Here is a 162078-nt window from a genome sequence, read left to right on the forward strand (position 1 = left end):
ACCCGGGGGAAGACGAATTGCAAGCCCTTGCGGAAGGGGCAATCCGTGTTCTTACCGGTGAAGAAAAAGCAAAGGTGTACCCATCACGACAGGAAAACAGGGAAATGGAGGCTGATCACATTGGCTCAAGAGTATGATGTAGTAATTCTTGGCGGCGGAACTGGCGGTTATGTAGCTGCTATCCGTTCTGCACAGCTTGGTCTGAAAACAGCGCTTGTTGAAAAAGGGAAACTAGGTGGTACGTGCTTACATAAAGGATGTATTCCGAGTAAAGCGTTATTGAAAAGCGCTGAAGTTTACCAGCTGACGAAGGAAAAAGCTCAAAGTTTCGGCGTCGAAACTGAGGGCGTCACTTTGAATTTCTCTGCTGTCCAAGATAGAAAAAATTCTATAGTTGACCAGCTCTATAAAGGTGTACAGGGTCTCATGAAAAAGGGGAAGATCGATGTATATGAAGGAACTGGCAGAATGTTGGGACCTTCGATTTTTTCGCCCATGCCTGGAACCATTTCGGTTGAGATGAATAACGGGGAAGAAAACGAAATGCTTATCTTGAAGAACTTAGTGCTCGCAACAGGATCACGCCCAAGGACACTGCCAGGTCTCGAGTTGGATGAGGAACAGATCCTATCTTCCGACGGAGCGCTTGCTCTTGAGTCTTTGCCATCATCGATGCTGATCATCGGAGGCGGAGTGATTGGAATCGAGTGGGCTTCGATGCTCAACGATTTTGGAGTTGATATAACAGTTGTAGAATATGCTGACCGGATTCTACCTACTGAAGACGAGGATATTTCTAAAGAGATGAAAAAACTTCTTGAGAAAAAAGGCATTCAATTTGTTACGGGTGCAAAAGTGCTTCCGGAAACAGTCGAAAAGACCACTGAACAAGTAACCATTTCTGCTGAGATTGGCGATGCTACTCAAAGTTTCACTGCAGAGAAAGTTCTCGTTTCAGTTGGTCGTCAAGCGAATACTGAAGGAATCGGTATTGAAAACACAGAAATTGAAATTGAAAAGGGGTACATTAAAACTCGCCCTACGTTCCAGACAAAGGAAAGCCACATCTATGCAATCGGTGATTGTATCGGAGGACTGCAACTTGCTCATGTCGCCTCTCACGAAGGGATTGCTGCAATCGAGCATATTGCGAATCAGACACCAGCGCCCATGGATTATGAAAAAATCTCACGTTGTATCTATTCAAGTCCCGAAGCAGCTAGTGTAGGAATTACCGAAAAAGAGGCAAAAGATCGCGGATTTACTGTCAAAATCGGTAAGTTCCCTTTCCAAGCAGTCGGTAAAGCATTGGTGAATGGAAAAGCGGATGGCTTTGTGAAGATTGTTGCCGATGAAAAGACAGATGATATTCTAGGAGTACACATGATTGGCACCGGCGTTACAGATATGATCTCTGAAGCCGGTCTAGCCATGGTATTGGACGCAACACCTTGGGAAATCGCAGACACCATCCATCCACATCCATCACTATCTGAAGTGATCGGTGAGGCGGCACTTGCGGTAGATGGTAAAGCAATTCACATGTAAAAAGGGGGAAAAACTCATGGCAACAAATCGCCACGAAGAGCTGGGACTCACAAATGATGATGTATTACAAATCTATGAAACAATGTTAATGGCACGGAAAATAGATGAGCGCATGTGGCTCCTCAACCGTGCAGGTAAAGTTCCATTCGTTATTTCCTGTCAAGGGCAAGAAGCCGCTCAGGTTGGAGCAGCGTATGCGCTAGATAAAGAAAAAGACTGGACAGCACCTTATTATCGTGACATGGGAGTAGTTCTGCACTTCGGAATGACACCAAAAGACTTGATGCTTTCTGCCTTTGCGAAAGCGGAGGATCCGAACTCCGGCGGCCGCCAGATGCCAGGTCACTTCGGTCAACGTAAAAATCGTATTTTGACAGGTTCCTCTCCTGTGACAACACAACTTCCGCACGCAGTAGGGGTTGCGCTTGCAGCGAAGATTAAAGGAGAAGACTTCATCACATTCACAACACTGGGTGAAGGATCTTCCAACCAAGGGGACTTCCATGAGGGGATGAACTTTGCCGGCGTTCATAAATTGCCGACTGTCGTCATGGTTGAAAACAACAAGTATGCCATTTCAGTGCCTGTTGAAAAGCAACTCGCTTGCGAGAATGTTGCAGACCGTGCAATAGGATACGGAATGCCAGGTACCACAGTGGATGGAACAGATCCACTAGAAGTTTATAAAGTTGTTAAAGAAGCGGCGGATCGAGCACGTCGAGGAGATGGACCGAGCCTGATCGAAGCCGTTTGTTACCGCCTTACAGCTCACTCTTCTGACGATGATCACCGTTTGTATCGTGATGCTGAAGAGTTGGAAGCCGAGCGTAAACTGGACCCGATTCCGAAGTTTGCCAGCTATCTAAAAGAAACTGGCGTACTCACAGATGAGTTGAACAGCGAAATCGAAGAGCGCATTATGAAGCAAGTGAACGAAGCGACAGACTATGCGGAAGCAGCACCTTATGCAGAAGCAGAGTATGCCCTTCGTCATGTCTATGCTGAACAAGGAGGGAACGACTGATGGCGGTCATTTCATATATCGATGCAATTACAAGTGCTATGGCAGAAGAAATGGAACGTGACGAAAATGTTTTCGTAATGGGAGAAGATGTTGGTCGTAAAGGCGGCGTTTTCAAAGCGACAACAGGTCTTTACGATAAGTACGGGGAATACCGTGCGCTCGATACACCACTCGCCGAGTCCGCAATCGCCGGAGTCGCAATCGGTGCAGCCATGTATGGCATGCGTCCGATCGCTGAAATGCAGTTTGCAGATTTCATCATGCCGGCTGTCAATCAGATCGTGTCGGAAGCGGCTAAAATCCGCTACCGTTCGAATAATGACTGGTCATGCCCGCTCGTTGTACGTGCACCATTCGGCGGCGGCGTTCATGGAGCCCTTTATCACTCGCAATCCGTGGAATCGATGTTTGCAGGAACTCCTGGCCTTAAAATTGTCATTCCATCCACTCCTTATGATGCGAAGGGTCTGTTAAAAGCAGCTATCCGTGATGATGACCCAGTGCTTTTCTTTGAACATAAGCGTGCGTATCGTCTTATCAAAGGTGAAGTGCCTGAAGAGGAATATGTAATTGAAATCGGGAAAGCGGATGTCAAACGCGAAGGGGAAGACATTACGATCATCACGTATGGCCTATGTGTCCACTTTGCGTTGCAAGCAGCAGAGCGTCTTGCTGAAGACGGGATTTCCGCGCACATTCTCGATCTGAGAACGATTTACCCGTTAGACAAAGAAGCAATCATTGATGCGGCTAAAAAGACAGGGAAAGTTCTTCTTGTAACAGAAGATAACAAAGAAGGCAGTATCATGAGTGAAGTGGCTGCCATTATTTCCGAACACTGCTTATTCGATCTGGATGCTCCGATCCAACGTCTGGCTGGACCGGATATTCCGGCAATGCCTTATGCTCCGACAATGGAGAAGTTCTTTATGGTGAATCCAGACAAAGTGGAAAAAGCTGCACGTGATTTAGCTGAATTTTAATAACGAACGGAGGGGAATCCTGTGGCAATAGAATCGATAAAAATGCCTCAACTCGGTGAGAGTGTAACCGAAGGTACGATTGAAAAATGGCTTGTGAAGCCAGGTGACCACGTAGAAAAGTACGACTCACTTGCAGAAGTCAATACGGATAAAGTGACAGCTGAGGTACCTTCATCCTTTACAGGGACGATTAAAGAAATCCTTGTTCAAGAAGGCCAGACAGTCGCTGTCGGAGAAATCGTTTGTACGATAGAAACTGAAGGCGAAAGCAGTGAGTCTGCTCAGCCTGAAGCGGCACCCGCTCAAGCAGAACCGGCGAACGAAATGCCAGCAGAAGGTTCGAAAAAACCCGAAAGCCCTGTGAAGAGAGAAAAGGGAGCTGCTGCCGGTCGCTACTCACCTGCTGTTCTTCGTCTCTCACAAGATCACGATATCAATCTTTCAGATGTTGAAGGGTCAGGTCGCGACGGTCGTATTACTCGTAAAGATATTCAAGCGATCATTGACAGTGGTGAAAAGCCGCAATCTAAACCAGCTGCAACTGAAAGCTCAGCACAACCTGAAGTGAAACAGGCTGCTCCTGCAACAGCACCCGCTCCAAGCACGTCTGCCCAGAGCGCTGTCAATGTACCTGTTGCGCCTGGTGACATTGAAATTCCGATTACTGGCGTCAGACGCGCAATCGCTAACAACATGCTGAAGTCTAAACACGAAGCTCCACATGCTTGGACGATGATTGAAGTCGACGTTACGGAAATGGTGAAATACCGCGATTCGTTGAAAGCTGAATTCAAGCAAAAAGAAGGATTCAACTTGACGTACTTCGCATTTTTCGTCAAAGCCGTTTCACAAGCACTGAAAGAATTCCCAATGATGAATTCAATGTGGGCTGGCGACAAAATCGTCCAGAAAAAAGACATTAATATTTCGATCGCTGTTGCAACTGACGAAGCACTGTATGTACCAGTTATTCAGCAAGCAGATGAAAAAACAATTAAAGGCATTGGACGTGAGATTACTGAACTTGCCGGAAAAGTACGTTCTGGCAAACTGAAATCTCAGGAAATGCAGGGTGGTACGTTCACTGTCAACAATACTGGATCATTCGGCTCTGTCCAATCAATGGGTATCATCAATCACCCACAAGCTGCAATTCTTCAAGTGGAATCCATTGTAAAACGTCCGGTCGTCATGGACAACGGTATGATTGGCGTTCGGGATATGGTGAACCTATGTCTATCATTGGACCATCGTGTATTAGACGGTCTCGTAGCAGGTCATTTCTTGGCTCGCGTAAAAGAAATACTGGAAAACGTCTCATCAGAAACAACATCCGTCTACTAAGTTAGGACCAGCAACCCCCTCGGCCATAGAAAGAATGGACGTGGGGGTGTTCTTTTCAAGTAGAATCCATTTCAGGTACACTATGAGGTAGACAGTTACTCAAGGAGGGATTTCAAATGAGCAATTCTGACATACATAACATGATGCAACAACGCTTCGAGCTTCCAGGTAGAAAAGAATGGGAAAAAATTGCGGAGCATTCATTAAAAGGGAGATCCGTGGAATCGCTGATGACGGAAACGCTGGAAGGTATCACACTCGCACCGCTCTATTCTGATTTGGAAGAAGAGACATACCCTATACGGCCAAGTCATAGCAATTGGATATGCGCCCAGCCGACAATCGGACAGACTGGCTCGGAATGGCTTGCTTCGATGACGGACAGTCTTGAAAAAGGGAACGAAGCGATCTATATAGATGGCAGAATTCCGATTGCTTGGGATGACGTATCGCTGCATCGCCTTGCAGAATTAATGAAGAAGCATCCGATCGCTTTCCTTCATATCGATCCCCAAGATCGATTGACGCAAGTATTTGATGGGATTCCTTCAGATGAACGTGACGCTGTCACAGGTTTAGTGCTTTCCCCTGCGATCCAATTGCCATCTGGATATCGATATGTCCGAACCCTAGGTATCGATATGGAACCCATTCATATGGATGGCGCGGATAGTGTTACTGAACTTGCTTTTGCGTTATCGGAAGCTTCGGTACTTGCGGCCGAATCGGAATCGTTCGCTCGATTTAGTAGCCAAATCTTTTTCAGATTCCCGGCAGACACCCATTTCTTTATGGAAATCTCAAAATTTAGAGCGTTCCGTACTTTATGGCAACTGTTCTGCATCGCCTATGATGAGAAAGAGCTACCTCCAGTGCCTTTGATGGGAGTAACTTCACTGCGGTCGTTTTCTAAAATCGATCCCTATGTAAATTTGTTGCGCGCCGGAAACAGCGCGTTTTCAGCGGTATTAGGGGGAGTCGACTGGCTGACAGTGTATCCTTATAACGAATTGACTGCAGAAACGGCACAATCGCTGCGTTATGCCAGGAATTCACAACTGATTATCCGTGAGGAAACCCATGCTGACAAAGTAATCGACCCTGGAGGCGGCTCGTACTTTATCGAACAACTGACGGAAGAATTGGTCCGTAAATCATGGAAGCTATTTCTTGAAATTGAGGACAGTGGCGGAAGAGACGCTTTTCTGAATTCCGGCAAACTGCAAGAGCTTGTGAGTAAACGGCAAGAGAATGCTTCAATTGGATTGACTTCACTGATAGGAACAAACGTCTATGCTAGTGCTGGGAATCCTGAGCTAAACGAGAACCCACCCAGGATCGAGACGTCTCGCCCAGCCTACCCATTCGAGGAGTTGCGGAAAAAAAGTGCTGAACAGCAGATTGATATTCGGCTACTCGTATTCGGTAGTTTGAAATCCTACAAACCTCGCGCAGATTTTGCAACTGGGTTTTTGGCAACAGGCGGACTGTCGGCTAAACAAAGTCCGTCGTTCGAAGACGCTGCGTCGGCTCTTGAATGGCTGGATAGTGAAAAACCAGACTACGTGATTGTATGTGCTTCCCCCGATATGACTATGGAGGTGGTTCCGGATCTCATTTCAAATAAGCCGGCAGGAGTTCTAATGGATGCCGCAGGTCTTGTGGAGGAAGAAGTGATGAGCCATTGGCTGGCAGGTGGACTTGATGGTTTTGTATTCAATGGGCAAAACCGGGTAGAAAAACTCACTCAAATTCTCAATCGTTGGAAAGGAGGCGAAAGCGCATGAAGAAGCCTGATTTCAGCAAAGTAGAAATTGATCGGGTACTGAAGGAACACGGGTCTTATCAAAACGGATCCAATGAATCGTTTCTGACGAATGAAGGAATACCGGTTAAATCGCTTTATACCCATGAGGATAGCAAAGGACTCGCTCACTTAGGGGATTACCCTGGACTCGCCCCTAATACTCGAGGCCCGTATCCAACGATGTATGTAGCTCGACCATGGACCGTTCGACAATATGCGGGTTTTTCAACAGCCGAAGAGAGTAACGCGTTTTACCGAAGGAACCTTGCGATGGGGCAAAAAGGGCTATCCGTCGCGTTTGATTTAGCGACTCACCGCGGCTACGATTCAGATCACCCGCGGGTGACAGGTGACGTTGGTAAAGCTGGTGTCGCAATTGACTCTGTTGAAGATATGAAAATCTTATTCGACGGAATTCCGCTAGATCAGATGTCGGTATCGATGACGATGAACGGCGCGGTCCTTCCGATTATGGCGTTTTATATTGTGGCAGCAGAAGAACAGGGCGTTACACCTGACCAACTTGCAGGGACGATTCAAAATGATATCTTAAAGGAATACATGGTCCGCAATACGTACATTTTCCCTCCTGAGATGTCGATGCGGATCATCGCAGATATCTTTGACTATACATCGAAAAACATGCCGAAATTCAACTCCATCTCGATTTCTGGTTATCATATGCAAGAAGCGGGAGCAACTGCAGATATTGAATTGGCTTATACGCTTGCTGACGGTTTGGAGTATGTACGTACAGGACTGAAAGCTGGAATTGACATTGACTCTTTTGCTCCCCGTTTGTCTTTCTTCTGGGCAATCGGAATGAACTATTTCATGGAAATCGCCAAAATGCGAGCAGCACGAATCATTTGGGCAAAAATGATGAAAACATTTGACCCGAAGAACTCGAAGTCTTTGGCGCTTAGAACCCACTCCCAAACATCAGGGTGGAGCTTGACGGAGCAAGATCCCTTCAATAACGTCACGCGCACATTAATAGAAGCGAATGCTGCTGCGATGGGGCATACACAGTCTTTACACACGAACGCCTTAGACGAGGCAATTGCATTGCCAACTGATTTCTCGGCGCGAATCGCTAGGAATACTCAGCTCTTCTTGCAGGAAGAGACGATGATGACGAAGACGATCGATCCTTGGGGAGGGTCGTACTATGTCGAGTCGCTTACCAACGAGCTTGTTGAAAAAGCTTGGGAACTCATTGAAGAAATCGAAGAACTTGGAGGGATGGCAAAAGCGATAGAAACAGGTCTTCCGAAGATGAAGATCGAAGAGGCAGCCGCCAAACGCCAAGCGAAAATCGACTCGAAAAGTGAAACGATTGTCGGAGTGAACAAGTATCGATTAGACGAGGAAGAACCGATCGATATTCTAGATATTGATAATACGGTAGTACGTCAAAAGCAGATTGACCGCATCGTCCGCATGAAAGCGGAACGGGATGAACAGCTGGTCGCCCAAGCTCTTAAACAACTCACTAAAAGTGCAAAAGAGGGAACTGGTAACTTGCTTGAACTTGCAGTGAATGCGGCGAGAGTACGTGCGACAATCGGAGAGATTTCAGATGCGATAGAAGAAGTGTCAGGCAGACACAAAGCAGTCATCCGTTCAGTGAGCGGCGTGTACAGTCAAAACTTCTCCAACTCGGAAGAAATCGATGAAGTGAAAGCGATGACTGATGAGTTTCTGGAAAACGAAGGTCGCCGTCCGAGGATCCTGGTCGCAAAAATGGGACAAGATGGACATGACCGCGGTGCAAAAGTGATCGCATCTTCCTTCGCGGATCTAGGATTCGATGTGGACATCGGACCGCTATTTCAAACTCCTGAAGAAACAGCATTGCAAGCAGCTGAGAACGATGTCCATGTCATTGGCGTAAGTTCACTTGCAGCGGGTCACAAAACGCTCGTTCCCGCCCTACGTGCGGAATTAGCGAAAATAGGGAGACCTGATATTTTGGTTATTGTAGGTGGTGTCATCCCGGCACAGGATTATGCATTCCTTAGGGAAAATGGGGCAGCCGCTATTTTCGGACCAGGAACCGTAATTCCGGTAGCCGCCCAAAAAGTGATTGAGGAAATCTATCGCCAACTAGGATATGAGGAAGTGATGGAGTGAGCGGGCGTGATGAGGACGTGCGGGAAGAAACCGCGCTCAACGTGATGGAAGGTCTGCACTCGTCCCATGATGGCATGAAGCCTATACAAAGGAAAAAGTTTAAACGCAACAAAGCACCGATTGATATTGATGAGCTGGAGCGGGGAATAACTGAAGGATCTCGGTTGAGCCTCGCAAAAGGGATAACTCTTCTTGAAAGTGTCGCCATTCATGACAAACCTGCTGGTCAGGAACTGCTGCGCAGAGTGTTATCCAAAACGGGAAACAGCATCCGTATCGGTATTACAGGCGTGCCAGGAGCGGGGAAAAGTACATTTATCGAAGCGTTCGGTCTCATGCTGACAAAAGCCGGTCATAAAGTGGCTGTTCTAGCAGTCGATCCGAGTTCCTCCATTACGGGTGGAAGTATTCTTGGAGATAAGACACGGATGGAACTTCTGGCACGGGATCCGCAAGCGTTCATCCGACCATCGCCCACTGCTGGGACTCTTGGCGGGGTTCATCGGAAAACGCGTGAAACGATGCTATTATGCGAAGCAGCGGGATATGATGTCATTCTTGTCGAAACTGTCGGCGTAGGACAGTCCGAAACAGCAGTGCGCGAAATGACCGACTTTTTTCTTCTGCTCGCCTTAACAGGAGCTGGTGACGAACTTCAAGGGATGAAAAAAGGGATCATGGAGCTTGCGGATGGAATCATCGTCCATAAAGCGGATGGAGAAAACGAAAGACTTGCAAAGAAAACGGTTCGGGATTATCGTCAGCTTGCACATTTCCTTCAGCCTGCTTCTCCTGGCTGGACAACGCACGCGTTACCTGTATCCTCCACAAAGGAAACAGGATTGTCGGAAACATGGGAAATGATCCAAGAGTTTAAAACTGTGATGAAACAGTCGGATTATTGGACAGAAAGACGGCAATCCCAAACACGGAGTTGGTTTTACTCGATGATCAATGATCACTTGGTTGATTCATTCTACAGTGCACCAGGCCGTAAGCAGCAAGTCGCCGAGTTGGAAGTAAAACTTTTGAATGATGAAATCACTGTTGCTGGGGCCGTAAAGCAATTATTTGATGAGCAAAACCAATGAGTGACCCAATGAGTGACGAGGCTGTCGTATGTACTAAAACATGTGGAATTGCTGAACAGTTTTCAACCCACTCGTAAACTGGTATGATAGGTATATCATGCACCAAAGGGGGATAACACGATGTCGATGGATTTTAATTTTTATATGGACGATATAACTAGCCAAGCTCGCGGAGAATTGGAAGCGGGCGGCTATGAGCAATTGAAAACAGCGGATGATGTTGAAAGTGCATTCAAACGTGAAGGAACGACTCTTGTGATGGTGAATTCGGTATGTGGTTGCGCAGGCGGTATTGCACGCCCTGCAGCACTTCATGCAATCCATTACGATAAGCGTCCGGATTACTTGGTAACGGTATTTGCGGGACAAGACAAAGAAGCGACTGCACAAGCACGTATGCACTTTGGGGATTACCACTTACCTTCGTCTCCATCATTTGTTTTGATGAAAGACGGACAAATGGTTGCTGAAGTCGGACGTCACGAAATTGAAGGCCATGATCCAATGTCTGTTGTGACAAACTTGCAAGAGCAGTTTGAACAGTATTGCGAAGAACTATAAAAAACAGGCCGGCATCAGTATGACTGATGCCGGCCTGCATTTTCATGTCTTCTATTAAAATAGTGTACTGAGACCGAACAATACAGTGGAAGCAACCATAGCGACGATCATGATGATGACAATCGTTTTTTGAACTTTTTTATTGCTCATGTGCAAAAACCCCTTAATTGGTTTGATACAATTAGTTTAACAGAATCCGCAGAATTCTCAACAGGTGGCACAATATTTTAGGAGCAGGTACAATAGAAAAGGGGTGGAATCGTGGAAAAAGTTGACCATATCGGAATTGCGGTTAAAAGTCTGGACGATTCAATGGATTATTATATACATACACTTGGCTTGAAACTATTAGGCGTTGAACAAGTACCTCAGCAGCACGTGACGGTAGCATTTCTAGATGCCGGAAACATCAAGCTTGAGTTGCTGGAGCCGATCGGTAACGAAGGCGCCATTGCAAGCTTCCTGGAAAAACGCGGCGAAGGTGTCCATCATATTGCTTTTGGTGTGAGTGATATCCGTCAGCGAATGGAAGAATTGAAGAGGAACGGCGTCCGGTTACTTCAAGACGAACCGAAAATAGGTGCAGGGGGAGCGGAAGTTGCATTCCTGCATCCAAAATCTTCGTTTGGTGTTCTTTATGAACTATGTGCCAAACGCTCATTGGGGGATGAGTAAGGTGGATATTTACGAAAAAATCAATGAACTTTATGATAAAAAACGTAAGATTGAGCTGGGGGGCGGCGATGAACGAATTGCCCGTCAACATGAAAAGGGTAAGTTAACTGCACGGGAACGCATCGATTTGCTTGTCGACAAAGGAACTTTCGTGGAATTGAGCCCATTTGTAGCTCATCGGACACGGGATTTTGGAATGGACAAGTTGGAAGGGCCAGGAGATGGAGTCGTAACGGGATATGGAAAAGTGAATGGACGTCCGATTTACTTATTCTCACAGGACTTTACTGTTTTCGGCGGAGCGCTCGGTGAAATGCATGCCATGAAAATTGCGAACGTCATGGATCTCGCAGCTAAGAATGGTGCTCCCTTTATAGGATTGAACGATTCTGGTGGTGCCCGTATTCAAGAGGGGGTCGTCTCGCTGGATGGCTATGGCGAGATTTTCTATCGTAATTCCATTTACTCAGGAGTGATTCCGCAAATCTCCGTTATTTTAGGTCCATGTGCTGGCGGTGCCGTCTACTCACCAGCAATCACAGATTTTGTATTTATGACGGATGAGACAAGTCAAATGTTCATAACAGGACCGAAAGTCATAGAGACCGTCACGGGAGAAAAAATTTCATCCGAGGACTTGGGTGGCTCAAAAGTGCATAACGCTATCAGCGGAAATGCCCACTTCCGAGGAGCGGACGAGCAGACAGTCCTTCAAGATGTCCGTCGATTACTGACGTACTTACCTCAGAATAATGAAGAAAAAACTCCCGTTCAACCGATTAGTGATCATGATGACTATCGTCCTGACTTAGCGGATGTCGTACCTTACGAAACAATCCGACCTTACGATGTCCGGAAAGTCGTCGAACAAATTGCCGATCCGGACTCCTTCATGGAAGTTCAGAAAGAATTTGCGCGTAATGCAGTCGTAGGATTTGCAAGAATCAAAGGAGAAACCGTCGGATTTGTTTGCAATCAGCCCAAAGTGATGGCGGGCGGCTTGGATATCGATTCTTCCGATAAAATTTCAAGGTTCATACGCACGTGTGATTCTTTTAACATACCCCTGATTACATTTGAAGATGTGACTGGATTCTTCCCAGGAGTGAAACAGGAGCATGGCGGTATAATCCGTCATGGAGCAAAGATCTTGTATTCCTATTCGGAAGCGACAGTTCCAAAGATTACGGTAATATTGCGTAAAGCTTTCGGAGGAGCGTATGTTGCCCTGAATTCCAAAGCGATTGGTGCAGACCTTGTATTCGCGTGGCCGAATGCAGAAATTGCTGTCATGGGGGCGGAAGGTGCTGCGAATATCATTTTCGCTCGCGACATCGCTGGCAGTGAAGATCCAGAAGCGACCCGAGCTGCAAAAATTGCAGAATATCGGGATAAGTTCTCCAATCCATATGCCGCTGCTGCAAACGGAATGGTCGATGATGTCATTGACCCGCGAGAAACACGCATTAAACTCATACAAGCACTTGACATGATGAGAAATAAAAGAGAACAACGTCCTAAAAAGAAGCATGGCAATATGCCGTTATAAGAGGAGAGATTCTATGAATTACGAACGCATGCTAGACGAATTTTTTGAATTAGTGAAGATCGACTCTGAAACGAAACACGAAGAACAGATTGTTGGTGTTTTGAAAGAGAAAATGGAGCAGATGGGCTTCGATGTCTTCGAAGACGACTCGAAAGAACGTACGGGCCACGGTGCAGGGAATTTAATCGCAACGATGAAAGGGTCTGTAACAGAAGCTGATCCCATCTACTTCACGTGTCATATGGATACAGTTACGCCTGGTGTAGGGATTGAACCTGTCTTAAAAGAAGATGGTTATATCTACTCAGCGGGAGAAACGATTCTTGGTTCAGACGACAAAGCAGGACTTGCTGCCTTGTTCGAGATGATGCGGACACTTAAAGAGAGTGGAGAAGCGCATGGGGATCTTCAATTCATCATTACGGCAGGGGAAGAAAGCGGACTAGTTGGGGCGCGTGAAATTGATAGGACCCTTATGAAGGCGAAATACGGATATGCAGTTGACAGTGATGGAAAAGTTGGCGGAATCGTTACAGCAGCTCCATATAATGCGAAGTTGAAGACGGTTATTCATGGTCGCACTGCACACGCAGGAGTAGAACCTGAAAAAGGCGTTTCAGCAATTACAATTGCTGCAAAATCGGTCGCAGCCATGAAACTTGGAAGAATTGACTCTGAGACCACCGCTAACATTGGAATGTTTACCGGAGGACAAGCGACAAATATTGTTTGTGATGAGGTCAACATCGTTTCAGAAGCACGTTCTATCAACTATGAAAAATTACAAATACAGACTGAGCACATGGTGAAAGCCTTTGCCGAAACGGCAGAAAAAATGGGTGGCTCTGCTGAAACGGATGTTCAGCTCATGTCACCTGGATTCCATTTTGATGAAAATGATGAAGTGGTCCAAGTAGCTGCCGAAGCCATCCGTGCAATTGGACGTACACCGGAACTGAAGACAAGTGGCGGCGGCAGTGATGGAAATATCTTTAATGGACACGGATATCCGACAGTCACTTTGTCTGTAGGCTATGAAGAAATTCATACGAAAAACGAACGGATGCCTGTTGAAGAGCTTAACAAATTAGCGGATTTACTGCTTGAAATTGTGCGTACTGTGACGAACCGCAGAAAGCAGGTTCAATAATATGGAGAGCACGAAAGCGATTGTCGTTCGATGTGGCAATGAAGAATATGCCATCCCAGTCGAACAAACTGTTTCCATTGAGGAACTCCAACAAGTGAATCCGATTCCGCATTTACCGGAATACCTTTTAGGATTAATGAAAATTCGGGGCGAGCTCGTTCCTATCTTGGATTTCCAACAAATTCTTTACGGCAACTCCGCGAAAGATGACCCGAATGCTAAAGTGGTTGTTGTCCAAACGGAAGGTGTATACTTCGGCTTGCTTGTATTGGAAGCCAAAGAAATTCTTGATATTGCAGCGGACACACTCACTTCTAAAGCATTAATGGCGTATTCCAAGACACCATATTTCTCGTCTGTAGCTAATTTGGAAAACCGGGTCATTACGATGATTGATCCGACCATTCTTTCAAATACGCTTGCAGGAATGGATGACATTACGGAGTATGTGGACCAGAAAGTTTCAGAAAACGTGTAATTGATGAAACCGGGGAGTACGCTGCCCGGTTTTTCTTGAAGTTAGAGAGGTGAGTACATGGATCGCAAAGAACACAACAGGCGTAGAGTCATTCTGCATTTAGATATGAATTGTTTCTTTGCATCTGTTGAACAAGCTCATAATCCGGATTTGAAAGGTCTTGCACTCGCCGTAGCAGGAAACCCCAAGGCACGACGGGGGATTCTTGTGACATGCTCATACGAAGCCCGCGCATTTGGTGTCTATACGACAATGACTGTCGGAGAAGCGAAGCGGGTGTGCCCGGAGCTTGTTCTCATACCGCCGGACTTTGAAAAGTACAGACAAGCGTCGCAAGCTGTGTTCGATATATTAAGGACATATACAGATTTAGTGGAGCCGGTCTCGATTGATGAAGCATACATCGATATTACTGATATTGGCGGGCTGGAGGATGCGTTGGGGATTGCCAAGGGGATGCAAGAGAGAATACTGCGTGAATTGGATCTGCCCTGTTCAATCGGAATTGCGCCAAACAAGTTTTTAGCTAAAACCGCATCTGACATGAAAAAACCGATGGGAATCACTATTCTTAGGAAACGTGAAGTGTCGAATCTATTATGGCCGCTTTCCGTACTTGAAATGCATGGAATCGGTAAAAGCAGTGCCGAAAAGCTTGCTCAGGCAGATATTCATACAATCGGGGACCTCGCGACTGCAGATGATCTCACAGTGAAACTGACTCTTGGTAAAAGAGGATTGAAATTGAAGGAGCGGGCAAACGGAGCAGATGATCGAATTGTAGATCCAGAAGCTTCCGAAGAACGCAAAAGTGTCGGGAGCTCAACAACGTTAGCGATAGATGAAACCGAAATGGATTCCTGTCTCGTGGTCTTTCAAGAACTCGCAGACAAAGTGGCGGATCGTTTGGAAGCCAAACAGCTGGCGGGTACTGTCATCTCTATCCAAACCCGCACGGCAGCATGGCGCAACCAGTCCAGAAGCAAAACCGTTTTAAATCCGTTGTATCAAGCGCATGAGATTTATTCAGAAGCCGAACAATTGTTTCGGCTTCACTGGGATGGAGAACCAATCCGCTTACTCGGGATTACACTTTCCAATGTCATTCCGTTTGAAGAATTGCATGAGCAGCTATCTTTCGATAATTTTGAACGTCATGAAAAAGAAGTATCCATGCAAAAACTGGTGGCACGTATGAACGAACAGTTTGGACCAGGTACAATTCAAAAAGGGAAACAATAGAAAGGAGGTATTTGTGATGGATTTACAATTTTTAGGTACGGGGGCGGGGATGCCTTCAAAATTACGGAATACGACTTCAATTGTATTGAATTTGTCTTCCGAAGAACGAGGCTATTGGATGTTCGACTGTGGAGAAGCAACCCAGCATCAAATGCTCCACACAACGCTGAAGCCGCGTAAAGTGACTAAGATCTTCATCACCCATTTACACGGAGATCATCTATTTGGAATCCCTGGATTTATCGGTTCCCGATCGTTTTTAGGAGGAGACAGTCCTCTGGATATCTATGGACCTCCAGGAATTGAAGAGTGGATCCACACGACATTGCGTCTCACTAAGACACATCTTACATACCCGTTAAGGATTCACGAAATTGAAGAAGGTGTCGTCTTCGAGGATGATGAATATATCATCACGGCACGGGAGCTGTCCCATGTCATCCCTTGTTTTGGTTTTAGGATTGTTCAAAAACCATTGCCTGGAAAGCTATTGATCGACAAAGCGACTGAATCTGGAGTGCCGAAAGGTCCGCTGCTTCAACAATTGAAAAATGGATGCGATGTTACACTGGAAGATGGAACTACTGTGACAAGCGCTTCTGTCATTGGTGAGCCGAAAGCAGGATTTGTGGTGACGATTCTAGGGGACACCAGCGTCTGCGAAGCGTCAGTGGAGCTCTCCCTGAATGCAGATGTAGTCGTACATGAAGCGACTTTTAATGAAGAAACCGGTCAACTGGCAAAAGACTTCGGCCATTCCACTATTCAGCAAGCAGCAGCAATCGTGAAAACGGCGAAGGCCAAAGCGCTCGTAGCGACACATATTAGCTCTCGTTTTCTTCCAGGAGATATCGACGCATTTAGAAAAGAAGGGCAAGAGATCTTTCCAAACGTCTTTGTAGCAAGCGACTTTGCGCAGTATTCACTACTTAATGGAGAGGTTATTGAAAGTAATTTCAAGAAATAACCAACCCTTTCGAGAGAATCTAGAACTTTGTTTATAGTAATGAATGTCCATTGAAAAAATATGTATATAGTTAAAAGACAGCGACCAAGAATTGAAAAGGTCACTTCAGGTAAACACTTTCGGGATGATAGACAAACACTACTGACCTCCATTTACAATAAGATAGTATAGGAGGCGATGACTTTGCAATGGCATTATAAAATAGGATCTTTGATTAACCAGCCTGTTGGAATTTCATTAACTAATGGTCAAGGGACATCGGGGATATTGTGCGGGGTCATCGATGGGCAACTTCATGTAATTGAATACTTATATCAAGCACAATTCGCTTTAAAAAAGTATGATCTTTATATGATTCAGGATATCAATGGATTTCCCCTTTGTCAGAGGCAAAGTCGGATCTATTAGAAACAGTCTGAAGTTTTTCGAGAAAATACAAATCTGAGGGTTTAATGAAATTCACGTTGTAATTAAAAAAAATATTCCTTTAAGAACGCCCATTCACTCGAGTGGTTGAAGAGTGGGAGTAACCAGCGAATTTACACCAAATCATAGAATGGATGAGCATCGCATAGAGCGGTGCTTTTTTGTTTTATGGAAGCATGTTGGATTTATTTTACATAGTGAAATTGATGTGATAATAATATTCTCCGAACTGGAAATTGGAAAGAGGTTCATTTTTATAGAAAAGGTATTAGGAGATACTATACTTCAAGTAGCTTCATACAAACTTACGGTGCAAAATGGTTAAAGGAGGATATTTACCTGGTTTAAGAGAATTAGGATTCCTACCGAACCTTATTTGAAATCAGGTAACGAAAAATAATCGGAACATTGGAGGTAGGAGTAATGAAGATCAATAGAATAGATCATGTGAGCATTAATGTGAATGATCTTTTACAAGCAAAAGCGTTTTTTCTTGAGTTAGGACTGGAAGTACAGGCGGAATGGGAAATGGAAGGAGAACAGCTGGACAGAATTGTTGGGCTTAAAAATGTTAAAACGTCTTGTGTAGGGCTGGGGATGCCGGATGGTGACGCCTGGATTGAGCTAGTCAAGTTTTATACGCCTTCAGATCAAAAAGGGATTCAGCAAACTTTTGCAAATACATTGGGCATCCGGCATATTTGCTTAAATGTTGAAGATATTGAAACTATTGTTGCGAAACTGAAAAATGATGGAGTGGAAATTTTCGGTGGGATAGAGCGATATGGCGGAAGTTATAAGTTATGCTACGTTCGCGGTCCAGAGGGAATCCTATTAGAGTTGGCGGAGAAAATCACTTGAAATATTTAGATAGTACACGTTGAAGAGTTTTTCTGACTCTCATCAGTTTAAAACGTTTTCTATCGAACACTCGCTAGATAGGTCACTTATTATTTTATAGTGAATCAGGAAGTGTCAAGAACAAAGAATAGGTTAGCATTGCCATGCATCTGTTTTCAAGGATCGGAAAGACCGCTAATTCAGATGGATTAGCGGTCTTTTCCTTAGTTTACTCTATGCCTAACTCTAATTTTAATAACTTGGACATCCTGCTGAAAATTCAACTTGACAATTATTACAAGATGGAAGTCCTATCAAAACGTCCAGGCTCTGCCATATTGCACAGGGGACTCTATTTCTGTATGCAGTTCACGGGCAGCTTGGTATGGCCAATACGCGTCTCGCAGCAGTTCTCTGCCGATTAGAATGAGATCAGCACGGTCATTTCCGAGGATTTCCTCAGCTTGCAAACCTGAAGTGATCAACCCTACAGCCCCAGTTGCAATCTCTGCACCTGTCCGGATCGTTTCTGAATAGGGGACTTGGTAACCAGGGAACGGATTGATTTTTGCAGGTACAACTGCTCCGGAACTCACATCGATCAAGTCGACTCCTTGATCCTTCATCCACTTCGCCATTTCAACGTATTGCTCTGAAGTCATGCCGCCTTCAGTATAGTCCTCTGCAGATATCCGGACAAATAATGGACCTTCCCATGTATCCCTGACTGCATCGATGATTTCACGTAGGAAACGATAGCGGTTTTCTGCGCTTCCGCCGTATTCGTCTATGCGATGATTGGAGAGGGGGGACAGAAATTCATTTATGAGATACCCATGGGCACCATGAAGCTCGAGTAGATCGAAACCTGCATCAGCAGCTCGATTGGCAGCTACCGCAAATGCGTTTACGGTTTCAGTAATCTCTTCCTTGCTCATTGCCACAGGTGTTTTATATTCATCACTAAATGCAATAGCACTTGGTGCTTGGATATCACCATCCACAGTCGCTTTTCTGCCAGCATGAGCAAGCTGGATACCCGCTGCTGTGCCATGCTGCTTAATTAGACGTGTCAGTTCAGTCAAACCTTCAATATGGGCGTCATCCCAAATTCCAAGGTCTTGTGCGCTAATGCGTCCTTGTGGCTGAACGGCTGTAGCTTCCAGAATGATCAACCCTGATTGGCCGACAGCTCTTGAGCCATAATGGACGCGATGCCAATCTTCAACTTTTCCGTCTTCCTTATCAGAAGAATACATACACATCGGAGCCATTGCTATTCTATTTTTCAATGTAAGATTTCGAATCGTATACGGTTCAAATAATTTGGCCATTTCCGAGTCACTCCTTTTCGTGAATGACTCTACTATAGCAAAAAAGTGAAAGAAATCCTTCAGGAAGAACTCGTACTGTTTTTGACTTTATGAGAACCTAGTTCCCGCGAGCGCTTTTCAGCCTGTTCGATGCAGCTGAAAACCGCTTCGTGGAACCCGGCTGAAGTAAGGGCCTGCAGACCTGCTTCCGTCGTGCCGCCAGGACTGGTCACATTCTCTCGCAAGAGTGCTGGCTCATCTTGAGTTTGACGTAGCATGCAAGCGGCACCCTCGATCGTTTGAATAATGAGGTCACGCGCAATCGGTTGTTCTATACCTGCGCGTATCGCAGCCGTCTCCAACGCTTCTGCTAAATAGTAAATATAGGCAGGTCCGCTTCCTGAAAGAGCAGTAACCGCATGTAAATCTTCCTCATCAACTTCCGCCACGATACCAATAGAGCCTAACAGAGTGAGGACGTCCAGTTTTTCATCGGACTTAATTGAAGAATTCCAGCTTACACCAGTGGCTGATTTACCAATAGCTGCAGATGTGTTTGGCATAGAACGGGCAATTGAGTGCATACCTAGTCCTGATTCGATGGTGGCGATTGACACGCCGGCGAGTACGGAAAGAATCACTGCATGTTTGTTAAGCGAAGGGGAAATCTGTTCCATTGCTGTATGAACATCTTTCGGCTTAGTGGCCAATACTACTAAATCCGCTGTTTGGAGCTCTTTTTTGTCCGGACTCACAATTGATATGCCATACGTCTTCTGTAACAGTTGAAGTCGCGCTTCGTCAGCACGATTCATTACGAAAACATTAGCAGGCTTAACGGTTCCTTGTTTGCAAATTCCAGCAATTACTGCTTCAGCCATCGAACCGGCACCAACAAATACGATTTTTTCCATGGAATCCCCTCTTTTCTCAGATATGTGTATTCAATCAGTTTATGCGATTATCCGAATAAGTCAACTGATGATTCAGTCATCAAGACATGACGAATCTATACAAAGCATGTACAATGGACTGAATAGCGATTCAATATTGGAGGCAAAACCATGATTCAACAACTGACGATTCCAACGCCGTATGCGGTGGGAGATGTGAATGCATTTTTAGTGAAGGGCGATACACTGAGTCTATTCGATGCAGGACCTAGAACACCAGAAGCGCTCGAAGCGATCAAAACCGGGCTTAAAGGTTTCGGATATTCGTTGGAGGATATCGAGCAAGTGATTCTCACACACCATCATCCGGATCATTCAGGCTGGGCGGATGGATTCCCGAATGCGATCCTTTATGGACATGAATACAATAATCTCTGGCTCACGAGAGATCCGGAATTTTTAAAATTCCACGATCATTTTTATATGGAGCGGTTTAAAGAGCAAGGGGTGCCTGAAAAAGCGTTAGGCATTGTAGGAAAGATGAAACGGGCAGCTGATTTCATGGCAGAACGACCCCTCGATCATCTTTTAAAAGAAGGAGACGAACTGCCGGGACATACAGGATGGACGGTTCTTGAAACACTAGGGCATGCGCAAAGTCATTTGTCCTTTTGGAATCCGGATCGGAACGAACTCATCGGTGGTGACTTGCTGCTGGAAAAGGTTTCTTCCAATCCACTTGTAGAACCTCCGAAGAGTCCTGAATATGCGCGACCTAAAACCATGCTGCAATACAATGCATCTTTAAAACGCCTGTTGGAACTCCCTGTCGATAAGGTGCTCAGTGGACATGGCATGCCGGTCACCGATGTCCACGAACTGATCGGGAAGCGGCTTCAGAAACAGCATGAGCGGGCAATGAAAGTGTACGAGATGCTGAATGATGGGCCCCGGTCCGTCTTTGAACTGACAGTGCAGTTATTCCCCGCAGCATACAAGAGGGAGCTCGGACTGACGCTCTCGGAGACCTTGGGTCAAATGGATTACTTAATGGATCTTGGCCTCATTTTTAGAAAAACTGATGTACAAGGAATTCATATGTATGAGCAAGCATAAAACGATATTAATAACTGGCGGGACAAGTGGAGTGGGATATGAAACTTCAGTAAGACTCCTTTCAGAAGGTCACCGTGTCCAAGTGAATGGGCGTTCAGAGATGATGCTGGCTAAGCTCAAGGAGTTGGGAGCTGAAACGATTCAACTGGATCTATCCAGTGAAGGTGCGGCGGATCGTCTTATCAGTGAAATGACTTTACCGGACGTGATCATTTTTTCTGCAGGAGTGGCAAAGTTTGCACTCGCTCACGAGACTGAAGACAGCCATGTGGAGCAAATGTTTACAGTGAATGTAACAGCACCCATCCAGCTGACACAGCGAATTCTGCCGATATGGATGAAACGGAAAAAGGGTCATTTTATCTACATAGGATCACAAGCAGGAAAAGTGGCAACACCAAAAGCTGCTGTCTATGCAGCGACGAAACATGCACTGATTGGATATACCGATGCGTTGCGTATGGAGGTTGCCCCATTCGGAATCGATGTATCTGTTATTCATCCAGGTCCAATCGATACTCCCTTTTTGGACAACGCGGATGATAGTGGCACCTACAGAGGCGCAGTCGGTAAACACTTGCTTTCTGTAGAGGAAGTAGCGGAGATGGTTGTTAGGACGGTACATCAGCCTAGACGGCAAGTAGATGTGCCCCGCGTGATGGGGGTTACGAGCAAAATCCACGCATTAGCTCCAAGTCTAGTGGAACGAGTAGGTAGAAAGTTTTTTATGAAAAAATTAGAGTGAAGCAAGATTCCAGCTTTTAAAAAGTGAAGAAGAGGCGTCCAAAAAACGGACGCCTCTTCATTCGCGGAAAATTTAATTTTACTAGTTGCATGTAGCTGACGGGTAAATCGAAAGCAAACTGCACACTCTTCTTGCACACATTCCTCTTCATGAAGTTCGGTGACTCAAAGAGAAACGGTTGTTCATTTAGCACTTGCACAAAAAACCTACTTCTTTACTGGTGTTACAAACACGCGTAACTCTAATTACGGGGTTGCTTCGTCAGTACAGCAAATTTTCCGCCAAGGCTGTGCATTTCTCCATGTAAGCGTCGAGCGCGATTATGGATTTCGCCTTGTAATCATCTTTACCCGAAGCAAAGGCTCTTAAACCTATTGTTGAAAATTCTTTTTATAGGTTTATAAAGAGTCATGAACTTGTATTTTGGATAGTATGACATCGCACTGCATTTGCAAATTATTTATGATAAACTGTAACTAAATAACCCGTTCAGGAAAGGTGTTCCTTCATGAAACAGCTAACCGTACAAGACATTGTACACCAATTTTCATTTGAAATTCTATCCGGAAACGCCCATTTGGAGAGGCCGTTGAAAAAAACAAAAGTACGTCGTCCTGGATTGGAGTTCATGGATACGTTTGACTTCATTGCGAAAGGGCATATCCAAATACTAGGTAAAAACGAAGTCAACTATTTACATACACTTACCGATGATGAATGCAAATGCAGGATTTCAAATCTTGTCGAATACGATCCGCCTTGTATTCTCATTACGTCCAATCAGGAACAGCCTTATGGTTTGCACACCTATTGTACGGAAAATGGGATTCCTGTCTTAAGGACTCCAGACACGATGGGTGTGGCGAGTGCAAAGCTGGATGCGTTCGTCATTAGCTCGATGGCAGAAGAAATAGCAATCCATGGAGTGATCGTCAATGTTTCAGGAATCGGGGTATTACTTCGAGGTAAATCCGGGGTAGGAAAAAGTGAAACCGCTCATACGCTGATCGGTAGAGGACACCGGCTCGTAGCGGATGACATCGTTGTATTGAGAAAATTGAGTCCCCAAACTTTACTCGGCACACACAACCAAACGAACAGAGAGTTTTTGGCGCTTAGGAGTATCGGTTTAATGAACGTTGTCCGGTTATACGGACGTGCGGCGTTTCAAGAAGAGACGAGAATCGCGCTGGACATTGAATTGACGGAGTGGAAAGACAACTCACTGAACAATGAACTCGAATTGGACGAGAAGTTTACAGAATACATGGGCGTTCCCATACCATACATCCAAATTCAATTGCAGCCGGGCCGTGATGTAGCAGGACTTATTGAAGCAGCAGCAAATAACTGGTATTTGAAACAGCAAGGCTACAGTGCTCTTGAGGAGTTCATGGAACGTCTGGAACCGGAGTTCAAGCGGCAATAATCCGATATGCAGGGAAAGTGACATCTTGGGGAAACTACCTGTACATTGGTTTTTGAAGGAGGATTTCAAATGTCGAAAAAGAAAGAGCCGTATCAAATGATGTCTGAGGAAAACAACAACCTTTCTTCTGCTCAAGAAGTCGAGTATGCGAACGAGTTCAAGAAAGCGGATAATGCTACAAAAAACAAAGACAATCGAAAAAAGAAATAGTGCCAGAAAGTCCGGACACCCTTATGGTTTCCGGACTTTTTATTTGACTTCCTTCAATAATTCCAACACTTCGTTCGACCGTATGAACATCCCGACTTTTCCGTAGGTGTCCAATTCTGTGATTGCGAATACGACGCCGATCACTTCTTCATCCTGAAAGACAGGGCTGCCACTATTGCCTCTGTAGATTGGTGCATCCAACAAAATAATCGGCGCCTCTCGCCCTGCCCATGCACTTTCCCCAATCAGTTTACCTTCGTTTGCAATCCCGAAAAAGTTCAGTGGATTTCCAATGAACCGTACTTTGCTTTCTGGAGTGAAAATGGGCGATTCCGCTAGTTTAAGAGACGGAATGTCTGGAGGATTTTTTATTTGTAAAATAGCTAAATCATTCACGGAATCCTGTGCAACGAGTGTCGCTGAAAAGCGACCGTGTTTTTCAAAAGATACTGTAATTTGCTTTGTATTTTCAACGACATGATTGTTAGTAACGACTAAACCATCCGGAGAAACAGAAAAGCCGGTTCCCTTACCATCTTCCGTTAAAACGACAGCAACGGATTGTTTCCATTTTGTGATGTCCTCACGTTTAGACAACTTTGCAGAAGTTTTCAAGAAATCGATTGCGGGTAACGAGTAGATGTCGAAAATGAAAGCAACCGGCTGGAATAGTAATACTGCTGCCATAAGCCACACGATCCATTTGGGTACCCGGCGTTTTCTTGCATGCGGATTGTTCCGAAGGAAAGCTTCTTTTTCAAGAGCTTCCCGTTGAGCTTCCAAAACAAGTTGGTGAAATTCCTCTTGTTCGATTTCTTCCAGTGTAAGCTCATGTTTGTCCACAACATCATCGCTGTCAATATTTTCGGCTTCCGAAGCCTCTTCCTCTGTGGTTGGAGATTTATCTGTTTGGTTAATTTCCTCTTTCTCATCATAGTTCATATGTCCACACCTCTCTAAGCAGTCAGGAATTAGCAGTGAAAGCGTTTATTCACCCCTCCATCTCCCATTGTAACGTAGAAAATAGAAAGCCATGACGAAATACTATATCTACTCAACAGTATACTTGATATACTTCTAACAGGTGTATCGATGTCTATCTGATGGGAGATGTGTTAAGGTGGAAGGAAATTCATTGCAGAAGTTGGAAACGGAACGTTATCCGAATGCCGTATCTGACGAGGTGCATACTCTTACAACTAAAGTAAGAGCGCTTGAAGATGAAATCAACGAACTGAAGAAAGACATTCAGGCAATTGACTTCTTACAAAAGAAGCCCCTGATTTCAGGGGATACGATTTCCGTCTGTGGCTTCTGGATTGTAGCGGCACTTGCAGTGATCGGCATATTTTTTTAAAGGGAGGAGGAAATACACTATGATGAAAAGCCCAGGATTAGCAGCAATACTCAGTTTTTTTTGGACTGGTGTCGGACAGATTTATAATGGACAAATTTTAAAAGGTCTTATTCTAATCGGAGTGCAAATCATCAATTCACTTCTTATGTTTATATTGATCGGGTTTGTCACCTATCCGATTGTTTGGATATGGGGAATGTATGATGCCTACAAAACCGCAGAGAGACACAACGCGCGTCAAATTCATTAATTGTACCTAATAACATGAATGCATGAAAAAGGACGCCCGCTCAGTTCAGAGCGGGCGTCCTTTTTCATATATGTATTTTCTTTTCATCCAAACTTACTCAGGATTTAGTGCTTTTATAATAGATAAGGTTGGTAACAAGGTGACAAATGTGATGGATACTTCTCAAGGTCCAATCATCATAATCCCATGGAATTATTATTTGATCCGTATAAGTTACTTGTAGGGAATGAACAGACACAACCATTGGGTCAAAGAAGCTGAAATGTAAAAAAAGAAAAAAGGGGAATGCCGCAACATCCCCTTTTAATGATTGCGGAAAAATCAGTACTGACAGGCAGTTTTTAATTAAGTTAGGTTAAGCTAAACGATCCTGTTCATGGATATTGTCAGGTTCATGAAGCAAGTAATACTTTCCTTTAGTGACTTTGGCGAGCACAACAGTAAGGATTGCAGCTAAAACAGCTGCGAAAAATGCTGCAGTCGACTCTAGGAAAACGCCCATAAAACCGAGCGCAGCGAGCGTTCCAAGCAAGCTAGCAACCAAAAGTGAAATGACACCAACTGGATTCCAGCGATATAAATATTCTTGACGTGCTACGTAATAGTTGGGTCCGATCTTCAGCCATTTTTTGACGACCAATGCGTCAGTTACGAGAATTGCGGCCCAAGAAAGTAAAAAGACCCCTTGGAACGTCATCATTGTACTCAAATGATCGACAATATTTCCAAGCATGAGTAATATGGCGCTGATCCCGGAAATGACTACCCAGAAACGTCGTCCTGGAGTGAACCGGAACATATTTTCAAAAAAGTTGGAAAGCGATAATGAGCTGCTGTAAATATTCGTTACATTAATGCGTAATTGAGTGAGCATTGTGAACAATGCACCTCCAATCCCGAGCAACAGAACAATATAAACACCGGGATCAGGTTCCATAAAACGAACACCGAACCAGATGCCTAAACCACCCATTACACCAAAACAAAAAATCTGAGGGATGAATCCAACCATTAATGAGCCGAGCTTTATGTCTTTAGGCTTCATAAAGCGCGCATAGTCTGAAGCGAGGAGTGCTGTCAAACCCATGATTCCATTATGCATACCGATACACATAAGCAACGCGGTTCCGCCTAGTGTGACACCGTCAGGCATGTAGGAAAAGATGGCTCCGGTGTACACTGCAGGTTTGTAAAACGAGATGATGACTGCAGTGAGTAAAAACACAACAAATATAGGCATGGACCACTTCTGCAATTTATCAAGCTGTTCAATTCCGAACCAATTCAAGGGGATGACAATTGATCCGAATACGATGATGAGAATCCACTTAGGGAGGGTAGGGAAAAAGTGGTGAACTGCAGATACTAAAATCAAACCTTCAAACGCGCAATACATGATAAAGTTGGATGCGTAAATCAGTGAGGTAAGCGAGGAACCGATATATCCAAAGCCGCCACCTCGTGACAAGAGATTCACATTCATCCCGGATTTAGCAGACAAATAGGCGATAACTGTACCTAATATCCCTGCAACGATGATTGCGTATGCTGAAGAAATCATAGCATTTGCTGCCCCATAAGAGAGAGCCATGACACTTCCCATCTGGAAGTAAAAAATGGCGGTGGCGATTCCGAATGTAATGTTGGTGATGCTTAACCAACTCTTCGTACGTTCTTCACGAGGGACTCTGTCAAGTGAATAGTCGCTTTCAAGTTCTTCTGTTTCTTCGTTATAACCATCAGTTTGTTCATATACTGATTTCATACAATTCCTCCTATTCGATACATGCATCTCCTTCCTGCTCAGTTCATTATTATTCCGCAAATCATACTGTACAAGCATAACAAAAAAGACCTTGTTTTATCAAGAAGCTAAGCAGATTCACCTTTAAATTATTCAGCGGTAAGTGATTACAACCAAGAGTTCTAGTTCTTTTCAGGAAATCAGGACTCTAGAGAACGAAGTGAAACAGGAATGTTTCTTTACTACTCTTTAAGTGTTAAACTAGTAGTGATGAAAAGGAGTGATACTTATGGGTAAATTAGATGGAAAAGTAGCAGTAATTACAGGCGGTGCCGGTGGTATCGGAAGTGGTATGGCAAAAGCATACGTTAAAGAAGGCGCAACGGTTGCTATCGTCGACTTGAATGCTGAAACTGGGGAAGCAATGGTGAAAGAACTTCAGGAATTTCAACCTGAAAGCATGTTCATCCAAGCCGATCTAACAGAACGCGAAAAGCTGAAGGATATTATCGAAACTGTCGTTAAAAAATATGGCAAACTGGATATCCTTGTTAATAATGCTCACGCATCACGTCAAGTATTGTTGGCAGACGCAACACAAGCGGATATGGACTTCTCATTTAACACAGGATTCTATCCGACATTCTACTTGATGCAAGCTGCCTATCCGCATTTGAAGAAGAGTGAAGGGTCAATTATCAATTTCTCATCAGGTGCCGGTATTAACGGAGATGTCATGCAAGCAACATACGCGGCAGCAAAAGAAGCGATCCGTGCTATTACTCGTGTAGCTGCAAACGAATGGGGTCAGTTCGGCATCAACGTAAACCTGATTTCACCAATTGCAAATTCACCTGGTATTCAGCAGTGGAAAAAAGACCAGCCTGAAGCATTCGACAAAATGATCAATAACATCCCGATGCGTCGTCTTGGCGAACTGGAAGGCGATATCGGTAGAGTTGCTGTCTTCCTTGCGAGCGAAGATGCATCGTATATTACTGGACAAACCATCATGGTTGACGGTGGCGCAACTAAATTACGCTAACGCTTACTAAAAAACACGATCCTCAAAACGGGGATCGTGTTTTTCTCATTTCCGTAACAATAAATAGATGAAGTAGGGAGCACCGATTACCGAGACGACTAATCCCGCTGGTATAATCCCTGCGTTCGAAATGTTTCTGCCGATCGTATCCGAGAGTAACAACAACCAGCCGCCAAGTAACAGCGCGATTGGAAGAAAGAGCTGACTGCGTGGACCGATCAAGGACTTTGCGATATGTGGTGCCATCAGTCCGATGAAAGCGATGCCTCCAGTTACGGAAACTGCCGAAGCTGCGAGCGCGACTGCAGTAACGAGAAGAATAATACGCTCCCGCTCAACAGAAACCCCAATACCAATGGCTACGGATTCACTTAAACCTAATGCATTCAGCTTGTTCGCTTTAAATAACGCGAACGGTACAAGAATGAGTAACCAAGGCAATAGTGCGATGACAAACGGCCAATCCGACCCCCAAATATTTCCTGCTAACCATTTCGCAATGAAATCCACTTTGTTGCGATCCGCTGAAGAAGTGAGAACAATCATGACTCCCGATAGTGCTAGAGAGAAGCCTACCCCTGTTAATACCAATCGTACCGGCTGCATTCCAGTTTTTTTATCGTAAGCAAAAAGGTAAATGAGGAATGCGGTTACAAGTGCCCCAACCAATCCGACAATCGGCATTACATACACAAAGGAACCCGCCTCAACAGGTACAAACAAAAAGAAGATCGCAATAGAAGTGCCTGCTCCTGCGTTAATGCCGATAATTCCGGGATCCGCTAAGTCATTCCGTGTGATCCCTTGTAGGATCGACCCTGAAAGCGCAAGGGCTGCTCCTGCTAAAAATGTAATAATGATACGGGGAAGACGAATTGAAAATAATACAAATTCCTCTTTGAAGGTACCGTTCCCAAAAAGCGCTGGGAAGATGCGACTAGGGTCTATAGACGCGGGGCCAAGTGTAATGGCCGCAATTGCGGTCACAAGTGTCAAGATGCTGAAAATAATTAGTAAGAGACGCTGCTTTTTCACTATGTGAGATTGAATCATGAGAACGATCGTCCTCCTTTACGGACGATAATGAGAAAAAATGGCAAACCCATCACTGCAACAAGTGCGGCTACGGGTGTTTCATAGGGCGCATTCATCGTCCGTCCTAACGTGTCCGCAAGCAGCATGAAAGCACCGCCACCAACAGCAGACATAGGCAATATGTAGCGATAGTCAGTGCCGACAATTGCACGGACGATATGAGGGATCATAAGGCCGACGAATGCCAGATTTCCGACTAGAGCAACAGCAGAACCAGCTAAAATAATGATGAGTACCAAGAGGATCACTTTAATCTTCATGGTATGCTGTCCTAATCCTATCGCGACATCCTCGTTTAAACTTAACAAGGTCAATTGTTTCGACAATACGAGGGAGATTCCGATCCCCATAATAATCACCGGCGCAATGATTTGAAGTTGGGACCAAGTTGTCCCAATCACACCGCCAGCTGTCCACATTGAAATGTCCTTAGACACTTTGAAGTAGATTCCGACACCCTCGGCAACCGCAAAAAAGAACGTCGACACTGCAGCTCCTGCCAACACAAGCCGGAATGGGGAGAAGCCGCCGCGTTTTGCAGAGGCGATGCCAAAGACCACTAATGCTCCAACAGCTGCCCCTACAAAACAAGCAATCATGATTCCATAATAATTGAGGGAAGGTGCGAGCGCGATTGCAATCGCAAGACCAGCATTGGCTCCGGCAGTTAAGCCAAGCAAACCGGGATCAGCTAGAGGATTTCTAGTCATCCCTTGCATGATGGCACCTGAAACAGCTAATGCGGAACCGACTAATAGTGCAGCAAGTTCACGTGGAAAACGGATTTCGCGCAATATCAGGCTATTTTTACTTGTATCGCCGATTATCGAAAGCCAAACATCAGAAAAGGGAATAGTGGCTGCGCCGAGTTTCATTGCCAGCAGTAGGGACACAACCAATCCAATACAAGCAATCCCGAATTGAATGGAAAATGGAATGTTTCGCAGATTCATTGTCAAGTCCTCCTTTCGCAAAAGAAAAGGATTCTTTCAAGGTGAAAGAATCCTTCTTGAATAACGATTACTTTAAAAAGTTTTCTTTGAAAAACTCAAGCTGGTACTCCAGTGTCAAAGGGTCATTAAAGTAGAATTCACTTGCTTCAGCTTCAAATACATGACCATCTTTCACCGCTTGGGTATTCTTATAGGTTTCTGTTTCCATAAACGAATTGTCCCCATCACTGTTCCTGCTTAAAATGACATAGTCTCCCATATAGTCAGGAAGCACTTCGGTTGAAAGAGCGAAATAACCTTCTTTCAATGCATCTGCTTTCACTTTTTCAGGCATGGGCAGATTCATTTCCTGATAAAGGATTTCAGTACCACGTGCCCAGTTATCGCCATATACATAGAGCTGCTTGTCAAAGTTTTCAATAACGGAAACAGTCTTATCCTTCCCGATTTTCGCCTGGATATCTTCCCCTGCATCTTTCGCGCGGGCTTTGAAATCAGTGACCCAGGCCTGAGCTTCATCTTCTTTGTTCAGTAACTTACCGATTTCAACTTGTTGTGTCAAATAATCCACTTTACCGTAAGTATACGTAACCACTGGAGCAATCTCTTTCAACCGATCAATATTATTCATAGTCGATAACCCGATGATCAAATCCGGTTCCAATTCAATGATCTTTTCTAAATCTTCGTCCGTCACTTCTACAGAGTCTTTCAAATACTTGTCAAAGCGCGGATTCGTCTTTGACCAAGAGTCCACACCTACAATTGGAACATCTAGAGCTGCGACATGACCTGCATATGTAGACAAGACAACAACACGCTCAGGATTTGCGGGAACTTCAATGGGACCATTTTCAGATTCATATGTTATCGTCCCTGCTTCTTTTGCTGGTTCATCTTTTGCCGCTCCTTTTGAATCCGCATCATTTTTTGAAGAGCATGCTCCAAGTATGAGAACCAGTGCAAGTGAACAGAATAGAAGTGTTTTTTTCATGTCAGTAATCTCCTTTTAATAGATCGTATGTAATACACATCGGTTTACCGCTTCTCGGATCCGTTCCAATTTCTGCGTCAATCCTAAAAACTTCACGCAAAATTGACGTTTCGATCACTTCCTCCGAAAAACCCGCTTTTATCACCTTTCCATCCTTCATGGCAATTATATAATCGGCAAAGCGGGCTGCCTGATTCAAATCATGCAACACCATGATGATGGTCCGTTCCTCCTCAACATTCAATTTCTGCAACAGTTCAAGAACTTCCAATTGATGTGCCATATCGAGATACGTTGTCGGCTCGTCAAGAAAAATGATTTCCGTTTCTTGAGCAAGCGCCATTGCAATCCACACGCGCTGACGCTGTCCCCCAGAAAGAGCATCCACTTGACGATCACGAAATGAATGGGTACTTGTAACGGAAAGCGCCCAATTAATGACATGATAATCATTTGCGGATAACCGTCCTAGTCCTGTTTGATACGGGAATCTGCCATAAGAAACGAGTTCGCCTACAGTTAGACCATTCGCTGCTTCTTGTGTTTGTGGAAGAATGGCCATTTCACGAGCAAGCGCTTTCGTCCTATGATTGGCAATATCCTCCCCGTCCAGCAATACCTTCCCAGAATGGCGGGGAATGAGGCGAGTCATCCCTTTCAAGAAAGTCGACTTCCCACATCCATTTGCGCCGATGATTGCGGTTATTTTCTGGTGCGGAATTGTGATGGATAAGTCATCCACAATGAGCTGATCACCGTAAGCAATCTGTAAATTCTCAGTCGCCAAGCGTACCATTTTAAGCACTCCAATCTTTAATACACGATAATCATTGATAATGATTCTCATTATCGGTATAATGCTACTATAAAGAGTGATTACAAGGAAGTCAAATATAAATTTAGGGGGATGAAGGATGTCTGAACCAACACTCGTAGATGTTACAATTATCGGTGGGGGGCCAGCAGGGTTATATGCTGCTTTTTATAGTGGATTACGTGGAATGTCTGCTAAAATCATCGAATTTCAACCGGAACTTGGCGGAAAACTGCATGTATATCAGGAAAAAATGATTTGGGATATTGGTGGCGTCACACCAGCACCTGCCGCCGAGATGATTGGCAAGTTAGTGGAGCAAGGCATGACCTTCAATCCCGAGGTTGTTCTAAACGAAAAAGTGACAAGCATTGTAAAGCTTGAAGACGGGACCTTTGTCCTGACGGGTTCTTCAGGTACTAAGCATTTTAGTAGAACAGTCATTCTTGCAGTAGGCAGTGGCATCCTGAAGCCACAAAAGGTGGAAATTGAAGGTGCAGAGCGGTTCGAAGTCTCCAATCTACACTACACCGTGAAATCACTTCAACATTTCAAAGGCAAACGGGTCCTGATTTCGGGTGGAGGAAATGCTGCAATCGACTGGGCAAACGAACTCGAGCCTATTGCTGAAAAAGTGATACTAACCTATAGGAAATGTGATTTGAACGGTCATGAAGCACAAGTTCAACAATTACTTCAAAGCAGAGTAGTGTGCCATTTCAATACCCGGATCGACAAACTGATCGCATCGGATGATCATCATACTATTGAAAAAGTGGAGCTAAAACATTGCTTGGAGGAATCCGGGTTACTGTTGGAAGTTGACGAAGTGGTGATCAATCATGGATATGAAGTGGATACATCTTTAATAGGAGGAAGTGAAGCGAAACTCGAGCTAACAAAGGACCATAGGATTGCAGGGACTCCGTTAAGCGGGACTTCGGTTCATGGGATATTTGCGGCGGGTGATGTCCTTTTCCATGAGAGCAAAGTCAATCTGATTGCGGGCGCATTCCAAGACGCAGCAAACGCTGTCAATAGTGCTAAAGTGTATTTAGATCCAAAAGCATCCCAAGCAGGCATGGTTAGCTCGCACAACGAAGTCTTTAAAGAACGCAACAAAAAGCTCGTAAAGCAATTGATTGAATAAGTTGAATTCCAGTTGAATTCCAAAACAAAAAGAAGCAGAGGAACTTGAATCTGCTTCTTTTTTTGTTACTGCCAAATATGTGCAATGACGGCAAGGATGAAAATATGAAAAACTTGGTCAGCTATAATAAGTAACCATGCAGGCTCTCCGTCTTTTAGCCCCATGACCGTCTTTGCCCACCAAGCGACAAAACATCTGCGGTCCAAAATAACATGGCTCACAAAAAAAGAAATGACTACAATTATAGGAATCATGCCAGAATCCATTAAAAATGCACCGCTAACAACCGATGTATAAACGAAGCAATGCGCGAAGAGAGGTGCCCATTTTGTTGCTTTTCCAGCAGCCATCCAACTCGTTTGCAGTAAATAATCGCCAATCAGATGGCCTACGATCAAATATGAGAACAATGTCACTCCGCTACCTCCGTTTTACTGATTTTAAGATATAAATAATGACTTTAGTTGTGTTTTTGTAGATGATTCATGCTACTATTATGACAAACAGAAAGAAGTGTTACAACAGTTTTTTAGGAAGGATTTATTAAAATGGATAATTTATTTACATCATCAACTCCTCAATCCTCTGGATTTCCGAAGTCGGATATACTGTTATCCACGATTTTTGAATATATGGGTAAAATGTCTACAGAAACAGATATCACTAAAATGCTTTTATTGCTAGCGGATTTAGGCACAAAGCTAGTTCAAGCAGATCGCTGTACAGTTTGGCTGCATGAATCTTCAAAGAATAGCGTTTGGACAGTAGCAGGACATGGAGTAGAACGGATTACCATATCCGATACAAGCGGTTTTGTAGGTGAAAGCATACAAACAGGAACGATTATTAATGTGGAAAATGCATATTCAGATGAGCGTTTCAATACAGCTGTCGATAGGGAAACGGGTTATCGCACCCAATCTATACTTTGCATCCCATTCAAAAACCAAGAGGGTAAGATAATCGGAGCCTTTCAGGCTATCAATAAACTTGGGGAGTCCTTCTTTACAAAAAAAGATGAAGAGTTGTTAACTTTCGCCTCTACGTACGCCGGAAAATCACTGGATTCCTTTATCTTACATAACGAATTATTGGAAACTCAAAAAGAAATGATAGAAACCATGGGGGAAATAGGGGAGAGTCGATCACAAGAGACAGGCAATCATGTCAGACGTGTCGCGGCCTACTCCTATAAGTTGGCCAAGCTTGCAGGTATTTCAGAACCACAGGCATTGCAGCTTCGCTACGCATCTCCTATGCACGACATCGGTAAAGTGGCAACACCTGATTCAATACTCCTGAAACCTGGTAAGTTAACGTCCGAAGAATTTGAAAAAATGAAGTTGCATACGGTGATTGGATATAATGTTTTCCGGAAGTCGGATCGTGAATTGTTAAAGACAGCTGCAATCATTGCTTATGAACATCATGAAAGATGGGATGGCGGGGGATATCCCAGAGGATTGAAACAAGAACAGATTCATATATACGGAAGAATTACAGCAATCGCAGATGTATTTGACGCACTCGGAAGTGATCGGGTGTATAAGAAGGCTTGGCCACTCGAGGATATTGTAGCGTATATTTCTGGACAGCGAGGCAAACAATTTGATCCTACACTCGTTGATTTATTTCTTGGACATTTAGATGACTTTGTCGCAATTCGTGATCGTTATACCGACAGGATGTGAGGGAAAGATGGCAAAAATCATCTCTATAGAAGAAACTCGTCTAGTGAACCGGCCGCTTGAAGAGGTGTGGGAAATTGTTTCCGATACCAACCGCTTGAACCGATACATTGGATTGTTTCCAGTCAACTTTGCACCGTTTACGACTAGGTCTCAGCGTCTCGTCCGTAAAGCAAAAGGGAAAGCTTTCGGTTTGTTGGAGATCGAGTGGGATGAAAACGTCTTCGAGTGGGTGCGGAACTCCTTCTATTCCGTTGAACGTAATTATACAAAAGGACCTGTCGAACGTGTCATTTGGAAAGTGTCACTTGAGAAAGTGAGCGAACTCGAAACGAATATTATGTTGACTGGAGTGTTCGAATACCGTTCACTTATTGGCAAAGTGGCGTTAATGAAAGGAATCATCCCCCAGCTCTATCAAACCTTCACTTATGTCAATGAAGCTGCAGTAACAAAGGAAGAGCTGCTGTCAGTAAAAGAACAAAAATCCATCCAAGTCAATGAACGACTTTTACTAGATGCAGAGAACCACTTGAAGGAGTTGTCTCTTGAGCCGGGCCTTGTGAATGCTCTCATCAGGACCATTCGTATGGCATCGGATGAAGCAGTGACAGCTATTCAGCCCTATCGTTGGGCAAAAGAACATGGATTTTCTAAGAAACAAACAGTTCGTCTCTTTTTGTTTGCGAGTGAAGCCGGAGTTCTGGATTATGAGTGGAGTTTAATGTGTCCGAACTGCAGAGTCGCTAAAGATCACGCCTCTTTCTTGAAAGATGTGAAGAACACGGTTCACTGTGATCTGTGTGGAATAGACTATGAGCTCGATTTTGAAAACTATGTAGAAATGACCTTTCAAGTGAATGGGGCGATACGTAAAACGAACAAAGAAATATTTTGCATAAACGGGCCCACCAATTCGCCTCACACTTTAGGGCAGTTTAGGGTTCCGCCTCATACAACAATTTCTATCCCATGGACCCGAATTTCTAAAGAACTGCAAGTGAGAGTAGTGAAAAATAACTTTAAAGTCCCCTTCACTTATGAACCGGATAGTAAGTATTCCCAACTCCATATTCAGCCGGATGGACTAGTCGAACCGTTTCTTATTCAAAGCAGCAACATTTCATTAGTCAATGAAAGTGATAAAGAGCAGATCGTGGCATTTGAGGAAACGCAATGGGATGCAAATGCACTTACAGCCCGCGAAGTAACCTCACTTCAATTGTTCCGTGATTTACTACCAGCTGAAGTCCTTGCCCCAGGCATGCAAATCGGGGTAGGTAAGTTAACCATTCTGTTTACAGATTTGAAAGATTCGACTCAATTGTATGAACGTGTCGGTGATGCCAGCGCATATAGCGATGTCCAAAAACATTTCACGTCGCTGGGAAGCATAATACGTAACTATGAAGGAACCATTGTAAAAACAATTGGTGATTCGATCATGGCGTCATTCGCTTCCAGCTTTCATGCACTGTCTGCGGCGGTCGAGATCCAATCATCTGTTTCGGCACTGAACAAAATATTAAGTAACCCGGTCACAATAAAGGTCGGTTTACATGAAGGCCCTGTAATAGCGGTCAATGCAAATGGCGTGCTGGATTACTTTGGAAGAACTGTTAACATGGCAGCTCGAGTCCAACAGCAGAGCGTCGGGGGAGATATCGTATTGGAGCGGAAACTGTTCGAAGAGATGCAGATTGAAGAAGGATTAGGAGCCGTCTCAGAGTTCACGACGACACTTCATGGATTGGAATCGCCAATTCAATTAATCAGATTGAAACCGCCGCTAGATGGCTTAGAATAAGAGAATCTATTTTGAATTTTCTGTATTCCGTAAAGGATAGCAAAACCACTAAACTTCCCAATTCCTTAATGAAGCCGAAAACAGATGAACAACCGTACTAAAAGCCATGCGATGGATTGCATGGCTTTTAGTACGGTTTAATTTTTCAATCGATTAATGATTTCCGATACATAATGCATGGTCCGGGAAGCGGCTTCTTCTGGTGTCGCTTCAATCCGATTATTAAGGAAATTCATGAGCATCCCTTGCCAGATTAGGATGGTGACTTCGTTGAGGGATTCAATTTTATCCGGGTCTAGTTTGCCTTGCTCTGCAGCCCTCTTTAATATGGGATTGCCTCTATTTACAACATTTTGTTCAAGTAAGCTCGATCTGATTTCTGCAGGGACGTCTACTAAATCCGATGGATAGAATTCGTAATACTTCTCCAATAAATGATCGGGGTTATCACCTAAATCGCGTATGAAAACGGAGAAGAAAATATCCGGCTGCTTGAACGAATATTCACAAAAACATTCCCAAGCCGTTTCATATTGATCTAATGGACAAGATTTGCCGTTCATGCGCTTTGTTACCTCAACCGTATACTCCTTCAACAATCTCATCGATGCAAAAAATAACAAGTGTGAAAACTCTTCGAAGTAGTTATAAATGGTTGCACTATTGTAACCTGCACGATCAGCTACTTTCCGGATTGTAACCGCCTTCGCACCTTCTTCTTCAATGATATCAGTTGCCGCCTCGACAAAGTACTTCCACATTCTGCTCTTTTGAAGCTTTTTCTTATCCATTTAAAGCGCCTCGCTTTTCTGTTATAAGCCGATATGTACAATACTACCAGTTTATTCACTATACATGTAACTTGAACAACTGAATGTATTCTGATATTATAAACACGTTCACAAGATAATCATGATTATAAATTAATAATGAAGATTTCGCAAACTTTTATGACTTCATAGACTTTATCAATTACATAGTGAAAAGATTATATGAAAGCGTTATCAAAGTTGCGTTTGTGAAACAATAAAAGGGGGTTGAAGGATGCGGAAAACGAAACTAGATCCATTCGTGTTTTGGACATCGATTGTGTTCATATTATTGGTAACTGTGCTGCTTGTAATTTATAGGAAAAGTGCCGAACCGGTCTTGGACAACGTGATGACGTTCATAACGTTTAGAATGGATTGGGCATTCCAGTTTTTAACTTTTGGGCTATTCGTATTTCTGATTTGGCTGGCTTTTAGTAAATTCGGCCGCATTAAATTGGGCGAGGGGAAACCGGAATTCTCCAGTTTCAGTTGGGGCGCGATGCTGTTTACAGCCGGAATGGGAACCAGCATCATGTATTGGTCTATGATTGAACCTATTTCCTACTTTTCAGGTCCGCCATTTGGAATTGAACCAGGTTCAAATGAAGCAGCTGAATGGTCGCTGACATATGGTCTGTTCCATTGGGGAATTTCTGCATGGTCACTCTATGCGTTTCCCACCGTGGTGATTGCATACTCCTATTACGTAAAAAAACGACCATCTCTTAAAATCAGTACAGCTCTTAGCGGTGCACTTGGTAAATACGCAGATGGATGGGTTGCAAAACTTATTGACGTACTAGTCATTTGGAGTTTAGTCGGTGGACTTGGGACTTCATTGGGGCTTGGTGTGCCAATGGTCTCTGCAGTAGTAGGATCGATACTATCCATTGAACCAACTATTGGAATGGATGCCGTTATCGTTATACTCATTACGGTAATTTACTCTGCGAGTGCTTTTCTTGGCTTGCAAAAAGGGATTCGAAGACTAAGTGATATTAATATCTATTTAGCAGTTGCCCTTGCACTCTTTGTTTTCATCGCAGGACCTACTTCGTTTATACTCACGTATTTCTCGAATAGTTTTGGACTGATGCTTCAAAACTTCACCTTTATGAGTTTCCACACGGATCCAATATCCAAAGGTGGATTCCCACAAGGCTGGACAGTATTCTATTGGGCCTGGTTTGCGGCAACCGCTATGTTTATGGGATTATTCGTCGCCCGAATTTCCAAAGGGCGTACGTTGCGTGAACTGATCACCCACATGCTGTTGTGGGGTTCAATTGGTGGTTGGATCTACTTCATGGTCTTCGGCGGTTACTCTATGAACTTACAGTTACAAGGAGTTTCCGATGTCGCAAAAACTCTGACCGAACAAAGTGGACCGGCAGCTGTAGTGGAAATTCTCCGTTCTTTACCGCTGGATGTCATCGTGCTGCCATTCTTTGTAATCGTGGGTGTTGTGTTCTTATCGACTTCTATGGACTCTGCAACGTACATTTTAGCCGCTGTTGCGACGAAAGAACTGCAGCCTGGAGAGGATCCTGCCCGTTGGCACCGTATGGTTTGGGGTGCAATACTTGCGGTTCTTTCCATATCATTGCTTCTAGTTGGAGGTCTTCGTGTTATCCAGACTTCGGCAGTGGTTGTAGCAGTACCGATTTTCGTCATCTACTTACTGCTTCTTGTTTCACTTATAAGGTGGCTGCGTGAAGATTTCCCGAATGAAAATTTAAACAAATAATTGGAGGCATCACTCATGGTATTTAACGTAAGAGAAACAAATCGAACTATCCGCACAACATTCCCGGAAAAAACAAAAGAATTGGCGAACGTCATGATTCCGCTTTCTGACGGTACACAATTGGCTGCACACATCTGGCTGCCGGAAGATGCAGAAATCAGACCTGTACCGGCAGTTCTTGAGTACTTGCCTTACCGTAAGAACGAATTCACCGCACTGCGTGATTCTTTGCGCCACCCATACTTTGCGGGTCACGGTTACGCGAGCATTCGTGTGGATATCCGTGGAACGGGTGATTCGGATGGCATTTTGTATGATGAATACTTAAAGCAAGAACAGGATGACGCATTGGAAGTATTGGATTGGATTACCAAACAACCGTGGTCAACAGGCAGCATCGGGATGATTGGCAAATCATGGGGTGGCTTCAATGGGCTCCAGGTTGCCGCGCGTCAGCATCCATCGTTGAAAGCGATTATCACCTTATGTTCGACAGATGATCGTTATGCAGATGATGTCCACTACAAAGGTGGTGCGATGCTTGCATCCGATATGCTTTGGTGGGCAAGTACAATGTTTGCCTATAATGCCCGTCCGCAATTCCCGGAAGTGCGAGGAGATTCGTGGAGAGCAAACTGGCTGGAGCGAATGGAATTGACGCCGCCGTATGTAGAAGAATGGGTAAGACATCAGCGATATGATTCTTATTGGAAACACGGCTCTGTGATCGAGAACTATGAGGATGTGACCATCCCGGTCTTTGCAGTTGGTGGCTGGGCAGACGGATATACCAATGCAATTCCTAGGTTATTAACCGGTTTAAATGGACCCAAAAAAGGATTGATTGGCCCATGGGCGCATGAGTACCCTGAAATGGCTGTACCCGGTCCGCAAATAGGATTTTTGCAAGAAGCTGTCCGTTGGTGGGATGAGTGGTTAAAAGGAGAGAAGACAGGCATCATGGAGGAGCCGATGGTTCGTGTCTATATGCAAGACAGCGTGCCTCCGCAAACAGACTATTCATATCGTCCTGGTCACTGGGTTGCCGAACAACAATGGCCGCCTGCGGATGTAGTGGAGAAGCAACTGTTTTTGAATGGCAAGAACTTAAGTGAAACAGCCGAAGGTAAAGAGGTAATCGTATCGTCCGTTCAACAACACGGATTGTATGCAGGTGTTTTCTGTCCATTCGGCCAGCCAGGAGATTTGCCGGCAGACCAGCGAATTGAAAACGGGATGGCAGTTGTTTTCGATGCAGCACCTGTTATAGAAGACCAGGCAATTCTAGGGGAACCCGAATTCCGCTGCAGAATCACATCGGATAAAAAAGCTGCCCACCTTGTGGTTCGCCTTAATGATGTGGCACCTGATGGTTCTTCTACGAGAGTCACATGGGGCGTGTTGAATCTAACTCACCGCGAAAGCGACGAGACCCCAAGTTATTTGGAACCAGGAAAACCATACGACATAGCCGTAAAAATGAACGTCATCGGGCATACACTGCAAAAAGGCCACCATTGGCAGCTTGCAGTCTCACCAAACTATTGGCCGCACATTTGGCCATTCCCTGAAGCGGTGACCTTTACTGTAGAAACAAGTGAAGAAACTTCACTGATCTTACCAATTAGAAACCCTAAAGATCTGGACAACACATTATTACCTTTTGCTCAAGCGGAAACAGCGCCCGTCTTAGAGAAAGACATTATGCGTGAAGCCGGGCGTACACGTGAAGTAAAGCATGATGTAGCAACCGGTGCTTGGATTTTAGATGACTTCTCAGATGAAGGAAAGCGCAAATTGCACGTTAATGGAATTGAATACGGAAGTACTAATCGCAATGTCTACACCATCCAAGAAAATGATCCTCTCAGCGCCCGTGTAGATTGCGACTGGACATTGAGCGTTGGGAAAGATGGTTGGCAAACCTATTTAGAGACAAAAAGTACGATGACAGCTGATGAAACCAATTATTATATCATGAATGAATTGAAAGCATGGGAAAACGAGGAAGAAGTGTTCCACAAAAAGTGGGAAGAAAAGATTGAACGCGATTTCACTTAAGGTGATGATAGTACAAAAATTCCAATGAAGCGGTTGAGGGGTTCAGTGAATACTGATATCCTCAACCGCTTTTTTTAAGATGAAAACAGCGGGGGATTGTGCTTCGGCCGACAAGGGTTCTGGTGACTGAGGAATTTATCGTCGTAGAGATGCACGCGTGCTCATAGATCAGAAAATGTGATTATGAACCAAATCAAAGCGCTAACAAAATGGGTAACCCAATAAAAAGACATACAATTAGGAACCAAAAACTAAACTGCATTCAGTTATCTATAAAAAATCGCTCCCTTAGACAAGTATCTTGTTTACAACCTCCGGCTAGAAGGGAAGACTTCTAGTAATACATAAAGGAGGTAGCGTTATGAATCAGCCAGAGTCCTTAGAAGAGTTTGTGAAACTAGCTTCTCAATTTCAGGGAGATCGCAAGACGCTGTATGTGAACCAATCCGATTACACACCTGAAGAAGAAATTGTTTCCGATGAAGATACTGCAGGCGGAAACACCATGCAAATGATCCGTTTACTTGCTTCGTCGACAACGGATGCAACCTATTGGGAGGAACCAGTTTACGACAGCGGAGAATTGGAACAACTCAATATTCAGCTTGATTCATTAGACACCTTCAGCCGGGAAGTCCTCACATTGCAAGACATGGAAAAAAACAAATCCCACTTTGATATCTGACGGGACTACATCTGAGATGAAACTGAACCTTCATGACATGTCTTTTCGCACTCGCAGCAAATTGCGTTTTCGTTTATAATGAAGGTAGATGATTAATAAGAACAGGTTCAGCCATTTTAGAATGGCTGACCTTTTTTTACGGACCGAAAGAAGTGAAGGCCATGAACCGAGATATTTTTAAAGAGACGGTAAAATGTGAATTGACTATGACAACGAGCGCTCGTAATGGGATTGAAAAAATCGCCAAAGACGAATACGCTTTTTTTGCTATGCAAAAATCATTCTCTGTACATATCGAAAAAAGACCTGGAAATCAGCAAGGCAACCAAGCTTTTTCATTTTTCTTCGATCCTGAAGGAAACCCGAAACTGAATGAAAGGTTAGACGGACGCGTTCCTGTCTTAGAATGCATTGTGAAGAATGATGGGTTCCTTGCCACAGGATTTCATGTAAGAGGGAAACGGGAACCTGTAGCAACGAATCGACGGTTGCGGGCAACTGTCAAATTCAAGTTAGGAAAGAGTTCCGGAATTCCCATGCCCATCGATTTTGCAACACTCTTACGTGAACTTCCGGTTGCAGAAGAACGTTCGGAGTATGTAAAAAAACGAATTGGCGGCTGGGAAGGTTATTTGCGTATTATGGAAAAGAACGCGGATGTTGAAGATCTTCACGCACGTGTAAAATCGGTTACACTGAGTGAAGATTTCAACCAAGCATCTATCCGGATTGATGGTCTGCCAGGCAAGGCTTGGAGAACCATAATAGGGTTTTCAGCTAAGTTCGCTGGAGGGACTTATGAACTAGGAAATGTCATTAATGCAGATAAGAAAACGAATCGTGTTGATATAGAACTAAAGGGCAAAGCCATCCGTAGTGCACGTAAAACCGGTTTTCAAGGACAAGAATTCGAGTCGATCGTCTTCAGTAACTTTGCAGAACTAAGCCAAGTAAGAAGACTTAGAAGAGGGTTCAAAGATCTGCAAGATGGATTGGCAGCGAATGCCAACTTGGAAAAAATCTTATTTGAAGAACGCCCTGTTGTAAAAATAACGAATCGCAGGGAACCCCTTGAGTTTGAAACCTCATTGAATGATTTCCAACAGGAAGCAGTCACCGGAGCCATGAATGCAAGTGACTTGTACGTCATACAAGGTCCACCCGGGACAGGGAAGACTACGGTAATCTCCGAAATTTGTAATCAGGCAGTAAAGGCGGGCTTACGGACGCTCGTCGCCTCTCAAGCGAATCTCGCGGTAGACAATGCTTTAGGCAGATTGCTCCACAATCAAGACATCCGTATTTTGCGTTACGGCAGGACCGAAAGCATAGAAGAGGAAGGTCGTAAATTCATTGAAGAAAACGTGGCGGAGCACTGGCGCACTCAAACGTTAGAAGCGATGGAAACGCAACTTGCTCAACACAGTCAGCTTGAAGAAACGCTTCGCTTAGAAGAAGAAGCATGCAAACAAAAAAACGGAATTCTTCTCGCTCGGAAATCGGAGTTGCTAGAGCAACTGCAGCTTTGGAACAATGACAAAGAAAGACTCCTTTCAGTTCAAGAGGAAATAAAAGAAGGGAAGCGTCAAAAACACGAACTTCAACTAGCAGTTGAGAAAAACAAAGCAGCGATAAAAACTTCCGAAGGAAAGCGAATCGAAACGAATAGTGAAATAAACCGCTTGGAGAAGTTAATGATCGAATTTTCAACTGCGGACCTGAGTAACCTGGAACGTGAACGCGCTGAAGTGAAAGAAAGAATCGACCTACTTAAAACGAGCCGCTCGTTATCGGAAATGGTTGCTCAAGTAAATGAGTTGCAGGCTGCCATTAGTGATACTTCCGTACAGATGGAAACTTATCAAACAGCTCTCGATAAGTTGAAGAATATTGGGAAATTGAATGATTTAAAAGATCTTTTGGATGAAGTGAACTTTGTCCCTTCACCCGATCTGGATTTCAAGATGACTGAGTTGATCCGCCAAATTGACCGAATTCAAGAAGTGGGCGGTGAAGAAAGCTTTTCAGCATGGTCGGATACGATTGTCAGGGTCGAAAAAGCAATCACTACCGTTACAAACATCTTGGAAGAGCATCAGTTCCACAATCGTATTCGCGTTCCAAAGGGTTTCCGGAATCGCCACACCTTACAGTCAATCCACGAAACGGTAAGCCGTGTGGGTCGTTATTTAGTTCAGCCGAATGTGAAAAAGATATTAAGCACAACGTCTTTTTCAGTGGAATCTTATGATTGTCTGGAAAACTTAACAAAAGCGGTTGGTTTGCTTCATGAACGGAAAAACTTCATTTCCGCGTTTTTGTTAGAAGCGCAATCCACGACTTTGTTGTTCGAAGACATTAAAAAGAGTGTAAATGATGTCTTCAGTAAAAACCTTTCACTTTTAACAACAAAACAGAAAGATATGCAAAGCAGTTCCGATCGGTTGAACGGGCAATTGTCAGAAGTACAACACCTGAGAGATGAGTCTTCTTCACCTGATGCCTTAGCTGCAGCTATTAGCGAGGGTGAAGTGTCACTTGCAGCTCTTTCCAAAACCATAGAGGATACACTTGAAGCGGAGAAATCCTTAAAAGTAACCGAGCTGCAACTTGAAAATGTCCGCGAACAAAAGGGAATGATTCAAGCTGCAATCCAAGCTAACTCAATCTTGGAGAGTGAACAAAGTGAGCAACTGAATGCGCTTGAAGGAATGCTTAGAGAGCGGCAGACATTAGAGGAGACACTCAAACAGTCGTTACTCAACGATCCCGCACCGCTGTTAAAAGAAAACGACCGAGCTCTTTCGGAGGTGGCACGACAGTTAGAGCTTGTAAGTAAGCAACTCTTGAACATTCCGGCCATCCAATCTGTGCAAAGAATGTGGCATCAGATGCTGACTGAAGCAAGCCCATATGACTTGGATGAAATACGGAAACTTTATGTCAAACACGCAAATGTAATTGGTACTACGTGTGTCGCTTCTGCACGCAAAGAATTTGCAGAAGAATATCCAGTCTTCGATTTAGTTATTATAGACGAAGTTTCAAAAGCCACACCGCCTGAATTGTTGCTCCCGATGCTGAAAGGGAAAAAGATCGTGCTCGTAGGTGACCATCATCAGCTGCCACCCCTAGTAGGACAAGAAACAATGGAAGAATTTTTAGAGGAAATGCCCGACGATGAACAGAAAAAAGATATGGAGCGTTTGTTGAAAGAATCGCTCTTTGAACGTCTGTTCAGGACGCTGCCGAAACAAAATAAGACGATGTTAGGTATTCAGTACAGAATGCACGAGCGCATCATGAAGTCCATAACCCCGTTCTATAACGAAAATGGCTATGAGCTCATTTGCGGGCTCCCTGATTCGGATGCAGCACGGGCCCATCATCTTGAAACCGATCTGATTGGACAAAGGGATCATCTGCTTTGGATAGATCAACCGAATACGCCCGATTTCTATGAAGCGAAACCAAAAGGCGGTACTAGCAGATACAACGATAGTGAACTGACCACCATTCGAAAAATTGTACAAGACCTGGACCAAGCTACAGCAAAGGCGATTACTCAAGGGAAACTTCCAGTGGATACGAAGAAACAAGTCGGTGTGATCAGTTTCTATGGAGAGCAAGTTAAACGCATTAATCAGCTGATTCAAGAAGATCTTCAAACGGACCGTTTGGTTTTCCGCACCGGTTCAGTCGATAAATTCCAAGGAATGGAAATGGATATTATCATCGTCAGTTTTGTTCGGAATCATGGAGAAGCAAGCGGTGAAATCGGGTTTGCAAAAGACTACAGAAGACTCAATGTAGCACTTTCTCGTGCAAAAGAGTTGTTGATGATCGTCGGAAGTTCAGACATGTTCCTCAACAGACCCAAATCGAAAACGACGCGTAACATGTACCAACACCTATACGATGAAATCAGCAGACAAGGGGGCATCCGTTCACTTACCCAGCCAGTCACATAATGAAAGGAGGGGAACCTCACCGTGGACGAGCTGAAAAAAAGGTTGCAAAAAGAATTACAGCAGTCATTGGATAACAAAGTTCTGTCGGAATTGTCATGGACCCTTACAGCACAAAAAGTGCTCATTTCCTACGAGACCGTAACGAAAACTAAAATGGATGTCCTGATGAAAATGATGTTGATGACTTTGCAGCAACTAAGCATAGAGCACCCCGAAGAACTTGCCCAAGTACTCGGAGTCGAATTATTATTTGTTGAAGATCTCCTTTCGATGATGGAAGGTGCAGGGCTTGTAGTGAAAAAAGACGTCTGGTCAGTTACGGAATTAGGGGTTACCCAATTAACAACAGGGATGCTTCTGCATGAGATACAAACCGAAGAAGCTGTCCTGTTAGTCAGTCCGCTGCACAATGAATTCCTGGAAGCGGAAAGACCTCAACAATTTATGGAAAGGCAGGAGCCATTCCGTTATGAAGAAGATCCCAGTAGCTGGTCTACAAAGGGTCTGACCACTGAATTTGTCCGCAATCAGCTAACTGAATTAGTGGAACAGGACAATACGTCTGAGTGGCAGAGAGTTGTGGAACAGGTGCTGAAAATTGAAAAGGTCGGACAGGTTCAAATCCCCTGTTTTGAGTTTCACATCCACAATATGGATCAGGACGCCCTATATGCAAGGATATGGAACACGTATACGGATCAATGGGATGAAACTTTGGAACAGCTAGTTATGACAAAAGAACGCTCCAACTGGCGCAGACGTTATCTACCTAATGAGGAGGAATAAGACTTGAGACAGGATGCAGCGTATTGGATACGACACTTACAGCTTGAACCCCATCCGGAAGGTGGCAGCTTTGCCAGTTCGTTTGCTGCAGATAGCACAATCGAGACTTCTCGTGGTAAAAGACCCCTCTATACGAGCATTTACTTCATGTTAGCGGATGGAGAAGTTTCCCACTTTCATCAGCTCCAATCAGATGAACTGTGGTATTATCACGACGGAAATGCGTTAACTGTCCATATGATTTCACCGGATGGCGACTATTCAGCTGTGAAACTAGGATTGGATATTGAGCAAGGGGAAAGACCGCAACTACTCGTTCCAGCAGGATCTATTTTCGGATCATCCATGATTGAAGATGGAGACTATGCACTCGTAGGCTGTATGGTAGCCCCAGGTTTCGATTTTGAGGATTTTAAATTGTTCACTGAAGAAGAGCTAGTGGAACAGTTCCCTCAACATACTGAAATTATTCAAACAATGACACGCTAAAAAGACGTTCAGCCGAATATGGCTGAACGTCTTTTACAATGCACTTGCTTATTCAGTGTCGTTATTGATCTCGATGTTTTTGTCGGTAGGAGTCGAAGTTCTGGAATCTGATGATAGAAAGTCATTGAGAGCTTGTGTGTTTTCTTCGAAATCGATTGACAGCACAGCTCCTACACCTGGAATACGCTGATCTTCATAGGATCCGTCAATAGGCAGACGCATCGACTCGATACCTGAGTCCTTATTATTTATTAGCCCTTTCCCTATTGAAAGCATTGTTTTCTTGTCTATATTCGTTTTTACGTAACTATCGGCCATTCCAAGTAATTTAGGAAAACTCAATAAGCTATGAAGACTGGCAGCTTCGGATTTCAATTTTGAGAGGGCTTCTTGTTGCCGCTCTACACGTCCAAAATCACTCTTACTATCATGCCGGAATCTTACGTAGCCTAGAAGCTCTTTACCGTGCAGTCTTTGGATACCAGGTTCTAGCGTCATATTGATACCATGCGACATCCGGTATGGGATATCTACTTCGATGCCATCGGGCGCCAGGACATCGACCATTTTTGGGAATCCGTCAAAATCAACTTCTGCATAATAATGAATGTCTATTCCGAAGTTGTCTTTTATGGTTTGGCGGACAAGTTCTGGCCCTCCTAAAGAGTAGGCGGCATTCATCTTATGTTTTCCATGTCCAGGAATTTCGACGTAAATATCACGCATGACTGAAACTGTCTTCAATTCTTCCGTTTCTTGGTTATAATGTCCGATCATTAATGAGTCAGAGCGTCCTTCATCGTTGTCGGGACGGGCATCGGACCCTAAAAGCAAGATATTGATTTCTCCGTATTGAGGTTCTGGAGCGTTAAAAATATCTTCCTCGCCATTGCCCGGTTTTTCGCCGGCTAAGGATTGTCCAGCTTTGAACTGATCAAACCAAAAATAAGCTGCTCCGCCGATTAATAGAAATAATATGAGTAAGGTTATCCACATTTTTTTCTTTTTTTTACGAGTTCTGCGATCAGAACGGTTCATAGTGCCACCACCTGTAGTTGGTTCCGCATATATGCGGTTTATTGCTTCGGGAATAGGACGTATTTCTACAAGAAATGTTTTCATAAATGAATTATTAGTCTCTAACTAATGAAGCATACGATGGAATTCAATTTTTTGCAATACTAAAATGCGGTTTTAATTGAATCTGAATGTGATTGCATACAGAGGGTATGCTAGTTATAATAGCAAATGAATGGATGCATGCATAACTCACCTTTCAGTTGAGGGTGTGACGGACTGTCCTTGTCTTCTCCGTCAGACAGGACTTTTTTTGTTCTTTCTAATACGATAATAAGAACACGATGGTGCGAAAGGAGATGTAAGATGTTTTTTATTGAAGCAAAACGAATCGTGACTGTTATTTTAGGCGCTCTATTACTCGCGGTATCACTGAACTTGTTTCTTATTAATGCGAACGTTTACGCGAGTGGTTTTGCCGGGATTGCACAATTGTTATCCAGTGTACTCTTAGACTTTGCAGGAATTACTGTATCTACCGGTGTTCTGCTTTTGGCATTGAACGTTCCAGTATTCATACTAGGATGGTTTAAGGTCGGAAAAGGCTTCACCATCTACAGTATCGTTTCTGTTATCTTCACGACGATTTTTATGGGAATCCTTCCCGTCATGTCTCTTTCGAATGACATTATCCTCAATGCTGTTTTCGGAGGTGTAATCGGTGGGGTTGGCGTCGGGATTTCGTTGAAACTAGGTGCTTCAACGGGTGGTATGGATATCGTTGCGATGGTATTGTCCCGCTTACAGGATAAGCCGATAGGGACCTATTTTTTGCTTCTGAACGGCATCATTATTGTGGCAGCAGGTTTTTTGTACGAACCGGAAAATGCACTGTATACGATGGTTGCGCTATACGTTTCCACAGCTGTAATCGATGCGATCCATACACGTCACGAGAAAGTGACTGCTATGATTGTTACAAGGAAAGCAGACGAGCTGCAAGAGGCGATTCACAAGCAGATGGTGCGCGGTATTACGATCTTGCCTGCTAAGGGCGGCTATACGAAAGAAGAAAAGAATATGATGTATTTAGTCATAACTCGATATGAACTCTATGATCTAGAGAAAATTATTAACGAAGTCGATCCGAATGCATTTGCGAATATCGTGCAGACAGTAGGCATTTTCGGCTTCTTCCGTCGGGAAGGGCAATCCATCACATAATATTGAATCACCCTGCTGTGGAACATGACAGCAGGGTGATTTTCACTTTCTCTTTTCTCTCTCGGATTTTCTGAAAAGATCTTTAAGTGCTTCCCGTTTTTCGCCGTAAGTAGAATAATCAGCTGAGAATTCTTCGCGGCCTGGCATCGAAGGGGGCTTTTTCTTCTTTTCGCCATCCACATTACGTTTCGCCATTTGTCCTCCTCCTTTTTAAAAGTATGGGTATGACTGACTGATTTTAGTCACGGCAGGGGCTCGTGCGCCATACTTATAAAGGGAAAGGGGAGGATGGGTTGGTTACCGTTACTACAGTGCAGATTGAAGGGCACAGTTTTACTGCTGTATCCGTTTCACTTCCTAAAACCACATTACTGACCGTTTCTAACGAAAACGGCTATATTATGTGTGGCGCACTTGATGTGGGGCTTTTGAATCGGCTGTTGTCAGATCGCCGTATTGTGGCAGGCCGCGCCACAGGCGTGAAAACGATTGAAGAATTACTGGCGGCTCCGCTTGAATCAGTGACTTTCGAAGCGGAAGAATGGGGAATAGAGGCTGGGATGACAGGGGAACAGGCTTTGTTAAAGATGATTTAATGAGCGACAGAAAACGAAACAAGAATTCCCTGGCTTCCTCGGAAAACTTGTTTCGTTTTTGACACATAACCTCAATAAGTTTGCATAGGATTATGTATTATTGTTGCGATTCCCTATCTGATGTTTTATGATAGAATTGAGAAACAATCTCAATGACTACATAATCGCCATGCGGTCCACTACGGGAAGTCTGTGAGCATGGGAAAGGTGAGTGCTATGAAAAAAATCATTTTTGCTGCCATTGTCTGCGGCATTGCATCAGCAGCGCTGACAGCAAGTAATTTCTCTGGAGTTTTCATGGACGGTCTGATAGCGGGGACGCTTGTAATTACAATTTTAGCAGGCTCATCGGCCATAATCACAGTCAAAGAACGCAGTAAACAAGCATGGCATTGAACAAATGATGTGAATGGAGCCGGCAGGTGATTTCTGCCGGCTTTGCTTATTAAACTGCAGCTTTTCATTCAGTCAGATAGGGGACAGCATATGAATATTCATGTAACGTACGGAGATTTAACAGAATTGAGATCGATTAAAGAAAGTTTGACATCGGAACAACTTGTTCTGATGGAACTTGGAAATGAAGCTGTACTTATCCAGGAAAACGATGGGTCAGCAGGTTTTGCTGAAGCGGATTCCTATACAGTTCTTGATGCTTCAGGAGACATTGTGAATGGGAACTTTGCGGTTTTCAATAATATCCCTGTCACACCAGAGGGAAGAGAAACCTTCGAACAACGGTTCATGGGACGTGCCCGGCAGATAGAAGATACTGATGGATTCTCTGCAATCCGCGTACTTAGGCCATTAGAAAGCGATACGTACGTCATCTTGACTATGTGGCAGGATGAGGCGTCTTTTAAAGCGTGGCAAACTTCCCAGGCTTATGCCGACGCTCACAAAAAACGCGGAACAGACGAAGGAATTGACAAGAAGCCGAATATCTTTTCACGGCCATCGTTTGTTACAAGTTACTTGAAAGTAGACTGAAAAATTTATGGAAACGAATCCCTTATAATGTAAGAGGGATTCGTTTTTTTTGTTTGTTTCGGGATAAATGTTTAAATAGGTCACCTTAGTGAAAGAGACTACTATAGATTGAACTGAGGGGGGAAAAAATGAAAAAAAACATTATGATTTTACCATCCTTAGCATTTATGCTAGCCATGGCAGCATGCGGAGCTGATGAAAAATCAGAACAGGCCACGCCAGGACAAGAAAAAAACGATGATATTAAAGTGTCAAAAACCGAAAAAAAGATGCAGTCTGAACCATTCACTGTACTTGTGGATTTGAAAGATTCAAAAGGTCAAACAACTGGCACAGCTGAATTGGAAGAAACGGAAGAAGGGGTTAGAGTACATGTAAAGGCAGAAGGACTACCTGAAGGCAGCCATGGTTTCCACTTCCATGAAACTGGTGTTTGTGAAGCGCCGGATTTCAAATCAGCAGGGGATCATTTTAACCCGGATGAGAAGAAGCACGGACTGGAAACGGAGGGCGGCCCGCATGCGGGTGATATGCCCAATTTAGAAGTAGGGAAAGACGGGTCAGTAGATGACGAGTTCACTGCTAAACATGTAACATTGGAAAAAGGGCAGCCAAATTCTTTGTTCCAAGATTCAGGAACAGCACTCGTTATCCATGCTGGAGAAGATGATGGTGAAACTCAACCATCCGGAGATTCCGGAGACCGAATTGTATGTGGAGTCATTAAGTGACAAAAAAATGGACAACCTAGTAATCAGGTTGTCCATTTTTAATGACTTACATAAGGGAAGCGATTATTCCCCGTTCATCATCCAATAGGAATTTTACACCCGTAGCATAAGGATCTTGATGGAGTTGTTCTTCAATCCACATCCGTAATGCTTGAGTCATATCAAATGTATTCATGGTGACCGTCATCCCATTGACAAAAGCTTCCGCATAGAATCCTTCGGCATCATCATAAAACAGTTCAACTTCGACTTGATCTGCTGGAACGAACTTGTGTTTTGCCTGATACAAGCAAATGGAATTAATGATATCCTGTTCCTCAATCATTAGTTCTGCCACCGATGCATGTCATCTTTATCCTGTTTCTTTTTCTTGAAATAGAGATAAATCATTCGGACCGCACCGATTACAGCGATAATCGCAAATACATTAACGAGTAATCCTAAAATGGAACCAAGCACGCCCATATTAGCAAACAGGCTGCCAAAAAGGAGTCCCGCTAGTCCACCTAACATTAACCCTTTCATCATTCCGCCTGATTTAGGCTTTGCTGTTTGCGAACCATTGTTTTTAGTAAAAGAAGTATTGTCCTTCTTTTTATCGACTGCTGGTTTGTTGAAATTATTTTGGTTAGGTGTAAATCCTTTTTTGCCGGATTTGTAGCCCTTCGCTTCAGCCGATGGCGAATGGTCGTTGAATACGATGGTTCCAATCGGTGAAAGAATAAGCGTGATTGCTAAAAACGCTGCCGCAATTTTTTTCATGTACTAGTCAAACCTCCGATGAAGTGATGAACCGCATAACGATTCTCTTCATCATTGTACAATAGAATGATTAAAAGTTAAAACAGTTCACTTTCTACACTTGTGGAATGAACGTTTTACAGTCTGTCTCGCTACTGGATTTCGCATGATTTCCCTTTTTACTCACGACATAAATTTCATCCGCTTCACACTTGTTCCCTTCAGACCAAAATTTACAATTATTCACTTCACATCGAATCCTTTGTGCCATTTCAAGCACCTCCTTTTTAGAATAGGATGTACAAGACATCCAACCCTATTCATATAAAATAAATATTAATTAAATGCCAAACTAAAAACTTGAAGTATGTCAAAAAGAAGCGTATAGTGACTTGATGGTAATCAGTTTAGGAGATTATGACATGCGGATTTGTTAAAGTTTTACGAATTATTCCGCACATAGTCTACCTACTAACAGAACAAAATAAATTAAACTAAAAAAGGGGATTTGCACATGACTACGCCGCTCAATCCTGAAGAAGCAGCAAACATTGCTACAGAAGGCACACAACTACCTTCCAATCAAAAACAAGACATCCTTGACCAGTTGCTGAAACCAGAAGTTCAAGAATCCTTAACGGCTCTTGTAGAAAAACTTCCGCAGTTAACCGAGCTAGTTGACTTAATGACAAAATCGTATGATGTTGCAAAAGCAGTTGCGACAGACGAAGTATTGTTGAATGATACATCGGAATTCATGAAAGAAATCGTAGGCCCTGTAAAAGATTCTGCTAAAAACATGGCAGCGACAGTCATCGAAGCAAAAGATCTTGCAGAGAAAAATACGGAAACAATCGGCTTGTTCGGCCTGATGAAAATGATCAAAGACCCTGAAGCGCAACGCATCTTCCGTTTCTTGAGTGCTTATCTGGAAATTGCGGGACAAAAGAACCATACAAAATAATTTCAACTAACTATTAGTAGAAGGGGACTAGACAATGACCAAACACATCGTTATTTTAGGAGCAGGTTATGGCGGTCTTTTGACAGCGCTAAATGCTCGTAACTTCCTGTCAGAAAGTGATGCAACGATCACACTTGTCAACCAGACACCGACTCACCAAATTATTACAGAACTTCACCGTTTAGCCGGAGGCACTACGAGTGAAGGTGCGGTTGCACTTTCTCTCGAGAAACTTCTTGCTGGTAAAGGGGTGGATTTGAAAGTAGCAACAGTTGAAAACTTTGACGTAAACACGAAAAAAGTGAATTTGGCTGGCGGAGAGACGCTTACTTATGATGCACTTGTAGTGGGGCTTGGTAGTAAGACGGCATACTTCGGAATTCCTGGGCTTGAAGAAAATAGTATGGTCCTTAAATCCGCGAGTGAAGCAAACGCAATCTACAAGCATATTGTCGATCGCATTAAGGCTTATGCAACTTCCCATGACGAAGCAGACGCTACGATTCTGATTGGCGGCGGCGGTTTGACAGGCGTTGAGCTTGTTGGTGAAATCGTAGACAACATGCCGAAGATCGCACGGGAGCATGGTGTAAACCCTGCTGACTTGAAGATCATGTTGGTTGAAGCAGGTCCGAAAATCCTTCCAGTACTTCCTGATCACTTGATCGAGCGTGCAACAGAAAGCCTTGCAAAACGCGGCGTTGAATTCTTGATCGGACTTCCTGTCACAAACGTCGAAGGGAACGAAATTTCATTGAAAGACGGCCGTGTCATCAAAGCGAACACATTCGTTTGGACAGGTGGCGTTACAGGCAATCCGCTCGTTGGAGAATCTGGTATTGAAGTCGACCGTGGGCGTGCAACAGTAAACGAATTCCTGCAATCTAAATCTCATCCTGATGTATTTGTTGTAGGAGATAGCGCGGTTGCGTTCCCGGCAGAAGAGGGAGCACGTCCATACGCACCAACTGCACAAAACGCTTGGCAGATGGGTGAACTTGTTGGCTACAATGTGTATGCATTGCTTACAGGCAAGTCTATGGAAGTGTTCAATCCAGTAAATTCCGGTACACTTGCAAGCCTTGGCCGTAAAGACGCTGTTGCATCAATAGGTGGAAACAATACATCCCTTAAGGGAATGCCGGCTTCATTGATGAAAGAAGCAAGTAACATCCGCTACTTGACTCACATCAAGGGATTGTTCGGTTTAGCATACTAATTAAAACGTTGTAGCTGTCCAGAAATTCAGTGCATACTGAATTCTGCGGCAGCTTTTTCTTATGTATTACGCAGGCTTATGGCATTATGAGAATCTAGTTTTCTCTATTCAGAACGATTTGTCATTTGACAGAGGAAAACTAGATTCGCTATAGTTAACAACGACGGTATTTGAGTCCGTGCAAAAAGGAGAGCAGAAGGCACGTAAAATAATGGAAACCAATCAAAGCGCCAGTGCCAAGAAAATCGCACAGATTCTCGGCAGACGAGGTGGAGGTTCATCGAACATTCGGCGGATGCCTCCTGATCGCAGATACCCGATCACATGCAGTCCCTAAAACACGGAGGTAACTCGGTGACACAAAAGGGATTTAGCAGGTATCATACAAATTTAATGGCCAGTCCGGGCAAGAACTGACTGACCGACCGAATCGGTTCTGCATCCGGACTGCCTGATGCGGAGGAACAATTATGTGCGGAATTGTTGGATATAACGGAAAGAACCAAGCAGAAGAGGTATTACTGAAAGGGCTGGAGAAGCTTGAATACAGAGGATACGACTCTGCAGGCATAGCTTTCCATACATCAGTTGGCGTCCAAATGTTCAAGGAAAAAGGACGTATTGCAGATTTAAGAAACGCACTACCCGAAGAAATCGATGCACACGTCGGGATCGGCCATACGCGCTGGGCGACACATGGTGTACCTGATCAAAAAAACTCACATCCACATAAGAGTGCATCTGGACGTTTTACATTGGTCCATAATGGGGTCATTGAAAACTATGAAAAATTGACACGTGAATATTTGCAAGATGTCCACTTCACTTCTGAAACGGATACGGAGGTCATTGTCCAACTGATTGAGCACTTTGCTAACTCTGGAATGACAACAGATGAAGCGTTCCGTAAAGCTTTATCATTATTGCATGGATCATATGCGATTGCGATGTTAGACGAATTAGATCCGGATACGATATTTGTTGCGAAAAACCGGAGTCCATTACTAGTCGGAGTAAGCGGTGAATGCAATGTTGTCGCATCTGACGCTATGGCGATGCTTCAAGTGACTGATCAATTCATTGAGCTGCATGATGGCGAAGTTGTTTTGCTTGGTAAAGATGGCATTATTATCGAAACACTGGATGGGGACAAAATCGAGCGGGCTCCTTATACAGCTGAACTCGATATGAGTGATATTGAAAAAGGGACGTATCCTCATTACATGTTGAAAGAAATTGATGAGCAGCCAGGTGTAATGCGTAAGATTATCGATGCCTACAGCAATGAAGAAGGTATGTTGGATATTGACCCGTATATTAAGCAAGCATTTCAACATGCTGATCGTCTTTACATTATCGCGGCAGGAACAAGTTATCATGCCGGCTTGATCGGTAAAGAATATTTTGAGAAACTAGCTGGTTTACCTGTAGAAGTCCATATTTCCAGCGAATTCGGATATAATATGCCGCTTCTTTCAAAAAAACCATTGTTCCTGTTCATTACACAGTCGGGTGAAACAGCAGATAGCCGTCAAGTGCTAGTGAAAGTGAAAGCACTCGGATATCCAACAATCACAATGACCAATGTGCCAGGCTCTACGCTGTCGCGTGAAGCGGACCATACGTTATTGTTGCATGCAGGACCAGAAATCGCAGTCGCTTCTACGAAAGCATATACCGCTCAACTTGCAGTACTTGCGATTACGGCTTATGCATTATGTGGGGGAGAGAAAAAGCTGGACTTGAAAAAAGAGTTAGCAATTGCAGCGAATGCGATTCAAACGTTGGTGGATGCTAAAGAAGAGATGGAACAAATCGCTCTAGAATTGTTGACGGATAAGCGTAATGCCTTTTTCATCGGACGTAATCTCGATTATTACGTAAGTTTAGAAGGGGCGTTGAAGCTGAAGGAAATCTCCTATATCCAAGCAGAAGGTTTTGCAGGCGGTGAACTTAAGCATGGTACGATTGCTCTGATTGAAGAAGGCACTCCCGTCATTGCACTCGCGACTCAACCAAGTGTCAGCCCGAATCTACGAGGCAATGTTAAAGAAGTCACAGCACGTGGCGCGCACGCCTGTATCATCTCCATGGAAGGCGATAACGAACCGGATGATCGACTTGTATTGCCTCACGTCCACGAGCTGTTAACGCCGCTAGTAACAGTTATTCCGCTTCAGTTGTTGAGCTATTATGCATCATTGCAGCGAGGTTGTGATGTGGATAAGCCGCGAAATTTAGCCAAGAGTGTGACGGTGGAATAAGGAAGCCTGAAAAATTGTCGGGCTTTGAAATGAAGTTACGATGTATGATAAAAGATGAAATGTATAAAATAAAGTCGCACCGTAAAAAAAAACGGTGCGATTTTTTTCTCTTGGATTCTTGTCTAAGAGTATTATTTTAAAGGAAGTGTTATTTATGAAAGCTGTAATTGTAAAAAAACCAGGTGGTCCGGAACAACTAGAGCTTGTTGAAGTTGATATCCCACAACCAAAAGAAGGGGAGTTACTTATACGTGTTCATGCAGCAGCGATAAATCGTACAGATATAATTACCCGTGAAGGGAAAGTAGGGTATGCTCAAAATCCTATTTTAGGCGTAGAAATTTCTGGAATTGTTGTTGAAGTTAATGGTGTTAGTCCCTTTTCAGTTGGAGAGAGAGTGATGGGACTTGTTAATGGGGGTGGTTATGCAGAGTTTGCTGTCATGCCAGCAGATCGAGCGATGAAAATTCCCGATTCCTTATCGTTTGAAGAGGCTGCAGCGATTCCTGAAGTGTTCCTCACTGCCTATCAAACATTATTTTGGATCGGTAAACTGCAAAAACAGGAAACAGTATTAATTCATGCAGGTGCAAGCGGAGTTGGAACAGCAGCCATTCAATTAGCAAAAAAACTTTGTAATGCTAAAGTGATTGTTACGGCTGGCTCTAAAAGTAAACTCGATTTTTGCCAAAAACTTGGAGCAGACGTCCTTATAAATTACAAGGAGCAGTCATTTGATGAAGAGGTTCTAAGAGCAACAAACGGTAAAGGAGTAGATCTGATTTTAGACTTTATTGGTGCTGATTACTGGGAGAAAAATTTAGCCAGTATTAAGAACGAAGGTCGATGGGTTCTTATCGGAATACTGGGTGGAAGTGAACTGGAAAAGTTGAACTTATTTAGTTTGATGTCAAAGTGCATCCAATTAACAGGGACATTATTAACCCCAAGAAGTGACGAATACAAAGCTCGTCTAACTAAAGAATTTGTAGAGAACGTAATTCCTTACATTGAACGAAAAAATATAGTACCTGTTATTGATACTAAATACCCTTTAGAAATGGTTAGAAAAGCTCATCCTCATATGGAAGAGAACCGCAATATCGGGAAGATTATACTACAGGTAAATGCTTGAGTTTTTAGCTTCCACAAATCTGAAGAATGATTAAAGGTAACTTAACAAAGGATCAGGTCGTTGTAAGTCAATTGAATAAAGTTTACAAAAATGATCTATCCTTTTTAAAATGGTAATTCCATTTAAATACTTTAAAAGCGTGTTTTGATTAGTCTTTTTTCAAAGCATGCTTTTTTCTTTTGACGTATTATCGCGATAGTTCGCATTGATTTGATCAACCTTTCTTTCTAACTACAAATTGCTAAAATTAACCTCTTTGGATAGAATTGTCTAAAGAGGTTTTTCTATTTACCATTTCATAGTGGCGCACAATGGTGGCTAGTAAGCGTATTGAATTCAATTCTTGTACAGAGAACAAGACAAAAGAGAGAGGTATGTAGGTTAGTTAAATTGGGGGTGCAATTATGGGGAAAAGTATATTGAATTATGAAGGTTTATTAGAAATGTTAGATGATGAACTTCGGGAACCTAAACAATTTTGGGAGGACTTTTATGCAGACAGAACTAAAAGTATTCCGTTTTTCAAGGTGAAAGGACCGGACGAGAATTTGGCTGAATATTTCAGTAAAGGATTTTCGCCAAAAAAAGTTTTGGAATTAGGAGCCGGTCCTGGGAGGAACTCTATTTATATGGCTAAGCAGGGGTGCAGTGTGAGTGCTTTAGATCTTTCAAGTAAAGCGATAGAATGGGCAAAAGAAAGAGCGGATGAAGAAGGAGTAAATCTTGAATTTCATTGTGTGTCCTTATTTGATTTCGAATTTGAACCATATTCATTCGATTTTATTTATGATTGTGGGATGTTTCATCATTTAGCGCCACATCGTCGTTTAACTTATTTAGAGATAATAAAAAAAGCATTGAGAAAAGAAGGATATTACGGGATTGTTTGCTTCAATACAGATGGTGCGTCGGATACACCTGATTGGGATGTCTATAAAGAAAAAAGTTTGAAAGGCGGAATCGGTTATTCAGAAGAACGTTTAAAGAACATATTTAAAAAAGATTTCGATATTTTGGAGTTTAGAAAGATGAGAAAACAAAAGCAAGAAAAGGATCTATTCGGTGAAGACTTTTTATGGACAAGCTTCATGCAAATTAAATAGTTAGGAGTCTTGTTCAGGAAGCGGATTGGATTTGTTAAAAGTAACCTATAGTTTATCACTAAGAACCAATACCTTGTAGCAGAGATGAGTTAACGGGACAAGATATAGTGTGTGTAAAGAGATAACATTATCCAAAACAATACTAAGTGAGGGATGATAGATGGAACCGTACAAAATAAAGAAACTGGATTTCGAAGAATACAATAAATGCAGCAACATTTGGGATATGGACAAACAGCCGAAAATGGCGGAAACGTTCTATGAAGAGCTGGTAAGTGGTAACCGAGTTACTTTTATTTGTATTAAAGAAAATACCTTTATAGGTGAAGGTTCGTTGGTTTTCAAGAATACAGATCCACATTATACGATACCAAATAAGCGGATTTATCTTTCTCGTATGATTGTGAAAGAGGAGTATCACAATCGAGGAATCGGTGGAATGTTGCTGCAATATCTAACTGACTATGCTTTGCAGCTTGGTTATGAGGAAGTAACGCTTGGTGTGGATACGGACAATATGCATGCTCGACACTTATATGAAAAGAATGGGTTTACTGAAGTCTTATTTATCGGGGCAGACCAGTATGGTGAATACGTTAAGCTTTTGAAGAAACTGAAATAGGCATGAAAACAAAGGGTGAGATCCTTACAACTTTTGAATGCCATTGATTGTGCAAGAAGAAATAGTTGAGAGGATGGATGATAAATGAACCGTATCAATCTGATCGCATTAGGGGTTAGAGACATTTGTAAGTCATTGAAATTCTATGAAGAGATTGGTTTTGAAGCCTCGGTGATGGGAGATGAAGAAAAACCGGTCATCGTTTTCTTTAAAAATGAAGGATCTAAACTCGAGTTGTTTCCTTTGGAGCAGCTAGCTAAAGATATAAATGAGAAGAATCCACCTGCAATTTCATCCGGAGGATTTCCCGGCTTCACACTTGCATATAATGGGAAAACTATTGATGAAGTGGACGACATATTTAATAAAGTGAAAGAAGTGGGAGCACAAGTTATCAAACCTCCACAAACACTTTCATGGGGTGGGTATGGAGGATATTTCATTGATCCGGACGGTTACTATTGGGAAGTTGCTTATGGCGCTGATTGGGAGTTCGATGAGCATAATATGTTGATTATTCAATAAGTTGGGAGGGGTATGGAGAATATAAATTGAGGAGAGGAAGAGAGTATGGACAATTTGGCTGCCAAACTAATCATAGTAGTCATAGGTGTTTCGTTAGTGTTCTATTTTCTAAATAAGTTATTACGCACATACTTTAAACTTGGAAAACAGAATTATTTTACAAACAACTATGTGAATGATATGCACAAAAAACTGGATTGGATAGTACGGATTATTCTAGTTTCAGGTTTCATTTTGTTTGCAATCCCTATGTATTCAGATGAAACTGGAACCGATACATTGCTAGTACTCGTTCTTTCTTACATGTTTTTTAACTCTATCGTGTTGGAATTGGTGAGAGTTACGATGCAGAAAAAATATGCTGAGAATGAAAATGAATACATCCCGACGCTCATTGAATTAGGGCTTATTATTGTTATGGCTCCGATAATCATTTATACAAAGTTCTTTGGATGGTTCAGCTGACCGGGAGTAAATGCTCTATAAAGACCAGACTACTATTTATCTTATTGAATCCACTCTTCAAAAGAGCTCTCTATTATTTTTTAAGAGCTCTTTTTTTCGTTTAAGTAAGTTTAAAATGGAAGGCTGAGGTTAATGTCTCACTCTCGAAATACCACTCAAAAAATCGTGATTCCCTTTTATATTTTTGCGAAGCCTGATTCACTTACTTCAAATCAGTGAACAAACACTAAACCGGAAAGAAACCCCCAGTAGAAACTGATATTATCTTCGTTCTCTCTTCAGTAAATCAACTAGGGACATTTTTCTTAAAACGCGAAAAATATTTGTGCAATCTAAATACTCTGATAGAATAAAAAATGGGAGAATTTTGGTGGATAGATGTCAGTTAGAAGCAGTTGACGTGAGCTGGCTAAACTTTAAAACATTGTTTCTCTGATTCGCCTCGATTCGATAATGGTACTCATGATTTCGATTTGAACATAAAAACTATTAAATGAGAAATACAAAAACTTTTCAAAGGAGAACAAGGTTTGCAAACTAAACTTATATTTGTACGACATGCTCATTCGACACATACCTCTGATGAATTAGGAAGAACCTTATCCAGTAAAGGCTTTTCTGATGCAGCGATTATTAGCGAAATGTTCAAGGAGGAATCAATTGATGTAGTCATTTCAAGTCCATATAAAAGGGCTATTCAAACGGTCGAAGGAATTGCTGAGTTTTTCGATATGGGTGTTGTGATAGACCTTGGGTTCAAGGAACGGAAATTGTCTGATCAGCCAGTTGAAGATTTCGATGCTGCAATTAGGGACGTGTGGGAGAATCCTACCTTCTCTTGGGATGGGGGAGAGTCGAATGAAGTGGCGCAACAACGGGGAGTCAAGGCGACATTAAACGTACTCGACCTGTATAAAGGAAAAACCATCATAGTCGGAACACACGGCAATATCATGGCACTCATCATGAATTATTTTGATGACCGTTATGACTTCGGATTTTGGAACAACTTGGCGATGCCTGATGCGTATAGGATGACCTTTGAGAATGAGAAGTTGTTAGAAGTGAATCGGCTCTGGAATGAGTTCGGATTCAAATCCTGTAATGGCGGGAGGTGAGTATGTGAAAATTATTGCACAAGCAGTTTCAGCTTCATTCTTAATCCATATAATATATATCTTTGGAACGTTGTTGTTAGGTTTCATCCAAACGCTTATCTATCGGCCGAATATTGAAACGGCCTGGAGGCAGTTGGATAATCTGCAAAGTCAAGTTGTATTTGGTGCGTCTTTTTCTCCTTACATAGTCTTGTTGTCCTTTGTAACTATCGCCTTTTTTTGTTGGTTCATTCTCCTATTCATCCAGAAGAAAAGTAGTAGGATTGCGGGGGAATAAAAGTCGAAAGATATCTAGGTTGTCATCGACAGCACCGTTGACTGAATAGTACCTGCAAAAAAGGTAGGAGTAGGAGAGATGGACATAGATCATTTCTATTTAAAGTTAGTTCTAGTATTATTAGGGTTTTACTTCGTTTTGTACCTGACGGAATTCATCGCTAGAAAAATGCTGGAAACTGAAAAGAAAAAATTTTGGTCAAATCAGTAAGTAAATGAGAAACATCTCAAAATTGAATGGATCCTGAAAGGGGTGTTAATGGTTGGATTAGTAATAATGAGTTACCTAATTCTATCAAGTAACCCTGTCAAGTCGACTTGGTTCACGTACTTCCTTTTATATCAACTACTTACTACAGTGGTGCTCGAACTGTTTACAGCCTATATGGAAAAAAAGTACGCACCGAGAAAAAATCAATACATTGTGACTCTCATCGTAATGGCGGTTCTTTCCGCTTTCATTCTCTCGATCATCGCCGCAAATTCATATGGGCTAATGCAATGAAGTGTGCCGAATAGTTTACAGATAACAAAAGAAATGGGGAATACTATATGAAAACACTTCACGTAGAATTAGAACGCTTTCGAGTAATCTCAGGTAAAGAGGCGAAAGCAAGGGAATGGATGGAATTCCTGCAAGCCCATTTGGAAGAAGTTAAAAAAACACTGCCTGGTGAAAAAATGTATGTAGAGTCCATTTTTGAAGAAACGATACAAGGTGTACTCTATTTGTACTGGGTCTCTTATCAAGGCATCCGCGCCGAAGAGGTCGTTTTCTCTGATGGTTTTATCGACACGAAACATTTAGAGTATTGGAATGAGTGTATCGACCATGACTATCCAGAAAGTATATTGAAGACAAATGTCGTCATGATTCAAGATAATGTAATGGAACAGATGAAGTAATTCATACGCAGCAAAATGAAGAAGTTGAATGGCGGATAACTAGAACTATCTGTCCAGAGGGACGTGTAACTTCCTGTGACACAACATTTGGGGGATGAAGGACAATGTCGCATGGAAATTCGTTGGGGATCATTTCACATGTACTGGCTTATTGACCTCCTGGTGCTCTCAAGGCTTTTAGCGGTTAGTATTCAACGAGTCAAACTCTTTCATGTAGCTTTTATCCTTATACTCACCGGCGCGGCCTATTTCCTTTTTTTCATGGCGTTCACGGTAGGCTGGATGGCCATTCAAGGAATGCTTGGATTTGCAGTCGTGCTACTTTTCGGAGTGATGTTAATCGCGTTGGAATTGGTTAACATAGGGGTTAGGCGTATTAAACAGACCTAAGGATAAATCAGTTTATATCCTGTATATATTTTATTCAAGAACTCGGATCCTGGGGGAGATTTCATGGATATTGAACAAGAACTTAAAGAAATCATATTGAACGATGTTACATTCCTTTTAGGAGAGAATTATGGATATTAATAAAATCGGATTATTTAATATATGCCTATTGTTGTTGTGTTTGGTCGGTTGTTCATCTTCCTATAATGAAATTATAAGTTATGAAAAAGCAGGAATAAATCAAGATTTTCCTGTTCCAGCTAAAGCTGAATCAAGCAAAGTACAATTTGACAATCCTTATATTAAAAAGGGTGAAAAATATAGGTTGAAGAATATCGGAGGAGAACAAGGACTTTATCCACCCAGTGATTATTTTGAAGAAATTAATACTTGGGGTTGGGAAGTGTTGAAAGAAGAACAAATGGGACACGCCAATTTCTTTAGAAAAGGAAATACTATTATCTCTATTGTTATTCATGAAGATTATTTCGAACTATATGAAATGGATGAATATTTTCCATTAAACTGAGTACACAATCATTACTATTCTTTCACTAATGTGTGCGATTGCTTAATTGATGATCACTCTATATTGAAACCTGTTCAAATCACGGATCACATTACCAAGTCCATAGTCTATGTACATATTGTGTCTTAATCGGAAAAACATGCTTATTTTGCTTTTTATTAATATTGAGTTATTGAATCTAGAAATGCTTTTTTTATTTAAGTGAAAACCTCTGCAACGTTGAATAAGTCAGTGGGTCGATGTCATGGAAAATTTTATTGGGTTTAATGGAATAATCAACAGATTCGGGTTAATACCATTATGTTACGCAAATATCGGTTTGAATTTGAGAAGCACTGTTTTGTCTTTAAGCGAATATATAGGTAGCATCGAGATCTCACAAGTGATGACGTACTTGAATTTTCTTACGTGAACATTATATGACGCGAGTGACGCGAGAACAACTTGCAGTTTCAATTGATGAACTATGCGCTATCCACTGACAACGGATATCATACTAAAGAAATTTAAGAAGGCGGCAAAATAATTGAAAAGACTAAAGATAATTTTCAGAGTAGTTTTTTCTGCAGCACAACCTGCATATTTTCAAGTAACTGAAAGAAGAATAATAGTCATACCGTTCCGTTTTTTACACCATCCATCCTTCTTGAGGTATTTGACTTCCGAGTTATTTAAAACAGATTTCCAAATCGATTCCATGTTTCTGTATTCATACCGGCTTCATTTTCAAACTAACTCTTTTCGATTTTCAAAGGGATCTTTAGGTCGCTCATTCATCATTACAAATTGGAAGGAAGACTTAAAAAAACTGATGAGTTTGAAGACACATTGACGTACGTAACGATTTCGGATGTAAGCGTTGAAGAAACCATACACTATGCAAACTCACTACTAAGGTGCAGGAGAGATTTATATATAGGGTTTTACGATGAAAACCATCTCCTGCAAATTGATCAAGAAGAGCTGGTCATCGTTTGCAGGAATGAGGAATTAAGGGGCATTTTGCGATTATCTTTTAAGTCAATTTTCACAAAAGATGAAGAAATGGGGGAAGGGGAATGAAAATCAGACGAGTAAGGCTCGAAGATGCAAAACAGTTGTGTCATTTAATTCAACAAGTTGAAAATGATTCGCAATACATGCTGTTTGGTCCGGGGGAAAGGAGCGTTACCAGTGAACAGCTCCAATCAAGAATCCTTGCGATGAATGGTGAAAATGGATCTACCCTAATTGTAGCGGAATCAGATGGCAAGCTCGTAGGATACCTCATGGCAATCGGAGGAAGTTCCAATAGAACGAAACATACAGTCTATCTCGTAGTGGGGATTTTAACAGGCTATCGAGGACAAGGGATTGGAACCGAACTATTTGAAGCCCTTGAAAAATGGGCTAAACAACAAAACATTCATCGAATGGAATTGACTGTCGCACAGCCTAACGAAGCAGGCATCCGGTTGTATAAGAAAATGAAGTTTACAATTGAGGGGACGAAGCGAAATTCGCTTAATATCGATGGTAATTATGTTGATGAGTATTATATGTCCAAACTCATATGATGCAATGGCGTAAGTGTGTTTCATTAGTAGATTGGCCAGCTTAAACTAATTTTCGAAGGTGATGAAATATGGAAATCCGAAAACTGAAAGCTGATGAAAATCCACCAATGGATTTATTGGTATTGGCGGATCCATCGAAACAAAAAATTGAAGCGTACCTCGCGAAAGGGGATTGCTTTGTAGCAGAAATCGAACATCGGATCATCGGTGCCTATGTATTATTTCAGACAGCTCCTGGAAATGTGGAAATCATGAATATTGCGGTAACAGAAGATTTGCAGGGAAGAGGAATTGGTAAGGAACTCGTATTGGATGCAATCCAACTGGCTAAGCACCAAGGACACACCACAATCCATGTCGCGACAGGGAACTCAAGTATCGGACAGTTGGCGCTTTATCAAAAGTGTGGATTCCGGATGGTAGGTATCGACACAAATCATTTTATCATTCATTATCCTGAAGAGATTTTTGAGAATGGGATTCAGTGCAGAGATCGGATTCGATTGGCTCTGAAGTTGAAGCAAAGGTAACGGTGAAATCCGGTTTTAAATTATAGCGAATGAAAGGAAAAGACATGACGAGAGATGATAAAGATATAAAAGTGTGCACGCAGGGGCATCGGTATGCTAAGAAAAGTGATTGTCCGACTTGTCCTGTTTGTGAAGAGGAAAGAAAACCTGAAAACGGGTTCGTTTCTAATCTTGCAGCACCAGCAAGACGTGCATTAGAGAATAATGGAATTCATTCACTTCAGGTTCTCGCCACGTACACAGAGAAAGAACTCTTACAGTTTCATGGACTAGGTCCTGCTTCTATTCCTAAACTAAAGGCAGCACTGAAAGAACAAGGGATGGGTTTTAAGCATGAATGATCCAGTTTTCCGGTTACTATTGAGGAGGAATTGCTATGATTTTAGGATTAGTTCAAGGGGAAATTCATATTGTGGAGCATCAGGTTGGATGGCAAGAGGAATTCCAGAAGACTCGTCAGGCAGTCCATGAAGCCACGGGCTTGAGGTTCGATCAGATAGAACATATCGGCAGTACATCCATTAAAGGCATCAAAGCAAAACCGATGATCGATATCGCGCTTGGAGTGGACGATATCCACATGGTTTCTGTTGAATTGTTGAGAAGTTTGAAATCCATACAATTTTACCGGCTCCAAGTCGCATTAGAAAACGAAGTCGTACTCGCAAAGTTTTTGGATAATGGAAAACTGGATAAGAAAACGCATATTATTCATTTAGTTAAGTATGAAGGTCAAAAGTGGAATGATCTTCTGTCATTTAGAGATCATCTGAATGCTTCAGAATCTCTAGCTAAGGAATACGAAAGGCTGAAGTTGAGTTATTTGTCGAAAGGCAACGGGGATATGAACGACTATACAAGATTCAAAGAGGACTTTGTAAGGCGGATAGTGGAAAGCAGATAGGTTTAGGGTTCATGAAGCTTGAAGTACTGAAAAAGAATGATGATAATGTCTTATTTAGGTGACTTCTTTCGATAGTCCAGCGAAGCAAAGAAGTCAGATATTCTCCTAATTCCGTTGATCACAAGATCCTGTACGCTGAGACGAATCTTGAATAATGAATAATGGATTCATGGAAAATCAGACCAATATTGGCAGAGGTGCCTCGTGAAAAAACAATTATTCCTTTTGCTCACTTTAATCGTTATCCTGGCGGGGTGTTCCGAAACCAAGGAAAAAACCAATATCCTCTCCGTTTCGGATGTAACGGATCGTGAACGAGCAATCCTTCAAATGAACACAGATCATGGCTATATGTTCGATTTCAAAGTGAATGAAGAATTCAAAGAGGCAACGGTATGGGTAGAAAAGTATGAAAAAGGAAGCTTAGCCGATCACCCAGTTTCATCTCTCAGTTCATCCATTCGTAACAAAGGAACAATTATTTTCTCCATGCAAAGACCGGTTTCAAAATTCGATAAAACTGTACTAGATGTTGGATCGGAGACAAAGAAGGGAGCAGCTCAGGGCAAAACCTTGACGAACAACCTAAAGGCTTTGATGCAATGTCAAGTTCCTCCAGTGCATTTCCGGGAGAAGCAAAGTCCGTAGGAGATGAACTCATACTTGCAGTGATATGCTTTTCTAAGGAAAATGAGATGGACTCATTGACCACTGCGTTCTATGATGATCCCGAGGGTCATATGGAGGAGTTGGACAACTACGATCTCGTGTATGTGTTGAAAACAACGTTCAAGAAATGAGTTTATGAGTAAGGAAGGTGTATTTAGATGATTATTCTGGCGTTAACGATTATTGTATTTTTCGGTTTGGGAACTCTTTTCTTAAAAGGAAAAGGAGCATCGCTTATAGCAGGTTATAATACGATGACCAAGGAAGAAAAAGAACAATACGATAGGATCCGGCTGTGTAAGTTCATGGGCAAGATGATGTACGTTTTCTCGCTCAGTATGGTTCTTTGGGGGCTTAGTGATTTTTTGGATGAAACTTGGCTTTTGTATGCAGGATTGGCGTTGTTCTTAAGCACTGTCTTTTTTATGATTGTCTACATGAATACTGGAAATCGATTTCAAAAAACAACGTCGGAATGAAATTCAGTCCAGTGAAAATAGAAGGATTTTGAAGGAGGAGCACTATGGATTATGAACTCGATCATATCGGCATTGCGGTCAGAAGTATTGAAGAAGCGCTTCCTTTTTACTTGGAAGTTTTGAAGGGATCATTGGAGGATCGGTATACGAGTGAGGTGCCTGGCGTGGAAGTGCACGTAGCGGTTGTGAAAACCAATGGGCAAACCATCGAATTGCTGGAACCGACGAATCGGAATTCTCCGATCGCACGGTTCATCAAGCAAAAAGGAAAGGGCGTTCATCATGTTGCGTATCGAGTCGATGATTTAGATTTGGCGATACGCGAAGCAAGGGACAATGGCATCCGTTTCCTTGAAGACACGCTGCGCACGAATACACGAGGGCGACGTCTTATTTACATCAACCCCGCATCTACGGAAGGAACTTTGTTCGAGCTATGCAGTTATCCTGAGTAGGAATGCCTTACATATCCCATGCAAAAAAACAGAGACTTGTCATCTCTGTTTTTTCATTTCCATTCGACAAGCCAACTTATTGAATCGTAATTCTTCCATTGTCTGATTTTAGACGGATGGAATGTTCACCTGCTCCGAAGACGCTGCGTGAATTGTTTTCTCCGAATACGTCCACTCGCCCATGAGCGGTTTTTGTGTGGATGGTAACATTTGTCGGCTTTTCATCCGTTTGAATCTGTATGCTGCCGTTGTCAGTTTGCATTTCGATGTTGCGATCTAAGCTATTGGTGATGAGTGTTATCCGTCCATTGTCAGTTTCGCCGACAATGTTTCCATTCACGTGGCTCAGCTCGATACGCCCGTTATCGGTTTCTACGGCAATAGAATCGGCTTCGACATATCTCATTTCAATTCGTCCATTATCGGTTTTTGAAAAAATCCGGTCTGCTTGTGTATTCGTAACTTCAATGCGCCCGTTGTCCGTTTTTGTTTCAAGTACACGAGTCGCAACTTCGCTCAAGTCAATCCGTCCGTTGTCTGAAATGACGTGAAGAGATTGACTGAGCAGTTTTTCAGCACAGATTCTTCCGTTGTCCGTTTTCAGGGAGATGGCATCATAGAGTTTTTTTGGAATCGAAACTTTCAACACCACGCTTTTCATAGAGAAGCTGAACATGATGAACCTGGGGCGAAGACTTTTCAGCTTGACAACAAGTGTATTCCCATTTACCTCAGCAGATAATTTTAATTTGTCATTGCTGCCCAACAGTTCCACTGTCGTGACGTGATTGTCAGAAGGGGATAGAAGGAGGACGCCGTGTTGCACTTCAATGGAGACGTCTTTGAACGTGTCCTCTTGGATGTGGATGATTTCGGCACCAGCGTTCGTCTGAACAGCTTTACTCGGCTCGGGATAAGATGTCAGAAGTTCGTCGGCAATGGAGCTCGGAGACCCTAATGAACTTGAGATTTCATCGTCTGTTTTACCGTCTTCCCGGCCGTCGACGAAGTATTCCCGAATATCCTGTACGATGTCCTGGCGCTCTTCAATAGGGAGCCTGCTTAACAGCCCTTCAAGAGTAGTAATGTATTGTTGTTCAGTCATTGTTGAACCCCTCCTTAATAAGTGTATTGACGCCCATTGAAAAATGCTTCCATTCTTCTAATTGTTCGTGAAGATATTCCCGTCCGGTGTCCGTAAGTGTGTAGTATTTGCGTGGAGGACCTTCTGTGGATTCTTTTAGGTATGTCGTGAAATACCCTTCTTTTGTTAATCGGCGTAACAGGGGATAGACGGAACCTTCTGAGATCGCAATTTGATCGGAAATCTTTTGTACCAATTCGTAGCCATAGCGATCCTGTTTGTCAAGAAGTACTAATACACATAGATTCAGTACACCTTTCTTGAACTGGATATTCACAAAAACTCACTCCTTTCACTACTATATAATGTGTAGTACTGATTCAAATGATGTACTGTTGTTTTAGGATAGCATGCAGTAGTGTTCATTGCAAGGTACTACCGGAAAAAATGTTTCAGAACAGATACATAAAGGTCCTAACTTTAGAGAGACTTAAACCTACTAAGTTCAGTAGGTTTGTAATAGGTGTACTCTTTAAGGTTCATCGTTAATAACAAAAGGAGAGAACACAACGATAATGTTCTCCGGGAATCTTAGGGTTATTCACCGGAAAGACTTTTGTAGTGTTCTGAACCTGTGAAGTCATCATCACTTAACAAATAGGGATGTGTTTCTTTTAATATTTTTGAAAGATACTCTGGCATTCTATCCATGTGATACGCGCATATCAAAGGAAATGCTAGTTGGTTCACAGCGTTGTCGATCTGCTGCTCCAATTCTTCGACGAGCTTCAAAGGGTCTTCCATCGTTGCCCATTCCACGTGGGCCCATGATCTAAATGCAATATTGTCGGTTACATAAGGTTTTACCGTCTTATTGAAGTACTCAACAATTGCTGGGGGATGATAACTGCCACTCGAGTTGTAGAAATCGAAATTTTTCACATGATGCATATATTTCAATTCTTCTTCTGTATAAATTTTTTCCAATTCTTTATAAATCCGAGGATACAGACGCTCGTTTTCAATGAATACTATGTAATCTTTAGCTTTTATTCCATCCTGGATGAATTTGACTGCTTGCCGTATATAATTTTCGTCTGTTTTATAGGAATAGAGGATATGCACACATCTTTCAGCTCGAAGCAATTCTTTCAATTGTGGGTTCATAATTTTCCAGCCCTTCATGTTAAAAGATATAGTGCAATGTTATTTACCTGTTCCTTACTTATCTTACCCTATAGAGTTGTTAAAATATAGTGGATTTCATGAATTTTACAATAGCTTATCGAACGTCCGCTTCTTACTCATGAACGCTGTTTTCCGTGGCAAGTGAGCGGAAATCTAAAAGGGGCATTTGAATGGTTAAAACGTTAACAGACTGAAACCCATTGTTATGAAAACCAATAGGGCTCAGTCTGTCAGTTGCTTAGCAGTCGTGTTTATTAGTCTTGCAGTTGTCATTGTTATTTGAAACATAAGAAGCGCCGATGATAATTAGCAGAATGAATAGAACAACTAATAGCGCGAAACCGCGGCCGCCACCGTTTCCACCATTCCCACCTGGACCACAATAGTCAGCGTATCCGCCATAGCCACAAGGGTTATATCCGTATCCCATTTTGTCACCTCCCATCAGCGAGATTGTATGTTGTCAACTTCACCTCATAAGCACTTCCAGTGATCGGCTCCTAAGACTGTTTCATCCCACCTCCACGTTGCCTATGTTGATAGAGTATGCAGCTTGAGTATCCGTGCCTGTGACATTCACACAATTAATGATTTTTTGGGTGTTGTCCTCCGTGCAGGATGCTTGGCATTCATATACTGATGTAGGTTGACTCAGATGGGAGGGTGCAATATGGCGTTGGAAAATATGCAACAACAGTGTAACCGTCATCGCGGAAAAGCGGTGGTGATCCGAACAAAAGATGGTAACGAACATCGTGGAATTATTCAGCACGTGGATAATCGACACGTATATTTACAACCGTTGAATGGCGGTAGAAATTTGGGCGGATTTGGCTATGGATTCGGCGGTTATAGCTATAGAGGAAGAGGGTTTGGATTAGGCATTGCAATAGGAGCCATTGCGACGCTTGCGTTGATTCCGTTCTTCTTTTGGTGATCTACTGATGGCGGATTGAGGAGGCAGCACTTGATAACATGGGGTGCTGTCATCCTGGTTTTATTGGGGGATTGGTTATCCTGATTGAGGAGGGTTTGAAATGACCTCCGCGTTTACGCTCAAAATATCGGATATACATACGCCATTCGTATTCAGGTAGCTGCCAACTAAATAATAGCCAACGCAATAACCAGCCATTCGAGGATGGCCATTCCATCCGAACAGATACTGATTGTGTAATGGATGAGATTTCAATAGTTCCTTTTGGGGTGAAATGATTTTTCTCCAGATCTTTTCGAGCTTTCCCTTGGAGTGTAATTTTGTCCAGGAAGCGGTGTAGGCTTCACCAAGTCTCTCACGAACTGCATGCTCCGCTAGGCCTTCTAATATAATCGAGTCCAATAACGTATAAGATTTCTCGTCTTTTTTTGTATGCCAGAGCCGACAGACGTGATTGTATTCGTGGATGAGAAGCGCTTTCAATTCTTGTTCTGAAATCGTTGCAGGTGCAAAGAGAAATAGCTTATCTGCAAATGCTAAGCCTGCTTTTCCATTCGTTTCCTTCATTAGCTTCTTATCCGTTGTATTCGAGGGCAAAATAATAATGGGAACATCAGGACCTTTCCATTTCTTTTGAAGTGCCCGGTGCTCTTTCTCCACAATTGTCCAAATGTTGTTTTGGATCATCGTTTCTACAAGTGAAAAACCGCTTGTAGTGTGTTCAAGGTACATACCATGTAACCGGAAATAATCAACTATTTCTTTTGCGGAAACACCAGGGAACAATGGTTTCAACTTACTACACAGTTCAATAGGATTTTGGTAATGTTCCGTCAGCCATTCATTCGTTTTCATCACAGCCATTGCAATCCTCCTCCGTACCGTATACTATGCATCGGTTTATTTAAAGACCGAAACCGACCAGTCAAGTATGAAAAGCAGTACTCCTTATAAATACAACTGTCCACCTGTCACCGAGTATTTTGTGTATGTTCTTCAAGTAGGTAGGACCTGTGTGTAGGTCTGAGCTGACGAATAGTGCCAGTCCATAAGTTTTAAGCAACGTAGTATTCAATACGAAGAGTATTCTTGCAAATCAATCAATAACATGTTAGACTGTAAACAATTAATCAGAACGGAGGTGAAAGGAATGAAGAATTCAGTAGCGCAGGCATGTGTTCAAGTGGATACCCCGACTTATATTGCACGTGTCATTACTTATGATTTTTTGGAGAACGGGATACGTATGTCCTTTTTTAGAAAACCCAAAAAATCAAAGCGCAACTGATTAACTTCACTCTTTTCACGAAAAGACTGCTTGTTAACGGGCGGTCTTTTTTGTTTGCCTGGAATCAGTGCGCTCCTGGAGGCACTCACAATGCATATAAAAGCGGAAAATCTCACAAAATCTTTTGGCGGTACAATTATACTCGAGCATCTTACGATGGAAGTGAAATCCGGAGAACATGTGGCACTTGTCGGACGTAACGGGTGCGGGAAAACGACATTATTAAGCTTGCTTGCGCGTTTAGAATCTCCAGACGAAGGTCGCATTATTCAAGCTAAGGATAGTCACATCGGATACTTGCATCAGATTCCTTCATACCCGGGTCATGTTGTTAAAGATGTTTTGTTAGAAGCGTTTCATGAGCTGTTAGAAATTGAACGTCGCATGAAAGAACTGGAATTGCAAATGGAAATAGAAGTTACGGACCGGATTCTCATTCAGTATGGAAACCTGCAAGAGACGTTTATGGAACTTGGCGGTTACGAGATGGACTCCAAGCTTGCGAGCATAGCAAACGGTTTAGGGATCACTCCCTTTTTTCAGCAGGAGTTTGATGCGTTAAGCGGCGGAGAAAAAACAAAAGTGATGTTGGGGCAAATCTTACTGAAAAATCCAGATATCCTCCTATTGGATGAACCGACGAATCATCTGGATCTATCTGCAATCGAATGGCTGGAACAGCACATCCAACAGTTTCCAGGAACCGTTATTCTCGTTTCCCACGACCGTCAATTCATGAACCGTGTAGTGGATAAGGTCATTGAACTAGAAGATGGACAATGCTGGGTGAGTCACGGAAATTATGATGCCTTTCTATTGAATCGAGAGGCTCGATTGGAACAGCAATTTTCCGAGTACAAAGAGCAGCAAAAGAAAATCGGGAAAATCAAGGAAGCGATCCGGCGTCTTCGTCAATGGGCGAACGAAGCCTCGCCGCCCAATCCGGATCTTTTCCGAAAGGCGAAGTCGATGGAGAAGATGCTTGCGAGAATAGAAGTTGTCAAAAAGCCGAAAACGGAGAAAGCGATGCGACTGCGGTTAGAAGCGAGTGAACGCAGCGGGAAAGAAGTCGTGCGTATTGAACAACTACGTCATCGGTATTCAATCGATCAGACACCGATTTTTGATGGGATTTCGATGTCTGTCTACTGGCAAGATCGGTTAGCGATAGTTGGAAATAACGGTACAGGGAAATCCACATTATTAAAAATGATGTTGCACCAAATAGCTCCGTCTGAAGGTCGAATTCACATAGGAAGCAATGTCACAATCGGGTACTTAGCACAGCAATTTGATACGTTGAATGATGAAATGCGTTTGATCGATGCTTTTCGCGAAGAACTTTCGGTGACTGAACCCGATGCCCGTCATATTCTCGCGCAGTTCCTGTTTTACGGTCATGATGTATTTAAAAAAGTGAAAGATTTGAGCGGCGGAGAAAAAATGCGGCTCCGTCTCGCTCAGCTTATGCAGCAAAACATCAACTTGCTTATTTTGGATGAACCGACAAATCATTTGGATATAGAGAGTCGGGAAGTTCTTGAAGATACGCTTGAGCGCTTCGAGGGTACAATCGTTGCGGTGAGTCACGATCGGTATTTCTTGCAGAAACTGTTTACGAAGATTGCGTGGATTGAACAGCGAAAGTTGACCCTCCACAATGGGGATTTTACATTTGCTCAGCGAAAGCAAGTTGAACGTTAAATGAGGAGGTTCTTATGCGTCGGATTTTAGTGATGGGAGTTTCTGCAGGGGCAGGAAAATCCACTTTTGCTCGGGCCTTAGGGAAAAGTCTCAATTATCCGGTCACTTATTTGGATAGTTTGTATTTTGAACCGGGTTGGCAAGAAGTCTCTGCTGATGTATTTGAACAACGTCAAGTGGATGCGATTGCAGGTTCCACCTGGATTATAGAAGGGAACTATTCGAGAACGGTGTCAGTGCGTGAAAAATACGCGGATACGATTATTTATTTGGAGCTCCCTTTGCATCTGTGCTTGTTTCGCGTTTTTAAACGAAGAATCCGATATCATAGGCAAACGAGACCTGATATGGGAAAAGATTGCCGTGAAAAATTGGACTGGGCATTCCTCAAGTACATCGTAACTACGTATAGACGACGAAAAGGGGATATGAGGAGTCGGATGAATCGATATGCTGCAGAAGGAAAAAGAGTGTATCCTCTTCGGTCACGGCAACAAATAAGAGAATTTCTTCAGAAAGTCGAATGTAAAAAAATAGACGAGCTGCGTTAGCAGTTCGTTTTATTTGTAATTCTCTATAATCAACCGTATTATTATCTTTAATTAAGAGTAATGTTCAGGGCGAGAGAGGGAGGTTATTTCATGGAACTTAAAGGGATCCATCACGTTTCAGCAATCACTGCACATGCTGCAGACAATTGTTATTTTTATACAGAAGTCATGGGGATGCGTCTTGTGAAAAAGACAGTCAATCAGGATGCTCCATCCATGTATCATTTGTTCTATGCAGACGAGGCAGGAAATCCAGGGACGGAGTTAACGTTTTTTGAAATCCCGCGTGCGGGTGCTACACACGCAGGAACGAATAGTATCTCATTAACTTCATTACGAGTGCCTTCTGACGGAGCGTTACAATTTTGGAGCGAGCGATTTAAGAAATATGGAGTGAAACATGAAGCGATTAGTGAACGAAGAGGGCGCAAGTCGATTCGTTTCACTGATCCTGAAGGACAACGTCTCATGCTCGTTTCGGATGAAACAAATGTGGGGGTTGAAGGGGGAGTGCCCCAAGTTCATGATGAAATCCCTAAGGAGTTCGGAATTGTTGGACTGGGACCAGTTACGTTGACCGTTGCGAATGGGGTCTGGACTGGGGATTTGATAGAGAAGGTTCTGAGATTCAAACCAGTTGCCACTTATCCTTCTGCTATAGATGGTCAGCGAGATGTGGTCGTTTATTCAACTGGGGAAGGTGGAACGGGTGCAGAACTTATTATTGAAGAACGAACGGACCTGCCTGCTGAACGGCCTGGCCGTGGGAGTGTTCATCATGTTGCGTTACGCGCAGCAGACAAGGAAGAGCTTTCACAGTGGATTGCCCGACTGAATGAGATGAATGTCCCTCACTCCGGTTTCATAGACAGATTCTATTTCGGTTCTGTCTATATCAAGGATCCGAACGGTCTGACGATTGAACTTGCAACGGATGGACCGGGGTTCGACACCGATGAGCCGTTTGAAACGATGGGTGAATCTTTAGCGCTGCCGCCTTTTCTTGAACCTCGACGCAAAGAAATTGAGAGAAAACTTAAGCCGCTTGGTATTGGGCGTTAAGATAAGAAGCCGTTGTTAGTGTTGGGAAGGATTAAAGCTTTGGAAAGGGTCTCAATCGAAGGAAATTTTCATAAATATGGTTATGTGTTGTTGAATGATTAGATGTTCAGATTTTATAATCATGAATCGCGGAGTTATAATCATTTGCTGGGTTTATGAGCGGAATCGTGGAGTTATGATTACATTACTGGTTTTATGAGCGGAATCGTGGAGTTATGATCACATTACCGAGTTTATGAGCGGAAATGTGAAGTTATGATCACAATACTGATTTTATGAGCGGAATCGTGGGGTTATGATCACATTACTGGGTTTATGAGCGGAATTCTGGAGTTATGATCACATTACCGAGTTTATGAGCGGAATTGTGGATATTAGACCAATTCTCCCTAACAAACTTTCCGCAAACAACAAAAGAGCAGCCTCGGCTGCTCTTTTTAGGTGGTTTCTTTTACAATTTCATCGACAGTGGCATTCACTTCGTCGCGTTTCATTTTCTCTTCGCCTTTTTCGAGGGCAGATAAGGTCTTTTTCGCAAGTGCTAAAGGAATCTTGCAGAATAGAACGATGTTTTTTGTCTGGATTTGCTTCATGTATTCATCCGCCATCGCTAAGTTTTCCCTAGCGTAGTCGAACAAATCTTCACGTGTCCAGCCGTCGGGTAAGAATCGGACTCCCCGTTCGGCGTCTTCATCCTGGTTGCGCAACATATTGACAGCTTGCAAACCTCGACCATATCCAATGGCTAACTCTCGATCTGTAATTGTCCCATCGTATTGCTCCCAAATATCTGAAAGCATGACACCGACAAGTCCTGCCACGAAGTACGTATATTCGTCCAAGTCTTCTTTTGTTTCGATTTGAAAATCTTTTTCTACCCATTTCGCCATACCATCCGCCATGATTGCCGTGACGTTACGGACATTTTCATATAGATCAGGCGGGCACACTGCCAGCCAATCCGCTAAACGAATTGTCACTTCAGGCAACTGACCTTTTACAGGGGATAAGAGTTCGGCATAGTCCGCTTCATTGAATCCATTCCGAAGAAGGTCAGCGGTAGCACGGAGTAAGGCTGACTTTTTCGGGGGATCGAGCTGTTCATGGTCTTCGATTTCATCGATAGCACGCAAACATAGATATGCAGAACCGACCGTTTTGCGAAGGGTTGGGTTCAATAATTTAATAGGTATGTAAAACGTGCGGCTTGTCTCTTTTAGAACGCGCATCGCATCTTTTTGTAAGGCGGCTTCATTCATGACTAAATCCTTCTTTCCATAAATCGATGTAGTAGACTCTAGTATTTACATCATACCGCTTACGCACGGTCTTTTCCATTGAAAGCCACTTGAATGCTTGACGGAATTGAAAAGCAATCCTATAATGATTAATACTTCAATTGTTAAAATGTTTAATCGTTGAAGTATTTTTGATTGAAGGAGGTGCCCTATGTCAGAAGGCAGCGCAAAAGATTTTGTGAAGTTTGAAGAATTGTTTTGGAATGTGACTCGGGATATGAGTAAGATGTGGAAACAGATTTTTGAATCACATCTACCAGGATCGCAGTCTCATTTAGTATTTACACTCGCACGCAAAGGTCCTATGAAAATGTCGGAGATTGCTCAAATTCTTGGTTTGACAGCTGGTGCTGTGACAGGTGCTTCAGACAAACTCATTGATAATGGATATGTAACACGAATTCGTGACAAAAAAGATCGGAGAATTGTTTACTTGGGAATAACAGATGAAGGGAGGGCAATGTTACACCAATTGCAAACAGTTGGTCGAACAAAGATGACAGAGGCTTTTAGCCATATAAATGAAGACCAAATGCCGATGATTATTGAAGTGTTTGAACAGGCAGCTGCTAATATATCGACAATGAAAGGAAATGAGAAATGAACCATCTGACAGCGAAACAGAAAGTGACGATTATGATTGCGATCATGACGGCAATGTTTTTCTCAGCCATCAACCAAACGATTATCGGTGTCGCAATGCCGCGTATCATCTCACGTCTTGGCGGTATGGATTATTACACGTGGGTCATTACGATTTACTTGCTGACTATGGCGGTAGCCACAATTCTTGTTGGGAAGCTGTCTGATATTTATGGCAGAAAACCATTCCTTCTTGCGGGTATCGCGATATTCATGGTGGGTGCATTTCTGTCAGGATTCTCATCGACCATTTTCCAGCTCATCGTTTTTAGAGGGATTACAGGAATCGGTGGAGGAATCATCATGTCCACTGCATTTACAGCGGTGGGAGATTTGTATTTGCCAAGAGAACGTGCGAAGTGGACGGGTGCCATGAGTGGGATTTTTGGGATTTCAAGTGTTCTCGGGCCCTTAATGGGCGGATACATCGTGGATCATCTTGATTGGCACTGGGTTTTTTGGATATTCTTACCGCTTGGACTCGTGGCTTTCGTGTTGATCGCTAAATTGTTCCCTAAAGTTGCGCCTAGAGAAGGAGAGTCCATCGATTACTTGGGTTCATTGTTCTTAACAGTGACAATTGTTTCGCTCTTAATGGCCTTTAGTTTAGCTGGAGAAGGTGTTGGGAAATATGCTTGGGGCTCTTGGCAAATCATGGGGCTATTCTGTTTGACTATACTTTCGTTAATTGTGTTCATCATTACGGAAAGTAAAGTGAAAACTCCTGTCTTACCACTGACCTTATTTAAGAATGATATCGTAACAATGTCGAACATTGCTGGTTTTTTATTGGGTGCAGGAATGATGGGAGTCATGATTTATACGCCGTTCTTCATCCAGGGGGTCAAAGGGATTTCTCCCAGCGGATCGGGGTATATAATGATGCCGATGTCTATTGCAATGGTATTCGCGACAACGTTTGCAGGAAGTTATATGACGAAAACCGGGAAATATAAAGGTCTAGCCGTCTTAGGATTGGCTATTGGAGCGATTGGTATCTTCCTGATGAGCTTCATTACCATTCATACCTCAGTTGCATTGCTTATTACCTATTTATGTATTGTTGGGATAGGTCTTGGACTCAGCATGCCAGTGTTTTCACTCACTGTACAAAATGCGGTTGACCTTCGACAATTGGGTGTCGCCTCAGCATCCTCACAACTGTTTCGATCACTTGGAAACACGGTTGGAATCGGTATTTTTGGAGCTGTGATGAATTCTATCATGTCGAAGAAGATGATGTCCCAGTTTTCAGGGGACAGTGAGGGGATGTTATCTTCTCTTCCTACTGAAGAAGCAGGTAAAATCGGTCAGCTTATGAATCCTGAAATACTATTGGATACACCGAGACTGAAAGAGTTAAAAGCGAGTTTACCAGTGGATATTCAACCAATTGCAGAACAGCTGATAGGAACGGTTAAAGGGATCTTTAGCGAAGCGATTACGACGACTTTCTTTGTAGCTGCATGTATCATGGTAGCTGGCGCCATCGTTGCAGTATTTTTGCGAGCGATCCCACTTGTCTCGGCAAATGACGCTTTCCCTGATACGCATAAAAATGAAAAGTAACTGTGTCAAATACGCAGCCGTGTCGTGATCATCCGACACCGGCTGTTTTTTATCCTGAAGACGCAATCGACATGATTTCGTGCAACAGTCACTTGTAATTTGGTATATCAAATGTTTCGGGGAACTGTGAAACAGTAACGGACCAAATGGAATATGCCAACAGACGTTTCCTAGGAAATGTAAACAGCATAGCAAGAAATGTGTTCGGATTCCTCTGAGGTGTAACAAATACTGCGAGCTTCGAATTTTGCGTGATGCAACAGGGATTCAAATTGTTTTTAAAGTTATTGCTATTGAAATGGATTACCACAGTACTTTTAGTCATAAGTATAGGTGACAGATATCTTAGAAGAGAGTCAGCAATCGATTTACAATGAGATGCAACAAATACTCTAGAGACACAACCATCACGATTCATATGGATAATCGCAAGAGGAGAAGGGTGCTGTTAAATGTATCCTCTCCTCTTGTTTTAGTTATATTTCTGAATTATCATTATAATTAGTATTCATAATGGAGGAGGATGTTAATGACCAGTCAATCCAATGTTGAAAATATTATCGATCATGTGAAATCTGTTCGAAGAAATACGTTAGGTGATTTACTGCTGAGAACGAGTGAGCGGTATCCAACAAAGCCAGCGCTCATTTTTAAAAGTCAGCGCATCACCTATGGAGAGTTGAATGAGTTAGTGAATCGCACTGCACACGGCCTTTTGTCGAATGGCATGAAGAAGGGTGACTTTGTCACCGTTATGACTCGAAACAGTCTGGATTTTGTCGTCCTCAACTTTGCTTTAGCCCGTATCGGATCCATCATGGTGCCTATCAATTACATGCTAACTGAAGAAGAAATTCGTTATATCCTCGGACATGCGCGGATACGTGCAGTATTTGCTTCGATGGAATTCACAGCAATCATGGATCGATCATTGAAACATCACAAAGTGGCACAAAAAGTAATTATCGGGCAAACAGATGATTGCGTGCCAGACCAATGGGTTTCCATCCATAACATTCGTACCGATCAACCCTCCACATTGCCGGAAACTGAAATCGATGATGACGATATTGTGCATGTATTATATACGAGTGGTACTGAATCGCGGCCTAAAGGTGTGATGCTCAGTCACAAAAGTCTGATCAGTGAATATGTCAGCTGCATCATCGACGGAAAAATGAGTAATGAAGATATCGTCATCCATGCGCTTCCTTTATACCATAGTGCGCAATTGCACGTTTTCCTTGGACCTAGTGTTTACTTAGGTTCGAGCGGAATCATTCTGGAAGCACCAACCCCTGAGGCGATTTTAAAAACAATTGAAGAAGAGCGGGCAACGTTACTGTTTTGTCCTCCGACCGTGTGGATCGCACTTCTTCGCCATGCGGATTTCGATAAAAGGGACTTATCTTCTTTGAAAAAATGTTATTATGGCGCTGCCATTATGCCAATGGAGATTTTGAAGGAACTAAAAGAACGTTTACCTGATGCTTCACTTTGGAATTTTTACGGTCAAACGGAAGTCGCACCTCTTGCGACAGCATTGCAGCCTGTGGACCAACTCAGAAAACTCGGTTCAGCAGGGGTGCCAAGTCTGAATGTGCAAACTAGAATTGTGAACGATCAGGATGAGGAAGTGCCACGGGGGGAACTAGGGGAGATTGTTCATAGAACCCCGCATGCGATGAAAGGATACTTGCACGATGCAGAAAAAACAACTGAAGCTTTCCGTGGAGGATGGTTTCATAGCGGCGACTTGGGAGTCATGGATGAAGAAGGTTATCTAACCATCGTGGATCGCAAAAAAGATATGATCAATACGGGTGGTGTGAACGTTTCGAGCAGAGAGGTGGAGGAAGTCATCTATGAAATGGAGGGTGTCTCAGAAGTGGCTGTCATCAGCATTCCGGATCCTTATTGGATTGAAGCCGTGACAGCAGTGATCATACCGAAAACAGGAACGGTATTAGAAGAAAAAGAGGTCATTGAGTTTTGTAAAAAGCGGTTGTCATCCTTTAAAACACCAAAGTATGTGGAGTTTTCAAATGAGCTGCCTAAAAATCCTAGCGGGAAAGTTTTGAAACGGTCATTGCGAGCGGATTTTTCAACTAGAGGCAGTTCATGAATGCTTGTCAGTCAGGAGTCATTATCTGTTACGAAATATAAATGCGCATGTAAACTGCATCCGGGATTAAATTCGCTTTGACAATTAGGACAGTTGGACTGACAGGATAAGTACTGTGCCACAGTCAGTTCATGCCCGCAGCTTCCGCAAAGGATGGCTTTTTGGTCAAAGCGATCTTTTGGCCACTGTTTTGGCTGACTGCAGCCGTAGTGTGCATGACATTCAAAACAGGGGAAATACTGATCACAGCAATAGAACTTTATGGCGATTCGGTCGATTTCTTTATGGTAATGGGCACATCTCGTTTCACAATCCACTTGGCTTCCCAAAACATTTTGCCCATGAATGTTCATTTAACTTTCAACTCCTTTTTGTTTATTGTAAGCTAATTAGGTGAAGATAGACAAAAATCGTGAATTTAAGCTGATTCACATCATTATGATGCATACTACAGCAGGTTTTGTGGTATACACAAGTAGGAAGGAGGGATTGCTGAATGACACTTGTCCATATTGGCGTGTTTTTACTCGCTGTATCGTTCGCGATATTTGCAATTTATCTATGTGTAGTCCTTACTCGGATTTCCGGGTTATTGACAACTGTTGGAACTACGGCGAACCGAATGGCAGATAAAGCTGATGTCTCCATTAAAGAATTGGAATTGACAATTGTTGAGGCGAGAACTTCAGCGACTGACGTACAACTGAAATTAAATGCTTTGAACAGCGTAGCAGAAACTGCTAAAAACCTTGGAGATACGGCATACACAGCTTCCGAGAGTGTTCATGGGATGGTCAAAAACTATGCTGAGCAACCGGGCTTGCCTGGAACGAAGCCTTTTGTGGGGACAATACAGCTGGCTGAGTTCGCTTCAAGCCTTTTCTCTACATGGAAGAAAGCAGAAAATGTGACGAAATGATGGAGGGATGAAGATGAGTTTAACCGGAATTGGAGTGCTCCTAATAGGAGTAGCCTTTCTCATTCTTGCGATTTACATAGCGCGGGTGTTGAATGGTGTTGCTGGTACACTCGGCGGAGTGAACAAAACGCTTGAACAACTTCCAGACCAACTAGACGGCATAATGGGAGAAACAGGACAGCTGATCCGTCATTCCAATGATACACTTGCGGATGTGAATGAGAAATTAGGGAACTTGACTCCAGTGTTTGAAGTTGTCGGAGATGTCGGAAATACGACTCGTAATTTAACAGCATCACTTCATAACGTAACAGATGCAGGGAAACGCAAAGTGGATGGTGTGGACGAGAGCACTCGTAACAAATCGATCGGCGGGCTCTATGGAACAGCAGCTCTCGGTTATTTTGCAATACGTAAGAGCGTAGCGATGAAAAAATCGGCAAGCTATCCTCGTCCGGAAACCCTCCTCGGTGAAGGGGAACAGCGTTCAGTTGACATTCAACGGATGAAAGCGGAAGCAGCCGTCGCTGCTAAGTCCGGTAAGTATGTAAAGAAAGATTTATAAAAGTAACAAAAAACGCTGGCAGCCGCCGGCGTTTTTTGTTTGGGGGTAGATCGTTCTTTTCAATAACGATCTGGATCACGAACTGAAACTCAAGTGATAGAGAGCTTCCTTTGGTTCTATATAATACTGAGATACTAAGAATGGAGTAACCAACACATAAAAAAGCCGGTGCTCATTTGCACCGGCCAGCTGCTTATTTCTTAAGAGTTTTTGCCTCAGATTTCAACTCTTCTTTGTTTTGTTGAAGGTAGAAGAGGAATGATAGGAAACCATATACCCCTTGATATCGTTCGCGTCGTGTCAAGTTCGCTGCATTCGCGGTATTCTCTTTCAGGGTGTTCGATTTGCTTAAAGCGCTTTGTGTGAGTGACCGCGCCGCTTCACCTGTATCTCCAACAATCTTGAAGAGAGGCGTGATTTCGTTTACTTGCTGATTCACGTTGCCAATCGTTTCGTTACTCGTATTCAGGACGAGCTGTGCTTGTCCAGTTACGTCATCCATAACATTAGGTAACTTTTCAGTTGTCTGTTTCAAGTTCTCCATAACGTCTCCAAGCTTTTTGAGTGGCTTGATCAGAATCACGACTAAAATTGCAAAGGCGATTCCGATGACCAATACACCAATACCCATCCAATCCATCTACATCACCTCTAAGTTAGTTTTTCTGTTTCGGTTCCGGTAATCTTTTTTGGGGAGAGGGGAGTAAATTCTGTTGCCCTCTCTTTTGGTCGCTCTGTTTTGCAGAGTAAGAAGCATTGGTTTGTTTTGCTTTTTCGCGTTTAGCCCGGAAATAGATACTTGCGATGATTCCCGTAATGGTATTCGCTTTCTGCATCAAGTCCTTATGCTTCGGATCTGGATTACTGATCTGTTCAGACAGTGATTGAAACGACTTGTTCATATGTACCGTTGAATCGTCCAATTTTTCAGCTGTCTTCGAAACACTGTTCAATGATTGCATTTTACGTTCTACATCTTCCGTAATACGGTTCGTATTTGCAAGTAGCTCGTTTGCTTGATCGGTAATCCCGTTTAGCTTGCCTTGCATGTTTGTTAGTGTTTCGGATACTTCATTCATCGTCGCTTTTGCACTTTTTAATGTGATCATAACGAATACTGCGATGAGAAGTAGTGATAGTGCGGCAATCGCTGCACTTACATACAATAGAATCTCCATTCCACAACCACTCCATTCTGACTGTCGTCTGCTACTTACCCACATACCTAGTTGTACCACTATTTCATTGTGCATAAACACGGCATGAGATGCAAGTTCAACTATAGTAGAAAGCCATCGCCAGGAACATCATCAGAAAGATCGGGATTCCAATATGGAAGAATACTTTAGGACTCATGGAAAAAACTTCTGAAGGGGTGCGCATGGTTTCTAAATCTTCTTTAGTATGTTTGAAAGACAATACTTTTCTCATACTGCTATTGAAAAAATCAAATGAACCTGTCCGGAAGATGTAGACAATTCCTCCTACAAAGAGAAATAGGCCACCTACATAGAAAGAAGTATTAATATACGACAACAATGATAATCCTGCATTTGAGAGAAAAGATAGAATGAAAATAATAAGTTGACCAAATAAAAACAACAGCGTGATTTTTTTCAAATTTCTAACCTCTTTTTCTAATTCTTAGTGATATTCACTATGTATAATACATGATTATTACAAGTTTAACAAAGAAAAACCGTTAAGAAACCGCTTACCGGCGCAATTCATTGACAATTCATACTCGTCAATTGGTTATGTCTAGTAAAATTTCTTTTCAAAAACACTTTGACTTAAGAGAAATTAATTGTATAATGAAATAGTGTTAATTCTTCAGACAATTATAAAAAGGGGGGCTAGACCTTGAAGAACACGAAATGGTTGTTACTAATGGCAATGACATTAGTACTAAGTATCTTCCTTGCTGCTTGTGGCGGTACGGATGATAAAAAGGAAGATGCTTCAAAAGGTGATGACAAAGATGGAAATGCAACTGAGACACCTAAAAAAGAAGACGGCGAGCCAGATGCCGAGCAGATCTTGAACTTGGAAGAACTTGCAGCAATCCCATCAGTTGACTCAGCAATTGTTGAAGACGCAGTTGGATTCAACGTATTGAACAATGTTAACGAAGGTCTTTACCGTTTGAACCAAGAAAATATTGCAGAACCTGCAATGGCTGCTGAAGAAGCAGAAATTAGTGAAGATGGCTTGACATTCACTTTTAAATTACGGGATGCTAAATGGTCTGATGGATCACCTGTTACAGCAGCAGATTTCGTATTTGCTTGGCAGCGTGCAATCGACCCCGCTACTGGTTCACCATATGGTCCATTCATGATGTCTGGTACTGTTAAGAACGCAACCGCGATCAGCGAAGGTAAAATGGATAAGAAAGAACTTGGAATCGTTGCAAAAGACGAAAAGACTTTGGAAGTGACACTTGAGCGTCCAGTTCCATATTTCCTTTCATTGATGTCTTTCGGAACATTCTACCCGCAAAAAGAAGAATTTGTAACATCTAAAGGTGACACATACGCTACTAACTCTGATAGCCTTCTATATAACGGACCATTCGTACTTACGGATTGGGACGGAACTAGCGACAGCTGGGTGTACAAGAAGAATGATCAGTATTGGGACGCTGAGAACGTTAAACTTACACAAATCAATGTTAACGTTGTAAAAGAATCAGCTACAGGAGTCAAACTGTATCAAGATGGAAAACTTGACCGTGCAAACGTGTCTGGTGACTTAGCAATGCAATATTCCACTGATCCAGAGGCTGTAACTCAGCCAGAAACATCTGTATTTTACATGAAATTCAATCAGCAAAAAAATGGTAAAGAAACACCGCTTGCTAATGTAAATATTCGTAAAGCACTAGCTAAATCTTTCCAAAAAGAGGATCTTGCTGATGTCGTTCTTGCTAACGGATCGATTCCTGCAAACTTCCTGGTGCCAAAAGACTTTGCATTTGATGAAGATAAAAAAGATTTCCGCGATCTAAGTGGAGATCACTTAACGTATAATGTTGAAGAAGCACAAGAATTCTGGAAAAAAGGATTGGAAGAGCTCGGAGTCCAAGAACTTGAACTGGAAATTCTAGGTGGAGACACTGAGACTTCTAAAAAAATGGACGAATATTTCAAATCTCAACTTGAAACAAATCTTGAAGGTTTGAAGATTTCGTTGAAAGAAGTTCCATTTGCTGTACGTCTTGAACTTGATGAAAAACAAGACTACGACATTCAAATTTCTGGTTGGGGACCGGACTTCCAAGACCCAATCTCATTCCTTGACCTGTTTGTTACAGATGGCACAAATAACTTGATGTCTTTCTCTAACAAAGAATATGATCAGTTAATTGCTGATTCCAAAGCGGATCTTGCGTTGAAACCAAAAGAACGTTATGAAGCATTTGCGAAAGCTGAGAAACTCCTTCTTGAGGACGAAGCAGCAATCGCTCCAATTTACCAGCGTGGATTGATTTTCCTTGAAAAACCATACTTTAAAGGTTTAGTAAGTCACCCATTCGGTGCTGACTACAGCTACAAGTGGGCGTACATTTCAGGTAAAGAGTAAACGTTCGGCAGCTGCATAACGGGGAGTATATGGTGGGTTCACCATATACTCTCTTTTTAATAAATATCACTATTTTGAATATTTGTAAGTGCTTTCATTTTGGAAATAAACCGATAATTCGGTTTAATATATATTTATTACATAGATATGGAGGTGCACCATGGTCAAATATATTGGTAAACGAATTATATATATGTTCATGACGATGTTTCTTATTGCAACGGCAACGTTTTTCCTGATGCAGACTTTGCCGGGTTCACCAATTGCTTCTTACAGTAAATTGAATGATTCGCAAAAAGCAATTGTTGAGAAAAAGTATGGAATTGATAAGCCGATACCCGTTCAATATGGTATTTACATGAAGAACTTAGCGAAAGGTGATCTCGGTACATCATTCGCCTTTAAAGGCAAAAGTGTTAATGACCTTCTCGCTAAGCGTATAAAACCTTCTTTCATTCTTGGAGCGCAAGCGATGGTGTTTGGAACAATTGTAGGAATATTGCTTGGGATGTTAGCGGCTTTAAAGCAAAATACTTTCTGGGATTATGGAAGTACATTTTTTGCTATATTAGGTATTTCTATTCCTTCCTTTGTGTTTGCAACCATTCTACAGTATTATGTTGCTTCGCAATGGCATTTACTTCCGGTCGGTTTATGGAATGATGGATGGAAATCGAGTATTCTTCCTTCCTTAGCACTTGCGATGGGCCCACTTGCTTTGTCAGCTCGTTTTATTCGGACAGAGATGATTGAAGTCATGAGTTCTGACTATATTACGCTTGCTAAAGCCAAAGGTGCGAATGGCTATGAAATTGCATTCAAACATGCTTTTAGAAATGCTTTGATTCCTTTAGTGACAGTTCTTGGACCAGTAGCAGCAGGGCTAGTTACAGGATCCCTTGTGGTAGAAAAAATCTTTGCTATTCCTGGAATTGGCGAACAGTTCGTTTCATCAATCATGGTAAACGATTTCGCAACAATTATGGGGACTACATTGTTCTTCTCTGCATTCTTAATTGTTGTAATTTTCATTGTGGATATTCTTTATGGTGTCATTGACCCTCGTATCCGCTTGTCTGGAGGGAAAGCATGATGAATAAGAATCTAGAACAATTACCTCAGGACCAATTGAATAAGAATCTAGAACAATTATCCCAGGACCAGTTTGAGAGAATTACAATTGATAGCTCCCATTCAGAGCGGATTGAGAAACCTAGTCTTAGTTTTTGGCAAGACGCTTGGCTTCGCTTACGTAAAAACAAAGCCGCAATTGTCAGTATGGTTGTTCTGTTTCTGCTAGTCATCATGGCTTTAGTCGGTCCGCATTTAAATGGACATGATAGTGCTGCACAGAACCTCCGCCACGCAAATCTTCCTCCTAAAATTCCAGGCATAGAAAAACTTGGTATCATGGATGGCGTTGGAAATCTTGGTGATAAAAAAGTGAATCTCTATGAGTTGAAAAAAGTAGATGAGTATTATTGGTTTGGAACGGATGGACTGGGTCGTGATTTGTTCACACGGCTTTGGGAAGGGACACAAATCTCCTTACTAATCGCATTCGTTGCGGCAATGATTGATATGGTAATCGGTGTGATTTACGGAGGGATTTCTGGTTACTTCGGCGGGCGAACAGATGATATCATGCAGCGAATTGTTGAAATCTTAATAGGGATTCCTACATTGATTGTAGTTATTCTCATGCTGATGATTATGAAACCTGGTTTAGCTGCGATCATTATCGCTATATCCATTACCGGTTGGATCGGAATGTCCCGTATTGTGCGTGCCCAAATCCTGAAATATAAAAACCAGGAATTTGTTTTAGCAGCGCGTACCCTTGGAACGAAAGACTCTAAGATTATTTCGAAACACCTTTTGCCAAACGTATTGGGGATAATTGTTATCAATACTATGTTTACAATTCCAAATGCGATTTTCTTTGAAGCATTCCTGAGTTTCATAGGACTGGGGCTTCAACCTCCAAATGCTTCTTTAGGTACACTAATTAATGACGGCTACAAAGTGATGGAGTTCCAACCATATGTATTGTTATTTCCATCTCTAGTCATCAGTATTCTGATGATTGCTTTTAACCTGATTGGTGATGGATTACGTGATGCACTCGATCCGAAAATGAAAGACTGATAGGAGGAAAGCGATATGAGTAAAATATTACAAGTTAAAGATTTAGAGCTTTCCTTCCATACGTTTGCTGGTGAAGTGAAAGCGATTCGCGGTGTGAATTTCGACTTGAACAAAGGAGAAACACTTGCAATTGTTGGAGAGTCGGGGTCTGGTAAGTCAGTTACGACCAAATCCATTATGCGATTGTTACCTGAATCAAGCTCTGAATTCAAAAATGGAGAAATTCTATTTGACGGTAAAGACTTGACGAAACTACCTGAACGGGAAATGCAGAAAATCCGTGGGAAAGACATTTCGATGATCTTCCAGGATCCGATGACATCATTGAATCCAACGATGACAATCGGAAAACAAATTATGGAACCGATTTTGAAGCACCAAAAAGTCAGCAAAGAGAAAGCGCGAAAAGTCGCGATTGAATTGTTGAATATGGTAGGAATCCCGAATGCGGAAAATCGGTACAAAATGTACCCTCACCAGTTTTCAGGGGGGCAGCGGCAACGTATTGTCATTGCGATTGCGCTTGCATGTAATCCGCAAATTCTGATTGCCGATGAGCCGACAACAGCATTGGACGTTACGATTCAAGCCCAGATTTTGGAGCTGATGAAAGATATCCAAAAGAAGATTGATACGTCAATCATCTTTATCACCCACGATCTTGGGGTGGTTGCAAATGTTGCAGACCGCGTCGCTGTCATGTATGGCGGAATGATCGTTGAAATCGGTACGGTCGATGAGATCTTCTATAATCCCCAACACCCTTATACATGGGGGCTTTTAAGTTCCATGCCTTCCATGGATCTGAATGAAGAGAAGCTGTATGCAATACCTGGAACACCGCCTGATTTGTTGAATCCTCCTAAAGGGGATGCATTTGCTCTTCGTAGTGAGTATGCTCTGAAAATCGATATGGAACAGCCACCTCCGTTTTTCCAGGTGAGCGACACCCATTATGCTGCAACTTGGTTATTGCATCCGCAAGCTCCTCAAGTGGAGCCGCCAGCAGGAATCATAGAGCGCATGCGTACTTTTCCAGGCAGCAGATACTATGAAGCAACAGGAGGGCGTGCGTAATGTCTGATGTAATACTCGAAGTCAAAAATTTAAAACAATATTTTAATGAAGGCAAGCCTTCCGAAGTACGTGCGATTGACGATATCAGTTTCGCGATCAACCGTGGTGAAACATTCGGTCTTGTTGGAGAATCCGGATGCGGAAAGTCTACCACAGGCCGCACAATTATCCGGCTGTATGATGCAACTGATGGGGAAGTCCTCTTTAATGGAGTAAACGTCCAAGATAAGAAAACCAAAGCTGCTAATAAGGACTTTAATCGGAAGATGCAAATGATCTTCCAAGATCCCTATGCTTCCCTGAATCCCCGGATGAAGGTTATGGACATTATTGCAGAAGGTATCGATGTCCATGGACTTGCGAAGTCCAAAAAAGAGCGTAAAGACATGGTGATCGATTTACTTGAAACGGTTGGCTTGAACCGCGAACACGCAGAACGCTATCCACACGAGTTCTCCGGTGGTCAACGGCAGCGAATAGGGATTGCTCGTGCACTCGCTGTCGATCCTGAATTCATCATTGCAGATGAGCCGATTTCTGCATTGGATGTATCCATTCAAGCACAAGTCGTCAATTTGTTGAAGGATTTGCAAGAAGAGCGCGGTTTGACGTATTTGTTCATCGCACATGATTTGTCCATGGTGAAGTACATTTCTGACCGTATTGGCGTCATGTACTTCGGGAAACTAGTTGAAATGGCTCCCGCAGATGAGTTGTACCGTAATCCAATGCATGCTTACACGAAGTCATTGCTTTCTGCAATCCCTCTTCCAGATCCGATTTACGAGCGTTCCCGGGTCCGTACTCCATACAATCCGAAGGACCACAACTATAGTGGTGGTGACCATGTGGAGTTCCGTGAGATTGCTCCTGAACACTTTGTTCTTTGTTCCGATAAGGAATTTGAAGAAATTAAAAGAAACTATGTTCCAAAAGAGTCTTAACCAAAAACAGCCGGACACTCTGAGAAAGGTTCAGAGTGTCCGGCTATTTATATATATGAGTGTGTCCCTGATTAATAAATCTTCATATAGCGTTCGATTTCCCAAGGATGAACGGTGATGCGGTAGCTATCCCATTCGCGCTGCTTGGCCTCTTTGTAATTTGCATAAATATGGCTGCCTAACGCTTCTTGGATGATCGTGTCCTCACCAAGCGCCAATAGGGCATGATCGAGATCAGTAGGGAGGGTGACGATTCCTTCCCTTTCCAGTTCTGCAGCATTCATCTCGTAAATATTGCGATCACATGGTTTACCGGGATCGAGGTCACGGCGGATCCCGTCAAGACCTGACTTAAGAATCGCTGCCAGAGCTAAGTAAGGATTGGCTACTGAATCGACAGAGCGTACTTCGATTCGTGTACTCAAACCGCGAGATGCCGGAATCCGGATAAGCGGGCTGCGGTTCTGTGCGGACCAAGCAATGTAGCAAGGCGCCTCATATCCAGGTACAAGGCGTTTATACGAATTGACAGTTGGGTTCGTGATGGCGGTAAAGCCTTCAACGTGTTCAAGGACCCCCGCCATGAACTGATAAGCGGTCTTACTTAACTTGCGCTCGCCATTTTCGTCGAAGAAAGCGTTGTCTCCATCTTTGAACAAAGAAATGTTACAGTGCATTCCAGAACCATTGACGCCGAAAATAGGTTTTGGCATGAACGTAGCATGAAGTCCGTGTTTTCGTGCAATTGTTTTCACTACCAGTTTGAATGTCTGGATATTGTCACAAGCTCTTAAGGCATCTGCATATTTAAAATCGATTTCGTGCTGACCTGGAGCTGCCTCGTGATGAGATGCTTCGACTTCAAACCCGAGTGCTTCCAACTCGAGGACTATATCCCGTCTGCAGTTTTCACCAAGATCGAGTGGAGCGAAATCGAAATAATCTCCATGGTCGTTCAATTCCATTGTCGGTTCGCCGTTACTGTCTAATTTAAATAAGAAGAATTCAGGTTCAGGTCCTAAGTTGAAGTCAGTGAACCCCATCTCTTCCATTTCAGCGAGAATCCGCTTTAAGTTTCCTCTTGGATCACCTGGGAATGGTTCTCCGTTCGCTAGGGATACATCACAAATGAGACGGGCTACTTTTCCTGTCCCAGATGGCCATGGAAAGACCATCCATGTATTTAAATCCGGGATTAAGTACATATCGGATTCTTCAATTCTCACAAAACCCTCAATTGAGGAGCCATCAAACATCATTTTGTTATCGAGTGCTTTTTCAAGCTGGCTGATGGGAATTTCAACGTTCTTTATCATTCCGAGAATATCCGTGAATTGTAGACGAACAAAATTCACATTATCTTCTTTCACATATTTTCGAATGTCTTCTTTTGTTGTATTCTTCATCAGGCCACTTCCTTTTTAAAAGTTTGTCATTATCAAAGTTGCATAATAATTTTTTATAATACGCAACATTGCATCCATTTACAAGAATTTTTTTCAAGTTAATAGAAATTGCATGCAGGATGGTGAAGTAGGGCGTTTGCCTTTTTTACCAGTAGGGAACTTAATGATAGGTGGAAAAATTGAAATAGTTATTGAAGGAGGGGATTGACTTGAATCGTATTTTTTCCATTGTGGTTTTCATAGGAGTTCCCGTCGTCGCTTTGGGTGCTTTTTTAAATTGGTCTGATCTCATCATGTTTGCGTTGAGCTGTATTACAATTATAGGACTCTCCGGTTTTATTGGCCGTGCTACGGAAAGTCTGGCGATCGTAAGCGGCCCCAGGATTGGAGGGCTTTTGAACGCGACATTCGGGAATGCGGTTGAATTGATCATTTCAATCTTTACGTTGAAAGCCGGTCTTATCGGAATTGTTTTAGCTTCGCTTACGGGGTCTGTTCTCGGGAACTTACTTCTCGTACTGGGGCTATCATTTTTTGCAGGTGGTCTGAAATATAAAAAGCAGAACTTCAGTCTTCATGATTCCCGATATAACTCCGGTTTACTGATTTTTGCAGTCGTAGTTGCATTTGTTATTCCGGAAGTCTTTTCGATGACTATGAACCCTTCGACAACGTTTCAACTAAGTATCGGTGTTTCAGTCATTTTGATCGCGATCTATTTATCGGGTCTTTTTTTCAAATTGGTGACTCATCGAGGTGTGTTCGCATCCGGCGATGAAACCGTGGAGGAAGAAGAAATTCCCGAGTGGACCAAACGGAAATCCATCATGGTTTTACTGTTGAGCACAGTAGCTGTTGCCTTTGTTTCAGAACGTCTTGTTCATACGTTTGAGACGCTTGGTGAGCAGTTCGGATGGACGGAGTTATTCATCGGGGTCATCATCGTTGCCATTGTCGGAAATGCTGCGGAACACGTGTCTGCGATTACGATGGCTATGAAAAACCGAATGAATGTGTCTGTTGAAATCGCGGTTGGGTCAACATTGCAAGTCGCAATGTTTGTTGCACCCGCACTTGTTCTCATATCCATTTTCATGCCAGAACAAATGCCACTTGTGTTCACCATTCCGGAATTGGTCTCCATGGTGACTGCTGCGCTCCTTGTCATCAGTCTATCCAATGACGGGGAGTCGAACTGGTTTGAAGGACTCATCCTTTTCGCAGCCTATATCATCATGGGAATTGGATTCTTCTTATTGTAGGCTGGTCCGGGGTTCCTCCTTCGACACATCCTGCAAGATTGTCATTTGTCCTTTTGTATATTCGCGTGATGAGATGGGAGTGGAGGGCAGACTTCTAGCGGTGGGTTTTAGAGTAGAAAAAAGAAGACCCCGTTACTAGCGGTCTTCCCAGTTAGCTTGTATGAATTCATCGCGACCTGATTGTGCTCGGTCCGTTTCGTAGGCTTCTTTCTCTTTTTTGTAGAAATCTTGGTGATACTCTTCAGCGGCATAGAATGCTTCAGCTGGACGAATCACCGTGACGATCGGTTTAGCGAATCTTCCGCTCGCAGCCAGTTCTTGCTTGGAGTGCTCGGCAGCTAGACGCTGCTGTTCGGAGGTGTAAAAGATTGCAGTAGTATAAGAATGTCCTCGATCCTGGAACTGGCCTCCAGCATCGGTAGGGTCAATTTGCGGCCAATAAAGTGCCAATAAGTCTTCATAAGGATATACTGCGGGATCGAATGTAATTTCAACAACTTCCAAGTGCCCTGAATTGCCTTGTTTCACTTGCTCGTATGTCGGATTCTCTATAGAACCACCCATATAACCGGAGATGACACTATGGATTCCGTCCCATTCAGTGAATGGCTTGACCATACACCAAAAGCAGCCTCCCGCAAAAATAGCTTTTTCAAATTGTCCCATCATGTCTACCTTCTTTCTATTTGGTTCCGTTATTATATCTTAGTCGTTCGCAGTTTTAGTGTCCAGTGTTCGAGCATGATATAATAGAGGTTCACCATGCAACCAACGACTCAAGAGAACGTCCTGTTTTGTGACTTCACTATTGGGGGAATACACTAATGTCAGAACACTATGAAGGTCCGGTTCCGAAACGGCGGAGACGACGTAGAGTGCGAAAAGGCAGAGTCCTCGTCACCATTTTTTTAGTCGGGTTTGTCGGAATAGGACTTTTTTCATCGTACCAATATATGGCGGGTAAACGGATCGCTTCTTCGAACACAATCGAGCCAGGTGGCTTTGAAGGGGATTTACTCGATCCTTCGACTTCGAATGTAGAAAACTATTTGCTGCTCGGTGTTGATGATGATGGAAGCGGGAAATCCCGTACAGATACGATGATGGTCCTGTCTTGGGATAAACAAGCAAAAACGATGAAACTTGTGTCATTTATGCGTGATATTTATGCGGACATTCCCGGATATAAATCGTATAAGCTTAACACTGCTTACTATTTAGGCGGGGTACAAAGCGCGAAAGACACCATCACAGGAATGTTTGATATTCCGATCCATCATTATGCTATTGTGGATTTTGATAATTTTGAAACCATCGCGGATACTGCTTTTCCTGATGGAGTAGAAATGAATGTGAAAAAAGAGATGTCTGAAAAAATCGGTGTTACACTGCTGCCTGGCGTCCAACAGCTGAATGGCAAAGAATTACTTGGCTACGCTCGATTCCGTGCAGATGCTGAAGGGGATTTTGGACGGGTTCACCGCCAGCAAGAAGTGCTGACTGCTGTTAAGAAGCAGGCGATGACACCGGGGGTGCTCGTTCGTGCACCTAGAATTGCAGGAGTGATTTCCCAAACCGTGAAAACGGATTTGTCATCGAAAGAAGAACTTTCCCGTTTGACGAACTTGTTAGTGCAAGGCGGAGCGGATATTGAAACGCTTACTATTCCAGTGAAAGGTTCCTATTCATATGCCGATTACTCTCACGCAGGATCAGTGATTGAAGTGGACTTGGATCAGAACCGGAATGCGATTCAATCATTCATTGGCAGCTGATTTAAGATTTATTCGATGAAGGAGTGGGGGATTTGACTGATAAGAGGGAAGGGCAAGAGCACGAGACGCAAGTGGACGCATTTGGAATACCTCCTAAGAACCGAATCATTCGGTTCTTGGGAGGTAAGACTACGCTCTTCATACTAATCGTATTGTTACTTGTCGGATTGAATATCATGATATTCGATAAAGTCTCGTTCATTTTTTATCCGGTTCGAGTCCTGTTTTCAACGGTTGTGTTGCCAATCATCTTAGCAACGATTTTGTATTACTTGCTGAGGCCCCTATTACACCTGTTGGAAAAAATAAAAATTCCTAAAATATGGGGAATCGTCATTATTTTTCTCTCAGCCATAGGTCTCATTACATTACTGGTGTTTCTGGTTTTACCTTTTTTGAAAGCACAATTTTGGAAGCTAGTTGAAGAATTTCCGACATACTTTAACCAACTCATTCTTACACTGGATTCATTTTTCAATAATTCGATATTTGCGCCTTACTATAGTCAGTTGGATATCAATGCTTCAGAGCTGCTGGATTCAGGTCTGGAAAATATCGGACAGATGATTGCAGATGCCCTTGGCGGCATTGCTTCTGGACTGACAACATTCATCTCCGCGTTAACTGGTATCATCCTATCCATCGTTACGGTTCCGTTCATCCTGTTTTATCTTTTGAAGGATGGGGAGAATCTGCCGAAGTATGTGAAAAAGCTGTTGCCTCCGAGAATGCGTGAAGATGCTCAGTCAATTTTGGAAGATGCAGATCATCAAATCAGCGCATATATTCAAGGTCAGATTCTCGTTGCGGTTTGTATCGGTTTGATGGTCACTGTCGGTTTTTTGATCATCGATATGAAATATGCTTTATTACTTGGGGTACTAGCCATGTTTACAAGTGTGGTCCCGTATCTTGGTCCCGTGATTGCGATTACACCAGCAATCATCATTGCGATTGTCACTTCTCCTTTCATGCTTGTTAAACTGGCGATTGTATGGACTGTAGTTCAGCTGGTTGAAGGGAAGTTCATTTCCCCTCAGATTATGGGGAAAACCCTTCATATTCATCCCATCACCATTATTTTCGTCTTGTTGACAGCGGGTTCGTTATTCGGTGTGGCGGGCGTAATTCTAGGGATTCCCGGTTATGCGCTGCTGAAAGTATTCACTACGCATTTGTTCCAGTTACTGAAAGTGCGTTATAACAAATATGAAGTCGATATCCGTATGCATTATGAGCGTCCGAGTTATGAGGATAAAGAATAGGTTTGGAAACAGTCTTGCTGAAAACGCAAGGCTGTTTTTTTTGCGCATGTTCAGACCATAATAATATTATGTAAAGTTGGAATGGGTAAAACACTCTTTTCGAAGAGAGGAGAGTGTTTTAAGGAGTGTCGTATAAAATTTGTCCCATTCGTGAAAAGTCATATCCATTTAGTGTGGCGAGCTCTTTCTTAAAGGACTCCGATTGTAAAATGTCCAGTACTGTCTCGCGTAATGTGATGTTATCTTCATGTTTGAGCATGACTAAGTCATATTGTTCCACTGTCATGGGGATGTAATCGACGTTAACCAAGTCAGTCATCTTTTCAATGCCTACACCGACATCCGCTTCTCCGGCAGCTACTTTGCTTGCGACAGCCAAGTGTGTCATTTCTATATTCCTATAACCAGAAATCGTCTTTGGCAAAACGCCTTCCAACCGCAGACGTTCATCCATTAATACTCGTATCCCGGAACCTAGTTCGCGATTGACGATTTGTAGATCGCTGCGATTCAAATCACGCCAACTCGTAATGTTTTTCGGATTTCCTGACTGGACGTAAAAACCGGCTGAACGGGAGAGTAAGTGAACCACCGTAAATTCACGTCCGATTAAAATCCTTCGGATATAAGGGATGTTATAAGAACCTGTATCTCCATCGAAAAGGTGCGTACTGACTATATCCGATTCTCCTTGAATGAGTGAAAACAAATTGTTCAAACTGCCGGTATGGGCACGTAGCGTTCGATAGTTTCTGGATGTGGCGGTGATTGCGTTTGCTAATAAGTCCAATACAACATCCTGTCCGCTAATGATTACTTGCTGCAATGTACGAGGTTGCGAGAGAGGGGGATTGGACGCCTCCTTCGGTACAAAAGGTTCTGGTTCTTTTTCATCAGGATTGCTCTGTTTCACACTAGAACGATCGGTTCCGCCTTTCATGCGGTCTTTGTAAGCTGCAAAGTCGGAAGCGTCAATCCGCATTTGTCGCCCGACCCGATAAGCAACGATTTCTCCTTTCTTTATAAGGTCATATACGGTTAGCTTAGAGACTTGAAGCAAGTCAGCGAGATCTTCAGTCGTATATGAAATTTTGTCTTGTGAATGCATATAACAATCCTCCATTTCTTTCTTCCATCTTCCTATATTTTTAGAATTTTTGCAATAGACATAAAAAGACATAACGGATAATAATTAGAATTATTTAATTATATATAGATAGATATAGTTATATTATGTTATAAATAGTTATAATAAATGATAAATAGATATAACTAGTTATAAATATGTATAGTTGGATAGGAGAGAGGTAATTCAAAAAATACTTTCTCAAGATGATGTTGGCTGTGTGAGTGGTGATTCCAGTCGGTTTTTCTAAGAGAGACGGAGATCCTTCAACAGAACAAGTTGCAGCTGCAGCATTTAGATAGTTTAGACGATAGGTTAGGGGATGCGGCGCGGACGTTGGGTGCTTCTGAGTGGCGGATTTTCAGAACCATCACTTTTCCGCGTGCCTGGCCTGGGTTATTGGCGGGACTTGTCCTTTTCTTTGCCCGGGGACTTAGGGGATATACCAGTGAAGACAGACATCATTCCTATGGCGATCTACTTTGCTGTGGAAGCGGGGAAGATGGAGACAGCGACATTCTGGGTGGTTATAATTACTGCGCTCGGATTCAGTACAATTCTATGGTTGAACTGGTGGAGAAAACACAATTTGTAACGATTTACATCTGAAACACGATAGGTGGATGATTCGATGTTGCAAGTTTCGATTCAGAAACATCTCGATCACTTAGAGCTGGATGTCAGTTTACAAGCACATAACGAAATCATCGTTCTGGCTGGTTCTTCAGGAGCTGGGAAAACGTCTATTTTACAAGCAATTGCCGGACTTGCTGAACCGGACAGCGGAACGATGACATTGAACGAGAAGAGTTTTTTTGAAGGAAAGAAGCACTCTTTATCCGCTCGCTCCCGCAATAATGGATACGTATTTCAAGATTATGCGCTCTTTCCTCATATGACAGTTGAGCGTAATAATCACTATGGCATTCATAAACAGGTTTCTGCGACGACTGGTGCACCATCGAGCAAAACCTCACAACCAGATTTCCGGTGGTGAGAAACAACGGGTCGCTCTAGCCATGGCGCTTGCCACCAAACCGGATTTGCTATTGTTGGATGAACCCTTATCCGCTTTGGACGAAGAAATACGATTAGAGTGTCAAAATGAGTTATGGAAAATCCCATTCATTGTTGTGACGGATAGCCGTTCAGAAGCTGAAAAGGTAGACGATCGGGTCCTTCATTTGAAATAGGGCTTGATTGTCAATGAGAGTCATGGAACAATGAAAGAAACCCTTGTGAACTAAGCAACAGGGTTTCGGAGGCGATTCCTTTGAATGAAATTGCAATTGTTCCACTGACGACGGAAGAAGAACTGATTGAGGCTTTTCCCATTATGAATCAGCTCCGCACCCATTTGGACCAAGAAGAGTATTTGGAACTCGTGTATGAGTCTGGAGCGAAAGAACGGTACCAGATGCTCGGATTACGGGATAATGGCAAGTTAAAAGCCGTAATCGGCTTTAAACCGATGATCACTCTCTATTACGGGCGCTCGCTTTGGGTATGTGACTTAGTTACAGACAAATCAGCACGATCTAAAGGGTATGGCGATAAGTTGCTGACACATGTTGAGCAATGGGGGAAAACACATAATTACGAATCGATTGCGTTATCTTCAGGACTGCAACGTACCAGTGCTCACCGTTTTTATGAAGAAAAAATGCACTATAGCAAAGTGAGTGTTGTATTCAAAAAGGAATTTTAACTTAATTCAGCAAAAGTGCCGATTTTACGGGTATGCGAACAAAGATGCGAACAGCCGGCAGAGCCTTTAAATCTGCCGGTTTTACTATTGACGAAGGAGTTGTTCGATGTATGTGGATCAATGAAGATGGAATGCTGAGACAAACTACAGACGAAACGCGTGTGAAGTTCAGAACGTCGATTAGCCAAGAAATCCTGGATCAGTTGAAACAGCTGGCAGATCAGCACGGAACGTTTGTAAATTATTTACTTGAAGATGGACTGAAGGTCGTTTTGCAGCAAGAAACAATCCTATTTAACAAAGAAACGCGTCCTAAGGATCGGATTCAATATAAGACGACATATGATAAGCAGTTGCTGGAGAGTATAAGGGCGCTAGCGAGTGACCATAAATTGTATATGAACGACGTGATTGAGTATGGTGTGCAGTTTATAGATGTAGAACGGGCAAAAGCAGGGCAACATAGATATCGGATCGAATAATTGTTGCTTTCCTTTAACGCCCCCGTCATAATATATATTATAGGAAGCTACGTATCACTTATAAGTATACTTAGGATAGTGAGATATAACAGTGAATTTCAGCTGTTACGGAGAAATTCATAAAACGCGACTTCAGCAAAAAAAGTCGCGTTTTTTGTGGGTTTTATATTTTTTCATTCACTTAGACACTTTTTGCTGGAATGATTGTATCTGCAGCAACTGGCTCTTCCAGCTGAATCTTGCGCTGTTTCATTTGCAAGAAAAATACCGCCGTCAAACTGATGCTGATGACGCCAAATACGACAACCATCACATGCAGTCCGACAATGTCCAGGAACGCCCCGGTCGCTAGTAAAACCACCTGGAATACGACTCTCTCCAACATGTTGCGGAATGAGAAAAATCGTCCGTGGTACGCTTTCGGCATCTGTTTCTGGAAAATCACCATAGCTGTTGGGAAAAAGCAGCCTAAACTGAATCCCAGCACTGTAAATGCTGCTAAGGTGAATAGTTGACTTTGTGCGAAGAATAATAAGAATTCAGCAACAGCCACCATACTTGCAAAGAAAAATAGTATGATCGTTGTTCGCCATTTCAAGGCGATTTTCTTCACGGCAAATGAGCCGATCATGAACGCCACACCTTCACATGTATAAATCAATCCTTTTATTGACGCTGAATCCTGAATTTCACTAATGTTGATGACGATTAAATTAAAAGAGCCTAAAAATAATAGCGGAATCAGTGTCATCACTAGCGTCATACCGACTGCGGGATACGCTTTCAGTACTGGAAAGACTTCCATGAAGCCACCTTTAGCGCCTTCCGTTTTCACAACGGCCTCATTCCCCTCCCCTTCATCTATCCGCAGCATGAAAGTGAAGACGAGTAGGACGACATACGCAATGATTGAAATCCAATAAAGTGACGATAAGGACCAGTAGACTAATAGGACTCCTGCTAAAGCGGTCCCTGAAACCCGTGCAATGGTCGCTACATTCATGTGCATCCCATTCATCGTCAGTAGGTCATCGTCCTTCACAACGAGTGGAATTGCTGCTTGTAACGCCGGGAAGTAAAATGTGGCTGCAAGTTGAATGCTGACAACAAATGCAATCATCCACCACACAGAACCCGTTGCAATGGCGATTAGCATGAAGACAACACTGATGAGACGTCCTGCACCCGCTAGAACCAATATGCGCTTCTTCGCTTGTTGATCTATGATTTTACCGGCTAACGGCCCCACTAGAATCCCTGCCAATAACCCGACTGATAGAATCATTGCTTTCACAAAGTCGGAAGGTATTTTTTCTTGCATAAACTCCAAATTTCCAATGATACCGGTCCATAGCCCGATCCCTGCGATCAATTCACCGGATAGAATGATCCAAACATTGCGATTTTTCCACATACACCCTCCCACTTTCTCTGTCGATAATTCGCTTTCCGAACTATTATACGATAGAAACACAAAAAGCACACGGGAATTTTATTAGTCCCATGTGCTTTTTATCATATAGCTAGCATTTTATTTGGTTGTCGGTTTATCAGTTTTGGCAGTAGGTTCGTAATACAAGCGAGTCGCTGCCCCGTTTTTCGTTTCATCCGATATTGCGCTTCCGTTGGAGTGTCGATCTGACAATCTTAGGCTGCCTGGTTCGATTTCAGTTTTTATATCTTTTGCGGTTGTAAGTATGAGTTTTTCAGTAGATCCTGCGATCTTAGCACCGATTACTCGATATGGATTCTTCTTCAGCTCTTTTAGGATCATTATTCCCCGTTGAGCTCTTGAACCGACTTCAATCTCTTTTAATGCTGTTCGTTTCACGGTTCCGCGCTGTGTTGCGACAACGATCGATGCTGAACTGTCTGTGATGACTTCCATGGAAACAACATGGTCTTCAGGTTTCAAGTTAATGCCCTTGACGCCACCTGTTCGAACGCCAGTCGTCCCGACATCACTGAGCGGGAACCTCAAAACATATGCCTGATGGGTCACAAGAATGGCGTCTTCACTGCCCTTGACGAGGCGAGCATCTAGCAACCTATCCCCTTTTTTGACATTCATCCCTTTGTAAGCACGACCAAAGCGCTGAACGTGGAAATCTGCTAACTTCGATAGTTTCACAAACCCGTTAGCTGATATTGTTAGGACTGAGTGGATATCATCAAATTTTTCCAAACCGAGCGCCGCCACAATCGACTCACTTGGCTCAAGCGATACAATACTTGAAATGTGCTGTCCAAGATCCCGCCATTTGATATCAGGCAGTTCATGAACCGGTTGATAAATGTAATTCCCGAGTGATGTGAACAGCAGCAAATGATGTTGTGTGTTCATGGTTTGCTCGAGTATCGGATAGTCGGAATCCTTCATGGCCATCCCAGCGCCATTCGAGGCACTATAGGAACGCAAGCCTGTGCGCTTTACATACCCCTCTTTCGTGACTGAAACGACCACTTCCTCACTTGGAATCAGAATATCAAGATCGACTTTCAATTCCTCGATCTTTTCTTCGATTACAGAGTTACGAGGTTCCGCAAACTGCTTACGTACTGCATGCAATTCTTTTTGAATCACACGCGACAGCTTAGTGGGGCTGGTTAGAATGGCATTGAGTTCTTCGATCAGTTTACGCAATGCTTCTTCCTCTTGTTTCAACTCCGTGATATCCGTATTCGTCAGACGATACAGTTGCAAAGAAACGATCGCTTCCGCTTGGACCTCCGAGAATTCGAAATGGCTGATCAAGTTATTCTTCGCATCCCGCTTATCATTGGAACTGCGGATTGTCTGAATGACTTCATCCAAAATGGAGAGTGCTTTCATCAGACCTTCTACGATATGTAGGCGATCTTGTGCCTTTCTTACGTCGAATTGTGAGCGTCGAGTGACTACGTCTTTCTGATGCCCGATATAGGCATCCAGCAACATAGGAAGTGACATCAGTTTAGGACGTCTATCCGAAATGGCGACCATATTGAAGTTATACGCGACTTGCAAATCTGTGTGTTTCAATAAATAACGTAAAATCGGCTCACCATCGATGTCTTTTTTCAGTTCGATAACAATCCGTAATCCTGTACGGTCTGACTCGTCACGGACTTCCGCGATGCCGTCCAGCTTGCGATCAACACGCAGCTCGTCCATCTTTTTCACGAGGTTGGCCTTATTGACGTCATATGGAATTTCACTAATGACAATTTGAGATTTACCGGCTTTCAACTGCTCGATTTCCGATTTGGAGCGGACAATGACACGTCCTTTACCTGTTTCATATGCCGCTTTAATGCCGTCCGTACCTTGGATGATCCCCCCAGTAGGGAAATCAGGACCTTTCAGCACGGTCATCAGTTCATCCACTGTAGCTTCAGGATTATCCATCCGCATGAGTACCGCATCAATCGCTTCATGGAGTGCATGAGGTGGGATGTCTGTTGCGTACCCAGCAGAAATTCCTGTAGATCCATTGACGAGCAAGTTAGGGAAACGAGCAGGCAGAACGGTTGGTTCCGGTTCTGTATCGTCAAAGTTCGGGATGAAATCCACGGTCTCTTTGTTGAGGTCACGTAACATTTCACCAGCAATCGAAGAAAGACGCGCCTCTGTATAACGCATGGCAGCGGCAGAATCCCCATCGACCGAACCGTTGTTTCCATGCATTTCCACCATCAAATGACGCAGTTTCCATTCTTGACTCATCCGGACCATCGCTTCATACACGGAGGAGTCTCCGTGTGGATGATAGTTACCGATTACGTTACCAACCGTTTTGGCGGATTTACGGAACGCTTTTTCGTGTGTATTGCCTTCGTTATACATCGCGTACAGGATGCGTCGTTGTACCGGCTTTAAGCCGTCCCGTGCATCGGGTAATGCGCGATCTTGAATTATATATTTACTGTATCGGCCAAAACGATCACCGATGACTTCCTCTAATGGGAGATCCTGAAAGCGTTCTGTTGCGGTCATTCCACTTCCTCCTCAACATGCAGGAATTCGTTTTCCAATATGGTGCTTCCTTCTTCTAGACTGAAGTCGACATTGCTCTCGATCCAACGGCGGCGCGGTTCGACTTTGTCGCCCATTAACGTCGTGACCCTCCGCTCGGATTGTGCTCCATCTTCAATCGTGACCCGGATGAGTGTGCGTGTTTCAGGATTCATGGTTGTATCCCATAACTGTCCCGCATTCATCTCCCCTAATCCCTTATAACGCTGAAGCATATACCCTTTGCCGATTTTGTTTGTCGCAGCACCTAGATCCCGCTCAGTCCACGCGTATTCCACTTTTTCTTTTTTACCGATGCCTTTTGACACTTTGTAAAGAGGAGGTAGCGCAATGAAGACTTTCCCAGCTTCTATAAGTGGTTTCATATAGCGGTAAAAGAATGTCAGTAAGAGCACTTGGATGTGTGCTCCATCTGTATCGGCATCTGTCATGATGATGACTTTATCGTATGCTGCATCTTCAATCGTAAAGTCAGCCCCGACACCTGCGCCGATCGCATGGATGATCGTATTGATCTCTTCGTTCTTCATGATATCTTCAAGTTTCGCTTTTTCCGTATTGATGACTTTACCGCGCAGTGGCAAAATCGCTTGGAACGTCCGATCCCGCCCTTGCTTTGCAGAACCGCCAGCCGAATCACCCTCGACAAGGTACAGTTCGTTCTTTTTTGCATTTCTGGACTGTGCGGGCGTCAGCTTACCGGAAAGGAGTGTGTCGCCTTTCTTCCGCTTCTTACCCGACCGCGCGTCTTCACGTGCTTTACGGGCTGCATCGCGCGCCTGGTGTGCACGCACAGCCTTGCGGATCAGGTTCGCGCTCAATTCCGCGTTTTCTTCCAAGAAATACAGCAAATGCTGTGAAATGACAGCATCGGTTATCGTTCGTGCTTCACTTGTGCCGAGCTTCCCTTTTGTTTGGCCTTCAAACTGCAAAATCTCTTCAGGAATCCGCACAGAAACGATAGCTGCGATTCCTTCCCGGATATCAGAGCCATCTAAATTCTTGTCTTTTTCTTTCAGTAAGCCTGTTTTCCTCGCATATTCATTGAATATCCGCGTCATGGCTGTTTTTGCACCGGTTTCATGCGTCCCGCCATCTTTTGTACGAACGTTATTGACAAACGACAGGATGGTCTCTGAATAGCCATCGTTGAATTGGAACGCAAACTCCACTTCTATTCCGTCTGCTTCGCCCTCAAGATAAGCGACTTCATGAAGCGTGTCCTTTTCTTCATTCAAATAAGCGACAAACGCTTTAATGCCTGTTTCATAAAAAAAGGTTTCGGATTTTTCCGTACTCTCTTCTGTCAGGATGATTTTGAGTCCTTTTAACAAGAAAGCGGACTCTCGCAAGCGCTCTGCAAGAATGTCATATTGGTATTTAGTCGTTGAAAAAATCGTGGGATCGGGTTTGAAGTGAATCGTGGTACCTGTTTCTTTCGTTTTCCCGATAACTTCAAGGCCTGTCGCGGGTTTCCCACCCTGTTCAAAACGCTGCTTGAATATCTGTCCATCCCGATGAATGATGACATCCAACCATTCAGAAAGCGCATTCACGACAGAAGCCCCGACTCCGTGAAGTCCGCCACTCGTCTTATAGCCGCCCTGGCCGAACTTCCCACCGGCGTGTAAGACAGTTAATATGATTTCGGTCGTCGGTCTTCCGGTTTTATGGGTTCCTGTTGGCATACCTCGTCCATAATCGCGTACGCTGATGCTGTTATCTGAGTGGATCGTGACATTTATTTCGGATCCGAATCCGCTTAATGCTTCATCCACGGCGTTATCTACAATTTCAAATACCAGGTGATGCAATCCTCTTCCATCTGTCGAACCGATATACATCCCCGGACGTTTGCGTACTGCTTCCAAGCCTTCAAGCACTTGGATTGAATCATCATTATACACATTCAATTCTTTTTGTTTCGTCAAGATGAAACCTCCATCAAACAAATGTTCTTATTTATCCAATGATACGCCGCCGAATTTCCCATGTCAACAAGACACGTTGGCGCTTTGCTTAAATAATTGTATAGAAGAAAACCTTTTAATGCAATGACTGGCCTCACAGGATTTATCCGCAATTGTCGTTCGGTACCTGTTCTGCTAAAATGAAAGAGATACATAATTTTTCACGGAGGGGCTTGTCATGGAAATCATTTTATTACTGGTACTTGCATATTTAATAGGCTCTCTCCCATCTGCACTTTGGATCGGAAAACTGTTTTATAAAACGGATATCCGGGAACACGGAAGCGGAAATATGGGGGCTACCAATACATTCCGCGTTCTCGGCAAAAAAGCGGGAATCGCGGTTACTGTGTTTGATATTCTAAAGGGTACAGCTGCCGTACTTTTAGCATTTTCACCTTATTTTGCAAATACCCATATACATCCTTTAGTCGTTGGTGTCGTTGCGGTGGTCGGCCATATGTTTCCTGTTTTTGCGAAGTTCAAAGGTGGAAAAGCTGTTGCGACTTCAGGTGGTGTGTTGCTCGGTTACAGCTGGCCGATTTTCGTCCTCGTCGTCCTTACTTTCGTAATTGCTTTGAAACTTACGAAGATGGTGTCACTCACCTCGATGATTGTCGCAGTCATGGGTGCTATTTATGGGATTATTTATTATTTCATTACAGGGGATATCTATTTGGAGCTGGTGATTGTCTTGATGGGCGCGTTCATCTTCTATCGCCACCGCGACAATATTGCACGGATCAAAGCTGGAACCGAGCCAAAAGTGAAGTGGTTGTAATATAATCAAAGGCATCATAGGAAGGCGGGTTTTCAATGATGACTATACGCATTTCAGACGAAGCAACTCAGTGGTTTGTTGAAGAGATGGATGTCGAGTCCGGCGATTCCATACGATTTTTCGCAAGATATGGCGGCAGCAGTCCGCTGCATGAAGGATTTTCGTTAGGCGTCATTCGGGAACAGCCGGATGAAGTGGGAGTCGAAACCGTTTCGGATGAGGTCCGTTACTACATCGAAACTCGCGATCTCTGGTACTTTGATGGCCATGATTTACACGTCGGGGTGAATAGCGACTTAGGAGAACTGGAGTACGATTATGTGAAGTCTGAGTCAGTCTGACAGGTCTTCGCTGATCGCCTTGACTAGACAGACAATTCTTCTTTTGGTATAATAGGCTTGAAAAATGGATAGTGTAAAAAGACCAAGAAGATGTGATGATCCTCTTGGCCTTGTAATAGAATAGCGTTCGCTTCAAAGGCGAATCGCATAGTGCGAAGTAAACCGCTCCATTGCTTGGAGGCTCATGGGCGGTTTACTTTTTTCTTGAAAAAGTATATGACAAAGCAAGAATGGTCACGATCAAACTTCCAAATCCGATCATGAGACTCAATGCTTCATATGGTGTCATACGCATCACCTCCTCCCGTCCTGATTAAAGTTGCTTTCAGGAAATTGGGATTGCAGGTCTGCGAACCGCCTATGAGCTCGTGCTATTCTAGTACATGCTTGATTATAACATATTTTCATAGCTCGTACATATGTTCCGGATGGCTTATTAAGGGCATATTTTACTTATGAAACACCTCGATTAGGTTTGCGAGGTGTTTTTTTGTGGTTAAATGTGGTGAGCGGATTGCTGGGGTATGAGCGGAACTACCGAGTTATGATCAGATTTGGTGATTTATGAGCGGATTCGCGGAATTATGATCACATTTCATGATTTATGAGCGGATTCGCGGAGTTATGATCACATTTCATAATTTATGAGCGGTTTCTCCATTTCCCTATGACTCCCCATTATTTAAAAGGCTTCCTGAGTACTCGGGGAAGCCTTTTCTTCGATCAATCGACTCTTTTTGCGATTTCGACATACTTTGCATCCCATACAGGATCGATCTTTCGAAGCGAAACCGGTCGGAATGTGTCTTTTCTTACAACGACGTGCTCCGAAGTCGCGGTTGCCGCCACCTTACCATCTGCATGCAAGATTTCATAGCCATAGGTCGTGCGCAATTTTCCGTGGGATTCGATCCATGTACGGACAATGGCTGTCTCGCCATAACGCATGGAAGCCTTGTATTTGATGGATAGATCTGTGACTGGCGATAAATAGCCTTCCGCTTCAAGTCCGGCATACGTGAACCCGAGATCTTCGATAAGCTGCGTTCGTCCGATTTCCATCCAGACTAAATAGTTCGCGTGATAGACAACCCCCATCTGGTCGGTCTCTGCATACCGAATTTCAATTTCTTTTTCACTGACAAACATAAATCTCACCTCTTCTACATAGCAAGTATACAAAAGTCCATTAAAAAAATCAGCCGCAACGATTAAAAACCCCCTTGCTGAACTGAATCAGCAAGGGGGTTTATCGATTATGATTAAGCTTTCATCTTGTCGCGAAGTACCATTTGAAGAATGCCGCCGTGACGGTAGTAGTCGATTTCGACTTCTGAATCGAAACGCGCGAGCGCATCGAATTCCGTTACAGTGCCATCTGCAGCAGTAGCAGTCACTTTCAAGATGTCGCGTGGCTTAACGCCTTCTGCGATGTTGACGCTGATTGCTTCTTCTCCTGTTAATCCAAGAGATGCTGCACTTTGTCCATTCACGAATTGAAGAGGAAGAACACCCATCATCACAAGGTTTGAACGGTGGATCCGCTCGTAGCTTTCCGCGATAACGGTCTTAATGCCGAGAAGAGATGTCCCTTTCGCAGCCCAGTCACGTGAAGAGCCCATTCCATAGTCTTTACCAGCAATGACAGCAAGACCTGTACCATCTTGTTGGTACTTCATGCAAGCGTCATAGATTGGCATGATTTCTTTGTTTGGCCAGTAAGTTGTATAGCCGCCTTCTGTACCTTTTGCGATTTGGTTACGGATACGGATATTCGCAAACGTACCGCGCATCATGACTTCATGGTTACCACGACGGGAACCATATGAGTTGAAGTAACGTGGCTCTACGCCGTTTTCGCGCAAGTAGAGGCCTGCTGGTGTATCTTTACCGATGGCACCTGCTGGTGAAATGTGGTCCGTCGTAATCGAGTCGCCGAATTTACCGACAACGCGCAAGTCTTTTAAAGCTCCGATATCTTCAGGTTCTTTTGAAAGACCTTCGAAGAATGGCGGGTTTTGAATATATGTTGACTTGTCATCGAAATCATACAATGCTTCATCTGTTGTTTCAATCGCATTCCAAGCTTCGTTTTCAGTGAACACGCGTGCATATTCTTTACGGAAGAGTTCAGGAGTGACCGTTTTCTCGATCATGGCCTTCACTTCTTCTGTCGATGGCCAGATGTCTTTGAAGAATACATCTTTGCCGTCTTTGTCTTTACCGATCGGTTCTTTCTTGAAGTCGATATTCACCGTACCCGCGAGTGCATAAGCAACAACTAGTGGCGGTGAAGCCAAGTAGTTCGCTTTCACATAAGGGTGGATTCGTCCTTCGAAGTTCCGGTTACCCGAGAGAACGGATGATACAAGTAAGTCGTTTTGAGCGATTGTTTTCTCGATTTCCGGAAGCAATGGACCGGAGTTACCGATACATGTTGTACAACCATATCCAACTGTGTTGAAACCGATTTGGTCGAGATACTTGTCGAGCCCTGATTCTTGCAAGTAACCTGTAACGACTTTTGAACCTGGTGCGAGTGAAGTTTTCACATATGCAGGTGGTGTCAATCCGAGCTCAACCGCTTTTTTAGCGACGAGTCCTGCACCGAGCATAACGTACGGATTCGATGTATTGGTACATGAAGTGATGGCTGCAATCGCTAGATCGCCTGTTTTCATTTCCATTTTCGTACCGTTTGCGAACTCGATTGTACCGCTCTTCTTCATTTCTTTCGGCGTAAGTCCGAACCCTTGGTTGCCTTCAGGTGCAACAACCGCGTCGTTGAATTCACGCTTCATGTCTGAAAGTGGAATCATGTCTTGAGGACGTTTCGGTCCAGCAAGGTTCGCTTCTACTTGAGTCAAATCGATTTCGATGCACTCTGTGTAAATTGGATCTTCCTTATCCGTTGAGAAGAACATGTCGTTTTCTTGCAAGTATTTTTTCACGACATCGATATGTTCCGAATCACGGCCAGTTAGTCTCATATAGTTGAGTGATTCTTCGTCGACTGGGAAGAAACCACAAGTTGCACCATACTCCGGAGCCATGTTCGCGATTGTCGCGCGGTCAGCCAGTGGTAATTGTGGAACTCCTGGTCCGAAGAACTCGACGAACTTACCAACTACACCATGTGCACGCAATGTTTGCGTCACTTTTAGTGCAAGGTCTGTTGCAGTGGTACCGTTTGGTAATTCACCCGTCAACTTCACACCGATAACTTGTGGAATCGGGAAGTAAGATGGCTGTCCAAGCATTCCTGCTTCAGCTTCAATTCCGCCAACGCCCCATCCGAGTACGCCGATTCCGTTGATCATCGTTGTATGGGAGTCGGTTCCGACAAGCGTATCCGGATACGTTTCGAATGTTCCATCTTCGTTTTCAATCGCATGGACAACGCTTGCCAAGTACTCAAGGTTCACTTGGTGAACGATACCAGTTGCTGGCGGAACAGCACGGTAATTGTCGTATGCTTTTTGTGCCCAGCTTAAGAACTGGTAACGCTCAGCATTCCGTTCAAATTCGAGTTCCATGTTTTTCTGTAATGCATCGGATGTTCCGTAGCTGTCAACTTGAACCGAGTGGTCAATAACGAGGTCTACAGGAATTTCGGGGTTGATCTTATCCGGATCTCCACCCATTTCCGCCATTGCGGAACGAAGAGATGCCAAATCGACGACAACTGGTACGCCAGTGAAGTCTTGCAGGATTACGCGGGATGGCTTGAATGGTACTTCAGCATCCGCTTCAGCGTCCTTGCCCCATTTTGCCAGGTTGTTTACATGATTGTCTTGGATGACATATCCATCATGTTGGCGCAGGACAGATTCTAACAGTACTTTGATCGAGTAAGGTAGTCTTGAGACCTTTGCAATACCCGCTTCTTCAATTGCTCCAATGCGGTAATAGTTATACGTTTTACCGTTCAGATCAAACGACGAGCGGCTGTTATGAAAATTGCTCTTTGTCATTGCTGAATTCCTCCTTTACGTACTGAAAAGGCTCTATAAATAAGCGTCTTTTCTCTACTCCATCATATAACAGCAAAGTCTATAAGTAAATTACATTAAATTTATAGTAATCCATAAGTAAACACGATTGATAGTTTGGAAGATAAATAGATGCATATTCTTTGGTGGTCTGTGCATAATGGAATCATAATTGGGAGAGGGAGTGCTGAAGTTGAAGAAAGCGTTATTGGTTATTGACTATACGGAAGACTTTGTTGCAGAAGATGGAGCGTTGACGTGTGGAGCACCAGGTATTGCGCTGGAAGGATATATCGAGCGACTGACTAAAGAGTTTGTCGATCAAGGGGACGCTGTTGTATTTGCAGTGGACGTGCACGACCTGAATGATCCCCACCATCCGGAATCACGTCTATTCCCTCCGCATAATCTGCGTGGAACTGCTGGAAGAGAGCCATTTGGAACGCTCAAACAATTTTATGAAGACAACCGCGATTCAATTCATTGGATGGATAAAACCCGATACAGTGCATTCGCTGGGACAGAGCTTGAAATTTGGCTGCGAGCACGTGGCATTCAAGAAATCCACCTGGTAGGCGTCTGTACTGATATCTGCATTTTACATACTTCTGTAGATGCCTATAATAAAGGATTTTCAACTGTAATTCATGAACGGGGTGTGGCAAGCTTCGATGCTGCAGGACATGATTGGGCATTGCGCCATTTCGAAAATACACTGGGGGCAACCATAATTCGATAAGTTTGTGTAAAACTCGATTATTCTATGCAAACAATTTCAGCAAATATGTTTCAAGTAGGTCATTTACGGTTATTATACTTACTAGAACAGACATATTATATTAACAAAAAGGAGATGTTTTCAAATGAGTTTCATTTGGTTCTTAATCATCGGCGGAATTATTGGTTGGCTTGCCGGACTTATTTTAGGGAAAGATATCCCAGGCGGAATTATCGGTAATATTATTGCAGGTATCGTAGGAGCATGGGTTGGCGGAATGCTGCTTGGCTCTTGGGGACCTAAAGTTTCCGACTTCTATCTCGTACCAGCAATCATCGGTGCTGTCGTTCTTGTATTCATTGTCAGCCTGATTATGAAAGCAATGCGTAAAGCAGCCTAACAAAAAGAAAGAGGACTTCGCAAATTAGCGGAGTCCTCTTTCTTTTGCGCTTATTTGGTTTGTTGTGATTCGTATTCTTCAAAAAACCAGAGCACGTCTTCTACGTATTTATCACTATGATTATAGTGGAAAATGGCCTTCTCGATTTGTCCATCTGCCGCCCCGCTTTGCGATAAGTAGTTCGCTGCGCTAAAGATGGCATCTTCCAAGTTGTACGGATCGGCAATTCCATCGCCATTTCCATCGACCCCGTATCCCCCATATTTTGCAATCACGTCAAGGTTGGTTTTATCGTCTTCTGGAATATTCCCTTTTCCTAAATCTTTGCAGCCGGGATAGCTCCATCCAACGAATGTACACGGCATGAATTGCATATGACCTTCTGCTCCTGTTGGAGAAACCATAGTTTTCATAGTGGAAAAACGGGTTTCCACCCGGTGATGTGCCGCAAGTAATGTCCACGGAATGCCATACTCTTCTGCTGCTTCCTTATAAATGGGGATATACTCATCGGGAATGGTCAATCCACCATGTCGATCCGACAAATCCATCAACGTGCTGGCGGATTTTTGAATGACATCTGGATGACGGATGCTTGTCCAGATAATCGCGGTTAAGGTGAACAGGACGACTGACACAGGAATAAGCAGTGCGATTACCAATAGTTTAGCTTTCGCCGTTAGTCTGCGTTTCTTTTTTTTCACTCGTCCCTCTCCTCTCTGTACGATTTAGTCTTGTTTACTTAGGGCTTTCATATCTTTCACGATGGTTTCGAACGGAACGTCTTCATAACCTGGATAGGATTTGACGACTTTTCCTTCTTTATCGACTAATCCAAAGCGGGAACCGTGTATCACTTGGTCTGAATTCGGATCGTCAATAACTGGCATTTTAAAGGATTTCACGCCAAGATCGCTAATGTCTTCCATTGAATATCCCGTAAGCATTTCCCATTTAGATGAATCCGGAACACTGAAACTTTCTAAGTATGCACCTAGTTTTTCCGGGGTATCGACATCAGGATCTACACTGAAGGATACAATTTTGTAGTCTTCAATCCCTTTATCAGCTATTTTCTCTTGGAGTTCCGCCATATTGGACATCATCGGTGGACAGACACTCGTACAGGTGGTGAAGACAAACTGGGCTAGCCAGATTTCACCTTTCAAATCATCTAATGAGACCTTTTCATTGTTTTGGTTCGTGAATTCGAATGGCGCGATGCTGTAATGATGGTCTGCTTTAAACCCGCCGGAGCATGCACTCACCACAAGAGCCATCATGATTACGCCAAAAACTAATGCCTTTTTCTTCAATGCACTTCCCCCAAACCTAATGTGTTAACTTTATCATATCGGACACACGAACGCCAAACAACCGTGGATCCATGCGTTGTTTGGCGTTTGTTTGTCGGTTATGTGAAAACTACTTCACTTTTAGTGTAACGAGCGCTCCGTGGATCGCTTCCAGTTTCGCTTCCAGGCGGTGGAGCAGATAGAAGGAAACAAATACTGGGAAACCCACGTCCTGGATGAATCCCATCGTCTGTTCCAACAATTGTTCCATCACATTCGCCTCCTTTAAAGTTTGTTGCTGTCGTTTGGCTTGAATACATACAGTGAAGTGCTGAAGGATAAAAAGCCGGCCCCTGTCAGCTGACGAGGGACCGGCTCACTTTCGATTACCGTATTATTTGCTGCTGAACAGGTCGTTCACCGATCGATCGATAATGCGAGCGCTTTTCACAGCCGTCAGGACATCCCCATCCTTTTTGAACACACCGGATGCAATGACCCGCTCCATTGCGGCCTGGACTTCAGCCGGTGTGACTCCTGGACGCGGCTCATCGACCGTTAGGACAAAATCCTTTCCATCGGACTTTGTAAATACGAGTTGAAGTGTGAGTGCCATTTGTGAATTCCCCCTCTTTTGTTAGTTAGTCCGTGATTTCAGATGTCACGATTTTTTCATAAGACATGACTGTCATTGCGGACAGTTGGCCAAGTGAAGATAGTGCAATCTGCAGGTTGGCCGGTGTTGCGTTTTGTTCAATGAAGCGGTAAGTTTGCGACTTACGGATGAGACGTCCATCGGGTGTTGAGCCTGCATTGTAGAAAATCTTACCGACTGCTGTTTGAAACTCGAGTGCTGCTGCCATGTGCGTTCCCCTCCTTTCACAGTCTAGATAGACGAAACTTGCAGAAAAGGATACAATGTTCGTGAAAGTTTTTAAGTTTACGGGTACAATTGATAGCGTAGAGAGTCCTAAAGAGGTGAACGTATTATGCCAGGCTGGTTTATCTGGTTTATTGTATTTTGGTGTATCGTATTAATCGGTTTGTTCGCGATTGGTGGATTTTTCATGTTCCGCAAGTTCCTTAAAGTCTTCCCCAAAGAAGATGGCAAGTCGACATTGGACTGGGAAGAGTACTACGTGGATCGCTCGCTTCATCTATGGAATGACGAAGCGAAGGGATTGCTGAATGAACTCGTCCAGCCCGTCCCTGAACTTTTCCGACCAGTAGCAAAACAGAAGATCGCAGGTCGTATCGGTCAAATTGCACTCGATGAGCATGCGAAAACCATTGAATTTGACCACATCATCCGTGGGTACATCGTGGCAACGCCGAAACGCGATCACAAATTCTTACGCAAGAAGCTGACAACTATGGATGTCGACATGACTCCATATGAGCATCTTTTCTGACAAAAAAAAAGAGAGAGACCTGGTCATTTGACCGAGAGTCTCTCTCTTTTTTTTAGTTTGTTGTACTTGATGAGCATACCGATGCGCCATGGGACAATCATCGCAAATGCTAGGATGAAGAACATGCCAGCAAGTTCCCCGACGTCAATGGAGCTGCTTAGAATCAGTTTCGCGACCAGTCGGAAAATTAATAGGCCCGCTAAAATGAAGATGAACGCTTTCGATCGCTTGACGTACAAAAGGCCATTTTTCTGTTCGAAATTTGTCGTCGCAATCAAGATCGTTGAAAACAGCAGTCCAACAGCCGCAGCTTCGATCACCTGACTCCGTGGTACTTGGAATTGTGTGAACAAAAACATAAGCATCCCGGAAGACATGAATAAGGGCGGCAGTACGATACGTACCGGAGAAATTGGGCGTTCCGCCGCTTTGGAACGGACAAAGAACGCTAAGATTCCCATGAAGAAAAATGCGACCGTCGAGCCGACGATTAAATAGACGGACGGGATTTTGTTGAAAACCACATCAACTAGCTCTTGGAGTTGACTCATCCGCACGCCTCCTTCAGCTCGTCCAACCGTTTTTGAAGTTGCTCCAACGGAACAAACCTCGCAAACCGGGCTGTTTCTTTACCTTGTCTGAATAACAAGACAACCGGTGCTGTAAACAACGAAAGCTGCCCTGCCATTTCCGGCACTTTCGCGACATTTACATAAAAGAATGGAAATGGATACTGTTCAGTAAGTCTCTCCACTTGCGGATATAGCCCCTCACAAACTGAACAATGATCTGTTTTCACGAATAGCAGCAGCGCTTCTTGCTGTGTTAAAAGTTCTTGCCATGCTTTAAAAGACTTCACTTCGTTCACTGTTCAATCCTCCTTGATGGTCAAAAGCCTTGGAAATCTCCGAAAATGGGACTGAGCAAGCTGATTAAGAACGTCATCCCATCGAAGAACAGTACGATACCGAAGACGATCATAAAGGCTCCGCCAATGCGCATAATCTTCTGGTTGTTTCTACGAATCCATCCAAGACGTGTTACGAAGAAGGAGAGCACGAAGAATGGAATCGCGAATCCTAGGACGTAGGTCATCATGTACAGCATACTTGAACCGGGATTAGCAGCCGCTAGCCCTATGATGGCCCCAATGATCGGCCCCATACATGGTTGCCAGCCTGCTGAAAACGCAAGTCCGATGAGTGCAGATCCTAAGTAGCCGGATGGGCGGTTTTTAAACTGCAGTTTGTGTTCTTGCATTAAAAACTTCGGTGTGAAGATTCCAACTACCATTAAACCGAATAATACGATGAAAATAGCACCGATTTGGCGAAGGAGATCCATGTACTCGATAAAGAATCGACCTATAAACGAAGAGCCGAACCCGAGGAAAATAAATACCACCGAAAATCCAAGAAGGAAAAATAGCGTATGTAACATTCCATTTCGATTCATCCGTTTCTTATCTGAGCGCAAGTCTTCAATCGACATTCCTGTTATATAGGAAATGAATGCAGGATACAGCGGCAGTACACACGGAGAAATGAAACTTAAAAAGCCCGCACCGAATGCCAGGAATACGTTCACATCTGTTGCCAAGGAACTTCCCCCTCCAGATTTTTTCTTTTTCCTCTCCATCGTATCAGAACCCGTCATCGAATACGTCCATTTTGTCTGTGAACAGTTTATGACACATTTTTAAAACCGCATGTACGCACGGCACATACGGTTTTAGAACCAATCTGATCTTAAGCGGTTTGACCATTCTGCAACTGATACATCTTATAATAGAGGCCTTTCCTACTAAGAAGCTGCTGGTGGGTACCTCGTTCAGCGATCTCTCCCTGGTGCAACACGAGAATCAGCTCTGCGTCTTGAATCGTACTGAGCCGGTGTGCGATAGCAATCGTAGTCCGCCCTTTCCGCATCTTTTGCAGGCTGGCTTGGATTGCGATTTCCGTTTCAGTATCAATATTGGCGGTCGCTTCATCGAGTACAAGGATTTTGGGATCCACTGCCATCGTGCGCGCAAATGCAATGAGCTGCCGCTGCCCGCTTGACAACGTAGCTCCACGCTCCATCACTTTGTGCGCATACTTCCCTTCTAATTGCTCAATAAATCGGTTTGCTTGTACAAAGTCCGATGCTGCCCGGACTTCCTCGGATGTCATCGCTTCATTATGAAGACGGATGTTGCTCTCCACGTCTCCGTAAAACATGAAGGGATCTTGGAGGACTAACCCTACTTTGTTGCGCAATTCTTCCATTGGATAGGACTTCAGTGAACGCCCATCAATGGTGATGGCCCCCTGATCATACTCATAGAACCGCATGAGCAAGTTGATGATTGAACTTTTTCCACTTCCGGTATGGCCGACCAATGCTACGGTTTCCCCTGCATTTGCGGTGAATGAAATATCTTTCAATACATCCGTTTTGCCATCATAACTAAATGTGACACCATCGAAGGTGATGGTTCCTTCCGTAATCTTTGCATCCTTTACCTCTAGCTGCACAGGTTCCATGTCCGGTTCGTCAATCAATATGAAAACGCGTGATGCTGAAACAAGCGCCTGCTGGAAAATGGACATCCGATTCATCACTTGCTGTACGGGTTGGAACAGGCGGCTAAGCAAGGTCGTAAACGCATAGATGACACCGACATCCACTGCGGTTGAAAGTGAGGTGAAGCCGAAGTATGCAAGCGTACAGACTACTGCTGCAGCATAGAGCAAGTCAATGAACGGTCCAAGTAAAATGCTGTCGAACTTGATATTCCGGATTCCTGCCCGATAGTGTCCGTCGTTGATCGATTCGAATTCATCTGCCAGCCGCTTTTCTTGGCGGAATGCTTGGATCATCCCCATCCCAGAGAGGGACTCGGAGATCTTTCCGTTCAATTGACTAAGCCGCTCGCGGATATCTTGATAGAAGTCTGCACTGTAATGTCGATAAACCGATATCAGAATCATGAATAGCGGCAATAACACCATGGAATACAGTGCCAGTTCCGCATCTAGTGAAAACAGTGCAATATAGACACCGACGATTCCGAAAATCGCCTGCAAGAACGTGACGACCACACTCACAAACATTTCTTTTATCGCTTCCGTATCGTTCGTCACACGAGAAACGATTGCACCGGCTGGTGTTTTATCGAAATAGCGCATTCCCAGTCCTTGTACTTTAGTAAATGCATCGATCCGCAATTGCTGGATGATTTTAAGTGCGATCCGTTGAAAGCGGAGTGACTGGAAATAGGAAATGACAACAACTGTCACTTGAATGGCGACATAGATCACGAGTAGCCGGATGATACTCGCACGCTCAAAATTCAATGTGACGAGATGGTTGTCGATGAATGATTGAATCAGAAGCGGACTCACGATGCTGCCCGTAATCGTGAGTGCGAGGAGTAGCAGCGCGAACGTAAGCGACACTTTGTGAGGCTTCAAGTACTTCAAGAGCCGGACTAATACTTGCCATTGCCCACGCGCGGACAGTTTTTTCTGTTTCACTTCGGCCATTCCGCCTCGCCTCCTTGTTCTACAGATGCTTCAAGTTGCTGCAAGTCGTACATCTCTCTATATTTCCCGTTCAATGCCATTAATTCAGCATGGGTACCGGATTCTGCAATTGTCCCTTCATCCATGACAAGGATTAGGTGCGCGTGTTGAATGGCACTTAACCGGTGCGATGTAATGATCGTCGTTTCCCCGCCACGTGTTTCTTTCAAGGAACGGAGTATTGCTTCTTCCGTCTTTGCATCCACTGCTGAAAGGGAGTCGTCTAAAATAAGCATTTCGGGCTGCATGAGCAAGGCACGTGCAATGGATATCCGTTGTTTTTGTCCTCCCGATAAAGACACTCCCCGCTCTCCCACAATCGTATGATATCCTTCAGAAAATCCTTCGATGTCGTCGTGGATATGTGCGAGCTGTGCAGCGCGGTGAATCTCTTCTGACGGAACGGTCGGATTCGTAAAGGCGATGTTCTCCGCCAACGTTGTGGAGAATAGGAAATGATCTTGAGGGACATATCCAATCGATTCACGCAGCCGCTGTTGTTTGTACTGGTGAATGGAATGTCCGCCGTACGAAATGACGCCTTCATAGTCATCGAACTCTCGTAACAGCAATTTCAGAATAGCCGTTTTTCCGGATCCGGTTTTTCCAACGATCCCGAGAGTTTCACCTTGCCGCAGCGTAAAGTGGATGTCGACAAGCGCGGGCTTCGGATCCCCCGGGAACGTAAAGGAGTCAATATCGACAGAAAGATCCCCTTTCGGCCGTTCATCCAGTGCACCTTCCACATCATTCACTTCAGGATCGACCGACAATAATTCATGGATTCGTGTATACGATGCACTGCCGCGCTCTACGATATTGAATAGAAAACCGAACGCAAGCATCGGCCAAGTCAGGAGGCCGAGATACGTGCTGAACGCAACCATATCCCCAACACTCATGTCCCCTGCCAGGATGAAACGGGCACCGAAGACAAATGAAATAATGGAAGAAATCGCAAAGATTCCACCGATTGTAGGGTCGAATAAGGCATCGATACGGGCCACCCGCATGTTTTTCTCCACCACGTCATCCGATAGTTGCCTGAAATCTTCAATATCCTCCTTTTGCTGTCCGAACGTTTTGAGGACTTTCATACCGGAGATGCTCTCTTGTGTCTTATCGTTCATGCTGGAGAATGCTTCTTGAGCAGTCCGGAAATGGCGGCGCAGCAATTTGCCATAAAAACTCGTTAACACAATCATGAGGGGAATCGGGATAAGTGCAATAAGCGTCAGTTTCCAGTTAATTGTCACTGCCATCGTCAATATGACGAAACCACCTGTCAAAATCGAATCGAAGAGGGTTAACACGCCCATGCCTGCGGTTTGCTGAACCGCACTCACATCATTCGTAGCGTGCGCCATTAAATTACCGACTCGGCGTTTCTGATAAAAAGCCGGGGACATCTTTAAAAAATGATCGAATAATTGCTTGCGGATTGTCCGTGCAAGTACAATTGATGAACCGAAAATCATGACGCGCCAAAGATAGCGGAATGCGTACATGGCGACCCCTGCAATCGCAAGAATGACCAGCCATTCTATCAGCTGGTTGGCAGTTAACGTTCCTTTCGTAATGTCATCGACGATATAGCCGATGATTTTTGGAGGCAGCAACTGCAAAATGGAAACGAGTACAAGTGCCGCAATTCCAATTGTATACTGTTTTTTACGTTGTTTAAAAAACCAACCGAGTTGAATGAGTACGTTCAATGGATTCCCCTGCCAATCTATAATAGGACTTTGAATAGTTTAGCAGATTCTTACACGTTTCGGATAGTATTTGTTTCGAATTATCCGATTTCATAAATAGTTTCGATATCGAGGAGAGAAAGAACGCGTGCCCCTCCATCCGTCGTTACAACGCGCAACTGCTTTCTCTCGGGTTCGAGACAATGGACATAAAAATCTTCCGTCACCGGCCTATCCATTTGCCAATGCTTGATGGTGATGGCTTGATGGGTCTCCATGGCAGCAGCAATGATGTAATTCCACTCCTCCAGCTGCTGTTCGTCAGGTTTACTTCTAACCGGCTGCGCATCTTCTGCTTGCCATGCGCGCAACCGCTCGACGTGTTCGGGCAGCATCAGTGCAGTCCATTTGATCTTTCCGCGATCTCGCAGCATCGTGTCCCCTCCTTCCACCCGTAACTTATTGTCATTTCACATGGCCGCCAATCAGTCCCGCCCGATATCGGGCTGTTCCTGCATCGGTGTACGACACAGCACGTAAGACGGCAGTCGATCCATACTTACTGCGGAGCTCATCGACCGTTTCCCCCAGTTTGCGTGTCTTCCACTTGCGCTGGTCAAACAAGCTCAATTGCATCGAATGCTCCTCGACTAGATTGGATAGGCTCAGTGACAGTTGACGGACAGGCCGCCCATCGTGAAACGTATCCAACAGTTCTATACAGATCCTGTAAATCTTCATCGTGTCATTCGTCTCTTCCGGCATGGACTTGGAACGGCTGAAGCCGCCGCCTAACGCGTTTTTAGAGTAGCCGACTGATAAATGGACCGTCCGCCCGGCACGCCTTGCCGCCCGGGCGCGCATTGCGACGTCTTCACACATTTCGAGCACCACTGCAAGCACATCCTCACGGAGATGATAATCCCGGAAAAGAATCTGTCCCTTGCCATAGCTGATTTGCCCTTCAACCAGCGGCGCACCGAGATCAGACAAATCGATTCCATGAGCATGATGATAGAGTTGGTTTCCCATAACACCGAACTTCTCTTCCAGCCGAACAAGTGATGCGTGTGCGAGATCGCCAACGGAGAAAATGCCCATTTCATTTAACGTATGTTCAGTTCTTCTCCCGATCCCCCACATTTCACTAAGCGGCGCGATAGGCCATAATTTAGTCGGCACATCACTGTAGCCCCAGTATGCAAATCCCGTTTTTTTCGCTTCCAGATCCAGCGCAAGTTTGGACAGCAGCATGTTAGGACCCATCCCGCACGCAGAGTGCAACTGGAATTGACGCAACAACCCCTCTTGGATACGGGAGACCGTCTCTTCGGGAGGTCCCCAGAGCTTCTCGGTTCCATCCAAATTGATAAAGCTTTCATCGATGCTGTATACATGAATCGCTTCTTTCGGGACATATTGGTTCAAAAAATGAGTGATTTCCATGGATACTCGTATATAAAATTCCATTGTAGGTTCAATCAGCCGTATGGACGGATCATCCGGGATTTCAAAAAGACGCATCCCGGTCTTAATGCCAAATCGTCTTTTCAAAGGAGGGGATGCTGCTAACACCACCCCTCCTTTACGCTCTTTGTTCCCGATGATCGCGATGGGTGTTTCCATTACATCCAGTCCTTCAAGAGCCGCGGCACAACTTGCATAGAAGCTGCGCATGTCGATGCAAATAATTTTACGCTCAGGCAGTTGGTTCATAATGTCTCCTCCTAAGAACACTTGTTCCCTTATTATAGGATGAACAAACCCGTTATACAACAGCCATTCTCTTCCAATAGTTGTGAGACATTGAGATTGCGCTCTGTAATCCGTGGAAATTTATTTTTGACGACTGGTAAACTGACATGAAATTGCCATTCTTTCATACAAAAAAACAGTTGACTCAACATGGTGATAATGATTATCATTGAGAAAAAGATGGAAAGTAGGAACTGAACTTATGAAATCCCATGCCTTGCTCGCCTCACTACTCGCAACAGGCCTTGTCCTATCAGGTTGCGGTGCCGAGAAAACATCAACTGAGAAAGAACCGGCGGAAGCTGCAGCTCCTGCTGATCTCCAACAAGAAACGGATGCGTACAAACAGTTCGCATTGGAACAGATGGATCAGTTCGTCGTAGAAACTGATAAATTTGTCAGTGCTGTAAAAGCAGGCAAAATCGAAGACGCAAAAGCGATCTATCCTCTGGCTCGTATGTACTTTGAACGTTCCGAACCGATTGCAGAAAGTTTCGGCGATCTCGATCCTCGAATTGACGCCCGTCTTGCTGACTTGGAAGAGGAAGGTCAAGGCGAAGAACAATGGTCCGGATACCATAAGATCGAATACGGTCTATGGGTCGACAACACAACAGAAGGCTATGGAGAAGTTGCCGATCAGTTGCTGAAAGACGCAAAAGAATTGCGTGCTCGTGTCGAAACGGTTGAGGTTAGCCCGGACTTGATGATTACAGGGGCTGTTGACTTGCTGAACGAAGTGTCGACATCAAAAATCACGGGTGAAGAAGAAATCTTTTCTCATACGGATCTATATGACTTCAAAGCGAACGTGGAAGGCGCGGAAGAAATTTTCCATATTTTCGAAGCGGTCATCAAACAGAAGGATGCTCAACTTGCAACGGACTTGACGAATAAGTTTTCGGCATTGAATGGACTTCTTGCAAAACACGAAGATGGAAATGACGGTTATATTTCTTATGAAGAATTGACGAAAGAAGACACGAAGCAATTAGCAGATGCGGTCAATCAACTTGGTGAACCATTGAGCATGATGGGCATCGTAATGGAGTGAGAATGTAATGACAGAAGAAAAGTTATTTGAGAAGAAAATCTCCCGACGTCAAATGTTGAAGTTAACGGGTGCGGGAGCTGCGGGTGCAGCAATAGGAGCGTCTGGACTCGGCGGTCTTCTCAACGTGTTCGGGATGACGACAGAGGAAGATAATCCGACAACTAACAACAAAGTGAACTTTTACGGTGCGCATCAATCCGGTATCATCACACCTGTGCAAACCCATGTTTATTTTGCTTCACTCGACGTCCTCGTCAACTCCCAGACTGAACTGAAAGAGTTGTTCCAGCAATGGACACCGATGGCGGTTCGTTTAATGAATGGCGAACCGATCGGTGAGCTTTCTTCTAACGGCTTTATCCCTGCGAAAGATACAGGTGAAGCAGGTGGACTGGATGCGTCCAATCTCACATTGACGTTTGGCGTAGGCCCTTCCCTGTTCGATAAAAAAGAGCTGGGACTCTCATCGAAACGGCCTGCGGAACTCAAAGAGCTTCCCCACTTCCCTAAAGACCAGCTCGATCCCGCCTACACGGGAGGCGATATATGCATTCAGGCATGTGCAGAAGATCCACAAGTAGCGTTTCATGCAGTACGCAACCTGATTCGCGCCGCTTCAGGGAAAGTACGTTTGAAATGGTCACAAGCGGGATTCAACTCGTTCCCCGAAAAAAATAAGAAACGTGAAACCCCACGCAACTTATTTGCATTCAAAGACGGTACATCAGGGCCAGACGTTACCAGCAAACAAGCTATGAACGACGTTGTTTGGGTTCAGCCTGGTGAATCCCAAGGGTGGCTTGCTGGAGGGAGTTATATGGCGGTACGCCGGATCCAGATGCACTTGGAAACATGGGACCGGACAGCGCTGAATGCGCAGGAGGCGACATTCGGCCGTCACCGTGATACCGGAGCGCCAATCGGATTGAAAGGCGAACACGATGAGGTGCCTCTTGACCGGAAAGACGATTCAGGAGCACCCGTGATTCCTGTGGATTCGCACGTACGCTTAGCTAAGGAAGCCAAAACCCAAATTCATCGACGTTCTTTTTCCTACTCTTCAGGAACAATGGATGCAACCGGTGCATACGATGCAGGTTTGCTGTTCATCTCCTATCAAAAAGATCCGGAGCAATTTGTCGCCATCCAAAAAAGTTTTGGCCGCGTCGATAGGCTGAATGAATACATTACACACCGCGGCAGTGCTTTGTTTGCCTGCTTCCCTGGTGTTCAGAAAGGAAGCTATATCGGTGAATCGTTATTCCGTGTTTTGTAAGCAGGTACTGCTCACCGCAGTCCTGCTTTTGTCTCTTTTACCCGTCTCCCTTGCCCACGCAGAGACGCCTTCTTATAGTGACTTGTATATCGCGATCGGAGATGCGATCATGGCATCCAAACAAGACGATAAGCCTGCTGCGGATACGGCATTGGAGGAGTTCAAAGCTGCATGGAAGCAAGAAAATCACGTCGCGAAGGAAAGTAAGCAAGTGGAGAGTGCTCTAAAAGAAGCGGAGCAGGCAGAGGGGTCTGTACAACGTCTCGAGGCGTTGACAGTACTGTCAAAAGCAGTGCATGCACTGGAGAAAGCAGAAAACCCCGTGGATGAACAAGCGGAACGTCTCGCGTTTAAGAAGGCGGTGACACCCGATCTTGAAAAACTGGGAGATGCCATTCGTTCGGACGATGTCGCAGCAATCCGAGCTTCCGAAAAGAAGTTTCTAGCAGTTTGGACACGCAATGAACGCCCAGTCCGCGAACAAAGTATTGCGGCGTATGGGTCGATTGAAACCCAGATGGCGTTCCTTCGCATCGCGCTAGCAGAGGATTCACCAAATCAGGCAGATCTCGAACAGACGTACACTGCCCTGCAGCAAGCGATCACGTCGTTTGCTGCGGGCGAAACAGCTCCAGCTTCACCTTCAGCACCTGTGACAGATGCTTCGCTGGAGACGCTGACTTCGCTTTTGGCGGACAGTCGTGCAGCCCTTGCTGAAGAGGATTCAGACACAGCGGTTGCTAAACTGCGTGAGTTCATCACAAGCTGGCCGAACGTTGAAGGTCAAATCCGTACAAAAGATGCAGCACTCTACACGGAAATCGAAAGTCAATTGCCATTACTTGCTGGTAAGCTCACAAGTGAAAATGCGGATAGTAGTAAAATCTCGGGACAAATCGCTAGTTTGCAACAAAAAATCGAACTCATCCAAGAAAGTACGTCCTATACATTTTGGGATTCTGCACTCATTTTACTGCGTGAAGGCTTAGAAGCTCTGCTCATCGTAATCGGTTTGGTAGCATTTCTGAAGAAAGCAGGACAGCCACAGCTTTCTAAATGGATCTATACAGGTTCCGCAGTAGGGATTGTCGCAAGTATCGTTACAGCTGTCCTGATGACAACCATTCTTAACTCCGTAACTATCGGAAATAGCCGTGAAATCATGGAAGGTGCTATCGGTCTCGCAGCAGCAGCCATGATGATTGGGATTGGTGCATGGCTTCACCGTAAATCTTCTGTCACCGCATGGAATGACTACATCGCGCGTCAAATGGGCACTGCCATCTCCAGCAGAAGTGCTTGGGCGATAGGACTGCTCAGTTTCTTAACAGTATTTCGTGAAGGCGCAGAAACCGTAGTGTTCTATGTAGGAATCGCACCCAACATGGAATTGAGCGAATTCCTACTCGGTATTGCGGTAGCGCTCGTCATATTGGCAGCAGTTGCTATAGTGCTATTGAAAGCAGGAAGCCGTATTCCGATTCATCGGTTATTTACGGTTGCGACGGTTTTCATCTATGTACTCGCCTTCAAGATTATTGGCGTAAGCATCCATAAGCTCCAATTGACGGATGTCTTCCCTTCTTCAATCGTGAATGGTCTGCCTGTCGCACCCGCAATCGGGTTTTATCCGACATGGGAAACGATTGCAGGCCAGCTGATATTAGTGTTGACAATCGTTGCAATGTTTAGTATTAAAAGACGGTTGCCCGCTCGCAATACCGTTTCCTCTTAAGGAGACGGTATTTTAAATTTTGATCAGTCCAGAGCAAAGAAATTGACCAATACTTCAACCAGAGGTAAACTTCGCTAAATAAGGAATCATTACATAGGAATAGGAGCAAATCGATGTTATCGAAAATATGGAGCGGTTATCGCGACAGTTCATTCGTTTTAAAAATGTCCATCGGATTCATTGCAGGAATTGCGAGTGGTCTCGTATTCGGACAAAAAATGGCTTTATTCCAACCACTTGGGACATTACTCATCAACTTACTAAGCCTTGTCGCCATCCCCGTGATCTTCTTAACGGTTGTACTTGCTGTCAATCAGATGAGCATGAAACAACTCGGACGCATGGGCTGGAAGCTCATTCTCTACTATACGGCGACCACTGCAGCGGCAGTGGGAATCGGTGTGGGACTCGCCCTATTGTTCCAGCCGGGGCAGTATTTGACGCTTCCCGATACAACAGTGGAGACACCCGCAGCCCCGAACTTCTCGGATGTTTTGCTGCAAATGGTGCCTGCCAATATGTTTGAAGCCTTTTCAGGCGGTAATGTCATGGGGATTATTTTCTTGGCAGTCATTATTGGACTTGCCATCTCAGCAATGAAGTTCTCAACCGATCAAGAAATGCAAAAACACGGTCAATTGTTGGACAAAGTGATCATTGCATTGAAAGAAATGTTTTCAAAACTCCTTACGGGCGTCTTGTTGTATGCACCCATCGGTGTCTTTGCAATCAGTGCCACTGCATTTGGCAGCCAAGGATGGGAAACGTTCAAGTCACTACTCACCTTCACGGCCGTATTTTACCTCGGGGTTATTATTCTATGGGTCGTCGTATACACAGGGTTCATCCGTTTGTCTGGAAATTCTGTCATGAATTTCTTCAAGTCAACAAAAGAAGCGTATACAACAGCATTTTTCACATCGAGTAGTATCGCCTCCCTGCCGATTGCCATTAAAGCAGCACAAAAAGCAGGAGTATCTGAGCGGACAGCGAACTTTGCACTTCCGCTCGGAGCGGTGTTCAACTCAGATGGCGGTGCTCTTCGAATGGGTGTATCCATCGTATTTGCTGCGAATATCACGAATCTCGATCTTTCCGTATCGCACTTCTTCATAATTGTGATTATCGGGACGCTCTTATCGATCGGAACAGCAGGAGTCCCTGCAGCAGGACTAGTGACGCTGGCAGCTGTATTATCGATGTTTGGTCTTCCCCTTGAAATCGTCGCACTCATCGCGGGTGTCGATGCGATCATCGGTATGGGCGGAACAGCTTCGAACGTTGTAGGTGACATCGTAGGCGCAGTCGTCGTGGACAGTTCGGAGAAGAAACGGGTGACGACTTGAACAATAAGAGTACGTGAAAAAGGACTGCCCCAAAGTCATGAATTGACTCTAGGGGCAGTCCTTTTTTGTAGGTTGCAGAAGACACGTACGAAAACTCGAATCCCTCAGTTCTGCTGATTACATCCTCGAATAAGAAATCAACCAATCCAACCATTGAAAACCATTCCAAGATTAATAACGAAATGGAAAGCGATAGCTGGATATATACTTTTAGTCTTCAACACAACGATTGCATAGAATAGACCGGCGAAAGAGAAAATAAGACTGATCATTACCGGGATTCCGATGGATATATGCAGTAATCCAAATCCTATACTAGTTGTCAAAACTGCATAGAGTGTAGACACATTTCGTTGCAAGCTGGAGAGCATACTCCCCCGCCAAATCAATTCTTCGAGAACGGCGTTTAAGAATGCAAATCCTATAGCGAATGGCAAAACCGATTTCACGTAGCTCATATCTCCCATCCAAATAAAAGGGATGAATAGCGTGCAGGAACCGAGAATTCCAATAAGAAGAAAATGAGAATCTTGCCGGTATGCAGTGGAATTTGAATCCGACGTTGCCAATCCGGCAGCTGTCCAAAAAAAGACAGCGGCTGTCTGGAGAGCAGACCTGAAATTATAATTCCACTAAGAATAGACAGAAGGGAAAATCTGTGTAAAATGATTTTCAAAGCAGAGGAAATATCCCAGTTGTTGATAGAAAGGGTCATAAGTTGAAATACCAATAGACCTAATAAAAAGAAGAGGAAGAGCGAAATAATAGATCGGAATGGATAGCTGAAAACGTAACCAATCAATAAGCAGATGAGAGTAAAGAACCCCATCATAAACAACTGAGAGGAGAAAAAAATGATGCCTGCGAAAAAAAAGAGCGCTATATGTATAAGTGTAAAATTTTTCGCGTTGATTTGGACACCCCCTCTTGGAGTGGTTTGTATTTCTTATATTCCTCCAAACTCACTCTGAAACCAACTTCTAAAGGAAGAAAAGTTAAACCCCACATTTAGTGTGTAAGTCTCTTGGGTTTAACAGGACGGCTGTATCGCCTACTTACAATCATAATGATAGGGGTACCGATAATCGTAGGAATAAACCATAATAAAAGAGTAGGGATTTCGTTAACAAGTGGCATCTTTGAACCATTCACGACCAAAGTAGCCGTGATGATCCCAATATAAGAGCCAATCATTCCAGCGATATGTTGGTTCAGCCAGTTTCTCCACCGTAACTTTCTTGCTAAGTAACCGAAAAGAGCTAAGCCGTATGAAAAAATTGCAATATAGAATAGATAAGAACTTTCCGACCAGTTCAAAACCGCCATGGCGAGCGAGGTTATGAAAATCACCACATACCCACCATGATACACTTCTCCAAATATCGTATGTGTTCCTTTCTGTTTCTTAGATAACAATGCTGCCGTGCCAGTTAGTAAACAAAGGCTGCCTACAATAATATGAATAATTAGCAGGATTGTAATCATTTCCACTCGACACCCTCCTCATGATGACTTTTCTTCTTTTAAAGCTACTTCCCACTATACTCATGAATGCATGCGAGTAAAGAGAGCTTAGTGGTAACTGTTGTTTTTTTCATGGATCCTCTGCATATCCAATTAGATTGTCCGTCACAATAGAAGAGTAATGCGAAGAGAATCTCCATGCAGTTACAAAAAGAGCATACTCTATCGGTTAAAACGATAGCTGATTAACGTATGTTTTTGTTCAAAACCAGCTCTCCTATATACTGTATGCGCTTGGTCATTAATATTTTCTACTGTCAATTGAATAGTTTCAATCCGGGGATGCAAGAACATCTCAGTCAATGCTTCCTTCAACAATAGAGTGCCCAGCCCCTGATTCCGGGAGGTAACGGAAATCCCGATGTATTGCAACGAAGCCTCCGCTGTTTCTGGATCGACTTCAAAATAAGCATAACCTTGAAGCTCATTTGAATTCCCTCTTAGGATTATTAAAACGTTGTACCGGTTAATCCTTCCGACAATTGTAGATGCATCATAGTAGGTGTTAGGAAACAATTCGCTGTGCAATTTTTCGAATTCGTCATAATCACTTTGTGTAAATGGATTACTACGTCTATCCAATACTTTGGTGAAATTCCCTTTCCTTATTTCCAAGACTAGATGTTCGCCTGATTCCTTTGCTTTTATTTCCTGCATGAAGGATTGTTGCAAGGTGTTTTCCTGATTGATAAAGAATTGAAAATCGCGAACTTTGGGATACTCTATTAATAGTGCGTTCCATAATTCGAGTTGCAAAGGTAGAGAAGAGGATTTGTTGAACGGCCCCCAAACCTCTGCACTGGTCTCATCGATATCCACGCCAATAGCTCCAATGATTTCGCCAGTATTTGCTCTGGATAGGTAAAAATTGATATCCCCATTTTCAGTGAGAAAATCTTCTTCGAGAGCCTCACAAATTGAACCTTCACTTTCCCCACAATACCCGATGTGGGATTCAGGCTGTTTATTCATATGAGCTAAAAATAGAGATAATTCTTTAAGATCTTTTGCCTTTTCAACAGTCTTGTTAATGAGAATCACCCAATTCATATTATTTCGTCAGTGTAAGACTCAAATAAAAAAATAGTCTGTCCCCTGTTTCCTAACCCAAGAGATCTCGAGAATTCATTCACTCCATGTAGTCAAAAATTTCAAGTCCACTACATCTATACAACTCAGCGGTTCTCTCAAGTCCCATAACCTAATTTCAGAAGTCTCGCAATTTGTTTGGAAAGGCAAAATTTTCACGGCATTAGAAAAATAAACTGGACTATATTTTAGTTCACCAAAGAGCAAGTGCTTTGCTTTGAGCAAACCTTTAAATTCCAATTCCGCAACAATCTGACCAGTTTTTTCGTAAAGTTCTCTTGCTGCACACTCTTTTAGCGTCTCATCCTCTTCCCTTTGACCAGCAGGTAATTCCCATTGTTTTCTCAACGTGTTATAACAAAGAAGATACTGATCGTCACACTTGATAACGGCGTAAGAACCAGCCAATCTAGGATAGTCATCCATCTCAGTTTCATTTACATACAGAAATCAAGAAATTCAAAATTACTCTTACTAGCGATGTCCAATTAGCAACCTCCTCAGCGCAGTTTGGAAAGATTTCAAAAGTATCGTTGTAACAAAAGCTCGTACCTGAAATTGCATCCCTGACAAAGTAGAATTTAGAGCGACTTGACCCATTTACAAATCGTGTACTATTGTTTTCAGTTCACCTAAATCATCGATTACAAAATCAGCCAAAGCCAGTTCCTCTTCCTGCGCAAAATCAAAATTGCATCCGATTGACGTTAAGCCGTTATCTCTAGCCGCGTAAAAATCAGAGAGGCGATCTCCTACTACAGCGGCGTTTCGAACATCATATTTGTTTAATATTGTTTTAACCAAATCACATTTGTCCAACGATTGTATTTGTTGAATACTAAACGTTTCCGTAACCCAAATATCCAATTCATAATAACTTACAATTGCATTTAAATATTCGGTTAAGCCGTTACTCGCTATGTAGATTGAGCAATTATTCTCTTTTAAATAGCTGAATATCTCTATCACATTTGGATATAAAGCGCCTTTCCCACGTGTAATGTTTTCAATTAATCTTTCTAGAAAATAAGCATCCGTCTGTTCTCTCTCTGGGTGAGAATGATCAGGTAACAAAGTTTCCCACACTTTTGGTAAAGGTACGCCCATAATTTCGCGGAATTTATTGAGAGGGGTTATTGTATGCCATCTATTTTGATGCCGTAGGTGATTAAACGTATCCTCAAGTGATACTTCTAAAATTTTGTCCGTTTGAAATAGAGTCCCATCCATATCAAAAATCAGGGCTTGTAACATTGGTTACTCTCCTTCTTTAACAGCGTTTAATGAATTCGCCAGTACGGTGAATTACCTAATCTGCGTGCCCAAATACAATTTCTTTCCGTATCTCGGTTTTAAAATAATAATCAACATTCTTCTTTATGAAGATACGACTGCATGTTTATCATCATCTCCTTAAAGTCTTCCGGCTTCATTGCATTTTCATGTTCCACTAAATAAAAACCATCGTCTTTATACCTCGGAATTACATGCATATGATAGTGATTAACATCTTTGAATATTCCGTTTTCCTGTAAAATAGTTAGACCATCTGTGAGGAAAAGAGCGTCCAGCATTTTCGACATCTTTTGAGCCAAATTAATAACTTCATTCAAACTAGTTTTATCGACGTCATTGAACTCTTGATAATGCGTTTTAGGGACTATTAACAGATGTCCAAGGTTTATTGGGGATTTATCTAAGAAGCAACACACATGCTCATTTTCATAAATGATATAAGCTTCAACTTTTTTATGGATAATCTCACAGAATATGCAGCGTTCCATCCACATTCTCCTCACGTGAGGGTAATATAACTATTTAAGATCCGGAAGAAAAAAAGTGTTTCAAGATTAGTAATATAGGGATTTGGTTTCACCTTCATGAACAATCTTACTCGTTTTACTAAACTTGCATTTAGTGTGATAAGAATATCGGGATGCCTATCCAGCCTAATATCATTGTAGAAACTAACCCATCATCCTCCATCTATTCTGCTTTGTAAAAGGACATCACAACACTAAAGATAGGACAAACGGAGGCTCAAGCCCACGTGATTGTGAAAGCTATTAGTTAATGGAATCGCTTAAGTCTCTAAAAAGGGATTCTGAAATAGCACTAGAGTTTTTGATATCCTATTACCATAGCTACTTCAATTTCACTCATTAATAGTTCTACTCTCAAACAACTATTAAACTTAATATCCAATATAGTAAATCATTCCGTCACTGGTGTTGCAGAAAGAAATGAATTTAAAAACTTCATAGCCCTTTACAACGACTAGAGGGTCTCATCCAACTTGTAAATCTTTGAGTGGGAAATTAAATATACTTTGCCGAAAATGTCAATTATGTCTCCTTTTATACGTATAGCGCAATCCCTATTAGATGCATAAATTTTCATTTCCTCTGATAAGGGAGCCAGTTCACTTTGAACCAGACTAATGTTATTTTCAAGATCAAAATGAGACAGGACGGAGAAATCGTCAAGGCCAATCCCGACATAAATAGAGCTTATTTCACCTTCATATCCTAAGTTTTTCGAGCATAACCATTTAGCAGACATGTTGATCGCACCAGCGCTTGCTCCCATCACCACGCCGCTACTTTTCTTAATCAAATCCGATAATCCATATGCCAACAAAAAATCATTTTGTTTAATGGTATCCCCACCCAATAAAAAAATGACTGAAGCATTTTGAATTAACTTATGGGCATCTTCCTTCGGTATCCTATGATTAATTAAATGATATTCATCAAACATGATGCCAGCTTGGTCAAGCCATGAGCGTTCAGTAGTACCATCTTCTTCATCAAAGAATGGATTCCCGCTAATCATAGCAAGCGATTTTCGATCAGTTATATCTTCCTGTAACACCATGCCGAGATTCTCAGGAAAAAAAGTGCTAAACCACCCTAAATAATAGTGAGTTCTCATAAGTCCCTCCGTAGCAAAGCATAAGTACCATTAATTACTTTCTTGACTCAATCTGTGTTCTTAGCAGCAACACAGTACACTCAATATTGACCTATTTGCAATGTAGACGCAATCGTTCTAATAGCAATCGCACATTATTAATTCACAAGTCATTAAGTAATGAGATATTAAAAAATTTATCAAGCCGTAGGCAGTCAAACAACGGGTTGTGTTGATCAACGCACTTACAAAAAGCTTTTTCCTACCTATCGAATCTTGTCTCGCCTTCATTTTGACCCCTGGTAATTATTAATTCTTAAACTGATAACATTAAATCTTTAAATGGATGATTATAAGTTATTAGGCTGTAATTCCGTCCTGAAAGTTTTAGTAGAGGTACAATTTCTTTTTACACTATCTTTCGTTTGCAGAAATTAGATTTTAATTTATTCTCATTCACGAAAAAGGAGCAAAAATTTTATAATTAGATCTGTTCATAACTACTACCAAATTTCATCTAATTTATTTGAATAGAAATATATAGCCTTTTTATAGCTTACTATTTCATTATCAGCCGATGTATCTGCTAAACATTTAAGTAACATCTCCATCGCTTTACTATGCTCATTTAAGTTATACAAGGTCATTGAATAGAATGTTTGAAGAGCTTTATTATTTGGAAATGATTCCATTCCCTTTTCAAATACTCTTTTTGATTTTCTGTATTCCCCTAATACTCTATATGTACTGCCTAGTCCCAAAAATGCCCCTTTCAGTTCTTGTGAAGACAAGCCTAAATTAATTGCATTTTCATAAAAAGGTACTGCTTTTAATTCTTCTCCTAATAAATCAAAACTCCAAGCACAATGATAGTTTACTGACGCATTGTCAGGGAATTCCTGTACCAGTTTCAAAAATAATTCATTTGATTTATGATGATTTCCGTTTTTCCTTAGTTCAATAGCTTCATCGAACTTATCTTCCATTACTTTCACATCCAGCCATTATCTATTTATTAAAACGGTACGGTTCAGGCATAACTTTTATTCGACTAAAGCGCACGATTACCTGAGTTTACTTTTTAGCTAATTTCATAATCTCGTTTGCAACAACTACTTCAGTGCCTGACAGTCCAACAGAGCAAAACAGTGTCATTTGATTGTTTAAAGTTCTTCCAGACTTTGTCCCAGTCATGACATCTGAAAGCTGTACAATATTATCCTCATAAGGCGTACCAACTAAAAAATGAGGTGTTGAATAAGCATTTAACTGTTCAAGGGAATCGGTCGTGATCACAGCACTTCGACTTGCTAACTCAATTGGAATCTCACTTCCGTTAATTGATTTAGGTCCAATGGTGTTGATATGTACCCCTTGATTTAACCAATCTGCTTCAAGTACTGGAGAAAGGCTGTTTGTAGCACAGATAACAATATCAGCATTTTCCACACATTTTTTGGGGCAATCTACTGGGATAACATTCATACTTAGTTTTTCACTCATCTCCTTAGCAAATTTCATCCGATTTTGATCATTGCGGCTGTATACCCGAATCTGCTTAATATCACGGATTGCTACAGCTGCTTGTAATTGAGTACGGGCTTGCGCACCTGTTCCTATAATTGCTAGCCGTGTCGCATCTGGGCGAGACATAACGTTAATAGCAACACCACCAATTGCCCCTGTTCGAATAGCACCAAGTGAATTACCTATAATTATCCCCTTGAATACTCCTGTTTCAGAATCAAATACTGCTACTAATTGTTCATGTCCTGGCTCATCGTTTGAGTAGTTATCGTAAACTCTAAATCCTGTTACTTTTGAAATACCCGTTGCAGCTCCGGCAGTGAAAACTAAGTCTCCATTCTCTGTTTCTAAACGGAAACGTGGAGGGGAAATAAGGCATCCGTTTTCCTTCTCGTAAAAAACTTGTTCAATTACGTTAATAATATAATTCATATGTGTGAACTTTAAAACTTCTGAATCTGTTAAGACTTGATAAGACATATTTATCACTCCTTTATCTTCAAATTTAAATATATGAAATTGTATACGACAAAATTGTCCGTTTGCAGCGAACCAAAGACGATTATAATTCATTTAGCTCATAATCCTTTGTTATTCCTGATTGGTCATCTAGCTTAATAACGCTTGTATTTGTAGCGCTTTCGAATTCCTTTTGAAGGTTCTTTTCTGTACCTGTTTCATGAAAGATCTTATTAATGATTTCAAGACCAAATTTATCAAACTAAATATAAATTGTATTTTCAGATTGCGAGTATGTATCGTACGCAGTTTCTATTTTATACTTGTTCTATTACAATTCATTAAAGGGGAATTGCATTTGATACTTCTGGTGGTCTACCTACTCGATTATCTACGCGATATTTTCTGCTATGCCTTCTGAATACCAAAGAGGAAAATATGATAGCGTGTCTCTTGTCCAAATCTTGAAGCAATGAAGCAAAGCTTTTAGTGCGGAGGCCTTTCCATGAATGTCTGCAATTAATTACCCTTTCATATGAGACTATTCCCCTTCATCATTTTTCACGGAGACTCTCTTACTACTCATCAAATCCATATAGAAAAATAATATTTAAGTTACCATTGTACTAATTATGCAAATCAATGAAAAGTTAAATTTATTAGTATATACGTGAGCGTAACAGTGATTAGAAAAATGAAGACTAACTGCAAGAATGGGATAAGCTGTAGTCTACTTTGTATCAAACTCCCTAAAATAAACCTAGTGATGCCAAAGCAAACTAAGGGAAATATTGAGACTGTGATAGATAAAATTGATGCGAACATAATCAATTCGGCAAAATTTGAATCATCATTGAATCGATACTGGTACTGCGAGATTAAAATTGTTATATGATCAGTATCTATATACTCCCCAAAGTCGTATTCTTTAGAAGCAGTTAAGCTTTTTTTTTGTTTGTTGAAAGCACCAATTACCGTCTTCTTCCCCGCGATTACGTAGTCTTTCGTCAATGATTTCTTCACTAGCAGTTAAAGAAAAAAGTGGTATGTCTGTGTATCGAGCGTACTGAATCCCTCTGTTATGTAAAGAAAGTACTCAGGTTTGCGGATGGTCATAGGAACTATCAAGTTCTTTTCATATTTAACAATTAAAGCATGAGCTATTTGAACCGTTAACTCTTTCCATAGTTGTAGATCTTGGAAATCGACAGTCTTGGGTTAATGTTGGAATGTTTTCTGAGGAAGAATATTGCTTAACATAAAACTGATTTCCTCAGGATCATATATCATGCTATTTTCTATCTCTTTTACTAATTCATTAGCTATTGTTGTTTTTCCTACGCCAAATGCTCCATTTATCATGATGATCTCAAGAACTACACCTTAATTATTCCGTTGAAATTGGAAAAGTAATTGGTTACTTCTACCTTCTGGATTAAATTGCACGGTCGTCTACAATTAAGAACTTGACCCAACGTACATGCAGCATCCTAGTCGAGAACTGGGCACTTTTATGAAACAAATTTCGTGCTAGATTAGAGCTTTTTTTCATAACATACACATTGGTGAATACGCTTATTCTTAGTTTTGAATTGATCGATGTCCTCCCCTACATAATGTGCAAAAGCATTCACCAGGTGTAATTTTGGAATTCCACTATGAATTCGTTGATTCATCTCTGCACCTTCAAAGTAGATATGATAATAAGAATCAACAATCGTGAAATTCTGTTTCTCGTACCAATTCTTGACCCAAAGATCATCTCGTGTCCAAGCTTCAAAACGATTTAATCCAATTACTTTTGCTCTATCCACAGCAGAGTCTACTAGTTGGCGTCCGATGCCTTGTCGAGAAAAGTCAGGATGGACTGCAATGTGCCAAATCATCCCACCTAGTCCTTTTCCTCTGGAGCAAACTGATCGTTCCACTCTTTCATATTCGATATCAATGAGTCCAACGACCTGGCCATCAATTTCTGCGATAAGTTCAATTGCAGGATTTTCATAATGTTCTTTTTGATTTAAAACATTATCAAAATAAGCCGTTTCTAAAAACGCAAGTGTTCGGCATCTTACCCACCCCATCTCATCACTGGGATCATAATCTCTAATAAGCATTGGCTTTCCTCCTGATCTTAGGGTCCATATAGCTTTGGGGACGATTAAATACTAACCCTGAATTTTTTAATCGGATATAAGATTTATGTTGCTTTAATTGCTTAACATCATCTTCTATTAGCTACACTTTAATATAAATAAAAGACTCCTATCATCTGGCACAAGAAAAACTGGAGCTCTCTTAAAGGTTATTGAACAGTGGTTTTTGGTGACGATAATTCAATTAGCTTGAGGCGAAACATACTTTATATTATTTATGCAAAATGATATCTCAAAATATCCCCTAACTATTATAGATATGATTTTCTAGTTCTTGTCAGCTAACTAGTTCTCCTGATTGCAGCTTCCTTTAGAGATACTCTTTCTTTAACCAGTCATCCCCCTTCCTTTACAAAATAAAATTACTATTTAGTCAAACATAAGCGTTATATTGCACCCATCCTATTAAAAACCGAAGTCACGGTTTTGAAAGCATCTTCTTTTTCTGACGAAATACAAGTGATAGTATTATTTTTCTATTATCTCTCCATATTAATTTTGAGAATCATTAAAATGAACTTTTTGTCCCTTTGTTTTCAAACCAGTCCAATGCCTGTTGTTCCATTTCCTTTATGAAAGGCTTTTTCGCTTTACTGTATAAAGATGTCTCGTCATATCGTTCAGCCAACTTTTCTTTGAAACCTGAATATCTTTCAACTTCATCGGGATGAGTCCTTAAATAATCACGGAATACCAGATGGCGTCTAATTTGAGGATGATTATGCTGATAAACATGAACATGATGGGTTCTGTTGTCTCCCCCTTTTCGAAACAACCGTCTGCCTGGTATCCCCCATTCACCAGCTACATCATAACCGTGTAACTGCAACTGACTATTGAATAGATCGATTTTTTCGATATCTTTGACGAGACACATCATATCAATAACAGGCTTTGCCTTCATGTCTGGAACAGCAGTACTCCCGAAATGTTCGAAATTCACGACTTCATCTTTAAAAATTCCTGCCAAAAATTCAGCTTCATCTTCGAACAGTTGAATCCATTTCTTATCGTACTCTGAAAGCCGAATTTTCAAATGATCTCGCCCTTCCTTAAACTCTGTTTTCATAGATAATCCGATTTCAAACCCTAACTGGGATCAATTCTTAATGAAATACTCTTATTCGGTAAGCTCTTTCCCACTTGCGATTGACTTATCGATTTCATAAATCTGAGTGCACAGATCTCCATAATACCCATTCAATCGAATGGCCTCCCTAACGCTTCCTATACAAAGCAGACTGCTAATCTAATGGGTCCTGCACTCATATTTAGTGAGATGGTTGAAAAAATAATAAGTGTAACTTTTAGATAGTCAGCTTGTAATAATTACTTAATTTTTATTGTTTAAAGTAATCTTCTCATCACTTTCCAGTGTAATTTCAAGAGGAAAAACAGCCGAAATCTTATCTGAAAATATCCACTTCCGCCCCGGTTGGACTAATAAAATAAAGACTCCAGATGTGGGATCTCCCATGAAATTAAGAGAAGTAGCACTTAAGGGTTCCTTTTCACGTTCTTTGATGCCCAGCTTCATCAACTGTTTTCCAACTTCTATGGCATCAGGAACTGTGAGGCTAATTTCGCTAATATTAAGAATACTGTCGGGGGAAAAAGGCTCGTCTCCTGTGTCAGTTTTAGAATGTCTTGCAATGAATTCTACAACGTTGCCTGAAGGGTCATTGAAATAAAGAGAGCGTGCAGATAAATGTGGGAAATCAGCTTCGTTATCTCCATCTTCTATATTTAAATCAACTTTTTCTTCAACCCATGACTTTGCTTCAAGGAATCGATTACCCTGTATATTAAAGGCGAAGTGGTAATATGGATTTACTTCTGCGTTTACGCTCGTAAACTCCAATTTACTTGAACCAACTGCGATACAAAACGTGTTTTCATTGTCTTCAACTAATTTTAAACCAAGTGTAACCGTGTAAAAGCGTTTCATTTCTTCTATGTTGCTAGCTTGCAATGTGACTTGTTTAATCTCCATCATTTCTCACCTGTACTTTCATATGAATCAACTAATTCATTGTTTACAATGTAAAAATTCCTTCTATTAAACAATCTCCACCCATCCATTCTTTTTGGGAATTGGCATCCGTCAGCAACATGTGAACGACTAAAAATCTTCTTTTAAGATTGAATAGAATCGCAAGTCTTGGTGCTTTCCTTTTACCACCATCGCTTTTCTCATAACTCCTTCAAATGACATCCCGCTTTTTTCCATAACGCGCATGGAGCCGATGTTCTCTTTGAAACACCTTGCTTCGATACGAATCAGATCCATGTTAGTAAATCCAAATTTAATGACTTCTTTTGTTGCTTCGGTTGCGATTCCTTGACCCCAATAGTCTTTGGAGAGGACATAACCTATTTCAGCCTTGTTATGCTCGGGTTTCCACCAAACAAAATCAATGGTACCAATGAATTTACCATTCTCTTTCAGTTCAATCCCCCATGGAGCGATTTGCTTATTTTGGTATCTATTCAGCACGTACAACACAAACTCTTTTGTAGCTGAGATTGTTTTATGGGTATTCCAAGTAACGTACCTAGATACTTCTTCATCTGAACCATAGTGATACATGTCATTCGTATCGTCTACTGTGACTTTCCGAAGAAGTAATCGATCAGTCTCCAGTGTAGGTAAGTCACCATATATTTGTTCGATTTCCATAGAGATTCCCCCTGGTTTTCATGTTCTACTTTTTACAATATAATTGGTGTGATAAGTAATATAAGCGACATCAGTATCAATGCCAGTGAAACCGCTTTCGGGAGTTTCACTTTACTTTCTCCTTTATACCATCCTGAAAATTGTAATTTGTTCCGATATAAAACAAAGATCAATAAAAAAACAGCGATTGCCCCCATCCACATGGAGTCATCGGCTACATTATTCACTATGTATAAATTTCTTACGATCATCCATCCTAATCCCCCTCCAATTAGAAGGATTATAAATACGCGGAGCAATTCCAATGTAGTCCTCATTTCGCACGCAACTCTCTTGATGATTAGATTTATGTCATTGCATTCAACCTACGACTTATTCCAAATCCCTTTACTTTTCCAAACTATATAAAAAAGTACCCCGTAACCGATAACAGCCGCTAAGCCCAGTGATTTGACGATCCATGAACCAAGCCCATAAAGTATTCCGCTAACCACATATGCACTTGATATAAGCAGTACAAATACTAATAACCCAGGTCGACTTTCGTTCATCTCTTCACCTGCATCTCAAATTGGATAGTTATTTAGGAGCCCGATTTCACTCGAATACACCGATAACACGAACGCAGTCAACCCTCGTCAGTTATGTGCACTCTTTAGTTTTTAAATTCGTCTTCTAATACCTTTTCGATTTCGTCATCACTGATGGGATTCTTTTCCGCATGTACTCCATACTTTGCTTTTAGTAACTTCCCAACCTCCGACTTGTCAATCCCATCCTTTACTGCGGAAAAAATTACAATATACAAGACATACAAACTTGCAAGGGATAAGAGAACCGTTCCCAATACCATGTATCCCGCCCCTATTCATCATTATTTCGTGTATAAATTTAAATAAAAATGCATACTGCTGTGGTGATAATCTATGGATAGGATAGTTTAAGAAAGAACACGAAGCGGTTGAACGACTTCACAAACTTCACTTTCTTCCAGAAACTTAGTGACAATTGATGAATGGGAGCTGCCTACTAGAAATAATATACGCTCCTCCTCCGACTCAATTAGACGCGTGAGATTGCTGAACATAATTAAATTCCTTTTGTACCACCAGCTTAACCAGTTCATTCCGATATAGTTATCAAGATCACCGAGACGGGCTAAATTAACATACATTTTATGGAGAACATTGATAAAAACAGGATCATTCAGCTCTTTATAATAATCTACTATACTTTTACTTTCTGTTAATTCAGGAATAAAGAGGTCCTTAACTATTTCATTTAAAAGTTCTGGCTGATTTTCTCTGCCCCAACTTTCCACTTCACTGTAGTGCATTTCAGCATCACCCATCCAATCCGTTGGATAAATCTGATCATGCCCCATCTCAACACCTAAACGAAATGCTACTTGAAAAATTTCATTCATTTCCAGGTTATGTGAACCTGATTTATAGTGAGTATATTTTTCGTTAAAATAACCACTATCTTCCGGTACCATTTCAACCGCAATTTTCGTCGGTTGAAAACGTGCGATTTTTAATACTAATTCTTGAATTTCAGTTTGTCTTTTTTCAGAATGCAACTCCTCATACTCTGACATATGGAAAGTTCCCAGTATAAGAATTTTCGCCTTGTCATGTTTCATAGCAAATCCCCCTCGTGAACTAGAAGTTCTACTTGCTAAAACAAATTCCATTCAAACCATCTTCCGTGCCCATCCGTATCACCGATCGTATTTTTGAATTCTTTGCCGTTCAGAAAGTAATCCACATGGAGTTGGCGGTCCCACATGTTGTTGTATATATGGAAAACATCTCTTTTACTGCCGATCGCCGCTATCTTCTTTAGCAGTTCGTGTTTGGAATCAGTTGGAAGTTGGTTTGCCACATGAGTGTGGAAGATACAGATCAAAGAGTCTGTAGGCACTGCATCCACTACATCTGAAAGTAAGTGCACTCCATCACCTTCCATCAGGTCTACCGGGTTTTCTTTCAAACACTTTGCAGCCTGGTCGAATAACTCCAATCGTTCCTGATGTTCTGGCCAAATGAGAGACTTTAACCATGAATAATCATCTGGGTCCGAGAGGTCGCTTATATTGAGGTCCAGACCGATTCTGGATGCGATGGGCGGACTTTCAGAAAGCATTTTTGGAAAGTGGTCCCCTTTGACTTCCGAAGTAATGTGAACCCCAGCATTTTGACTACCGTACGTTCTCCCAGTTCCGTACGAGTAGCCATAGTGATCCCATAAAAGTTGAAAACCCGCACTGGTGCCTATTTCAATAAGTGACAAAGGCTGTTCTACTTTGTTGTAAATCCAAGAAAATATAGGGAAGAGATATCCGCATCGTCTCACTTCATTGGTTTGAACCAGCCTGCTCTTTAAGGTAGGAATGATCTCATCACGATACAGTTCACAAAAATCTTTGAAATGGCCAAAGGTCTCGTCGTCTATTCTCTTGGGTGGATGTGTCATACTTTGATAATAGTTTTTTAGCGGATGTTCTTTTTCTTTTAATAGAAGGTAATGAACAGCCCCGAATAATAAATTAGGCACTGGCTGACCTTTTGGAACCGCCAGGCACAAATCGAGCAGTCCAGCATCTTCAGCAACCTTTAAGGATAGAAATTCATAGAGTTCACTGGAGCCTTTACACTCCATGTTTGCGAAGTTCATAAAACTCATGGATAGATGAGAATCTTGCATATTTGCTCCTCCTCCAATGCATTATTTAAAAGTCTCCGAAATTCCTTACTTAAGTATCAAGCCATCGTTCAGTACAAGTCACTGTTTTTGCATCCGCATCCAGCTTGACTTTTTTCCCAATGGCCAATGGATGCATGGGATGAGTATGACATGTATCGAATTCCGCTAGAATCGGAAGTTGCAGGCCATCCAACTGCTCCAGCAATAGATCCAGTGGTCGTTTGCCTGTTCCTAAGTCATCATATAGTTCATGCTTGCCTAAAATGATGCCAGCGACGTTTTCAAAAATGCCATGCACTTTCAGCATGGCAAAGTTTTTCTCCACAACGGATGCGGTTTTCATACAGTCTTCGATCAGTAAAATATCCCCCTGTTTAATATCAGGAAAATACGGAGAGCCGATGAAACCGTACATCGTATTCAGATTCCCACCTACCAATCGGCCTTCTGCGCTGCCACGAAGACCTGTCACCCATTCGTTCGGATACAACTTTTTCTCAGTCGTCTTCTTCAACCAGTTGACCGGTTCATCTGACCAATAATCGGGCATCGGTACTTCGAAAGGAATGACACTTTCTTGCATGAAATACTGTTCAAAATAGTGGTATGTCACATCGACAAGTGGTTCAAATTCCCCGAACGATGGCACGACAGCTGGACCATAAAAGGTGGGGATACCTGTTTTAGCATAAAGTGCGAGGAGAATCGCCGTAGTGTCCGAGTAACCAACTATAAGTTTCGGATATTGTTTGAATGCTGCGTAGTCAATATAAGGCAACATACTATTGGAATTGGTTCCGCCAATTGTGGACATGATCATCGAGACATCAGGGTCTCTCAACAGCTCATTCAGTTCCTCGGCTCTCTCTTTTGGTGTGCCAGAGCGGTACTCCTCGGATTTCCCTGTCAAATTCCCCTCTTTCACAATGAAACCTTTTGTCTCTAAAAATGCTTTTGCCCGTTTATAGCGCGGTTCTGCATTCACCGTTGCGGGTGATGAAGGTGAAAAAATACCAATCGTATCCCCTTGTCTTAACCGCTTCATAGGGTATCCTCCTCACTTACAATTTGTTCAACTTATCTGCAATGGTTCTCAAAATTTCGTTTTTCTCTTTCTGTAATCGAATGAAAGTGATTATAAACCAAATGATGAATACAAGTGGCACGAGGTAAAAAAGTAGTGACAGAATGGGAAGTATTGAAAACATCATACTCGTTTCCATAAGAATGCCTCCTTCCTTGTTGGACGTTCATATACGTATGTAATGGAACCGATTTCCGAATGTTGACTCTATTATTCCGGATAATTATACCATATTTAAAGATAGCTTCCTATGAATTATGGAAAATTTTGAGTATCTGTTCTCAACCTTTCATGTAAATTACTCAACTCAGTACAATCTTGAAAAAGTTTTGTAACGTTTCATTTGTAATACCGTGTTTATGTGGAGTTCATGTTGAACGATTACACTAAGGTTAATCACTAACGGAGGTGTTCCCCATGCAAATGGCGTGGAAAGAAGTTAAAAAAAGCAAAATGAAATTCCTGATTCTCGGTTCGATCATCTTTTTGGTCAGCTTCCTGACTTTCATTATCTCTGGGCTTGCCAATGGGTTGTCTGAGGACAACGCGGCGCTCATTAAAAACGTACCAAACGGACAGTTCTATTTGAATGAAGATGCAAAACAAACGTATAACCTTTCCAAGATCGATGCCGATCAACAAGAGAAGTTGATCGCAGACTACGAAGGTGCAACTGCAATGTCTATCCAAATGGGCTTTGTCAACGATGCTGAAGACAAGCAGCATAGTGTCGCGTTTGTGACTTCCACTGACAGCGATCTGTTTCCGAATGTCAAAGACAATGAAGTCGTACTCGATGCTTCCTTGAAAGATGATGGAATCGAAGTCGGCGACATTCTGACAAACAACCAATTCAGCGGAGAGTTCAAAGTCGTCGGGTTCGCTGAAAAGCAAACGTATAGTCACGCGCCTGTCGCATTCATCAGCATGAAAAACTATCAGGAAATTTACCGTGTCATGGAAATGCAAACAGTTTTCATACCCGGATCGGATAGTCCTGATTCTATCAAGGGACTTGAATCATTCGATAACAAAGAATTCTTGAATACGATTCCAAGCTACGGCGCAGAACAAATGTCACTCAACATGATCATTTGGTTCCTCGTTGTGATCAGCGGTATGCTGTTTGCGATTTTCTTCTACATGATGAACGTCCAGAAAATCGGCTTGTATGGTATTTTGAAAGCAATCGGCGTGAAAACGAGCTCGCTGTTCAGCATGATGTGGTACCAGATGCTGCTCATTACGGTCGTTTCACTCGTATTATCTGTCGGACTCAGTCAGTTGTTCAGTATGGTAGCCCCTGCTGGGATGCCATTTAGCTTGCCGATTGAAACTACATTGCTTCTGTCCGTCGTATTCCTAGTCATAGGATTCATCGGTGCAACCATTTCCGGATTCCAAATCAAAAAAGTGGAGCCGTTACAGGCAATCCAACAAGGAGAGATGTAAGATGGCGATTTTCACAATTGATGATGTCGAAAAAACATTCAAAACCGGTGACGTCAGTGAAAAGATTTTAAAAGGCGTCGATCTGGACTTGAACGAAGGCGAAATCACGGCACTTGTCGGTCCATCCGGATCTGGCAAGTCGACTATTTTGACGATTGCCGCTGGACTGCAGAAAGCATCCGGCGGGCAAGTACTTTTCGAAGGTAAAGATATGACGCAGATGAACCAAGAAGAAATCCGTAAAATACGTTCGAGTGAATTCGGATTTGTATTCCAATCGTCTCACCTTGTCCCCTTTTTGACGGTTGAAGACCAATTGCTCCTCATGCTGGATGTAGCGGAAACGAAGTTGAACAAAAAGCAGCAAAGGCAAGAAGTTGCTAAAGTACTGAATCTCGTAGGCATGGCACATCGGAAAGAAGCCTATCCTTCTTCCCTTTCTGGTGGCGAAAAACAACGTGTCGCCATAGCGCGTGCGATCATCCATAAACCGAAAATGCTATTTGCGGACGAACCGACTGCGAGTCTCGACTCCAAACGTTCCAAAGAGGTGATGGAAATCATCCGGAATTTAACGAAGACACTTAAGATCACTACACTTATGGTTACGCACGATGAAGAAATGCTTCCTTATGCAGACCGTATTGTAACGATGAAAGATGGCTTGATTGCCTAATTAAGTAGACCCCTTGTCCGAGCGTTCAGGACGAGGGGTTTTTGGGTACAATAGAAGTGAGAGCATGAATCCAGCTAATTCATACTGCATTCGACATGGATTTTGCAGTATAGCTCCATTATTCAAACGAGTAGGAGGCAGAACAATGCGCAATATTTTCACGATTTTCAAGCGGGATGTGCGCAACATCTCCAAGAACTGGGTTGCTGCCGTGCTCATCGGCGGCTTGATATTCTTGCCTTCTTTGTATGCATGGCTCAATATTTATGCTTCATCAGATCCTTATGGCAGAACCGATAAATTGCCCGTTGCAATTGTCAATGAAGACAAGGGAGCAGAGGTACAGGAGAAGCATATTGACACAGGTGCGGAAATTGTATCCACGCTCAAGAAGAACCCATCCATGGAATGGCATTTTGTATCTAAAAAAGAAGCGATGGATGGAGTGGAGTATGGCGATTATTTCGCCGTCATGGTGTTACCGGATAACTTATCAGAACAACTGGCATCTGTGGTCTCCGGCAATCCTCAAAAAGCAGAGATCGATTACTTTGTGAACGAAAAGCTAAACTCCATCGCACCGAAAATCACTGAAAAAGGTGCAACCGTGATTGTCGACAAAGTGAGCAGCCAATTCATTTCCACTGTGAATGGTGTCATCTTCGACATGCTCAACAAACTGGGACTCGAATTGGAACAAGATTTACCGGACGTTCAAAAATTCGAGAACTATGTGTTTGAAGCCGAGAAAAGTCTTCCGGAAATCTACGATCTTCTGAATCGGGGCTTAGCCGACGCGACAGATGCCCAAACGGTCATTCACGAAGCGCAAGGCAAATTACCGGAAGCAAAACAGGTCACAGATGACGGACTCGGTCAGATCAACCGAACGGTCAGCTATTTGAACGATGCTGAACAGAGGTTAAATGAAATGTCTCCGAAAATCAAAGCGGATCTGCAGAAAGTCAGTGGGATTTCTAACGAAGCAAACGATTTTTTGAAACAATTGCAAGGCGTTCAGTTGGATTTTACGGAGCTCGACAATGCAAAAAAATCTTTGGACGAGCGCATGTCCACTAGTATTGAACGGATCGATGGCGTCAAGCAGGACCTTATTCGCTTACAGGAATTAGTCCAGCAGAATCCTGCACCGAATGAAACCCCTTCACCAGGTGGTGACGATGAACCAGATGGCGAAGTACGGCCGTCTCCTTCCCTCCCATCCCTCAACGATTCAGGCAAATTGGATGATGCAATCACCAAAGCAGACGATCTGAAGAAGTTGTTACAAGAAGCACAGACGAATGCACGAACTGTCAATACTGTTGTAGAGGGTAAAGCGGAAGAATTGGATCAGGCAGTTGATGAGTTACAAAAAATTGCTGGAAATACTTCTGTTGAATTAGATCGTTTCATGAAAGAATATGTGAATACGATTGAGCCTACAGTGAAGAAAGAAATTGCCTCTGCAAAAGGGTTACTTGGACAAGCCAGAGGTCTGCTGATGGAGATACAATCCACCCTTCCGAAAGTGCAAACGATTCTTGGCAACTCGGACAGGGAATTAGCGGAGGGGAAAGAGACCATTCAAAAAGCTGTAACCGAGTTTCCATACGTCTCCGAGAAGGTGAATCAGTTAGCGGAGAAAATTCGCAGTATTCAAGGCGAAACGGACATTAACCATATCATTCAATTGTTGAAAAATGATCCGAATGCGGAAAAGACGTTTTTTGAAGAACCTATCCAATTGAAAGAAAACCGATTGTACTCCATTGAAAATTACGGAACAGGAATGACACCGTTCTATACAGTCCTTTCCCTGTGGGTCGGCTGTCTCCTTCTTATTTCCTTACTTTCGACAGATGTGCATGGACAGGAATTCACGACACGACAAGTCTATTTCGGTCGACTCCTGACATTTGGATTCATCGGGTTGTTGCAAACGCTCATCGTAGTTTCGGGAGACCTATTGCTGCTCGATGTTCATATCCGTGAACCGGTTTGGTTTGTTGTCTTCGGAGTGGTCATTAGCGTAGTGTTCATGTCGATTGTCTACACGCTCGTTTCTGTATTCGGGGATGTTGGAAAGGCGATGGCGATTGTCATGCTCGTCTTGCAAATTGCAGGGTCTGGCGGAACGTATCCGGTAGTCTTGCTGCCTGATTTCTTCGGTGCGATCAATCCGTTCCTGCCGTTTACGTATGCAATTGACGTGATGCGTGAAGCAGTTGGCGGTATTGTTTGGGCACGAGTTGCAAAAGACTTGTCAGTCCTGACTTGCTGTTTGCTTGCATCCATCCTGTTCGGCGCACTACTCAAGGAGCGAATCAATAAAGGTACTAACCAGCTTTTGAAAAAATCGAAAGAAGCAGGGATCTTCCATTAATACAAAAAGGCACTTCAGTCCTGTCGTTTTGACAGCTGAAGTGCCTTTTTGTCTGAACACAGTCTACTTTTCAAGTTTGAAGAAGATGCCTAACACTGCACCGAAGATGGCATGGCCAACCAACCAGTATAGGAGCGATAGACCATCCGTAAGCTCAGGGGTGCGATCGGATAATGCGGTAGTTGGAAATAGAGCGATTCCTATCATGACGCTTCCTATTGTACAAATTGTAAGTGCTCTTTTTTTCCAAGTTGGTCTCAGACGATACATCACATAAAACGCAATTGCAACGGCAACCGAAACCACGAGGTGAAACACCACTTCCACCCATTCTGGAAATGCAATATCCCCTACTACAGGTATGTAATCGACATTGAGCAAGAACGTATATACGTTCTCACCTGTTGAGGACTCAATCCATTTAAACAGAAACGTCAGAATGAGTCCTCCAATCAGTCCATATCCTGCAGCCCGAACTATATCTTTCATGCAAGTTCTCACTTCTTTCCTTTTATTTGCGCATACGCATCCAGTGCACGAGACCGAGCAGCTGAATGGTCAACGATTGGCACTGGATATGTGTCACCAAGAACAACCCCAGCATCGGTAAGGACATCTTCAGATGCCCTATACGGTTCATGGAGTGCTGCATCTGGAAGGGCAGCTAATTCAGGTACCCACTTTCGAATATAGGTACCCTTTTCATCGAATTTCCTACTCTGTGTCGTCGGATTGAATATCCTGAAATATGGAGCCGCATCAAATCCGGAGCCTGCTACCCACTGCCAGCCTAGTGTATTATTTGCGACATCATAGTCGACGAGTGTTTCGCGGAACCACTCAGCCCCTATTCGCCAATCAATAAGCAGGTGTTTGATGAGGAAGGACGCAACCACCATCCGAACGCGATTATGAATCGTTCCCGTTTCCCATAATTCTCGCATACCCGCGTCGACAAGAGGGTAGCCTGTTTTGCCCTTTTTCCACGCAGTGAGCTCGTCCGGATCATTAAGCCAAGGGAAATGGAGAAACTCCTGGCGCAAAGGTCGCTTTGTAATATCAGGAAAATGGAACAGTTGGTAGTAGGAGAACTCACGCCACGCAAGCTGTCTAAGAAAAGGCTCTGGTTGAGGGGCTATTCCTTCTTCTTGTGCACGTCTTACGGCATGCCAAAGAGCTCGGATGCTCATATTGCCGGATGCTAAAAACCCGGAAAGTCTGGAGGTCCCGTTGAGTGCAGGGAAATCGCGTTTCGTGTCATATCTATTGAGTCCCATATCTCGAAACTGCGCCCATTGTTCAAAAGAAGCAGTTTCGCCAGGTGTCCATGCTTCCTCTAGGGAAGCGTCCCAGTCAATTGAAGCTCGTAATCCGGAATGTTCCAACGGTATCGATTCAGGACAATCGTCAATCCAACTAGTCAACGAAGTGGGTGCAGCCAGTGGCCAAGGAATCGTTTGTTGCTGCAGAGATTTCCAAAAAGCACCAAATACTTTGTATGGCTCACCAGCTCCTGTTTTTAAACAGGAGGGATCTAACAGCATATTCGGTGCACATCGACGGACGTTCACTTTAGCTAAAGAATTCAATGCCAAAAGGGCTATTTCTTCTCTTCGTGAATCAGGATCCACTTGTCCATTAAAGAAAATAGCATCAGCGTGTGTTTTTTCTGTAAGGGCAGCCAAGGCTTTTGACGGAGGACCTTTTAAGATTGTCAGCGTGCTGCCCAACTTTACGAGCTGTTGGTGAAGACGATTAAGTGACTCATATAACCACCAATCTGCAGCTGTTGGGGATGTATGCTCCGGGAGTATGAAAACGGGCAGCACTTCACCGCATTCAGATGCTTCTTTCAGTGCGGGATGGTCATGGAGGCGTAAATCATTTCTGAACCAGACAATTGTTTTCAAAAAACCCCTCCTAAAAAAGGACCGCACAAAATGGCGGTCCTAGAATTACTCTTATTATAGCGGTGATGGAGCAGGTTTTCCAAAAAAGTAACCTTGGAACAACTGGTAGCCCTTCTCCTTCAACCAGTTAAAATCCTCTTCTTGTTCGATTCCTTCGGCAAGAGGAACTGAACCACTTTCTTTAGCTTTCGTCAAAAACATCTCTGCCTTTTCCTGCTTCACCAAATCCCCTGCCACACCATCTACAAATGACCGATCCAATTTCATATAATGAGGACGTAAATCGGCTAATAATTCCACAGTACTGTAGCCTTCTCCTACGTCATCCAGTGCATAATGGAATCCTTTATCGCGATAATACCTCAATATTGATTTTAGATGCTCGACATCATCGACTTGATCTGTTTCAACTACCTCGAAAACAAGTTGGTACGGATCAATGTTGAACTGCTTCGCAACCGCCACGGTCGATTGTAAACAAAATTCAGGCGAGTAAATCGAGGTTGGTACAAAGTTGATGAATGCCTTTTGATTTATAAGTGGCGCTGCATGCCGTACAGCAGTAACTCGGCATAGCCGATCGAGAGCATAAAGTCTTCCCCGCGCTCTGGCAGCAGTAAATGCTTCATCGGGATAAATCATGCGTCCTTCAGGAGAATGGAAACGAGCCAATAGCTCATAACCGTATACGGAGCATTCAGTATCTACGATCGGCTGATAGTAGGAAATGACACGTTCTTGTTGAATTAGATCATCTATCCATTCAGAGGTAAAGACTTCATCCACTTCTGAGAAGGACCTCCAAGGTGTTTCTCCAGAAATCCTGAAGAACAACTTCTTTTCGTCCAGATAATCATGGGCAAAGTCGGTTAAATCACGTAACCCAGCTTCAGTCACTGTGAATATTGAGCTATCTTCACCAGTGAAAGTCCGTAGAACATGCAGACGTTCCATATGATGTCGTAGCATGTCAAATTGCATGAAGTCTTCAACCTTCACTTCTATTTGTAAATCAGTAACTATACATGCTGTTCTGCAAGACATTTCAAACCCTCCGTCCTATTCCGTATTTCAAATATCTACAATTTAGTATCCATTGTAATCGATTACTCCTAGTTATTGCAAGCATCAAACTACGAAATGCCTATAGTAAATATAAAATAACAGCATGCCCCAAGGTACTAAAAAGGGCATGCTGTTCCACAATTTCCTATGACGAATTACGTAGGGAGACTTGTTTCCTGTGTATCCGTATTCTTACGTACAGGTCGTTCAGTTTGAACATCCATCGTAGTGTCCACTTCTGACTCAATAGTCTTGCCGAGCATATAATATTCCGTTTCTTCTTGCGTTAGACTGTTATAGCGTTTTTGGATGACACTATAGAATATACCTCCAAGAATCGCCCAACAGATGAGCAGAACATAAGAAGGCGTTGTAAGAGAAGCTGGTGACATGGGAATGAGAAGTAATAGTAAGAATACGACACTTGCAATCATTCCAATTAAAGCAAGCGCCTTTTTAACTGGAGCAATTTCACGATTGGCTTCTTCCGCTCCCCAGGCTAATACCTTATAAGCAGCTATACATGTGAATAGATACGCTACGGATACTCCAGTAGAAGACATGTCCACAATCCAAGAAAGAGCTTGACGGCCGAACCAAGGAGTAGGAAGGGTAATGAGCGTGACAAACCAAATGCCCCAAACCGGAGTTTGGTTCTTTTTAGAAATCGTTCTGAACATATCAGGTAATGCACGAGCGCGGGCCATTGAGAATAATAAGCGGCTCGACGACATGTAGAATCCGTTCAGACCTGTGAAAATTCCCATCATGATGGCGACTGCCATTACAATCAATCCGCCAAAACCGAGTGCTGAATTGACAACCTCACCCGTTAACCACAGACTGCCGTCACCTACATTCGAACCTGTTGGGAAAGTCCAAGCTGTAAGGCCTATCATCACTGCATAAATAAGAAATGATGTGAACAAAGAGGCTACGATTAGCATCGTGGCTTTCCGTGGTGAAAAATTGAATTCTTCAGCTGCCTGCGGAACATTGTCGAATCCTACATAGGCCCATGGAGCAATTGCCAAAATGACAAGAATCGATGTCAGTATGGATTGATTTCCGCTGAAGAGAGGTTTCATATTCTCAAGAGGAGACTCTGTAACTCCAAATGTAAAGGCGCCGAGCAGTACGACACCAACCACTAACAGAACGCTAAAGTAAAATTGGATACGTCCAGAAATGCTCGTTCCAGTAGAATTGATCAATGCGAACAACAGGATGATGATCGATGAGATAATGACCTCCGGCAAATAGACCTCCCATCCTGCCACACTATATAAGTAGATTTGCTTCATGAAGCCGGGTGCTAAAAACTTTAATAGTAATGAAAATGCAGAAGCATTTAATGCGACAATCGATATATATCCAAGTGATAAAAACCAGCCGCAAATAAATGCCCAGATTTTACCCGCTCCGATAAAGGCATATGTAAACCCGCCTCCGGATACTGGGAATTTCTTGATCATAACGCCGTAGCTTGATGCGATAACCATCATGACAAGCGCTCCGATTAGCAAACCGATCATGGCGCCTAATGGACCTGATTGTCCGATCCAATCTCCTGGAAGGATAAAGGCTCCCCATCCGACAGATGATCCTAGCGCGATTGCGAAGACCCATGATGGTTTAAGCGTTTTCGTTAACTTTCTGCGCTTCTGGTGCGCATCCGTTTGCTCCATATGTAAGTTCCCCCTATACTAATCTTTCTTACGAATTATTCCCTTCCCGCCAGAACTAAAACCTTTAACTCTTTAAAAAAATAAATTAGAAAACTCTACATCTATAAGCTCGTTTTGATAATTGTTTCCTGAAGACCAATAGGTTTCAGAAAGAGTTGTACGGGTATTCTGAGATTAGCAACGAAATCTAATAATATAATTTCCAGGAGGCGGTTCAACATGGTGAAACGACAAGTTGTAGGCTACTATAATAGTGAAAATGATGCGATTCTTGCAATTGAAGATTTGAAGCGGCAAGGCTATTCATCAGACGAAATCTCAGTGATTAGTAAAGAACGCGAACAGATCGATACAGTAGTTGAAGAAACTGGAACGCATGCGACTGATGGAGCAGCTACCGGGGCAGCTACGGGTGGTGTCTTAGGCGGTCTTGGAGGTGTGCTAGCAGGTATCGGAGCACTTGCGATTCCAGGTATTGGGCCGATCATTGCTGCAGGACCGATTGTTGCTGGGATCACGGGTGCCGCTGCAGGTGCTGGTGTGGGCGGATTAGCAGGGGCGCTCATCGGTATGGGCATTCCCGAAGAGGAAGCCCGCCAATACAATTCACATTTCAACGAAGGAAAGATTTTAGTTCTCGTTGATGGGGATTACCCGCGGCGTAGTGGACGAGATCTAGATGAGTACAACCGCACCCTTTTATAATCGTGTGCACTCCCCCTTTTCCTAAAAGACGGAAAAGGGGGTTTTTGTATAGGCATCGAAAAACAGCGCGAGGCGTGGTATACTAAAGCAATGGCATGGAAAGAACGGAGGCGGAATGGAATATGCAATATAACCAGCAAAAGATGGCCCAGCTTGTAAAGAAGGAGCCTGAACTATCAACCCGGTTGAATCAGATAATGAAAGAACATGAATTGGAGCGCGCTTTCGCGTTAAAAGCACTGTATCATGCGGAAGTGAAAGATAGCGGTCGGTTTATGAAACCATATCAGGAGTTGTAAGACAAAAAAAGCACGGACGCCCCTTTCAAATGGGGTGTCCGTGCTTTTTTTGGATAAACCTGAGTTTAGACGGTGTTGATGAGTACAAAGATATACTCCTAAAGCTGTTTTTCGTTACAGCTCTCACTACAAGCAACGAGATTATTCATCAGTATCAGATCTTAATAATAAGGAGATATTAAGAGATAGACCAAAACGCCAGTGAAGCTGACATAAAGCCAAATGGGCATTGTGAAACGGACGATTTTCCGATGACGCTCGACTTCGCCGTTCCATGCTCGCGCCACGCTTGTTAACGCAAGTGGCACGATTGCTGCCGCTAAAAGGATGTGCGTAATGAGGATGAAATAGTAGAATCCAGCTAAGAAACCGCCACCGCCGAAAGCTGTCGATTCTGCTAAGAAGTGATACATTACATATGTGATCAGGAAGAAGAATGTTGTCACAAATGCAGCGTAAATGAACCGCTTATGTACCGTGATGTTGCGTTTTTTAATGGCGATCAATGCTCCAACCAGAAACAGGAACGTGAAGGTGTTGAAAATCGCATTGAGCATGGGGAGAATCGTAATATCAAATGCATCAAAGTTTTCAACTCCAGGAATTCCAGAAAGAATTCCGATCGCACCGATTAGAATGACCGAGACAATGATGATGAACGGCTTGTAATTCCGCTTTTTTATAGGCGTTTCAATTGTAGAAGACGCGTTTTTCAACGTTACCACTCCATTGCTAGCAAATTGTCGTACCTCTCCAGTTTACCATACGAGGAAAAGTCGAGCCACTTCGCTTTAGCCTAAAGTTCTCGCTAAAAACGCTTTTGTGCGCTCATGTGTCGGATTTGTTAACATCTCGACAGGTATGCCTTCTTCGACAATTTGCCCATCTGCCATGAACAACGCTTTTGTAGCGACATCTTTCGCAAACGACATTTCGTGCGTCACGACAATCATCGTCATGTTCTCTTCTGCTAATTTCTTCATTACTTCAAGCACTTCCCCTGTCAATTCCGGATCGAGTGCAGAGGTTGGTTCATCGAACAAAAGTATTTCAGGTTCCATCATCAATGCACGTGCAATTGCAACGCGCTGCTTCTGACCACCCGATAAATTAGCGGGATATGCGTCGATTTTATCTGCAAGACCGACTTTCGCCAACAATTCAGCAATCCGTCCCGCGAGTTTCTCTTTTGGCTCTCCCTTAACTAGTTTCGGAGCAAGTGCCAAGTTCTGTTTCACGGTTAAGTGCGGGAATAAGTTAAAGTGCTGAAAGACCATCCCGATCCGCCGCCCGATTTTACGGATTTCTGGAGTGCTCGCATACACCCCGTCTGCCACCAATGCATCCCCATCGATTCTGATGGTACCCCCTTCAATTTCTTCAAGGTGTGCGAGGCTTCTAAGCATCGTACTTTTACCTGACCCTGAAGGGCCTATGACCGCTACCACTTCGTTCTTCTCCACCTGGAATGTAATCTGTTTCAGGACTTCAATATCCCCGAATGATTTTTTCATATCGATTACGTCAATCAATGCCATTGTTATTCACCTTCCTCATACATAATGGAATCGTCGTTCCAACCACTTGAATACGAGTGTCAACACCGCTGTAATCAGCAAATAGATGACACCTGCCATAACAAACGGGACAATTGTAAAGTCCCGGTTGACTGCCGTCTGTGCAAAGTGCAGCAATTCCGGAACAGCAACTGCATACAACAACGCTGTATCTTTCACGAGTGTCACCGATTCGTTTGCAAGAGCCGGGAGCGCAATGCGAATCATCTGTGGTATAACAATCCGTGTTGTTGTCTGCCATTTGTTCAATCCAAGTACTTGTGCTGCTTCATATTGCCCTTTATCAATCGATAACAATCCACCTCGGAAGATTTCTGCAAAGTATGCTGCGTAGTTCAGGATGAAAGCAAGCGCTGCGGCTGCAAAGCGATCCATAACCAGGAACTCTCCGATAACCGGGATGAGTGGCAAACCGAATACAAAGAACAATAATTGCAGCAAGAGCGGCGTACCGCGCATGAGATAGATATACGTATTCGCTAACCACGACAGCGGTTTGAAATGGCTATTGACCGCGAGTGTCAGCAAGAATCCGAGCGGGATCGAAGCAACGATGGCAATCACAAATAGTAGAATCGTTGCTTTGGCCCCTTCGAGCATTGGTGCTAAAATCGATAACAAATAATCTGGTGACATGAGTATCCCTCCAACCTAACTAGAAACCGTGACTTACTTCAATACTTTGTTTTCTCCAAACCACGTTTCGGAAATTTGTGCAGCTGTTCCATCTTCATTCATCGTATCCAATGCATCTTGCAGTTTTTTCAGTAGATCCTCATTCCCCTTTTTTACACCGACACCGTATTCCTCAGGAGCAAGTGTTTCATCGAGTACTTTAAATGTCCCTTCTTCTTTAGACATGTAGTAGTCGATGACGACTTCATCGATAATGACCGCTTCTACACGTTTACTCTTCAAGTCAGAAAGTGCTAATACGTTATCCGCGAATTCGGTTTTGTTTTTCACTTTATCTGCAATCGGATTCGCCTCGAGTGCATCAGCTGCTGAAGACAACGCTTGCAGACCCACTATTTTCCCTTCTAGATCTCCCAGTGACGCGATGTCAGAGTCCTTTAGGACAGCCACTACTTGAGCATTACTTAGGTAAGGTTTTGTAAAGAGCACTTTCTTCTTGCGATCGTCTGTAATCGTATACCCGTTCCAGATCAAATCGATGCGTCCGCTCGCCAATTCCGTTTCTTTCGCTTTCCAATCGATCGGCTGGAATTTCGCTTTCATGCCCATGTGTTTTGCAGCTGCTTTCGCATAGTCGATGTCAAATCCAGTAAGTTCATTCGCTTCATCACGGAATCCCATCGGTGCGAATTTATCATCGACTCCGATGACCAATTCTTTTTCGCCGTCTGCCGCCTCTTTGGAATTCCCGCAACCTGCTAATAGTGCAATGACCCCGAGACCAGCTAACGCAACCTTCATCTTTTTCATCTTCATATTGTTTTCCTCCACTTCATCGCTTTAGTCTGTTAAAGTAATAATAGAATATCATAGTTTTTCGAATAAGCAAAGCGTTTGCTATGAAAAAAACCAATTCTTTTTTTGAAACCGTTTCAAATGGAATGCGTATATACTAAAAGAAATAGAAAGGTGGTTCTAACGTGGATCCATATGGTGATTCTTTCTTTAACGTATTCCCTATTATTTTTGGAGCCTTCTTTTGCATCGTGATCGGAATCATACTCTTCGTCATTATTAAAGGAGCCGCGGAATGGGGTAAAAACAACAATTCCCCTAAAATCACGGTTACAGCTCATGTGAAAACAAAACGAACGGAAACGTCTGGCGGAGCTGGGGATATGTCAGCAAGCACTTCCTATTATGTAACGTTTGAATATGAAAGCGGCGACCGTCAGGAGTTCAATGTGAATGGCAGACAATATGGGATGCTCGCTGACGGGGATATTGGAAAGCTCAGTTTTCAAGGGACGCGATTTCTCGGATTTGAAAGGGTTAATGTTTAAAAAAACGGTTCTCCATCTCACTGGAGAACCGTTTTTGACTTTCATTGAAGAACTGGTTGCTTTTTACGTGCGATCAGCAAGTAAAGGATAAGTGCGACTACGATCAGTACTGAAAGAATCATATATAGATCACGATATCCGTAAGCCGTTGCTATATTCCCTAAAAAGTACGGACCGAATCCGAATCCGAAGTCCAGGAAGATGTAGAATGTAGATGTTGCGATACCGATACGTTTAATGGGAACACCAATGAGTGCGATGGCTTGCGCACAGGATTGGAAGTTCCCGAATCCAAGTCCGATAATTGCACCTGCAACTAGTAGGACGAATCCAGTATGTGTCTGGCTAAGAAGTAATAAACCACATGCAAACAATATTAATGAAGGAACAACGACAAATGTGCCGCCTTTACGATCTAATAACTTCCCTGAGAACGGGCGGGAAATCAAGATAGCTACGGCATAGATCAGAAAGAAGAAACTCGCTGCATCGACAAGGTTCGCTTCCTTTGCATAAAACGACAAGAAGGATAAGACGCCTGAATAACCGATACCTGCAAGCAAGGTAATCACAGCAATCGGGATTGCGGATTTTTCGATGTAATTCGCAAATCCCTTGGGGGCACCCTTGGGTTCGACAATTTCTTGCGGCGCTTCCTCTGGACGTTTTTCGACAAAGAAGAACATGGCAAGACCGATGACTCCAAGTGCTAAACTAAATACGAAAATCCATTTGAATTCGACATGCTGACTCAAGTAAATACCGAAAAACGGCCCGATTGCCGTCGCAAGAACAGTACTTAAACTGAAGTATCCAATTCCTTCACCACGACGAGAAGGCGGTATGATTTGAGCTACCATCGTTCCGGTTGCTGTGGAAGCCACGCCAAGTCCGATTCCGTGTATGAAACGCACGAGAAGAAGAACTGGTAATGAGTGTGCAGTGAAATAGAGTGCGATTGCTAAAACTGAAATCACCATACCGATCAGTAAGATACGTCGGCTTCCCATACTCTCAATAACGCGACCTGTTGCGATTCGAGCAGATAGTGTCCCGATGATGAAGATCCCGGAAACAAGACCTGCCATACTTGCAGATGCTCCATATTCTTCAACAGCAAATGGTGCAATTGTTACGATAAGCATATACATGACAATCATGATAAAAAAGTTGATGATTGAAATGAAAATAAAGTCCTTTGTCCATAAGTTTTGTTTGTCTTCCATATAGGGATCCTCTCCATTACTTGTTAAGATTTTCGTACGCCTGGTCGAGTAGCTGTTTTGCAGCCGATATGTCATTCTCAGGAATACCTGATAAAATCCGTTCATAAAACGGAAGCAGCTCCGCCTGTATCTTTGAAGTGATCCGTTCCCCTTCCTCCGAAAGCTTAAGCAACTTTTCACGCTTATCTTGCCCTTGTGTGACATCTAGATAACCGATTTCATGAAGTCGCTTCACCACTTTCGTAACAGACGGTTTTTCAATCATTTGTTCGTCCGCAATTTCAGCTGAAGTCATTTCTCCTTCTCTCGAAAGCAAACTGAGAATAGTCCATTGTGCATTGTACAAGTCATAATGCAGCAGCAATTTATTGAGTTGATTCACCAAAGGACGATACAACTTGACATAACTTCTGATAAATTGATGTTCCAAATGCATAGCCTCGCCTCACTTCATAAATAAAATGATTAGTTAGCCTACCTAACTATTTAAAGTATACGCTTAAAATTTCCGATTGTAAACGATGACGTTCCGGAGGAGTACTATGAAATTTCCACATGAAAAATCGACTCCCTGTACATCAGGAAGTCGATTTTTCATGTGGATTTCTAGCTTAGTATGCAGACCAGCCGTTATCTGCTTGCATGATAACACCATTCACATAAGAAGATTCATCTGATGCTAGGAACAACGCAATATTTGCGATTTCTTCTTTCGTACCTGGGCGACTCAACTGGCTGACGCCTTTCATCGCTTGTTCCATACCATGCTTGTCCGGTTGTACTAAGTTGTTCGTAATATTTGTTGGTACTTGTGCCGGTGCAATCGCATTACAACGAATGTTCAAATGTGCATAATGAGAAGCTACGTTTTTTGTCATCCCTGCAACTGCGTGCTTAGAAGCTGTGTAAGCGAGACCGCCCCGTCCACCTGTCACGGCAGAAATGGATGCCATATTGACAATGACACCTGATTTCTTTTGCTCGAAAATCGAAAGTGCTTTGCGTGTCGCTCGCATGACCCCTGTAGTATTGATCGCCAATACTTTATCCCAAACATCGTCTGTCATCGTTCCAGCTGAGTACATGTTGTCCATAATCCCTGCGTTGTTCACTAGGATATCAAGGGTGCCAAACGTTTCGACAGCAGTATCGATCATGCGCTGTACATCTTCTTCAGCAGTGACATTTGTTTTTACGGCAATCGCTTCTCCCGCGGCAGCTTTAATCGTCTGAACAGTTTCTTCTGCCCCGTCCATATTCATATCCGCGATGACGATTTTTGCACCTTCACGTGCATAGAGTTCTGCAATTTCACGACCGAGACCTGAACCCGCTCCGGTAACCACTGCTACTTTGTTTGCCAATCGTTTCAACTGAACCGCCTCCATTAATTATGTTCATCCCATCCATTCTCAGTATACGCTTTAATGCTTAACTATTAAAATAATTGAATTTATAAGAGAATCCAATGGATTAGTTGCTGATATGGAAATTTTGCCGTATACTGATAAAGTTAATTCCTAAAAGGTCTCAGTAGCTCAGGGGATAGAGCAACAGCCTCCTAAGCTGTGGGTCGCAGGTTCGATTCCTGCCTGGGACGTATTGAAACCCTTGTAAACTCAATGTTTATGAGGGTTTTTTGTTTTTCTGAAATCGGGAAATTAGTAATTGGGATTGGATTGAGCTCGGATTTATTACTTACTCGTTTATGAACATAAAAAGAGGAGGCATCTGCGCACTCTTCTTTTTATTCTTCTGCTTCAGTTGCAAATCCATGTTCTTTCAAAACGATAAAAGCATACGTTTTATATTTTTTTTTCAAAATCACCATCTTCCCAACCTTCACGAACTAAACTAGCTCTAACTGCTCCCATTACTTTCTTCATTGCGTTGATATTTAGTTCGTAATCCTCGTCACATGTATGCTTTTAATCAAGTGTTAGGTGCCTGTGCAAGAAACCTAATACTGTTTTTCACATTGCTAAACAATTTTTCTCATACAAAATTATTTCTTCTTGGAAGACTGTTATCCTTCTCACCTCATCTTTTGCTTTTAACATATAAATAGATTAGATATGTTTGGAGGGAAAAGTATGATTACGATTAGTCTGTGCATGATTGTTAAAGATGAGGAAGAAGTGATTGGCCGATGCTTAGATTCAGTCAAAGATCTTGTAGATGAAATCAATATCATTGATACAGGTTCAACCGATCGGACGAAGAAAATTGTCAGGACCTTCACAGAACGAGTTTTCGATTTTTCGTGGACGGATCATTTCGGGGAAGCGAGGAACTACTCATTTCAACAGGCCACTAAAGAGTATGTGCTTTGGTTGGATGCTGATGATATATTCATGCCAGAAGACCGAGAAAAGTTCAAAGCTTTAAAACAGCAGCTAACTTCGGATTATGATGCCATTACAATGGACTATAATCTTAGCTTTGATGAGGAGGGCCAAGTTGCTTCTTCTTTGAAACGGCATCGGCTCGTAAAAAAAGAAAATAATTTTGTATGGATCGGCGCAGTTCACGAATATTTGGCAGTGTCCGGAAACATTTTTGATAGCGAAGTAGCAGTCACTCATCTTCCACTAAACCATGATTGCAATAGAAATTTGCGCATCTACGAAAATCAACTAGCATCAGGTGAGATTTTGTCGAACCGCGATATTTTTTATTATGCAAATGAATTGGTAGATCATCAAGAATTCAAGGTAGCGACTCTTTATTATCATGAATTCCTCGATAGTGAGGCTGGATGGGTAGAAGATAATATCCGAGCTTGTTTTAGGCTTGCGGATTGTTACCACAAATTAGGCCAACCAAAAAAGGCTATGGACGCCACACTTCACTCTCTCACCTATGATGTTCCGCGCCCAGAAGCTTGCTGTCGCTTAGGCTATTATTTTATGGAGAGAACCAACAATGAAGCAGCGATTCAATGGTATTTGCAAGCCTTGCAAACGCAGAACTCGAACAAAATGGGGTTTCACGACAGAGCCTTTTCCACATGGCTTCCCCATCTCCAACTATGTGTCCTATATGATCGGCTTCAGGCATACGAGGTAGCCTATCAACATAACGAGTTAGCTCGTTACTACAAACCTGATGATCCTTCTATTAAACATAATAAAAGCTATTTGGAAGAAATAATGAAAACCATTGATAAGCGGAGTGACTAAATCCTTAAGCGGGAATCGAATTCATATTTAACAAGTTTCTATAAATTCTCCTTTTCACAAGTTATATCTATTCACTTTTTCACTTTCAATAATTAAGAGCCTAGTGTTGATAGCCCGTCCCTCCTTCCTTTTACTGAATATGATAAGTAAGCAAGGAGGTGATAATATGGATTTTAGTGACGATTTTTACAAATGTAGGAGACAGAACAATAATTGCAGCAAGTGTTCACGTTGCTGTTCCTCAGAATATTGTAATTGCAAGCGTGGACCACGTGGATGTAGAGGGCCAAGAGGATATGTGGGCCCGACTGGAGCTACCGGTGCCACCGGTGTGACTGGCGGGATCGGA

General features: G+C 43.0%; 174 protein-coding genes, 1 tRNA gene and 2 pseudogenes (1 of these 177 running past the window's edge). 100 read left to right on the forward strand and 77 right to left on the reverse strand.

What is annotated here, in order from left to right:
* From buk to ABE021_RS03155, 9 genes are all read left to right on the forward strand, one after another.
* Positions 1-137 carry the final stretch of a butyrate kinase gene (gene buk, locus ABE021_RS03115; protein WP_430286719.1) on the forward strand. It extends 994 nt beyond the left edge of the window, so only the last 137 of its 1131 coding nucleotides appear in the window; the start codon falls outside the window, past its left edge; it ends in the stop codon at positions 135-137.
* Positions 121-1548, forward strand: coding sequence for a dihydrolipoyl dehydrogenase (gene lpdA / locus ABE021_RS03120; protein WP_430286720.1), 1428 nt, complete (start codon positions 121-123; stop codon positions 1546-1548). Before buk ends, lpdA begins: the two co-directional genes overlap by 17 nt.
* 16 nt (positions 1549-1564) lie before the next feature.
* Positions 1565-2572 (forward strand): thiamine pyrophosphate-dependent dehydrogenase E1 component subunit alpha, encoded by a 1008-nt coding sequence (locus ABE021_RS03125; RefSeq protein ID WP_430286722.1) that lies wholly within the window; start codon positions 1565-1567, stop codon positions 2570-2572.
* Complete coding sequence (locus ABE021_RS03130; RefSeq protein ID WP_430286724.1) at positions 2572-3555, forward strand: alpha-ketoacid dehydrogenase subunit beta; 984 nt, start codon at positions 2572-2574, stop codon at positions 3553-3555. Before ABE021_RS03125 ends, ABE021_RS03130 begins: the two co-directional genes overlap by 1 nt.
* Positions 3556-3576: 21 nt before the next feature.
* Entirely contained in the window at positions 3577-4899 is a 1323-nt protein-coding gene (locus tag ABE021_RS03135) for a dihydrolipoamide acetyltransferase family protein (protein WP_430286726.1), read from the forward strand.
* 116 nt (positions 4900-5015) lie between these two features.
* Positions 5016-6686: a methylmalonyl-CoA mutase family protein gene (locus ABE021_RS03140; protein ID WP_430286728.1), complete on the forward strand. Its 1671-nt coding sequence runs from the start codon at positions 5016-5018 to the stop codon at positions 6684-6686.
* Positions 6683-8842 carry a methylmalonyl-CoA mutase gene (scpA, locus tag ABE021_RS03145; RefSeq protein ID WP_430286730.1) on the forward strand — a complete coding sequence of 720 codons (2160 nt, stop codon included), beginning with the start codon at positions 6683-6685 and terminating at the stop codon, positions 8840-8842. The genes ABE021_RS03140 and scpA overlap by 4 nt, the downstream gene beginning before the upstream one ends.
* A gap of 44 nt (positions 8843-8886) precedes the next feature.
* A complete protein-coding gene (meaB, locus tag ABE021_RS03150) occupies positions 8887-9933 on the forward strand; it encodes a methylmalonyl Co-A mutase-associated GTPase MeaB (protein WP_430286967.1) in 1047 nt (348 codons plus the stop codon).
* Between the two features lie 120 nt (positions 9934-10053).
* Complete coding sequence (locus ABE021_RS03155) at positions 10054-10494, forward strand: BrxA/BrxB family bacilliredoxin (RefSeq protein ID WP_430286732.1); 441 nt, start codon at positions 10054-10056, stop codon at positions 10492-10494.
* A gap of 54 nt (positions 10495-10548) precedes the next feature.
* Here the strand turns inward: ABE021_RS03155 and prli42 are convergent, their stop codons facing one another.
* Positions 10549-10644 (reverse strand): stressosome-associated protein Prli42, encoded by a 96-nt coding sequence (gene prli42 / locus ABE021_RS03160; RefSeq protein ID WP_191687934.1) that lies wholly within the window; start codon positions 10642-10644, stop codon positions 10549-10551.
* A gap of 111 nt (positions 10645-10755) precedes the next feature.
* On the opposite strand from prli42, the gene mce reads away from it, so the two are divergent.
* From mce to ABE021_RS03200, 8 genes are all read left to right on the forward strand, one after another.
* Positions 10756-11169, forward strand: a complete 414-nt coding sequence (gene mce, locus ABE021_RS03165) for a methylmalonyl-CoA epimerase (RefSeq protein WP_430286734.1) — start codon at positions 10756-10758, stop codon at positions 11167-11169.
* Position 11170: 1 nt separating this feature from the next.
* Positions 11171-12718 carry an acyl-CoA carboxylase subunit beta gene (locus tag ABE021_RS03170; protein ID WP_430286736.1) on the forward strand — a complete coding sequence of 516 codons (1548 nt, stop codon included), beginning with the start codon at positions 11171-11173 and terminating at the stop codon, positions 12716-12718.
* 13 nt (positions 12719-12731) lie between these two features.
* Positions 12732-13868, forward strand: coding sequence for a M20/M25/M40 family metallo-hydrolase (locus tag ABE021_RS03175; RefSeq protein ID WP_430286738.1), 1137 nt, complete (start codon positions 12732-12734; stop codon positions 13866-13868).
* A 1-nt stretch (position 13869) separates the two neighbouring features.
* On the forward strand, positions 13870-14346 hold the full coding sequence (locus ABE021_RS03180; RefSeq protein ID WP_430286740.1) for a chemotaxis protein CheW: 477 nt from the start codon (positions 13870-13872) through the stop codon (positions 14344-14346).
* A 57-nt stretch (positions 14347-14403) separates the two neighbouring features.
* Positions 14404-15588: a DNA polymerase IV gene (locus tag ABE021_RS03185; protein WP_430286741.1), complete on the forward strand. Its 1185-nt coding sequence runs from the start codon at positions 14404-14406 to the stop codon at positions 15586-15588.
* Positions 15589-15604: 16 nt separating this feature from the next.
* A complete protein-coding gene (gene rnz, locus ABE021_RS03190) occupies positions 15605-16555 on the forward strand; it encodes a ribonuclease Z (RefSeq protein ID WP_430286742.1) in 951 nt (316 codons plus the stop codon).
* 183 nt (positions 16556-16738) lie between these two features.
* Positions 16739-16963 (forward strand): hypothetical protein, encoded by a 225-nt coding sequence (locus tag ABE021_RS03195; protein ID WP_430286743.1) that lies wholly within the window; start codon positions 16739-16741, stop codon positions 16961-16963.
* Positions 16964-17404: 441 nt separating this feature from the next.
* A complete protein-coding gene (locus ABE021_RS03200) occupies positions 17405-17842 on the forward strand; it encodes a VOC family protein (protein ID WP_430286745.1) in 438 nt (145 codons plus the stop codon).
* A 293-nt stretch (positions 17843-18135) separates the two neighbouring features.
* On the opposite strand, the gene namA is transcribed toward ABE021_RS03200, so the two are convergent.
* Together namA and proC are read right to left on the reverse strand one after the other, a co-directional pair.
* Positions 18136-19155, reverse strand: a complete 1020-nt coding sequence (gene namA / locus ABE021_RS03205; RefSeq protein ID WP_430286747.1) for an NADPH dehydrogenase NamA — start codon at positions 19153-19155, stop codon at positions 18136-18138.
* Positions 19156-19214: 59 nt separating this feature from the next.
* A complete protein-coding gene (gene proC, locus ABE021_RS03210; protein WP_430286748.1) occupies positions 19215-20048 on the reverse strand; it encodes a pyrroline-5-carboxylate reductase in 834 nt (277 codons plus the stop codon).
* Positions 20049-20198: 150 nt separating this feature from the next.
* On the opposite strand from proC, the gene ABE021_RS03215 reads away from it, so the two are divergent.
* From ABE021_RS03215 to ABE021_RS03230, 4 genes are all read left to right on the forward strand, one after another.
* Positions 20199-21143, forward strand: coding sequence for an MBL fold metallo-hydrolase (locus tag ABE021_RS03215; RefSeq protein WP_430286749.1), 945 nt, complete (start codon positions 20199-20201; stop codon positions 21141-21143).
* Complete coding sequence (locus tag ABE021_RS03220; protein WP_430286751.1) at positions 21130-21888, forward strand: SDR family NAD(P)-dependent oxidoreductase; 759 nt, start codon at positions 21130-21132, stop codon at positions 21886-21888. Before ABE021_RS03215 ends, ABE021_RS03220 begins: the two co-directional genes overlap by 14 nt.
* 508 nt (positions 21889-22396) lie before the next feature.
* The gene (gene hprK, locus ABE021_RS03225) at positions 22397-23317 is read left to right on the forward strand and encodes an HPr(Ser) kinase/phosphatase (protein WP_430286753.1); all 921 of its coding nucleotides are present in this window, start codon (positions 22397-22399) and stop codon (positions 23315-23317) included.
* A 69-nt stretch (positions 23318-23386) separates the two neighbouring features.
* Complete coding sequence (locus ABE021_RS03230) at positions 23387-23527, forward strand: YfhE family protein (RefSeq protein ID WP_430286754.1); 141 nt, start codon at positions 23387-23389, stop codon at positions 23525-23527.
* Between the two features lie 39 nt (positions 23528-23566).
* On the opposite strand, the gene ABE021_RS03235 is transcribed toward ABE021_RS03230, so the two are convergent.
* Entirely contained in the window at positions 23567-24469 is a 903-nt protein-coding gene (locus ABE021_RS03235) for a S1C family serine protease (RefSeq protein WP_430286756.1), read from the reverse strand.
* Positions 24470-24647: 178 nt separating this feature from the next.
* Between ABE021_RS03235 and ABE021_RS03240 the strand changes: the two genes are divergently transcribed.
* Together ABE021_RS03240 and ABE021_RS03245 are read left to right on the forward strand one after the other, a co-directional pair.
* Positions 24648-24884: a hypothetical protein gene (locus ABE021_RS03240; RefSeq protein ID WP_430286758.1), complete on the forward strand. Its 237-nt coding sequence runs from the start codon at positions 24648-24650 to the stop codon at positions 24882-24884.
* 19 nt (positions 24885-24903) lie between these two features.
* A complete protein-coding gene (locus ABE021_RS03245) occupies positions 24904-25134 on the forward strand; it encodes a hypothetical protein (RefSeq protein ID WP_430286759.1) in 231 nt (76 codons plus the stop codon).
* Between the two features lie 355 nt (positions 25135-25489).
* Here ABE021_RS03245 and ABE021_RS03250 read toward each other — a convergent pair whose 3' ends face one another.
* Complete coding sequence (locus ABE021_RS03250; RefSeq protein ID WP_430286762.1) at positions 25490-26899, reverse strand: purine-cytosine permease family protein; 1410 nt, start codon at positions 26897-26899, stop codon at positions 25490-25492.
* 268 nt (positions 26900-27167) lie between these two features.
* Between ABE021_RS03250 and ABE021_RS03255 the strand changes: the two genes are divergently transcribed.
* Positions 27168-27923: an SDR family NAD(P)-dependent oxidoreductase gene (locus ABE021_RS03255; RefSeq protein WP_430286764.1), complete on the forward strand. Its 756-nt coding sequence runs from the start codon at positions 27168-27170 to the stop codon at positions 27921-27923.
* Between the two features lie 45 nt (positions 27924-27968).
* Here the strand turns inward: ABE021_RS03255 and ABE021_RS03260 are convergent, their stop codons facing one another.
* The 4 genes from ABE021_RS03260 to ABE021_RS03275 form a co-directional block, all read right to left on the reverse strand.
* Positions 27969-28976, reverse strand: coding sequence for a FecCD family ABC transporter permease (locus ABE021_RS03260; RefSeq protein ID WP_430286765.1), 1008 nt, complete (start codon positions 28974-28976; stop codon positions 27969-27971).
* Positions 28973-29971, reverse strand: coding sequence for a FecCD family ABC transporter permease (locus ABE021_RS03265; protein ID WP_430286767.1), 999 nt, complete (start codon positions 29969-29971; stop codon positions 28973-28975). The genes ABE021_RS03260 and ABE021_RS03265 overlap by 4 nt, the downstream gene beginning before the upstream one ends.
* Positions 29972-30038: 67 nt before the next feature.
* Complete coding sequence (locus tag ABE021_RS03270; protein WP_430286768.1) at positions 30039-30965, reverse strand: iron-hydroxamate ABC transporter substrate-binding protein; 927 nt, start codon at positions 30963-30965, stop codon at positions 30039-30041.
* A gap of 1 nt (position 30966) precedes the next feature.
* Positions 30967-31761 (reverse strand): ABC transporter ATP-binding protein, encoded by a 795-nt coding sequence (locus ABE021_RS03275; protein ID WP_430286769.1) that lies wholly within the window; start codon positions 31759-31761, stop codon positions 30967-30969.
* A gap of 118 nt (positions 31762-31879) precedes the next feature.
* Between ABE021_RS03275 and ABE021_RS03280 the strand changes: the two genes are divergently transcribed.
* Entirely contained in the window at positions 31880-32929 is a 1050-nt protein-coding gene (locus ABE021_RS03280) for an NAD(P)/FAD-dependent oxidoreductase (RefSeq protein WP_430286770.1), read from the forward strand.
* 65 nt (positions 32930-32994) lie between these two features.
* Here the strand turns inward: ABE021_RS03280 and ABE021_RS03285 are convergent, their stop codons facing one another.
* Positions 32995-33345: a DUF3307 domain-containing protein gene (locus ABE021_RS03285; protein WP_430286772.1), complete on the reverse strand. Its 351-nt coding sequence runs from the start codon at positions 33343-33345 to the stop codon at positions 32995-32997.
* 132 nt (positions 33346-33477) lie between these two features.
* On the opposite strand from ABE021_RS03285, the gene ABE021_RS03290 reads away from it, so the two are divergent.
* Positions 33478-34620, forward strand: a complete 1143-nt coding sequence (locus ABE021_RS03290) for an HD domain-containing phosphohydrolase (protein ID WP_430286773.1) — start codon at positions 33478-33480, stop codon at positions 34618-34620.
* Positions 34621-34627: 7 nt separating this feature from the next.
* Complete coding sequence (locus tag ABE021_RS03295) at positions 34628-36424, forward strand: DUF5939 domain-containing protein (protein ID WP_430286774.1); 1797 nt, start codon at positions 34628-34630, stop codon at positions 36422-36424.
* A 137-nt stretch (positions 36425-36561) separates the two neighbouring features.
* Here ABE021_RS03295 and ABE021_RS03300 read toward each other — a convergent pair whose 3' ends face one another.
* Positions 36562-37215 (reverse strand): TetR/AcrR family transcriptional regulator, encoded by a 654-nt coding sequence (locus tag ABE021_RS03300; RefSeq protein ID WP_430286776.1) that lies wholly within the window; start codon positions 37213-37215, stop codon positions 36562-36564.
* Positions 37216-37468: 253 nt separating this feature from the next.
* Here ABE021_RS03300 and ABE021_RS03305 point away from each other — a divergent pair, with 253 nt between their 5' ends.
* The 6 genes from ABE021_RS03305 to ABE021_RS03330 all read left to right on the forward strand — a co-directional run bounded on the left by ABE021_RS03305 (position 37469) and on the right by ABE021_RS03330 (position 46975).
* Positions 37469-38983 carry a BCCT family transporter gene (locus ABE021_RS03305; protein ID WP_430286777.1) on the forward strand — a complete coding sequence of 505 codons (1515 nt, stop codon included), beginning with the start codon at positions 37469-37471 and terminating at the stop codon, positions 38981-38983.
* 15 nt (positions 38984-38998) lie between these two features.
* A complete protein-coding gene (locus ABE021_RS03310) occupies positions 38999-41044 on the forward strand; it encodes a CocE/NonD family hydrolase (protein WP_430286778.1) in 2046 nt (681 codons plus the stop codon).
* A 361-nt stretch (positions 41045-41405) separates the two neighbouring features.
* The gene (locus ABE021_RS03315) at positions 41406-41729 is read left to right on the forward strand and encodes a hypothetical protein (RefSeq protein ID WP_430286779.1); all 324 of its coding nucleotides are present in this window, start codon (positions 41406-41408) and stop codon (positions 41727-41729) included.
* Between the two features lie 161 nt (positions 41730-41890).
* A complete protein-coding gene (locus tag ABE021_RS03320) occupies positions 41891-45700 on the forward strand; it encodes an AAA domain-containing protein (RefSeq protein ID WP_430286781.1) in 3810 nt (1269 codons plus the stop codon).
* Between the two features lie 21 nt (positions 45701-45721).
* Positions 45722-46486: a hypothetical protein gene (locus ABE021_RS03325; RefSeq protein WP_430286783.1), complete on the forward strand. Its 765-nt coding sequence runs from the start codon at positions 45722-45724 to the stop codon at positions 46484-46486.
* A 3-nt stretch (positions 46487-46489) separates the two neighbouring features.
* Positions 46490-46975: a cupin domain-containing protein gene (locus ABE021_RS03330; protein WP_430286785.1), complete on the forward strand. Its 486-nt coding sequence runs from the start codon at positions 46490-46492 to the stop codon at positions 46973-46975.
* A gap of 48 nt (positions 46976-47023) precedes the next feature.
* Here ABE021_RS03330 and ABE021_RS03335 read toward each other — a convergent pair whose 3' ends face one another.
* Positions 47024-48013, reverse strand: a complete 990-nt coding sequence (locus ABE021_RS03335; protein WP_430286786.1) for an LCP family protein — start codon at positions 48011-48013, stop codon at positions 47024-47026.
* Between the two features lie 345 nt (positions 48014-48358).
* Here ABE021_RS03335 and ABE021_RS03340 point away from each other — a divergent pair, with 345 nt between their 5' ends.
* A complete protein-coding gene (locus ABE021_RS03340) occupies positions 48359-49216 on the forward strand; it encodes a YitT family protein (RefSeq protein WP_430286787.1) in 858 nt (285 codons plus the stop codon).
* 42 nt (positions 49217-49258) lie between these two features.
* On the opposite strand, the gene ABE021_RS03345 is transcribed toward ABE021_RS03340, so the two are convergent.
* On the reverse strand, positions 49259-49411 hold the full coding sequence (locus ABE021_RS03345) for a hypothetical protein (protein ID WP_430286789.1): 153 nt from the start codon (positions 49409-49411) through the stop codon (positions 49259-49261).
* A 98-nt stretch (positions 49412-49509) separates the two neighbouring features.
* Between ABE021_RS03345 and ABE021_RS03350 the strand changes: the two genes are divergently transcribed.
* The 4 genes from ABE021_RS03350 to ABE021_RS03365 all read left to right on the forward strand — a co-directional run bounded on the left by ABE021_RS03350 (position 49510) and on the right by ABE021_RS03365 (position 51533).
* Positions 49510-49812, forward strand: a complete 303-nt coding sequence (locus ABE021_RS03350) for a YunC family protein (RefSeq protein ID WP_430286791.1) — start codon at positions 49510-49512, stop codon at positions 49810-49812.
* Positions 49813-50028: 216 nt separating this feature from the next.
* Entirely contained in the window at positions 50029-50208 is a 180-nt protein-coding gene (locus ABE021_RS03355; protein ID WP_430286793.1) for a hypothetical protein, read from the forward strand.
* Between the two features lie 90 nt (positions 50209-50298).
* Positions 50299-50802, forward strand: coding sequence for an antibiotic biosynthesis monooxygenase family protein (locus ABE021_RS03360; protein ID WP_430286795.1), 504 nt, complete (start codon positions 50299-50301; stop codon positions 50800-50802).
* Between the two features lie 128 nt (positions 50803-50930).
* Positions 50931-51533 carry a superoxide dismutase family protein gene (locus ABE021_RS03365; RefSeq protein ID WP_430286796.1) on the forward strand — a complete coding sequence of 201 codons (603 nt, stop codon included), beginning with the start codon at positions 50931-50933 and terminating at the stop codon, positions 51531-51533.
* 46 nt (positions 51534-51579) lie between these two features.
* Here ABE021_RS03365 and ABE021_RS03370 read toward each other — a convergent pair whose 3' ends face one another.
* The 3 genes from ABE021_RS03370 to ABE021_RS03380 form a co-directional block, all read right to left on the reverse strand.
* Positions 51580-51858 carry a DUF2653 family protein gene (locus ABE021_RS03370; protein ID WP_430286798.1) on the reverse strand — a complete coding sequence of 93 codons (279 nt, stop codon included), beginning with the start codon at positions 51856-51858 and terminating at the stop codon, positions 51580-51582.
* Positions 51858-52295, reverse strand: a complete 438-nt coding sequence (locus ABE021_RS03375; protein WP_430286799.1) for a hypothetical protein — start codon at positions 52293-52295, stop codon at positions 51858-51860. The genes ABE021_RS03370 and ABE021_RS03375 overlap by 1 nt, the downstream gene beginning before the upstream one ends.
* Positions 52296-52389: 94 nt before the next feature.
* Positions 52390-52545 carry a DUF1540 domain-containing protein gene (locus ABE021_RS03380; RefSeq protein WP_430286800.1) on the reverse strand — a complete coding sequence of 52 codons (156 nt, stop codon included), beginning with the start codon at positions 52543-52545 and terminating at the stop codon, positions 52390-52392.
* Positions 52546-52788: 243 nt separating this feature from the next.
* Here ABE021_RS03380 and ABE021_RS03385 point away from each other — a divergent pair, with 243 nt between their 5' ends.
* From ABE021_RS03385 to ABE021_RS03490, 22 genes and pseudogenes are all read left to right on the forward strand, one after another.
* Positions 52789-53238: a DUF1641 domain-containing protein gene (locus tag ABE021_RS03385; RefSeq protein WP_430286801.1), complete on the forward strand. Its 450-nt coding sequence runs from the start codon at positions 52789-52791 to the stop codon at positions 53236-53238.
* 34 nt (positions 53239-53272) lie between these two features.
* On the forward strand, positions 53273-54457 hold the full coding sequence (locus ABE021_RS03390; protein WP_430286802.1) for an NAD(P)/FAD-dependent oxidoreductase: 1185 nt from the start codon (positions 53273-53275) through the stop codon (positions 54455-54457).
* A gap of 470 nt (positions 54458-54927) precedes the next feature.
* Positions 54928-56721, forward strand: coding sequence for a glutamine--fructose-6-phosphate transaminase (isomerizing) (gene glmS, locus ABE021_RS03395; protein WP_430286804.1), 1794 nt, complete (start codon positions 54928-54930; stop codon positions 56719-56721).
* A gap of 154 nt (positions 56722-56875) precedes the next feature.
* Positions 56876-57856, forward strand: a complete 981-nt coding sequence (locus ABE021_RS03400; protein ID WP_430286805.1) for an NAD(P)H-quinone oxidoreductase — start codon at positions 56876-56878, stop codon at positions 57854-57856.
* A 404-nt stretch (positions 57857-58260) separates the two neighbouring features.
* Positions 58261-58959 (forward strand): class I SAM-dependent methyltransferase, encoded by a 699-nt coding sequence (locus tag ABE021_RS03405; protein ID WP_430286807.1) that lies wholly within the window; start codon positions 58261-58263, stop codon positions 58957-58959.
* Between the two features lie 160 nt (positions 58960-59119).
* On the forward strand, positions 59120-59581 hold the full coding sequence (locus ABE021_RS03410; protein WP_430286808.1) for a GNAT family N-acetyltransferase: 462 nt from the start codon (positions 59120-59122) through the stop codon (positions 59579-59581).
* Between the two features lie 84 nt (positions 59582-59665).
* Positions 59666-60106, forward strand: a complete 441-nt coding sequence (locus ABE021_RS03415; protein ID WP_430286809.1) for a VOC family protein — start codon at positions 59666-59668, stop codon at positions 60104-60106.
* A gap of 45 nt (positions 60107-60151) precedes the next feature.
* Complete coding sequence (locus ABE021_RS03420; RefSeq protein WP_430286811.1) at positions 60152-60571, forward strand: DUF4181 domain-containing protein; 420 nt, start codon at positions 60152-60154, stop codon at positions 60569-60571.
* 530 nt (positions 60572-61101) lie between these two features.
* Positions 61102-61689, forward strand: a complete 588-nt coding sequence (locus tag ABE021_RS03425) for a histidine phosphatase family protein (RefSeq protein WP_430286812.1) — start codon at positions 61102-61104, stop codon at positions 61687-61689.
* Between the two features lie 4 nt (positions 61690-61693).
* Complete coding sequence (locus ABE021_RS03430; protein ID WP_430286814.1) at positions 61694-61966, forward strand: hypothetical protein; 273 nt, start codon at positions 61694-61696, stop codon at positions 61964-61966.
* A 78-nt stretch (positions 61967-62044) separates the two neighbouring features.
* A complete protein-coding gene (locus ABE021_RS03435) occupies positions 62045-62176 on the forward strand; it encodes a hypothetical protein (protein ID WP_430286817.1) in 132 nt (43 codons plus the stop codon).
* A 12-nt stretch (positions 62177-62188) separates the two neighbouring features.
* Positions 62189-62470, forward strand: a pseudogene (locus ABE021_RS03440) (DUF4181 domain-containing protein); the annotation flags it as partial.
* A 47-nt stretch (positions 62471-62517) separates the two neighbouring features.
* Positions 62518-62871 (forward strand): DUF6176 family protein, encoded by a 354-nt coding sequence (locus tag ABE021_RS03445; RefSeq protein WP_430286819.1) that lies wholly within the window; start codon positions 62518-62520, stop codon positions 62869-62871.
* A 111-nt stretch (positions 62872-62982) separates the two neighbouring features.
* Positions 62983-63261, forward strand: coding sequence for a hypothetical protein (locus ABE021_RS03450; protein ID WP_430286820.1), 279 nt, complete (start codon positions 62983-62985; stop codon positions 63259-63261).
* A 130-nt stretch (positions 63262-63391) separates the two neighbouring features.
* Positions 63392-63790: a hypothetical protein gene (locus tag ABE021_RS03455; protein WP_430286821.1), complete on the forward strand. Its 399-nt coding sequence runs from the start codon at positions 63392-63394 to the stop codon at positions 63788-63790.
* Positions 63791-64848: 1058 nt separating this feature from the next.
* Entirely contained in the window at positions 64849-65346 is a 498-nt protein-coding gene (locus tag ABE021_RS03460) for an N-acetyltransferase family protein (protein WP_430286822.1), read from the forward strand.
* Positions 65347-65414: 68 nt separating this feature from the next.
* Positions 65415-65876, forward strand: coding sequence for a GNAT family N-acetyltransferase (locus ABE021_RS03465; protein ID WP_430286823.1), 462 nt, complete (start codon positions 65415-65417; stop codon positions 65874-65876).
* A 44-nt stretch (positions 65877-65920) separates the two neighbouring features.
* Positions 65921-66217 carry an RNA polymerase alpha subunit C-terminal domain-containing protein gene (locus ABE021_RS03470; RefSeq protein WP_430286825.1) on the forward strand — a complete coding sequence of 99 codons (297 nt, stop codon included), beginning with the start codon at positions 65921-65923 and terminating at the stop codon, positions 66215-66217.
* A gap of 35 nt (positions 66218-66252) precedes the next feature.
* Positions 66253-66780 carry a GrpB family protein gene (locus ABE021_RS03475; RefSeq protein WP_430286827.1) on the forward strand — a complete coding sequence of 176 codons (528 nt, stop codon included), beginning with the start codon at positions 66253-66255 and terminating at the stop codon, positions 66778-66780.
* 204 nt (positions 66781-66984) lie between these two features.
* Positions 66985-67428 (forward strand): hypothetical protein, encoded by a 444-nt coding sequence (locus ABE021_RS03480; RefSeq protein WP_430286829.1) that lies wholly within the window; start codon positions 66985-66987, stop codon positions 67426-67428.
* 179 nt (positions 67429-67607) lie between these two features.
* A complete protein-coding gene (locus ABE021_RS03485) occupies positions 67608-67928 on the forward strand; it encodes a DUF3784 domain-containing protein (RefSeq protein WP_430286830.1) in 321 nt (106 codons plus the stop codon).
* A gap of 44 nt (positions 67929-67972) precedes the next feature.
* Positions 67973-68383 carry a VOC family protein gene (locus ABE021_RS03490; RefSeq protein ID WP_430286831.1) on the forward strand — a complete coding sequence of 137 codons (411 nt, stop codon included), beginning with the start codon at positions 67973-67975 and terminating at the stop codon, positions 68381-68383.
* Positions 68384-68459: 76 nt separating this feature from the next.
* On the opposite strand, the gene ABE021_RS03495 is transcribed toward ABE021_RS03490, so the two are convergent.
* The 4 genes from ABE021_RS03495 to ABE021_RS03510 form a co-directional block, all read right to left on the reverse strand.
* Positions 68460-69488, reverse strand: a complete 1029-nt coding sequence (locus tag ABE021_RS03495) for a DUF4097 family beta strand repeat-containing protein (RefSeq protein ID WP_430286832.1) — start codon at positions 69486-69488, stop codon at positions 68460-68462.
* A complete protein-coding gene (locus ABE021_RS03500) occupies positions 69481-69804 on the reverse strand; it encodes a PadR family transcriptional regulator (protein WP_430286833.1) in 324 nt (107 codons plus the stop codon). Before ABE021_RS03500 ends, ABE021_RS03495 begins: the two co-directional genes overlap by 8 nt.
* Before the next feature lie 260 nt (positions 69805-70064).
* Complete coding sequence (locus ABE021_RS03505; RefSeq protein ID WP_430286834.1) at positions 70065-70634, reverse strand: MEDS domain-containing protein; 570 nt, start codon at positions 70632-70634, stop codon at positions 70065-70067.
* A 259-nt stretch (positions 70635-70893) separates the two neighbouring features.
* Positions 70894-71085 carry a YjcZ family sporulation protein gene (locus ABE021_RS03510; RefSeq protein ID WP_430286835.1) on the reverse strand — a complete coding sequence of 64 codons (192 nt, stop codon included), beginning with the start codon at positions 71083-71085 and terminating at the stop codon, positions 70894-70896.
* 240 nt (positions 71086-71325) lie between these two features.
* Between ABE021_RS03510 and ABE021_RS03515 the strand changes: the two genes are divergently transcribed.
* Positions 71326-71592: a hypothetical protein gene (locus tag ABE021_RS03515; RefSeq protein ID WP_430286836.1), complete on the forward strand. Its 267-nt coding sequence runs from the start codon at positions 71326-71328 to the stop codon at positions 71590-71592.
* A 75-nt stretch (positions 71593-71667) separates the two neighbouring features.
* Here ABE021_RS03515 and ABE021_RS03520 read toward each other — a convergent pair whose 3' ends face one another.
* On the reverse strand, positions 71668-72456 hold the full coding sequence (locus ABE021_RS03520) for a DUF2268 domain-containing protein (protein WP_430286837.1): 789 nt from the start codon (positions 72454-72456) through the stop codon (positions 71668-71670).
* Positions 72457-72742: 286 nt separating this feature from the next.
* On the opposite strand from ABE021_RS03520, the gene ABE021_RS03525 reads away from it, so the two are divergent.
* The 4 genes from ABE021_RS03525 (at position 72743) to ABE021_RS03540 (ending at position 76197) form a co-directional block, all read left to right on the forward strand.
* On the forward strand, positions 72743-72880 hold the full coding sequence (locus ABE021_RS03525) for an RAxF-45 family protein (protein ID WP_430286838.1): 138 nt from the start codon (positions 72743-72745) through the stop codon (positions 72878-72880).
* Between the two features lie 90 nt (positions 72881-72970).
* Positions 72971-74584, forward strand: coding sequence for a ribosomal protection-like ABC-F family protein (abc-f, locus tag ABE021_RS03530; RefSeq protein ID WP_430286839.1), 1614 nt, complete (start codon positions 72971-72973; stop codon positions 74582-74584).
* Between the two features lie 14 nt (positions 74585-74598).
* Positions 74599-75135, forward strand: a complete 537-nt coding sequence (locus tag ABE021_RS03535; RefSeq protein WP_430286840.1) for a topology modulation protein — start codon at positions 74599-74601, stop codon at positions 75133-75135.
* A gap of 90 nt (positions 75136-75225) precedes the next feature.
* Complete coding sequence (locus ABE021_RS03540; protein WP_430286842.1) at positions 75226-76197, forward strand: ring-cleaving dioxygenase; 972 nt, start codon at positions 75226-75228, stop codon at positions 76195-76197.
* 437 nt (positions 76198-76634) lie between these two features.
* Here the strand turns inward: ABE021_RS03540 and ABE021_RS03545 are convergent, their stop codons facing one another.
* Positions 76635-77456, reverse strand: coding sequence for a squalene/phytoene synthase family protein (locus ABE021_RS03545; RefSeq protein WP_430286844.1), 822 nt, complete (start codon positions 77454-77456; stop codon positions 76635-76637).
* Positions 77457-77646: 190 nt separating this feature from the next.
* Here ABE021_RS03545 and ABE021_RS03550 point away from each other — a divergent pair, with 190 nt between their 5' ends.
* The 3 genes from ABE021_RS03550 (at position 77647) to ABE021_RS03560 (ending at position 81831) form a co-directional block, all read left to right on the forward strand.
* Positions 77647-78099 (forward strand): MarR family winged helix-turn-helix transcriptional regulator, encoded by a 453-nt coding sequence (locus ABE021_RS03550; protein ID WP_430286846.1) that lies wholly within the window; start codon positions 77647-77649, stop codon positions 78097-78099.
* A complete protein-coding gene (locus ABE021_RS03555; protein WP_430286847.1) occupies positions 78096-79706 on the forward strand; it encodes an MDR family MFS transporter in 1611 nt (536 codons plus the stop codon). The genes ABE021_RS03550 and ABE021_RS03555 overlap by 4 nt, the downstream gene beginning before the upstream one ends.
* Positions 79707-80235: 529 nt before the next feature.
* Positions 80236-81831, forward strand: coding sequence for an acyl-CoA synthetase (locus tag ABE021_RS03560; protein WP_430286849.1), 1596 nt, complete (start codon positions 80236-80238; stop codon positions 81829-81831).
* Between the two features lie 11 nt (positions 81832-81842).
* On the opposite strand, the gene ABE021_RS03565 is transcribed toward ABE021_RS03560, so the two are convergent.
* On the reverse strand, positions 81843-82184 hold the full coding sequence (locus ABE021_RS03565) for a CHY zinc finger protein (RefSeq protein WP_430286850.1): 342 nt from the start codon (positions 82182-82184) through the stop codon (positions 81843-81845).
* A 143-nt stretch (positions 82185-82327) separates the two neighbouring features.
* Between ABE021_RS03565 and ABE021_RS03570 the strand changes: the two genes are divergently transcribed.
* Together ABE021_RS03570 and ABE021_RS03575 are read left to right on the forward strand one after the other, a co-directional pair.
* Positions 82328-82750 carry a DUF948 domain-containing protein gene (locus tag ABE021_RS03570; RefSeq protein WP_430286852.1) on the forward strand — a complete coding sequence of 141 codons (423 nt, stop codon included), beginning with the start codon at positions 82328-82330 and terminating at the stop codon, positions 82748-82750.
* Positions 82751-82763: 13 nt separating this feature from the next.
* The gene (locus tag ABE021_RS03575; protein ID WP_430286854.1) at positions 82764-83315 is read left to right on the forward strand and encodes a DUF948 domain-containing protein; all 552 of its coding nucleotides are present in this window, start codon (positions 82764-82766) and stop codon (positions 83313-83315) included.
* Between the two features lie 193 nt (positions 83316-83508).
* Here the strand turns inward: ABE021_RS03575 and ABE021_RS03580 are convergent, their stop codons facing one another.
* From ABE021_RS03580 to ABE021_RS03590, 3 genes are all read right to left on the reverse strand, one after another.
* Positions 83509-83955, reverse strand: coding sequence for a DUF948 domain-containing protein (locus ABE021_RS03580; RefSeq protein WP_430286856.1), 447 nt, complete (start codon positions 83953-83955; stop codon positions 83509-83511).
* 16 nt (positions 83956-83971) lie between these two features.
* Positions 83972-84493: a DUF948 domain-containing protein gene (locus ABE021_RS03585; protein WP_430286857.1), complete on the reverse strand. Its 522-nt coding sequence runs from the start codon at positions 84491-84493 to the stop codon at positions 83972-83974.
* A 97-nt stretch (positions 84494-84590) separates the two neighbouring features.
* Complete coding sequence (locus ABE021_RS03590; protein WP_430286858.1) at positions 84591-84935, reverse strand: DUF3899 domain-containing protein; 345 nt, start codon at positions 84933-84935, stop codon at positions 84591-84593.
* 243 nt (positions 84936-85178) lie between these two features.
* On the opposite strand from ABE021_RS03590, the gene ABE021_RS03595 reads away from it, so the two are divergent.
* The 5 genes from ABE021_RS03595 (at position 85179) to ABE021_RS03615 (ending at position 91069) form a co-directional block, all read left to right on the forward strand.
* Positions 85179-86900: an ABC transporter substrate-binding protein gene (locus ABE021_RS03595; RefSeq protein WP_430286859.1), complete on the forward strand. Its 1722-nt coding sequence runs from the start codon at positions 85179-85181 to the stop codon at positions 86898-86900.
* Between the two features lie 160 nt (positions 86901-87060).
* Entirely contained in the window at positions 87061-87993 is a 933-nt protein-coding gene (gene opp3b, locus ABE021_RS03600) for an oligopeptide ABC transporter permease (protein ID WP_430286860.1), read from the forward strand.
* On the forward strand, positions 87993-89048 hold the full coding sequence (gene opp3C / locus ABE021_RS03605; RefSeq protein ID WP_430286861.1) for an oligopeptide ABC transporter permease: 1056 nt from the start codon (positions 87993-87995) through the stop codon (positions 89046-89048). The genes opp3b and opp3C overlap by 1 nt, the downstream gene beginning before the upstream one ends.
* 15 nt (positions 89049-89063) lie before the next feature.
* Entirely contained in the window at positions 89064-90125 is a 1062-nt protein-coding gene (locus tag ABE021_RS03610) for an ABC transporter ATP-binding protein (protein ID WP_430286862.1), read from the forward strand.
* A complete protein-coding gene (locus ABE021_RS03615; RefSeq protein ID WP_430286864.1) occupies positions 90125-91069 on the forward strand; it encodes an ABC transporter ATP-binding protein in 945 nt (314 codons plus the stop codon). The genes ABE021_RS03610 and ABE021_RS03615 overlap by 1 nt, the downstream gene beginning before the upstream one ends.
* 71 nt (positions 91070-91140) lie before the next feature.
* On the opposite strand, the gene glnA is transcribed toward ABE021_RS03615, so the two are convergent.
* Positions 91141-92475, reverse strand: a complete 1335-nt coding sequence (gene glnA, locus ABE021_RS03620) for a type I glutamate--ammonia ligase (protein WP_430286865.1) — start codon at positions 92473-92475, stop codon at positions 91141-91143.
* Between the two features lie 209 nt (positions 92476-92684).
* Between glnA and cax the strand changes: the two genes are divergently transcribed.
* Entirely contained in the window at positions 92685-93737 is a 1053-nt protein-coding gene (gene cax, locus ABE021_RS03625) for a calcium/proton exchanger (RefSeq protein ID WP_430286867.1), read from the forward strand.
* A gap of 135 nt (positions 93738-93872) precedes the next feature.
* Here the strand turns inward: cax and msrA are convergent, their stop codons facing one another.
* Positions 93873-94406: a peptide-methionine (S)-S-oxide reductase MsrA gene (gene msrA / locus ABE021_RS03630; protein WP_430286868.1), complete on the reverse strand. Its 534-nt coding sequence runs from the start codon at positions 94404-94406 to the stop codon at positions 93873-93875.
* Positions 94407-94561: 155 nt separating this feature from the next.
* Here msrA and ABE021_RS03635 point away from each other — a divergent pair, with 155 nt between their 5' ends.
* The gene (locus ABE021_RS03635; protein WP_430286869.1) at positions 94562-95512 is read left to right on the forward strand and encodes an LCP family protein; all 951 of its coding nucleotides are present in this window, start codon (positions 94562-94564) and stop codon (positions 95510-95512) included.
* A gap of 71 nt (positions 95513-95583) precedes the next feature.
* A complete protein-coding gene (locus ABE021_RS03640) occupies positions 95584-96777 on the forward strand; it encodes an AI-2E family transporter (RefSeq protein WP_430286968.1) in 1194 nt (397 codons plus the stop codon).
* A gap of 118 nt (positions 96778-96895) precedes the next feature.
* On the opposite strand, the gene ABE021_RS03645 is transcribed toward ABE021_RS03640, so the two are convergent.
* Positions 96896-97885, reverse strand: coding sequence for a substrate-binding domain-containing protein (locus ABE021_RS03645; RefSeq protein ID WP_430286871.1), 990 nt, complete (start codon positions 97883-97885; stop codon positions 96896-96898).
* A 321-nt stretch (positions 97886-98206) separates the two neighbouring features.
* On the opposite strand from ABE021_RS03645, the pseudogene ABE021_RS03650 reads away from it, so the two are divergent.
* The 5 genes and pseudogenes from ABE021_RS03650 to ABE021_RS03670 form a co-directional block, all read left to right on the forward strand.
* Positions 98207-98498: pseudogene (locus tag ABE021_RS03650) on the forward strand (ABC transporter permease subunit); the annotation flags it as partial.
* Between the two features lie 36 nt (positions 98499-98534).
* Positions 98535-98900, forward strand: a complete 366-nt coding sequence (locus tag ABE021_RS03655) for an ATP-binding cassette domain-containing protein (RefSeq protein WP_430286872.1) — start codon at positions 98535-98537, stop codon at positions 98898-98900.
* A 22-nt stretch (positions 98901-98922) separates the two neighbouring features.
* Entirely contained in the window at positions 98923-99096 is a 174-nt protein-coding gene (locus ABE021_RS03660; protein ID WP_430286972.1) for a hypothetical protein, read from the forward strand.
* 80 nt (positions 99097-99176) lie between these two features.
* The gene (locus ABE021_RS03665; RefSeq protein ID WP_430286873.1) at positions 99177-99611 is read left to right on the forward strand and encodes a GNAT family N-acetyltransferase; all 435 of its coding nucleotides are present in this window, start codon (positions 99177-99179) and stop codon (positions 99609-99611) included.
* Positions 99612-99721: 110 nt separating this feature from the next.
* Complete coding sequence (locus tag ABE021_RS03670) at positions 99722-100093, forward strand: rRNA methyltransferase (protein ID WP_430286875.1); 372 nt, start codon at positions 99722-99724, stop codon at positions 100091-100093.
* 181 nt (positions 100094-100274) lie between these two features.
* On the opposite strand, the gene ABE021_RS03675 is transcribed toward ABE021_RS03670, so the two are convergent.
* The 3 genes from ABE021_RS03675 to parE form a co-directional block, all read right to left on the reverse strand.
* On the reverse strand, positions 100275-101507 hold the full coding sequence (locus ABE021_RS03675; RefSeq protein ID WP_430286876.1) for an MFS transporter: 1233 nt from the start codon (positions 101505-101507) through the stop codon (positions 100275-100277).
* A 117-nt stretch (positions 101508-101624) separates the two neighbouring features.
* Positions 101625-104069 (reverse strand): DNA topoisomerase IV subunit A, encoded by a 2445-nt coding sequence (gene parC, locus ABE021_RS03680; protein ID WP_430286877.1) that lies wholly within the window; start codon positions 104067-104069, stop codon positions 101625-101627.
* Complete coding sequence (gene parE / locus ABE021_RS03685; protein ID WP_430286878.1) at positions 104066-106039, reverse strand: DNA topoisomerase IV subunit B; 1974 nt, start codon at positions 106037-106039, stop codon at positions 104066-104068. The genes parC and parE overlap by 4 nt, the downstream gene beginning before the upstream one ends.
* A gap of 217 nt (positions 106040-106256) precedes the next feature.
* On the opposite strand from parE, the gene plsY reads away from it, so the two are divergent.
* Both plsY and ABE021_RS03695 read left to right on the forward strand, forming a co-directional pair.
* Positions 106257-106859 (forward strand): glycerol-3-phosphate 1-O-acyltransferase PlsY, encoded by a 603-nt coding sequence (gene plsY / locus ABE021_RS03690; protein ID WP_430286879.1) that lies wholly within the window; start codon positions 106257-106259, stop codon positions 106857-106859.
* A gap of 38 nt (positions 106860-106897) precedes the next feature.
* The gene (locus ABE021_RS03695; RefSeq protein WP_430286969.1) at positions 106898-107200 is read left to right on the forward strand and encodes a HesB/YadR/YfhF family protein; all 303 of its coding nucleotides are present in this window, start codon (positions 106898-106900) and stop codon (positions 107198-107200) included.
* A gap of 193 nt (positions 107201-107393) precedes the next feature.
* Here ABE021_RS03695 and ABE021_RS03700 read toward each other — a convergent pair whose 3' ends face one another.
* From ABE021_RS03700 to acnA, 3 genes are all read right to left on the reverse strand, one after another.
* On the reverse strand, positions 107394-107489 hold the full coding sequence (locus tag ABE021_RS03700; RefSeq protein ID WP_225217861.1) for a putative holin-like toxin: 96 nt from the start codon (positions 107487-107489) through the stop codon (positions 107394-107396).
* Positions 107490-107923: 434 nt separating this feature from the next.
* Positions 107924-108349 carry an acyl-CoA thioesterase gene (locus ABE021_RS03705; RefSeq protein WP_430286880.1) on the reverse strand — a complete coding sequence of 142 codons (426 nt, stop codon included), beginning with the start codon at positions 108347-108349 and terminating at the stop codon, positions 107924-107926.
* Positions 108350-108462: 113 nt separating this feature from the next.
* Positions 108463-111174, reverse strand: a complete 2712-nt coding sequence (gene acnA, locus ABE021_RS03710; protein ID WP_430286881.1) for an aconitate hydratase AcnA — start codon at positions 111172-111174, stop codon at positions 108463-108465.
* A 211-nt stretch (positions 111175-111385) separates the two neighbouring features.
* Between acnA and ABE021_RS03715 the strand changes: the two genes are divergently transcribed.
* Both ABE021_RS03715 and ABE021_RS03720 read left to right on the forward strand, forming a co-directional pair.
* Positions 111386-111931, forward strand: coding sequence for a cysteine hydrolase family protein (locus ABE021_RS03715; protein WP_430286882.1), 546 nt, complete (start codon positions 111386-111388; stop codon positions 111929-111931).
* Positions 111932-112055: 124 nt separating this feature from the next.
* Entirely contained in the window at positions 112056-112310 is a 255-nt protein-coding gene (locus tag ABE021_RS03720; RefSeq protein ID WP_430286883.1) for a GlsB/YeaQ/YmgE family stress response membrane protein, read from the forward strand.
* A gap of 50 nt (positions 112311-112360) precedes the next feature.
* Here ABE021_RS03720 and ABE021_RS03725 read toward each other — a convergent pair whose 3' ends face one another.
* The 5 genes from ABE021_RS03725 to ABE021_RS03745 form a co-directional block, all read right to left on the reverse strand.
* Complete coding sequence (locus ABE021_RS03725; RefSeq protein ID WP_430286884.1) at positions 112361-113014, reverse strand: lytic transglycosylase domain-containing protein; 654 nt, start codon at positions 113012-113014, stop codon at positions 112361-112363.
* 24 nt (positions 113015-113038) lie between these two features.
* Positions 113039-113626 carry an SCO family protein gene (locus ABE021_RS03730; RefSeq protein WP_430286885.1) on the reverse strand — a complete coding sequence of 196 codons (588 nt, stop codon included), beginning with the start codon at positions 113624-113626 and terminating at the stop codon, positions 113039-113041.
* A 109-nt stretch (positions 113627-113735) separates the two neighbouring features.
* The gene (locus ABE021_RS03735) at positions 113736-113876 is read right to left on the reverse strand and encodes a YvrJ family protein (RefSeq protein ID WP_430286886.1); all 141 of its coding nucleotides are present in this window, start codon (positions 113874-113876) and stop codon (positions 113736-113738) included.
* A 123-nt stretch (positions 113877-113999) separates the two neighbouring features.
* Positions 114000-114221 (reverse strand): DUF2922 domain-containing protein, encoded by a 222-nt coding sequence (locus ABE021_RS03740; RefSeq protein ID WP_430286887.1) that lies wholly within the window; start codon positions 114219-114221, stop codon positions 114000-114002.
* 25 nt (positions 114222-114246) lie between these two features.
* Positions 114247-114468, reverse strand: coding sequence for a hypothetical protein (locus ABE021_RS03745; RefSeq protein ID WP_430286889.1), 222 nt, complete (start codon positions 114466-114468; stop codon positions 114247-114249).
* A 126-nt stretch (positions 114469-114594) separates the two neighbouring features.
* Between ABE021_RS03745 and ABE021_RS03750 the strand changes: the two genes are divergently transcribed.
* The gene (locus ABE021_RS03750; protein WP_191691638.1) at positions 114595-115017 is read left to right on the forward strand and encodes a DUF2621 domain-containing protein; all 423 of its coding nucleotides are present in this window, start codon (positions 114595-114597) and stop codon (positions 115015-115017) included.
* Between the two features lie 23 nt (positions 115018-115040).
* Here the strand turns inward: ABE021_RS03750 and ABE021_RS03755 are convergent, their stop codons facing one another.
* The 7 genes from ABE021_RS03755 to ABE021_RS03785 form a co-directional block, all read right to left on the reverse strand.
* Positions 115041-115568 (reverse strand): CcdC family protein, encoded by a 528-nt coding sequence (locus ABE021_RS03755; RefSeq protein WP_430286890.1) that lies wholly within the window; start codon positions 115566-115568, stop codon positions 115041-115043.
* Positions 115565-115885, reverse strand: a complete 321-nt coding sequence (locus tag ABE021_RS03760; protein ID WP_430286891.1) for a thioredoxin family protein — start codon at positions 115883-115885, stop codon at positions 115565-115567. The genes ABE021_RS03755 and ABE021_RS03760 overlap by 4 nt, the downstream gene beginning before the upstream one ends.
* 20 nt (positions 115886-115905) lie before the next feature.
* On the reverse strand, positions 115906-116616 hold the full coding sequence (locus tag ABE021_RS03765; protein WP_430286893.1) for a cytochrome c biogenesis CcdA family protein: 711 nt from the start codon (positions 116614-116616) through the stop codon (positions 115906-115908).
* A 149-nt stretch (positions 116617-116765) separates the two neighbouring features.
* Positions 116766-118544: an ABC transporter ATP-binding protein gene (locus tag ABE021_RS03770; RefSeq protein WP_430286895.1), complete on the reverse strand. Its 1779-nt coding sequence runs from the start codon at positions 118542-118544 to the stop codon at positions 116766-116768.
* Positions 118532-120298 (reverse strand): ABC transporter ATP-binding protein, encoded by a 1767-nt coding sequence (locus ABE021_RS03775; RefSeq protein WP_430286897.1) that lies wholly within the window; start codon positions 120296-120298, stop codon positions 118532-118534. Before ABE021_RS03775 ends, ABE021_RS03770 begins: the two co-directional genes overlap by 13 nt.
* Positions 120299-120378: 80 nt before the next feature.
* The gene (locus ABE021_RS03780) at positions 120379-120711 is read right to left on the reverse strand and encodes a YolD-like family protein (RefSeq protein WP_430286899.1); all 333 of its coding nucleotides are present in this window, start codon (positions 120709-120711) and stop codon (positions 120379-120381) included.
* A gap of 31 nt (positions 120712-120742) precedes the next feature.
* The gene (locus tag ABE021_RS03785) at positions 120743-121993 is read right to left on the reverse strand and encodes a DNA polymerase thumb domain-containing protein (RefSeq protein ID WP_430286901.1); all 1251 of its coding nucleotides are present in this window, start codon (positions 121991-121993) and stop codon (positions 120743-120745) included.
* A 241-nt stretch (positions 121994-122234) separates the two neighbouring features.
* On the opposite strand from ABE021_RS03785, the gene efeO reads away from it, so the two are divergent.
* The 4 genes from efeO (at position 122235) to ABE021_RS03805 (ending at position 127443) form a co-directional block, all read left to right on the forward strand.
* Positions 122235-123086 (forward strand): iron uptake system protein EfeO, encoded by an 852-nt coding sequence (gene efeO, locus ABE021_RS03790; protein ID WP_430286902.1) that lies wholly within the window; start codon positions 122235-122237, stop codon positions 123084-123086.
* A 7-nt stretch (positions 123087-123093) separates the two neighbouring features.
* Complete coding sequence (efeB, locus tag ABE021_RS03795; protein WP_430286903.1) at positions 123094-124362, forward strand: iron uptake transporter deferrochelatase/peroxidase subunit; 1269 nt, start codon at positions 123094-123096, stop codon at positions 124360-124362.
* Positions 124337-126097 (forward strand): FTR1 family iron permease, encoded by a 1761-nt coding sequence (locus ABE021_RS03800; protein ID WP_430286904.1) that lies wholly within the window; start codon positions 124337-124339, stop codon positions 126095-126097. The genes efeB and ABE021_RS03800 overlap by 26 nt, the downstream gene beginning before the upstream one ends.
* Before the next feature lie 113 nt (positions 126098-126210).
* Entirely contained in the window at positions 126211-127443 is a 1233-nt protein-coding gene (locus ABE021_RS03805; protein ID WP_430286905.1) for a dicarboxylate/amino acid:cation symporter, read from the forward strand.
* Positions 127444-127580: 137 nt separating this feature from the next.
* Here the strand turns inward: ABE021_RS03805 and ABE021_RS03810 are convergent, their stop codons facing one another.
* From ABE021_RS03810 to ABE021_RS03900, 19 genes are all read right to left on the reverse strand, one after another.
* On the reverse strand, positions 127581-127901 hold the full coding sequence (locus tag ABE021_RS03810) for a CPBP family intramembrane glutamic endopeptidase (RefSeq protein ID WP_430286907.1): 321 nt from the start codon (positions 127899-127901) through the stop codon (positions 127581-127583).
* Positions 127902-128451: 550 nt separating this feature from the next.
* Positions 128452-128934 carry a DUF2306 domain-containing protein gene (locus tag ABE021_RS03815; protein WP_430286908.1) on the reverse strand — a complete coding sequence of 161 codons (483 nt, stop codon included), beginning with the start codon at positions 128932-128934 and terminating at the stop codon, positions 128452-128454.
* Positions 128935-129129: 195 nt separating this feature from the next.
* Positions 129130-130008, reverse strand: a complete 879-nt coding sequence (locus tag ABE021_RS03820; RefSeq protein WP_430286910.1) for a GNAT family N-acetyltransferase — start codon at positions 130006-130008, stop codon at positions 129130-129132.
* Between the two features lie 84 nt (positions 130009-130092).
* Positions 130093-130482, reverse strand: coding sequence for an NUDIX domain-containing protein (locus ABE021_RS03825; RefSeq protein ID WP_430286911.1), 390 nt, complete (start codon positions 130480-130482; stop codon positions 130093-130095).
* Positions 130483-130656: 174 nt separating this feature from the next.
* On the reverse strand, positions 130657-131310 hold the full coding sequence (locus ABE021_RS03830; RefSeq protein WP_430286913.1) for an HAD hydrolase-like protein: 654 nt from the start codon (positions 131308-131310) through the stop codon (positions 130657-130659).
* Between the two features lie 110 nt (positions 131311-131420).
* Complete coding sequence (locus ABE021_RS03835) at positions 131421-131840, reverse strand: HIT family protein (protein ID WP_430286914.1); 420 nt, start codon at positions 131838-131840, stop codon at positions 131421-131423.
* Between the two features lie 493 nt (positions 131841-132333).
* The gene (locus ABE021_RS03840) at positions 132334-132990 is read right to left on the reverse strand and encodes a Type 1 glutamine amidotransferase-like domain-containing protein (RefSeq protein WP_430286915.1); all 657 of its coding nucleotides are present in this window, start codon (positions 132988-132990) and stop codon (positions 132334-132336) included.
* Between the two features lie 482 nt (positions 132991-133472).
* The gene (locus tag ABE021_RS03845; protein WP_430286916.1) at positions 133473-133955 is read right to left on the reverse strand and encodes a tetratricopeptide repeat protein; all 483 of its coding nucleotides are present in this window, start codon (positions 133953-133955) and stop codon (positions 133473-133475) included.
* 88 nt (positions 133956-134043) lie between these two features.
* The gene (locus ABE021_RS03850) at positions 134044-135069 is read right to left on the reverse strand and encodes an ornithine cyclodeaminase family protein (RefSeq protein WP_430286917.1); all 1026 of its coding nucleotides are present in this window, start codon (positions 135067-135069) and stop codon (positions 134044-134046) included.
* A gap of 1421 nt (positions 135070-136490) precedes the next feature.
* Positions 136491-137072, reverse strand: a complete 582-nt coding sequence (locus tag ABE021_RS03855) for a GNAT family N-acetyltransferase (protein WP_430286918.1) — start codon at positions 137070-137072, stop codon at positions 136491-136493.
* Between the two features lie 547 nt (positions 137073-137619).
* The gene (locus tag ABE021_RS03860) at positions 137620-138147 is read right to left on the reverse strand and encodes a GrpB family protein (protein WP_430286919.1); all 528 of its coding nucleotides are present in this window, start codon (positions 138145-138147) and stop codon (positions 137620-137622) included.
* 297 nt (positions 138148-138444) lie between these two features.
* On the reverse strand, positions 138445-139104 hold the full coding sequence (locus ABE021_RS03865) for a VOC family protein (protein WP_430286920.1): 660 nt from the start codon (positions 139102-139104) through the stop codon (positions 138445-138447).
* A gap of 129 nt (positions 139105-139233) precedes the next feature.
* The gene (locus ABE021_RS03870) at positions 139234-139791 is read right to left on the reverse strand and encodes a GNAT family N-acetyltransferase (RefSeq protein ID WP_430286922.1); all 558 of its coding nucleotides are present in this window, start codon (positions 139789-139791) and stop codon (positions 139234-139236) included.
* A 32-nt stretch (positions 139792-139823) separates the two neighbouring features.
* Positions 139824-140042, reverse strand: coding sequence for a hypothetical protein (locus ABE021_RS03875; protein ID WP_430286924.1), 219 nt, complete (start codon positions 140040-140042; stop codon positions 139824-139826).
* 404 nt (positions 140043-140446) lie between these two features.
* The gene (locus tag ABE021_RS03880; RefSeq protein ID WP_430286925.1) at positions 140447-140644 is read right to left on the reverse strand and encodes a hypothetical protein; all 198 of its coding nucleotides are present in this window, start codon (positions 140642-140644) and stop codon (positions 140447-140449) included.
* 87 nt (positions 140645-140731) lie between these two features.
* Positions 140732-141436 (reverse strand): DUF5694 domain-containing protein, encoded by a 705-nt coding sequence (locus ABE021_RS03885; RefSeq protein WP_430286927.1) that lies wholly within the window; start codon positions 141434-141436, stop codon positions 140732-140734.
* Positions 141437-141471: 35 nt separating this feature from the next.
* Positions 141472-142500 carry a DUF2332 domain-containing protein gene (locus tag ABE021_RS03890; RefSeq protein ID WP_430286928.1) on the reverse strand — a complete coding sequence of 343 codons (1029 nt, stop codon included), beginning with the start codon at positions 142498-142500 and terminating at the stop codon, positions 141472-141474.
* A gap of 49 nt (positions 142501-142549) precedes the next feature.
* Positions 142550-143545, reverse strand: a complete 996-nt coding sequence (locus tag ABE021_RS03895; protein WP_430286931.1) for a S66 family peptidase — start codon at positions 143543-143545, stop codon at positions 142550-142552.
* Positions 143546-143561: 16 nt separating this feature from the next.
* Positions 143562-143723, reverse strand: coding sequence for a hypothetical protein (locus ABE021_RS03900; protein WP_430286932.1), 162 nt, complete (start codon positions 143721-143723; stop codon positions 143562-143564).
* Between the two features lie 278 nt (positions 143724-144001).
* On the opposite strand from ABE021_RS03900, the gene ABE021_RS03905 reads away from it, so the two are divergent.
* The 3 genes from ABE021_RS03905 to ABE021_RS03915 all read left to right on the forward strand — a co-directional run bounded on the left by ABE021_RS03905 (position 144002) and on the right by ABE021_RS03915 (position 148098).
* Entirely contained in the window at positions 144002-145036 is a 1035-nt protein-coding gene (locus ABE021_RS03905; RefSeq protein ID WP_430286933.1) for an ABC transporter permease, read from the forward strand.
* Between the two features lies 1 nt (position 145037).
* On the forward strand, positions 145038-145712 hold the full coding sequence (locus ABE021_RS03910; RefSeq protein WP_430286934.1) for an ABC transporter ATP-binding protein: 675 nt from the start codon (positions 145038-145040) through the stop codon (positions 145710-145712).
* Positions 145713-145857: 145 nt separating this feature from the next.
* Positions 145858-148098 carry a YhgE/Pip family protein gene (locus ABE021_RS03915; protein WP_430286936.1) on the forward strand — a complete coding sequence of 747 codons (2241 nt, stop codon included), beginning with the start codon at positions 145858-145860 and terminating at the stop codon, positions 148096-148098.
* A 63-nt stretch (positions 148099-148161) separates the two neighbouring features.
* Here ABE021_RS03915 and ABE021_RS03920 read toward each other — a convergent pair whose 3' ends face one another.
* The 4 genes from ABE021_RS03920 to ABE021_RS03935 all read right to left on the reverse strand — a co-directional run bounded on the left by ABE021_RS03920 (position 148162) and on the right by ABE021_RS03935 (position 152761).
* Entirely contained in the window at positions 148162-148587 is a 426-nt protein-coding gene (locus tag ABE021_RS03920) for a hypothetical protein (protein ID WP_430286937.1), read from the reverse strand.
* A gap of 8 nt (positions 148588-148595) precedes the next feature.
* Positions 148596-150008 (reverse strand): cryptochrome/photolyase family protein, encoded by a 1413-nt coding sequence (locus ABE021_RS03925; RefSeq protein WP_430286939.1) that lies wholly within the window; start codon positions 150006-150008, stop codon positions 148596-148598.
* A gap of 54 nt (positions 150009-150062) precedes the next feature.
* Complete coding sequence (locus ABE021_RS03930; RefSeq protein ID WP_430286940.1) at positions 150063-151052, reverse strand: EAL domain-containing protein; 990 nt, start codon at positions 151050-151052, stop codon at positions 150063-150065.
* A gap of 176 nt (positions 151053-151228) precedes the next feature.
* The gene (locus tag ABE021_RS03935; RefSeq protein WP_430286941.1) at positions 151229-152761 is read right to left on the reverse strand and encodes an APC family permease; all 1533 of its coding nucleotides are present in this window, start codon (positions 152759-152761) and stop codon (positions 151229-151231) included.
* Between the two features lie 219 nt (positions 152762-152980).
* On the opposite strand from ABE021_RS03935, the gene ABE021_RS03940 reads away from it, so the two are divergent.
* On the forward strand, positions 152981-153466 hold the full coding sequence (locus ABE021_RS03940) for a general stress protein (RefSeq protein WP_430286942.1): 486 nt from the start codon (positions 152981-152983) through the stop codon (positions 153464-153466).
* A gap of 122 nt (positions 153467-153588) precedes the next feature.
* The gene (locus ABE021_RS03945; protein ID WP_430286943.1) at positions 153589-153765 is read left to right on the forward strand and encodes a hypothetical protein; all 177 of its coding nucleotides are present in this window, start codon (positions 153589-153591) and stop codon (positions 153763-153765) included.
* Between the two features lie 161 nt (positions 153766-153926).
* On the opposite strand, the gene ABE021_RS03950 is transcribed toward ABE021_RS03945, so the two are convergent.
* From ABE021_RS03950 to ABE021_RS03965, 4 genes are all read right to left on the reverse strand, one after another.
* Positions 153927-154481, reverse strand: coding sequence for a DUF420 domain-containing protein (locus ABE021_RS03950; RefSeq protein WP_430286944.1), 555 nt, complete (start codon positions 154479-154481; stop codon positions 153927-153929).
* Positions 154482-154556: 75 nt separating this feature from the next.
* A complete protein-coding gene (locus ABE021_RS03955; protein WP_430286945.1) occupies positions 154557-155303 on the reverse strand; it encodes an amino acid ABC transporter ATP-binding protein in 747 nt (248 codons plus the stop codon).
* A 15-nt stretch (positions 155304-155318) separates the two neighbouring features.
* A complete protein-coding gene (locus ABE021_RS03960; RefSeq protein ID WP_430286947.1) occupies positions 155319-155978 on the reverse strand; it encodes an amino acid ABC transporter permease in 660 nt (219 codons plus the stop codon).
* A 33-nt stretch (positions 155979-156011) separates the two neighbouring features.
* Positions 156012-156788 (reverse strand): transporter substrate-binding domain-containing protein, encoded by a 777-nt coding sequence (locus ABE021_RS03965; protein WP_430286971.1) that lies wholly within the window; start codon positions 156786-156788, stop codon positions 156012-156014.
* Positions 156789-156958: 170 nt separating this feature from the next.
* Here ABE021_RS03965 and ABE021_RS03970 point away from each other — a divergent pair, with 170 nt between their 5' ends.
* On the forward strand, positions 156959-157321 hold the full coding sequence (locus ABE021_RS03970) for a DUF2500 domain-containing protein (protein WP_430286948.1): 363 nt from the start codon (positions 156959-156961) through the stop codon (positions 157319-157321).
* A gap of 41 nt (positions 157322-157362) precedes the next feature.
* On the opposite strand, the gene ABE021_RS03975 is transcribed toward ABE021_RS03970, so the two are convergent.
* The 3 genes from ABE021_RS03975 to ABE021_RS03985 all read right to left on the reverse strand — a co-directional run bounded on the left by ABE021_RS03975 (position 157363) and on the right by ABE021_RS03985 (position 159920).
* A complete protein-coding gene (locus ABE021_RS03975) occupies positions 157363-158547 on the reverse strand; it encodes an MFS transporter (protein WP_430286949.1) in 1185 nt (394 codons plus the stop codon).
* Positions 158548-158563: 16 nt separating this feature from the next.
* Positions 158564-158983 carry a MarR family winged helix-turn-helix transcriptional regulator gene (locus tag ABE021_RS03980; protein WP_430286951.1) on the reverse strand — a complete coding sequence of 140 codons (420 nt, stop codon included), beginning with the start codon at positions 158981-158983 and terminating at the stop codon, positions 158564-158566.
* Between the two features lie 175 nt (positions 158984-159158).
* Positions 159159-159920, reverse strand: a complete 762-nt coding sequence (locus ABE021_RS03985) for a glucose 1-dehydrogenase (RefSeq protein WP_430286952.1) — start codon at positions 159918-159920, stop codon at positions 159159-159161.
* A 154-nt stretch (positions 159921-160074) separates the two neighbouring features.
* Between ABE021_RS03985 and ABE021_RS03990 the strand changes: the two genes are divergently transcribed.
* Together ABE021_RS03990 and ABE021_RS03995 are read left to right on the forward strand one after the other, a co-directional pair.
* Positions 160075-160147, forward strand: a tRNA-Arg gene (locus ABE021_RS03990).
* Between the two features lie 493 nt (positions 160148-160640).
* A complete protein-coding gene (locus ABE021_RS03995) occupies positions 160641-161729 on the forward strand; it encodes a glycosyltransferase (protein ID WP_430286953.1) in 1089 nt (362 codons plus the stop codon).
* The last annotated feature ends 349 nt before the right edge of the window (positions 161730-162078 follow it).

Source organism: Sporosarcina gallistercoris (genome assembly GCF_050459885.1).
Lineage (GTDB): Bacteria > Bacillota > Bacilli > Bacillales_A > Planococcaceae > Sporosarcina > Sporosarcina gallistercoris_A.

Excerpts from the sequence above, each read along its gene's own strand:
- ABE021_RS03275 (WP_430286769.1), bottom strand. The coding sequence starts at position 31,761 with ATGGTACGCTTGGCGACTGAGAATTTACAGATTGCTTACGGTGATCAG.
- glnA (WP_430286865.1), bottom strand. The coding sequence starts at position 92,475 with ATGAAGAATACAACAAAAGAAGACATTCGAAAATATGTGAAAGAAGAT.
- ABE021_RS03945 (WP_430286943.1), top strand. The coding sequence starts at position 153,589 with ATGCAATATAACCAGCAAAAGATGGCCCAGCTTGTAAAGAAGGAGCCT.
- ABE021_RS03445 (WP_430286819.1), top strand. The coding sequence starts at position 62,518 with ATGAAAACACTTCACGTAGAATTAGAACGCTTTCGAGTAATCTCAGGT.
- ABE021_RS03405 (WP_430286807.1), top strand. The coding sequence starts at position 58,261 with ATGGGGAAAAGTATATTGAATTATGAAGGTTTATTAGAAATGTTAGAT.
- ABE021_RS03315 (WP_430286779.1), top strand. The coding sequence starts at position 41,406 with ATGAATCAGCCAGAGTCCTTAGAAGAGTTTGTGAAACTAGCTTCTCAA.
- ABE021_RS03340 (WP_430286787.1), top strand. The coding sequence starts at position 48,359 with ATGTTTTTTATTGAAGCAAAACGAATCGTGACTGTTATTTTAGGCGCT.
- opp3b (WP_430286860.1), top strand. The coding sequence starts at position 87,061 with ATGGTCAAATATATTGGTAAACGAATTATATATATGTTCATGACGATG.
- ABE021_RS03660 (WP_430286972.1), top strand. The coding sequence starts at position 98,923 with ATGGCGCTTGCCACCAAACCGGATTTGCTATTGTTGGATGAACCCTTA.
- ABE021_RS03245 (WP_430286759.1), top strand. The coding sequence starts at position 24,904 with ATGATGAAAAGCCCAGGATTAGCAGCAATACTCAGTTTTTTTTGGACT.
- ABE021_RS03525 (WP_430286838.1), top strand. The coding sequence starts at position 72,743 with ATGAAGAATTCAGTAGCGCAGGCATGTGTTCAAGTGGATACCCCGACT.
- ABE021_RS03960 (WP_430286947.1), bottom strand. The coding sequence starts at position 155,978 with ATGTCACCAGATTATTTGTTATCGATTTTAGCACCAATGCTCGAAGGG.
- ABE021_RS03920 (WP_430286937.1), bottom strand. The coding sequence starts at position 148,587 with ATGAAAGATATAGTTCGGGCTGCAGGATATGGACTGATTGGAGGACTC.
- ABE021_RS03555 (WP_430286847.1), top strand. The coding sequence starts at position 78,096 with ATGAACCATCTGACAGCGAAACAGAAAGTGACGATTATGATTGCGATC.
- ABE021_RS03175 (WP_430286738.1), top strand. The coding sequence starts at position 12,732 with ATGAATTACGAACGCATGCTAGACGAATTTTTTGAATTAGTGAAGATC.
- glmS (WP_430286804.1), top strand. The coding sequence starts at position 54,928 with ATGTGCGGAATTGTTGGATATAACGGAAAGAACCAAGCAGAAGAGGTA.
- ABE021_RS03460 (WP_430286822.1), top strand. The coding sequence starts at position 64,849 with ATGAAAATCAGACGAGTAAGGCTCGAAGATGCAAAACAGTTGTGTCAT.
- ABE021_RS03345 (WP_430286789.1), bottom strand. The coding sequence starts at position 49,411 with ATGGCGAAACGTAATGTGGATGGCGAAAAGAAGAAAAAGCCCCCTTCG.
- ABE021_RS03930 (WP_430286940.1), bottom strand. The coding sequence starts at position 151,052 with ATGTCTTGCAGAACAGCATGTATAGTTACTGATTTACAAATAGAAGTG.
- ABE021_RS03490 (WP_430286831.1), top strand. The coding sequence starts at position 67,973 with ATGGATTATGAACTCGATCATATCGGCATTGCGGTCAGAAGTATTGAA.
- ABE021_RS03890 (WP_430286928.1), bottom strand. The coding sequence starts at position 142,500 with ATGCAAGATTCTCATCTATCCATGAGTTTTATGAACTTCGCAAACATG.
- ABE021_RS03215 (WP_430286749.1), top strand. The coding sequence starts at position 20,199 with ATGATTCAACAACTGACGATTCCAACGCCGTATGCGGTGGGAGATGTG.
- ABE021_RS03455 (WP_430286821.1), top strand. The coding sequence starts at position 63,392 with ATGGATATTAATAAAATCGGATTATTTAATATATGCCTATTGTTGTTG.
- ABE021_RS03200 (WP_430286745.1), top strand. The coding sequence starts at position 17,405 with ATGAAGATCAATAGAATAGATCATGTGAGCATTAATGTGAATGATCTT.
- opp3C (WP_430286861.1), top strand. The coding sequence starts at position 87,993 with ATGAATAAGAATCTAGAACAATTACCTCAGGACCAATTGAATAAGAAT.
- ABE021_RS03370 (WP_430286798.1), bottom strand. The coding sequence starts at position 51,858 with ATGATTGAGGAACAGGATATCATTAATTCCATTTGCTTGTATCAGGCA.
- ABE021_RS03400 (WP_430286805.1), top strand. The coding sequence starts at position 56,876 with ATGAAAGCTGTAATTGTAAAAAAACCAGGTGGTCCGGAACAACTAGAG.
- ABE021_RS03230 (WP_430286754.1), top strand. The coding sequence starts at position 23,387 with ATGTCGAAAAAGAAAGAGCCGTATCAAATGATGTCTGAGGAAAACAAC.
- namA (WP_430286747.1), bottom strand. The coding sequence starts at position 19,155 with ATGGCCAAATTATTTGAACCGTATACGATTCGAAATCTTACATTGAAA.
- ABE021_RS03290 (WP_430286773.1), top strand. The coding sequence starts at position 33,478 with ATGGATAATTTATTTACATCATCAACTCCTCAATCCTCTGGATTTCCG.
- ABE021_RS03410 (WP_430286808.1), top strand. The coding sequence starts at position 59,120 with ATGGAACCGTACAAAATAAAGAAACTGGATTTCGAAGAATACAATAAA.
- ABE021_RS03825 (WP_430286911.1), bottom strand. The coding sequence starts at position 130,482 with ATGGATGACTATCCTAGATTGGCTGGTTCTTACGCCGTTATCAAGTGT.
- ABE021_RS03385 (WP_430286801.1), top strand. The coding sequence starts at position 52,789 with ATGACTACGCCGCTCAATCCTGAAGAAGCAGCAAACATTGCTACAGAA.
- ABE021_RS03180 (WP_430286740.1), top strand. The coding sequence starts at position 13,870 with ATGGAGAGCACGAAAGCGATTGTCGTTCGATGTGGCAATGAAGAATAT.
- efeO (WP_430286902.1), top strand. The coding sequence starts at position 122,235 with ATGAAATCCCATGCCTTGCTCGCCTCACTACTCGCAACAGGCCTTGTC.
- ABE021_RS03900 (WP_430286932.1), bottom strand. The coding sequence starts at position 143,723 with ATGGAAACGAGTATGATGTTTTCAATACTTCCCATTCTGTCACTACTT.
- ABE021_RS03865 (WP_430286920.1), bottom strand. The coding sequence starts at position 139,104 with ATGGAGATTAAACAAGTCACATTGCAAGCTAGCAACATAGAAGAAATG.
- ABE021_RS03585 (WP_430286857.1), bottom strand. The coding sequence starts at position 84,493 with ATGGAGATTCTATTGTATGTAAGTGCAGCGATTGCCGCACTATCACTA.
- ABE021_RS03980 (WP_430286951.1), bottom strand. The coding sequence starts at position 158,983 with ATGCATTTGGAACATCAATTTATCAGAAGTTATGTCAAGTTGTATCGT.
- scpA (WP_430286730.1), top strand. The coding sequence starts at position 6,683 with ATGAAGAAGCCTGATTTCAGCAAAGTAGAAATTGATCGGGTACTGAAG.
- ABE021_RS03470 (WP_430286825.1), top strand. The coding sequence starts at position 65,921 with ATGACGAGAGATGATAAAGATATAAAAGTGTGCACGCAGGGGCATCGG.
- ABE021_RS03420 (WP_430286811.1), top strand. The coding sequence starts at position 60,152 with ATGGACAATTTGGCTGCCAAACTAATCATAGTAGTCATAGGTGTTTCG.
- ABE021_RS03310 (WP_430286778.1), top strand. The coding sequence starts at position 38,999 with ATGGTATTTAACGTAAGAGAAACAAATCGAACTATCCGCACAACATTC.
- ABE021_RS03140 (WP_430286728.1), top strand. The coding sequence starts at position 5,016 with ATGAGCAATTCTGACATACATAACATGATGCAACAACGCTTCGAGCTT.
- ABE021_RS03320 (WP_430286781.1), top strand. The coding sequence starts at position 41,891 with ATGAACCGAGATATTTTTAAAGAGACGGTAAAATGTGAATTGACTATG.
- ABE021_RS03155 (WP_430286732.1), top strand. The coding sequence starts at position 10,054 with ATGTCGATGGATTTTAATTTTTATATGGACGATATAACTAGCCAAGCT.
- ABE021_RS03235 (WP_430286756.1), bottom strand. The coding sequence starts at position 24,469 with ATGAACTATGATGAGAAAGAGGAAATTAACCAAACAGATAAATCTCCA.
- ABE021_RS03855 (WP_430286918.1), bottom strand. The coding sequence starts at position 137,072 with ATGCTTATTAGAGATTATGATCCCAGTGATGAGATGGGGTGGGTAAGA.
- ABE021_RS03635 (WP_430286869.1), top strand. The coding sequence starts at position 94,562 with ATGTCAGAACACTATGAAGGTCCGGTTCCGAAACGGCGGAGACGACGT.
- ABE021_RS03560 (WP_430286849.1), top strand. The coding sequence starts at position 80,236 with ATGACCAGTCAATCCAATGTTGAAAATATTATCGATCATGTGAAATCT.
- meaB (WP_430286967.1), top strand. The coding sequence starts at position 8,887 with ATGGAAGGTCTGCACTCGTCCCATGATGGCATGAAGCCTATACAAAGG.
- ABE021_RS03355 (WP_430286793.1), top strand. The coding sequence starts at position 50,029 with ATGAAAAAAATCATTTTTGCTGCCATTGTCTGCGGCATTGCATCAGCA.
- ABE021_RS03580 (WP_430286856.1), bottom strand. The coding sequence starts at position 83,955 with ATGGATTGGATGGGTATTGGTGTATTGGTCATCGGAATCGCCTTTGCA.
- ABE021_RS03755 (WP_430286890.1), bottom strand. The coding sequence starts at position 115,568 with ATGAGTCAACTCCAAGAGCTAGTTGATGTGGTTTTCAACAAAATCCCG.
- ABE021_RS03375 (WP_430286799.1), bottom strand. The coding sequence starts at position 52,295 with ATGAAAAAAATTGCGGCAGCGTTTTTAGCAATCACGCTTATTCTTTCA.
- ABE021_RS03995 (WP_430286953.1), top strand. The coding sequence starts at position 160,641 with ATGATTACGATTAGTCTGTGCATGATTGTTAAAGATGAGGAAGAAGTG.
- abc-f (WP_430286839.1), top strand. The coding sequence starts at position 72,971 with ATGCATATAAAAGCGGAAAATCTCACAAAATCTTTTGGCGGTACAATT.
- ABE021_RS03910 (WP_430286934.1), top strand. The coding sequence starts at position 145,038 with ATGGCGATTTTCACAATTGATGATGTCGAAAAAACATTCAAAACCGGT.
- ABE021_RS03695 (WP_430286969.1), top strand. The coding sequence starts at position 106,898 with ATGACTATACGCATTTCAGACGAAGCAACTCAGTGGTTTGTTGAAGAG.
- ABE021_RS03780 (WP_430286899.1), bottom strand. The coding sequence starts at position 120,711 with ATGCTGCGAGATCGCGGAAAGATCAAATGGACTGCACTGATGCTGCCC.
- ABE021_RS03130 (WP_430286724.1), top strand. The coding sequence starts at position 2,572 with ATGGCGGTCATTTCATATATCGATGCAATTACAAGTGCTATGGCAGAA.
- ABE021_RS03535 (WP_430286840.1), top strand. The coding sequence starts at position 74,599 with ATGCGTCGGATTTTAGTGATGGGAGTTTCTGCAGGGGCAGGAAAATCC.
- ABE021_RS03570 (WP_430286852.1), top strand. The coding sequence starts at position 82,328 with ATGACACTTGTCCATATTGGCGTGTTTTTACTCGCTGTATCGTTCGCG.
- ABE021_RS03845 (WP_430286916.1), bottom strand. The coding sequence starts at position 133,955 with ATGGAAGATAAGTTCGATGAAGCTATTGAACTAAGGAAAAACGGAAAT.
- ABE021_RS03655 (WP_430286872.1), top strand. The coding sequence starts at position 98,535 with ATGTTGCAAGTTTCGATTCAGAAACATCTCGATCACTTAGAGCTGGAT.
- plsY (WP_430286879.1), top strand. The coding sequence starts at position 106,257 with ATGGAAATCATTTTATTACTGGTACTTGCATATTTAATAGGCTCTCTC.
- ABE021_RS03415 (WP_430286809.1), top strand. The coding sequence starts at position 59,666 with ATGAACCGTATCAATCTGATCGCATTAGGGGTTAGAGACATTTGTAAG.
- ABE021_RS03390 (WP_430286802.1), top strand. The coding sequence starts at position 53,273 with ATGACCAAACACATCGTTATTTTAGGAGCAGGTTATGGCGGTCTTTTG.
- ABE021_RS03365 (WP_430286796.1), top strand. The coding sequence starts at position 50,931 with ATGAAAAAAAACATTATGATTTTACCATCCTTAGCATTTATGCTAGCC.
- ABE021_RS03270 (WP_430286768.1), bottom strand. The coding sequence starts at position 30,965 with ATGAAAAAAACACTTCTATTCTGTTCACTTGCACTGGTTCTCATACTT.
- ABE021_RS03955 (WP_430286945.1), bottom strand. The coding sequence starts at position 155,303 with ATGGCATTGATTGACGTAATCGATATGAAAAAATCATTCGGGGATATT.
- acnA (WP_430286881.1), bottom strand. The coding sequence starts at position 111,174 with ATGACAAAGAGCAATTTTCATAACAGCCGCTCGTCGTTTGATCTGAAC.
- ABE021_RS03300 (WP_430286776.1), bottom strand. The coding sequence starts at position 37,215 with ATGGATAAGAAAAAGCTTCAAAAGAGCAGAATGTGGAAGTACTTTGTC.
- ABE021_RS03850 (WP_430286917.1), bottom strand. The coding sequence starts at position 135,069 with ATGAATTATAATCGTCTTTGGTTCGCTGCAAACGGACAATTTTGTCGT.
- ABE021_RS03450 (WP_430286820.1), top strand. The coding sequence starts at position 62,983 with ATGGAAATTCGTTGGGGATCATTTCACATGTACTGGCTTATTGACCTC.
- ABE021_RS03520 (WP_430286837.1), bottom strand. The coding sequence starts at position 72,456 with ATGGCTGTGATGAAAACGAATGAATGGCTGACGGAACATTACCAAAAT.
- ABE021_RS03750 (WP_191691638.1), top strand. The coding sequence starts at position 114,595 with ATGCCAGGCTGGTTTATCTGGTTTATTGTATTTTGGTGTATCGTATTA.
- ABE021_RS03565 (WP_430286850.1), bottom strand. The coding sequence starts at position 82,184 with ATGAACATTCATGGGCAAAATGTTTTGGGAAGCCAAGTGGATTGTGAA.
- ABE021_RS03435 (WP_430286817.1), top strand. The coding sequence starts at position 62,045 with ATGGACATAGATCATTTCTATTTAAAGTTAGTTCTAGTATTATTAGGG.
- ABE021_RS03905 (WP_430286933.1), top strand. The coding sequence starts at position 144,002 with ATGCAAATGGCGTGGAAAGAAGTTAAAAAAAGCAAAATGAAATTCCTG.
- ABE021_RS03840 (WP_430286915.1), bottom strand. The coding sequence starts at position 132,990 with ATGAGAACTCACTATTATTTAGGGTGGTTTAGCACTTTTTTTCCTGAG.
- ABE021_RS03785 (WP_430286901.1), bottom strand. The coding sequence starts at position 121,993 with ATGAACCAACTGCCTGAGCGTAAAATTATTTGCATCGACATGCGCAGC.
- ABE021_RS03505 (WP_430286834.1), bottom strand. The coding sequence starts at position 70,634 with ATGAACCCACAATTGAAAGAATTGCTTCGAGCTGAAAGATGTGTGCAT.
- ABE021_RS03615 (WP_430286864.1), top strand. The coding sequence starts at position 90,125 with ATGTCTGATGTAATACTCGAAGTCAAAAATTTAAAACAATATTTTAAT.
- ABE021_RS03870 (WP_430286922.1), bottom strand. The coding sequence starts at position 139,791 with ATGGAAATCGAACAAATATATGGTGACTTACCTACACTGGAGACTGAT.
- ABE021_RS03830 (WP_430286913.1), bottom strand. The coding sequence starts at position 131,310 with ATGTTACAAGCCCTGATTTTTGATATGGATGGGACTCTATTTCAAACG.
- ABE021_RS03260 (WP_430286765.1), bottom strand. The coding sequence starts at position 28,976 with ATGATTCAATCTCACATAGTGAAAAAGCAGCGTCTCTTACTAATTATT.
- ABE021_RS03250 (WP_430286762.1), bottom strand. The coding sequence starts at position 26,899 with ATGAAATCAGTATATGAACAAACTGATGGTTATAACGAAGAAACAGAA.
- ABE021_RS03360 (WP_430286795.1), top strand. The coding sequence starts at position 50,299 with ATGAATATTCATGTAACGTACGGAGATTTAACAGAATTGAGATCGATT.
- ABE021_RS03645 (WP_430286871.1), bottom strand. The coding sequence starts at position 97,885 with ATGCATTCACAAGACAAAATTTCATATACGACTGAAGATCTCGCTGAC.
- rnz (WP_430286742.1), top strand. The coding sequence starts at position 15,605 with ATGGATTTACAATTTTTAGGTACGGGGGCGGGGATGCCTTCAAAATTA.
- ABE021_RS03465 (WP_430286823.1), top strand. The coding sequence starts at position 65,415 with ATGGAAATCCGAAAACTGAAAGCTGATGAAAATCCACCAATGGATTTA.
- hprK (WP_430286753.1), top strand. The coding sequence starts at position 22,397 with ATGAAACAGCTAACCGTACAAGACATTGTACACCAATTTTCATTTGAA.
- ABE021_RS03545 (WP_430286844.1), bottom strand. The coding sequence starts at position 77,456 with ATGAATGAAGCCGCCTTACAAAAAGATGCGATGCGCGTTCTAAAAGAG.
- ABE021_RS03475 (WP_430286827.1), top strand. The coding sequence starts at position 66,253 with ATGATTTTAGGATTAGTTCAAGGGGAAATTCATATTGTGGAGCATCAG.
- ABE021_RS03295 (WP_430286774.1), top strand. The coding sequence starts at position 34,628 with ATGGCAAAAATCATCTCTATAGAAGAAACTCGTCTAGTGAACCGGCCG.
- ABE021_RS03380 (WP_430286800.1), bottom strand. The coding sequence starts at position 52,545 with ATGGCACAAAGGATTCGATGTGAAGTGAATAATTGTAAATTTTGGTCT.
- ABE021_RS03835 (WP_430286914.1), bottom strand. The coding sequence starts at position 131,840 with ATGGAACGCTGCATATTCTGTGAGATTATCCATAAAAAAGTTGAAGCT.
- parC (WP_430286877.1), bottom strand. The coding sequence starts at position 104,069 with ATGACCGCAACAGAACGCTTTCAGGATCTCCCATTAGAGGAAGTCATC.
- ABE021_RS03510 (WP_430286835.1), bottom strand. The coding sequence starts at position 71,085 with ATGGGATACGGATATAACCCTTGTGGCTATGGCGGATACGCTGACTAT.
- ABE021_RS03705 (WP_430286880.1), bottom strand. The coding sequence starts at position 108,349 with ATGTTTGTCAGTGAAAAAGAAATTGAAATTCGGTATGCAGAGACCGAC.
- ABE021_RS03305 (WP_430286777.1), top strand. The coding sequence starts at position 37,469 with ATGCGGAAAACGAAACTAGATCCATTCGTGTTTTGGACATCGATTGTG.
- ABE021_RS03940 (WP_430286942.1), top strand. The coding sequence starts at position 152,981 with ATGGTGAAACGACAAGTTGTAGGCTACTATAATAGTGAAAATGATGCG.
- ABE021_RS03935 (WP_430286941.1), bottom strand. The coding sequence starts at position 152,761 with ATGGAGCAAACGGATGCGCACCAGAAGCGCAGAAAGTTAACGAAAACG.
- ABE021_RS03740 (WP_430286887.1), bottom strand. The coding sequence starts at position 114,221 with ATGGCACTCACACTTCAACTCGTATTTACAAAGTCCGATGGAAAGGAT.
- ABE021_RS03220 (WP_430286751.1), top strand. The coding sequence starts at position 21,130 with ATGAGCAAGCATAAAACGATATTAATAACTGGCGGGACAAGTGGAGTG.
- ABE021_RS03880 (WP_430286925.1), bottom strand. The coding sequence starts at position 140,644 with ATGGTATTGGGAACGGTTCTCTTATCCCTTGCAAGTTTGTATGTCTTG.
- ABE021_RS03610 (WP_430286862.1), top strand. The coding sequence starts at position 89,064 with ATGAGTAAAATATTACAAGTTAAAGATTTAGAGCTTTCCTTCCATACG.
- ABE021_RS03700 (WP_225217861.1), bottom strand. The coding sequence starts at position 107,489 with ATGACACCATATGAAGCATTGAGTCTCATGATCGGATTTGGAAGTTTG.
- ABE021_RS03965 (WP_430286971.1), bottom strand. The coding sequence starts at position 156,788 with ATGAAAAAGATGAAGGTTGCGTTAGCTGGTCTCGGGGTCATTGCACTA.
- ABE021_RS03805 (WP_430286905.1), top strand. The coding sequence starts at position 126,211 with ATGTTATCGAAAATATGGAGCGGTTATCGCGACAGTTCATTCGTTTTA.
- ABE021_RS03745 (WP_430286889.1), bottom strand. The coding sequence starts at position 114,468 with ATGGCAGCAGCACTCGAGTTTCAAACAGCAGTCGGTAAGATTTTCTAC.
- ABE021_RS03810 (WP_430286907.1), bottom strand. The coding sequence starts at position 127,901 with ATGAGCTACGTGAAATCGGTTTTGCCATTCGCTATAGGATTTGCATTC.
- efeB (WP_430286903.1), top strand. The coding sequence starts at position 123,094 with ATGACAGAAGAAAAGTTATTTGAGAAGAAAATCTCCCGACGTCAAATG.
- ABE021_RS03280 (WP_430286770.1), top strand. The coding sequence starts at position 31,880 with ATGTCTGAACCAACACTCGTAGATGTTACAATTATCGGTGGGGGGCCA.
- ABE021_RS03185 (WP_430286741.1), top strand. The coding sequence starts at position 14,404 with ATGGATCGCAAAGAACACAACAGGCGTAGAGTCATTCTGCATTTAGAT.
- ABE021_RS03540 (WP_430286842.1), top strand. The coding sequence starts at position 75,226 with ATGGAACTTAAAGGGATCCATCACGTTTCAGCAATCACTGCACATGCT.
- ABE021_RS03335 (WP_430286786.1), bottom strand. The coding sequence starts at position 48,013 with ATGAACCGTTCTGATCGCAGAACTCGTAAAAAAAAGAAAAAAATGTGG.
- ABE021_RS03720 (WP_430286883.1), top strand. The coding sequence starts at position 112,056 with ATGAGTTTCATTTGGTTCTTAATCATCGGCGGAATTATTGGTTGGCTT.
- ABE021_RS03495 (WP_430286832.1), bottom strand. The coding sequence starts at position 69,488 with ATGACTGAACAACAATACATTACTACTCTTGAAGGGCTGTTAAGCAGG.
- ABE021_RS03675 (WP_430286876.1), bottom strand. The coding sequence starts at position 101,507 with ATGTGGAAAAATCGCAATGTTTGGATCATTCTATCCGGTGAATTGATC.
- proC (WP_430286748.1), bottom strand. The coding sequence starts at position 20,048 with ATGGAAAAAATCGTATTTGTTGGTGCCGGTTCGATGGCTGAAGCAGTA.
- ABE021_RS03515 (WP_430286836.1), top strand. The coding sequence starts at position 71,326 with ATGGCGTTGGAAAATATGCAACAACAGTGTAACCGTCATCGCGGAAAA.
- ABE021_RS03895 (WP_430286931.1), bottom strand. The coding sequence starts at position 143,545 with ATGAAGCGGTTAAGACAAGGGGATACGATTGGTATTTTTTCACCTTCA.
- prli42 (WP_191687934.1), bottom strand. The coding sequence starts at position 10,644 with ATGAGCAATAAAAAAGTTCAAAAAACGATTGTCATCATCATGATCGTC.
- ABE021_RS03885 (WP_430286927.1), bottom strand. The coding sequence starts at position 141,436 with ATGAAACATGACAAGGCGAAAATTCTTATACTGGGAACTTTCCATATG.
- ABE021_RS03735 (WP_430286886.1), bottom strand. The coding sequence starts at position 113,876 with ATGGAACAATTGTTGGAACAGACGATGGGATTCATCCAGGACGTGGGT.
- ABE021_RS03575 (WP_430286854.1), top strand. The coding sequence starts at position 82,764 with ATGAGTTTAACCGGAATTGGAGTGCTCCTAATAGGAGTAGCCTTTCTC.
- ABE021_RS03255 (WP_430286764.1), top strand. The coding sequence starts at position 27,168 with ATGGGTAAATTAGATGGAAAAGTAGCAGTAATTACAGGCGGTGCCGGT.
- ABE021_RS03550 (WP_430286846.1), top strand. The coding sequence starts at position 77,647 with ATGTCAGAAGGCAGCGCAAAAGATTTTGTGAAGTTTGAAGAATTGTTT.
- ABE021_RS03770 (WP_430286895.1), bottom strand. The coding sequence starts at position 118,544 with ATGGCCGAAGTGAAACAGAAAAAACTGTCCGCGCGTGGGCAATGGCAA.
- ABE021_RS03485 (WP_430286830.1), top strand. The coding sequence starts at position 67,608 with ATGATTATTCTGGCGTTAACGATTATTGTATTTTTCGGTTTGGGAACT.
- ABE021_RS03265 (WP_430286767.1), bottom strand. The coding sequence starts at position 29,971 with ATGAATCTGCGAAACATTCCATTTTCCATTCAATTCGGGATTGCTTGT.
- ABE021_RS03975 (WP_430286949.1), bottom strand. The coding sequence starts at position 158,547 with ATGGAAGACAAACAAAACTTATGGACAAAGGACTTTATTTTCATTTCA.
- ABE021_RS03875 (WP_430286924.1), bottom strand. The coding sequence starts at position 140,042 with ATGATCGTAAGAAATTTATACATAGTGAATAATGTAGCCGATGACTCC.
- ABE021_RS03915 (WP_430286936.1), top strand. The coding sequence starts at position 145,858 with ATGCGCAATATTTTCACGATTTTCAAGCGGGATGTGCGCAACATCTCC.
- ABE021_RS03670 (WP_430286875.1), top strand. The coding sequence starts at position 99,722 with ATGTGGATCAATGAAGATGGAATGCTGAGACAAACTACAGACGAAACG.
- ABE021_RS03125 (WP_430286722.1), top strand. The coding sequence starts at position 1,565 with ATGGCAACAAATCGCCACGAAGAGCTGGGACTCACAAATGATGATGTA.
- msrA (WP_430286868.1), bottom strand. The coding sequence starts at position 94,406 with ATGATGGGACAATTTGAAAAAGCTATTTTTGCGGGAGGCTGCTTTTGG.